This window comes from Paraburkholderia silvatlantica, from assembly GCF_003096715.1.
GTDB classification, from domain to species: Bacteria; Pseudomonadota; Gammaproteobacteria; order Burkholderiales; family Burkholderiaceae; genus Paraburkholderia; species Paraburkholderia silvatlantica.
In genome coordinates this window covers 1-227,815 of record NZ_QEOL01000005.1, presented here as the reverse complement: position 1 = coordinate 227,815, position 227,815 = coordinate 1, and the positions used below count along the sequence as shown (strand labels likewise).

Annotated in this window: 209 protein-coding genes (1 of these 209 cut by a window edge); 115 read left to right on the top strand and 94 right to left on the bottom strand. The window is 64.9% G+C overall.

All coding sequences use genetic code 11. The annotated features are described in order from the left end of the window. From C7411_RS09190 to C7411_RS09175, 4 genes are all read right to left on the bottom strand, one after another. Positions 1 to 864 carry the 5' portion of an efflux transporter outer membrane subunit gene (locus tag C7411_RS09190; protein ID WP_110383631.1) on the bottom strand. It extends 705 nt beyond the left edge of the window, so the window shows 864 of its 1,569 coding nt (coding positions 1–864); the start codon lies at positions 862 to 864; its stop codon lies beyond the left edge, outside the window. 23 nt (positions 865 to 887) lie between these two features. Further along, entirely contained in the window at positions 888 to 4,073 is a 3,186-nt protein-coding gene (locus tag C7411_RS09185; RefSeq protein ID WP_110383497.1) for an efflux RND transporter permease subunit, read from the bottom strand. Positions 4,074 to 4,176: 103 nt separating this feature from the next. Then, on the bottom strand, positions 4,177 to 5,394 hold the full coding sequence (locus C7411_RS09180; RefSeq protein WP_110383496.1) for an efflux RND transporter periplasmic adaptor subunit: 1,218 nt from the start codon (positions 5,392 to 5,394) through the stop codon (positions 4,177 to 4,179). A 69-nt stretch (positions 5,395 to 5,463) separates the two neighbouring features. Further along, positions 5,464 to 6,357: an alpha/beta hydrolase gene (locus tag C7411_RS09175; protein ID WP_110383495.1), complete on the bottom strand. Its 894-nt coding sequence runs from the start codon at positions 6,355 to 6,357 to the stop codon at positions 5,464 to 5,466. A 188-nt stretch (positions 6,358 to 6,545) separates the two neighbouring features. Here C7411_RS09175 and C7411_RS09170 point away from each other — a divergent pair, with 188 nt between their 5' ends. Then, positions 6,546 to 7,550, top strand: a complete 1,005-nt coding sequence (locus tag C7411_RS09170) for a LysR family transcriptional regulator (RefSeq protein WP_110383494.1) — start codon at positions 6,546 to 6,548, stop codon at positions 7,548 to 7,550. Positions 7,551 to 7,762: 212 nt separating this feature from the next. Next, positions 7,763 to 8,035 carry a DUF4148 domain-containing protein gene (locus C7411_RS09165; RefSeq protein WP_110383493.1) on the top strand — a complete coding sequence of 91 codons (273 nt, stop codon included), beginning with the start codon at positions 7,763 to 7,765 and terminating at the stop codon, positions 8,033 to 8,035. A 202-nt stretch (positions 8,036 to 8,237) separates the two neighbouring features. Here C7411_RS09165 and C7411_RS09160 read toward each other — a convergent pair whose 3' ends face one another. The 4 genes from C7411_RS09160 to C7411_RS09145 form a co-directional block, all read right to left on the bottom strand. Further along, on the bottom strand, positions 8,238 to 9,143 hold the full coding sequence (locus C7411_RS09160; RefSeq protein WP_110383492.1) for a cation diffusion facilitator family transporter: 906 nt from the start codon (positions 9,141 to 9,143) through the stop codon (positions 8,238 to 8,240). A gap of 7 nt (positions 9,144 to 9,150) precedes the next feature. Beyond that, complete coding sequence (selD, locus tag C7411_RS09155; RefSeq protein ID WP_110383491.1) at positions 9,151 to 10,218, bottom strand: selenide, water dikinase SelD; 1,068 nt, start codon at positions 10,216 to 10,218, stop codon at positions 9,151 to 9,153. 97 nt (positions 10,219 to 10,315) lie between these two features. Further along, positions 10,316 to 11,098 (bottom strand): alpha/beta fold hydrolase, encoded by a 783-nt coding sequence (locus tag C7411_RS09150; protein WP_110383490.1) that lies wholly within the window; start codon positions 11,096 to 11,098, stop codon positions 10,316 to 10,318. Continuing rightward, a complete protein-coding gene (locus C7411_RS09145; protein WP_110383489.1) occupies positions 11,095 to 12,129 on the bottom strand; it encodes a M14 family zinc carboxypeptidase in 1,035 nt (344 codons plus the stop codon). The genes C7411_RS09150 and C7411_RS09145 overlap by 4 nt, the downstream gene beginning before the upstream one ends. Before the next feature lie 404 nt (positions 12,130 to 12,533). Between C7411_RS09145 and phnC the strand changes: the two genes are divergently transcribed. The 4 genes from phnC (at position 12,534) to C7411_RS09125 (ending at position 16,291) form a co-directional block, all read left to right on the top strand. Beyond that, on the top strand, positions 12,534 to 13,361 hold the full coding sequence (gene phnC / locus C7411_RS09140; RefSeq protein ID WP_110383488.1) for a phosphonate ABC transporter ATP-binding protein: 828 nt from the start codon (positions 12,534 to 12,536) through the stop codon (positions 13,359 to 13,361). A 56-nt stretch (positions 13,362 to 13,417) separates the two neighbouring features. Beyond that, entirely contained in the window at positions 13,418 to 14,404 is a 987-nt protein-coding gene (gene phnD / locus C7411_RS09135) for a phosphonate ABC transporter substrate-binding protein (RefSeq protein ID WP_110383487.1), read from the top strand. Between the two features lie 8 nt (positions 14,405 to 14,412). Next, a complete protein-coding gene (phnE, locus tag C7411_RS09130; protein WP_110383630.1) occupies positions 14,413 to 15,297 on the top strand; it encodes a phosphonate ABC transporter, permease protein PhnE in 885 nt (294 codons plus the stop codon). Between the two features lie 157 nt (positions 15,298 to 15,454). Continuing rightward, entirely contained in the window at positions 15,455 to 16,291 is an 837-nt protein-coding gene (locus C7411_RS09125) for an EamA family transporter (protein ID WP_110383486.1), read from the top strand. 28 nt (positions 16,292 to 16,319) lie between these two features. Here the strand turns inward: C7411_RS09125 and pdxR (C7411_RS09120) are convergent, their stop codons facing one another. Then, the gene (gene pdxR, locus C7411_RS09120) at positions 16,320 to 17,957 is read right to left on the bottom strand and encodes a MocR-like pyridoxine biosynthesis transcription factor PdxR (protein ID WP_110383485.1); all 1,638 of its coding nucleotides are present in this window, start codon (positions 17,955 to 17,957) and stop codon (positions 16,320 to 16,322) included. A gap of 127 nt (positions 17,958 to 18,084) precedes the next feature. Here pdxR (C7411_RS09120) and gabT point away from each other — a divergent pair, with 127 nt between their 5' ends. Next, positions 18,085 to 19,377 carry a 4-aminobutyrate--2-oxoglutarate transaminase gene (gabT, locus tag C7411_RS09115; protein ID WP_110383484.1) on the top strand — a complete coding sequence of 431 codons (1,293 nt, stop codon included), beginning with the start codon at positions 18,085 to 18,087 and terminating at the stop codon, positions 19,375 to 19,377. A gap of 115 nt (positions 19,378 to 19,492) precedes the next feature. Beyond that, positions 19,493 to 20,944 carry an NADP-dependent succinate-semialdehyde dehydrogenase gene (gene gabD, locus C7411_RS09110; RefSeq protein ID WP_110383483.1) on the top strand — a complete coding sequence of 484 codons (1,452 nt, stop codon included), beginning with the start codon at positions 19,493 to 19,495 and terminating at the stop codon, positions 20,942 to 20,944. A gap of 106 nt (positions 20,945 to 21,050) precedes the next feature. Here the strand turns inward: gabD and pcaF are convergent, their stop codons facing one another. The 5 genes from pcaF to cyoA all read right to left on the bottom strand — a co-directional run bounded on the left by pcaF (position 21,051) and on the right by cyoA (position 26,388). Then, positions 21,051 to 22,253 (bottom strand): 3-oxoadipyl-CoA thiolase, encoded by a 1,203-nt coding sequence (gene pcaF, locus C7411_RS09105; protein WP_110383482.1) that lies wholly within the window; start codon positions 22,251 to 22,253, stop codon positions 21,051 to 21,053. 294 nt (positions 22,254 to 22,547) lie between these two features. Next, on the bottom strand, positions 22,548 to 22,868 hold the full coding sequence (cyoD, locus tag C7411_RS09100) for a cytochrome o ubiquinol oxidase subunit IV (protein WP_110383481.1): 321 nt from the start codon (positions 22,866 to 22,868) through the stop codon (positions 22,548 to 22,550). Continuing rightward, positions 22,869 to 23,480 carry a cytochrome o ubiquinol oxidase subunit III gene (gene cyoC, locus C7411_RS09095; protein WP_110383480.1) on the bottom strand — a complete coding sequence of 204 codons (612 nt, stop codon included), beginning with the start codon at positions 23,478 to 23,480 and terminating at the stop codon, positions 22,869 to 22,871. After that, on the bottom strand, positions 23,480 to 25,489 hold the full coding sequence (cyoB, locus tag C7411_RS09090; protein ID WP_110383479.1) for a cytochrome o ubiquinol oxidase subunit I: 2,010 nt from the start codon (positions 25,487 to 25,489) through the stop codon (positions 23,480 to 23,482). The genes cyoC and cyoB overlap by 1 nt, the downstream gene beginning before the upstream one ends. 5 nt (positions 25,490 to 25,494) lie before the next feature. Next, positions 25,495 to 26,388 carry a ubiquinol oxidase subunit II gene (gene cyoA, locus C7411_RS09085; protein WP_110383478.1) on the bottom strand — a complete coding sequence of 298 codons (894 nt, stop codon included), beginning with the start codon at positions 26,386 to 26,388 and terminating at the stop codon, positions 25,495 to 25,497. A 654-nt stretch (positions 26,389 to 27,042) separates the two neighbouring features. On the opposite strand from cyoA, the gene C7411_RS09080 reads away from it, so the two are divergent. Beyond that, a complete protein-coding gene (locus C7411_RS09080; protein WP_042268555.1) occupies positions 27,043 to 27,867 on the top strand; it encodes an IclR family transcriptional regulator in 825 nt (274 codons plus the stop codon). 59 nt (positions 27,868 to 27,926) lie between these two features. Here C7411_RS09080 and C7411_RS09075 read toward each other — a convergent pair whose 3' ends face one another. From C7411_RS09075 to phnF, 4 genes are all read right to left on the bottom strand, one after another. Continuing rightward, positions 27,927 to 28,847, bottom strand: a complete 921-nt coding sequence (locus C7411_RS09075) for a LysR family transcriptional regulator (RefSeq protein ID WP_110383477.1) — start codon at positions 28,845 to 28,847, stop codon at positions 27,927 to 27,929. Positions 28,848 to 28,972: 125 nt separating this feature from the next. Further along, positions 28,973 to 29,524, bottom strand: a complete 552-nt coding sequence (gene phnN / locus C7411_RS09070; protein WP_110383629.1) for a phosphonate metabolism protein/1,5-bisphosphokinase (PRPP-forming) PhnN — start codon at positions 29,522 to 29,524, stop codon at positions 28,973 to 28,975. Beyond that, on the bottom strand, positions 29,521 to 30,249 hold the full coding sequence (locus tag C7411_RS09065; RefSeq protein WP_110383476.1) for a DUF1045 domain-containing protein: 729 nt from the start codon (positions 30,247 to 30,249) through the stop codon (positions 29,521 to 29,523). The genes phnN and C7411_RS09065 overlap by 4 nt, the downstream gene beginning before the upstream one ends. Beyond that, complete coding sequence (gene phnF, locus C7411_RS09060) at positions 30,246 to 31,001, bottom strand: phosphonate metabolism transcriptional regulator PhnF (RefSeq protein WP_110383475.1); 756 nt, start codon at positions 30,999 to 31,001, stop codon at positions 30,246 to 30,248. The genes C7411_RS09065 and phnF overlap by 4 nt, the downstream gene beginning before the upstream one ends. A gap of 219 nt (positions 31,002 to 31,220) precedes the next feature. On the opposite strand from phnF, the gene phnG reads away from it, so the two are divergent. The 10 genes from phnG to C7411_RS09010 all read left to right on the top strand — a co-directional run bounded on the left by phnG (position 31,221) and on the right by C7411_RS09010 (position 41,427). Then, positions 31,221 to 31,730, top strand: coding sequence for a phosphonate C-P lyase system protein PhnG (gene phnG / locus C7411_RS09055; RefSeq protein ID WP_110383474.1), 510 nt, complete (start codon positions 31,221 to 31,223; stop codon positions 31,728 to 31,730). Beyond that, positions 31,727 to 32,368, top strand: a complete 642-nt coding sequence (gene phnH, locus C7411_RS09050) for a phosphonate C-P lyase system protein PhnH (RefSeq protein ID WP_110383473.1) — start codon at positions 31,727 to 31,729, stop codon at positions 32,366 to 32,368. The genes phnG and phnH overlap by 4 nt, the downstream gene beginning before the upstream one ends. Next, on the top strand, positions 32,368 to 33,492 hold the full coding sequence (locus C7411_RS09045) for a carbon-phosphorus lyase complex subunit (RefSeq protein WP_110383472.1): 1,125 nt from the start codon (positions 32,368 to 32,370) through the stop codon (positions 33,490 to 33,492). The genes phnH and C7411_RS09045 overlap by 1 nt, the downstream gene beginning before the upstream one ends. Then, the gene (locus C7411_RS09040) at positions 33,489 to 34,418 is read left to right on the top strand and encodes an alpha-D-ribose 1-methylphosphonate 5-phosphate C-P-lyase PhnJ (protein ID WP_110383471.1); all 930 of its coding nucleotides are present in this window, start codon (positions 33,489 to 33,491) and stop codon (positions 34,416 to 34,418) included. The genes C7411_RS09045 and C7411_RS09040 overlap by 4 nt, the downstream gene beginning before the upstream one ends. Continuing rightward, positions 34,415 to 35,185 (top strand): phosphonate C-P lyase system protein PhnK, encoded by a 771-nt coding sequence (gene phnK, locus C7411_RS09035; RefSeq protein WP_110383470.1) that lies wholly within the window; start codon positions 34,415 to 34,417, stop codon positions 35,183 to 35,185. Before C7411_RS09040 ends, phnK begins: the two co-directional genes overlap by 4 nt. Before the next feature lie 10 nt (positions 35,186 to 35,195). Further along, positions 35,196 to 35,966, top strand: a complete 771-nt coding sequence (phnL, locus tag C7411_RS09030) for a phosphonate C-P lyase system protein PhnL (RefSeq protein ID WP_181431311.1) — start codon at positions 35,196 to 35,198, stop codon at positions 35,964 to 35,966. A gap of 46 nt (positions 35,967 to 36,012) precedes the next feature. Then, positions 36,013 to 37,146, top strand: a complete 1,134-nt coding sequence (locus C7411_RS09025) for an alpha-D-ribose 1-methylphosphonate 5-triphosphate diphosphatase (protein WP_110383469.1) — start codon at positions 36,013 to 36,015, stop codon at positions 37,144 to 37,146. A gap of 479 nt (positions 37,147 to 37,625) precedes the next feature. After that, entirely contained in the window at positions 37,626 to 38,393 is a 768-nt protein-coding gene (locus C7411_RS09020) for an ABC transporter substrate-binding protein (RefSeq protein WP_110383468.1), read from the top strand. Between the two features lie 243 nt (positions 38,394 to 38,636). Next, complete coding sequence (locus C7411_RS09015) at positions 38,637 to 39,752, top strand: succinylglutamate desuccinylase/aspartoacylase family protein (RefSeq protein WP_110383627.1); 1,116 nt, start codon at positions 38,637 to 38,639, stop codon at positions 39,750 to 39,752. Between the two features lie 499 nt (positions 39,753 to 40,251). Then, positions 40,252 to 41,427: a porin gene (locus C7411_RS09010; protein ID WP_110383467.1), complete on the top strand. Its 1,176-nt coding sequence runs from the start codon at positions 40,252 to 40,254 to the stop codon at positions 41,425 to 41,427. A 203-nt stretch (positions 41,428 to 41,630) separates the two neighbouring features. Here the strand turns inward: C7411_RS09010 and C7411_RS09005 are convergent, their stop codons facing one another. Continuing rightward, positions 41,631 to 41,972: a zinc ribbon domain-containing protein YjdM gene (locus C7411_RS09005; protein ID WP_042268377.1), complete on the bottom strand. Its 342-nt coding sequence runs from the start codon at positions 41,970 to 41,972 to the stop codon at positions 41,631 to 41,633. Positions 41,973 to 42,138: 166 nt separating this feature from the next. On the opposite strand from C7411_RS09005, the gene C7411_RS09000 reads away from it, so the two are divergent. Then, positions 42,139 to 42,555, top strand: coding sequence for a DUF6232 family protein (locus C7411_RS09000; protein ID WP_110383466.1), 417 nt, complete (start codon positions 42,139 to 42,141; stop codon positions 42,553 to 42,555). Between the two features lie 43 nt (positions 42,556 to 42,598). Here C7411_RS09000 and C7411_RS08995 read toward each other — a convergent pair whose 3' ends face one another. Then, a complete protein-coding gene (locus tag C7411_RS08995; protein WP_110383465.1) occupies positions 42,599 to 45,052 on the bottom strand; it encodes a glycogen/starch/alpha-glucan phosphorylase in 2,454 nt (817 codons plus the stop codon). 600 nt (positions 45,053 to 45,652) lie between these two features. On the opposite strand from C7411_RS08995, the gene C7411_RS08990 reads away from it, so the two are divergent. Next, positions 45,653 to 47,005, top strand: coding sequence for an MFS transporter (locus tag C7411_RS08990; RefSeq protein ID WP_110383626.1), 1,353 nt, complete (start codon positions 45,653 to 45,655; stop codon positions 47,003 to 47,005). 88 nt (positions 47,006 to 47,093) lie between these two features. Here the strand turns inward: C7411_RS08990 and ltaE are convergent, their stop codons facing one another. Both ltaE and C7411_RS08980 read right to left on the bottom strand, forming a co-directional pair. Then, the gene (ltaE, locus tag C7411_RS08985; protein ID WP_110383464.1) at positions 47,094 to 48,098 is read right to left on the bottom strand and encodes a low-specificity L-threonine aldolase; all 1,005 of its coding nucleotides are present in this window, start codon (positions 48,096 to 48,098) and stop codon (positions 47,094 to 47,096) included. Positions 48,099 to 48,249: 151 nt separating this feature from the next. Next, positions 48,250 to 48,984: a peptidoglycan DD-metalloendopeptidase family protein gene (locus C7411_RS08980; protein ID WP_110383625.1), complete on the bottom strand. Its 735-nt coding sequence runs from the start codon at positions 48,982 to 48,984 to the stop codon at positions 48,250 to 48,252. A 292-nt stretch (positions 48,985 to 49,276) separates the two neighbouring features. On the opposite strand from C7411_RS08980, the gene C7411_RS08975 reads away from it, so the two are divergent. Together C7411_RS08975 and C7411_RS08970 are read left to right on the top strand one after the other, a co-directional pair. Further along, positions 49,277 to 49,597, top strand: a complete 321-nt coding sequence (locus C7411_RS08975) for a hypothetical protein (RefSeq protein ID WP_110383463.1) — start codon at positions 49,277 to 49,279, stop codon at positions 49,595 to 49,597. A 130-nt stretch (positions 49,598 to 49,727) separates the two neighbouring features. Further along, the gene (locus C7411_RS08970) at positions 49,728 to 50,540 is read left to right on the top strand and encodes a DUF2968 domain-containing protein (protein ID WP_110383462.1); all 813 of its coding nucleotides are present in this window, start codon (positions 49,728 to 49,730) and stop codon (positions 50,538 to 50,540) included. A 76-nt stretch (positions 50,541 to 50,616) separates the two neighbouring features. On the opposite strand, the gene C7411_RS08965 is transcribed toward C7411_RS08970, so the two are convergent. From C7411_RS08965 to C7411_RS08925, 9 genes are all read right to left on the bottom strand, one after another. After that, on the bottom strand, positions 50,617 to 52,344 hold the full coding sequence (locus tag C7411_RS08965; protein WP_110383461.1) for an IlvD/Edd family dehydratase: 1,728 nt from the start codon (positions 52,342 to 52,344) through the stop codon (positions 50,617 to 50,619). Positions 52,345 to 52,777: 433 nt separating this feature from the next. Next, entirely contained in the window at positions 52,778 to 53,104 is a 327-nt protein-coding gene (locus C7411_RS08960) for a DUF4148 domain-containing protein (RefSeq protein ID WP_110383460.1), read from the bottom strand. A 209-nt stretch (positions 53,105 to 53,313) separates the two neighbouring features. Next, on the bottom strand, positions 53,314 to 54,723 hold the full coding sequence (gene gndA, locus C7411_RS08955) for an NADP-dependent phosphogluconate dehydrogenase (RefSeq protein WP_110383459.1): 1,410 nt from the start codon (positions 54,721 to 54,723) through the stop codon (positions 53,314 to 53,316). A gap of 120 nt (positions 54,724 to 54,843) precedes the next feature. Further along, on the bottom strand, positions 54,844 to 55,458 hold the full coding sequence (locus tag C7411_RS08950) for a DUF938 domain-containing protein (protein ID WP_110383458.1): 615 nt from the start codon (positions 55,456 to 55,458) through the stop codon (positions 54,844 to 54,846). A 46-nt stretch (positions 55,459 to 55,504) separates the two neighbouring features. Continuing rightward, on the bottom strand, positions 55,505 to 56,122 hold the full coding sequence (locus tag C7411_RS08945) for a pyridoxamine 5'-phosphate oxidase family protein (protein WP_110383457.1): 618 nt from the start codon (positions 56,120 to 56,122) through the stop codon (positions 55,505 to 55,507). A gap of 29 nt (positions 56,123 to 56,151) precedes the next feature. Then, positions 56,152 to 57,018, bottom strand: coding sequence for an NAD-dependent protein deacetylase (locus C7411_RS08940; RefSeq protein ID WP_110383456.1), 867 nt, complete (start codon positions 57,016 to 57,018; stop codon positions 56,152 to 56,154). A gap of 21 nt (positions 57,019 to 57,039) precedes the next feature. Beyond that, positions 57,040 to 57,300, bottom strand: coding sequence for an oxidoreductase-like domain-containing protein (locus C7411_RS08935; protein ID WP_110383455.1), 261 nt, complete (start codon positions 57,298 to 57,300; stop codon positions 57,040 to 57,042). 98 nt (positions 57,301 to 57,398) lie between these two features. Continuing rightward, positions 57,399 to 58,163, bottom strand: a complete 765-nt coding sequence (locus C7411_RS08930; RefSeq protein ID WP_110383454.1) for an SDR family oxidoreductase — start codon at positions 58,161 to 58,163, stop codon at positions 57,399 to 57,401. Positions 58,164 to 58,190: 27 nt separating this feature from the next. After that, complete coding sequence (locus tag C7411_RS08925; protein WP_110383453.1) at positions 58,191 to 59,132, bottom strand: transporter substrate-binding domain-containing protein; 942 nt, start codon at positions 59,130 to 59,132, stop codon at positions 58,191 to 58,193. Positions 59,133 to 59,677: 545 nt separating this feature from the next. Between C7411_RS08925 and C7411_RS38885 the strand changes: the two genes are divergently transcribed. The 4 genes from C7411_RS38885 (at position 59,678) to C7411_RS08905 (ending at position 62,281) form a co-directional block, all read left to right on the top strand. Beyond that, positions 59,678 to 60,223, top strand: a complete 546-nt coding sequence (locus tag C7411_RS38885) for a PAAR domain-containing protein (RefSeq protein ID WP_165822768.1) — start codon at positions 59,678 to 59,680, stop codon at positions 60,221 to 60,223. After that, positions 60,220 to 60,834, top strand: coding sequence for a hypothetical protein (locus C7411_RS08915; RefSeq protein ID WP_110383624.1), 615 nt, complete (start codon positions 60,220 to 60,222; stop codon positions 60,832 to 60,834). The genes C7411_RS38885 and C7411_RS08915 overlap by 4 nt, the downstream gene beginning before the upstream one ends. Next, complete coding sequence (locus C7411_RS08910; RefSeq protein ID WP_110383451.1) at positions 60,831 to 61,526, top strand: hypothetical protein; 696 nt, start codon at positions 60,831 to 60,833, stop codon at positions 61,524 to 61,526. Before C7411_RS08915 ends, C7411_RS08910 begins: the two co-directional genes overlap by 4 nt. A 71-nt stretch (positions 61,527 to 61,597) precedes the next feature. Next, positions 61,598 to 62,281 (top strand): hypothetical protein, encoded by a 684-nt coding sequence (locus C7411_RS08905; protein ID WP_133253626.1) that lies wholly within the window; start codon positions 61,598 to 61,600, stop codon positions 62,279 to 62,281. A gap of 175 nt (positions 62,282 to 62,456) precedes the next feature. Here the strand turns inward: C7411_RS08905 and C7411_RS08900 are convergent, their stop codons facing one another. Continuing rightward, a complete protein-coding gene (locus tag C7411_RS08900; RefSeq protein WP_110383449.1) occupies positions 62,457 to 63,866 on the bottom strand; it encodes a DUF2252 domain-containing protein in 1,410 nt (469 codons plus the stop codon). A 336-nt stretch (positions 63,867 to 64,202) separates the two neighbouring features. Here C7411_RS08900 and C7411_RS08895 point away from each other — a divergent pair, with 336 nt between their 5' ends. Together C7411_RS08895 and C7411_RS08890 are read left to right on the top strand one after the other, a co-directional pair. Then, complete coding sequence (locus C7411_RS08895) at positions 64,203 to 64,823, top strand: LysE family translocator (RefSeq protein ID WP_110383448.1); 621 nt, start codon at positions 64,203 to 64,205, stop codon at positions 64,821 to 64,823. 192 nt (positions 64,824 to 65,015) lie between these two features. After that, positions 65,016 to 65,993, top strand: a complete 978-nt coding sequence (locus C7411_RS08890; protein ID WP_110383447.1) for a 2-dehydropantoate 2-reductase — start codon at positions 65,016 to 65,018, stop codon at positions 65,991 to 65,993. A gap of 123 nt (positions 65,994 to 66,116) precedes the next feature. Here C7411_RS08890 and C7411_RS08885 read toward each other — a convergent pair whose 3' ends face one another. Together C7411_RS08885 and oxlT are read right to left on the bottom strand one after the other, a co-directional pair. After that, the gene (locus C7411_RS08885) at positions 66,117 to 67,238 is read right to left on the bottom strand and encodes a LysR family transcriptional regulator (protein ID WP_110383623.1); all 1,122 of its coding nucleotides are present in this window, start codon (positions 67,236 to 67,238) and stop codon (positions 66,117 to 66,119) included. A 22-nt stretch (positions 67,239 to 67,260) separates the two neighbouring features. Next, a complete protein-coding gene (gene oxlT / locus C7411_RS08880) occupies positions 67,261 to 68,616 on the bottom strand; it encodes an oxalate/formate MFS antiporter (RefSeq protein WP_110383446.1) in 1,356 nt (451 codons plus the stop codon). A gap of 372 nt (positions 68,617 to 68,988) precedes the next feature. Here oxlT and C7411_RS08875 point away from each other — a divergent pair, with 372 nt between their 5' ends. Beyond that, positions 68,989 to 69,933 (top strand): LysR family transcriptional regulator, encoded by a 945-nt coding sequence (locus C7411_RS08875; RefSeq protein WP_110383445.1) that lies wholly within the window; start codon positions 68,989 to 68,991, stop codon positions 69,931 to 69,933. A 146-nt stretch (positions 69,934 to 70,079) separates the two neighbouring features. On the opposite strand, the gene C7411_RS08870 is transcribed toward C7411_RS08875, so the two are convergent. From C7411_RS08870 to C7411_RS08850, 5 genes are all read right to left on the bottom strand, one after another. Next, the gene (locus C7411_RS08870; protein ID WP_110383444.1) at positions 70,080 to 71,054 is read right to left on the bottom strand and encodes a hypothetical protein; all 975 of its coding nucleotides are present in this window, start codon (positions 71,052 to 71,054) and stop codon (positions 70,080 to 70,082) included. Positions 71,055 to 71,105: 51 nt separating this feature from the next. Further along, entirely contained in the window at positions 71,106 to 71,918 is an 813-nt protein-coding gene (locus tag C7411_RS08865; RefSeq protein ID WP_110383443.1) for a fumarylacetoacetate hydrolase family protein, read from the bottom strand. A 15-nt stretch (positions 71,919 to 71,933) separates the two neighbouring features. Continuing rightward, a complete protein-coding gene (gene frc / locus C7411_RS08860; RefSeq protein WP_110383442.1) occupies positions 71,934 to 73,181 on the bottom strand; it encodes a formyl-CoA transferase in 1,248 nt (415 codons plus the stop codon). Positions 73,182 to 73,647: 466 nt separating this feature from the next. Then, entirely contained in the window at positions 73,648 to 74,376 is a 729-nt protein-coding gene (locus C7411_RS08855) for a GntR family transcriptional regulator (RefSeq protein WP_110383441.1), read from the bottom strand. After that, positions 74,357 to 74,593: a hypothetical protein gene (locus tag C7411_RS08850; RefSeq protein ID WP_110383440.1), complete on the bottom strand. Its 237-nt coding sequence runs from the start codon at positions 74,591 to 74,593 to the stop codon at positions 74,357 to 74,359. The genes C7411_RS08855 and C7411_RS08850 overlap by 20 nt, the downstream gene beginning before the upstream one ends. A 558-nt stretch (positions 74,594 to 75,151) precedes the next feature. On the opposite strand from C7411_RS08850, the gene C7411_RS08845 reads away from it, so the two are divergent. Continuing rightward, a complete protein-coding gene (locus C7411_RS08845; protein ID WP_110383439.1) occupies positions 75,152 to 75,601 on the top strand; it encodes a DUF2917 domain-containing protein in 450 nt (149 codons plus the stop codon). A gap of 126 nt (positions 75,602 to 75,727) precedes the next feature. On the opposite strand, the gene C7411_RS08840 is transcribed toward C7411_RS08845, so the two are convergent. Continuing rightward, positions 75,728 to 76,891 (bottom strand): porin, encoded by a 1,164-nt coding sequence (locus C7411_RS08840; RefSeq protein WP_110383438.1) that lies wholly within the window; start codon positions 76,889 to 76,891, stop codon positions 75,728 to 75,730. Between the two features lie 626 nt (positions 76,892 to 77,517). On the opposite strand from C7411_RS08840, the gene mprF reads away from it, so the two are divergent. Continuing rightward, positions 77,518 to 80,127 (top strand): bifunctional lysylphosphatidylglycerol flippase/synthetase MprF, encoded by a 2,610-nt coding sequence (mprF, locus tag C7411_RS08835; protein WP_110383437.1) that lies wholly within the window; start codon positions 77,518 to 77,520, stop codon positions 80,125 to 80,127. Continuing rightward, a complete protein-coding gene (locus tag C7411_RS08830; protein ID WP_110383436.1) occupies positions 80,124 to 81,497 on the top strand; it encodes a virulence factor family protein in 1,374 nt (457 codons plus the stop codon). Before mprF ends, C7411_RS08830 begins: the two co-directional genes overlap by 4 nt. A gap of 114 nt (positions 81,498 to 81,611) precedes the next feature. Here the strand turns inward: C7411_RS08830 and ahpF are convergent, their stop codons facing one another. The 3 genes from ahpF to C7411_RS08815 form a co-directional block, all read right to left on the bottom strand. Next, complete coding sequence (gene ahpF, locus C7411_RS08825; RefSeq protein WP_110383435.1) at positions 81,612 to 83,216, bottom strand: alkyl hydroperoxide reductase subunit F; 1,605 nt, start codon at positions 83,214 to 83,216, stop codon at positions 81,612 to 81,614. A gap of 188 nt (positions 83,217 to 83,404) precedes the next feature. After that, positions 83,405 to 83,968 carry an alkyl hydroperoxide reductase subunit C gene (gene ahpC / locus C7411_RS08820; protein WP_042268440.1) on the bottom strand — a complete coding sequence of 188 codons (564 nt, stop codon included), beginning with the start codon at positions 83,966 to 83,968 and terminating at the stop codon, positions 83,405 to 83,407. Between the two features lie 323 nt (positions 83,969 to 84,291). Further along, a complete protein-coding gene (locus C7411_RS08815) occupies positions 84,292 to 85,200 on the bottom strand; it encodes a LysR family transcriptional regulator (RefSeq protein WP_110383434.1) in 909 nt (302 codons plus the stop codon). Between the two features lie 126 nt (positions 85,201 to 85,326). Between C7411_RS08815 and C7411_RS08810 the strand changes: the two genes are divergently transcribed. The 7 genes from C7411_RS08810 to C7411_RS08785 all read left to right on the top strand — a co-directional run bounded on the left by C7411_RS08810 (position 85,327) and on the right by C7411_RS08785 (position 90,299). Beyond that, on the top strand, positions 85,327 to 86,052 hold the full coding sequence (locus tag C7411_RS08810) for a pirin family protein (RefSeq protein ID WP_110383433.1): 726 nt from the start codon (positions 85,327 to 85,329) through the stop codon (positions 86,050 to 86,052). Between the two features lie 131 nt (positions 86,053 to 86,183). Beyond that, positions 86,184 to 86,597, top strand: a complete 414-nt coding sequence (locus C7411_RS08805; RefSeq protein ID WP_042268447.1) for a DoxX family protein — start codon at positions 86,184 to 86,186, stop codon at positions 86,595 to 86,597. Between the two features lie 134 nt (positions 86,598 to 86,731). Further along, positions 86,732 to 88,159, top strand: a complete 1,428-nt coding sequence (locus C7411_RS08800; RefSeq protein WP_110383432.1) for an aspartate aminotransferase family protein — start codon at positions 86,732 to 86,734, stop codon at positions 88,157 to 88,159. Beyond that, positions 88,156 to 88,833: a GntR family transcriptional regulator gene (locus C7411_RS08795; protein WP_110383431.1), complete on the top strand. Its 678-nt coding sequence runs from the start codon at positions 88,156 to 88,158 to the stop codon at positions 88,831 to 88,833. Before C7411_RS08800 ends, C7411_RS08795 begins: the two co-directional genes overlap by 4 nt. A gap of 57 nt (positions 88,834 to 88,890) precedes the next feature. After that, on the top strand, positions 88,891 to 89,448 hold the full coding sequence (locus tag C7411_RS08790; RefSeq protein ID WP_110383430.1) for an FUSC family protein: 558 nt from the start codon (positions 88,891 to 88,893) through the stop codon (positions 89,446 to 89,448). A 265-nt stretch (positions 89,449 to 89,713) separates the two neighbouring features. After that, positions 89,714 to 89,842: a hypothetical protein gene (locus C7411_RS38600; protein WP_258365412.1), complete on the top strand. Its 129-nt coding sequence runs from the start codon at positions 89,714 to 89,716 to the stop codon at positions 89,840 to 89,842. A 40-nt stretch (positions 89,843 to 89,882) separates the two neighbouring features. Then, positions 89,883 to 90,299 carry a rubredoxin gene (locus C7411_RS08785; protein ID WP_110383429.1) on the top strand — a complete coding sequence of 139 codons (417 nt, stop codon included), beginning with the start codon at positions 89,883 to 89,885 and terminating at the stop codon, positions 90,297 to 90,299. 9 nt (positions 90,300 to 90,308) lie between these two features. On the opposite strand, the gene C7411_RS08780 is transcribed toward C7411_RS08785, so the two are convergent. Beyond that, positions 90,309 to 91,172 (bottom strand): helix-turn-helix transcriptional regulator, encoded by an 864-nt coding sequence (locus C7411_RS08780; protein ID WP_110383428.1) that lies wholly within the window; start codon positions 91,170 to 91,172, stop codon positions 90,309 to 90,311. A 120-nt stretch (positions 91,173 to 91,292) separates the two neighbouring features. Here C7411_RS08780 and C7411_RS08775 point away from each other — a divergent pair, with 120 nt between their 5' ends. From C7411_RS08775 to C7411_RS08765, 3 genes are all read left to right on the top strand, one after another. Next, positions 91,293 to 92,123: a carbon-nitrogen hydrolase family protein gene (locus C7411_RS08775; RefSeq protein WP_110383427.1), complete on the top strand. Its 831-nt coding sequence runs from the start codon at positions 91,293 to 91,295 to the stop codon at positions 92,121 to 92,123. 175 nt (positions 92,124 to 92,298) lie between these two features. Next, positions 92,299 to 93,654 (top strand): APC family permease, encoded by a 1,356-nt coding sequence (locus tag C7411_RS08770; protein WP_110383426.1) that lies wholly within the window; start codon positions 92,299 to 92,301, stop codon positions 93,652 to 93,654. Between the two features lie 244 nt (positions 93,655 to 93,898). Continuing rightward, the gene (locus tag C7411_RS08765; protein WP_243413095.1) at positions 93,899 to 94,972 is read left to right on the top strand and encodes a DUF2242 domain-containing protein; all 1,074 of its coding nucleotides are present in this window, start codon (positions 93,899 to 93,901) and stop codon (positions 94,970 to 94,972) included. 76 nt (positions 94,973 to 95,048) lie between these two features. On the opposite strand, the gene C7411_RS08760 is transcribed toward C7411_RS08765, so the two are convergent. Beyond that, a complete protein-coding gene (locus C7411_RS08760; protein ID WP_110383425.1) occupies positions 95,049 to 95,675 on the bottom strand; it encodes a LysE family translocator in 627 nt (208 codons plus the stop codon). A gap of 394 nt (positions 95,676 to 96,069) precedes the next feature. Between C7411_RS08760 and C7411_RS08755 the strand changes: the two genes are divergently transcribed. Further along, the gene (locus C7411_RS08755) at positions 96,070 to 96,552 is read left to right on the top strand and encodes an Lrp/AsnC family transcriptional regulator (protein WP_028202732.1); all 483 of its coding nucleotides are present in this window, start codon (positions 96,070 to 96,072) and stop codon (positions 96,550 to 96,552) included. Between the two features lie 39 nt (positions 96,553 to 96,591). Here C7411_RS08755 and C7411_RS08750 read toward each other — a convergent pair whose 3' ends face one another. The 6 genes from C7411_RS08750 to C7411_RS08725 form a co-directional block, all read right to left on the bottom strand. Then, positions 96,592 to 97,254: an OmpA/MotB family protein gene (locus C7411_RS08750; protein WP_110383424.1), complete on the bottom strand. Its 663-nt coding sequence runs from the start codon at positions 97,252 to 97,254 to the stop codon at positions 96,592 to 96,594. A 6-nt stretch (positions 97,255 to 97,260) separates the two neighbouring features. Continuing rightward, positions 97,261 to 98,064 (bottom strand): flagellar motor protein, encoded by an 804-nt coding sequence (locus tag C7411_RS08745; protein ID WP_110383423.1) that lies wholly within the window; start codon positions 98,062 to 98,064, stop codon positions 97,261 to 97,263. 33 nt (positions 98,065 to 98,097) lie between these two features. Next, positions 98,098 to 99,309 carry a cyclic nucleotide-binding domain-containing protein gene (locus C7411_RS08740; protein ID WP_110383422.1) on the bottom strand — a complete coding sequence of 404 codons (1,212 nt, stop codon included), beginning with the start codon at positions 99,307 to 99,309 and terminating at the stop codon, positions 98,098 to 98,100. A gap of 307 nt (positions 99,310 to 99,616) precedes the next feature. Continuing rightward, positions 99,617 to 99,847: a DUF2783 domain-containing protein gene (locus tag C7411_RS08735; protein WP_110383421.1), complete on the bottom strand. Its 231-nt coding sequence runs from the start codon at positions 99,845 to 99,847 to the stop codon at positions 99,617 to 99,619. An 18-nt stretch (positions 99,848 to 99,865) separates the two neighbouring features. Continuing rightward, positions 99,866 to 101,572, bottom strand: coding sequence for an FAD-dependent oxidoreductase (locus C7411_RS08730; RefSeq protein ID WP_110383420.1), 1,707 nt, complete (start codon positions 101,570 to 101,572; stop codon positions 99,866 to 99,868). A 35-nt stretch (positions 101,573 to 101,607) separates the two neighbouring features. Beyond that, positions 101,608 to 102,567: an MBL fold metallo-hydrolase gene (locus C7411_RS08725; protein WP_110383419.1), complete on the bottom strand. Its 960-nt coding sequence runs from the start codon at positions 102,565 to 102,567 to the stop codon at positions 101,608 to 101,610. Between the two features lie 284 nt (positions 102,568 to 102,851). On the opposite strand from C7411_RS08725, the gene C7411_RS08720 reads away from it, so the two are divergent. Genes C7411_RS08720 through C7411_RS08710 form a run of 3 tightly spaced genes read left to right on the top strand, consistent with a single transcriptional unit; the run spans position 102,852 to position 106,103 of the window. Beyond that, positions 102,852 to 103,736: an IclR family transcriptional regulator gene (locus C7411_RS08720; protein ID WP_110383418.1), complete on the top strand. Its 885-nt coding sequence runs from the start codon at positions 102,852 to 102,854 to the stop codon at positions 103,734 to 103,736. Then, a complete protein-coding gene (locus tag C7411_RS08715; protein ID WP_110383417.1) occupies positions 103,724 to 104,602 on the top strand; it encodes an IclR family transcriptional regulator in 879 nt (292 codons plus the stop codon). Before C7411_RS08720 ends, C7411_RS08715 begins: the two co-directional genes overlap by 13 nt. A gap of 49 nt (positions 104,603 to 104,651) precedes the next feature. Further along, a complete protein-coding gene (locus tag C7411_RS08710) occupies positions 104,652 to 106,103 on the top strand; it encodes a cytochrome P450 (protein ID WP_110383416.1) in 1,452 nt (483 codons plus the stop codon). Between the two features lie 3 nt (positions 106,104 to 106,106). On the opposite strand, the gene C7411_RS08705 is transcribed toward C7411_RS08710, so the two are convergent. From C7411_RS08705 to C7411_RS08695, 3 genes are all read right to left on the bottom strand, one after another. Then, positions 106,107 to 107,021: a MurR/RpiR family transcriptional regulator gene (locus C7411_RS08705; RefSeq protein ID WP_110383415.1), complete on the bottom strand. Its 915-nt coding sequence runs from the start codon at positions 107,019 to 107,021 to the stop codon at positions 106,107 to 106,109. Positions 107,022 to 107,082: 61 nt separating this feature from the next. Then, positions 107,083 to 108,144, bottom strand: a complete 1,062-nt coding sequence (locus tag C7411_RS08700; RefSeq protein WP_110383414.1) for an ABC transporter ATP-binding protein — start codon at positions 108,142 to 108,144, stop codon at positions 107,083 to 107,085. A gap of 61 nt (positions 108,145 to 108,205) precedes the next feature. After that, positions 108,206 to 108,988, bottom strand: a complete 783-nt coding sequence (locus tag C7411_RS08695) for an SDR family oxidoreductase (RefSeq protein WP_110383413.1) — start codon at positions 108,986 to 108,988, stop codon at positions 108,206 to 108,208. A 348-nt stretch (positions 108,989 to 109,336) separates the two neighbouring features. Here C7411_RS08695 and C7411_RS08690 point away from each other — a divergent pair, with 348 nt between their 5' ends. From C7411_RS08690 to C7411_RS08680, 3 genes are all read left to right on the top strand, one after another. Then, positions 109,337 to 110,569, top strand: a complete 1,233-nt coding sequence (locus tag C7411_RS08690; protein ID WP_110383412.1) for an ABC transporter substrate-binding protein — start codon at positions 109,337 to 109,339, stop codon at positions 110,567 to 110,569. A gap of 171 nt (positions 110,570 to 110,740) precedes the next feature. Continuing rightward, on the top strand, positions 110,741 to 111,646 hold the full coding sequence (locus C7411_RS08685) for a carbohydrate ABC transporter permease (protein WP_110383411.1): 906 nt from the start codon (positions 110,741 to 110,743) through the stop codon (positions 111,644 to 111,646). Continuing rightward, positions 111,643 to 112,488, top strand: coding sequence for a carbohydrate ABC transporter permease (locus tag C7411_RS08680; RefSeq protein WP_110383410.1), 846 nt, complete (start codon positions 111,643 to 111,645; stop codon positions 112,486 to 112,488). The genes C7411_RS08685 and C7411_RS08680 overlap by 4 nt, the downstream gene beginning before the upstream one ends. 40 nt (positions 112,489 to 112,528) lie before the next feature. Here the strand turns inward: C7411_RS08680 and C7411_RS37375 are convergent, their stop codons facing one another. The 3 genes from C7411_RS37375 to C7411_RS08665 all read right to left on the bottom strand — a co-directional run bounded on the left by C7411_RS37375 (position 112,529) and on the right by C7411_RS08665 (position 115,294). Further along, positions 112,529 to 112,732 (bottom strand): glycine zipper 2TM domain-containing protein, encoded by a 204-nt coding sequence (locus tag C7411_RS37375; RefSeq protein ID WP_165822767.1) that lies wholly within the window; start codon positions 112,730 to 112,732, stop codon positions 112,529 to 112,531. Positions 112,733 to 112,795: 63 nt separating this feature from the next. Beyond that, entirely contained in the window at positions 112,796 to 113,737 is a 942-nt protein-coding gene (locus tag C7411_RS08670; protein ID WP_110383409.1) for an AEC family transporter, read from the bottom strand. 69 nt (positions 113,738 to 113,806) lie between these two features. Beyond that, positions 113,807 to 115,294 (bottom strand): DHA2 family efflux MFS transporter permease subunit, encoded by a 1,488-nt coding sequence (locus C7411_RS08665; RefSeq protein WP_181431314.1) that lies wholly within the window; start codon positions 115,292 to 115,294, stop codon positions 113,807 to 113,809. Positions 115,295 to 115,528: 234 nt separating this feature from the next. On the opposite strand from C7411_RS08665, the gene C7411_RS08660 reads away from it, so the two are divergent. Continuing rightward, complete coding sequence (locus tag C7411_RS08660; RefSeq protein ID WP_110383407.1) at positions 115,529 to 115,972, top strand: MarR family winged helix-turn-helix transcriptional regulator; 444 nt, start codon at positions 115,529 to 115,531, stop codon at positions 115,970 to 115,972. A gap of 28 nt (positions 115,973 to 116,000) precedes the next feature. Here the strand turns inward: C7411_RS08660 and C7411_RS08655 are convergent, their stop codons facing one another. Then, on the bottom strand, positions 116,001 to 117,491 hold the full coding sequence (locus tag C7411_RS08655; protein ID WP_110383406.1) for an aldehyde dehydrogenase: 1,491 nt from the start codon (positions 117,489 to 117,491) through the stop codon (positions 116,001 to 116,003). A gap of 80 nt (positions 117,492 to 117,571) precedes the next feature. Then, complete coding sequence (locus tag C7411_RS08650; RefSeq protein ID WP_110383405.1) at positions 117,572 to 118,123, bottom strand: cupin domain-containing protein; 552 nt, start codon at positions 118,121 to 118,123, stop codon at positions 117,572 to 117,574. Between the two features lie 445 nt (positions 118,124 to 118,568). On the opposite strand from C7411_RS08650, the gene C7411_RS38085 reads away from it, so the two are divergent. The 12 genes from C7411_RS38085 (at position 118,569) to C7411_RS08590 (ending at position 132,632) form a co-directional block, all read left to right on the top strand. Further along, positions 118,569 to 118,793 (top strand): hypothetical protein, encoded by a 225-nt coding sequence (locus C7411_RS38085; RefSeq protein ID WP_236596917.1) that lies wholly within the window; start codon positions 118,569 to 118,571, stop codon positions 118,791 to 118,793. Positions 118,794 to 119,072: 279 nt separating this feature from the next. Then, entirely contained in the window at positions 119,073 to 119,882 is an 810-nt protein-coding gene (locus C7411_RS08640; protein ID WP_110383404.1) for a gamma-glutamyl-gamma-aminobutyrate hydrolase family protein, read from the top strand. 31 nt (positions 119,883 to 119,913) lie between these two features. Continuing rightward, positions 119,914 to 121,248 carry a glutamine synthetase family protein gene (locus tag C7411_RS08635; RefSeq protein ID WP_110383403.1) on the top strand — a complete coding sequence of 445 codons (1,335 nt, stop codon included), beginning with the start codon at positions 119,914 to 119,916 and terminating at the stop codon, positions 121,246 to 121,248. Positions 121,249 to 121,266: 18 nt separating this feature from the next. After that, positions 121,267 to 122,709, top strand: a complete 1,443-nt coding sequence (locus C7411_RS08630; protein WP_110383402.1) for an aspartate aminotransferase family protein — start codon at positions 121,267 to 121,269, stop codon at positions 122,707 to 122,709. A gap of 75 nt (positions 122,710 to 122,784) precedes the next feature. Continuing rightward, positions 122,785 to 123,906: a polyamine ABC transporter substrate-binding protein gene (locus C7411_RS08625; protein ID WP_110383401.1), complete on the top strand. Its 1,122-nt coding sequence runs from the start codon at positions 122,785 to 122,787 to the stop codon at positions 123,904 to 123,906. Between the two features lie 249 nt (positions 123,907 to 124,155). Then, on the top strand, positions 124,156 to 125,307 hold the full coding sequence (locus C7411_RS08620; protein WP_165822766.1) for an ABC transporter ATP-binding protein: 1,152 nt from the start codon (positions 124,156 to 124,158) through the stop codon (positions 125,305 to 125,307). A gap of 13 nt (positions 125,308 to 125,320) precedes the next feature. Continuing rightward, complete coding sequence (locus tag C7411_RS08615) at positions 125,321 to 126,292, top strand: ABC transporter permease subunit (protein ID WP_110383400.1); 972 nt, start codon at positions 125,321 to 125,323, stop codon at positions 126,290 to 126,292. Then, positions 126,289 to 127,200, top strand: a complete 912-nt coding sequence (locus tag C7411_RS08610) for an ABC transporter permease subunit (RefSeq protein WP_110383399.1) — start codon at positions 126,289 to 126,291, stop codon at positions 127,198 to 127,200. Before C7411_RS08615 ends, C7411_RS08610 begins: the two co-directional genes overlap by 4 nt. A gap of 100 nt (positions 127,201 to 127,300) precedes the next feature. Beyond that, positions 127,301 to 128,884: a DUF3138 family protein gene (locus tag C7411_RS08605; protein WP_110383398.1), complete on the top strand. Its 1,584-nt coding sequence runs from the start codon at positions 127,301 to 127,303 to the stop codon at positions 128,882 to 128,884. A 61-nt stretch (positions 128,885 to 128,945) separates the two neighbouring features. Beyond that, positions 128,946 to 130,238: an NAD(P)/FAD-dependent oxidoreductase gene (locus C7411_RS08600; protein WP_110383397.1), complete on the top strand. Its 1,293-nt coding sequence runs from the start codon at positions 128,946 to 128,948 to the stop codon at positions 130,236 to 130,238. Beyond that, the gene (locus C7411_RS08595; RefSeq protein ID WP_110383396.1) at positions 130,238 to 131,542 is read left to right on the top strand and encodes an NAD(P)/FAD-dependent oxidoreductase; all 1,305 of its coding nucleotides are present in this window, start codon (positions 130,238 to 130,240) and stop codon (positions 131,540 to 131,542) included. Before C7411_RS08600 ends, C7411_RS08595 begins: the two co-directional genes overlap by 1 nt. Before the next feature lie 115 nt (positions 131,543 to 131,657). After that, on the top strand, positions 131,658 to 132,632 hold the full coding sequence (locus C7411_RS08590) for an aldo/keto reductase (RefSeq protein WP_110383395.1): 975 nt from the start codon (positions 131,658 to 131,660) through the stop codon (positions 132,630 to 132,632). Here C7411_RS08590 and pdxR (C7411_RS08585) read toward each other — a convergent pair. The 4 genes from pdxR (C7411_RS08585) to C7411_RS08570 form a co-directional block, all read right to left on the bottom strand. Further along, positions 132,580 to 134,130 (bottom strand): MocR-like pyridoxine biosynthesis transcription factor PdxR, encoded by a 1,551-nt coding sequence (pdxR, locus tag C7411_RS08585; protein ID WP_110383394.1) that lies wholly within the window; start codon positions 134,128 to 134,130, stop codon positions 132,580 to 132,582. The two genes, C7411_RS08590 and pdxR (C7411_RS08585), sit on opposite strands and share 53 nt — an antisense overlap. A 199-nt stretch (positions 134,131 to 134,329) precedes the next feature. After that, positions 134,330 to 134,911: a DUF3501 family protein gene (locus C7411_RS08580; protein WP_110383393.1), complete on the bottom strand. Its 582-nt coding sequence runs from the start codon at positions 134,909 to 134,911 to the stop codon at positions 134,330 to 134,332. A 39-nt stretch (positions 134,912 to 134,950) separates the two neighbouring features. Further along, entirely contained in the window at positions 134,951 to 136,303 is a 1,353-nt protein-coding gene (locus tag C7411_RS08575) for a heterodisulfide reductase-related iron-sulfur binding cluster (protein WP_110383392.1), read from the bottom strand. 147 nt (positions 136,304 to 136,450) lie between these two features. Then, positions 136,451 to 136,873, bottom strand: a complete 423-nt coding sequence (locus C7411_RS08570; RefSeq protein ID WP_069261580.1) for a rubrerythrin family protein — start codon at positions 136,871 to 136,873, stop codon at positions 136,451 to 136,453. 307 nt (positions 136,874 to 137,180) lie between these two features. On the opposite strand from C7411_RS08570, the gene C7411_RS08565 reads away from it, so the two are divergent. The 3 genes from C7411_RS08565 (at position 137,181) to C7411_RS08555 (ending at position 138,865) form a co-directional block, all read left to right on the top strand. Next, a complete protein-coding gene (locus C7411_RS08565; protein ID WP_042268533.1) occupies positions 137,181 to 137,540 on the top strand; it encodes a DUF3564 domain-containing protein in 360 nt (119 codons plus the stop codon). A 243-nt stretch (positions 137,541 to 137,783) separates the two neighbouring features. Further along, positions 137,784 to 138,572, top strand: a complete 789-nt coding sequence (locus tag C7411_RS08560) for a DNA/RNA non-specific endonuclease (protein WP_110383391.1) — start codon at positions 137,784 to 137,786, stop codon at positions 138,570 to 138,572. Positions 138,573 to 138,604: 32 nt separating this feature from the next. Continuing rightward, positions 138,605 to 138,865: a hypothetical protein gene (locus C7411_RS08555; protein ID WP_110383620.1), complete on the top strand. Its 261-nt coding sequence runs from the start codon at positions 138,605 to 138,607 to the stop codon at positions 138,863 to 138,865. A 27-nt stretch (positions 138,866 to 138,892) separates the two neighbouring features. On the opposite strand, the gene C7411_RS08550 is transcribed toward C7411_RS08555, so the two are convergent. Both C7411_RS08550 and C7411_RS08545 read right to left on the bottom strand, forming a co-directional pair. Further along, positions 138,893 to 140,134 carry a dienelactone hydrolase family protein gene (locus tag C7411_RS08550; protein WP_110383390.1) on the bottom strand — a complete coding sequence of 414 codons (1,242 nt, stop codon included), beginning with the start codon at positions 140,132 to 140,134 and terminating at the stop codon, positions 138,893 to 138,895. A gap of 80 nt (positions 140,135 to 140,214) precedes the next feature. Continuing rightward, on the bottom strand, positions 140,215 to 140,856 hold the full coding sequence (locus C7411_RS08545) for an HAD family hydrolase (protein ID WP_110383619.1): 642 nt from the start codon (positions 140,854 to 140,856) through the stop codon (positions 140,215 to 140,217). 254 nt (positions 140,857 to 141,110) lie between these two features. Between C7411_RS08545 and C7411_RS08540 the strand changes: the two genes are divergently transcribed. Next, positions 141,111 to 141,650, top strand: a complete 540-nt coding sequence (locus C7411_RS08540; protein WP_110383389.1) for an Mpo1 family 2-hydroxy fatty acid dioxygenase — start codon at positions 141,111 to 141,113, stop codon at positions 141,648 to 141,650. An 18-nt stretch (positions 141,651 to 141,668) separates the two neighbouring features. Here the strand turns inward: C7411_RS08540 and rarD are convergent, their stop codons facing one another. Next, positions 141,669 to 142,562, bottom strand: a complete 894-nt coding sequence (gene rarD / locus C7411_RS08535) for an EamA family transporter RarD (protein WP_110383388.1) — start codon at positions 142,560 to 142,562, stop codon at positions 141,669 to 141,671. 464 nt (positions 142,563 to 143,026) lie between these two features. Here rarD and egtD point away from each other — a divergent pair, with 464 nt between their 5' ends. After that, the gene (egtD, locus tag C7411_RS08530) at positions 143,027 to 144,031 is read left to right on the top strand and encodes an L-histidine N(alpha)-methyltransferase (protein ID WP_110383387.1); all 1,005 of its coding nucleotides are present in this window, start codon (positions 143,027 to 143,029) and stop codon (positions 144,029 to 144,031) included. Between the two features lie 66 nt (positions 144,032 to 144,097). Here egtD and C7411_RS08525 read toward each other — a convergent pair whose 3' ends face one another. Then, on the bottom strand, positions 144,098 to 144,394 hold the full coding sequence (locus C7411_RS08525; RefSeq protein WP_110383386.1) for an acylphosphatase: 297 nt from the start codon (positions 144,392 to 144,394) through the stop codon (positions 144,098 to 144,100). Positions 144,395 to 144,528: 134 nt separating this feature from the next. Between C7411_RS08525 and hpnA the strand changes: the two genes are divergently transcribed. Beyond that, positions 144,529 to 145,551 (top strand): hopanoid-associated sugar epimerase, encoded by a 1,023-nt coding sequence (hpnA, locus tag C7411_RS08520; protein WP_110383385.1) that lies wholly within the window; start codon positions 144,529 to 144,531, stop codon positions 145,549 to 145,551. Between the two features lie 14 nt (positions 145,552 to 145,565). On the opposite strand, the gene C7411_RS38080 is transcribed toward hpnA, so the two are convergent. Then, complete coding sequence (locus tag C7411_RS38080) at positions 145,566 to 146,090, bottom strand: hypothetical protein (protein ID WP_243413094.1); 525 nt, start codon at positions 146,088 to 146,090, stop codon at positions 145,566 to 145,568. Here C7411_RS38080 and C7411_RS38075 point away from each other — a divergent pair, their 5' ends adjacent. Further along, positions 146,091 to 146,399, top strand: coding sequence for a hypothetical protein (locus tag C7411_RS38075; protein WP_243413093.1), 309 nt, complete (start codon positions 146,091 to 146,093; stop codon positions 146,397 to 146,399). Positions 146,400 to 146,481: 82 nt separating this feature from the next. Here C7411_RS38075 and C7411_RS08510 read toward each other — a convergent pair whose 3' ends face one another. Continuing rightward, positions 146,482 to 147,660, bottom strand: a complete 1,179-nt coding sequence (locus tag C7411_RS08510) for a glycosyltransferase (RefSeq protein ID WP_110383383.1) — start codon at positions 147,658 to 147,660, stop codon at positions 146,482 to 146,484. Next, positions 147,657 to 148,526 (bottom strand): squalene synthase HpnC, encoded by an 870-nt coding sequence (gene hpnC / locus C7411_RS08505; RefSeq protein ID WP_110383382.1) that lies wholly within the window; start codon positions 148,524 to 148,526, stop codon positions 147,657 to 147,659. Before hpnC ends, C7411_RS08510 begins: the two co-directional genes overlap by 4 nt. A 419-nt stretch (positions 148,527 to 148,945) precedes the next feature. Between hpnC and ispH the strand changes: the two genes are divergently transcribed. Together ispH and hpnH are read left to right on the top strand one after the other, a co-directional pair. After that, positions 148,946 to 149,890 (top strand): 4-hydroxy-3-methylbut-2-enyl diphosphate reductase, encoded by a 945-nt coding sequence (gene ispH / locus C7411_RS08500; RefSeq protein ID WP_110383381.1) that lies wholly within the window; start codon positions 148,946 to 148,948, stop codon positions 149,888 to 149,890. A 12-nt stretch (positions 149,891 to 149,902) separates the two neighbouring features. Beyond that, a complete protein-coding gene (hpnH, locus tag C7411_RS08495; RefSeq protein ID WP_110383380.1) occupies positions 149,903 to 151,054 on the top strand; it encodes an adenosyl-hopene transferase HpnH in 1,152 nt (383 codons plus the stop codon). Between the two features lie 75 nt (positions 151,055 to 151,129). Here hpnH and C7411_RS08490 read toward each other — a convergent pair whose 3' ends face one another. Continuing rightward, positions 151,130 to 153,103 (bottom strand): SMP-30/gluconolactonase/LRE family protein, encoded by a 1,974-nt coding sequence (locus tag C7411_RS08490; RefSeq protein WP_110383379.1) that lies wholly within the window; start codon positions 153,101 to 153,103, stop codon positions 151,130 to 151,132. Here C7411_RS08490 and C7411_RS08485 point away from each other — a divergent pair. Then, positions 153,102 to 153,371 (top strand): hypothetical protein, encoded by a 270-nt coding sequence (locus tag C7411_RS08485; protein WP_110383378.1) that lies wholly within the window; start codon positions 153,102 to 153,104, stop codon positions 153,369 to 153,371. The two genes, C7411_RS08490 and C7411_RS08485, sit on opposite strands and share 2 nt — an antisense overlap. Before the next feature lie 7 nt (positions 153,372 to 153,378). Here the strand turns inward: C7411_RS08485 and C7411_RS08480 are convergent, their stop codons facing one another. Further along, on the bottom strand, positions 153,379 to 153,585 hold the full coding sequence (locus C7411_RS08480) for a YbdD/YjiX family protein (RefSeq protein WP_042268548.1): 207 nt from the start codon (positions 153,583 to 153,585) through the stop codon (positions 153,379 to 153,381). 26 nt (positions 153,586 to 153,611) lie between these two features. Then, positions 153,612 to 155,699, bottom strand: a complete 2,088-nt coding sequence (locus tag C7411_RS08475) for a carbon starvation CstA family protein (protein WP_110383377.1) — start codon at positions 155,697 to 155,699, stop codon at positions 153,612 to 153,614. 338 nt (positions 155,700 to 156,037) lie between these two features. Here C7411_RS08475 and C7411_RS08470 point away from each other — a divergent pair, with 338 nt between their 5' ends. Further along, a complete protein-coding gene (locus tag C7411_RS08470) occupies positions 156,038 to 157,522 on the top strand; it encodes a cache domain-containing protein (RefSeq protein WP_110383376.1) in 1,485 nt (494 codons plus the stop codon). Positions 157,523 to 157,524: 2 nt separating this feature from the next. Continuing rightward, positions 157,525 to 158,190, top strand: a complete 666-nt coding sequence (locus tag C7411_RS08465) for a response regulator (RefSeq protein WP_110383618.1) — start codon at positions 157,525 to 157,527, stop codon at positions 158,188 to 158,190. An 82-nt stretch (positions 158,191 to 158,272) separates the two neighbouring features. Here C7411_RS08465 and C7411_RS08460 read toward each other — a convergent pair whose 3' ends face one another. After that, complete coding sequence (locus C7411_RS08460; protein WP_042268551.1) at positions 158,273 to 158,881, bottom strand: MlaC/ttg2D family ABC transporter substrate-binding protein; 609 nt, start codon at positions 158,879 to 158,881, stop codon at positions 158,273 to 158,275. Positions 158,882 to 159,122: 241 nt separating this feature from the next. On the opposite strand from C7411_RS08460, the gene hpnN reads away from it, so the two are divergent. Together hpnN and C7411_RS08450 are read left to right on the top strand one after the other, a co-directional pair. Next, entirely contained in the window at positions 159,123 to 161,750 is a 2,628-nt protein-coding gene (hpnN, locus tag C7411_RS08455) for a hopanoid transporter HpnN (RefSeq protein ID WP_110383375.1), read from the top strand. Further along, positions 161,747 to 162,787, top strand: coding sequence for an MlaA family lipoprotein (locus C7411_RS08450; protein WP_243413092.1), 1,041 nt, complete (start codon positions 161,747 to 161,749; stop codon positions 162,785 to 162,787). Before hpnN ends, C7411_RS08450 begins: the two co-directional genes overlap by 4 nt. A 106-nt stretch (positions 162,788 to 162,893) precedes the next feature. Here the strand turns inward: C7411_RS08450 and C7411_RS08445 are convergent, their stop codons facing one another. The 9 genes from C7411_RS08445 to C7411_RS36955 all read right to left on the bottom strand — a co-directional run bounded on the left by C7411_RS08445 (position 162,894) and on the right by C7411_RS36955 (position 171,158). Next, complete coding sequence (locus tag C7411_RS08445) at positions 162,894 to 163,379, bottom strand: acyl-CoA thioesterase (RefSeq protein WP_110383374.1); 486 nt, start codon at positions 163,377 to 163,379, stop codon at positions 162,894 to 162,896. A 118-nt stretch (positions 163,380 to 163,497) separates the two neighbouring features. Further along, the gene (locus C7411_RS08440; RefSeq protein WP_165822774.1) at positions 163,498 to 164,163 is read right to left on the bottom strand and encodes a phosphorylase; all 666 of its coding nucleotides are present in this window, start codon (positions 164,161 to 164,163) and stop codon (positions 163,498 to 163,500) included. A gap of 53 nt (positions 164,164 to 164,216) precedes the next feature. Next, positions 164,217 to 166,235, bottom strand: a complete 2,019-nt coding sequence (gene shc / locus C7411_RS08435; RefSeq protein ID WP_110383373.1) for a squalene--hopene cyclase — start codon at positions 166,233 to 166,235, stop codon at positions 164,217 to 164,219. Next, on the bottom strand, positions 166,232 to 167,500 hold the full coding sequence (gene hpnE / locus C7411_RS08430; RefSeq protein WP_110383372.1) for a hydroxysqualene dehydroxylase HpnE: 1,269 nt from the start codon (positions 167,498 to 167,500) through the stop codon (positions 166,232 to 166,234). Before hpnE ends, shc begins: the two co-directional genes overlap by 4 nt. Next, entirely contained in the window at positions 167,500 to 168,351 is an 852-nt protein-coding gene (gene hpnD, locus C7411_RS08425) for a presqualene diphosphate synthase HpnD (RefSeq protein WP_110383371.1), read from the bottom strand. Before hpnD ends, hpnE begins: the two co-directional genes overlap by 1 nt. A 298-nt stretch (positions 168,352 to 168,649) precedes the next feature. Beyond that, positions 168,650 to 169,594 carry a sensor domain-containing diguanylate cyclase gene (locus C7411_RS08420; RefSeq protein WP_110383370.1) on the bottom strand — a complete coding sequence of 315 codons (945 nt, stop codon included), beginning with the start codon at positions 169,592 to 169,594 and terminating at the stop codon, positions 168,650 to 168,652. Then, complete coding sequence (locus C7411_RS08415; protein ID WP_110383369.1) at positions 169,591 to 170,214, bottom strand: chemotaxis protein CheC; 624 nt, start codon at positions 170,212 to 170,214, stop codon at positions 169,591 to 169,593. The genes C7411_RS08420 and C7411_RS08415 overlap by 4 nt, the downstream gene beginning before the upstream one ends. Continuing rightward, a complete protein-coding gene (locus C7411_RS08410) occupies positions 170,207 to 170,575 on the bottom strand; it encodes a response regulator (RefSeq protein WP_042271973.1) in 369 nt (122 codons plus the stop codon). The genes C7411_RS08415 and C7411_RS08410 overlap by 8 nt, the downstream gene beginning before the upstream one ends. A 391-nt stretch (positions 170,576 to 170,966) precedes the next feature. Continuing rightward, a complete protein-coding gene (locus tag C7411_RS36955; RefSeq protein ID WP_133253625.1) occupies positions 170,967 to 171,158 on the bottom strand; it encodes a hypothetical protein in 192 nt (63 codons plus the stop codon). Between the two features lie 27 nt (positions 171,159 to 171,185). Between C7411_RS36955 and C7411_RS08405 the strand changes: the two genes are divergently transcribed. Next, a complete protein-coding gene (locus tag C7411_RS08405) occupies positions 171,186 to 173,465 on the top strand; it encodes a hybrid sensor histidine kinase/response regulator (RefSeq protein WP_110383615.1) in 2,280 nt (759 codons plus the stop codon). A gap of 154 nt (positions 173,466 to 173,619) precedes the next feature. Further along, complete coding sequence (locus C7411_RS08400) at positions 173,620 to 174,339, top strand: hypothetical protein (RefSeq protein ID WP_110383368.1); 720 nt, start codon at positions 173,620 to 173,622, stop codon at positions 174,337 to 174,339. Positions 174,340 to 174,377: 38 nt separating this feature from the next. On the opposite strand, the gene C7411_RS08395 is transcribed toward C7411_RS08400, so the two are convergent. Both C7411_RS08395 and arsC read right to left on the bottom strand, forming a co-directional pair. After that, positions 174,378 to 174,932 carry an NADPH-dependent FMN reductase gene (locus C7411_RS08395; protein ID WP_110383367.1) on the bottom strand — a complete coding sequence of 185 codons (555 nt, stop codon included), beginning with the start codon at positions 174,930 to 174,932 and terminating at the stop codon, positions 174,378 to 174,380. Positions 174,933 to 175,314: 382 nt separating this feature from the next. Further along, the gene (arsC, locus tag C7411_RS08390; RefSeq protein ID WP_110383366.1) at positions 175,315 to 175,668 is read right to left on the bottom strand and encodes an arsenate reductase (glutaredoxin); all 354 of its coding nucleotides are present in this window, start codon (positions 175,666 to 175,668) and stop codon (positions 175,315 to 175,317) included. Positions 175,669 to 176,215: 547 nt separating this feature from the next. Here arsC and parA point away from each other — a divergent pair. After that, positions 176,216 to 176,878 carry a ParA family partition ATPase gene (parA, locus tag C7411_RS08385; protein ID WP_042271984.1) on the top strand — a complete coding sequence of 221 codons (663 nt, stop codon included), beginning with the start codon at positions 176,216 to 176,218 and terminating at the stop codon, positions 176,876 to 176,878. Positions 176,879 to 176,902: 24 nt separating this feature from the next. Next, positions 176,903 to 177,982 carry a ParB/RepB/Spo0J family partition protein gene (locus C7411_RS08380; RefSeq protein WP_110383365.1) on the top strand — a complete coding sequence of 360 codons (1,080 nt, stop codon included), beginning with the start codon at positions 176,903 to 176,905 and terminating at the stop codon, positions 177,980 to 177,982. A 155-nt stretch (positions 177,983 to 178,137) separates the two neighbouring features. Here the strand turns inward: C7411_RS08380 and C7411_RS08375 are convergent, their stop codons facing one another. Then, complete coding sequence (locus tag C7411_RS08375) at positions 178,138 to 179,496, bottom strand: replication initiation protein (protein ID WP_110383364.1); 1,359 nt, start codon at positions 179,494 to 179,496, stop codon at positions 178,138 to 178,140. A 1,873-nt stretch (positions 179,497 to 181,369) separates the two neighbouring features. Here C7411_RS08375 and C7411_RS08365 point away from each other — a divergent pair. Then, entirely contained in the window at positions 181,370 to 182,572 is a 1,203-nt protein-coding gene (locus tag C7411_RS08365) for a DNA-binding protein (protein ID WP_110383362.1), read from the top strand. 65 nt (positions 182,573 to 182,637) lie between these two features. Here C7411_RS08365 and C7411_RS08360 read toward each other — a convergent pair whose 3' ends face one another. From C7411_RS08360 to C7411_RS08350, 3 genes are all read right to left on the bottom strand, one after another. Next, entirely contained in the window at positions 182,638 to 183,630 is a 993-nt protein-coding gene (locus C7411_RS08360; RefSeq protein ID WP_243413091.1) for a tyrosine-type recombinase/integrase, read from the bottom strand. Between the two features lie 96 nt (positions 183,631 to 183,726). Further along, positions 183,727 to 184,134: a DUF2471 family protein gene (locus tag C7411_RS08355; protein WP_110383360.1), complete on the bottom strand. Its 408-nt coding sequence runs from the start codon at positions 184,132 to 184,134 to the stop codon at positions 183,727 to 183,729. 98 nt (positions 184,135 to 184,232) lie between these two features. Next, positions 184,233 to 184,886: a helix-turn-helix domain-containing protein gene (locus C7411_RS08350; protein ID WP_110383359.1), complete on the bottom strand. Its 654-nt coding sequence runs from the start codon at positions 184,884 to 184,886 to the stop codon at positions 184,233 to 184,235. A 151-nt stretch (positions 184,887 to 185,037) separates the two neighbouring features. Between C7411_RS08350 and C7411_RS08345 the strand changes: the two genes are divergently transcribed. Beyond that, positions 185,038 to 186,237 carry a glycine C-acetyltransferase gene (locus tag C7411_RS08345; RefSeq protein ID WP_110383358.1) on the top strand — a complete coding sequence of 400 codons (1,200 nt, stop codon included), beginning with the start codon at positions 185,038 to 185,040 and terminating at the stop codon, positions 186,235 to 186,237. A gap of 17 nt (positions 186,238 to 186,254) precedes the next feature. After that, positions 186,255 to 187,286: an L-threonine 3-dehydrogenase gene (tdh, locus tag C7411_RS08340; RefSeq protein WP_110383357.1), complete on the top strand. Its 1,032-nt coding sequence runs from the start codon at positions 186,255 to 186,257 to the stop codon at positions 187,284 to 187,286. Between the two features lie 24 nt (positions 187,287 to 187,310). On the opposite strand, the gene C7411_RS08335 is transcribed toward tdh, so the two are convergent. Beyond that, positions 187,311 to 187,988: a YceI family protein gene (locus C7411_RS08335; RefSeq protein ID WP_110383356.1), complete on the bottom strand. Its 678-nt coding sequence runs from the start codon at positions 187,986 to 187,988 to the stop codon at positions 187,311 to 187,313. A gap of 199 nt (positions 187,989 to 188,187) precedes the next feature. On the opposite strand from C7411_RS08335, the gene C7411_RS08330 reads away from it, so the two are divergent. The 22 genes from C7411_RS08330 to C7411_RS08225 all read left to right on the top strand — a co-directional run bounded on the left by C7411_RS08330 (position 188,188) and on the right by C7411_RS08225 (position 213,496). Continuing rightward, positions 188,188 to 189,012, top strand: a complete 825-nt coding sequence (locus C7411_RS08330; protein ID WP_110383355.1) for an AraC family transcriptional regulator — start codon at positions 188,188 to 188,190, stop codon at positions 189,010 to 189,012. A gap of 90 nt (positions 189,013 to 189,102) precedes the next feature. Next, positions 189,103 to 190,086 (top strand): DMT family transporter, encoded by a 984-nt coding sequence (locus C7411_RS08325; protein WP_110383354.1) that lies wholly within the window; start codon positions 189,103 to 189,105, stop codon positions 190,084 to 190,086. 98 nt (positions 190,087 to 190,184) lie between these two features. Continuing rightward, positions 190,185 to 190,901 carry a TetR/AcrR family transcriptional regulator gene (locus tag C7411_RS08320; RefSeq protein WP_110383353.1) on the top strand — a complete coding sequence of 239 codons (717 nt, stop codon included), beginning with the start codon at positions 190,185 to 190,187 and terminating at the stop codon, positions 190,899 to 190,901. Further along, positions 190,894 to 191,373, top strand: a complete 480-nt coding sequence (locus C7411_RS08315) for a nuclear transport factor 2 family protein (protein ID WP_110383352.1) — start codon at positions 190,894 to 190,896, stop codon at positions 191,371 to 191,373. Before C7411_RS08320 ends, C7411_RS08315 begins: the two co-directional genes overlap by 8 nt. Before the next feature lie 188 nt (positions 191,374 to 191,561). Next, a complete protein-coding gene (locus tag C7411_RS08310) occupies positions 191,562 to 192,119 on the top strand; it encodes a hypothetical protein (RefSeq protein WP_243413090.1) in 558 nt (185 codons plus the stop codon). Positions 192,120 to 192,202: 83 nt separating this feature from the next. Then, complete coding sequence (locus tag C7411_RS36950) at positions 192,203 to 192,454, top strand: hypothetical protein (protein WP_133253624.1); 252 nt, start codon at positions 192,203 to 192,205, stop codon at positions 192,452 to 192,454. Between the two features lie 400 nt (positions 192,455 to 192,854). Next, positions 192,855 to 193,001, top strand: a complete 147-nt coding sequence (locus C7411_RS37370; protein WP_165822765.1) for a hypothetical protein — start codon at positions 192,855 to 192,857, stop codon at positions 192,999 to 193,001. A gap of 698 nt (positions 193,002 to 193,699) precedes the next feature. Beyond that, positions 193,700 to 194,404, top strand: coding sequence for an energy transducer TonB (locus C7411_RS08295; protein WP_110383349.1), 705 nt, complete (start codon positions 193,700 to 193,702; stop codon positions 194,402 to 194,404). 75 nt (positions 194,405 to 194,479) lie between these two features. Next, on the top strand, positions 194,480 to 195,379 hold the full coding sequence (locus tag C7411_RS08290) for a MotA/TolQ/ExbB proton channel family protein (RefSeq protein ID WP_110383348.1): 900 nt from the start codon (positions 194,480 to 194,482) through the stop codon (positions 195,377 to 195,379). Between the two features lie 14 nt (positions 195,380 to 195,393). Further along, positions 195,394 to 195,819 carry an ExbD/TolR family protein gene (locus C7411_RS08285; protein WP_110383347.1) on the top strand — a complete coding sequence of 142 codons (426 nt, stop codon included), beginning with the start codon at positions 195,394 to 195,396 and terminating at the stop codon, positions 195,817 to 195,819. A 9-nt stretch (positions 195,820 to 195,828) separates the two neighbouring features. Then, positions 195,829 to 196,260, top strand: coding sequence for an ExbD/TolR family protein (locus tag C7411_RS08280; RefSeq protein ID WP_110383346.1), 432 nt, complete (start codon positions 195,829 to 195,831; stop codon positions 196,258 to 196,260). Positions 196,261 to 196,274: 14 nt separating this feature from the next. Then, entirely contained in the window at positions 196,275 to 197,480 is a 1,206-nt protein-coding gene (locus C7411_RS08275; RefSeq protein ID WP_110383345.1) for a tetratricopeptide repeat protein, read from the top strand. A gap of 337 nt (positions 197,481 to 197,817) precedes the next feature. Then, positions 197,818 to 200,574, top strand: coding sequence for a TonB-dependent receptor (locus C7411_RS08270; RefSeq protein ID WP_110383344.1), 2,757 nt, complete (start codon positions 197,818 to 197,820; stop codon positions 200,572 to 200,574). A 227-nt stretch (positions 200,575 to 200,801) separates the two neighbouring features. Then, positions 200,802 to 202,637: an extracellular solute-binding protein gene (locus C7411_RS08265; RefSeq protein ID WP_110383343.1), complete on the top strand. Its 1,836-nt coding sequence runs from the start codon at positions 200,802 to 200,804 to the stop codon at positions 202,635 to 202,637. A gap of 8 nt (positions 202,638 to 202,645) precedes the next feature. Further along, on the top strand, positions 202,646 to 203,698 hold the full coding sequence (locus C7411_RS08260) for a microcin C ABC transporter permease YejB (RefSeq protein ID WP_110383342.1): 1,053 nt from the start codon (positions 202,646 to 202,648) through the stop codon (positions 203,696 to 203,698). Then, positions 203,652 to 204,764, top strand: coding sequence for an ABC transporter permease (locus C7411_RS08255; RefSeq protein WP_110383341.1), 1,113 nt, complete (start codon positions 203,652 to 203,654; stop codon positions 204,762 to 204,764). The genes C7411_RS08260 and C7411_RS08255 overlap by 47 nt, the downstream gene beginning before the upstream one ends. Continuing rightward, positions 204,764 to 206,395: an ABC transporter ATP-binding protein gene (locus C7411_RS08250; protein WP_110383340.1), complete on the top strand. Its 1,632-nt coding sequence runs from the start codon at positions 204,764 to 204,766 to the stop codon at positions 206,393 to 206,395. Before C7411_RS08255 ends, C7411_RS08250 begins: the two co-directional genes overlap by 1 nt. Further along, on the top strand, positions 206,392 to 207,828 hold the full coding sequence (locus C7411_RS08245; RefSeq protein WP_110383339.1) for a TldD/PmbA family protein: 1,437 nt from the start codon (positions 206,392 to 206,394) through the stop codon (positions 207,826 to 207,828). The genes C7411_RS08250 and C7411_RS08245 overlap by 4 nt, the downstream gene beginning before the upstream one ends. After that, on the top strand, positions 207,828 to 209,189 hold the full coding sequence (locus C7411_RS08240) for a TldD/PmbA family protein (RefSeq protein WP_110383338.1): 1,362 nt from the start codon (positions 207,828 to 207,830) through the stop codon (positions 209,187 to 209,189). The genes C7411_RS08245 and C7411_RS08240 overlap by 1 nt, the downstream gene beginning before the upstream one ends. Before the next feature lie 44 nt (positions 209,190 to 209,233). Next, positions 209,234 to 209,761, top strand: a complete 528-nt coding sequence (locus C7411_RS08235) for a GNAT family N-acetyltransferase (protein ID WP_110383337.1) — start codon at positions 209,234 to 209,236, stop codon at positions 209,759 to 209,761. Between the two features lie 5 nt (positions 209,762 to 209,766). Continuing rightward, positions 209,767 to 210,324, top strand: coding sequence for a GNAT family N-acetyltransferase (locus tag C7411_RS08230; protein WP_110383336.1), 558 nt, complete (start codon positions 209,767 to 209,769; stop codon positions 210,322 to 210,324). Between the two features lie 16 nt (positions 210,325 to 210,340). Next, on the top strand, positions 210,341 to 213,496 hold the full coding sequence (locus tag C7411_RS08225) for a multidrug efflux RND transporter permease subunit (RefSeq protein WP_110383335.1): 3,156 nt from the start codon (positions 210,341 to 210,343) through the stop codon (positions 213,494 to 213,496). A 72-nt stretch (positions 213,497 to 213,568) separates the two neighbouring features. On the opposite strand, the gene C7411_RS08220 is transcribed toward C7411_RS08225, so the two are convergent. Further along, the gene (locus tag C7411_RS08220; RefSeq protein WP_110383334.1) at positions 213,569 to 214,141 is read right to left on the bottom strand and encodes a cupin domain-containing protein; all 573 of its coding nucleotides are present in this window, start codon (positions 214,139 to 214,141) and stop codon (positions 213,569 to 213,571) included. A 1,053-nt stretch (positions 214,142 to 215,194) separates the two neighbouring features. On the opposite strand from C7411_RS08220, the gene C7411_RS08215 reads away from it, so the two are divergent. The 3 genes from C7411_RS08215 to C7411_RS37365 all read left to right on the top strand — a co-directional run bounded on the left by C7411_RS08215 (position 215,195) and on the right by C7411_RS37365 (position 217,613). Next, on the top strand, positions 215,195 to 215,809 hold the full coding sequence (locus C7411_RS08215) for a thioredoxin fold domain-containing protein (protein ID WP_110383333.1): 615 nt from the start codon (positions 215,195 to 215,197) through the stop codon (positions 215,807 to 215,809). Between the two features lie 600 nt (positions 215,810 to 216,409). Then, a complete protein-coding gene (locus C7411_RS08210; RefSeq protein ID WP_110383332.1) occupies positions 216,410 to 217,432 on the top strand; it encodes a hypothetical protein in 1,023 nt (340 codons plus the stop codon). Between the two features lie 16 nt (positions 217,433 to 217,448). Beyond that, positions 217,449 to 217,613, top strand: a complete 165-nt coding sequence (locus tag C7411_RS37365) for a hypothetical protein (RefSeq protein WP_165822764.1) — start codon at positions 217,449 to 217,451, stop codon at positions 217,611 to 217,613. A gap of 233 nt (positions 217,614 to 217,846) precedes the next feature. Here the strand turns inward: C7411_RS37365 and C7411_RS08205 are convergent, their stop codons facing one another. Together C7411_RS08205 and C7411_RS08200 are read right to left on the bottom strand one after the other, a co-directional pair. Then, positions 217,847 to 219,715: an ABC transporter ATP-binding protein/permease gene (locus tag C7411_RS08205; protein WP_110383331.1), complete on the bottom strand. Its 1,869-nt coding sequence runs from the start codon at positions 219,713 to 219,715 to the stop codon at positions 217,847 to 217,849. Continuing rightward, positions 219,712 to 220,605: an extracellular solute-binding protein gene (locus C7411_RS08200; protein WP_110383330.1), complete on the bottom strand. Its 894-nt coding sequence runs from the start codon at positions 220,603 to 220,605 to the stop codon at positions 219,712 to 219,714. The genes C7411_RS08205 and C7411_RS08200 overlap by 4 nt, the downstream gene beginning before the upstream one ends. A gap of 173 nt (positions 220,606 to 220,778) precedes the next feature. Here C7411_RS08200 and C7411_RS08195 point away from each other — a divergent pair, with 173 nt between their 5' ends. The 3 genes from C7411_RS08195 to C7411_RS08185 all read left to right on the top strand — a co-directional run bounded on the left by C7411_RS08195 (position 220,779) and on the right by C7411_RS08185 (position 222,298). Continuing rightward, a complete protein-coding gene (locus C7411_RS08195; protein WP_110383329.1) occupies positions 220,779 to 221,207 on the top strand; it encodes a TOBE domain-containing protein in 429 nt (142 codons plus the stop codon). Between the two features lie 73 nt (positions 221,208 to 221,280). After that, on the top strand, positions 221,281 to 221,835 hold the full coding sequence (locus tag C7411_RS08190) for a nitrogen fixation protein NifQ (RefSeq protein ID WP_110383614.1): 555 nt from the start codon (positions 221,281 to 221,283) through the stop codon (positions 221,833 to 221,835). A 49-nt stretch (positions 221,836 to 221,884) separates the two neighbouring features. After that, positions 221,885 to 222,298 (top strand): winged helix-turn-helix domain-containing protein, encoded by a 414-nt coding sequence (locus C7411_RS08185; RefSeq protein ID WP_373682567.1) that lies wholly within the window; start codon positions 221,885 to 221,887, stop codon positions 222,296 to 222,298. Positions 222,299 to 222,354: 56 nt separating this feature from the next. Here C7411_RS08185 and C7411_RS08180 read toward each other — a convergent pair whose 3' ends face one another. Beyond that, on the bottom strand, positions 222,355 to 223,674 hold the full coding sequence (locus C7411_RS08180; RefSeq protein WP_110383328.1) for a DUF2325 domain-containing protein: 1,320 nt from the start codon (positions 223,672 to 223,674) through the stop codon (positions 222,355 to 222,357). A gap of 272 nt (positions 223,675 to 223,946) precedes the next feature. Between C7411_RS08180 and C7411_RS08175 the strand changes: the two genes are divergently transcribed. From C7411_RS08175 to C7411_RS08165, 3 genes are all read left to right on the top strand, one after another. Continuing rightward, positions 223,947 to 225,215 (top strand): MFS transporter, encoded by a 1,269-nt coding sequence (locus C7411_RS08175; RefSeq protein WP_110383327.1) that lies wholly within the window; start codon positions 223,947 to 223,949, stop codon positions 225,213 to 225,215. A gap of 172 nt (positions 225,216 to 225,387) precedes the next feature. Then, the gene (locus tag C7411_RS08170; RefSeq protein ID WP_110383326.1) at positions 225,388 to 225,852 is read left to right on the top strand and encodes a zinc-finger-containing protein; all 465 of its coding nucleotides are present in this window, start codon (positions 225,388 to 225,390) and stop codon (positions 225,850 to 225,852) included. A gap of 210 nt (positions 225,853 to 226,062) precedes the next feature. Then, the gene (locus C7411_RS08165; RefSeq protein WP_243413088.1) at positions 226,063 to 226,461 is read left to right on the top strand and encodes a hypothetical protein; all 399 of its coding nucleotides are present in this window, start codon (positions 226,063 to 226,065) and stop codon (positions 226,459 to 226,461) included. Positions 226,462 to 227,815: the final 1,354 nt, after the last annotated feature.

The following is a 227,815-nucleotide window of genomic DNA, read 5'->3' as shown; positions in this document are numbered from 1 at the left end:
GAGCAGGATCGCGAGGCTGTGCTCCGAGGCCGCGCGCTGACGCGCGACGCCCACCGCGTCGGCACGCGCGCTCGCGAGCTCGTTGCGGGCCTGCGCCACGTCCAGCGCGCTGATGTCGCCTTCCTTGAAGCGGCGCTCGACAAGCTTGAGCGCATCTTCGCGCAGCGCCACCGTGCGGCGGTACAGATCGACATCGGAGTCGAACTGGCGCAGCTGGAAATAGTTCTGCGCGACATCGGCCTGCAAGGCGAGCTGAACCGAGAGGAACAGGGCTTCGCTTTGCTGGGCGTCCGCCTGCGCCGCATGAACGTTCGAACTCACACGGCCGAACAGGTCGACTTCATAGCTTGCCGTTGCCTGTGCGCGCCACAGCGTTTGAGCGGGCACATTGTAATTTTGCGGGTAATAAAGCGAAGCCGGCGAGGCCCGCTCGTAGGTCGGCCCGAAACCCGCATCGATCGACGGGAACCACGAGGCGCGCGCGGCCTGCGTCACCGCACGCGCCTGCTGCACGCGCGCGGCCGCGGCCTTGAGGTCCTGGTTCGCTTCGAGCGCCTGCTGCTCGAGTTTGTCGAGCGCCGGGTCGCCGAACACCGTCCACCATTCGCCGCGATGGGTGTCGTCGGCGGGCTGCGCGGGCGTCCACGTGCCCACGTCGTGCGGATTGGCGCCCTGCGTCTGCTGCGGCGCTTCCTTGTAGGCAGCGGGCACGGCGGCGTCCGGCACCTTGTAGGCCGGCTCGACCGAGCAGGCCGCGAGCCAGGCAAAGAGCGCGACGCTCGCTGCGACTCGTGTGATACGCCCGAACTGCCGGCCCTCCGGCGCGGCATTCGCGCGATAGCGCAAGCTGGATTCGTTAGTCATGTTGATCATTTTCCCTTGTCGCCTTACGCATCGACCATCGACTGCGGCTTGCGCGCGTTGTCCTTCTGCGCGACGTGAATCTTGCCGCCCGCGAGCGTGCGCAGCACCACATAGAACACCGGCGTCAACAACAGGCCGAACGCGGTCACGCCGAGCATGCCGAAGAACACGGCCACGCCCATTGCATGACGCATTTCCGAACCCGCGCCGCTGGAGAGCACGAGCGGCACCACGCCCATGATGAACGCGATGGACGTCATCAGGATCGGGCGCAGACGCATGCGGCTCGCCTCGATGGCAGCGGTAAGCGGCGTGTGTCCGTCGTGCTCCAGCTCGCGCGCAAATTCGACGATCAGGATCGCGTTCTTCGAAGCGAGCCCCACCAGCACCATCAAGCCAATCTGCGTGAAGATGTTGTTGTCGCCCTGCGTGAGCCACACGCCCGTCAGTGCGCACAGCACGCTCATCGGCACGATCAGGATCACCGCGAGCGGCAGCGTCAAGCTCTCGTAGAGCGCCGCCAGCACGAGGAACACGAGCAGCACGCTGATCGGGAACACCCAGATGCCCGCATTGCCCGCCAGCACCTGCTGGTACGTGAGGTCGGTCCATTCGAACTTCACGCCGCGCGGCAGCACTTCAGCCGCGATGCGTTCCGCCGCCGCCTGCGCCTGGCCCGACGAATAACCGGGCGCCGGACCGCCGTTGATGTCCGCCGCGGTGTAGCCGTTGTAGCGCACCACCATCTCGGGGCCGTACGTGGGCGTGACCGTGACGAGCGAAGAAAGCGGCACCATTTCGCCCGCGGCGTTGCGCGTCTTCAGTTGCAGGATGTCGTCGGCCCGCTGGCGGAACGGCGCATCGGCCTGCACGCGCACCTGATACACGCGTCCGAAGCGGTTGAAGTCGTTCACGTAGAGCGAACCCAGATAGATCTGCATCGTGTCGAACACGTCGGTGACCGGCACGCCAAGCTGCTTCGCCTTCGTGCGGTCGAGATCGACGTTCAGCTGCGGCACGTTGATCTGATAGTTGGTGAACGTCGGGCCCAGCTCCGGCGTTTGTGCCGCGCGCTTGACGAAGTCCTGCGTCGCGCGGTTGAGCGCCTCATAGCCGAGCGCACCATGATCCTCCAGTTGCATCTTGAAGCCGCCCAATGTACCGAGGCCGAGCACCGGCGGCGGCGGGAACACGGCGATGAACGAATCCTTGATGCCGGCGTACTGCTGGTTCAGCGCCCCCGCAATCGCACCGGCCGAAAGCGCCTTGCCCTTGCGCTCCGTGAACGGCTTGAGCGTGACGAACACAATGCCCGCGCTCGAACTATTGGTAAAGCCGTTCACCGAAAGACCCGGGAACGCCACGGCGCTTTCCACGCCGGGCTGCTTCAGTGCAATGGCGCTCATGTCGCGAATCACGTTCTCGGTGCGATCGAGCGCGGCGCCATTGGGCAGTTGCGCGAACGCGATCAGATACTCCTTGTCCTGCGCGGGCACGAAGCCGCCCGGCACCACCCGCGCCATCAACACCGTTGCGGCGATCAGCACCACATAGACCGCGAGCATCGCGCCCTTGTGGCGCAGCACGCCGTTCACGCCGCGCCCATAGCTTTCCGAGCCGCGATGGAACACCCGGTTGAAGCGGCGGAAAAAACCGCCCAGCACGAGGTTCATCCCACGCGTGAGCCAGTCTTCCTTCTCGCCGTGACCGCGCAGCAGCAGCGCCGAAAGCGCCGGCGAAAGCGTGAGCGAGTTGAACGCCGAGATCACGGTGGAAATCGCGATGGTCATCGCGAACTGCTTGTAGAACTGACCCGTGAGACCGCTCATGAACGCGAGCGGCACGAACACGGCCACGAGCGTGAGCGCAATGGCGATGATCGGCCCGCTCACTTCCTGCATGGCCTTATACGTCGCATCGCGCGCGGATAACCCGCTGGCGATATTGCGCTCCACGTTTTCCACCACCACGATGGCATCGTCGACCACGATGCCGATGGCAAGCACCATCCCAAACAGCGATAGCGCATTGATCGAGAAGCCGAACGCAAGCAGGAGAGAGAACGTCCCGATGATCGACACCGGCACCGCGATCAACGGAATGATCGAGGCACGCCACGTTTGCAGGAACACGATCACCACGATCACCACGAGCGCGATCGCTTCGAGCAGCGTATGCACCACGGCTTCGATACTGGAGCGCACGAACTGCGTAGGGTCGTAGACGATGCGGTAATCCACGCCAGCCGGCATGTCCTGCTTGAGTTCCTTCATGGCGGCGCGCACCTGGTCCGAAATCGCGAGCGAGTTCGCACCCGGTGCCTGGTTGATGGCGAGCGCAACGGCCGGCTTGTTGTCGAGCAGCGAGCGCAGCCCGTATTCGGAGGCGGCCAGTTCGATACGCGCGATATCGCGCAGGTAAGTCACGCCGCCATCGGGATTCGTCTTGACGATGATGTTGCCGAACTCGCTTTCCGTGCGCAGACGGCCACGCGCATTCACGTTGAGCTGGAACGGCGTGCCAGGCACGCTAGGCGAAGCGCCGATCACGCCCGCCGCCACCTGCACGTTCTGCTCGCGAATCGCATTGACCACGTCGTTCGCGGTGAGATTGCGCTGCGCCACCTTCTGCGGGTCGAGCCAGATGCGCATGGCGTAATCGCCCGAGCCCCATAGCTGCACCTCGCCCACGCCCTGGATGTTCGAAAGGCGGTCCTTCACGTTGAGCAGCGCGTAATTGCGCAGGTACGTCATGTCGTAGCGGTTGTCCGGCGAGATCAGGTGCACCACCATCGTGAGCGTAGGCGAGCTCTTGATGGTCGTGATGCCGAGACGCTGCACGTCTTCCGGCAAGCGCGGCAGCGCCTGGTTCACGCGGTTCTGCACGAGTTGCGTGGCCTTGTCCGGGTCGGTGCCGAGACGAAACGTGACCGTGAGCGTGAGATTGCCGTCGCTATTGGCTTGCGACTGCATGTACAGCATGTTCTCGACACCGTTGATCTGCTCCTCGAGCGGCGCAGCGACGGCTTCGGCGATCACCTTCGGGTTCGCACCCGGATACTGCGCGTGGACCACCACCGAAGGCGGCACGACCTCGGGGTACTCGGAGATCGGCAACTGGAACAGCGCGATCACGCCGGCCAGCAGGATCAGCACGGACAGCACGCCCGCGAAGATCGGCCGGTCGATGAAGAATTTCGATATGTTCATGGGTTGCTCTTGTTCATGACGCTCAATTTGACGCGAATCTTTCTGCTTAGACATCCTTATGGATTCAGAGGCGCAGGCCGCGATCGCCTGCGCCCTGCGCCCGTCAGGATGTTTTTGCTGCCTTGGCGGCGGAGTTCGCTGCCGTGCTGGCCGAATCGGCGTCGGGGTCGCCGTTCATCGGCACCATGTGCGAGCGCACGACAACACCCGGGCGCACGCGCTGCGTGCCGTTCACCACCACGTGGTCGCCCGCCTTCAGGCCGTCCAGAATCACGCGCAGGTTGCCCTGCTGGCCGCCCGTTTGCACGTTGCGGTACGCGATCTTGCCGCTGTTGTCCACGACGTACACAAACTTCTTGTCCTGGTCGGTGCCGATGGCGGCATCATCCACGAGCAGCGCCGGGTGCGGGGCGCTGCCGCTCACCTTGATGCGTGCGTAAAGCCCCGGCACCAGCGCGCCGTCGGCGTTGTCGAAACGCGCGCGCACACGGATCGTGCCCGACGTGGTGTCGAGCCGGTTATCCACCGACTCGATCGTCCCCGTGCGCGAATAACCCGACTCGTTCGCCAGACCCAGTTCCACCGGCACCTTCGAGCCGTCCTTCATGCGGCTGATGTAGTCGAGATAGGTCTGCTCGTCGGCGTCGAATTCGGCGTAGATGGGCGAAACGGAAACGAGCGTCGTGAGCGGCGCGGCGCTCGCCCCTGCCGAAACGACGTTGCCCACCGTGATCTCGGCGCGCGACACACGCCCGGCAACCGGCGCGACGATGCGCGTGTAGCCCAGGTTGATCTGCGCGGCTTCGAGCGCGGCCTGCGCGGCCTTGAGGTTCGCGTTCGCTTCGCGCGCGGCGTTCTGCTTCTCGTCGTAATCGCGCTTCGCGATGGCGTTGTCGCCAATCAGGCGCTGCGCGCGCTCCCAGTCGCTTTGCGCGTAGCCCGTGCGGGCTTGTGCGGCGGCAACCTGCGCAGCGGCTTGATCGACGGCCGCCTGATACGGGCGCGGGTCGATCACGAACAGCGTTTCGCCCTGCTTCACGAGCGCGCCGTCACGGAAGTTCACGGAGACGATCGTGCCGGAAACCTGCGGACGTATCTCCACTTTCTCGACGGCGGCCATGCGGCCCGAGTAGCTCTGCCAGTCGGTGATCGTGCGATTGAGCACGGGTGCGACATCGACCTCGGGTGCGGGCGGCGCTTCAGCGGCAACGGCAGGGTGCGAGTCGAGGCGGATAGCCCCGAGGGTGCCGAGGCCCGCGACCACCAGTACGCCAACGACGGCTAGCGCGATACGGGTTCGGGATTGCGAAAAAAGTGACATGTCGGACTCCAGAAATAATGGTTGATTGTTCTTCACTGGCTCGGCAGCACCGCCGCAAGGGTGCTTCGCTTATGACGCGCCCGCGTCGAAGCAACAATGGAAAAACCGTACGGCTTCGCTGAGCGCGGCCGGATGCGCCGCGAGATTCGCGTGCGAGACGCTCGGGTAGCGCACCACCTGGGTGCGCACGCCCGCGTCGATCAGGCGGCTCGCGTACTTCTCCGCTTCGATGTGCAGCACGTCGTTCTGTGCGGTCACGATGAGCGTGGGCGGCAGGCCGCCAAGACGCAGCGACTCGAGCGGCGCGGCGTACGGGTGCATGCGCTGCGTCGCATCGGGCAGATACGCGCGATAACACGCCGCGCATTCGCTTGCGGTGATATCCGAGCCCAGGCGCGCCTCGTCGCCAAGACGCGTGAGGCTCGGGTCGAGCATCGGCGCAAACAACGCCTGCGCCGCGAGTTTCACGTCGCCGCGATCGCGGCCCATGAAGGCGAGCACGTTGGCGATCTGGCCGCCCGCATCGTGGCCCGCCGCGATCACGCGCTTAGGATTGCCGCCGAACGCGCGGGCCCGCGTGAGGGCCCACAGCGCGGCGCGATGCGCGTCTTCGGGCGCGGCCGGAAACGGGTGCTTCGGCGCAAGCGAATACCCCACGCTCACCACGAGCGCCGGTAAGCGTTCTGCGAAAAGACGCCCCACCGCATCCGCTTCCTCGATCGATCCGCGCACGAAGCCGCCGCCGTGGAAATAGAGCAGCACCGGCAAACCATTTGCGGCTTCGGGGCGGTACAGGCGCAGCGGAATCTGCTGGGCGTAGCCTTCGATTGCCACGTCGGTCGTGAGCAGCGCGCGCACCTTGCCAGTCCGGGCGGACGCGGCAACAGGCAGCGCCGCGGGCACTTCGGCCAGCGGCGCCTCCTCCGCGGAGGTCCAGGACGTTGGGCGTTTAAAGACATCCATGTCAAATCGGCGCAATGCGCGAGAGTAGATTCGAATGAGGCGAATTGTGGGTTCAGCAGACTTGCAAATAAATGCCTATAATCCGGCAACACAATTCGGCGCACCTGAACAATCTGTCTCCTCTTTCCGCGCGGGCGTTTCTTTCGAACGCCGCGCGCCGTGCGACCGAAGCTTTTTGGAGAGTGGCAATGGACCGCCTTCAGGCCATGCAGGTATTCACGCGCGTCGTCGATACCAACAGCTTCACTCGCGCTGCCGAAACGCTAGACATGCCGCGCGCCTCGGTCACGACGATCATTCAGAATCTCGAAGCGTTTCTCGGCGTGCGCCTCATGCACCGCACCACGCGCCGTCTATCGCTCACGCCCGACGGCGCCGCGTACTACGAGCGCTGCGTGCGCATTCTCGCGGACGTCGAGGAAACCGAAACCACATTCCAGGATCGCAACCGGAAACCGCACGGCAAACTGCGCATCGACATGCCCGGCTCGATCGGGCGGCTCATCGTGATTCCGTCGCTGTGCGAGTTCCACCAGCGCTATCCGGACATCGACCTGCAACTCGGGCTATCCGATCGCCCCGTGGATCTGCTGCAGGAAGGCGTGGATTGCGTGGTGCGCGTGGGTGCGCTGCAGGACTCGTCGCTGGTCGCTCGGCGCATCGGCATTTTTGAAGGCGTGTCGTGCGCGGCGCCGTCGTATCTGGAGCGCCACGGCACGCCGCAGACGCTCGAAGAACTGGCCGAGCATCGCGCCGTGAATTACTTCTCGTCGCGCACGGGACGCGTGATGGACTGGGCGTTTCTCGTCGACGGCAAGGAAGTGGAAGTCAAGCTCAAGAGCATGGTCTCGGTAAACGACGCGGACGCTTACGTGACCTGCGGCATCGAAGGCTTCGGCCTGATTCAGGGGCCGCGCTACATGGTGCTGCCGCACCTGAAGTCGGGCGCGCTCGTCGAAGTGCTGCCCGACTACAAGCCGCTGCCCATGCCGATTTCGGCCGTCTATCCGCACAGCCGCCATCTGTCACCCAAAGTGCGCGTGTTCGTGGACTGGATCGCGGAAGTGTTCGATCGCTGCCCGCTCCTGAGTGGCCGCGCCTCGCTCGACAAGGCCTGCACGATGCGCACGTTCGAAGAGCGCGAAAACGCGCCTGCGCTCGAAACGCCGGTGATTTCGGAATGGGCCGCATAGGTTGGGCCGCATAGGCCGGGCCGCGTAACGCCGTCCGCGCTACGCCAACCCTCGACGCCGCGCCCGCAAAGGCTTTGCGGGCGCGGCGCAGCGATTGTTCCGGATTTTCAACAATTGCTTTCGCGTTCCGGCCGTTTATCGCAAACGGCTGCGCAACTACATTTGCTCCTGTCGCCGCGCCCCACGTGGCACCAGTACAAAAGGAGCAGATCATGAAACGCACTCTCGCAACCGCCATTGGCGCCACGCTCGTTCTCTCGCTCGCCGCCAGCGCGTCGGCGTTCGCCCAGGACAATAGCGCCCCGAAAACCCGTGCCGAAGTGAAAGCGGAAATCGTTGCCGCGTATCGCGACGGCACGCTGCCTTCGCTGAACAAGACGAGCTACCCCGAGCAAAGCCTGATCGGCCGCACGCAAGCGCAACGCATCGCGCTGCAGGAAGGCCGCGCGAACAGAGCCCAACGTGTTGCGCAGGCTGGCGAATAAGCCGGCGAGACGCATCGGCATTTCGATTGCAGGACGAAAAACGAAGGAGTCCAACATGAATCCGATCGTACCTTCCGAACTCGAGCAATGGGACAACACCACGCCCGTGTGGACGCCGTTCCGGCATTGAAAGTTCAAGCGCACGTGAAGATGTGAAACGTGCGAAAGGGCCCGGCGGCTTCGCGACCGCCGGGCCCTTGCATTACCGGTTCAAGAAATCCGGCTCAAAGAACACCCAGCGCACGAGGGGAAAGCGCGCCTGAAGATCGGCTTCGATCTCGTTGATCGCTTCGACCATGGTGCGGCTGTGGTCGTAGTCGAGCATTTCGCACTGCACCGCCACCATCACCTCCCTGCCCCATTGCAGGGTAATGAGGCTGATGATGCTGCGAATCTCGGGCCGCGCGCGCAGGAACGATTCGATATCGCGCCGCATTTCCGGGCTTGCCGATTCGCCGACGATCATCGACTTCACTTCGCGCGCGATGAACCACGCAATCAGCATGAGCAGAATGCCCACGCCGATCGAGCCGCACGCGTCCCATACCGGATTGCCCGTAATCACGGTGAGCAGCACGGCGGCGAACGCAATGGCGAGACCCGCCAGCGCGGCAATGTCCTCGCCCGCTACGACGAGCAGGTCGGAGTCGCGCGTTTCGCGCGCCCAGCGCCACAGCGATTTCGTGGGCGCGCCCTTGCGAATCTCACGCATCGCGCCGTAAAGCGAAAACGCTTCGAGCACCACGGAAATACCGAGCACGACGAGCGCCACATACACGAATCGCAACGGCTCACGCGCAATCAGCCGATGCACGCCCTCGTAGACCGAAAACGCGCCGCCCACGAAGAACAGCAGCAGCGCCACGAGCAGCGAATAGAAGTTGATCGCGCGGCCCGTGCCCATGGGATGCAGCGGCGTGGGCGGCTCGCGCGACTGGCGCAGGCCGAAGAGCAGCAGCAGTTGATTGCCGCAGTCGGCCGTGGAGTGAATCGCCTCCGCGAACATCGATCCCGAGCCCGTGAACGCGGCGGCAGCGTACTTGCAGACCGCAATGCCCAGGTTCGCAGCAAGCGCGTAGAAAATGGCTTTCGGCGATTCTCCGCTCATACGGCCCTCACGCGACGTCCACGCGCGCCGGGCCTTCGCTCAGTTCGCCGATCACTCGCGCGTCGCTAAAGCCTTCCGCGCGGAAGATCGCCAGCACGTCTTCCACGTTTTCCGGGGCGCAGGCCACGAGCAGGCCGCCCGAGGTTTGCGGGTCGGTGAGCAGCGTGCGCGCGCTTTCGGGCAGGCTGGGCGCGAGCGTGACGGCGTCGCCGTACGAGGCCCAGTTGCGGCCCGAAGCGCCCGTGTAGACACCGTCATCGACGAACTTCTGCACGCCCGGCAGCCACGGCAGGCCGGCGTAATGCACGCGCGCGGTGAGATTCGCGCCGCGCGCAATTTCGAGCGTGTGGCCGAGCAGGCCGAAGCCCGTCACGTCGGTCATGGCGTGCACGCCCGGCAGTTGCGCCAGCGTCGCGCCCGGCTTGTTGAGCAGGGTCGCGGCGGCCACCATCGCCTTGTAGCCCGCGTCGCCGAGCATTTCCTTCTTGAGCGCGGCGGACAGCACGCCCACGCCCAGCGGCTTGCCGAGCACGAGCACGTCGCCGGCTTGTGCCGACGCGTTGCGCTTCACGCGCTCGGGATGCACCACGCCGAGCGCAGCCAGCCCGTAAATGGGCTCCACGGAGTCGATCGAATGCCCGCCCGCCACGGGAATGCCCGCCGCCGCGCACACGTCCTCGCCGCCGCGCAGCACCTGCGCGATCACGTCGTGCGGCAGCACGTTGATCGGCATGCCCACGAGCGCCAGGGCGAGGATCGGCTTGCCGCCCATGGCGTAGACGTCCGAGAGCGCGTTGGTTGCGGCGATACGGCCGAAGTCGTACGGGTCGTCGACGATCGGCATGAAGAAGTCCGTGGTCGCGACGATGGCCTGCTCGTCGTTGAGCTTGTAGACGGCGGCGTCGTCGGCGGTCTCGGTGCCGACCAGCAGGTTCGGAAACGCGGCGGTAAGCGGCGTGCTGCGGGCGAGCAGCGCGGAAAGCACGCCCGGCGCGATCTTGCAGCCGCAGCCGCCGCCGTGCGAAAGGCTCGTGAGGCGCGGCACGGCGGCGCCAATGGCGGGTTTGTCGTTCATGTCTGGAAATCGTCCTGAAAGTGCCGGATGAGTTTGCGTATTATGGGGCAATCGCCGGACCGGCGATGCGGGCAGCGCGCACGCGGCGCGGCACCGTTCAGCCGCGCCCGGCGGCCCGGCCCGCGGCGTTCGCGGCGCTTGCCGTGATTTGGCCCGCGTGGAGCGTGTCGACAAGCCATTGCGGATCGTCATGCGGCAGATCGTGCCCCGCCCACGGATGCTCCACGTGCGGCGCCCCCCAGGCTCGCGCGAGCCGCGCCGAACACACGGGATTCACGAGCCGGTCGCCGCGCGACGACACCACGAGCACCGCACAGCGCGGCACGGCGCGCGCCTTGAAGCGCGCGGCGGCGGCCAGTTGGCGCAGCGCGTTCGCGCGACTCACATGAGCGCTCGCGCGGATCGCGCACCACGTTTCGAGGTCGGCAGCGAGCGTATCGCGGCGCGCGCAGGTGAGGCCGTGGATCAGCGTCTCGGTCATGTCGCCGCCATCCCAGTGCCGCGCCACGCGCACGAGCGCGGGCCACGCCGCAGGCCGCAAACGCTCGTATACGCGGCTATGCGGCCGCATGCTCGTGTTTACGAGCACGAGCCGCCCGATTTCGCCGGCATAACGCAGCGCCCACGCCGTCGCCACCATACCGCCCAGCGACATCGCCAGCACGCGGTAAGGCGCGCGTGCGCCGCGCCGCTGCGCTTCGGCTCGCAGCGCATCCACGTAGCCGGCCACCGCGAGCGGCGAACGGACGTGCGCCGCGGCGCCATTGCCCGGCAGGTCGATGGGCAGCACGCCGTCGCGCGCCGCAAGCAATTCGGCGAACGCTCCCCAGTGGCGCGATTCGCGCGTGAGGCCGCGCAGCAGGATCCACGGTTCGCTCATGTGCCCGGCTTGCGGTACCAGTGCCCGATCGCGCTTTTCAGCACCTCATCGCGGATCACGCCCTCGGGCAGCCAGCGCGGCGCGGAATACGCGGCGCGTGTGAGGAACTCGAACAGGTTCGCGTGACGCCGCAATACACGCGCGGTGCGATGCTGCAGGAGCGGGTTGAACATGCCCTGGCGCGAAAAGATCTGGCGCGGGTTCTTCTTGATCCACAGCCACGAGCCCAATTCGAGTGTGAGCGGCAGGAAGATGTTGCTGCCGGGCGCGCGATCGTACGCGCAATCCCACAAGTCGCCGTGCAGCAAATATTGGTGGCTCTGCGGCTCGAAGGTGTAGCCGTGATGCGGATGCGCGCGCTCGAACATCGTCTTGAGCACATACATTTCGGGCAGATGGCGTATGAGGCGGCGCGTGCGCGCGTACGGAAACCAGATGCTGTCGGTCCAGCCGTAACCGGAATGGCAGTCGAGCGCGAAGGAAAGCGGACGCCGCGTGAGTTCTTCGTCGACGATCTTCAGCAGCGCCAGCGCCTCGATCTCCATGGCCGCGCCGCGCCGCCCCCGATACCACGGCAGCCACGAGCCGAGACGCTGGCCGCCCGCAAGAAAGGGCACGCGCTCGTCGGCATCCTGCGGCGCGTTGCGCATGAGGTCGACGCCGTTCGGATTCGCCCGCGTGGCGAGCCACATGCCGCCGGGATTGAGGATCGGCGCGAACACGATGCGCACGGACTCGAGCTGGCGCAGGAGCAGTTCGTCCCAGGCAAGCCGCCCCACCAGCGCGCGCATGTAGTCGAGTACGAGCTGCGAGCCAATGCGTTCGAGCCCGTGAATGCCGCCGAAAAAACCAATACCGGGCGCGGCCGGATCGCGCGAACCGATTGCCGCCACATATAGAGGAAACGTGCGGCCGCGCACCTCGACTTCGCCCTCGCTGCGAATGTCGAGCCAGCGTGCGCCGGCATCGAGGATCGTCTTGAGGTCCTCGTATTCCTCGAAGCTGTCAGGTAGGAAGCTCAGTGCCTGCATATGGCGCCGGGTTTCATCGCTCGTTCGGATGGGGCCGCCCAGGTCGGGTCGCCCGGATCGGGTCGCCCAGATCGGGTCGCCCAGATCGGGTCGCGTAGATCGGGGCCGCCGCGTGCGGCCGCATTGTCTACAACTGCCTTGCGAGCGCCGCCCCTGTCGACAATGAGTCAGCAACAAGTCAGGAAAACCAGGGACAGCACGTACGCTGCCCATCAATATAGCCGCTTCCCATGATATTGAGCGTGACAGATGTTTGGCGTCATGCCTCTGTCACATCTCCCGCGATTTTTGCCGCGCCGGTGGAGGCCGCAAAACATGTAGTCGTCTAGACGTCGCGACACCTTCACTCAACCGTCACAGTCGCTTCCTAGAATGAGCCCTCGACTACACAGCGACGGATCGTTATGGACGCCATACGCATCGAACGCCTCTCGAAAAGCTTCGACAGCGGCCGCAAGGCACTCGACGAGATCGACCTGCGCGTAGGCGTTGGCGAAATGGTCGCGCTCATCGGCGCATCGGGCTCGGGCAAATCGACCTTGCTACGCCATATTGCGGGCTTCACGGCTTCCGACCCGCAGCCTTCGCGCATCGAGATTCTTGGTCGTCCTATCCAGCAGGACGGCCGCATCGTGCGCGAAGTGCGCCGCATTCGCCGCGACATCGGCTTTGTGTTTCAGCAGTTCAATCTCGTCCATCGCCTCACGGTCGAAACGAATGTGCTGATCGGCGCACTGTCGCGGCTACCGTTGTGGCGGCGCCTCACGGGCCGCTTTCCGCGCGCCGAGCGCGAGCTGATGCTTGCTGCGCTCGGCGAAGTCGGCATCGCGCACAAGGCCGCCGAGCGCGCCTCGAATCTCTCGGGCGGCCAGCAGCAGCGCGCGGCGCTCGCCCGCGCGCTCGTGCAGCGCGCCCGCCTCATTCTCGCGGACGAACCCATCGCTTCGCTCGATCCCGCATCGTCGCGGCGCGTGATGGACATGATGCGCATGCTCAACCGCGATCACGGCTTGACGGTGGTCGTCTCGCTGCATCAGGTGGATATCGCCATGGAGTATTGCCCGCGCACCATTGCGCTGCGCGACGGGCGCGTGGTGTACGACGGCGCATCGTCGGCGCTCACGCCCGCCCTGCTGCAGCAGCTTTATGGCAACGCCGCACGCGAGCTGCTCGAACCCGATGCTGCGCCGTCCGCGGCAACGCGCTTCGGTGCGCAGCCTCGCGCGGCCTGATCACGCAAGCCAACCTTTACCAACCCGCAACGTTTCCCCTCACCACGGACCGCCCAATGAAACTGTTCCGCTCCATGCTCTCCTGGTGCGCCGCCGGCGCCGTCGCGTTTGCCTCGCTCGGCAGCGCGGCCGCTCACGCGGAAGACCTCAGCTTCGGCATTATCTCGACCGACTCGTCGGCGGTGCTCAAGCAACGCTGGCAACCGTTCATCGACGACCTGAACAAGCAGACCGGCCTGCACGTGAGCGCGTTCTTCGCCACCGACTACTCGGGCATCATCGAAGCCATGCGCTTCAACAAGGTGCAAATCGGCTACTTCGGCAACGCTTCGGCCATGGAAGCCGTGGACCGTTCGAATGGCGAGATCTTCGCGAAGGTGCTCTACGCGAACGGCGACACGGGCTACAAGTCGGTGCTCATCACCAACGTGAACAGCCGCGTGAAGACGCTCGACGATGTGTTCAAGAATACGAAGGATCTCACGCTCGGCTGGGGCGACCCCAATTCGACCTCGGGCACCCTGATTCCGGGCTATTACCTCTTCGCGCAGCACGGCATTTCGGTGAACGCGACGAACTTCAAGACCGTGCTGCCTTCGAGCCACGAAGCGAACCTCCTTGCCGTGGTGAACAACAAGGTGGATATCGCCACCAACAACACCATCGAGCTTTCCACACTGCAACAAAAGCATCCGGACCGCTTTGCCCAGGTGCGCGTATTGTGGACCTCGCCGCTCATTCCGTCCGATCCGCTCGTGTATCGCAAGGATCTGCCCGAAGCCACCAGGCAGAAGCTGCGCGACTTCTTCTACCACTACGCGAAGACCGACCCGCGCGAGAAGAAGATCATGGCCGACATCACCGGCTACGCAGGCTTCGCGCCCGCCACGGACGCGCAGCTCCTGCCGATCCGCCAGGTCGCGCTGTTCCAGCAGAAAGAGAAGATCGCCGCCGACACGCATCTCTCCGACGACGACCGCAAGAGCCAGATCGCGGCCATCGACGCGAAGATCGGCGCGCTCGCCGCACCCGCGAAGCCGTAATGGGCGCAATGGATTTCGACAGCTCACGCGCCGTGCCGCAGACAGAGGTCGCAAGGACCGCTGCCGGACCGGCGGCGACATCGACCGCCGCCGCCCTCGCGCCAAAAGCGGCCGCCGCTGCGGCGGCCAGGCAGGCAGGCAAGCGCAGCTGGTCCTCGCTCGCGCTCTGGGCCATCGTCTTCGTGATGCTCAGCGTGGCGTGGCGCGGCGCGGACATGCGCCCGCTCGACCTGTTCTCCGACTCCGCGAACATGGGCACGTTCGCGCGCGGCTTCTTCCCGCCGGACTTCACGGAATGGCGCACATATGCCCACGAAATGTGGGTCACGGTCGCCGTGGCGCTGTGGGGCACGGCGCTCGCCATCGTCTGCGCAGTGCCGTTCGGGTTGATGTCGGCGCACAATCTCGCGCCCGCGTGGGTGCTGCATCCCGTGCGCCGTTTGATGGACGCGTGCCGCGCCATCAACGAGATGGTGTTCGCGATGCTGTTCATCGTGGCCGTGGGTCTCGGGCCGTTCGCGGGCGTGCTCGCCTTGTGGGTGCACACCACCGGCGTGCTCGCGAAGCTTTTTGCGGAAGCGGTGGAAGCCATCGACCCTCGCCCCGTGGAAGGCGTGCGCGCGACGGGCGCCTCGCCGCTCGACGAGATCGTCTACGGCGTGCTGCCCCAGGTCATGCCGCTGTGGATCTCTTACGCGCTCTACCGGTTCGAGTCGAACGTGCGCTCGGCGATGGTGGTGGGCATGGTGGGCGCGGGCGGCATCGGCGTCGTGCTGTATGAGGAAATCCGCTCGTTCGATTATCAGCAGACTAGCGCCGTTCTCATCATGGTGATCGTCGTCGTCACGGCCATCGACCTGATCTCCGCAAGACTGCGTGCGCGCGTGATCTGACGCGATTCCCAAAAGCCGTGCGAGCCGGATAGAAACACAACTGCGGCTCGCGCGGCTTTTCCCTATTTCTGGCGGCCATGCGCGTTCGCTGGAATAATCACACGATTGCGGCCGCAACGGGCCGCGCCACCAACAAACCATTCGATTCGCAATCCCGATGGCCAGTTTCGTCGTTCTGCTGGTCCTGCTCTCGGCACTCATGCACGCGAGCTGGAACGCCTTCCTCCACCTTTCGGGCGACCGCCTCTGGCTGCTCGGCATGTTCTCGGTGCCGTACATCGTCGTGAGCGCGATCGCCGTGTGCGTGCTGCCGCTGCCCGCGCCGGCAAGCTGGCCGTATATCGCCGCATCGGTGGTGCTGGAGTTCGTGTACTGCTTCACGCTGATCCGCGCCTATCGCAGCGGCGACTTCGGGCAGATCTACCCGATCGCGCGCGGGCTTTCTCCGCTGCTCGTGTTCGTGGGCGCGCTCGTGTTCGCGCACGAAGACCTGCATGGGCTCGCGGCTACGGGCGTCGCGCTCGTATCGCTTGGCATCATGTCGCTCGCCTTGCGCCGCGGCATGCGCTTTTCGGGCGAGAGCGTTCCGTATGCGCTGCTCACGGGCCTGTTCATCGCGATGTATTCGATCATCGACGGCCTCGGCGCGCGCCTGGCCGGCAATGGCCTCAGCTACATCATGTGGGTGTATCTGCTCTGGAACGTCCCGCAGTTTCTCGTGGTCTGCAAGCTGCGCGGCGGCGCGGCGCGGATGTTCACGTCGAAGGCCGCGGTCGCGCGCGGCATGCTCGCGGGGGTGCTCGCGCTCACGGCGTATTGCCTCGTGATCGAAGCGTTCCGTTATTTGCCGATCGCGATGGTTTCCGCGCTGCGCGAACTCTCGTCGATTTTCGCCGTGCTGATCGGCTGGCTCTTCATGAAAGAGAAGCTCACGGCGCGGCGTTTGGTGGCGTGTGCGCTGGTGACTTGCGGGGCGGTGTTGATTCGGTTGTGAGCGGCTTTCGCCGTCCTGACGGCTTCGCTCACACGAACGCAGGCAACGTCGTATCGATCGCCCCGGCAAGCGTGTCGAACGCCGGCCCGATCTCCTCGTCGGGCACACACGCATAGCCGATCAGCAAGCCCGGGTTCGCGCGCTCGCGCGACGAGTAATACCCCGAAAGCGGCCGCACCACGATATTGCGCGCGAGCGCGGCTTCGGCCACGGCGCGGTCGTCGCTGCCTTCGGGCAACTGCATCACCACGTGCAGACCCGCGTCGCCGCCCATGGCGGGCAGCGCGTCGCCGTAGCGGCGCGCAACGGCATCGAGCAGCACCTGACGGCGCTGACCGTAAAGCGCGCGCATCTTGCGGATATGCGAGGTGAAATGCCCTTCGGCGATGAATTCCGCGAGCACGGCCTGCTGCAGCAATTGCCCCTCGCGATACAGCTCCGCGCTCGCGGTCGCGAAGCTTTCCGCAAGCGCTTCCGGCGCGACGAGATAACCCACGCGCAAGCCCGGAAACAGCGTCTTGCCGAAGCTCCCCACGTAGATCACCTGCCCCGCCGTATCGAGCCCCTGCAGTGATGCGAGCGGACGGCTGCCGTAACGGAACTCGCTGTCGTAATCGTCCTCGATGATCCAGCATTGGTGCTGGCGCGCGTACTCGAGCAACATACGCCGGCGCGCGAGGCTCATCACCATGCCCAGCGGATACTGATGCGAAGGCGTGACGAGCATCAGCCGCGGCGGCGGCGCGGCGAAGTCTCCGGCCGACGGATTGAGGCCCTCGCTGTCCACGGCGATCGGCCGCGTGTTGAGGCCCGAGACGTGCAGCACGCTGCGCACGCCCCAGTAGCACGGGTCCTCGGTCCAGATGGTGTCGCCGGGGTCGGAGAGCAGACGCACGGCCAGATCGATGGACTGGTGAATACCCGTCGTGATGATGATTTGCTCCGGCGAACAGCGCACCGAGCGCGAGGTACGCAGATAGTCGGCCAGCACATGGCGCAGCAGCGCGAGACCGCCGCCGGGTGCGTAGGTCAGCAGGTCCGGGCGCAGGCTGCGCCAGTACTTGTTGTGCAGACGCGTCCACACGCGCGCGGGGAAGCGGGAAACGTCCGGCACGCCGGGCATGAACGCGCCGCCTTGACGCTTCGATACGCCGGCGCCGGTGATCAGGCGCGTGCCGCGTGCCGAGAGCGTGCGCGTCGCGGGGTGCTGTGGGTGAGCGGCGGTTTCCACACGGTTCGCCCCTATGGCGCCAGCTGCCGCCGTGGCGAGCGCTTGCGCGCCATGCACAATCTGGCTGTTAGTTGCAACTAACCCGGCAGGCAGCACGGCTCCCGGCAAATCCGCATTTTTTCGTGCCGGCATGGAGCCAATTTCGGTCGATCCCACGATCTCGTCGGGCGACGTGTCCGCCACGAAGGTGCCGCGCCCCGTCGCCGACGTGACATAGCCTTCGAGCACCAATTGCTCGTAGACCTGCGTCACGGTATTGCGCGCAATCCCCAGTTCGGCCGCCAGCAGCCGGGACGACGGCACCCGCGCCCCGGCCGGCAGCTCGCGCGACAGAATCGCCTGCTGCAGCAGCTTGTGCAGTTGCCGGTACACCGGCTGGGCGCTTCCGCGGTCGAGCCGTTGCGCCAGCCAATCGGACAGAACACTCGCACGCATCGAAATTGGCTCCTAAAGATTGCACTGAATGGCTCTGAAATTTAGAGCCAAACGTGAGTATAGTCGCGACATGGACCGCTTGCCGGTCCGCCAGCCAACCTCAGAACTGACACCGATTCCACAGGAGATGAACGTGAGCAAGAACGCCGACCTGCAAAGCCGCAAGAACGCCATTACCCCGCGCGGCGTGGGCGTGATGTGCGACTTCTACGCCGAGCGCGCCGAAAACGCGGAGCTGTGGGACGTGGAAGGCCGCCGCTTCATCGACTTCGCCGCCGGTATCGCCGTGTGCAACACGGGCCACCGCCATCCGAAGATCGTCGCCGCCATCAAGGCGCAGCTCGACCGGTTCACGCACACGGCCTACCAGATCGTGCCGTACGAGTCGTACGTCTCGCTGGCCGAAAAGGTCGCCCGGCGCGCGCCGGGCAGCTTCGCCAAGAAGGCCGCCTTCTTCACGACGGGCGCCGAAGCCGTCGAAAACGCCGTCAAGATTGCACGCGCCCACACGGGCCGTCCTGGCGTGATCGCCTTCGCGGGCGGCTTCCACGGCCGCACGCTGATGGGCATGGCGCTCACGGGCAAGGTCGCGCCATACAAGCTCGCGTTCGGCCCGTTCCCGGCCGACGTGTACCACGCCCCGTACCCGAACTCGGTCCACGGCATCAGCACGGCCGACTCGCTCAAGCACATCGAGATGCTGTTCAAGGCCGACATCGATCCGAAGCGCGTGGCCGCGATCATCTTCGAACCGGTGCAGGGCGAAGGCGGCTTCTACCAGGCTCCGGCCGATTTCGTGCGCGGCCTGCGCAAGATTTGCGACACGCACGGCATCCTGCTGATCGCCGACGAAGTGCAAACGGGCTTCGCGCGCACCGGCAAGCTGTTCGCGATGGAACACTACGACGTCACGCCGGACCTCATGACGATCGCCAAGAGCCTGGCTGGCGGCATGCCGCTCTCGGGCGTGGTGGGCCGCGCGGAAGTCATGGACGCGGCAGCGCCCGGCGGTCTCGGCGGCACGTACGCGGGCAATCCGCTGGCCGTGGCCTCGGCGCACGCGGTGATCGAGATCATCGAAGAAGAAAAGCTCTGCGAGCGCGCCACGAAGCTCGGCGACAAGCTCAAGGCCAGGCTCGATGCGATGAAGGCCGACGTGCCGCAAATCGCCGACGTGCGCGGCCCCGGCGCGATGAACGCAGTCGAGTTCTGCAAGCCGGGCACGAGCGAAGCCGACGCCGACTTCACGAAGCGCGTGCAAACCGCCGCGCTGAACCGCGGCCTGCTGCTGCTCGTCTGCGGCGTGTACTCGAACGTCGTGCGCTTCCTGTTCCCGCTGACGATCCAGGACGCCGTATTCGACGAAGCGCTCGCGATCCTCGAAGAGTCGATCAAGGAAGCCGTGGGCGTGCCGGCGTAAGCCCCCACCCCATGCTGGTCCGCGAGCAGCGGGCCAGCCGCGAAACGGCACACCGGCGCTTGCCGCTGTGCCGTTCGTCGTTCTAAATGAATCGTAGTCAATCCGGAGTTCACGCATGAACCTGAAAGACGCATCGCTGCTGCAAACCAGCGCCTTTATCAACGGCGAATGGCAAGGCGCCGAAGACGGCGCTACGTTCGAAGTGAAGAACCCCGCCACCGGCGCGGTCATCGGCACGGTGCCGCGCATGGGGGCCGCCGAAACGCGCCGCGCGATCGCCGCCGCGAACGCGGCATGGCCGGCATGGCGCGCGAAGACCGCGAAGGAGCGCAGCGTCATCTTGCGCAAGTGGCACGACCTGATGATGGAAAACGCCGACGACCTGGCGCTCATCCTCACCACGGAACAAGGCAAGCCGCTCGCCGAGGCGAAGGGCGAGATCGGCTACGCCGCGTCGTTCCTCGAGTGGTTCGCGGAGGAAGGCAAGCGGATTTACGGCGACACGATCCCCACGCCCGCCAACGACAAGCGCATCGTCGTGACGAAGGAGCCCGTGGGCGTGTGCGCCGCGATCACGCCGTGGAATTTCCCCGCCGCGATGATCACCCGCAAGGTCGGCCCCGCGCTCGCGGCAGGCTGCCCCATTGTGCTCAAGCCCGCCGAAGCCACGCCGTTCTCGGCGCTCGCGCTGGCCGTGCTGGCCGAGCGCGCGGGCGTGCCGCGCGGTGTGTTCAGCGTCGTGACGGGCGACCCGAAAGCGATTGGCGGCGAACTCACGAGCAACCCGACCGTGCGCAAGCTCTCGTTCACGGGCTCGACGCCAGTGGGCCGCCTGCTCATGAGCCAGTGCGCCTCGACGGTCAAGAAGGTCTCGCTGGAACTGGGCGGCAACGCACCGTTCATCGTGTTCGAAGACGCCGATCTCGATGCCGCCGTAGCCGGCGCCATCGCCTCGAAGTATCGCAACAGCGGCCAGACCTGCGTGTGCACGAACCGCTTCTACGTGCACGACGCCGTGTACGACGCGTTCGCGGCCAAACTGCGCGACGCGGTGGAAAAACTCAAGGTCGGCCTCGGCACGGAGGCTGGCGTGACGCAAGGCCCGCTCATCAACGAAGCGGCCGTGCTGAAGGTGGAATCGCACATCGAAGATGCGCTCGCGAAAGGCGCTCAGGTGATCGCGGGCGGCAAGCGCCACGCACTCGGCCACGGCTTTTTCGAGCCGACCATCCTCACCGGCGTCACGCCCGCGATGAAGGTTGCGCGCGACGAAACCTTCGGGCCGCTCGCACCGCTGTTCCGCTTCTCGTCCGACGAAGAAGTGATCAGGATGGCAAACGATACCGAATTCGGTCTCGCCGCCTATTTCTACAGCCGCGACATCGGCCGCGTGTGGCGCGTGGCAGAAGCGCTCGAATACGGCATGGTGGGCATCAACACCGGCCTGATCTCGAACGAAGTCGCACCGTTCGGCGGCGTGAAGCAGTCCGGCCTTGGCCGCGAAGGCTCGCACTACGGCGTGGACGACTACGTGGTGATCAAGTACATGTGCATGGCGGGCATGTAACAGCCAGACGAACAACGGGCGCCTTTCCTGGCGCCCGTCCGGATCGTAAAGAGAAGCCGCGGATCAAGTCGATCCGCGGCTTTTACAATTCAAGGCGACCAAAAAATCAGACACGCTCGATAGCGATCGCAATCCCCTGCCCCACGCCGATACACATCGTGCAAAGCGCAAAGCGGCCTTGCGTGCGACGGAGCTGATACGTGGCGGTCGTCACGAGCCGCGCCCCGCTCATCCCGAGCGGATGGCCAAGCGCAATCGCCCCGCCGTTAGGATTGACGCGAGGATCATCGTCGGCAACGCCGAGCATGCGCAGCACGGCGAGTCCTTGCGAAGCAAATGCTTCGTTCAACTCGATAACGTCGAACTGGTCGATGGTCATGTTCAGACGCGCGAGGAGCTTCTGCGTAGCGGGCGCGGGACCAATACCCATCACGCGCGGCGCGACGCCAGCCGTCGCGATACCGAGCACGCGCGCACGCGGCACGAGCCCGAAACGCTTCGCGTTTTCCTCATTGGCGAGGAGCAGCGCGCAAGCGCCATCGTTCACGCCCGAAGCATTGCCTGCCGTTACCGAGCCATCCGGGCGCACGACGCCCTTGAGCCTGGCCAGCGCCTCGAGGCTCGTCTCACGCGGATGCTCGTCGCGCGAGAAAACAATCGGATCGCCCTTCTTCTGCGCAATCGTCACCGCGACGATCTCTTGCGCAAGCGTGCCATCCGCCTGCGCGCGAGCCGCCTTCTGCTGGCTGCGAACCGCGAACGCATCCTGATCGGCGCGGCTCACGTTGTAGTCGACGGCGACGTTTTCGCCCGTTTCCGGCATCGAGTCCACACCGTACTGCTGCTTCATCAGCGGATTGACGAAGCGCCAGCCAATCGTCGTGTCGTAGATCGCGGCGTCGCGAGCGAAGGCGCTCGCCGACTTGCCCATGACGAACGGCGCGCGGCTCATGCTTTCCACGCCGCCCGCAATCATCAGCCCGGTTTCGCCCGACTTGAGTGCGCGCGCGGCAATGCCCACGGCGTCCATGCCGGAACCGCACAGGCGGTTCACCGTCGAGCCCGGCACAGCCTGCGGCAAGCCCGCCAGCAGCGACGACATGCGCGCGACGTTACGGTTGTCCTCGCCCGCCTGGTTTGCGCAACCGTAGATGACGTCGTCGATCGCCGTCCAGTCCACGTCCTTGTTGCGCTCCATGAGCGCCTTGAGCGGAACGGCGCCGAGGTCGTCGGCGCGAACCTGGGCAAGGGCGCCCGCGTAGCGGCCGATAGGCGTGCGAACCGCGTCGCAGATGAATGCTTCCGTCATGTGAGTCTCCTTTCGATCGCAGGCACTTGATGCGATCCCATGCAAAGATGATTGAGATTGACGGACTGCGCGGGCGAAAATGGGAGATCGAACGCGCACGTCCCTGTGCGTTTTGTTCGACTGTCGAACCGATGATCGTTAATCGAACAATTTGACGGCCATAATAGGCGTGTCCTGGGACGGGTGTCAAGCACGCGAAGCTGGCTCCAAAAACGAGAAAGCCGCACGGGACGGGTGCCCCTGCGGCTTCGCGAGTTCAGGCGGGCGCGAGGCGCCAGCCAGTGAGGCGAACGCTTAACGCGACATCATGAGCGCACCGACGTTGTGCATGACCCAGATGGTGCCGAAGATCAGGAACGCGACGGCCAGCACCGTGTACGCAAGCGACAGCACGTTCCAGCCCTGCCCCGGCGACGTGTTCAGATGCAGGAAGAACACGAGGTGAACGACCACCTGCACGAAGGCGAGCACCGCGATCACGATCAAGGCCGTAGTGGCATCGAGCGTGCCGTGCAGAACGACGCCGAATGCGCCCGCGGTGAGCAGCACCGAAAGAATGAAGCCCGCCACATAGCTGCCGAGGCTGCCGTGCGACTCCGCATGAGATTGAGCCATTTAGAGCACGCTCCCCAGATAGACAAAGGTAAACACGCAGATCCACACCACGTCGAGAAAGTGCCAGAAGAGGCTCAGGCACGTGAGACGGCGGATTTCCTGCTCGCCCAGTTCCCGTGCGCGAACCACCTGGATCATCATCACGAGCATCCACAGCAGGCCGAAGAACACGTGCAGGCCGTGCGTGGCGACAAGCGTGAAGAACGACGAAAGGAACGCGCTGCGCTGCGGTCCGGCGCCTTCCGCGATCAGGTGCGAAAACTCGCGCAGTTCGAGCACGAGAAACGACGCCCCCAGAATGAAGGTGACGGCGAGCCAGCCGAGCACCACGCCGTTCTTGCGCTGATGCGCGCCGAGCATCGCGAAGCCGTACGTGATGCTCGAAAGCAGCAGCACGGCAGTTTCGAGCGCCACGCCTTGAATGTCGAACAGGTCCTTGCCCGTGGGGCCGCCCGCAAACTGGTGGCTCAGCACGCCGAACGTGGCGAACAGCGCCGCGAACAGCAGGCAGTCGGTCATCAGGTAGACCCAGAAGCCGAACACCGAGTGCGACTGCGGGTGATCGTGGTGATCGAGTTCGGCAAGAGTTGCCGCATTGGTTTTCTGTAACATCAGACTGCCTCCTCGGCGACCAGGTCGCGCTTGGCTACGGCGGCGCCGGTGCCAAAGCGGCTTTCTTCGATCTCGCGAACCTTCGCGGCCGGAATGTAATACCCGTCGTTGTTGCCGAAGCTCTTGAGGATCACCGTCAGCGCGACGCCGACGAACCCGAGCACGGCCAGCCACGTGATGTGCCACACGGCCGCGAAACCCAGCACGAGGCTGAACATGCCGACGAAGAAGCCCGCCGACGTGTTCGACGGCATGTGGATGTCGCTATATTTCGCGGCGAGCCCCGGACCGCGGCCCGCTTCCTTCATGTGCGCGAATGCGTCGATGTCGTCCACGTGCGGAATGACCGCGAAGTTATAGACTGCCGGCGGCGAGGACGTTGCCCATTCGAGCGTGCGGCCGTCCCACGGATCGCCCGTCACGTCCTTGCATTCGGCCTTGTTGCGGTTCACGAAGGCCATGACCCACAGCAGGACCTGGAACACGACGCCGACCGCAATGATCGCCGCGCCAATTGCGGCGACGACGAAGTACGGATGCCATTCGGGCACATCGTAGTGGTTGGTACGACGCGTTGCGCCCATGAAACCGAGCACGTAGAGCGGCACGAACGCCACATAGAAGCCGACGAACCAGCACCAGAACGACGCCTTGCCGAGCTTTTCGCTGGGCTTGAGACCGAACACCTTCGGGAACCAGTACTGCAGGCCCGCGAGGTAGCCGAACACCACGCCGCCGATAATCGCGTTGTGGAAGTGAGCGACCAGGAAGAGCGAGTTGTGGAGCACGAAGTCCGCGCCCGGAATCGCGAGCATCACGCCGGTCATACCCGCGATCGAGAACGTCACCATGAAGCCGACGGTCCAGAGCACGGGCGCGGTGAAGTGCACGCGGCCGCGATACATCGTGAACAGCCAGTTGAAGATCTTCACGCCGGTGGGAATGGCGATGATTATCGTCGCGATACCGAAGAACGCGTTGACGTCGGCACCCGCGCCCATTGTGAAGAAGTGGTGCGCCCACACGAGGAACGCCAGCACCATGATCGCGCACGAGGCGTAGACCATCGTCTTGTAGCCGAACAGCGGCTTCCTGCAGAACGTGGCCATCACTTCCGAATAGATGCCGAACGCAGGCAGCACGAGGATGTACACCTCGGGGTGGCCCCACGCCCAGATCAGGTTCAGATACAGCATGGCGTTGCCGCCGAGCTCGTTCGTGAAGAAATGCGTGCCGACGTAGCGGTCGAGGCCGAGCAGCGCCACCGCGATCGTGAGGATCGGGAACGTGGCCATGATGAGCACGTTCGAGCACAGCGCCGTCCACGTGAACACGGGCATCTTCATGAGCGTCATGCCGGGCGCCCGCATCTTGACGATCGTGACGAAGAAGTTCACGGCCGTGATCAGGGTGCCGACACCGGAGAGCTGGACCGCCCAGATGTAGTAGTCCACCCCCACGTCTGGACTGAACTGCAGTTCAGAGAGCGGCGGATACGCAAGCCAGCCCACCTTCGCGAACTCGCCGATCACGAGCGAGAGGTTGATGAGGATCGCGCTGATCGCCGTCATCCAGAACGAAAGCGAGTTCAGGAACGGGAACGCCACGTCGCGCGCACCGATCTGCAGGGGCACGACGAGGTTGAAGAACCCGACCATGAGCGCCATCGCCATGAAGAAGATCATGATGACGCCGTGCGCCGTGAAGATCTGATCGAAGTGATGCGGCGGCAGATAGCCGGGCGAATCGAACGCCATGGCCTGCTGGATACGCATCATGACTGCGTCGGCGAAGCCGCGCACGAGCATGAGCACCGCCACGATCATGTACATCACGCCGATGCGTTTGTGGTCCACGCTCGTGAGCCACTCGGTCCAGATGTACTTCCACTTGCCGGTCACGGTAACAAGACCGAGCACGCCGACGACGATCAGCGCCATGAACGCCGCCGCGCCCATGATGATGGGCTGATCGAACGGGATCGCCTCTAATGTGAGTTTTCCGAACATGCTGCTTACCCCTTGGTCACGCAGGACGGGTCGAAATTCGTGACGTGCCCGTTGTTGTACTTCGCGATGATGTTATTGAAGAGCTTCGGGTCGACGGTCGAGAAGTACTGCACCGGCGCCTTCTCCTGCGGCTTCGCGACCGTTGCGTACTCGTCCATCGAAAGCTGGGTGGACGACGTCTTCACCTTCTGCACCCACGCGTCGAAGTCCTGCTGGCTCGTCGCGAGCGTGCGGAACTTCATGTCAGAGAAGCCCTTGCCGCTGTAGTTGGACGAGAGGCCGTCGAAATCGCCCGCTTCGTCGGCGATCAGATGCAGACGCGTTTGCATGCCCGCCATGGCGTAGACCTGGGTGCCCAGCTGCGGGATGAAGAACGAGTTCATCACCGCGTCCGACGTAATGCGGAAGTTGACCGGCGTGCCCACCGGCACGGCGAGCTGGTTCACCGAGGCGATGCCGAGGTCGGGATAGATGAAGAGCCACTTCCAGTCGAGCGCGACGACCTCGACGTTGATGGGCTTCACGCTCGACTCCAGCGGCTTGTACGGGTCGAGCTCGTGCGAGGTGCGCCACGTGAGGATGGCAAGGAACAGGATGATCGCGGCCGGAATGGCCCAGACCACCACTTCGATCGCCGTGGAGTGGGCCCACTTCGGCGCGTAGGTCGCGTTGCGGTTCGAGGCGCGGTAGCGCCATGCGAACAGGAGCGTCAGGATGATGACGGGCACCACGACCAGCAGCATGGCCCATGTGGCCGTGAGGATGAGCGACTTCTCGGCCGCGCCTACGCTGCCCTTCGGGTCCAGCACGGCAAAATTGCCGCTGCACCCCGCAAGAGAAACGAGCAGCCCGCTGCCGAGGGGGATTAACCACCTTTTAAGGGCTTTTCTGTCTTTCATGTTTGCCTGTTCTTCCGTTGTCCACCAAAACGCGTAACACCCAACACATTTGCATCGCAAATTCGCCACGCAAAATGCACCCGTATCGTATTCAGCGCGATTCTACGGAAAGCACCAATCTCAAAATTTGATCTTTGCTAAGGATTAGCCAGCAGGACAAAGCTCGCCCAGGCAAGCGCGACGGAAAGCCGCAAATATCTTTCCAATAGCTTTCATCCTGAAAACGCCCGCCGCGTGCCGGTTTCGGCGCGAGGAGCGGCGCGTGCACAAGCGAAGAAGGCGGCCGGGGACACGCGCGGCGCAATCGAAGAAGAGGCGGAAAACGCGCCAGTTCATTCGAATTTCGGCATCACTTTTAACTCGTTTAATTTCGGGATACGCCGATATTCAGTTTTTAAAGAGAAATTCGCGCGCCAATCATTTTCCGGGAAAAATTAATTGACTAGAATCAAACAGCCGGCTGTCAAATGATCCGGCGCGCGCATTTGACGCATGTCATGCCACGCCGCACTATCGATGTTGACCCGGGCGCCCAGCCCCGAAAGTTCGCGCCCGCCTCGCCCCTCGCCGCTTTCGTCGCATGTTGGCGAAACCGATCGCTTGGGTTATCTTGATAGGTTCTTCAAGCACCGCAGCAAGATCGAACGCCAGCCCATGAATTCTGCTTCCAGTGCATCGCCAGACCGCTCCGCCGACCAGCAGGAGATTCCCGAAAAGCCGGGCGACTCCTATGTGCAGTCGTTTGCGCGCGGGCTTTCGGTGATCCGCGCGTTCAACGCCGAGCATCCCGAGCAGACCCTCACCGACGTCGCCGCCGCCACGGGCCTCACGCGCGCCGGGGCGCGCCGCATTCTGCTCACGCTGCAGACGCTCGGTTACGTCGAAGCCGAGGGGCGGCTCTTTCGCCTCACCCCGCGCATTCTCGACCTGGGCTTCGCTTACCTCACGTCGATGCCGTTCTGGAATCTCGCCGAGCCGGTGATGGAGGAGCTGTCGCAGGAGGTGCACGAGAGCTGCTCGGCGGCCGTGCTCGACCGCACCGAGATCGTCTACGTGCTGCGCGTGCCCACGCACAAGATCATGACGATCAACCTCTCGATCGGCAGCCGCTTACCCGCATACTGCACCTCCATGGGGCGCGTGCTGCTCGCCTCGCTCGACGACGCCGCACTCGACGAAACGCTCGGCTCCTCGCCGCTCTATGCGCATACGGCGCGCACGGTCACCGACGTCGGCGAACTCAAGAAGATCATCGCCCAGGTGCGCCAGCAAGGCTGGGCCATCGTCGATCAGGAACTGGAAGGCGGCCTCATCTCGATCTCCGCGCCGATCCGCAACCGGCAGGGCCGCGTGATCGCCGCGATGAACATCAGCGGCAATGCGCAGCGCACCTCGGCGAAGCAGATGGTGAAGACCTTCCTCGATCCGCTTCAGCACGCCGCGGCGCGTGTGTCCAGCATGGTCGCGCGGCGCACGTAAAGACAAGAGCACAGCCCCGCGACCAGGCAAGCCGCCCCGGCGCGCTCGCTAGCGCCATTTCAGGCAGCCTCGGCAAACACCTGCACGAGCCAGTCGGCGAAAGCGCGCACGCGCAGCGACAACTGGCGGTTCTGCGGATACAGCACCGAGACCGGCAAGGGCGGCGGCGGATGCGCGGGCAGCACGACGCACAGCTCGCCGCTGGCGAGCCGTTCGCGCACGCGGTAGCGCGGCACCTGCACGATGCCGAGCCCCGCCAGCGCGCCCGCCGCGTAGAGTTCCGCGCCGTTCACGGCCACCGGGCCCGGCAGCGTCACGCGGGCGATGCCGTCAGCGGTCGTGAATTCGAGCGGGAGCGCGCGACCCGTGGCCGGCGACACATAGTTCACGGCACGATGACCGGATCTGCCCGGATTTTCCGTGTGCGTGCCGGCGAGCGCCTCGATCGACTCCGGGTCGCCGTGCCGTTCCAGATACGCGGGGCTCGCGCAGGTCACCTGCTCCAGCAGCGCCACGCGCCGCGCAATCATCGAGGAGTCGGCCAGCTCCCCCGCGCGCAACACGCAGTCCACGCCCTCGCGCACGAGATCGACGAAGTGGTCGCCCGAGCCGATGAAGAGCTCGACGCGCGGATAGCGCGCGAGAAAGTCGGGCAGCCGCGGCATCACGAAGTACTGCGTGAGCGTGCCCTGCATGTTCACGCGCAAGCGTCCCTGCGGATCGGTGTCGCGAAACGCCTCCTCGGTTTCCTCGAGGTCGGCGAGCAGGCGCATGCAGCGCTGGTAGTAGGCGTCGCCGTCGAGCGTCGGCCTGACCTGGCGCGTGGTGCGTTCGAGCAGACGCACGCCGAGGCGCGCTTCGAGACGCTTGATCGAATTGGTGACCGTCGCGCGCGGCAGGTTCAGATCCTCGGCCGCCTGCGTGAAGCTGCGGCGGTCGACGATGCGCGTGAAAATCTGCATCTCCTGGAAACGGTCCAAGGGCATTCTCGTTGAGTTCTCGGGTCGCCTGCATCTTCTCACGGCAACCGCGCTCAACCAAAAATCCCCCCGCCCGTTCGAGTCCTTAAGCGGCTGTTAAGCGGCGCTCGAGGACGGCGCCGCGACTATCCGGCCGCCACCTGCCGCACGAGCTTGACGAACGCCCCGCCCGCCTCCTCCAGGTGCCCCGAGTTGTCGATGCGCGCGAACGCGGCGCCCGACGGCACCTCGAACGGCGCGCGCCGCGCGAGACGCAACGCGACCTGCTCGGGCGTTTCGCGCGCCCGGGAAGCGAGGCGCGCAGCGAGTACGTGCTGCGCGGCTTCGATGTGCACGAGCGTCATGCGCGGGTAGCGCTCGAACGCCTCGCCTGCGTACGCGCGCGAACCGTTCACCACGACGGTGCAGCCAAGCGCCATCCATTGGTCGATCTCCACACCCACGCCGTAGCGCAGCGCGTGGCTGCGCCATTGCAGCGCGAAGAGGCCGCGCTGCGAACGCGCCTCGAATTCGGCCTCGGTGAGCGCGATGTGGTTCTCGCCGCCGCTGTCTTCGCGCGTGATGTAGCGATGCGCGAAAACGACGTCTTCGCCGGACAGGCGCTCGCGCGCGTAACGCAGCAGCGTGTCCTTGCCCGCTCCCGAAGGCCCCATCACATAGATCAGGCCGCCCTTCATGCGCGGGCCCCCGCGAACGGCAAGCGCCGCCACAGCGCGAACGGCGCGCCCGGCTCGGGCTCGACGAAGAGCGCCGCGCCCTCCACGGGCAGCGGGTTGGCGCCCTGCATCCGCGTGTTCCAGGCATCTACGAGTAGCGCGCACGTTTGCGCGTCGTCAAGCGAATCGGATAGTGTCATGTGAAAGCGGAATTCTTCGAACACGTACGGGTAGCCCCACGCTTCGACGTAGGCGCGCTGACGCTGCGTGAGCGGCGCGTCCAGGCGCTTCGCGAGTTCGGCGGGCGTTTGCGGGGCGCGCAGCGAGCCGAGCGCGCGCAGTGCGTTCGCGGCCAGCTCGCGCAGCGCGGTTTCGCCGGCATCGTCGGCGGGGCGCAGCGCCACGAAGCGGCCGAGCAGCGCCGCCTCGACACTGGCCTGGAAGCGCGCCTGCCCCTGCGCCCACTGCTGCGCGGCGGCAAGGAGCGCCGCGGGCGTCACGCCCGGCGCGAGACGGAACGGCGGCACGAGCGTGCCGTGCCAGCCATAGCGGCGTGGCGCGACCGTGAGCGTTTCCAGCGGCTGCGGCAGGCCTGCGAGCCATGGCGGCGGCGCGAGGGTGTCGCCCGTCTCCGGATCGCGGCCGAGCCACGCACAGCCCGCCTGCCACCACGCCGACTCGCGCGGCGGCGCATAGTAAAGCGCGAAGCGCGTGGCGGGGCGGAAGGCTTCGTGCAGCACGCTCATAGGTCGTGCTCCACCATCAGCTGCACGCGGTCGGCCGCGAAGTGGGTGATGCCGTACTTGATCGGCACGCCTTCGAGATCGACGTCGACGTTTTCCACCCACAGCACCGGCTGCTGCCGGTTGATGTTCAGGCGCCGCGCCACCTCGGCCTCGGGCAGCACGCTGCCGATACGGCTCCACTTGCGCAAATAGTCGGTCACGCCGTATTCGGCGAGGGCCTTCGAGGTGCTGTCGACGCGTTCCATGACCACGGGCAGATCGGCAAAGCGCGCGGCGGGATACCAGCTGCGCGCGTAAGTGAGCGGCACGCCGTCCGACTCGTGCAGCGTTTCGAGCCGGTAGACGAGCGCGCCCGCGCGCAGGCCGAGCGCCTTGGCGACCGTGGGGTCCGCCTTGCCGCGCGACGACGAGAGCAGCTTGCCCGCCGCCGAATGCTGATGGCGCTTCAGGTTCTCGGTGAAGCGCGTGCGCTTGCCGATGGTGTAGTCGATCGCGCCGGGCTGCACGAAGGTGCCGCGCCCCTGCTCCACGCTCACGAGCCCCAATGCTGCGAGGCCCAGCATCGCGCGCCGCACCGTGTGGCGGTTCACGTCGAAGCGGCGCGCAAGCTCGCCCTCGCTAGGCAGCCGGCCGTCTTCGCCGAAGCCCTTCGCGGCAATCTCGGCCGCGAGGATCTGCTCGATCTGCCGCCACACCGCCACACCGGCGCCGCGCTCAAGCAGGCTGGACGGCGCCTCGTCGTTCGATGTCATGGTGCTGTCATTCCTCTCGGTTCCAATAGCATTTTGTGCATTGTAGTGCGCAGGGCGTGATGGAAATATGAAAACCTTCGTTGCGCCTGCATGAGATGACTGCACCTATAAACGTCTAGACGTTTAGATGAATAGATGGTTCAATCGAGGTCCAGACAAGGTTGTTCCAGAGGCGCAGTTGCCATGTCCGTTCTCCCCGTTCACGACACAGGAACTCCGATGAACGCTTTCTCCACCCCGTCCTGCGCACCGGCGACCCGGCGCGCATGGATGGCCGTTCTCGCGCACACCCCACGCGCCGAGCTCGAAGCGGCGCTGAACGTCGCGCTCGCCGGTGCGCCCGAGCCCGCTTTCGACTGGCTGCGTCCACCGCAAACCGGACTGGCCATGGTACGCGGGCGCATTGGCGGCACCGGCGACGCCTTCAACCTGGGCGAAGCCACCGTCACGCGCGCCACGCTGCGCCTGCGCGCCTCGGGCACCGAAGGCGGCGATGCAAGCCAGCCCGGCCCGGTCGGCGTGGCCTGCCATCTGGGCCGCGACAAGCGCCGCGCCGAACTGGCCGCGCTCGCCGATGCGCTGCTGCAACTCCCCGCGCGCCACGACCGGCTGCACGCCCGCTTGATCGAGCCGCTCGCCGCGCGTCTTGCCGCACAACGCGACGCGCGCCGCGCCGACGCCGCCAGCACGCGGGTCGAGTTCTTCACGATGGTCCGAGGTGACGCATGAGCGACCAACGCAATGCCATGACGCCCGATTTGCTCGCGGCGCTCGCGCCCGGCTTTAGCGACCCGGTTCACGACACGCAGACCGTGTTCCGCACGCTGCTCGACACGCTCGCGCGCCCCGGCACGATCGGCGTGATCGAAACGCCGTTGCCGGCAGCCACGGCCGCGGGCGCCTCGCCCGCGCGCGCCGGCCTCGCCGCCTTCGCCTCGCTGCTCGCACTCGCAGACTACGCCACGCCAGTGTGGCTCGCTCAAGTCGACGCCGCACTCGCCGCCGCGCTGCGCTTTCACGCAGGCGCGCCGCTCGCACAGCAAGCGCGCGAAGCCGCGTTCGCCTATGTGCACGACGGCGCCGCCCTGCCGCCGCTCGAAGACTTCGCGATCGGCACGCCCGAGTCGCCGGAGCAATCGGCCACGGTGTTCGTACGTGTCGATTCGCTCGCCGGCGGCGCGCCGCTCACGCTGCGCGGCCCCGGCATCGAAACGACCTGCAGCATCGCGCCCGTCGGCCTGCCCGAGCGCTTCTGGCGCGAACGCGCCGCCCTCGCGCCGCACTTCCCGTGCGGCATCGACTTCTATCTCGTGTGCGGCGAGCGCCTGATGGGCCTGCCGCGCACCACTCTCGTGGAGATGCACTGATGTACGTCGCCGTCAAAGGAGGAGAGCGCGCCATCGAAGCGTCGTGGCGTCTGCTCGACGAGGCGCGCCGCGGCGATACGCGCGTGCCCGAGCTGAGCGTCGCGCAGGTCCGCGAGCAGATGCGGCTGGCCGTGGCGCGTGTGATGGCCGAAGGTTCGGTCTACGACGAAGAGCTTGCCGCGCTCGCGATCAAGCAGGCCGCGGGCGATCTCGTCGAAGCGATCTTTCTGTTGCGCGCGTATCGCACCACGCTGCCGCGTTTTGGCTACACGCAGCCGGTCGAAACGGAAAACATGGTGGTGGAGCGCCGCATTTCCGCCACCTTCAAGGACGTGCCCGGCGGCCAGGTGCTCGGCGCGACCTACGATTACACGCAGCGTCTGCTCGACTTCGCGCTGCTCGGCGAAGGCGACGATGCCGCGAGCGCCACGCCTCGCGCACCGCGAGCCACCCCGCCCGAAGAAGCGATGCCGCGCGTGGTCTCCCTGCTCGACAAGGAAGGCCTGATCGAGCAGGAAACGCGCTCGCCGCAGGCGCGCGAGCCCGGCGACCTCTCGCGCGAGCCGCTCGCGTTTCCCGCCGATCGAACCGTGCGTCTGCAGAATCTCGCCCGCGGCGACGAGGGCTTCCTGCTCGCAATGGGCTATGCCACGCAGCGCGGCTACGCGCATTCGCACCCGTTCGCGGGCGAGATCCGCTTTGGTTCGGTGTGCGTAGAAATGGTGCTGGATGAACTCGATGAAGCCGTGGAAATCGGCGAAATCGACTTGACCGAGTGCCAGATGATCAACCAGTTCGCGGGCTCGAAAGACGTGCCGCCGCAATTCACGCAAGGCTACGGTCTCGCGTTCGGCCACGCGGAACGCAAGGCCATGGCGATGGCGCTGGTGGACCGCGCGCTGCGCGCCGAAGAGCTGGGCGAGACGATCGCCTCGCCGACTCAGGACATCGAATTCATGCTCTCGCACAGCGACAACGTGGAAGCCTCGGGCTTCGTCCAACACCTGAAGCTGCCGCACTATGTGGACTTCCAGGCTGAGCTGGAACTCGTGCGCAAGCTGCGCGCGCAGCACGAAAGCGGCACCGGCGCCGATGCGGACACGCAAAACAAGGAGGCCGCATGAACGCGCCCGATACCTTGCCATCCACCGCAGCCGAACTCGCGTCGCACGAAACGCAGGCCGTCTCGGGCTACAACTTCGCGTACCTCGACGAACAGACCAAGCGCATGCTGCGCCGCGCGCTCCTCAAGGCCGTGGCCGTGCCGGGCTACCAGGTGCCGTTCGCCTCGCGCGAAATGCCGCTGCCGTATGGCTGGGGCACGGGCGGCATCCAGGTGACGGCGGCGATCATCGGCGCGAAGGACACGCTCAAGGTGATCGACCAGGGCTCGGACGACACCACGAACGCCGTGAACATCCGCCGCTTCTTCGCGCGCACCACGGGTGTCGCCACCACGCGCCGCACGAGCGAGGCGTCGATCGTCCAGACGCGGCACCGCATTCCCGAAACGCCGCTCACGGCCAGGCAGATCCTCGTGTATCAGGTGCCGATGCCCGAACCGCTGTTCCGGCTCGAGCCGCGCGTGGCCGAATGCAAGAAGCTGCATGCGCTGGCCGACTATGGCCTCATCAGCGTGAAGCTCTATGAGGACATCGTGCAGCACGGCAGCATCGCCACGACGTACGACTACCCGGTGACCGTGAACGGCCGTTATCTGACGTCGCCCTCGCCGATTCCGAAGTTCGACAACCCCAAACTGCATATGAACGCCGCACTGCAGTTGTTCGGCGCGGGCCGCGAGCGCCGCATCTACGCGATTCCGCCGTACACGCCGGTGAAGAGCCTCGACTTCGACGACCATCCCTTCGAAGTACAGCGCTGGGAGCATGCGTGCGCCCTGTGCGGCTCGCGCGAGAGCTTCCTCGACGAGATGATCGTCGACGACGCAGGCAAGCGCATGTTCGTGTGCTCGGACAGCGACTACTGCCACGACCGGCGCGAACAGATCGATGCGCACGCAACGAACGAAGCAGGAGAAAAAGCATGACGCCGCTGCTAAGCGCAAGATCGCTCACGAAGCAGTACAGCGGCCGCAACGGCTGCCGCGACGTGAGCTTCGACCTGTATCCCGGCGAGGTGCTGTGCATCGTCGGCGAATCGGGCTCGGGCAAGACCACGCTGCTCAACACGCTCGCGCTGCGCACCGGGTCCGATGCGGGCACGCTTCACTATACGAACGCGAACGGCGAAACGCTCGACCTGCGCACGCTTTCCGAGCCGCGCCGGCGCCTGCTGGCGCGCACCGAATGGGGCTTCGTGCAGCAGAATCCGCGCGACGGGCTGCGTGCGGGCGTTTCTGCGGGCGCCAATATCGGCGAGCCGCTGATGGCCGTGGGCGCGCGCCACTATGGGCAAATCCGCCACACGGCGCAGCAATGGATGCAGCGCGTGGAACTGGACGCCCAGCGCATCGACGAATTGCCCTCGGCGTTTTCGGGCGGCATGCAGCAGCGCCTGCAAATCGCGCGCAATCTCGTCACGGGGCCGCGCCTCGTCTTCATGGACGAACCCACGGCGGGTCTCGACGTGTCCGTGCAGGCGCGCCTGCTCGACCTGCTGCGCACGCTCACGACCCACCTGCATCTTTCTGTGCTGATCGTCACGCACGACATCGGCGTGGCACGCCTCCTCGCACATCGCCTGATGGTGATGCAAGGCGGCACGGTGGTCGAATCGGGCCTGACCGACCAGGTGCTGGACGACCCGCAACACCCCTATACGCAGACGCTGGTGGCATCCGTGCTGCCGGTCTAGGATGAAAGACATGACTCTGAACTCATCACCGGGCACGCGCGCGTTCCTCGAAAGACCGGCGCTCATGCTGCGCGCCGAAGACGTGCGCAAGACCTTCACGCTGCACGGCCAGGGCGGCATCGGCATCGAAGCGCTCGCGGGCGTGTCGCTCGACGTGGAGCGCGGCGAATGCATCGTGCTGGTCGGCCCCTCGGGCGCGGGCAAGAGCACGTTCCTGCGCTGCCTGTACGGCAACTATCTCGCGAGCGGCGGGTCCATCGCGATCCGCGACGAAGGCGCGCCGCTCGAGCATCTGGAAATCACGGGCGCGGCACCGCACGACATCCTGCGCCTGCGCCGCAACGTGGTGGGCTATGTGAGCCAGTTTCTGCGCGTGATTCCGCGCGTGAGCGCGCTCGACATCGTGGCTGCACCGCTCGTTTCGCGCGGCGTGGAGGAAGACGAGGCACGCGAGCGCGCGCAAACTCTGCTGGCACGCCTGAACGTGCCTCGGCGCCTCTGGCCGCTCGCGCCCGCCACGTTTTCGGGCGGCGAGCAGCAGCGCGTGAACATCGCGCGGGGCTTGATCGCGCAGCACCGCGTGCTGTTGCTGGACGAACCCACGGCCTCGCTCGATGCGGAAAACCGCGAACTCGTCGCGAGCCTGATTGGCGAGGCGCGCGAGCGGGGCGCCGCGATCGTCGGCGTATTCCACGACGAGGACACGCGCGGGCGCGTCGCCACGCGCGTACTCGAACTCAGCGCGCCGCGCGCGCAAGCGCCGCTCGGCGCCGCAGCCTGAATTCCGCCTGAACCGCGCAAACCGATATCTGATACGGAGCCTGACGATGTTGATCAAGAACGCTCGCATCGTGACGCGAGACGAAGTTTTCACCGGCACGCTAAGCGTGGCAGACGGCAAGATCCGCGACCTCTCGCGCGGCTCGACCGCCGCGCCCGAAGCCGAAGACTGGGAAGGCGACTTCCTGCTGCCCGGTCTCGTCGAACTGCACACCGACAACCTGGAAAAGCACCTCGCGCCGCGCCCCGGCGTGCACTGGAACACCGACGCGGCATTCGTCATTCACGACGCGCAGATCGCCGCCGCCGGCATCACCACGGTATTCGACGCGCTCGCCATCGGCACGCGCCTGGCCGTGGGCGTGCGCGGCCGCGACGTGCAGCTCGCGAGCGCCAGGGCGCTCACACGCTTCTCAGAGCGCAACCTGCTGCGCGCCGAGCACTTCCTGCACTTGCGCTGCGAAATCGCCACCGAAGACGTGATCGAGCTGTTCGACACGCTCAGCGGCCATCCGCTGCTGCGCCTCGCCTCGGTGATGGACCACACGCCTGGCCAGCGCCAGTGGCACGACCGCGAGCAATGGCGCCGCTTCCAGGAGCGCCACGGCAAGTGGACCGACGAGCAGACCAATACCATGCTCGCGGAAATGGCCACCGAGCAGGAGCGCTACGCCGACGCGCACCGCCTCGAGATCGTGCAGCGCTGCCGCGCGCGCAACATCCCGCTCGCGAGCCACGACGACACGCTCGTGGAGCACGTCGAGCAGGCCGCCGCCGAAGGCATCGTGCTCGCCGAATTCCCGACCACGCGCGTGGCCGCCGAGGAAGCGAAAAAGCGCGGCATCGCGACGATCATGGGTGCGCCGAACGTGGTGCGCGGCGGCTCGCACTCGGGCAACGTCTCGGCGCTGGAGCTGGCGCAGGCCGGTTTGCTCGACATTCTCTCGTCCGACTACGTGCCGTCGAGCCTCCTGACCGCCGCGTTCGATCTCGTGACCCAGGCCGACTGGACGCTGCCGCGCGCGCTCGCCACGGTCTCGTGGGAGCCCGCCAGCAAGTCGGGCCTGCACGACCGCGGCGCGATCGAGCCGGGGCTGCGCGCGGACTTCGTGCGGGTGAGGATGCTCGATTCGCTGCCCGTGCCGCGCGCGACATGGCGCGCGGGCGTGCGCGTGGTCTGATGCCATCCTCGCGGTGCAGCTGGTGCAATTGCTGCGCCGCGACAAAAGACGGCACGCTGTCCGACCCCATTCGGGCAGAGGGCCAACGGCGCGCCGTCGATTCGATTTCAATTGCCCTTCATATCGTTGACGATGCCACGCGCGCACGGCATCGCATTCTTCCGACTGTTGCAGCAGAGCATCGCGCAACCCAACCCGGCAACCCCGCAACGACCCCTCTGCATTGGCCTGCGCGCCTTGTTCATCAAGGCTTTGCGTTAAATCGTACAAGCGCACGGGCGTACACTTAGTGGGTCCCTTTCCCGCTATCCGGTATTACACTAGCGACGCAGCAATTTTGACCTGGTAAGCTTGCGCGCGCTCCGCTGGCCGCAGGCTGGCGGGTCCAACAATAATCCGGCGCGAGCCGCGCCGGTAAATGCGCCATGGCGGCACAACCGCACGCGGCGCGCCCTGAACCATCTAGAGGAGTACCCATAGTGAAGAAACTGCTTGCCACCCTCACGGTTGCCGTGCTCGCCGTCTCGGCCGGCGTCGCCCATGCAAAGGACTGGTCCACCGTGCGTTTCGGCGTTGACGCCAGCTACGCACCGTTCGAATCCAAAGCACCCGATGGCAAGCTGGTCGGCTTCGACATCGACCTCGGCAACGAAATCTGCAAGCGCCTGAACGCCAAGTGCGTGTGGGTCGAGCAAGACTTCGACGGCATGATCCCGGGCCTGAAGGCCAAGAAGTTCGACGGCGTGCTCTCGTCGATGACGATCACCCCGCAGCGCGAGCAGCAGATCGCCTTCTCGGCGAAGCTGTTCAATACGCCGACGCGTCTCGTCGCCAAGAAGGGCTCGAGCCTCGCCCCGACGGCTGATTCGCTCAAGGGCAAGTCGGTTGGCGTCGAGCAAGGCACGATCCAGGAAACCTACGCGAAGGAAAACTGGGCGCCGAAGGGCGTGAACGTCGTTCCTTACCAGAACCAGGACCAGGTCTACGCCGACCTGATCTCGGGCCGTCTGGACGCGGCGCTGCAGGATGAAGTGCAAGCGGATCTGGGCTTCCTGAAGACGCCGCGCGGCGCTGGCTTCCAGTTCGCCGGCAAGGAAATCCCGACGGGCGCCGCCGCTATCGGCCTGCGCAAGGAAGACGCCGACCTGAAGACGAAGATCGACAAGGCTATTGCCGACATGATCAAGGACGGCACGTACAAGAAGATCGAAGCCAAGTACTTCGACTTCGACGTGTACGGCAGCTAAGCGCCGCATCGCGCCGGCGCTGCATCACGGCGCGCGAAGCCCGGGCTTTGTGTCCGGGCTTTTTCTTTTCCGGCATCTTGTTTCGGATTCCGTATTTTCGACGATACTGCCGGCGCGCGCGGGCGCGCGGGTTCCGGCGGCGCGTCGAATCGGCTAAGATCGGTCTACGGCCCCCGCATGTACTTACAGGGCCATCGTTCACTCCACTACCTTTTGCGGGCCGCCGCGCCGCGCGCATCCATCATGCAAACCCGAAACCACCCGTTGATCGCGCCCGCCCTCGGTACCGCGCGGGAACTTGCCAGTTTCCACTACGGTAAAGCCGGCGGTCCCAAGGTCTACATCCAGTCCTCGCTGCACGCCGACGAGTTGCCGGGCATGCTCGTCTCGTGGGTGCTGCGCCGCAAGCTCGCGGAACTGGAAGCGGCGGGCCGCCTTCGCGGCGAGATCGTGATCGTGCCGGTGCCCAACCCCGTGGGCCTGAATCAGCACTGGCTCGGACACATGATCGGCCGCTTCGAGTCGAACACGGCGCAGAACTTCAACCGCAATTTCCACGAGCTCACCGCGCTCGTGCTGCCCAACATCGAGGCGCGCCTCGGGTCTGACGAAGCCGCGAACCGCACGGCCATCCGCGCGGCCATGGGCGAAGCGCTGGCCGCGCAGCAGCCCAAAACCGAACTCGATTCGATGCGCCTCGCGCTCCAGCGCCTTTCGTACGACGCCGACATCGTGCTGGACCTGCATTGCGACTGGGAAGCCGCCATGCACATCTACACGAACCCCGAACTGTGGCCCGAAGTCGAGCCGCTCGCGCGCTATCTCGACGCCAAGGCGTCGCTCCTCGCGCTCAACTCGATCGGCAATCCGTTCGACGAGATTCACAGCTTCTGCTGGTCGGAGCTGCGCGAGCGCTTCGGCACGCGCTTTCCCATTCCGTACGGCTCGATTTCGGTAACGGTCGAGCTGCGCGGCCAGCGCGACGTCTCGCACGAACTCGCCGAACACGACGCGCAAGCCATCGTCGACTACCTGATCGGGCGCGGCGTGATCGAAGGCACCGCCGCGGCGCTGCCGCCGCTCGCCCACGCGGCAACGCCGCTCGCGGGCACGGAGCCGATCGTGGCGCCTGCCAGCGGCGTACTCGTGTTTCGCGTGGATTGCGGCACGTGGGTGGAACGCGGCGCGGCAATTGCCGATATCATCGACCCGCTCGCCGACACCGTGACGACGCTGCACGCCGGCGTGAGCGGCGTGATGTACGCACGGCATAGCGCGCGCTTCGCCACGGCCGGCATGGAAGTCGCACGCATTGCCGGCGAAACGCCCATTCGCAGCGGCTCGCTTCTCTCGCTGTAACTGCAACGCCTTGCCGTAACAGGGCTCGCATCATGAATGCGAGCCCTTTTTTATTGGCGTTTCCCGCCATTCAAATTAATTCGCTTAACTAATTTTTCACTCTCATGAATCGACGGGAATCCACCATGTAAAGCGCGCATTGATCGGCCGTTAATGCGTCCTTGAGATAAATCAAGCTCAGCTTGAAGTCAGATTCAAAAGATCCATTAACCGGCGAATAAAAGAAAGCTTAGGAAAAAATTTTATAAGGCCAATTGCCGCAGTCCAGCCCTCCAACTTGACAGGGAAATCGCCCGCAAAGCCAGTAACAGCGAGCTTCGGGCGCCGTTCACCCCAGCTGCAATCCGTGTGTCGCATTCACACAACAGATTGGCGACATTTTCCCTACAAAGTCTTACTGTCACATTCCTTTCGTTATCGCCCCTTAAATTGCAGCCCGTCGCATAGACCGGCCCATAAGAGGCCGGGGTAGTCATCTTCCCTTTACCCGGAGAAACAGTTGAAAAAGAAAATTCTGACCACCGCTATTCTTGCCTCGATCGCAGGCGTTGCCCACGCACAAAGCAGCGTGACGCTGTACGGCATTATCGACGCCGGTGTGAACTACATCAGCAACGTGAAGAACTCGAACGGGACGCCTGGCAGCTCGCATCAGTTCTCGTATGGCGACGGCGTGGCGCAAGGCAGCCGTTGGGGCCTGCGCGGCACGGAAGACCTGGGCGGCGGCCTGAAGGCGATCTTCGTGCTCGAAAACGGCTTCAACAGCGGTAACGGCACGGCAGGCCAGGGCGGTGCGATGTTCGGCCGTCAAGCATTCGTCGGTCTGACGCAATCGAACATCGGTTCGCTGACGTTCGGCCGTCAATACTCGCTCAACACGGACATTCTCGGCTCGCAGTACTCGACTGGTGGCAACACGGTCTCGGGTAACTGGGCATACCACTTCAACGACATCGACCAGTTGACGTCGAGCCGCATCAACAACTCGGTCAAGTTCCAGAGCGTGAACTTCTCGGGCTTCACGTTCGGCGCGTTGTACGGCTTCTCGAACTCGACCTCGTTCGCCGGCGCACCGGCAACGGGCCCGGCGGCCAGCCCGATCGCCGGCTCGTCCCGCGCGTACAGCTTCGGCGCGAACTACGCATACGGTCCGTTCAGCCTCGGCGCGGCCTACTTCAACCAGACGTATCCGGGCCAGACCACGCCGTCGACCTCGACCACGATCGCCAACGTGCCGCAGGGCACGCTGCGCGACCTGCGCTCGTTCGGCGTGGGTGGCCGCTACATCGTCGGCCCGGCAACGCTGTGGGCCCTGTGGACCAACACGCTGCTCTCGCCGATCGCCGGTTCGTCGACGCTCTACAACGCGTACGAAGCAGGCGGCAAGTACGCCTTCACGCCGGCTCTCTCGGCTGCGCTCGGCTACACGTACTCGCGCACCTCGGGCAGCCAGACGGCTCACTGGAACCAGGTCAACGCATCGCTTGACTATGCACTGAGCAAGCGCACCGACGTGTACGGCCTCGTGTCGTACCAGGATGCATCGGGCACGCTCGCGAACGGCCAGAAGGTTCAGGCGCAGATCGGCGATTCGGGCTCGAACATTTTCCAGCCGTCGGGCACGGGTTCGCAGGATCAAGTCGCGGTTCGCGTCGGTATCCGCCACAAGTTCTAAGCGGCCGCATTACGCAATAACCGCATTACGCAGCAACCGCATTACGCAGCAACATCACGCAACAGCGGCAGCCGGCGGCTCATCGCGCCGGCTCTGCTCGGCGCGCGGCAGCCCACGCTGCACGGCGCGCCTTACCGGACGGGGCATCCCTTGGGATGCCCCGCTTTTTTTGGTTCGTCGCAACGGATGCGCGACGCCCCTCATCACGCCTTCCTGACGAATTCCGATTTGAGGCTCATGGCGCCGAAGCCATCTATCTTGCAGTCGATATCGTGGTCGCTGTCCACCAGACGGATATTCTTCACTTTGGTGCCCATCTTGATCACCCCGCCCGAACCCTTGAGTTTCAAGTCCTTGATGACCGTGACGGTATCCCCGTCCTGAAGGACATTGCCGGCCGAATCGCGATACACCTTGCCTGCGGCTTCTGCCGGCGCGGCGGCTTGCCTCGACCATTCATGCGCACACTCCGGGCAGACGTAGACGTCCCCATCCTCGTAGGTGAACTCGGAATTACATTTCGGACAGCGTGGCAATGCGCTCATGGGAAATCCTTGGTGGTGACGGAGCAATAAAAACGCGCAAGTATAGCGGCTTCGGCGCGTTGCCCAGCCCGGCAAGCGTTCGGCCTGCGACGATATGTCCATTGCCGCCCCGCCCTGGCCCCGCTTCTGGTACGCTGCGCTCTCTCACCTCGCAGCTATCGAACCGATGGAACTCCCTTTCAACGAAGCCGCCGTTTCGGTCACGCGCAACGCGCTTTCAGCAGCCGGCCAGGTCTTCCCCATGCGCGACATCGAGGACGTGCGCATCGTCATCGGGCGGCGCAGCCGCGTCGTGCCGGTCGCGATTAGCCTCGCCGGCGCCGCAGGCGCTGTCGTGGGCGGCGTGCTAGGCTCGGCGGCCGGTCTCGCGTGCGGCGTGATGGTGATCGTAGTGGGCTGGCTCGCGTGGCTCTGGCAGGAAGCCGTGCACCGGCTCTATGTCGTGACGGGCGGAGAATCGCGCGAGGCGGTCACGAGCCTCGACCCGGCATTCCTCGAACGCGTGCAGGAAGCCGTGCGCACCGCCAAGGCCGCGCAGGCGGCGCAGGCCGAGGGCGGCACGACACGGCCCGCAGCGCCCTGATACCGCCGGAAGCACTGCCGGCAGCACCGCGGGCGAGCGCCCCTCACTCCATCTCGATCGACTTCACGTGCCAGATATCGCGGGCGTATTCCGCGATCGCCCGGTCCGAAGAGAATTGCCCCATCCCCGCCACGTTTTCGATCGCGCTCGCGGTCCACGCCGGCACGTCCATGAAGCGCTCATCGGCGGCATCCTGCGCCTCGATGAAGGCCGAGTAGTCGGCCAGCACGAGGTAGTGGTCGCCCCAGTCCACGAGCGTATGGAAGATGTCCGTGTAGCGTGCCGGATCGTGCGGTGAGAAGAAGCCCGTGCGGATCTGGTCGAGCGCGCGGCGCAGTTCGGCGTTTTCCTCGTAGACCTGGCGCGGCCGGTAGCCTGCGCAACGCAGCTGGTCGACCTGGTCGGACGTGTGCCCGAAGATGAAGATGTTGTCCTGCCCCACGGCCTCGCCGATCTCGATGTTCGCGCCATCGAGCGTGCCCATGGTGAGCGCGCCGTTGAGCGCGAGCTTCATGTTGCCGGTGCCCGAGGCTTCGGTGCCCGCCGTCGAAATCTGCTCGGAAAGGTCCGCCGCGGGAATCAGCACCTCGGCCACGCTCACGCCGTAGTTCGGCACGAACACCACCTTGAGCCGGTCGCCCACCACGGGATCGTTGTTGATCTTCGCGGCCACGTCGTTGATGAGATGGATGATCATCTTCGCCATCCGGTAGGCCGACGCGGCCTTGCCCGCGAACAGCACGACGCGCGGCACCCAGTCGCCCTCCGGCGCTTCGACAATGCGGTTGTAGCGCGTGATCACATGCAGCACGTTGAGCAACTGGCGCTTGTACTCGTGAATGCGTTTGACCTGCATGTCGAACAGCGCGTCGGGATTGAAGACGATGCCGGTACGCTGCAGGGCGCGATGTGCGAGGCGCACCTTGTTGCTGCGCTTGGCCGCGCGAAACGCGGCTTCGAACGAAGCGTCGCCGCGCAGCTTGCGCAGCGCGCCCAGTTCGAAGAGATCGCTGCGCCAGCGCGGCCCGATCGCTTCGTCCACGAGGTGCGCGAGCGGCGGGCTCGCCTGTGCGAGCCAGCGGCGCGGCGTGATGCCGTTGGTCACGTTCGTGAAGCGGTCGGGAAAGAGACGCGCGAAGTCGGCGAAGATATCGCGCGTCATCAGTTGCGAGTGCAACTTCGAGACGCCGTTCACCTTGTGGCTCGCCACGATCGCGAGATAGGCCATGCGCACGCGGCGCTGGCCGTATTCGTCCACGAGCGAGATGCGGCGGATCAGGTCGAGGTCGTGTGCGCCGCGGTCGCTCGCTTCGCGCAGGAATGCCGCGTTGATGTCGAAAATGATTTCGAGGTGGCGCGGCAAGAGGCGCGCCAATAATTCGATATCCCAGGTTTCCAGCGCTTCGGGCATCAGCGTGTGATTGGTATACGAGAACACGCGGCGCACATGGCCCATCGCCTCGCCCCATGACAGATGATGCACATCCACGAGCAGGCGGATCAGTTCGGGAATGGCCAGCACCGGGTGCGTGTCGTTCAGGTGCACCGCGACCTTTTCGGAGAAGCGCCCGAACGTGCTGTGCGTGCGCAGGTAGCGGCGAATCAGGTCCTGCATCGTCGCGGAGACGAAGAAGTATTCCTGGCGCAGACGCAGTTCGCGCCCGGCCATCGTCGAGTCGTCGGGATAGAGCAGCCGCGAGACGTTCTCGGAGATGTTGCGCGCCTCCACCGCGCGCTGATAGTCGCCCTGGTTGAACGCCGAGAGATTGAGTTCTTCGTCCGCGCGCGCGGACCACAGCCGCAGCGTGTTGGTCGCGCTCGTGGCGTAGCCGGGAATGACCGTGTCGTAGGCCATGGCGTTCACGTGCTGCGTGTCGACCCATTCCACATGGCCGTCGCGCTGCATGGTGCGCCCGCCAAAATGCACGGGATACTGGACCTCGGGCCGCGGAAACTCCCAAGGATTGCCATAACGCAGCCAGTAGTCGGGCGCTTCGACCTGTTCGCCGTTCACGATCTGCTGGCGGAACATGCCATAGTCGTAGCGAATCCCATAACCGAAGCCCGGAATGCCGAGCGTCGCCATCGAATCGAGAAAGCACGCCGCGAGCCGGCCGAGACCGCCGTTGCCGAGCGCCGCGTCGGGCTCGTAGTCGAGCACCGTGTCCATGTCGACGCCCACGCTCGCCAGCGCCTCTTTCATTTCGTCGTGTATGCCGAGCGCGATCAGCGCGTTCGAGAATGTGCGGCCGATGAGAAATTCCATCGACAGGTAATAGACGCGCTTGACGTCCTGGTCGTACTGGCGGCGCGTGGTGATCATCCAGCGCTCGACGAGCCGGTCGCGCACGGCGAGCGTCGCGGCGTGCAGCCAGTCCTGCGGACGGGCCGTTACGGCGTCCTTGCCGACGCCGTACATCAGGCGATTGGAGAGGGAACGGCGCAGCGCTTCGACGCTGCTTTGCAACTGATCGAACTCGAGACCGATGGCTGTCATCAACTGACTCCTGTCGAGCGCACCACGTGCAGAGCGCCTGATGCGGTCCCACGCAAAGCGCCGGAAATGGCGGCGCGCCCACAAAGGTGCAGGGCGCGCGGTTGTCCTCGGCCTGCGCCGCGCGCGGCGGAATGGGACGATGACGCATCGGCAGCGGCGCAAAGGGCCGGCGCCGCTCGCCGGCGAGCGCAGATCAATTTGCAGAGTAGTGCATTTTCAAATGGCGTGCGGCGGCGCGCCAACCGCGCGCGCAACGCGGCCGCGAGGCACGCGGAACCTGCCTGACGCCTCGATCGCCTGCCGTGCGGACGATTCCGCGCGCGCAGCGCGGCGGCACGCGCAGGTACGACGGGATTGACCGTTAGTTGCGATATAGAGACATTCGATGGCCATTGAGCGCCGGTCAAAGCCTTACAGTCAGCTCACGGTCTGAAGCGTCTCCTGCAAAACCGGGCGGGCTCTGCAACAATCGCAGAATTCGCCCGTGCGGCCTGCGCCGCAGCCTTCATCGTCCACCGGCCCGAAACTGTCTTGTCCGAAACCTTTCCCGCGGCGCGCGAAACCCGCAATACCGTCAATACCGAGCCGCCCGACGCGCCCATGTCGGCGAAGAACCGCCGCGCCATGGGCGCGGTGATGCTCGCCGTCGCGCTCGCGACGCTCGACACCGCCATCGCCAACACCGCGCTGCCCGCCATCGCCACCGACTTGCACGCGGCGCCCGCCGCCTCGGTGTGGATCATCAACGCGTACCAGCTCGCGATGGTCGCCACGCTGCTGCCGCTCGCCGCGCTTGGCGACATCATCGGCCACCGGCGCATCTATATCAGCGGCCTCGCGATCTTCACGGTCGCTTCGCTCGCCTGTGCGCTCGCGCCCACGCTGACCGCGCTCGCCGGAGCGCGCGTGCTGCAGGGGCTCGGCGCGAGCGCCATCATGAGCGTGAACACGGCGCTGATCCGCTTTCTCTACCCGCCGCACCGGCTCGGGCGCGGGCTCGGCATGAACGCGCTGATCGTGGGCGTTTCGTTCGCCGTGGGTCCGACCATGGCCTCGCTGATCCTCTCGGCGGGCACCTGGCCGTGGCTCTTCGCGATCAACGTGCCGCTCGGCGTGCTCGCGCTCGTGTTCGCGCTGCCCGCGCTGCCGCAGACGGCGCGCGGCACGCACGCCTTCGATCCCGTGGCGGCGGTGCTCAACGTCATCACGTTCGCGGCGCTGATCTTCGCGCTCGGCGAGGCCGCGCAGCGCGCGCCAGGCATGGAAGTGGGTATGGCGGCCGTCGTGGCGCTGATCTTCGGCGCGCTGTTGATCCGGCGCGAGGCCGGGCATCCGGCGCCCATGCTGCCCGTGGATCTGTTCCGCCGGCCGGTTTTCGCGCTCTCGTCGGTCACCGCGATCTGCTCGTTCGCGGCGCAGGGTCTCGCGTTCGTCTCGCTGCCGTTCTATTTCGAAACCGTGCTGATGCGCAGCCAGGTGGAAACCGGTTTCCTGATGACGCCCTGGCCCGTGGTCGTGGCTGCCGCCGCGCCCATTGCGGGGCGCCTGTCCGACCGCTATCCGCCGGGCCTGCTCGGTGCGATCGGGCTCGCCATTCTCTCGGCGGGCATGGCGTCGCTGGCGCTGCTGCCCGCCCATCCCACGGTGACGGACATCGTCGTGCGCATGGCGCTCTGCGGCACGGGCTTCGGCTTTTTCCAGTCGCCCAACCTGCGGGCGATCATGGCAAGCGCGCCGCCCGAGCGCAGCGGCGGCGCGAGCGGCACCATCGCGGTCTCGCGTCTGCTCGGACAGACGACGGGCGCGGCGTTGGTGGCGCTGTGCTTCGGGATCGTGGGCCGGCACGGCCCGACGCTCGCCCTGGGCCTTGGCTGCGTCTTCGCGGGCGCGGCGGCCATTGCGAGCGGGCTGCGGCTGTTCGCGCCGTCGCACCGGGCGGTGCAGCCCCGGTGATGCGGGCGGGGCGGTGCGGGCGGCCGAGCCTGAGGTCTCAGGCGAAGGCGCACGCGAAAAGCGCGCCTTCGCCTGCCCGTCTACCGGCTTATCGCGCGAAGTAGCCCTTCACCGCCGCCACGAACGTGTCGATATCGGCGGCTGTCACGTCGAGGTGCGTGACGAAGCGCGACGCATACAGCATCTGCGTGAGGATGCCGCGCTCCTTGAGATACGCTTCCAGCGGCGCGCAATGTTCCTGCGGGAACTGCACGAACACCATGTTCGTGGCCTGCGACATCACCTTCACCTGATCGATCTGCGCGAGACCGGCGGCGAGACGCGCGGCGTTCGCATGGTCGTCGGCGAGACGCGCGACGTTGTAATCGAGCGCGTAAAGGCACGCGGCCGCGAGCACGCCCGACTGGCGCATGCCGCCGCCCAGCACCTTGCGCCAGCGATGCGCAGCGTCGATGAGCGTGCGGCTGCCCACCAGCACCGATCCCACCGGCGTACCCAAGCCCTTCGAAAAGCAGATCGACACCGAGTCGAAGCCCGCCGTGAGCGCCTCGAGCGGCTGGCCCGAGGCGACCGCCGCGTTGTACACGCGTGCACCGTCGAGATGCGTGGCGAGCCCGCGCTCATGCGCGAGCTGCGTGGCCTTTGCGACGTAGTCTGCCGGCAGGACCTTGCCGCCGATCGTGTTTTCAAGCGCGAGCAGACGCGTGCGCGCGAAGTGGTCGTCGAACGGCTTGATCGCCGCGGCGATGCGCTCGAGCGGGATCGAGCCGTCTTCGGCATTGTCGAGCGGCTGCGGCTGGATGCTGCCGAGCACGGCCGCGCCGCCGCCCTCGTACTTATAGGTGTGGGCCGCCTGGCCGACGATGTACTCGTCGCCGCGCGCGCAATGCGCCATCAGCGCGGCGAGGTTGCTCTGCGTGCCGCTCGGGAAGAAGAGTCCCGCCTCCTTGCCCGCCTCCTGCGCCACGCGCGCCTGCAGGCGCAGCACGGTCGGGTCGTCGCCCCATACGTCGTCGCCGGTTTCGGCGCGGGTCATGGCGGCGAGCATGGCTTCGCTCGGGCGGGTGACGGTGTCGCTGCGCAGGTCGATCATTGCGATGAATTCCTCGTGGTTGAAGCACGCGCGGGACGCGCGGGCACGCGCCTCGTCGGCGCGCCGCGCGGCGTGAGAATCATCGAGTGTATTTTCAAACGGCGGCCCAGCGCAATGCCGGGGCCGGGCGCAGAGCGCGCTTTCGCAGCGACTAGTGCGCGAGCAGCGGCAGCGGATCGACGGGCTTGCCGTCGCTGCGGACTTCGAACTGGACGCCGCCGGAGCCCATTTCCGCGATCGGCTGGCCTTGAGAGACGGCGTCGTCTTCCTTCACGAGCAGCTTGCCGTTGCGGCCATAAGCCGTCACGACCTGGTCGTTGTGCTTGATGATCACGAGCGGCCCATAGGCCTCGATACCCGTGCCCGCGTAGACCACGCGGCCCGCGGCGGCGGCCTTGACCTCCTCGCCGGGCGTGCCGCCGATCACGATGCCGGTGGACTTGCCAGGCACGAAACGCTGCAGGATAGGCCCGCGCGCGGGCCATGCGAGCGCGATGCTGGGCGCAACGGGGGCCGGCATGGCTACGCCTGCGGCGGCGGGCGCGCCTCCGGGCATCTGCGCCTGCGGCGCAGCCGGTGCGTAAGCCGGTGCGTAGTTGGGCGGGGGCGCTACGCGCAGCACCTGCCCTGGCAGGATCTGGGCGTTGGCGGAAGGCAGCTGGTTCCAGCTCGCGATGTCCTGGGGACGCTGGCCGAAGGCCCCGGCCACGCGCGAGAGCGTGTCGCCCGGATTGACGCGGTAGTAGCCCGCGGGCACGCCGCTCGTGGACATGGGGGGCGCGCTTTGGGATTCCCAGGGCGTGAAGGTGCTGCTACAGGCACTGCAGACGAGCGTGAGGGCGGCCAGCGCCGCATACGCACCCGGGTTTCGCCGTTGTCGATTCATCTTGCTGTTCCTCGCTTGGTCCTCGCGTATGACGAAAAAAATACGCATGTGGAGTGCGCGGCGGGCCGCAGGCGTTCGCTTGCGCGCCACCTTCCGCGCGAGTTGAGCCGAAGCTAGGCCGGTAATGGCGAACGTCCCCCATTATATCGTTCGTGCTCCTGCCGCCTTTTTTCGCCGGCCTGCTCGCCCGGCCTGCGTTTGCGCGGGTCAACGCCTATACTGGTTCACGCGTCATCCGATAATCAGATGAAAGGCCTCTCGCTGCAGTCCCATGGCCCTGAGGGATCCGGGAATGAACAAAGCCACCTTTCTTTCGCTGCAGCTCAACGTCGAAGATGTCACGTCGTCGCCGGGCCTTGTCGAATTGTTGAACAACCATCTCATCTTTGCGGCCGACGTGGCCGAAGCCGCCGACGAACTGGTGCAGCACGCCAGCATCGCACGGCTTTCCGGCACCACCCAGGCATGCGTGGAAATTCCCGCCGTAGTCATCGAGCGCTTGCGCGACGCACTCGACACGCTGAGCGGCTACGACGAAACCTGGCTTCTCGCGCTCGAGCCCGGCCGTGCGCTCTTCGACGACATTGCACGCCTGCCTCGTCTGCTTCACTAGTACGCGAATCCGGAGCGGACGGCGCCCTACCCGCATCGCCCGCCCCATTTGCCTGCGCGCCGGCGCCTGTGTGCCACGCTGCCGCGCGCGGAGCGCCTTGTTTTTGGCGCGCCAAACTGGGGGAACCGCCGTGAAATCCATTCTGAACCGCCGCAACGCCGCGCTCTCCGGCGCGCCATCACGCATCCTTGCCGTGGCCCATGATGCCGCCACGCAGCGCGCCGCCGCCAGCGTTGCCGCCAGCCGCATCCCGCAATCCGCGCCCGAGGCAACCGTTGCGCCGCCCGAGACTCCCGGCGAGGTCGAGTCGCGCGCCGAGCCGGCCGCGGGCGCCGCCGTGCCGCCCGAAGGCGCTGGCGGGCCTCGGCCGGTCTCCACGCTCCATCCGGTGCCGGTCATGCCTGCGCACCTGAACGGCCGCCCGGTGCAGATCGCCGACGGCGCCGCGTTCGAAGCGCTCCACGCCGCCGACGAGTTGATGACCTTTCGCGTCTATCGCTGCTTCGCGTATACGGTCAGCCTCTTCTTCCATCCGCCCACGCTCGGCTACTTCGTCGCGCTCCATCATGAAAGCGTACTGTGGCGCGCGCTGAAAGCCAACGACCTCGATGCGGCCGGCTCGGCATTTCACCTGATGCAGGAGCAAGCCACGCGCCTCGCCGACGGCGAAACCCGCCGCGTCCAGCTCGTCGCGCAAAACGCGGAACTCACGCGGCAGATCGAGGAGTCGGAGGCCCAGGCCGAACGCCTGCGCGTCGATCTGCAGCGCCATGCGGAACAGGAACAGACGGTGACGGGCCGGCAGCATCAGGTGCGCAAGGAGGTGGCGCAGCTGGAGGCGCAGCGCATTGCCGCGCAGGCCCAGTTGAACAAGGCGCACCGGGCGCTGCATCAGCTCAAGGTCGCGACGAGCGAGGGCGTGCCCCATCTGCATGCGCGCTGATCCGGCGAGCGGACCCAGTTGCCGCGCGAATCGCCGGCGGCATTGGCAGGCGCGCTCATCGCGTGCTCCGGCACGCTCAGTGGGAGTCGCGCGGCACGGCCGCACCGCTCGCGCCGACGAGAAAGTCCAGGTCGGCGCCCTTGTCGGCCTGCAGCACGTGTTCGACGTAAAGCCGGTAATAGCCGCGCTCGGGCAGCTCGGGCGCCTGCCACCCGGCCTTGCGGCGTGCGAGTTCCGCGTCGGAGACTTCCAGATGCAGGCGCCGCGCCGCGACGTCCAGCTCGATCATGTCGCCCGTGCGCACGAGCGCGAGCGGACCGCCCGCCGCCGCTTCGGGCGACACGTGCAGCACGACCGCGCCATACGCCGTGCCGCTCATGCGGCCGTCCGAAATGCGCACCATGTCCGTAATGCCCTTTTGCAGCACCTTCTTCGGCAGCGGCATGTTGCCGACTTCGGCGAAGCCCGGATAGCCCTTCGGCCCGGCGCCCTTGAGGACCATGATGCAATGCTCGTCGATATCGAGCGATGCGTCGTCGACCTTCGCGTGCAGTTCCTCGACGTTTTCGAACACCACCGCGCGGCCGCGATGGCGCAACAGCGCCGGCGTGGCGGCCGAAGGCTTGATGACCGCGCCGTCGGGCGCGAGGTTGCCCTTGAGCACGGCGATGCCGGCCTTGGGCTTGAACGGCTGCGCAAACGAGGTAATGACTTCGGCGTTATAGTTCGGCGCGTCGGCCACGTTTTCCCAGAGGGTTTTACCGTTGACCGTCAACGCGTCCCGATGCAGCAGCCCTTGCTCGCCCAGTTGCCGCAGCACCGCGGGCAGGCCGCCCGCGTAATAGAAATCCTCCATCAGATAACGGCCGGAAGGCTGCAGATTCACGAGGCAAGGAACATCGGAGCCGAGCTCCCAGTCGTCGAGCGAAAGCGGCACGCCAATGCGCCGCGCGAGGGCGATCAGGTGGACGACGGCGTTGGTCGAGCCGCCGATAGCCGCATTGGTGCGGATCGCGTTTTCGAACGCCGCGCGCGTGAGGATCTTCGACATCGTGAGGTCCTCGCGCACCATCTCGACGATGCGCCGCCCGGCGAGTTGCGCGAGCACCTGGCGGCGCGCATCGACAGCGGGAATGGCCGCGTTGTGCGGCAGCCCCATGCCCAGCGATTCGACCATCGAGGCCATCGTGGAAGCCGTGCCCATGGTCATGCAGTGGCCGCGCGAGCGGTTCATGCACGACTCCGCCTCGACGAATTCGGCCTGCGGCATCGTCCCCGCGCGCACTTCCTCCGACATTTGCCACACGCCCGTGCCCGAGCCGATCTCATGGCCCCGGAAGCGCCCGTTGAGCATCGGGCCGCCCGAGACGGCGAGCGCGGGCAAGTTGCACGACGCAGCGCCCATCAGCAAGGCAGGCGTGGTCTTGTCGCAACCGACGAGCAGAATCGTGCCGTCGACCGGATTGCCGCGAATCGACTCCTCGACGTCCATCGAGGCGAGGTTGCGAAACAGCATCGCGGTGGGCCGCAGGTTCGATTCGCCGAGCGACATGACGGGAAATTCGAGCGGCAGACCGCCGGCTTCGTACACGCCTTTTTTCACGTACTGCGCGAGTTCGCGAAAATGCGCGTTGCACGGCGTGAGTTCCGACCACGTATTGCAGATGCCGATGACGGGGCGGCCGTCGAACGCATCGTGAGGGATACCCTGGTTCTTCATCCACGAGCGGTGAATGAAGCCGTCCTTGTCGGCTTTGCCGAACCAGGCCTGGCTGCGCAAGGGCTTGCGGGTGGAGCGGATCATGGCGGGGCGTCTCCTGTCGCAGGGCAACTGTCAGGGAAACTGCGCCCGATCATAGGAGTGACGTTCGAACCCGTCAATGTTTGATATGGCGTCCCTGGATACGGACCGTACGCGCCACAAAAAGTACGGGCCGGTAGAAAACCGGCCCGCGCTGGACTGCCTATTGCAACAACGTACTGTCTACTGCGTACTGCAACTGCACGGCTGCACCTCTCACTGCGCCAGCCAACTTCAACTACCTTCTGCTCTCTGCCTACTGCAACTTCCTGAATGCAACAACTCAACTGCCTACTGCAACTTCCTGCGTGCAACAACTCAACTGCGTACTGCAACTTCTACTGCAACTCGCTACTCACTTCTGCTGCAACAGCGACAACTCACTACAGGGGGTAGCTTGCCGGAACCGCCTGGAGCGGTTCCGTTCGGTCAGGGCTTAGTGGCCGAAGTAAATGCGCTGGTTCGGTGCCACTTGCGCCGGTTGCACCGCCGCGCCCGACTGCGACGTGCCGGCTGCCGGTGCGCCGTAGCCGCTGGTGTCGCCGGCGGCGAGCTTTTCCTGGGTCACGCGCGCCTCGGCGGCTTGCAGGTTTTCCGGGTAGTTCACATGGTCAGCCGCCGGGTTGTAGCCAGCGTGCTCGAGTTGAACCAGTTCCGCGCGCACTTGAGCGCGGGTCAGGCCTTGCTCGCTCGACTGGGCAAACGAGATTGCCGGGATGGCGAGAGCGGCTGCAACCACAACTGCGGGGATAAGCTTGTTCATGATCGGACCTCCATCTGTTTTATGTCCGCTTCGGAACACCGTGTTCGTCAGCGATTGATTACAGTGTAGGCGTCCGGTCGTGCTAGGGAAAACCCTTATTCATCAAAACACCGTTGCGATTTCGGTAATAAAAAAAGGTGAGTCCAGCGGACTCACCTTACGATTCCAACAAAGACCGCAACGACAATGCGGCCTTTCGTCTTGCGACCTTACGACCAGTCGGCGTGGAAGCTGCCCGGCTTGTCGATGCGCTCGAACGTGTGCGCACCGAAGAAGTCGCGCTGCGCCTGCACGAGGTTGGCGGGCACGCGCTCCGAGCGGTAGCCGTCGAAGTACGCAACGGCCGACGAGAATGCCGGCACCGGCACGCCCGCGCTCACCGCCTGGATCACCACGTCGCGCAGCGCCGCCTGATAGTTGGCCGCGATGTCGCGGAAATAGGGATCGAGCAGCAGGTTGTCGAGTTGCGGGTCCTTTGCGTAAGCGTCCGTGATCTTCTGCAGGAAGCGCGCGCGGATGATGCAGCCCGCGCGGAAGATCCTGGCGATCGTGCCGTATTGCAGGTCCCACTTGTATTCGTCGGAAGCCATGCGCAGTTGCGCGAAGCCTTGCGCGTACGAAATCACCTTCGAGAAGTACAGGGCGCGGCGCACCGACTCGATGAACGCCTTGCGGTCGCCCGAGAACGGCTTCGCGTCGGGGCCCGAAAGCACCTTGCTCGCGGCCACGCGCTGCGTCTTGAGCGACGAAAGCACGCGCGCGAACACGGCTTCGGTGATGAGCGGCAGCGGCGCGCCCAGATCCAGCGCGTTCTGGCTCGTCCACTTGCCGGTGCCCTTTTGTGCGGCGCGGTCGAGAATCACGTCGACGAGATCCTTGCCCGTCGCCTCGTCCTTCTTGCCGAAGATCTTCGAGGTAATCTCGATCAGGTAGCTGTCGAGCTCGCCTTCGTTCCACTCGGTGTAGACCTTGCCCAGTTCCTCGTTCGAGAGGCCGAGCACCTGCTTGAGCACCGCGTAGCTTTCGGCGATCAGCTGCATGTCGCCATACTCGATGCCGTTGTGCACCATCTTCACGAAATGGCCCGCGCCGTCCGGACCCATGTAGGCCACGCACGGCTCGCCGTCCGGCGCCTTCGCGGCAATCTCCGTCAGGATCGGCGCAACCAGATCGTAAGCATCGCGCTGGCCGCCCGGCATGATCGACGGGCCCTTGAGCGCGCCTTCCTCGCCGCCCGACACGCCCGTGCCGATGAAGTGCAGGCCCGACTTCGCGAGCTCCTGGTTGCGGCGGATAGTATCGGTGAAGTGCGTGTTGCCGCCGTCGATCAGGATGTCGCCCTTTTCCAGCAGCGGCTTGAGCGCGGCGATGGTGTCGTCGGTGGGCGCGCCGGCCTTCACCATCATCAGGATACGGCGCGGCTTTTCGAGCGAATCCACGAACTCTTCGAGCGTGTACGCCGGCACGAGCTTGCGATCCGGATACTCGGCGATCAGCTCGTCGGTCCGGGCGCGGCTGCGATTGAACACCGAGACCGCGTGGCCGCGGCTTTCGATGTTGAGCGCGAGATTGCTACCCATCACGGCCAGACCCACAACGCCGATTGGCTGTTTGCTCATGTTGTTTCTCCACTTCATTCATAGACGGCGCCGCAACGGGGCGCCAACCGTGCAAGCATAAGGGAAACGTAGCGGCGCTGCGCGAACGCGCGCATGCGCCCCGGACGTTTGCCGACCTGCTTACTGTTTCCGGAACACCAGGCTGAAATTGTTCGCGGGCATCGGCACGCGCGCTTCGCACTCGAAGCCTTGCGCCTGCGCCAGCGCCTCCACTTCCTCCATGTCGCGCACGCCCCAGGACGGGTCGCGCGCACGCAGATCGGCGTCGAAGGCCTCGTTGCCCGGCGCCGTGTGTGCGCCTTCGCGCCGGTACGGCCCGTAAAGAACGAGCGCTCCGCCCGCAGCAACGCGCGCGCCCGCGCCTTTCATGAGCGCCTGCGCCGCTTCCCACGGCGCGATGTGAATCATGTTGATGCAGACGATGGCGTCCACCGCGTCGACCGGCCAAGGCTCGCGGCGCACGTCGAGATCGAGCGGCGCACGCAGGTTGGCGAGACCCGAATGCTCGCGCCAGGCGTCGATCGAGGCGCGGGCGCGCGCGTCCTGGTCGCTCGGCTGCCACACGAGGTCGGGAAACGCGGCCGCGAAGCGGACGGCATGCTGGCCCGTGCCGCTCGCGATCTCGAGCACCGTGCCCCGCGCGGGCAGCGCGCCGCGCAGGACCTCGAGGATCGGCGCGGCGTTGCGCTCGGCGGCGGGCGCGCACAGGCGTTGGGCGGCTTGCGGTTCGTTCATCGTTTTGCGGTCTTTCGGCTCAAGTCGGCGTTCAGTCGGCGTTCACTCAGTACAGCGAGTTCTTGATGCGCTCGGCGAGACCGGCCTCGTAAGTCTCGGCGTCGAACGTCTCGCCATATTGCTCCTTGTTCACGCGGCGCAGCATCTCGCCCGCGCTCGGCAGGTGCGAGCGTTCGACGTGGCGCGACGGGTCCCACAACTTCGAGCGCACGACGGCTTTGGAGCAGTGGAAGTACGCGCTTTCCACGTCGATCACGAGCACCGAGCGCGGCGGCTTGCCATCCACGGCGAAGCTCGCGAGAAGCGCGGGGTCGGTGCTCACGCGGCCACGCCCGTTCACGCGCAGCATCTCGCCCACGCCGGGCACCATGAACAGCAGCCCCACCTGCGACGCGGCGATCACGTTGCGCAGGCTGTCCACGCGATTGTTGCCGGGACGGTCGGGCAACGCGAGCGTGTGCTCGTCCAGAATGCGCACGAAGCCGGGTGCGTCGCCGCGCGGCGAGCAGTCGAGGCCTTCCGGGCCACCCGTGGCGAGCACGACGAACGGCGAGCTTTCGATGAAGCGCCGGTAATCCGCGTTGACGTGATCGATTTCCTTGCGCAACGCGCGTTCGTGCGGCGTGCCGTAGTGCGCTTCGAGGTCGGCTAGCGTAGTCAGCATGTCGTCGGTTCCGTAGGGTCGTGGGAATGTCAGGGCACGAGGCGCGCCCCCAGCGCGTCGAGCACGGCGGCGCAGGGGGCTTCGAGCTTGAGTGCGAGGAGCGGGTCGGCCCGCGTCTTGCCCATGTTGATCGCGGCCACGGGTTTGCCGCGCTGCTGCGCCCACGCGCAGAAGCGGTAGCCCGAGTAGACCATGAGCGAGGAGCCGACCACGAGCACGGCGTCGGCCTCGTCGAGCGCATTCGAGGCGCTCGCCACGCGCTCGCGCGGCACATTCTCGCCGAAGAACACCACCGACGGCTTGAGCATGCCGCCACACGCCGCGCATGCGGGCACGTGGAAGGCGTTGGCGCCGTCGAAGTCGAGATGGGCATCGCCGTCGGCGGCGGGTTCCGCGCTCGCGCCCACGATGGCCGGGTTGCGCGCCTCGAGTTCCGGCTGGATCGAGGCGCGCGAATACTGCGCGCCGCAGTCGAGGCAATGCACGTGCGCGATGCTGCCGTGCAGCTCGATCACGTCGCGGCTGCCCGCGCGCTGATGCAGGCCGTCCACGTTCTGCGTGACGAGCGTGCGCGCGTAGCCCGCCGCACCGAGACGCGCGAGCGCGCGGTGCGCGCCGTTTGGCTGCGCGAGACCCACCGTGGGCCAGCCGATCAGGCTTCGCGCCCAGTAACGGCGCCGCATGCTCTCGGAGCCGAGGAATTCCTGCAGCGTGATGGGCGGCGAGCGCTTCCAGGCGCCGTTCTCGTCGCGGTAGCCCGGAATGCCCGAATCCGTGCTGATACCCGCGCCCGTCAGCACGAACAGGCGCGGATGGCGCTCGACGAACGCCTGCAGCGCGTCGAGGGCGGCGGCGTCGAAGGCGGGAGCGTTGGAAACGAGGATGGATTCGGTCATGGCGGCAGGGAGCGATTCAGTTCAGCGCGGCGGCTTGCTGTGCGGCGGCGCGGCCGATGGCGAAGCCGGTTTTGCGGCCCGCTTGCGCGGGCCTTTCGCCTGCGCCTGCCGTTCGGCTTCGCGCGCTTCCCACGCGGCCAGCGCGGCGCGGTACCGGCCGAACTCCTCGTCGTACAGATCGAAGATGCAGGGGTCGCAGCCGCTATGGCAGCAGTCGTCGTTATCGGGGCATACGGGCGGCTCGGGACGGGGATCATCGTCCGGACGCGGGGGCAAAGACATGGGCGCTCGGGCGTAGTGGGGTGGTTCAGGGTGGTTCAGCGTCCAGTATACGGGACGCGGCGGCCGTGCGTGCGGCAGCGGCCGCCCGGCCTGCGCGCTCAGCCGCGCCCCACGAACGGCATCTTCGTCGCCATGATCGTCATGAACTGGATGTTCGCTTCGAGCGGCAGTTGCGCCATATGCAGGAGCGCGTCGGCCACGAGTTCCACGTCCATCAGCGGTTCGACGGCGATCTCGCCGTTCGCCTGGGGCACGCCGCGCGCCATGCGCTCGGCCATCTCGGTCGCCGCGTTGCCGATGTCGATCTGCCCGCACGCAATGTCGTAGCGCCGGCCATCGAGCGAAACGGTTTTCGTCAGGCCAGTTATCGCGTGCTTGGTGGCCGTGTAGGCGGCGCTGAACGGCCGCGGCGCATGGGCCGAAATCGAGCCGTTGTTGATGATGCGCCCGCCTCGCGGCGTCTGCCGCTTCATGAGCCCGAACGCCGCGCGCGTGCACAGGAATACGCCGGTGAGGTTCGTATCGACCACGGCGCGCCAGTCGTCCACCGAAAGCTCGTCGATGTCGACGGCCGGCGCGTTGCGACCCGCGTTGTTGAAGAGCAGATCGAGCCGGCCATAGCGTGTGCGAATCGTCTCGAAGAGCGCTTCGACGGCTGCCGCGTCGGTCACGTCGCAAGGCGCCGCCAGTGCCTCTTCGCCGCGCGCGCGGGCCTCGCTGGCGAGCGCTTCGAGCGGCGCGGCCCGCCGGCCCGTCAGCACGACGGCAAAGCCGTTGGCCAGCAGCCTTTGCGCGCACGCGCGGCCAATGCCGCTGCCCGCGCCCGTCACCAGTGCGATCTTGCGTTGTCCCTTATCACTCATCGTTGCCTCTTTCTTTCGGTTGAACCTTCAATCGAGCGGCTGGTCGTTGGGATTCGCGAACAGCGCCTTCATCGGTTCCGACACCGGATAGTCGAGGTTCACGCCCGCGGGCGGAATGGGCGACTCGAACCAGCGCCGGTAAAGCGCGAGCGCCTCGCCCGAGCGCTCCATCTTCGCGATGGTGTCGTCGGCAATGCGCTTGAAGGCGGTGTCGCCGCGCCGGAATATGCAGCCGTACACTTCCGACCTGACCGGGGTGCCGACGATCGCGAAAACGTGCGCGTCGTTCAGGTTACGCGCGCTTTGCGCGACGGGCGCGCCCGGCGTTTCGCCCGCCATGTAACCGGTCGCGAGCGAGGCGTGCAGCAGCGGCTCGTCCATCACGAAGGCAATGGCGCGTCCCGAGCGCACGGCTTCGACGGAATCGCCGTGAGTCTTCGCGACGACGATGCGCATGTTCATCGCGCGCTCCATGTTCCAGCGGCGCAGCAGGCGCTCTTCCGACGTGCCGGCGGTCGTGACCACCGTACGGCCCGCGAGATCGCCGAAGTCCTTGACCGGCGATCCGCGCTTCACGAGCATGCGCACGCCGTACTCGAAGATGCTGTTGGAAAACGCCACGTCGTTCTCGCGCTCGCGCGTGTGCGTCGTGGTGCTGCATTCGAGATCGACCGTGCCGTTCTGCACGAGCGTGATACGGTTCTGCGGCGTGACGACGAGTTCGCGTACGCGCAGCCCGGGGAGCTTGAGCGCCTCGCGCACGTTATCCACGATGCGCTGGGCGATCTCGTACGAGTAGCCCGTTGCGTGCTCGCCGCCGGCCATATAAGAAAACGGCACGGTGGCCTCGCGCACGCCGATGACAATGGTCCCGGTGTCGCGAATCTTGCGCAGCGTGGGGCTTTCCAGTTCATCGGCATGCGCCGCGCCTGCAAACGCACAGACGCACGCGAGCGCAACGCAGCGCATGTGGCCGCACGCCCTTCTGGCGATACCCAGCGGCTTTGATTCGCGCTTCAACCGTATCTCCCATGGATCTCTCGTTCGTTCGCATGGAGCGCGCGCATAGCAGCGCTCCCCCTCTGCGCGCGATTGTACCGGCAGCCCGTGCCGGCTCGCGTTATGCGGTCTTTGCTCCCGTGTCCGGGCGTTTATGCCGTGCATGTTGTGGCGATGCAGCCGCACAGCAGCCCGGCCGCATTGGAAATGCAAGCCGGTGCGCATGATCGCGTGAAAGACTTCGATATCAGAATTTCCATATAGAGCGCGATTTGATGAATATCAAATCAAATACACACGGCCACCCGTAACAAATAGCGCTGCCTTTGTACGCACCTTTTTTCAGAGCAGTCCGATATCTCGCTCCGCGCCAGGGCTTGAACATCTCAGACGAGCGCGCGTGTTCGCCCGCTCAGTTCGCCGGTCAAGTTACCGGCCGGTCGTTTTCGCCTACTTCCTGGGGGAGGCAGCATGGATATATCGGAAAAACTCAAGCGTATTTTGGGAGGATTCGTGTGAGGCGTGCCATTTTGAAACTAGGCGACAAGACCACTGCCGGGGGCACGGTACTGGAGGGCGTCGATAGGTGCACACACCACGGCACACCGATAACTTTCATAGGCGCACAGATATGGTGCCCCGCCTGCAATTCAACGGGAGTAATCGGCTGGAAGGGGCCACACCGGCCTGCGACCATGATGGGCAAACAGCAAGCACTGGACGGCGATATTTGTCTTTGTAAATGCGACCCGCCGCCTGTGTGTCTCGCATCACAGGATAGCGCGTGGCATGTGTTCGAATCGCACGAACTGTCGGAATCTGGAAACAGTTCGCCCAATCTGCGAGCACCAAGCGCCGCAACCTATGAACTCGAACAGTACTTCGAAATAGTGGACGCGAAGACGGGTGCCCCGGTCGATGGAATGACTTACAGGTTACTAAGCGACGGTGCATCGCTAGCAGACAATGAGTCACTTTACTTCGGGAAAACAATTGCAGTCTCGAAGAGTGACTTTCCAGGCCTTACGTTCATTGCATGGCGAAGGGGGGACGTTCGGTGAGCAGAGCGATTGAGAAAGACGTCCGCCTCCTCGCGGCTATCGCTTACGGCGAAGCATCTACGGCAAACGATTCGGATGAAATTGGCGGTATCGCATTTGCTGTAGCAAACAGATGTCGCGCGTGGGACAACAAGACGGTATCCGAACTACGCATAGCAGATCCAAACTATGCCTACGCATGGGACGGTTCAAACGCCCGGTTTAACAAGCTTATCAAAACGTCTGATGCAGATTTGAAGCTGGAGGCGGCGATGATGCTGGCGGTTGACTGGGCAGAGAAAGCTCTGGCCAATAGTGGGCCAGACCCTTCGAATGGAGGGTTCTGGTGGGACGGGTTAGATTTCAAAACACGTTATGCCAAGCACCCTAAGGTCCGAGACGGCTTTAAGTGGGGAGATGCTTCACATAACCTATTCGGCGTGCCAGAGAATCGCCGGGAATTTGTTGTTCGCTGGAAAGTGAAAAACAAGAAGACTGGTCAAGTTGTCGATGGTTCCGAGCGAGGCCGTTACGATTCAGTATGGGTTTCTACAGCAGCACACGGAAGCACCATCTTCTGGAATCACAATCCGGACTACATACATGCAACGGGAGGCAAGGCGTACCGATGAAGACGTTCGCGATGCTTGTGGCAATGTTCTTCGCCGCACTTACAAATGTGTATGCCACCGATATTTACGATGACTATGACGCGTTCTACGCTACCCAGCCTGGCGCACTGTTCAATGCCCCTTTAAAACACGAAGAAGGGAAAATCTATTCCAATGATGGCGAGAACGATATCTATTCAAATTTTCAGGAGATTATAGGCGGAAAAACGATAGATATTCTAATTTCATCGAATCAAATAACCGTCAATAAAAAAACATATAAATTTTCTCAAGCAACGGCATTTCCCGGCTTGCGAACTGTGGACATATATCCTGGCGCTGCTCGCGTGTTCGTTTCCGAGAGGAAGAGCAACCATCCACAGCTTCTCTGCCTGGAGGGAAACGGCAGCGGATCAGGTGAGGCTGATAGATATCAACAGATATATCTTTTGATGGCTCCATTAACTCGCAAGCCTGCATTTCTTCATTTACCTGCATTACTCTCCTCATGCAAGGCTGTACTGGCCATGACTGACGGTAGAATTGCCTTCCCAAATAATACTTATCTTTGGAACGAAGCGAAAGATGCACGCGTAGGATTGCTTGTTGCGTACTATGCTTTTGATCACGCACGATTTAATCCAATTAACAAGGAAATAAGACTTCACTTTTTAACCCCCGAGAATCCGTTTGAATTCTCAAAATTAAATTAACATCAGTCCTGCTTCGTCGAGGAAATTCGACCGCGCAAGCACGCGACAAAATTACATATCTGGTTAAGAACATGAAAACAAAAACGCAATACATCGCCCCAATGTCCCTGTGGCTTGTCGTGCGAAAACGCTACAACGAAAGGGGGTTATTCATTGAACCGGCTTGGGTCGGGGTCGGCGACGGAAAACACGACGGGCCGGCTATCTTCACGTCGCGCATTCTCGCAGGAATATACGCGCATATGCGCAACAAGTACTACGCGTCGGATGATTCGAACAATTGGGGAATAATTTCGTTGCAGAAATTTGACTTGCTCCAACACGTTCGAGCGTGCAACGGCAAGCTATTCTGCATGATGACGTTTGGCTTTTCGTTTGAAGACGCGCATTCGATCATCGTTAAAACGGGGGCACCACGTATTCGGTATGTTCCACTGCCATTTGAGCCGCCTGCAGATACAGACGAAATTACGTTTCTATTCAATCAATGGGCATTTGATTTCATCCGCAACGAATTAAGATCAATCGGCTTGCCAAAGTATGAGGAAGAACTGGAAGCCATTGACGAACTGAGTGACGATGAATTCGAGGCAACGTTAAAGCTGGCAATTTCACGCGTCAACGTTTGCCGCGAGCCTACGGAGCGCGATAAGTCTCTATGGGGCGTATATAGCCCGAGTCATGAGGCGTGGATATCCGGCGACGAAATACCTTGCACAAGTCCGGACGAACACTCGGCGCGCATGATGCACTAAGGCTCACGCCATGACCCCGTTTCGGCGGGGCTTTCCCTTCCTTGTGTCGCGCGGCATATGGAGCAAACAAAGCAACCGATACCGAGTGGCAAACGTGAACCGGACACCCCGGTGCGAAGCGGCTCGACATATCGCCCTTTCAAGATGTGCTGTCCCTCTCTATGCACGCTGCGACTCACACGCGGAAATCCGCCGCCATGTCCTCGTCGCTGCGCGCGACGATCGCGCCGCTGCGTGCGGCCTTGAGGAACACGTCGTAATCGCGCTCCACCTGGTCGGCATAGCTGAACGCGTAGCTCGTGAGCGCCTCTGCGAACTGGTCGCTGCGGCCAATGTACGAAGCAATTTCGATGGCGGCGCTGCCCGACTTCGCATGCGCGCGTGCGAGCGCCCAGCCGCATAGACGTGCATAGCCGCAGAGCAGCGTGCTGTCGAGCAACTGCAGATCGACTGAGAGCTTCATGTCGCGCAACTGGCGCACATAGAAATGGCGCCCCGCGGGCCCCGTGGTCCAGCCAAGGAAGATGTCGCTCGCTGCCTGCAAAAGCCGCTGGCCGTGCACGACGCGCGCGCCTTCGTGCTTGATCGAATGCGACTTGAAGTACTGCGAAACGACCGAGCGACGTGCCTCTTTCACCTGCAGGAAGAGCGGCTTCTCGTGATGATCGACGAGCAGCATCACGAGGCAGCGCGTGCCCACGCTGCCTACACCCACCACCTTGAACACCAGGTCCTGAATCGTGAAGTGATCGAGCAGTTCTCGACGGTCGGGTGCGAGTGTCTTCGCGTAGTCCTCGTACATGGGCTCGATCAACGTGCGCCAGTCGCCAAGCGTAAACCAGTCGTCTTCGGGTTCGAACAGCGTGTTGACGCCGTGCACATGAAAGAGCGCGGGCGGGGCGTCATGAATCGTCCAGTGGTCGCCATCGCGCTGCGCGAGCTTTTCGAGCAGGTTCTCGTGCGTACGATTCGCGGCCTTCTCCATGCCGCGCCGGATCAGGCGGCGGCCTTCGGGCGTGAGCGCGGTTTCGACCATGCGGTCGAAGGTGATTTTGTCGTACCAGAGATCGAGCGCGCCGTACTCCGCGTATTGACGCAGGCGGTCGCGATAGCTGGTCACAGCCGTCATCACCAGTTCCTCGGCCACGCCGCGCGAGTAGCGCATGTGCCGCGCCGCCACGACGAAGCTCGCCACGAGGCGCTTCACATCCCACTCCCACGGGCCCGGCGCGACTTCGTCGAAATCGTTGAGATCGAACACGAGCTGACGCTCGGGCGTGGCGAAGGCGCCGAAGTTCAGCAGATGCGCATCGCCGCAAATCTCCATCGTCATGCCGGTGTTGGGCACACCCGCGAGGTCGTGCGCCTGAAGGATCGCGCTGCCGCGAAAGAACGTGAACGGCGAGACGATCATGCGCCCGTAGCGCAGCTGCACGAGGTTCGGCACGCGCCCTTCGCTGCTCGAGCGCAGCAGGGCGAGCGGATCGCGCTTGATGGTGCCGGTTTCCTTGTGGCTCGAACGTTTCGAGCGCTCGCGCGCGGCACGCCCGGCCGCCTCGCGTTCAGCAACGGTGCTCCCATTCATGACCTTCTCCGGTTCTTGTACGGTCTCTCGCCATCCTGGCAAACGGGGAAATGCGGGGGATATTCGTCCTGCATGGGCGGCGGATTTTCGCCTGTGAATGCCTGCCAATTTAAGCGTGGGGCCCCTTTCGTGCAAGCAACGTGGCCGGCACCGGCGCCTCGCCGGGCGCCGCGTTTGAACTGGCCGCCCTCGTGTGCGTACTGTTCGTCAACGTGCTGCCCGCTTTCTCATGCTGCCGGTTTTCTATTGAGCGGCAAGGCTCAGCGCGCCGACCGCGCTAGAATGGCGAGATTCACGGCGCGCCGCGCACGGCGCTAACGTTCTTCGAGCGCCATCATGTCCCTCACCGCCTGGCTCTTCTTTCTGCCCGCCTGCTTCGCGCTGAACATGGCGCCGGGGCCGAACAATCTGCTCTCCATCAACGTGGCCGCGCGGCACGGTTTCCTGCGTGCGTTCCTCGGCGGCACGGGCCGGCTCGTTTCGTTCGCCGCCATGATCGCGCTCGCGGCCACAGGTCTTGCCGTGGTGCTGCGCGCTTCCGAGGCGGTCTTCTTCGTCATCAAGCTCGCGGGCGCCGCTTACCTCGTGTGGCTCGCTGTGCAGCTTTGGCGCAGCGACGCCAACCCTATCGGCGAGAACATGGATGGCGACGCCTCGCTCGCGCGCCTCGCGTGGCGCGAGTGCCTCGTGGCGGCGGGCAACCCCAAGGCGATTCTGGTTTTCACGGCCTTCCTGCCGCAATTCGTCGATGTCGCCAAGCCCATCGCGCCGCAGTTCGGCGTGCTCGGCGCGAGCTTTCTCGTGCTCGAATGCGCGGCCATCGCGCTCTACTCGCTCGCCGGCATGTACCTCGGCCGCTGGCTCACGCGCACTACGGTGCGCCGCTGGTTCAATCGCACATGCGGAGCATTTCTCGGCCTGATCGGCGTGAGTTTTCTGCTCGTGCGGCGCGCCTGACCAGCCTCGTCAGGCGCCCTTCGTCCATAAGCTTCTCTTGATGATTTTGGCGATAAACTTTAACTGTCGTTAATCGACAGCACCCCCTATGCTCAAACCATCGTCCGGGGTCGCGGCGAGCGGACGGCTTTTCCCTAACGCTCGCGAAACGCCCTGCGGACAAGCGGTTTTCAACGTCATTGGGGTTTCAACATGAAGATCTGCATCTTTGGAGCGGGCGCCATTGGAGGCATGATGGGCGTGCAACTCGCACGCGCAGGCGCCGATGTCAGCTTCGTTGCGCGCGGCCCGCATCTGGCCGCCATGCGCGAGAACGGCGCACGCCTGCTGATGGACGGCGAGGAGTACGTAGCGAAGGTGCGCTGCACGTCCGATCCGCGCGAACTGGGCGTGCAGGACGTCGTCATCATTACGCTCAAGGCGCATTCGGTGGCCGGCGTGATCGACGCGATGCAGCCGCTCCTCGGCAAGCACACGGCCATCGTCACGGGCACCAACGGCATTCCCTACTGGTACTTCTACCAGCATGGCGGCAAGTTCGCGGGCACGCGGCTCGAAAGCATCGACCCGGACGGCGCGCAATGGAACCGTCTCACGCCCGAGCGCGCGATTGGCTGCGTGCTCTATCCGGCGGCCGAAATCGACGCGCCTGGCGTGATCCGTCACGTGTACGGCAAGAAGTTTCCGATTGGCGAGCCTTCGGGCGAGCGCACGCCGCGCATTGTCCAGCTTCATGAAGCCATGCAGGCTGCCGGGTTCGATGCGCCGATCCGCGAGAACATCCGCGACGAAATCTGGCTCAAGCTGTGGGGCAATCTCTGCTTCAACCCGATCAGCGCACTCACGCACGCCACGCTCGACGTCATCACCAGCGACCCGGCCACACGCTCCGTGGCGCGCACGATGATGCTCGAAGGCAAGCGCATTGCCGAGCAGTTCGGCGTGAACTTCCGAGTGGATGTGGAGCGCCGCATCGACGGCGCGGGCGCGGTGGGCGCGCACAAGACCTCGATGCTCGTCGACCTCGAAACCGGCCGGCCAATGGAGATCGATCCGCTGATCACGGTCGTGCAGGAAATGGGCAGGCTGGTTGGCGAGCCGACGCCTGCCATCGACACCGTGCTCGCACTGGTCAAGCAGCGCGAGCGAATGGCGATGCAGCCGGCGTAACGTCAGTCATGGTGAAGGGGCGGCGCGTGCGCCGCTTTTTTTTTGCGCCGGTTCCGGTGCTGGAAAAAACAAACGGATCGCTTCGAGCGACCCGCGTTGTTTTGCAGAAGAAGGAAACGCGCGCTATTCGATGCGGGCGTGGGTGCGGGTTACCCGGAGCGGTGGCGGCGTATCTGCGCCGCGCAACGCGACACGCATCGGCGCTCCGCTCGAGCCACGCATCGGCGAGCCGTCGATGGACGTTTCCGGCAGCGCTTCGCTATCCGGCAATGAGACCTGTGCGTCAGAACCCTCCGCGACTGCCCCGTCTGCCATGAACTGCGACCACGCCGCCTGAGCACAAGGCCGCAGCGAACGATGGCGACGCCGCACGAGCATCGTCGTCACGTTGACGACGGGATGCAGCAAGCGCGTAACGAGCGGCCCCGCGGGCGCGGGCCAGTGACATGTTGCGTGCGCAACGTCGCCCGCGCGATGCGCATGCCCCCCGCGCGCGCCGTCCATGCACACCGGCAACACGCCGATGCCCATGCCAAGCTGCGCCATGCGCGCCACGCCCGCCACGTGCGCGAACTCCTGCAGCGGCCTCCCCTCAGGCCGCAGACCGTCCAGCGCCCGCATCACTGCGCCGCGGCAGCCCGCGTCACGATTGAGCGTAACGAGCGGTTCGCGCGCGAGATCGTCCCATCTCAGCGCCCCCTGTAGCGCAAGCGGATGGTGGGCGGGCAAGAGCGCGCAAAGCGGCGTGGCCGAGAGCGGCTGCACATCGAGATTGCCGCTCGCGAACGGCACGCTTTCCGCGATCACGCCGAAGTCGGCTTCGCCCTGCTCGACCGCCTGCAGCACGGACGCCTGCGGCAGATCCTGCAGTTGCAGCGTGAGCGCAGGAAACGCCGCTGCGCACCGCGCGAGCGCGGCGGGCACCCAGGTTGACGAAAGCGCCGGGTTGCTCGCCACGAGCACCACGCCGCTATGCGCCTGGTGCGCGTCGCGGCCCTCGTTGAGCGCCATCTCGATCTCGTCGAGCAAGCGGCCGATGCGCCGCTCGAAGCCGCTGCCCGCGAGCGTGAGCTCGACCTGGCGCGTGGTACGGTCGAACAGCTTGAGTTCGACCGCTTCTTCCAGTTCGCGCACGCAGCGGCTCACCGCCGACTGCGTAAGCCCGAACTCGCGCGCGGCGCGCGTGAAGCTGCGCGCCCGCGCCACCGCGACGAACACCTTGAGTTGCTGGAGCGATACGTTCATCGACATGGCGGGCCCGCGCGCCTCACTCGCCGCTTTGGTTGGACCAGGGCGACAACCCTGCGCCCGTATTCGTGGCAAGCGTCACGTTGGGCTCGTTGCTGGCTTCATTGCTGGCTTCGCTGCTCTGCTCGATCAGACGCTTGCGCATCGGTGCGAGGAAGAACTTGGCGCTCACGCCCGCCGCGATCGTGATGACCGCAGCCGCGATGAACACGGCGCTCCAGCCGCCCGTGGCGGACAGCACCGAGGCGACCGGCACGAGCAGCGCCGCCGTGCCTTTGGCGGTGTACAGCGTGCCGGCGTTCGATGCGGCGTACTTGCTGCCGAAGGTGTCCGCGCAGATGGCCGGGAAGATCGAGAAGATCTCGCCCCAGAACAGGAAGATGAGCGCGGCGAAGGTCATGAACGCATAGGGGTTCGTGCCGAACTGCATCATGCCGAGCAGCGCGAGCCCTTCGCCCACGAAGATCAGGAACATCGCGTTCTCACGGCCGATCTTGTCGGAGATGAAGCCGCACAACGGACGCGTAAAGCCGTTGCAGATGTTGTCGATCGAGAGCGTGAGCGTGAGGAGCGGCAGCGTCATGCCGAACACCGTCATCGGGATGCGGGCGAGGCCCCAGTCCTTGGCGATCGGCCCGATCTGCGCCGTTGCCATCAGGCCGCCGGCGGCCACCGCGACGAAGCAGATGTAGATCACCCAGAATACCGGCTGCTTGACCATCTGCCCCGGCGTATAGTCGACGCGCGAGACGAGACGGCGGCCAGCCGCGGCTACGGGGCGCGTCACGGGCTTCACGAGCAGGAGCGAGAGCACGAGAATCGACACGCCCTGAAGCACGCCGAAGAAGAAGAACGTGTGCTCGTAGCCGGAACGCGTGATCATGTTCGCAATCGGAATCACTGTCACGGCGGCGCCGGCGCCGAAGCCCGCAGCCGTGAGGCCCGCGGCGAGGCCGCGGCGGTCCGGGAACCACTTGAGCGCGTTACCCACGCAGGTGCCGTACACGCCGCCCGCGCCGATGCCCGCGATCACGGCCGACACGTAGAGCATCGGCAGCGTCGTGACGTAGGAGTTGATCACCCAGGCGAGGCCTGCGCAAACCGCGCCGCCCGCCACGACCGGACGCGGGCCGAACTTGTCGACGAGCCAGCCTTCCACCGGCACGAGCCAGGTTTCAGTCAAGATGAAAATCGAGAACGCCAGTTGAATCTCCGCCTGGCCCCAGTGGTGGCGCGAGTTCATCGGTGCGACGAACAGCGTCCATGCGTACTGCAGATTGGCAACGAGCGCCATGCATAGCATGCCCACCACCAATTGAAACCAGCGGTTCGTCCAGAACGGACCGCTCTCGCTCCTCTGACCGATTGCATTCATATCGCTTGTCTCCGCTATCTATTCATTGCAGCCTGCATGATTACGGGTCTGCATAAATTCAGACTTATGGTTTTAACTTTTCACTTCGCCGCACTGTGTCTTTTATTTGCCGGCTGAATCAAAAATCCGAATGACAATTCGTCAATCCTCGTTCACCCTGGCATGACCTTCGACCCCTGAAAACATCGTAAAACAAGGGCTTTTCTACGCGTTGTCCCTTATGAACCCGTATTTCCGAGCGTTAACCCGAACATAGCTTCGAGCGTGTTGCGCGGCATTCGGACTCCTTTCAACTTATGCTAGGGTGATTGCTGAATTACTCACAATTAAAGTTTGTTATTATGTGGATTCAGTATCCTTTATGGTTCGGCCATGACGATGCGAAACGCCACGCTGCGCCAGCTCAAGGTCTTCGAGACCGTGGCGCGCCATCTCAGTTTTTCGCGTGCTGCGGAGGAACTGCATCTCACCCAGCCGGCCGTTTCCACGCAGGTTCGGCAGCTCGAAGATCACGCAGGCCTGCCGCTCTTCGAGCAGCTCGGCAAGAAGATCTATCTCACGCCCGCGGGCACGGAGATGCTGCACTACAGCCGCGCGATCATGCAGCAGTTCCACGAAGTGGACGAGGCGATGAGCCAGCTAAAAGGCGTCTCGGGCGGCAAGCTCAACGTCGCCGTCATTAGCGCCGGCGATTACTTCTTCCCGCGTCTGCTGGCCGAATTCACGCGCCGCTACAAGGGCGTCGCTCTCAATCTCTCCGTGCACAACCGTGAGCAGCTGCTTCAGCAGCTCGCCACCAACCAGACCGATCTCGCCGTGATGGTTCGTCCGCCGCACGCGACCGACGCCATCAACGAGCCGTTTGCGCCCCACCCGTACGTGATCGTTGCGGCGCCCACGCATCCGCTCGCCAACAAGCGCGCCATCAAGCTCAGCACGCTCGCCAACGAGGCGTTCATCGTGCGCGAGCGCGGCTCGGACACGTGGAACTCGATGGAAGAAGGCTTCGCCGGGAAGATCACGAACCTGAAGATCGCCATGGAGATCCAGAGCACCGAGACGATCAAGCAGGCCGTCATCGCGGGCATGGGCATCGCCTTTCTTTCGGCGCACACCATCAGCCTCGAACTGCAGGTCGGTCACCTCACCGTGCTCGACGTCGAAGGCTTCCCGGTGATGCTCAACTGGTACGTCGTGCACCGGAAAAACAAGCGCCTGCCGCCCGTCGCGCTCGCGTTCAAGCGCTTCCTCATGGAGGAAGGCGCAGCGCTCATCGAGAACATTACGAAAGTGTCAGAAGCGAGTTTGCATAAGTAAGGTTTGATGGCTGCGCCAGAAATCATCAGGCACCACTAATCGTTCGCGTCATATTGCGCGTTCTGTTGTTATCCCTGGTCCCGCAAATGGTCTCGTGGCGCTGCCACCTTCGTCGGTGGTGGCGCGCATGACAGTTCGAGACGACGTCAATGCGGACCTTGCCGCTGACGCAGCGCGCCGCCCCGGCTGCGCCGCCGCCGTGGCAAGTCCTGCGACGCGTGATGACCCGCGCGCCCGCCGCCGCCGTGAGGCGTGTCGCCAGCGGCCAGCCAGGGGGGGGCGAACGCGCCGCTGCCGCAGGCCGCGACCAGCATTTCATCCGGCACACCCGCAAAACTTGCATTGAATGTCGTGCTGAAGGGCTCGCGTGGCGGTGACGCCTCGACGGCGCCCGCGCGTGCGAGCCGCGGTCGGCGGGCGCCGCACATGAGCCGCGCGCCCAGCGCCGCGCACAGCACGCTCGCCGCGACGAGCACGGAGATTTCGAAATCGGGCGAAGCACGGGCGCTCAGAAATCCATAGCCGAGCGCCGCGCCTAGCAGCAGCGCCATCGCATGCATGATGCGGTCGCCGCGGCCGAACGGCATGCGCCTGCGCACCGCGCGGCTCGCTTGCGCCCCGCGGCTGAACAGGCTCAGCGCGCCGCCGGTCAGCATGGCGCCGGTCGCCGCCGCGACGAACAGCGCCACACGTTCGCCAGGACTACGCTCGGGCTGCAATACGTAGCCAACGAACGCGCCGGTCAAGGCACACGCGCCCGAGACACCACCCAGCAGCGCCGCCGCCCGCGCACGCCGCGTGAGGTCGCGCCGGCCCGCAAGGCACAAGCCGCCCAGCACGCCGGCTTCGACCGCGACCGTCGCGTCGGGCGCATGTATCCAGCCCGCAGCGATCGCGCCGGGCGGCACGGTCAGTAGCAATGCGAACGAAATGGCGAAGGCGAGCCGATGCTTGTGCGGCGCACCAGCACGCCTCGCGCAACGCGTCGCAGTGCGAGATCGCGACGAACGCCACGCGCGCACCGGCGCGAGCGCCGACAATTGTGCAAATGCACAACCGAGCCACGCGAACAGCGCGCCGGCACCCAACCACGCCAGCTCGCGAGCCAGTTGCTCCAGCATCTCTCCTCCTCGCGCGGCATCGCTGCCGCGCGCGTCCCTGGTTTCAGGCCGTCAAGCCGCGCCCTCTACGGCAGCGAGCGACTCGATCTGCACCGACGCGGCGCCCAGCGCATTGCTCAAGGTACCGATCCCTTCGATGGTGACCTCGACCGTTGCGCCATCAACGATCGAACCTACGCCGAGCGAGGTGCCGCACGCGATCACGTCGCCCGGTTCGAGCGTCAGATCCTGCGAAATGAGGCTCACCTGCTGTGCCGGCGAAAACACCATGTCGTCGAGCGGATAATTCTGCCGCTCCACGCCGTCGAGTTTCGTGACGACGCGCGCACGCCGCCAGTCGAACCCGGAAACGATAGCCGGGCCCAGACAACAGAACGTATCGAAACCTTTGGCGCGGCACCATTGCGGGAAGTGCGGATTCTCGGCGATGAGGCCCGCGGCCGTGACGTCATTGACGATCGTGTAGCCGAAGATTGCCGACTCGGCTTCCTCGACGCTCGCATCGCGGCAGCGCTTGCCGACCACGATGCCGAGTTCGCCTTCGAAGACGATTTTTCCCGCATAGTGAGCAGGACGCCGAATCAATTCCGAAGAGCCGATCACGGAAGCCGCCGGCTTGATCAGAAAAAGCGGGTGCGACGGCACCGGCTTTTCGAGTTTCGCGGCGAGCGCGTGAAAATTGTTCCAGAGCGCAACCACCTTGCCGGGCGCACAGGGCGCAAGCGGCGTGAGCGCGCGCAGCGACAGCACCGCGCCGGTGGGCACCGGCTGATCGAGCCCTTCGTATTCGTGCAGGTAACCGTTCTCGACGCGGCCGAACACGATGCTGCCGTCGCTCGCCATCAAACGCATCCACGTTTCCATGTTTTCTCCCTGGTTTCAGACGGCGCCAGAAGCGCGCAGCGAGTGGATCTCGTCCATCGTGTAGCCGAATTCGGCGAGCACTTCATCGGTGTGTTCACCCAACATCGGCGAACGCGTGACTTCGGTCGGGCTGTCCGAGAGCTTGATCGGATTGCCCACCGTGAGGTACTTGCCGCGCACCGGGTGATCCACCTCGACGATCGTGCCGCTCGCGCGCAGCGATTCGTCGCTGGCGATCTCCTTCATCGAGAGAATCGGGCCGCACGGAATGTCGTAACGGTTGAGCACGGCCATCGCGTCGAACTTCGTGCGATGCATGGTCCAGTGCTCGATCTCGTCGAAGATCGCCTTCAGGCGCGGCAGGCGCGCATTCGGCGTGGCGTAGTCCGGGTCGTCGATCCACTCCTCGCGCCCGATCAGCTTGCAGATTCGGTCCCAGACGGGCGCCTGCGCGATGAAATAGATATAGGCGTTCGGATCGGTCTCCCAGCCCTTGCACTTGAGAATCCAGCCCGGCTGGCCGCCGCCCGACGCATTGCCGGCGCGCGGCACGGCCTCGCCGAAGCCGTCGTTGGGATACTGCGGATACTCCTTCATGACGCCGGTGCGCTCGAGCCGCTGCTGGTCGCGCAGCTTCACGCGGCACAGGTTGAGCACGCCGTCCTGCATGGCCGCGAGCACCTTCTGGCCGCGCCCCGTGTGCGTGCGCTGATAGAGCGCCGTGACGATGCCGAGCGCGAGATGCAGGCCCGTGCCGCTGTCGCCGATCTGCGCGCCGGAGACGACCGGCGGGCCGTCGTCGAAGCCCGTCGTGGACGCTGCGCCGCCCACGCACTGCGCGACGTTCTCGTAGACCTTGCAGTCCTCGTACGGGCCGGGGCCGAAGCCCTTCACCGAGGCGACGATCATGCGCGGGTTCAGCGTCTGGATACGTTCCCAGCTGAAACCCATGCGCTCGAGCGCGCCCGGCGCGAAGTTTTCGACCAGCACGTCGCAGTCGCGAATGAGCCGCTCCAGCACGCGCTTGCCTTGCGGGTTCTTCGTGTCGAGCGTGAGCGAACGCTTGTTGCCGTTGAGCATCGTGAAGTAGAGGCTGTCCGCGTCCGGCAGGTCGCGCAGCTGCTCCCGCGTGATGTCACCGGCGCCTGTGCGCTCTACCTTGATCACGTCCGCGCCGAACCAGGCGAGCAGTTGCGTGCAGGTGGGTCCCGACTGCACGTGCGTGAAATCGAGAATGCGCACGCCGTTCAATGCCTTGCCCATGTCATGTCTCCTTATCTAATCGTGGCCGGGCGAGTTTTCGAAAATCGGTGGGGTTGCGTGGGCAGAGGCGTTTCGCGCGGTGGCGCGTCATCTGCGTCCTTGAGCAATACGGTATGTGATATATCAGAACGAAGCAAGAGGGGAATTGCCTATCGGGAATGCCATTAGGATCTCGTCGAAGCCTTATCCAGCATGCTCTTGGCGCAAGTTCGACAATGTTGACGCGTCGCACACAAGGGAAAACCCCGAGCATTTAGCACATCTGATATGCCAGATTCCGTGTGAAGGATGGCCGTCAGTGCGCGATTTGGTCAGGGGTGCCAGGGGTTGATGCGCATAAAGTCGGCTGACGCGAGCCGGTCACTGGACCCGTCATGGATGGGCGCTAAGGGACGTAAACGTAAAACGGGAGACCCAAGGTCTCCCGTTTTACGTTGAATGCGCGGCGCCAGCCGCCCCGCCTGTGTCAATCCAGAAAATCGCAGTTCTTCTCGACATAGGCCGCGAGATCGAGCGAATGCTGGCGCACGAGCTTTTCCGCCAGTTCGGTGTCGCGTTTCTCCAGCGCCTCGATAATGCGCAGATGGTCGACGATCGAGCGCGAAGCCCGGTCGCTCTGCGAAATCGTCATGCGGCGAATGGCGCGCACGTGCACGAAGATGTTCTTTATGGTGTCGAGGATGATTTGCGAGCGGGAAAGCTCGACGATCGCCTGGTGGAACGCGATGTTGGCGTCCGAGTACTCGGCGATGTGTTCGGCGGGCGTGCTGTCACGGAAGTCGTCGAACATATGGCGCAGGCGCGCGATTTCCTCGTCGGTGGCGTGGATCGTGGCGAGGCGCGCGGCCATGCTTTCGAGCGCCGCCCACATCTGGATCATCTCCACAATCTCGCGCTTGCTCTTGCGCACGATATAGATGCCGCGGCGCGGCACCATGCGCAGGAAGCCTTCCTGCTCGAGCAGCGTCATGGCCTCGCGCACGGGCGTGCGGCTCACCCCAAGCGATTCGCTCAGCACGCGCTCGTCGAGCCGGATTTCCTCGCGCGATTGGTAGATGTCGGCGTCGGCAATGGCCTGGCGGAGCATGGCGTAAGCCTGATCGCGCAGGCTCAGCGTTGCATTGATGGGCTGCAGCGCCAGCTTGAGCGGCGCCGCTTCCCGGCTTGCTACAACTTCAGTGTGTTCTGACGACATTGATTACCTCTTTTCCGACCTGCGGACGGATTCGCGGACCGAATTGTGCACGACGAACGGCCCTGGCGCGCGGCGCTTCGCCCAAACCAGCGTACCGGCCATGCTGCGCGGCCTGCTCAATGGCAGACTGCGGCAGCCACCTGGCGATCATGACCGTAGCAGCGGCACCCAGACCCACAACCGCCGCACCGAACAGTGCGAGAGAAACGAAATCCATTTGAAGCTCCGCATGATTGAGTAATCGAATAACTCAATCATATGCTGCATCGCGACAAAAAGCAATATTCTGTATGTGATATATCAAATACAGTCGTTTCCACACAACAAGACTTCGGTGCTGCGGGGCTTATCAGGGAGCACTCCCACACTGTGGGCCCGACCGACCGGATTCCATGAAAAACAATCAATGCTAGTGAGAAACCGGTGCTGGCCGCAAGGGCCTGTGCGATCGAAGGGCACGATCGCGCCATGCAAAGGTGCAAATGAGACTGGCACGCAACACAAACTATGACTGCCAATGCCATTTAAGCATTTCAGGTTGACAGGGCTGCAAGGCGCCCCGCACACTCGACCCATGCACACTTTCGCCACCCACCTCGTCATCGCAAACACGATGAATCATCCGTGGAAAACCCATACGGGCAGCCCACGGGGATGGTGTGCGTACTAGCAGTCTGTCATCACGCAAATCACAAGCCCCGCCGGCATCGACGGGGCTTTTTGTTTTTCTGGGTGGCAGCGCTCCGTTCGTCGGCTCCAAAAACTGGAGAAAACGATGGATGACGCTTTTCAGGCAGCCTCGCTGACCGCTTCACAGCCCACTTCACAGCCCACTTCACAACCCGCCCCACAGCCCGCTGCGCACGCCGTTGCGGACGCAACCGCGTGCTTCGACGATCCGTTGCCCGCGCAATCGATCCACTTCGCCGTGCCACCCATGCGCACGCTCACCTGGCGCGTGAATGCGCCAGCCACGCTGCGGGTTCAGGTGGCCCAGGTGTGGGTCACGCGCGCCCGCTCGCCGTACGACCACTGGCTGCAACCGGGCGAGACGCTTCGGCTCGAGCGTGGCGAGCGCATCTGGCTCAGCACCGAGACCGCCTTGCCGGCACGCGTGAGCGTCACGAGCGCATGGCAGCCGCCGTTTGCGGGCGTGCGGCGCGGCATGGAGCGCCTCGCCGCCTGGCTCGCGTTGCTCACGCTCCGGCGTTCGCGCGAGGCGTGACGCGCGACGCCCCGGCGCTTGACGCGCTTTGAGCCGAAGCCCGAGCCGCAAACGCCAAAACGCCGGATGCGCCGCCCAAGTGGCGCATCCGGCGTCGTAAATCGAGGCGCGCAACGGGACGCGAATTCAGAACTTGTGCCGCAGCCCGAGGTTCACGATGGTCTGGTTCGACGTGCCCGCGTAACCATACGAGCCGATCGACGCCTCGGCCGGCATCGAGCCGCCTGTGCCGTTGCCGGTGTCGCCGCTCGCGTGCTGCCAGGCCGCCGTCATGTAAAGGTCCGTGCGCTTCGAGAGGCTGTAATCCGCGCCGAGCGACACCTGGTTGTAATTCGCCGACGTGTCGCCATTGGCGTGCGTGTAGCTGTAGCCAATGCCGAGCAGCAGCGAGGGGCTCAGCTGATAGTTCATGAAGCCCTGGCCGGTGTTGTACTTTTGCGTTTCGCGGAACACCGAACTCGCGTCCGGCGAGTAGCGCGCATTGCTGTAGCCGAGGCCGAAGGTGAACTGGCCGAGCTGGTACTGCGCCGCCGCGCGCGCGATGGTGAGCGAGTGCGCCGTGGCGTAGCCGGCGTTGATCGGGCCGTCGAAGGTGCCGTCCGAGGTGCTCGTCCAGCCGTCGGTGCGAATGCCGTTCACGGCCTGGCTGTTGGTCGCGTAGAAGTAGCCGCCAGCCAGCGCGAGCGGACCGTTGGTGTAGTTGACCGCCGCCGAGTACGACTGTTCGGCGCCAGTCGAGCCCGCAATACCGCCAAACGAATACATCGCCGCGACCTGCAGGCCGCTCCACACCGGCGTGGTGTACTTGACGGCGTTGTTCACGCGGAAGCTGTTGTCGTAGTTATCGACGTCGCCCGGCGTTGCGAACACGGAGCCGAAATAGTTGTCCGCCGTGATGCCCTGCACGAGGTCGATGAGCGGGTCATACTGCCGTCCGAGCGTAAGCGACCCGTACTGCTCGGCCGTCAAGCCCACGTAGGCCTGTCGGCCGAACAGCCTGCCGCCCTGCGCGAGCGCGCCCGTGGACGGGTTGAAGCCGTTTTCCAGCTGGAAGATCGCCTTGAGGCCGCCGCCGAGATCTTCGGCGCCTTTCAAACCCCATCGCGAGCCGGAAAGATTGCCGAAGCTGCTGTTGCCGAGCGTCCAGAGGTTCTTGCTGCCGTCGGCGTGGTTGACGTAGGTGATCGAGGTGTCGATCGTGCCGTACAGCGTCACGCTGGTCTGTGCGTCTGCCGTGCCAGCCACCCCGAGCGCGGCAAGCGAAAGGGAAGTCAAGGCTAGTCTTTTCACGTTATTCTCCCGGCACAGTAAAACAACTCTTGACCAAAGCAGACTAACTCGCCCGTCGAGCATTGTAAAAGGATTAAACAGGCTGTCTCGAATTAGTGACAGCGATTTCAGGAAGCGCCCCGCTAACTGCCGAAACATTATCTCCGGCGGCGCAACAATACGCAGGGCAACTGCCTGCGACGCCCGCCACGCAAGGCTTGTGGCGGACTTCTCCGATCGGCGCGCGTTTCAGCATGCGATACGCGTCCGCCCATTACTCATAACTTGACGATTGCCTTGCCGTTCAATTTTCCTGCTAATCGAGCTTTGCAAACATGGATTCCCAAACAGTCATTCCCCAATTGAATCCGCTAGTTGCGATGCGTCATCGCGCCGAATCGATCCGCACCCAATAGCGGTTTCTTGCACCGGGGCGTCAACCGGCGGCTAGTCCTATGCGTTTGCTGAGCTTAACCAGTCCTTTCCAAACGATTACGATTCGGCGCGAATTTCCGGTTCGCGCGCAAGGTGCGCGAGAACCGGCCTCGAAAGAACGTAAGCGCAAAACGCGAATAAACGCGATGTCCCAGCCGGGGAAGCTGTAACAGTCGATACGGCGACATCGCAGAGAGCCACCAGACCGATCCATGTCTCAATCGCATTCTTCGCGCGCGGCGCGCGCCCTCGGGGCGCTGCGCCGCCGTGCCGACGCCCTGCAGCTGCAGCGCTTTATCGCGCCGGTGTTCGCGCTCGGCATCTGCGCGCTGCTGCTGGTCGTGTTCCAGCACCTCTCGCGCACGGTCGACTACCACTCGGTGATCCGCCAGCTCTGGACGCTCACGCCCGCGCAATGGGTCGGCGCGCTCGCCGCCACGGCCGTGAGCTTCGTCGCGCTGGTCGGACGCGACGCGGTGGGCCTGCGCTACCTGGGGGCGCGCGTCTCGCGCGGCGCGCTGTGGGCCGGCGCGATCGCCGGCTCGGCGCTCGGCAACGTCACCGGCTTCGGCGCGCTCACGGGCGGCGCTGTGCGCTGCCGCGTGTATGGCAGCGCGGGCGTCACCGCCGCGCAGATCGGCCGCATGACGGTGTTCACGAGCGTCACACTCGCCCTCGCGCTCGTGCTCATGACCGCGCTCGGCATGGTGGGCGCCGCCGGCACGCTCTCCGGCCTGCTCCATCTCGCGCCCGACGAGCTGCGCCTGATCGGCGGCGTGGTGCTGGGCTGCGGCGCGGTGATGGTCATCCTTTGCCCTGCAAGCGCGCGAGAGATCGAGCCGTTCGGCCGCGCGTGGCTGCGCTTTTCGGTGCCGGCGCGGCGCGACCTCGTCGCACAGTTGCTGCTGGCCGCGCTCGACGTGGTCGGCGCCGGGCTCGCGCTCTGGTCGGTCATGCCGCATGCGCTCCTCGGCTTCACCGACTTCCTCACCGTCTATTGCGCCGCCATGCTGCTCGGCCTGATCGGCCACACGCCCGGCGGCATTGGCGTGTTCGAAGCCGCGATGGTTTACGCGCTCGGCCCGAGCGTGCCCACCTCCAAGGTGCTTGCCGCGCTGCTCGCCTATCGCGCGATCTATTTCGGCGCGCCGCTCGCACTCGCCGCGGCCGTGCTCACCGTGTTCGAGGGCCGCGCGCTCAAGACACCGCTCGGCGCCCGCTTTGCCAGGCGCGGCGCCGACGGCGTCTCGCAACTCGCGCCGCTCTTCCTCGCCATCGTGACGTTCGTGACCGGCAGCATGCTCGTGATCTCAGGCGCCACGCCCGCGTTCACCCAGCGCATTGCGCTGCTGCAAACCGTCGTGCCGCTCTGGGTGCTCGAAAGCTCGCAGCTGATGGGCAGCCTCTTCGGCGTGTTGCTCCTCTTCATTGCGCGCGGTCTGCTGCGGCGCCTGGACGCCGCCTGGTGGCTCGCGCTCGTGATCGCCGTGGCCAACCTCGCGCTCTCGCTCGCCAAGGGACTCGCCTTCGTCGAAGCGGGCGTCCTGTGCGTGCTGATCGTGCTGCTCCTCGGCACGCGCAAGCGCTTCAATCGCCACTCGTCGATGTTCAGCGAACGCTTCACGCCGGCCTGGCTCGCCTCGGTCGGCTGCGTGATCGCGCTCGCCGTTTGGGTGCTGCTGTTCGCGTTCCGCGACGTGCAGTATTCGCAAAGCCTCTGGTGGCAATTCGCCTTCCACAGCCGCGCCCCGCGCGCACTGCGCGCCACGCTCGGCGCCGGCGTGTTCGCCGCTGCGCTCGCGCTGTGGCAATTGCTGCGCCCCGCCGCGGGCCGCTTCGTGATGCCCCCGAGCGAAGACCTCGAAGAGGCCGCGCGTATCGTGCGCGCGCAGGAGCGCAGCGACGCGGGCCTCGCGCTGATGGGCGACAAGAGCTTTCTCTTCTCCGCCTCGCGCAAGGCTTTCCTGATGTACGCGAAGCGCGGCCGCACGTGGGCGGCGCTGCACGATCCGGTCGGCCCGCGCGAAGAGTGGCCCGCGCTGATCCGCGAATTCGTCACGCTCGCGCACGCGCACAACGGCCGCGCGGCGTTCTACCAGGTACGCGCCGACGCGCTGCCGCTCTATCTCGATGCCGGCCTCACGCTGATGAAGCTCGGCGAGGAGGCGCGCGTGATGCTGCAGGAATTCGACCTCAAAGGTCCGCAGCGCGCGCATCTGCGCTACGCGCTCAAGCGCGGCGAACGCGACGGCTTTTCGATCGAACATATCGAGCCCACGCAGATGGGCGCGAGCCTGCCGGTGCTGCGCGCGATCTCCGACGCCTGGCTGCAGGACCGCGAAGCGCGCGAAAAGAGCTTCTCGGTGGCCGCGTTCGACGACGACTATCTCGCCGCGCAGTCCGTGTTGCTGATCCGCCAGAACGGCGAGCCGCTCGCCTTCGTCACCTTCATGACGACTGATCTGAACACCGACGCAACGGTGGGCGTCATGCGCCATTTGCCGGGCGCCTCGCCGTACGCGATGGAGTATCTGTTCACGCAGCTCGCGCTGCATCTGAAGGCCGCCGGCTACCAGTCGCTCTCGCTCGGCATGGCGCCGCTCTCGGGCATGGGTCCCTCGCCGCTCGCTTCGTCGTGGCACCGGCTCGCGGGCTTCATTTGGCGCTTCGGCGGCCGTTTCTACAACTTCCGCGGGCTGCGCGGCTTCAAGAACAAGTTCGCGCCGCGTTGGGAACCACGCTATCTGGCCGCCTCGGGCTCGATCAGCGTGTTCATCACCCTCGCCGATCTATCGCTGCTGGCAGGAGGCTGGCGCTCATGACATTCCGTTTTCCCAGGCTGCCGCGCATTGCAGGCACGGCAGCGGGCGCCGCTGTGCTCGCGATTTTCACGGCTCACGCCAACGCGGCTTCGACGCCCGCCTCGACGCCCGCTTCCGCCGGGACGATGCACGTTTCCGGCGGCCGTTACGGCGAAGTCGCGGTGACGAAACCGGCCGGCGCGATGCGCGGCTTCACCGTGCTGTTCTCGGCGGCGCCGCACTGGAGCGCCGCCGACCAGGCACGCGCCGACGCGCTCGCGCAGCATGGCGCGCTCGTCGTGGGTGTCGACACGGAGCGCTATGCGCAGAACCTCGCCGCCGTGAAGAACGAGACCTGCCACAAGCTCTACAGCGACGCAGAAGCGCTGAGCCACCAGCTCGAACGCCAGCAGGGCGCGAGCGAGTACTACGCGCCGATCGCCATCGGCAGCGGCGAAGGCGCGCTCATCGCGCAGCGCATGCTCTCGCAGGCGCCCGCGAACACGATGGCGGGCGCCGTGTCGCTCGATCCGGCCGCGGAACTCGACGCGCGCTTCGCACCCTGCCCGGCCGACCCCACGCTCTCGCGCGGCAACGGCTTGCCCGGTTTCTTCGAGCAGGGCGTGACGACAAAAGATGCACGCGCAAGCCGTTCTGGCACACCGCGCGCCTTCGACTCCGGCGTTGCCGACGCCGACAAGATCGTTGCGCTCACATCGAATCACCTGCGCGTCGTGACGGAAAGCGAAGAGGACGTGTCGGACCTGCCGCTCGTCGAACTGCCCGCGGCACACCCCACCGACATGCTCGCGGTGGTGATCTCGGGCGACGGCGGCTGGCGCGATCTCGACAAGACGATTGCCGAAGCGCTGCAAAAGCAGGGCGTTTCGGTGATCGGCTGGGACGCGCTGCGCTACTTCTGGAGCGAAAAGACACCCGGGCAAACGAGCCACGATCTCGCCCGCGTGCTGAAGACCTACGGCTCGCGCTGGCATGCGCAGCACATCGCGCTCGTGGGCTACTCGTTCGGCGCGGACGTGATGCCGTTCGCCTACAACCGTCTGCCCGACGCATTGCGCGCGAAGGTGTCGTACATGTCGCTGCTCGGCTTCGCGCCGGACGCCGACTTCCAGATCCGCGTGACGGGCTGGCTCGGCATGCCCGCCAGCGACAAGGCACTGCAGGTGCGCCCGGAACTCGCGAAGGTGCCCCCCTCGATCGTGCAATGCGTGTACGGCGCGGGCGAGAAAGACACCTTGTGCCCGGCGCTCGTGAATACCGGCGTCGACGTCGTCAAGACGAGCGGCGATCACCACTTCGACGGCGACTACAACGCGCTCGCAGGCAAGATCATTGCAGGGTGGAAGAAGGAGATCGCGGCGCGGGGGTGAGGGCGCGAGTCGTATGGCAGCCCGCTCGTCCAGGACTGAACCGTCTCATCTTGCGCACCCGTAAAAAAACGCCGGCGTAAGCCGGCGCAAAGAGAGACTGCTCTAAACCTTCGCTCAGGCGACCACAGGCGCCGCCGCCTTCGCGTCCTCTTCCTGCTCCACCGAGGAGCGGATCAGGTAATCGAATGCGCCGAGCGATGCCTTCGCACCTTCGCCCACGGCGATCACAATCTGCTTGAACGGCACGGTCGTCACGTCGCCCGCGGCGAACACGCCCGGCACCGACGTCTGACCCTTCGCGTCCACTTCGATCTCGCCGTGCTTCGACAGCGCCACCGTACCTTTGAGGAACTCGCTGTTCGGCACGAGACCGATCTGCACGAACACGCCTTCGAGTTCGAGATGATGCTTCTCGCCCGACGTACGTTCGAGCCAGGCGAGACCGGTGACCTTCTGGCCGTCGCCGGAGATCTCCGTGGTTTGCGCGTTCACGTGCACCGTGACGTTCGGCAGGCTGCGCAGCTTGCGTTGCAGCACTTCGTCCGCACGCAGTTGCGCGCCGAATTCGAGCAGCGTGACATGGCTCACGATACCGGCCAGGTCGATCGCCGCTTCCACGCCCGAGTTGCCGCCGCCGATCACCGCCACGCGCTTGCCCTTGAAGAGCGGGCCATCGCAGTGCGGGCAGTAGGCGACGCCCTTGTTCTTGTACTGCTGCTCACCCGGCACATCGACGTTACGCCAGCGCGCACCCGTTGCGAGCACGACACTCTTCGCGCGCAGCGTCGCGCCGCTTTGCGTGCGCACTTCGAAGCCGTTGCCCGTGGGCACGAGCGCTTCGGCGCGCTGCAGATTCATGATGTCGACGTCATAGGCACGCACGTGCTGCTCCAGCGCCGCGGCGAACTTCGGCCCTTCCGTTTCCGTGACCGAGACGAAGTTCTCGATCGCCATCGTGTCGAGCACCTGGCCGCCGAAGCGCTCGGCGAGCACGCCGGTGCGAATGCCCTTGCGCGCCGCGTAAATCGCAGCCGCAGCGCCCGCGGGGCCGCCGCCGACGATGAGCATGTCGAAAACATCCTTCTGGTTCAGCTTCCCGGCGGCACGCGACGATGCGCCGGTATCGAGCTTCGCGAGAATCTCTTCGACGCCCATGCGGCCCTGGCCGAACACTTCGCCGTTCAGGTAGATGGTCGGCACAGCCATGATCTGGCGCTTCTCGACTTCGTCCTGATAGAGCGCGCCGTCGATGGTGACGATCTGCACGTTCGGGTTGAGCGTAGCCATCGCGTTGATCGACTGCACGACTTCCGGGCAGTTCTGGCACGACAGCGACATATAGACTTCGAACGAGAACGCGCCGTCGAGCGCCTTCACCTGTTCGATCGTGTCGTCCTCGAGCTTGACCGGATGGCCGCCCACCTGGAGCAGCGCCAGCACGAGCGACGTGAATTCGTGGCCCATCGGAATGCCCGCGAACGTGACCTTCACGTCGGAGTTCGCACGCTTGATGTCGAACGAGGGGGTACGCGCGTCGCCGGCTGCGGCGCCACGGCGTTCTTCGTAGGAAATGCGATCCGAGAGCGATGCGATGTCCTGCAGCAGTTGCTGCAGTTCTTGCGACTTCTCGCCTTCGTCCAGGTACGCAACGATCTCGATCGACTGCGTGACTTTTTCGAGGTAGCTTTTGAGTTGATCTTTGAGGTTGGCGTCGAGCATGGCTTTTTTTCCGGCTAAAGAAGAAGCGGGGGAATTCTAAGTATTGCCTGGCAATTTCGCCGTTCCGCTTATGGCTTGACGAGGCGAACAGGGTTCCCGGGCCGCAGCCGCGTGGGCACGGCCCGGGGATGCTGCGAATCAGACCTGGGCGTCATGCGATCGCGGCGATCGCATGGATACAGCGACGCTTAGATCTTGCCGACGAGGTCGAGCGACGGCTTGAGCGTTTCAGCGCCCGGCGTCCACTTGGCGGGGCAAACTTCACCCGGGTGAGCGGCGACGTACTGAGCCGCCTGCACCTTGCGCAGCAGTTCCTTGGCGTCACGGCCGATACCGTTGTCGTGGATTTCGCACAGCTTGATCTCGCCTTCCGGGTTGATCACGAACGTGCCGCGCAGTGCCAGGCCTTCCTCTTCGATCATCACGTCGAAGTTGCGCGTGATTGCGCCCGTCGGGTCGCCGACCAGCGGGTACTGGATCTTGGCGATCGTGTCCGACGTGTCGTGCCATGCCTTGTGCGTGAAGTGCGTGTCGGTCGACACACCGTAGATTTCGACGCCCAGCTTCTGGAATTCTGCGTAATGGTCAGCCAGGTCGCCGAGTTCCGTCGGGCACACGAAAGTGAAGTCGGCCGGGTAGAACACGACAACCGACCACTTGCCCTTGAGGTTTTCTTCAGAGACCGGGACGAACTTACCGTTGTGGTATGCGGTTGCCTTGAACGGCTTGACTTGCGTGTTGATGAGAGACATGCGTTGTTTCCTCGCTCTGGGTTGGGAAAAGGTATGGACGAAGGTTACGGGAACCGCGTCCGTTTGAAAAATTGGTTGCTTTGATCGCTGGTATTAACCCTGCCTATCGGGCCCCATAGCCTTCCTCGAAGCCCGCCAGCAAAGGGATCGGCGCCCGCATCACGCGGCCCGAGCAACCCTCGGGGCGGTGAGCATACAACGAAACTGCGACAATGCGCCTCACATGCGGCCCTTTCGTGGTGCGTGCGGTGATGCCTGCGCAAGGCTTTGGCTCCTGGATGCAGGCGCAACGGCCTTTCTGCAAGGAACGCAGGCTTACCGCGTCAAAGCGCTCCGCCACGCGCAGTTGCCGCACGCGCCGCAAGCCGCTCGCGCAGGTATTGCGTGAATGCGCGGATCGTCACGGAAGCTTCACGATGCTGCGGGTACAGCGCATGCAGCGCGTTGGGCGGCGGCATGAACGGCTCGAGCACCTCGACGAGCAGTCCCGCATCAACCGATCCTGCCACGATGAAGTCCGGCAGATAGCAGATGCCGAGCCCGGCAATGGCTGCGTCGCGGATCACTTCGCCGTTGTTCGCGCGTAGCGGCCCGTGCACGTCGAAAGGCGTGCGCACGCCGTCGACGATGAATTCCCACGGCGCCCGGCCCTGCTGTCCGTACGGCAGGCAGGCGTGCTGCGCGAGATCGGCGGGCGTTTGCGGCGCGCGGCGGCGCCGCCGGTAGCCGGGGCTGCAGCAGGCGATCATGCGCACGTCGATCAGCTTTTGCGCGACCAGCGTGGAATCGGCCAGCCGGCCAATGCGCAACGCCATGTCGAAACCCTCTCCGATCACGTCGACGGTGCGGTCGCTCAGGTCCATGTCGAAGCGCACGTCTGGATGCTCGCGCAGAAATTCGGCGACGAGCGGCGAAAGGTGCGCCATGCCGAACGACATCGGCGCGCTCACTTTCAGGAGGCCGCGCGGCTCGCTGCGCCGGTCCGACATGGCCTGCTCGGCTTCGGCCACGTCCGCAAGGATGCGTTTCGCGCGCTCGTAGAAGTCCTGCCCGAGGTCCGTGACCGCCAGCTTGCGCGTGTTGCGCACGAGCAGGCGGGCGCCCAGATCCGCCTCCAGCGCCGCCACGCGCCGGCTCACGAACTGCTTGGAAAGCCGCAGCCGGTGAGCCGCCGCCGTGAAATTGCCCGCATCCACGGTGTTCACGAAGATCCGCATGTCGTCGAGTTGCATTGCTATTGTCCACTTCAATGTGACGGTGAGTCGTATTTTACGGCGATTCGATTCGATTTGATTGACCTAGAATTCTTCCATCGCAACAGTCAACCGAATCGAAACGATTCACACGGAGAGACGAAAATGATCGAACTTCGCAAGGCAGACCAACGCGGCCGCGGCGAACATGGCTGGCTCAGCTCGCGTCACACGTTTTCGTTTGCCAACTACTACGATCCGAAGCAAGTGGGCTTTTCGGACCTGCTCGTGATCAACGACGACCGCGTGGCCCCGGCGCGCGGCTTCGGCAAGCACCCGCACCGCGACATGGAAATCTTCTCGTACGTGCTGGAAGGCGCGCTCGAGCACAAGGACTCGATGGGCACGGGCTCGGTGATCGTCCCCGGCGACGTGCAGCTGATGAGCGCCGGCACCGGCGTCGCGCACAGCGAGTTCAACCACTCGGCCGACGAAGGGGTGCACTTCCTGCAGATCTGGATTGCACCGAACGTGAAGGGCGCGCAGCCGCGCTACCAGCAGAAGCACATCGCCGATGAGGAAAAGCGCGGCAAGTTCCGCCTGATCCTTTCGCCGGACGGCGCCGAAGACTCCCTGCTGCTGCGCCAGGACGCACGCGTGTATGCGGGACGCCTCGACGGCCCGGAAACGGCGAAGGTCGAAGTGGGCGCCGACCGCTACGCCTACGTTCATGTGGCGCGCGGCAGCGTGACCCTGAACGGCGTGGAACTCGGCGAAGGCGACGGCGCGCGCATCCGCTCCGAGCGCGAGCTGAGCTTCAGCGACGGACACGATGCAGAGGTCCTGGTGTTCGATCTGCGTAATATCGAAGTGCCGGAGCTTTGGTCTTGACTTCGGCGTTGCGCCTGAGGTGATGCCGGCGCAGCCGGCACGCGGCGGCCCGCCCACTGAAAGCGGGCCGCCGTCCGGCAAAGCGCGAACTGACACGTAGTGAACTGCTTAAAACTTCTTCGGAGAAAACCATGCGATACAACCTGTTCGGGCCGGGCAACGACGTCGTGCTGCTGGTCTCGCGCATCCTGCTGACTTCCCTGTTCATCCTCTTCGGCTGGTCCAAGATCACGGGCTTTTCGGGCACTGTCGACTACATGGCGCACGTGGGCGCGCCCGTGCCGATGCTGTCGGCTGTCATCGCCGTAATCATGGAGTTCGCGGTAGGCATTCTGCTGCTGGTGGGGTTCTATACGCGGCCGCTCGCCGTGCTGCTCGCGATCTACACCGTTGCGACGGCGTTCATCGGCCATCACTTCTGGACCATGACCGGCGCCGATCAAATGGCGAACATGATCAACTTCTACAAGAACATCAGCATCGCCGGCGGCTTGCTCGCACTCGCGGTGACGGGTCCGGGAGCGATCTCGATCGACAGGAAGTAACGCACGGTTTTGATTGACTGCAAAAAGGCGCGATGCTGGATAGCATCGCGCCTTTTTGTGTCCCTGAATATTTGATCAAATTTACTTCACCATTCGCTCATGCGAAGATTTGATCAAATCTCAAGGAGACACACATGCAAACCCGGCAAGGGGTGAACTGGGAACGCGCGCAGCGCGTCCTCGCCCGCGAACGCGAAGCCTTCATCGCCGCGCGCCCGAAGTCGCAGGCCTTGTCCGCGCAGGCTGCCCGGCATCTGCTGTTCGGCGTGCCGCTGCACTGGATGAACGACTGGTCCACGCCCTTCTCGCTGTATGTGGATACCGCGCGCGGCGCTGGCTTCACCGACGTGGACGGCCACCGCTACGCCGACTTCTGCCTGGGCGACACGGGCGCGATGTTCGGCCATGCGCCGCAGCCCGTGGCGCGCGCGCTCGCGGCCCAGGCCCAGCGCGGCTTCACGACCATGCTGCCAGGCGAAGACGCCGTAGCCGTGGCCGAAGCGCTTGCCGGGCGCTTCGGCCTGCCCTTCTGGCAGTTCGCGATGACCGCGAGCGACGCCAACCGCTTCGCCGTACGCTGGGCCCGCGCGGCCACGCGCCGGCGCACGATACTCGTGTTCAACGGCTGCTATCACGGCACCATCGACGACGTTTTCGTCGATCTCGTCGATGGCCAGCCCACGCAGCGCGCAAGCCTGCTCGGCCAGGTTCACGACCTGCTGCCAACCACGCGCGTGGTCGAGTTCAACGATCTCGAAGCGCTCGCGCGCGCACTCGCCGACAACGACGTGGCCTGCGTGCTCGCCGAGCCCGCCATGACGAACGTGGGCATGGTGCTGCCCGAACCCGGCTTCTGGCGCGAGGCACAGGCGCTCATGAAACGGCACGGCACGCTGCTATTGATCGACGAAACGCACACGATCAGCAGCGGGCCGCGCGGCTACGCGCGCGAGCATGGCATCGAGCCCGACCTCTTCGTGCTCGGCAAGCCGGTGGGCGGCGGCGTGCCGTGCGCTGTCTACGGCTTTTCGGCCGGATTCGCCGCACGTGCGCAGCAGGCGAAACTCGACGCGCCGCCGGGCCATTCGGGCATCGGCACGACGCTCACGGCGAACGCGCTTTCAATGAGCGCAATGCGCGCGACGCTCGGCGAAGTCATGACCGAAGCCGCCTATGCGCATATGTTCGCGTTGGCCGAACGGCTCGCCAACGGCGTCGCGGCAACGATCTCGCGCCATGCGTTGCCGTGGTGCGTGACACGCGTGGGCGCACGCACCGAGTTCCAGTTCTGCGCCACGCCGCCGCGCAACGGCAGCGAGGCGCGCGCCGTCATGGATGACGAACTCGAACACCTGCTGCACCTCTATCTGCTCAATCGCGGCGTGCTCATCACACCGTTCCACAACATGATGCTCGTGTGCCCGGACACGACCGAGGCCGACGTCGACCGTCTGCTCGCCGCATTCGACGCCTGCCTGAGCGAACTAAGCGAACTGGGCGAACTGGGCGAACTGGGCGAACTGGGCGAACTGGGCGAACAGGGCGAGCTGAACGGACGATGAAAACACGCGCGCATCAATCGCTGCAGGACGAGACGTACGCCACACTGCGCCGCTGGCTGAGCCTCGGCCGCTTCTTGCCCGGCGAGCGTTTGCGCATTCGCGCGCTCGCTGAGCAATTGCGCGTGGGCGAGATGCCGGTGCGCGCGGCGCTCGTGCGCCTGGCCGGCGAGTCTGCACTCGTGAACCTGCCTAACCGCGGGGTGGTGGTACCGCAGCTCACGCGCGCGCAGTTCGACGACGTGCTCAACGTACGCGTGATGCTCGAAGGCGAAGCGGTGTTTCTCGCCACCACGCGTCTGACCGCCAGCGACATCGCGCAACTCGACGCCCTATGCGCACAGATGGCCGAAGCGCTGGAGCAGAACAAGCGCGCGTGCTATCTCGACACCAACGAAGACTTCCACCTCACGCTCTATCGCGCAAGCGGCTCGCCGCTGCTCGTGGATCTGATCGAAACGGTGTGGCTCCAGGTCGGGCCGATCTCGAACCTGCTGTTCGACGACCCCGGCTTTGCGCGCACGCTCAACGATGCACACGAAGGCCTGATGCGGCGGCTAAAGCGCCGCGACGCGCAAGGCGCGCGGCGCGCCGTCGAGCGCGATCTGCGCCACGCGGCGAAGCCGTTGCGCATGCATTGCCTGTCCAGCGATGAGCACACGGCAGACACGGCTTGATATGCTTCGCTGCGCACCTGCCTGCCCTCACGTTCTCCCTTTGACCCATTACGCGCGATGCACGATCCACAAGACAACCTCTACGCGTACCTCACTTCGCTCCAGCAATCGGCGCTGAGCGCGCTCAAGCGCCTGCCGCTCAGGAGCCGCGCCGCGCAAGGCACGCTCATGGCGCTGCGCGCCGTGTGCGCGGCGGGTCTTGCGTACAGCATCGGCCGCGCGCTCCACACCGAACAGGCGTTCTGGGCCGCGATCACGGCGATCGCCGTCACCCAGCACGACTACGCCGATACGCTTGCGCAGTCGCGCGACCAGTTCATCGGCGCGATTGCGGGCGGCGCGGTGGGCCTCGCAACGGCTGCGTTCGGCCCGGAGAATCTCGCGGCCTACCTCGTAGCGGTGAGCGTGGTGATCATCGGCTGCTGGTGTCTGAGCGTGAGCACCGCCGCGCGGCTGGGCGCGATCACCACCACCATCGTGCTTCTCGTACCCTTGAACGGGCCAGTGTGGGACGTTGCGCTCTTTCGCGTGGCGCAGGTCGCCATCGGCATGGCCTGCGCGGTGCCGGTCAGCTGGCTGTTTTCGTATATCGAGCAGCGCTGGCTGCATGCGTGAGCGCCGTCTCTCAACGCACGCGAAATAATCCATCTCCAGCCGCTCAGGAATCTGGCCCGCGTAAGCGGCGATAATCCATACCGCCGTGCGGCCAGGTTGCCGGAGGCAAAATCTGCGGCGCGTGCGCGCAGACGCCGCGCAAATGCCCCCGTCGATGGGAAATCGTGCGAAACTCCCCCGCCGCGCTCCGCCGACGCCATGCGAAACATGGCGACATGACGGGGCGCAATCGAGAACGCAACCCACGCCGCCGCAATTTCACCCTATGAACACCACCACCCGCCCCGCCGCTTCGAACGCCAAGTCCCGCAAGTCCATCACGCTCCTGCAAATGCTCGCGCTGATCGGCGCTGGCGGCATCGCGGCCTCGCTGCTGTTCCGCTACTTCCTGTGAGCGAAGCGCGTCCGGGGAATCAAGCCAACCGTTTTCGCTTATGTACAAGAAAGGCGTCGCCCTCGAAATCCAGTTCTCTCCCGAACGCCTGAATGACGGCGCAGGCGACCCGTACTGGATCGACCTCACCGCCGACGAAACCGCCGCGCTGCTCGCCACGCTGCAAAGCAAGCTTGCTGAACGCGAGAGCACCGCAGCGCCGCTTGTCGTCGCGCTCGACACCCCGCCCGAAAGCGCCGCGCCCGAAGCACCTGCAAGCGCCTCAACGACTGCTGCCGGCGCCGACGACGGCCTCAAGCAATGGGTCTGCGTGATCTGCGGCTGGGTGTACGACGAAGCCGCAGGCGCCCCTGACGACGGCCTCGCTCCCGGCACCCGCTGGGCCGACGTGCCCGACGACTGGCGCTGCCCGCTCTGCGACGTGGGCAAGGAAGACTTTGCGCTCGTCGAGTTCTGACGCGCGACGCTAAAGGCGCGCGGCGCTCATGCGCCCGAGCGGCTCGTAGAAGAGCGCAAACAACTCCGACTGCGAACTCACGCCGAGCTTCGCGTAAATATGCTTCTTGTGCGCGCGCACGGTCTCGAACGAAATCTCGAGCCGCTCCGCAATCGCGCGCGTGGAAAAGCCGCTCAGGCTCAAGCGCATCACCTCGATCTCGCGCGCGGTGAGCGGCACGCGTCCGCTTTGCTGCGCGACTGCCTCGATGCGGCTCGCGAAGCCCGCCTCGCTCAGCTGCCCTTGCCGCGCCGTGCTTTCGGCTTCAACCGAATCCGCAGCGACCGCCTCGGCAGCGCCCTCGGCAAACGTCTCATACGCAAGCCGCTGCTTCATGAGCGCGACTACCCACGGCGCGAACATCGCGAACATCGCAATATCGCGCTCCGTGTAATGGTGCTTTGCGCCCAGCGAGAAAATCAGCGTGCGCGCTTCGTCGAGAGGCAAGTTGAACTGCACTTCGTCGCCGATGATGTTGCTCTTGAAGTAGCGCTGGTAGTAGTCCGTCATGCGGAAGTTGTCGGGCGCGACTTCGGCGAGCGTGACGAGTCCCGCGCGCGGCTTTTCGCTTGCGTTGAGATAGAACGGATCGAGCAGGTACATCCCCTCCAGATACGCGCGGAACAAGAGATCCACGGTGCCGTCGGGCATGGGCGACTCGGCGCACACGAGCGGCGCGCGATCGCGCCGGAAGACGAGCGCAACCCAGTTGTCGAACGCCACGAAGCGCTCGATCACGCGCGTCATGCGCGTCCAGAAGTCGGGGCCGTCGAGGGCGTCGATCAGCGTCGCGATATGGTGATGGAACGCGCGGTCCTGCCAGTCCAGTTCCATGGCCTCTCCGATCAGGGGTACCCCTGCAGGGTAATTCCTCGACAAAAATAACGTGGAGATAATAGCCGCTCCTGACGCCCAAGCGGTGCTTTACGTAATACACAAAGGAAGGAGACAGGCATGCAACTCGAACTCGCGCAGATCCCGGTCGTGGACGGCGCAGTCGCTCCCAACCTGGCCCGCGTGCTCGACGCTACGGCCAGGCGCCGCGAAGGCAGCGATCTCATCGTTTTTCCCGAAGCCACGCTCACTGGCTTTCCCACGCGCGAAAACGTGCGCGACGTGGCCGAAACGCTCGATGGTCCGTCTTTGAGCAAAGTGCGCGACGCTGCACGCGCGGCCAATATCGGCGTTGCCGTGGGCCTCGCAGAGCGCGAAGGCGAGCGCTTCTACAACACGACCGTGCTGATCGACGAACGCGGCGACATCGCGCTGCGTTACCGCAAGACGCATCTGTGGGCCACGGACGTGGGCGTGTTCACGCCGGGCGAGCGCTTCGAAGTATGCGAATTCAAGGGCACAACCGTGGGTCTGCTGATCTGCTACGACATCGAGTTTCCCGAAACGGCGCGCGCCGTGGCCTCGCTCGGCGCGGAAATGCTCGTCGTCACGAACGGCAACATGGATCCGTTCGGCCCCGTGCATCGCCGCGCGATCGTCGCGCGCGCCATGGAGAACCAGATGTTCGCGGCACTCGTGAACCGTACCGGCGACGGCGACGACAACCTCACGTTTCCCGGCGAAACGGCGCTCGTGAGCCCGTTCGGCGACGTGCTCTGCGAATTGAAGAACGAAGACGCGGTGCTGCACGCGAAGGTAGATCGCGCGCTGCTCGCGCAAAGCCGCGAACACTACAGCTATCTGCACGACGCGCGCATTGCGCTCGATCTCGCGGACGAGAACGACGCACAAGGCCGCCGCTCGCTCAATATCCGCCCTCGCACGCGTTAAAGCCTCGTTAAAGCCTCAAAAGCCTCGTTAAAGCCTCAAAAGCCTCGTTAAAGCCTCAAAAGCCTCGTTAAAGCCTCAAAAGCGCCAGGCAGCAAAACCCGGCAAGCCGCTTCCCGTGGCTCGCCAGGCCCGCCCACGCCTGCCAGAACCGCAGCATCCAGGAGACCACTGCATCATGAAGCCTGCCTCGCCGTCGCATGAACCCGGCACACAAGAACCTCACCTGAAGCGCACGCTCGGCCTGCCGTCCGTGCTCCTGTTCGGCCTCGCCTACATGGCGCCGCTGATCGTCTACGGCACCTATGGCGTGCTCGCCGGCGCGAGCCAGGACACCGCCGCCCTCGCGTATCTCATCGCGCTCATCGCAATCGTGTTCACGGCGCTCAGCTACGGCAAGCTCGCGCGCCTGTTCCCTGTGGCGGGTTCGGCCTACACGTACACGCGCAAGAGTTTCAATTCGCACCTGGGCTTCATGATCGGCTGGGCCACGCTGCTCGATTATTTCTTCCTGCCGATGGTGATCTGGCTGATCGGCGCGGCCTATCTTGGCGCTGCGTTCCCGAGCGTGCCCACGTGGATCTGGATTGTCGCGTTCATCGTGTTCACGAGCGCGCTGAACATCGTCGGTATCGAACTCGCCGCACGCTTTAACATCGTGCTGATGATCGTGCAGCTCGGCATTACGGCGATGTTCGTAGTCCTGTGTTTGCACTATGCCGCCGCGGCCGCGGGTCCGGGCGGACTCATCGCAGCGCAGCCGTTCTTCCAGCCGCACGTGCCGCTTTCGGCCACGATGGCAGGCGCGGCAATCGCCGCGTATTCGTATCTCGGCTTCGACGCCGTTTCCACGCTCACCGAGGAAACCATCGAGCCTGAAAAGACCATTCCGCGCGCCATCGTGCTGATCGCGCTGGTGGGCGGCGCGATCTTCGTGATCGCTGCGTACACGCTGCAGCTCGCGCATCCGGGCGCCGTGTTCAAGGACCCCGATTCGGCCGCGTTCGAAATCGCGCGCAAGGTGGGCGGCGATATCTTCGTGACGATTTTCCTCGCGGGCCTGATTCTCGCGCAGTTCGCCTCGGGCATCTCGGCGCAGGCGAGCGTCGGGCGTCTGCTCTATGCCATGGGCCGCGATGAAGTGCTGCCCAGGTCGATTTTCGGCTACATCCACCCGCGCTTTCGCACGCCTGCGATCAACATCGCGATTGCCGGTATCGTCGGCTTGATCGCGCTGAAGCTCGACGTGGCCACGTCCACCTCGTTCATCAACTTCGGTGCGTTCCTCGCGTTCACTTCGGTGAACCTGTGCGTGATCCGCCAGTATTTCAGCGGCGCTGCGGGCACGCGTGGCTTTGGGTTCCTCGGCGGTCTGGTGTTCCCGCTGATCGGCGCCGTGACCGATATCTGGCTGCTGTGCAGCCTCGAGCGGACGGCCATCGTGCTCGGCATCATCTGGTTCGTGCTCGGCGTCGTGTATCTCGGCTGGATCACGCGCTGCTTCCGGCAAGCTCCGCCGGAAATGGCGGTGTAAGCGAAGCGCTTCTGCTTGCTTCAAATAAAACGGCACGGGCTTTCGCGTTGGGCGGAAGCCCGTTTTTCGTCATGTGGGATGTAAGCTTCGGGACGCCTTCATCGGGCTTTCGAAATGCCTCGAAAAAACGAGCGTTCGGTCGTGCGCAGCGGAACCGAACTACAATGCATGCCGTCTGATGCAATGCCGCATTGCCGCCCTGTTTACCCCGAACATGTCCCGTTTTTCGAAAGCCGTCCCTCGTTTGCCCGTCCCGCTTCGCAGCGCCGCCCTCGCCGTCATCACGGTGACGCTGGCTGCTGCGCTCGGCGCGTGCTCGTCGCCCAAGCCCAAATTCCAGGAAGATCAGCTGCTGAGCACGGCGCCCAGCCAGTTCTCGCGCAGCTTCAACTACGCGAGCACGGACGCCTGCGAGTCGTCGCGCCGCGCACTGCTGAGCCAGGGCTACATGACGACGATGACGCGCAACGACAGCGTCGACGCCACGAAGAACTTCCAGCCGACGCTGGACCAGCACATCGTCGTGGAAGTGCACGTGGTCTGCACGCCGGGCGACGCGAGCAATACGAGCATGGTGTACGTGAACGCCGTGCAGAACGGCTACGCGCTCAAGAAGAGCGATACCTCGGCGAGCGTGGGGCTCTCGATTCTGGGGTCGGTTTCGTTGCCTATCCGTTCGAACAGCGACGAAATGGTGAAGATTTCGAGCGAGACGATCCAGTCCGGCCCGTTTTATTCGCGCTTCTTCGATCTGGTGGGACGGTATTTGAACGCATCGGCCCGCAGCGAGCCTGTGCCGGGCGCCGGGGCGATCAAGATTACGCCGTTGCCGCCGCCTGTCGAGCCGGTCACGGCAAGCGCCGCGCCCGCCGCGACCACAGTGGGGTCGGCCGCGCCGGCTGCCGCCGCAGCGGCTGCGGCAACAGGTGCGGCGGTGTTGCATGGCGCCACGCTGCCCGCCGCGCCGGTCGTGACAGCGCCGCCGGCTGCGCCTGCGCCTGCGCCTGCTACTGCGGCGCCCGCGCCCGCCGCTTCTGCTCCGGGCGCATCCGCACCGGTCGATCACGGTGCTGCCGCTGCGGCGGCGATCATGGGCGTGCCGACGCCGCCTCCGGCTCCGGCTCCGGCGAACCCGCAGGCTGCGGGGCTTGCAGCGAGTGTGACTACTCACACTCCGGCGACGCCTGCGGCGGAGCAAACGCTTGCGTCGACTTCGGCTACCTCCGGCATCCAGAGCGTGGCAGCCGCAACGGCAATGCCTTCAGCCGCCGCGGCCACGCCGACTGTCGCGCCGGCCGCATCGACTACCTCGCCTTAAACGCCACGGCGCGCCTAACCCGCGTCACGCCAACCGCCTCGCGCACGCCCGCGCGAGCCATCCGCCGCCTGCGCACTCAGCGCAAACCCGCCATCATCGCGCCCATACCCACGAGCAGGCCGCCCATCAGGCGATTCACGGCCCGCACGCGCTTCGGCCGCTGCAGCACGTGACGCAGCCGGTGCGAGAACAGCGCCATCGAAGCCACGCCGCCCGCAAACAGCAGCGCGAACGTCGCCGCCAGCAGCCAATACTGACGGTTGGCGCTCCAGGACGCATCGGCGCTCATGAACTGCGGGAAAAACGAAGGGAAGAACAGCAAGGTCTTCGGATTGAGCCCGGAGGTCGCGAATCCGCGCCAGAACAAATCGCGACGGCTCGCACCATCGGCTTCGGCAGGCGCATCCGTGCCCGTCAAGGCGCGGCTGCGCCACTGCTTGCAGCCTAGCCAGACAAGATAGGCCGCGCCCAGCCAGCGCAGCAACGTAAGTGAATGCTCACTAATGAGCAGCAACGAATTGAGGCACAGCGCCGTTAGCCCGAGTTGAAGCAGCACCGCGAGCGTGCCGCCCCAGACGCAGGGCAGCGCCCGGCGCCAGCCGGCGTGGAGCGCCTGGCTCATGGTGAGCACGTTGACGGGACCGGGCGTGTAGACAAGGACGAGCGCGGCGGCGAGAAAAGAGAGATACAGCTGGATCGACATTGCGGGGCGTGCTGGCGAAGGCGTGATGACGAACGGCGCTCTGGGTGGCGCAAGGCATCGAAAACGGGCAACAAAAAACCGCGCGACAGCGCGGTCTTCGAATGCCATCTGCCTGACCGGACATTGCTGAGCGCGCGGTTGAACGCGCGCAACGCCCGGTAGCCGCCGCGGGGTGCAACGGAAACCGGCTCTGACGGTCCACCGCGGCTCGTGGCTGCGGCGGCGCTCCCCACGGCGGGGAGGTGGCCGCGTGGGTCGTGCCAGGCAAGAAGGCATGTGGAAAATATACCGGGGATCGACCAGTATAGGCTTCCGGTTTTCCGTCAAAGTGGGGCTATATACGGAATCTTCTTCCGCTAGAATTGCCAAGACCTGTACAAGATTCTTTTTCGCCATGAGCCCTCGTGAACGCCCGCCCAAAGCGCTCGACAACCAGGACCGCAAGATCCTCAGCGCCCTGCAAAAGAACGCCCGACTCTCGAACGCCGAACTGGCCGAGCAGGTGGGCATGTCCACCACCGCGTGCTGGAACCGCACGCGCCAGCTCGAAGCCGATGGCTATATCGACGGCTATGTCGCGCTCGTGAACCAGCAAAAGCTGGGCTACGCCGACATCGTGATTCTGGAAGTGACGCTCGACCGCCACGAAGACGACGCGCTCGCACGCTTCGGCGCCGAACTCGCGGCGCTGCCCGAAGTGCTGGAGGCCTATCTCGTCTCCGGCGAGTACGACTACTGGATCAAGGTGGCGGTGGACGGCACCGCCGGCTACGAGCGCTTCCTGCGCGAGAAGCTCTATCGCATCTCGAGCATTCGCCACAGCCGGTCGATGTTCGCCTTGCGCTGCATGAAGGATGTGCCGTCCATGCAGGTGTGACGCGCGTTGGCTTTGGCAATCACGCGCAGGGCGTGAGCGTCAGCGCTGCACGATCAATGTCACGCGCCGGTTCAGTGCGCGGCCCGCGGGGTCGTTGCCCGCCACGAGCGGGAAGTTGTCGGCGCGGCCAATGGCGGCGAGCCGGTGAGGCTCGATGCCGCGCTCGACCAGATAGCGCACCACCGCGCCCGCGCGCGCCGAAGAAAGCTCCCAGTTCGACGCGAATTTCGCGTTCGAGATCGGCGTGCTGTCGGTGTGCCCCTCCACGAGGATATTGCCCGTCGGCGTCGCGCGCAGCACTTCGGCGATACGACTCAGCACGCCAAGCGATTCGGGCAGCAGCGTGGCATCGCCCGCGTTGAACAGGATCTTCGCGTTGATGCCGATCTCCACGCCGCGCGCCGCCGGCACGATCGTGATCTCGCCGCGCTGGCGCAGCGTTGCGAGCGCGGCGAGCAAGGCCTGATCGGCGGCGGGCATTTTCTCGACCGCTGCCGCCGTGTTCGCGGGTTGCGCAGCCGTTCGTATTTCGGACTCCCGATGTCTGGCGAGCTGCATGGCATAGAGCGCGAGGAACAGCACCATCAGCGTCGTGATCAAGTCCGCGTAGGAAATGAGCCAGCGGCCGGAACCCCATTCGCCGCCTTCGTCCTCGTCGGGATCGAATTGCGCCGTGAGTGGCAGGTCTTTATTGGCAGGCATGGGCGGTCAGCTCGCGCGCGTCGTGTCCAGCGCCCATACGTTCGCTTCGTCCTGCAAACCGCCGGTCTTGCCGCCCACCTCGCCAGCGAGGCGAGTGGCGATCGTGTGGGGCGACTCCTTGCGTGAAATCGCGAGCAGGCCGTCGAGATAAAGCTTGCGCAGGCGCAGTTCGCTTTCGATATGCGCGCGCATCTTGCCGAATAGCGGCAGAAAGACGAGGTTCGCGAAAGCCAGACCGTAAAGCGTGGCGACGAAGGCCACGGCAATGCCCGGCCCGAGTTCGGCAGGCTCGATCAGATGCCCCGTGACCTGAATAAGGCCGAGCACCGAGCCGAGAATGCCGAACGTGGGCGCATAGCCGCCCGCCTGCTGCCACACACGCGCCGCCGCCATGTGCTGGCGTCCCCAGGCTTCGAGTTCGCGCTGGAGCGCGTCGTCGAGCACGGCGGTCGAAACGCCGCTCGCAAGCAGTTCGAGCCCGCGCCGCGCGAATGGATGAATGCCTTGCAGATCCATCGACTCGAATGCGAGCAGACCGTCGAGCTTGGCCCGGTCGCCCCACTCCAGCACGGCGGCGAGGCTCGCTTCGTCTACGCGCGGCGCTTTCACGAAGGCCGTGCGCAAATGCTTCACGGCGTCGAAGAAGCGCGCCCAGGTGTTCTGGATCATCACGGCGCCGAGCGTGCCGCCCAGCACGATGGCCAGCGCCTCGGGCTGGAGCAGCGTGACGAAATGGCCGCCTTCGAGCGAGAAGCCCGCGACCACGGCAAGCGCGCCAACGGCGATACCGATCAGGGTAAGCAGATCCATGCGTGTCTCCGATTAAGCGATCTGACTAGCGGACTAGCGCGCGCCAGGCGTCTTGAGTGCACGCACCGCTTCCAGCAGGCGCTGCTCGATGTCCTCGACTTCCACGGGGTCGATCTTGATGTCGCGGCGCATGACCCACGACACTTCGTTCTTGCGCGCGTCCGCCATCACCGAAAGCAGCCTCTCCGATACGGCCTGATCCTCGATCGAGGCGAGCAGCTTCGCGAGATCGTAGGTATCGAGCGCGCTCACGGCTTCGAACAGCGTGCGCTGATCGACGAACAACAGATCGTCGAGCGCCTTGAGTTCGCCCGAGCCGCGGTTCGTGCGCTTCGAGAAATACGCCACGCCCTTTTGCTCGACAAAGTTGAGCACCTTCGACTTGCGGAATGCGAAGACCTCGTCGGCGATTTCGGCATGCGAGAGCTTGTTGAGAATGACCTTGCGTTCCACGCCGATCAGCGCTTCGAGATCGCCCAGTTCGATCAGTTCAAGTTCGCTGTTGATCGACACATCGAGATCGCTGTCCGCTACCTGCGTCGCGCGCTCGACAATGCGCACGGGGTCGAACGTCACCACCTGGCGGCCCAATGCGCCTTCCGCCGCTGTCGCGTTATTGGCGAGGTGCGTGGCCTGGGCGCTTTGCATCGCGACGAGATTGAGCTTTTCCATGCGCCGGAGCATGGCCATCACATGCGGACGCGAATGGCCCGCCACGGCACGGCACTTCTGCACCACGTCGGCGAGCGGCACGCTCACTTCGGCGCCGCTCGCGCCGTGCCGCGACCAGGTATCGCTGCTTTCCGCGCGATCGCTCGCGCCTGCGATCAGCGCGAGCACGTGCGCATACGAAAGGACGCCCGGCATGAAGTCGGCATGGGTGTAGGTGGCGAGCAGATCGTCCTTCGCCTTGACGCGCCGCGTGAGCGTGCGCACTACGTGGCGCAGCATCGGCGTGACGCGTTCGAGTTCTTCTTCGATGAGGCTCGCCGGCACGACGGTCAGTTGGCAAAAGCTGAGCGCCTTCGCCGTGTTCGGTCGCGGTTCCGCGCCGAGCAGCGCGGTCTCGCCGAAAAATTCTCCGCGTCCGAGCGTAGCCATCACGACTTTCTTGTCGTCGCAGCGGGTGGAGATTTCGACCTTGCCCTCGGCGATCACGAAGATCAAACGTTCGCCTGCAAAGCCTTCCGAATAAATGATCTCGCCCGGCGCCGCCGTGCGTGACCATGTTTGACTGCGATTCAAGTTCTATCCCCGGAAAACGATTTCATCGCCCGCATTTGTCTGACTATCTCATGCGTGTGCGAATTGAGTGCCATGTGTCGCGTTTACGGCGTTTCCCAGGACGTTCTTGAATCAGCCTGCATAAACGGCACGCGTGGAAAGCATGCCGAAAGCCCTTTGCGCGAGCGCGTACGCCGCTGTGTCATGCGCGCTTGACGTGCGCAAACGATTGCTTGCGCGAAAAGTGCGGCAAATGGGCGATGAATTGGGTGGGGTAGCGGAATGCGGCCCGTTCGCACGGGCCGCATGTGTCGACGCCATCAGTCTTTCACGCCGCGAGTTTTCCCGTCGCGCCGTTGCTCGCCGGCGCACTCACGCCTGCGCGCACGAAACGAAGCGCTTGCATGAGCGTTTCGTGCTCGCCTATGTGGTTCGCGAGCAGCAGGATCAGCTGCGCATTGGCCGATTGACTCTGCGCTTCGTCGAGATCGCGATGCATGTCGATCAGCGCTTCGTAAAAGTCGTCCGGCCTTGCCAGGTTCGGTTGGGTGTTCAGCATGGTTGTCTCCTCGTTCCTCTATGCTGTGCGGCAAAGCGCCCGCTCGAGCGCGCTCTCCACGCGCGCCGCATCGGCGCGCCGCCAGCGCGCGCTCACGTGCTGGTCCGGACGAACCAGATAGAACGCGCCGTCCTGCGCGCCGTAGCGCTGCGCCGCCAGCCCTTGCACGTCGCGCAACACCACCGTCGATGCCGGCAGACCCGCGGGCACCGCCGCATCGCCTTCGAGCATCACCACGAACTTGAGCGGCACCGGAGAACGCGAGAGCGCCTGCAGCGCGTCGAGCGCCGCCGTATCGAACGCCGAGCCCGCACGGCCGAACACAAGACCCGCGAACTGGTCGCCCAGATGCGCGAGCAGCCAGCTCTCGTGACCCGCTGCGTCGCGCACCGGGGCGTCTGCACACGAAGCGCCCGGCTCCATCTGGCCGTCGAACGGGTCTTCGTCGGGCGTGTTCAAGGGCGATTCGCGCAGCACGGCCGGCACGGAAAGCCGGCCGCTGTTCACCAGCTGCCGCGCAAAGGCGTGCTCGCGAGCGAGCGTAAGCACGGCGTCGCGGAACACGCGGCTCACCGCGCTCTTTGGCGTGATGAAGTCGGTCGAGCGCGTGGAGTTGCGGATGTTTTCGTCGGCGGCATATTCGCGCTCGCTCGCGTAGGTGTCGAGCAGCGCGTCGGGCGCGTGGTTCTCCAGCACCATTGCGAGCTTCCATGCGAGGTTTTCGCCGTCCTGAAAGCCGCTATTCGCGCCGCGCGCGCCGAACGGCGAGACCAGATGCGCCGAATCGCCCGCGAACAGCACGTTGCCCTGGCGGAAGCTGTCCATGCGCAGGCACGAGAACGTGTAGATGCTCACCCACTCCAGTTCGAATTTCACGTCGGGCCCGAGCAGCGCGCGCACGCGCGGAATCACGCGCTCGGGCGTTTTTTCGAGGACCGGGTCGGCGTCCCAGCCGAGCTGGAAATCGATGCGCCAGACGTTGTCGGGCTGCCGATGCAGCAGCACCGACTGGTTCGGATGGAACGGCGGATCGAACCAGAACCAGCGTTCGGTGGGGAAGTCGGCTTCCATCTTCACGTCGGCGATGAGGAAGCGGTCCTTGAACGTGCGGCCGTGGCTGTCGAGGCCGAGCAGCTTGCGCAGCGGACTGCGCGAGCCGTCGGCGGCCACCACGTAGCGCGCGAACAGCGTATACGGGCCGTCGGGCGTTTCGATTTCGAGCGCGACGTGTGCATCGGCCGCGCCCGGCGTACCGTGCAGCGCGACGCCCGTCACCTTGTTTTTCCAGCGGATTTCGAGGTTGGGCAAGGCCTGCGCGCGTTCGAGCAGGTAGCCTTCCACGTAGTACTGCTGGAGATTGACGAAAGCCGGCCGATGATGGCCGCTTTCGGGCAGCAGGTTGAATGTGTAGACGAGTTCGTCCTTGCGGAACACCTTGCCCACGTTCCAGCTCACGCCCTTTTCGACCATGCGGTCGCCGCAGCCGAGGCGGTCGAAGATATCGAGCGAGCGCCTGGAAAAGCAGATCGCGCGCGAGCCCGTGGAAAGCGTGCAGTCGTCGTCCACGAGCACCACCGGCACGCCTTGCCGCGCGAGGTCGATGGCCGTCGCAAGGCCCACTGGCCCCGCGCCGACCACCACGACCGGACGCACGCACGCGGCGGCGTCCGGAGCTTGCTCGCTGCATCGCGCGTAGTCGAATGTCAGCGTCTGATAGTCGATCATCTTTGTCTCCCCCATTCCACCTTGTCGGGCGCCGCTCAATCCTGCAGCGCGTCCCACATCTCCTTGTCGCGCTGCGCCGTCCAGATGCGCGGATGCGTGATGCCGCTCGCTTCGTCATACGCGCGCGTCACGTCGAACGGCAGGCAGTGCTCGTAGATGAACACGTGGCCGAACTTCGGGTCCATCGCCTCGCGCGTGAGCGACATCGCGCCCTTCAGGTCGAGCTTCTGCGCCACGGCGGCGCGGCCTTGCGCGAGCAGCGTGGTCACGAAGTCCTTCGTGTAGTCGAGACCCTTGTTGACTTGCACGGGGTCGAGCAGCGCGGGGCCGCGGCCCGGCACGAGCTTTTCGGCGCCAAGCGAGCGCAGCGCTTCGAGCGTGGCGGGCCATTCGGCGAGCTGGGCGTCGCCGCAATAGCACGCAGCGTCGTATTCGACGAGGTCGCCCGAGAACAGCACCTTCTGCTGCGGCAGCCACACCACGGTGTCGCCCTTCGTGTGACCCGAGCCGAGGTGCGCGATCTTCACTTCGAGCTTGCCGAGGGACAGCGTGATTTCCTTCTCGAACACGAGCGTGGGCCACGTGAGGCCCGGCACCGTTTCGACGCCCGCGAACAGGCGCGGGAAGCGCTCGATTTCCGACTTCATGTCGGCTTCGCCGCGCTCGACGATCATTTCATACGTGCCGCGGCTCGCGATGATCTGCTGCGCGCCTTCCTTGAAGTACGCCGAAGCGCCAAGCACGCGCACCGCGTGATAGTGCGAGAGCACGACGTATTTGATCGGCTTGTCGGTAACGGTGCGGATCTTTGCGATGAGGTCCTGCGCCATGGCGGGCGTGGCCGTGGTGTCGACGATCAGCACGCCGTCGTCGCCGATGATCACGCCCGAGTTGGGGTCGCCTTCGGTGGTGTACGCGTAGGCGTTTTCCGAGAGCTGCGTGAAGGTGACCTTCTTTTCTTCGAGGTCGGCCTGGGATGCGAACGCCTTTGCCATGTTGAGTCTCCGTATCGAGGGGCTCTTGAAGCCGGGGCAGGGCGAAGCGCGCGCGGGCCGGGCGCATTGGGCACCAGCCCGGATTGTCTCGCCCCGTTTGAAGTTGAAATGGACCGCTGTTGTGCCGGGGTGAGGCCATCATGGTCCCCTCGTTTTTATTTGTCAATAGCGAATTACATTGCTATAGATTAATTTCTATCCGAGGCGCGCCACAGCCGGGGCGATTGCCAACGGCTGCCGCCGTTCAGTTAACATGGACCCTTTTTCAGCCAGAGAAAAGCGCAATGAGACGTCGCAACGACAGCGCCGCGTCCGCGCCGGAAAGCAGCGCGACAGCGGCCCGCACGCAGCGCGGCATCCAGAGCGTGGAGGTGGGCGGACGCCTGCTGCGCGCCCTCGCCGACGCGCGCGCGCCGCTTGGCGCGACCGACCTCGCGGCGAGCGGCGACATTCCGTCGAGCCAGGCGCACGCCTATCTCGTGAGCCTGACGCGCCTCGGGCTCATCAAGCGCGATGCGCTTTCGGGGCGCTATGAGCCGGGCCCGCTCGCGCTGCGCCTCGGCCTGCTGCATCTCGCGCAACAACCCGCGCTGCGCGAGGCCGTGCCGCGCGCAGCGGCGCTCGCACAGGCGCTCAACTGCAGCGTCGCGCTGTGCATTGGCGGGCCGCAGGGGCCGACGATCGTGCGCTACGAGCACGCAAGCCTGCCGCTGCACGTGAACCTGCATGTCGGCACGGTGATGTCGCTGCGGGCCACGGCCACGGGCCGCGTGTTCTGCGCCTTCCTCGGGCCAGAGGCGCTCGAAGCCGCTTGGGCCGCGCAAACCGCGCAGCCGGTGTGGCGCGGCACCAGCCACATGGCCAGTGCCGCCGGCGCGCCCCAGGAACGCACGCCCGATGCCGCCTTCCTCGCCTCGCTCGACACCATCCGCGCGCGCGGCTACGAACTCGCCGTCGACGCGCCCAGCCCCGGCGTGAGCAGCGTCTGCGTGCCCGTGCTCGGCCCTGGGCGCGAACCGAGGCTCACGCTCACCGCCATCGGCGCGAGCGGGGTGCTCGACGTGCGCGCGAACGGCGCGGTCGTGCGCGCGCTGCGCGACGCTGCTGCCGAAATCACTGCCGCCGCCTTTTCATCGACATCGACATCGACACCGACATGCCCCGAGTAAGCTCCAGGCCGCCGCGCGACGGCTCCGGCGAGACGACCGAAGCCGTGCGCCCAGACGCCGTGGCCAACGCCGAAGCCGGCAAGCCGCAACGCGGCATCCAGTCGCTCGATGTCACGGGCGAACTGCTCGCCGCGCTCGTCGCGGCGGGCACGCCCCTGCCGTTGCGCGATCTCGCCGCCGCCGCGGGAATGGCGCCCGCCAAGGCCTTCCCGCACCTCGTGAGCCTGCAGAAGATCGGCCTGCTCGCGCGCGACGCGGCGGGCCGCTACGAAGCGGGACCGCTCAGTCTCGAACTCGGCCTGATCGGCCTTGCGCGTCTTTCGCCGGTTCGCGAAGCCGACGCCGAGCTGGCGGGCCTCGCCGCCGCCACCGCGATGAGCGTCGCGCTCGCGGTGCCGGGGCCGCTCGGCCCGACCGTCGTGCGTCTCGAAGAATCGGCGCTGCCGCTGCACGTGAGCCTGCGCCCCGGCACGGTGATGTCGCTCGTGAACACGTCGATCGGACGCGTGTTCGCCGCATGGGTCGACGACGATGTGCGCGCCGCCCTCCTCGCCCAGGACGAACTGCGGCTTGCGGGCGCGAAGCCGCGCGAAGGCGCCACGCCCGCCTACCACGCGCGGCTCGCCGCGATTCGCGCCGAAGGCGTGGACACGGCGCTGGACAAACCCATTCCCGGCATCAGTACCGTGACGGCGCCCGTGTTCGACCACACCGGCAGCGTATGCCTCGTGCTCGCAGTGATGGGCCCTTCGGGCAGCCTCGACATCGCGCGCGAAGGCACGGCGGCGCAACTGTTGATCGCCGCCGCACAGCGCCTGTCGCGGCGCTTCGGCTACATGGAAGGCGCGGCGGCCGCGCCGCTATGAGCGCCTTTCGCGTGCGATATAAAACGATTCCCCTTATGAGAACCTGCACATGAGCACGGCATCGACCGGACCAACGCTGCGCCAGATCGCCGACCTGCCCTGTCCGCGCGGCCTGCCGCTGCTGGGCAATCTGCTGCAGCTTTCGCCGCCGCGTCTGCATTTGATCCTCGAGCAATGGGCCGCCGAACTCGGCGCGCCCTACCGCTTCCAGGTGGGCGGCATCCCCATCACGATCTGGACCGACACCGAGTTGATCCAGCAGATCATGCGCGAGCGCCCGCATCGCTTCCGCCGCTATCAGCCGATCGAAGCCGTGTTCGAGGAGATGGGTTTCAACGGGCTGTTTTCGGCCGAGGGCGTTGCGTGGGAACCGCAGCGCAAGCTCGTGATGCAGGCGCTCTCGATTCCCAACATCAAGGCGTTCTACCCCACGCTGGCGGATATCACGCAGCGACTTCACACCCGCTGGCAACGCGCGGCCGAGCGCGGCGAAACCGTCGAGATGACCGACGATCTCAAGCGCTACACCGTGGACGTGACGAGCGCGCTGGCGTTCGGCGAAGATCCGCGCACGCTCGAGCGCGACCACGGCGTGATTCAGGAGCATCTGGAGCGCATCTTGCCGGGCGTCATGAGGCGCACCAATGCGCTCTTTCCGTACTGGCGATATGTCAAGCTGCCGGCGGACCGCAAGCTCGAGCGCTCGCTCGAGGAAGTGCACCGCTACGTGAACGCGATGATGGCGCGCGCCCGCGAGCGCATGCGCGACGAGCCATCGGAAACGCCGCGCAATCTGCTCGAGGCGATGCTCGTGCAACAGCAGGCGCCCGGCGGCGAAGCAACCATCAGCGATGCGCAGATCCGTGCCAACGTGCTCACGCTCCTGATCGCGGGCGAAGACACGACCGCCGATTCCATCGCGTGGACGCTGCCCTACCTCGCCGCGGACACGGCCCTGCAGCAGCATCTCGGCGACGAAGCCTCACGCGTGCTCGGCAATTCGACGGTATGCCCCGACTACGCGACGTTGAAAGACCTCGATATTTTCGAGGCGATCTGCATCGAAGCCACACGTCTGCGGCCGGTCGCGTCCGTGCATTCGTTCGAGCCGCTGGAAGACGTGGTGGTGGACAACGTGGCGCTGCCCAAGGGCACGCGCATGTTCTTCGTCGCGCGTCCCGCCATGCTCGACGCGAAGCATTTTGCCGATCCGCAGCGCTACGACCCGTGGCGCTGGATGAAGCGCGGCGAACGCGAAGCCGATGATGGAAAAGCCCATGACGTGCGCGCTTATCTGCAGTTCGGCGCAGGGCCGCGCGTGTGTCCAGGCCGCCATCTCGCGACCGTGGAAATGCGCCTCGCGCTCTCGATGCTGATGCAGTCGTTCACGATCGAACTGGCGATCGATCCCGCGAAGATCCAGGAAGTGCAGGCGTTCACGATGGTGCCGGATACGATGCCAGTGCGGCTGAAACGGCGCGAAGGCGCTGCGTCTGCGTAAGCGTCAACGCCCGTCCTCGGGCGTGCCAACCGTGGAGGAAGTATCGTCGGGTGCGCCATCGCTGCGCGCCTGCGCGTCGCGCATTTTGGCGAGCGCCTTGGGCCCGAGCCCGAGCGACACGCCCAGCGCGAGCGCATCGAGCACCGCGAGATGCGCGATACGCACCACGGCAGGCGCGTGCGCATCGCTCGCGGCAGGCACGCGCAGCAAGAGCGGAATATCCACCACCCACGCGAGACGCGAGCCCGCACTCGTGAGCGCGATGGTCGTCGCGCCGCGCTCCTTGGCGATCTGGATGCTCTCGTTCACTTCCACGCTGCGCCCCGACTGCGAGATCGCAAACGCCACGTCGCCCGGTTCGAGCAGCGCAGCGTAAAGGCGCTGCAAATGGGCATCCGTGAACGCGCTCGCGGCGATGTCGAGCCGCAGCAGGCGCAGCGCCGCGTCTTGCGCGACGAGCCCCGAACCCGCGCCCACGCCGAAAAAGTACACACGACGCGCGCTGGAAAGCGCCGCGACGGCCGCCTCGAACACAGCCGTATCGAGCGAGGCGCGCGCGTGGGTCACGCCTTGCACGACCGACTCCGTCACCTTGTCGAGCAGGGTGCCGACTTCGCCGGCCCAACCGGCGCCGCTCGCCTCGCCGCCCGTCATCTCCGTGGCGAGCGCGAAGGGCACGTTGCCCGCCGCACTCTGCGCGAGCCGCATCTTGAAGTCCCGCAGGCCGTGCGCGCCCACCGCGCGGCAAAAGCGCGTAACGGAGGGCTCGGACACGTCCGCGCGCAACGCGAGTTCGGTGATGCTCGCGCGCATGGCGAAGTCGATGTCGGCAAGCACCATCTCCGCGACCTTGCGCTCGGCGGGACGCAGCGACTCCGCGACGTTGCGGATGTGATGGATCAGGTTGGAGACCGGCAAGCTGTTTTTCCCGTGGAAGATACGAGGCGCCCGCTATCCAGTTTCGATGCGTGCTTCCGCTTCAATCGAGCCGCTTGCCGCTTTCAGTATCGAACAGATGCAGGTGCGCCAAAGGCAAACCTAGCGTCATGCGCTGGCCCGGAGCAACGTCGGGGCGCGCGCGCGTGGTGACGCACCATGTCGTCTCGCCTATTTTCCCGTACAAGTGGGTCTCCGCGCCAGTCGGCTCGATCACGTCGACGCTGAACGGCACGTCGCCGCCCGCCTCGATGTGCTCGGGCCGCACGCCGAGCGTCACGCGCGCGCCCGCCTGGGCCTTGCCCTCCGGCAGGGCAATACGCACGCCGCCTTCCAGCACGAGCGCCGTGCCGCGCGCGTCGCTCATCACCGTGCCCTCGGCGAAGTTCATCGAAGGCGAGCCCAGGAAGCTCGCCACGAACAGGTTGCCCGGTTTGTCGTAAAGGTCGAGCGGGCGCCCGATCTGTTCGATACGCCCCGCGTTCATCACGACGATGCGGTCGGCCATCGTCATCGCCTCGATCTGGTCGTGCGTGACATACACCACCGTGTTGCGCAGACGCTGGTGCAGCGCCTTGATCTCGGTGCGCATCTGCACGCGCAGCTTGGCGTCGAGGTTCGAGAGCGGCTCGTCGAAGAGGAACAGCGCGGGCTCGCGCACCACGGCGCGGCCCATGGCGACGCGCTGGCGCTGGCCGCCCGAAAGCGCGCGCGGCAGGCGCTCCAGGTAGCTCGACAGGTTGAGCATTTTCGCGGCGGCTTCGATGCGCGGCTTGAAACCGTCCTCGCGCTCCTTGCGAATGCGCGGACCGAACGCGATGTTGTCGTACACCGAGAGATGCGGATAGAGCGCGTAGCTCTGGAACACCATCGAGATGTTGCGCTGCTGCGGCGGCAGTGCGTTCGCACGCGTTCCGCCGATGGTGAGGTCGCCGCCGGTGATGTCTTCGAGGCCGGCGATCATGCGCATCACCGTGGTCTTGCCGCAACCCGAAGGGCCGACGAGCACGACGAATTCGCCGTCTTCGATGTCGAGGTCGACGCCGTGCACGACCTGGGTCTCGCCATAGCGCTTGTAGATGCCGTTCAGTTGTACCGCTGCCATGCTTTCCTCGTTTGCGTGAAGTCTTTCAGGTCTGACCAGGTCAAGGCGCCGCGTGCGCGCCTCAGAACGGATCGAGCGTCAGCTCGTTCGCCATCATCCGGTTGCCCGCCATGAGGCCCGCGTCCACGGGCAGCGCCACGCCCGTGATCACGCGCGCCTGCGGCGAGGCGAGAAACTGCACGGCGTCGGCGATGTCCTCGGGTGTGGCCACGTCGCCGAGCGGATACCATTTGCTGAGTTCTTCGAAGATCTTCGGATGCTGCTCGACACGTGCGCGCCACGCGGGCGTCTTTACCGTGCCGGGGCAAACGATGTTCGCGCGTATGCCGTGTGGGCCCAGCTCCATGGCGAGCGCCTTCGTGTAGCTCACGAGGCCCGCTTTCGCCGCGCTGTACGCGGGGTGGCCGAGCGCCGAGAGGCCGTTCACCGAGCCGATCAGCACGAGCGCGCCGCGCCGCCGCTCGATCATCGAAGCGCGCACGGCTTCGACCGTGTAGTAGGTGCCGTTCAGGTTCAGGTCGATGTCGCGCCGCCAGCTCGCGGCGTCGGTATGCGCGAGCGTCGTGCCGAGCGCGCCGCCTGCGTTCGCCACGGCCACCTCCACCGGGCCGCGCGCCGCCACGCCGCGCGCCACGGCTGCGGTCACGGCGGCCTGATCGCTCACGTCGGCGGCGAGCGGCTCGAGGCGCGCCGCAAGCGGGTCGCTCAATTCCGCCGCGAGTTGTTGCACGCCCTCCCCAGCGCGGTCGAGCGCGAGCACCGTGTCGCCCGCTTCGAGAAACCGTTTGCACAGCGCGCGGCCTATACCGCCGCTTGCGCCCGTCACCAGCACCACCCGGCTCATGTCGACTCTCCGTGCGGCTCGCCAGTCTTGCCGGAGAGCCTGAAAATTTCCTACATACGAATGCTGCGCGGTTGCCCGTATACGGGTTTATACCGACCGCACCGCGCTGCTGCAGTGCATGAATTTCCCCTGTTTTACAGCATGTTATGCAAATTCCGGCACTCGAAACAATATCGAGATTACCAGGTGACAACGCTTTTTTCATCCTGTAGGATTTTTTCAAACAACGCAACCCAGCAGCCGGGTCAAGGCGGCGGCATAAGCAGGAACAACCACCAGCAACAACAACCCCGCATGGGATGGGACCAAGCGCTAAAGCGCCCATTCCCATCGACAAGGAGAGAACGAATGTCGTTTCAGGCACGTGCAACCACCATGCTCGGCAAGCTCGCCGTCGCGCTAGCCTTCGCCGGCATCACCGCCGCGGCGCATGCCGATACGGTCCGCGTGACCGTCGCCCACTACAGCGACGCCACGGCCCCGTACTTCGAGAAAATGGCCAAGCAGTTCGAGGCCGCCAATCCCGGCGTCACGATCAAGATCGAAGACGTGAACTGGGACTCGCTGCAACAGAAGCTGCAAACGGACATCTCCGGCGGCGCCAACGCCGACCTCGCGATCATCGGCACGCGGTGGCTCCTCGACTTCGTGAAGGACGACATTGCCGAGCCGCTCGACCCGTACATGGACGCGAACTTCAAGGGCCGCTTCATCGGACCGTTCCTGGCTCCGGGTCAAATCAACGGCAAGACCTACGGCCTGCCGATCGCCGCTTCGGCGCGCGCGCTTTACTACAACAAGGACATGCTCGCTTCGGTCGGCTATCCGAACGGTCCGAAGACCTGGAACGACGTGGTCGACGCCTCGAAGAAGCTGAAAGCGAAGGGCATTGCGGGCTTCGGTCTGCAAGGCAAGGAAATCGAAACCGACGTGTACTTCTACTACGCGTTGTGGACCCACGGCGGCGAAGTGGTGGGCAAGGACGGCAAGGCGGCGTTCAACTCGCCGGCTGGCGTGAAGGCCGCGACGCTCTACAAGACGATGATCGACGAAGGTCTCACTCAGCCGGGCGTGACGGGCTACAGCCGTGAAGACGTGCAGAACCTCTTCAAGCAGGGCCGCGTGGCGATGATGATCTCGGCGCCGTTCCTCGCCAAGCAGTTGCAGAAGGAGGCGCCGAACATCAAGTACGGCATCGACCCGATCCCGGTAGCCACGACGCCCGCCACCTACGCGGTGACCGACTCGATCATGATGTTCAAGAACTCCAAGGCGAAGCAGAGCGCCTGGAAGTTCCTGGACTTCCTGTTCACGAAGGAACCGCGCGTGCAGTTCACGAGCACGGAAGGCTTCCTGCCGACCACCAAGGCTGAAGCGAGCGACCCGGCGTTCCAGAATCCGGACACGCAAGCCTTCATCGCACTGCTGCCGCATGCGAAGTTCGCGCCGACCGTGACGGGCTGGGAAGACACCGCAAAGGCCGTGACCAACGCGATGCAGTCGGTCTACCTCGGCAAGGCCAAGCCTGCCGATGCGCTGAACCAGGCGGCCACGGAAGCGAACAAGTCGCTTGGCAAGTAAGCCTCAATGGCAGCAGCGGCGCGCGCCCGAAGTTCCCGGCGCGCGCCGCAACGCCTGAGAACCGACGTTTCGAAGCACTGACGATTCGACATGACTACGGGTCCCCTGAAGCCCTCGCCCGCCACCGCACCGGCCGGCGATGCCCCCGACCGATCACGCGCACGCAATCGCATGAGCCGACTACCCCGCGCCGTATCCGCGCCCCGCGCGCCCTGGCTCCTGATCGTGCCGAGTCTCGTGCTCGCGCTCTTCATCATCAGCTATCCGATCTTCAACATCGTGTATCAGTCGCTGCACGACGTGTCGCGCTTCGGGCAGATTCGCGACTTCAGCGGCCTGCAGAACTTCTATAACGTGTTCGGCGATCCGGTGTTCATGAGCGCCCTGAGGAACACACTGATCTGGACATTCTTTGTCGTGGTGGGCACGGTGCTCATTTCCGTGCCGGTCGCGCTCGTGCTCAACCAGGACTTTTACGGCCGCGGCGTTGCGCGCACGATCGTCATGCTGCCGTGGTCCGTCTCGCTCACGATGACGGCCGTGGTCTGGCGCTGGGCGTTCAACGACGACTACGGCATGGTCAATGTCACGCTGCAGCGCCTCGGCCTCACCTCAGGTCCGATCCACTGGCTCGCGACGCCCGAGTATGCGTTCCCGGTGGAAATCTGCGTGGGCATACTCGTGTCGATCCCCTTCACGACCACGATCCTGCTGGGCGGCCTTTCCTCGGTGCCGGGCGACATCTACGAAGCCGCGCGCATCGATGGCGCGAGCGCCTGGCAACAGTTCCGCCAGCTCACGCTGCCGCTGCTCAAGCCGTTCATCAACATGGCGATCCTGCTGAACGTGATCTACGTGTTCAACTCGTTCCCGATCATCTGGGTGATGACGCAAGGCGGCCCCGACGACAGTACGCATATTCTCGTCACGTACCTTTACGAACTCGGTTTCCGGTTAGGGCGGCCCGGCGAAGCCGCCGCCGTCTCGCTCATCATGCTCGTCATCCTGTTCGCATTCTCGGTGGTCTACCTGCGCCTGCAGGCAAAACGCGGCGGCGCCGAAGGAGACCTGGCATGAACCGCAAGCTCAAACGCTCGATCTGGTGCTGGCTCGCGCTCTCGCCGCTCGTCGCGGCGGTGCTGTTCCCGTTCGCGGTGATGTTCTTCACCTCGTTCAAGCCGGCTTCGGAAGTGTTCGTCTATCCGGCGCGCTGGCTGCCGATGCAGTGGCGCTGGCAGAACTACGTCGACATGTGGCAGGCCGCGAACTTCGGCGTCGCGCTGCGCAACAGCATCGTGGTGAGCTGTCTTTCCACGGCGCTCGCGCTCGCCGTGAGCCTGCCGGCCGCCTACGCGCTCGCGCGCTTTCCGTTCCGCGGGCGCGGCCTCTACCGCCAGTTCCTGCTCGTCACACAGATGCTCTCGCCCATCCTGCTCGTGGTCGGCCTGTTCCGGCTCGCGGCGATGATTCCTTATGGCGACGGCAATCTCGTCGATTCGAAGATCGGCGTGATCGTCTCTTATGCGGCGTTCAATATCGCGTTTGCCGTATGGATGCTCTCGTCGTATTTCCAGACCGTGCCGCGCGATCTCGAAGAATCGGCGTGGCTGGAAGGCTGCAGCCGCACGGGCGCCGTGTTCCGCGTGTTCCTGCCGCTCGCGGTGCCGGCCGTGGTGGTCACGGCGATCTTCACGTTCATCAGCGCATGGAATGAGTTCGCCGTGGTCTACACGCTGATCCGCTCGCCCGAAAACAAGACGCTCACGGTGCAGGTCACCGACATGGTGGCCGGCAAGTACACCGTGGAATGGCAGCTCGTCATGGCGGCGACGCTCGCAGCCACGCTGCCGGTTTCCGTGGTGTTCGCCTGGCTGCAGCGCTACATGGTGAAGGGACTCGCGCTTGGCGCAGTGAAGTAGCCGGACGAAGAGAGACGGCCTCGTCGTGCGCGTGGGCCGCCTACTTGCCCAGTTCATGGCCGATCACGCCGCCGGCCACGGCGCCGCCCACGGTGCCGACCGCGCTGCCGTTCGTGGCCCTGTTGCCGACATAGCCGCCTGCGGCGGCGCCGCCCAGCGTGCAGGCTTCCATGCCCGCTGCGGTGAGCACGACGGTGAGGACAAGTGAGGCGCGCGCGGCGCTTAAGCGTCGTAGCCAATTCATTGGCGCTTCTCCTGATAGATCACAGTGGCTTTCATGCCAGCAAGCGTCGTGCCTCGCCGGCTTTCAGCCGTGGTGCAGATGCAGCAGGATCAGCGTGAGCGTAACGAGCGAACCGAGGGTCGAGTGCAGAATGGTGCGCGAAGTCACGTGCGCCTCGCGCCGATAGTACTCGGCGAGCATGAACGGGCCGGTGCCCGTGGGTAGCGCCGCGAGTAACACTGCGATTTCCACGAGCGGGTCAGGCAGCCCGAATACGCGATCGGCCAGCCACCACGTGAGCAGCGGCTGCGCGACGAGCTTGCAGAGCGTGAGCCACCACGACGACTCACGCAGCGCCTCGCCGCTCGCGCGGCGTTCGGCGAGAAAGAGCCCGAGGCTGACGAGCGCGCACGGGCTCGCCGCGCCGCCCAGCAGCTTCAGGAAGGTTTCCGCGCTGGCGGGCAGTGTGACATGCGCGGCCGAGACGACCGCCCCCAGCGCCGGTGCAACCAGCAGCGGATTGCGCAGGAGCGAGCGCACGACCTTGATGGCGAGCCGGTGCGGACGCCGCTCGCTTTGCAGCCCCGTTTCGATCAGTACGATGGCGATGGCGAACAGCACGCAGACCACGAGGATCGTCGCGATGGTCGTGGGTGTGAGGCTCGACGGCCCGAATGCGATCATGCACAGCGGAAAGCCCACGTAGCCGGTATTCGGATACGCGGCGGCAAGCCCGTCGATGCTCGCATCCGCGAGCGGACGGCCAAGGAACACGCGCGCGCCCACCACGGCGATGAACACTGCGAGACCAGCAAGACCGAACGCGGCGACGAACGCCGGCTGATAAAGCTCGCGCCACGTTGCGTGCGCAAGGATATCGAAGAGCAGCACGGGAAGCGCGAGCCACACGACGAAGCGGTTCAGTTCGGATGCCGCGGCAGGGCCGAGGACATTCGTGCGACGGCAGGCGAAGCCCGCGAAAATGAGGCCGAAAACCGGCAGGAGAATAGAAACGGCAGAAAGCATCGGGATTCGTGAGTGCAAAGCGCGCGGACGTGCCGCGCGCCAGGGTGAAACGAAAGGCGAACCGTTTCTCTAATCCATCGCCGCGTGACCCGCATCGACGGCGGCGGCGCCAGGGCCGGTGCGGATCAGGAAGAGCAGCGGAATCACGAGCAGCGTAGCCACGAACATCATCTTGAAGTCGTTCAGATACGCGATCATCTGCGCCTGCTGCGTGATCGACTGGTTGAGCACGGCGAGATCGTGCCGCGAGCCGCTTTCGAGCATCTGCTGAACCGCGGGATTGAACGGGGTCACGTTCGCAGCGAGGTCCGCATGAGCGATCTGCGTGCCGCGCGTGACGAAGGTCTGCACGATCGAAATGCCGATACTGCTGCCGATGTTGCGCATGAGGCTATAGGTGGCCGTGCCGTCCGCGCGCAGCTGCGGCGTGAGCGTCGAGAACGTCAGCGCGGAAAGCGGCACGAACACGAAACCGAGGCCAAAACCCTGCACCACGCCGGGCCACACGATATCCGAGGGCGAGAGCACGAGCGTGTACTGCATCATCTGCCAGAGCGCGTACGCGGAGACCACGAAGCCGAACAGCAGCATGACGCGCGCATCCACGCGTTTCAGCATGCGCCCCGCTATCAGCATGGCGACCATGGTGCCCGCGCCGCTCGGCGCGGTCACGAGCCCCGTCGTGGCGACCGGATAACCCATGAGGTTCTGCAGCATGGGCGGCAGCAGCGCGCGCGTGGCGTAGAGCACCGCACCGATCACGAAGATGAAGAGCGTGCCGGTCGCGAAGTTGCGGTCCTTGAGCAGCTGGTAGCGAAAGAACGTGCCGGGCCCCGAGGTGGCCGTATGCAGGACGAAGAACGCGAAGGCAATGACCGCCACCAGCGCTTCGATGCGGATCTCCAGCGAGCCGAACCAGTCGAGCTGCTCGCCGCGGTCGAGCAAGGCCTGCAGGGCGCCAATGGCGAGCGCGAGCGTGGCGAAACCGAACACGTCGAAGCGCTGTGTGCGGCCAGGCACGCGCGCAGGCATGAAAGTCGAGACACCGAAGAACGCAAACAGGCCCACCGGCACGTTGATGAAAAACACCCAGCGCCAGTTGTAGCTATCCGTGAGCCAGCCGCCCAGCGTCGGCCCAAGCACGGGTCCGACCATCACGCCCATGCCCCAGACCGCCATGGCCTGCCCCTGACGCTCGCGCGGATTGATGTCGAGAAGAATGGACTGCGAGAGCGGCACGAGCGACGCGCCGAACACGCCCTGCAACAGCCGCGAAGCGACGATCTCGCCGAGCGTTTCGGAAAGCCCGCACAGCGCCGAGGCGACGGTGAAGCCCGCAATCGCCACGCCCAACAGCCGCTTCACGCCGAAGCGGTCGGCGAGCCAGCCCGTGAGCGGCGTGGCAATGGCGGCCGCGACGATATACGAGGTGAGCACCCAGGTGATCTCGTCCTGGGAGGCCGACAGCGTGCCCTGCATGTGCGGCAGCGCCACATTGGCGATCGTGCTGTCGAGCGTCTGCATCAGCGTGGCGAGCATGATCGAGAGCGTGATCATGCCACGATTGAGCGGGGCTTCCTTGCCCGGCTCCGCCCGACGCTGCGCGGCGGAGCCGTCCTGCATGACTGCGGTCATCGTGCGGTTGTCTTGCGGCTGGCTTGATTAGGGGGCGGAGCGCGTCGAATTAATAAGCCTGCTTATTATACGGCTCGCGCCTGCCGGCGCAATCGGTATCGCCAGGGAGAGGACGCTCGTGCGAAGGCGCGGGCCGCACGCCCGTATAATCGCGCGATGACTACCGACCTCGAAAAGCGCTTTGGCTTCCTGGTCGTCGACGTGGGCCGGCTCTATGGCAAACGTTACGACGAACTCGCGAAGTCGTCGCTCGAACTCACGCGCGCGCAGTGCCGTATGATCGCGTACCTCGCACACTACGGCGACATGAACCAGGCGCGCCTCGCCGAACTGCTGGAAGTGGCGCCGATTTCGGCAGGGCGGCTGCTCGAGCGCATGGAAGAAGGCGGCTGGGTCGTACGCACGCCCAACCCGGAGGACCGCCGCGAATGGCTGGTGAGCCTCACGCCCAGGGCGGAAGGCGTGCTCACGGGCGCGCGCCGCGTGGGCGACGAAGTCCAGGCGGAAGCCCTGGCGGGCTTCACGCCTGAAGAGGCCGAGCAGTTCAGCGCGATGCTTCAGCGGGTGCGCGCCAATCTCGGCGCGCTGGTGGAGCGGTAACCCGGAGCGGCAACTCGCGTTGTTCGCGTTAGCGCAGCCGCACGAGCGTGGACTTGAGCTCCGTGTACTTTTCGAGCGCGTGCAGCGACTTGTCGCGACCGTTGCCGGATTCCTTGAAGCCGCCGAACGGGAAGTTCATGTCGCCGCCTTCGTCGTAGCAGTTCACCCACACCGTCCCCGCACGCAGCCTGCGCGAAATTTCGTGGGCGTGCGTGAGGTTCGCGGTCCAGACGGCCGCCGCGAGCCCGTAGTCACTGTCGTTGGCAATGCGCACCGCTTCGTCGATCGTACTGAACGTGATGACCGAAAGCACCGGCCCGAAGATTTCCTCGCGTGCGATCTTCGTGTCGTGACGCGTATCGAACACCGTGGGCTCCACGTAGAAGCCGCCACCCTCCGCATTCACGCGTTCGCCGCCTGTCAGCAGCTTCGAGTCCTTGCGGCCGGCTTCGATATAGCTCAGCACCCGCTCCAGCTGGATCTTGTCGATGATCGCGCCCATCGACACCTCCGGGTCGAGAGGATTGCCAGGCTTATAGGCCTTCGCGGCCTCGACGAGCTTTGCAAGGAATACGTCCTTGATCTCGTGATGCACGAGCAGGCGCGAACCGGCCGTACACATCTCGCCCATGTTGTAGAAGATCGCGCTCGCCGCCGCACTCGCTGCACGGTCGAGATCCGGGCAATCGTGCAGCACGATATTGGGCGACTTGCCGCCAAGCTCCAGCCACACGCGCTTGAGGTTCGACTGGCCCGCGTACTGCATGATCTGCTTGCCCACGTTCGTGGAACCTGTGAACGCAATGCAGTCCACGTCGCGATGCAGGCCGAGCAGCTTGCCAGGCTCCCCGCCGCCGGGCAGCACGTTGAACACGCCGGCCGGAATGCCGGCCTCGTGCGCGAGCTGCGCCACGCGAATGGCCGTGAGCGGCGACTTCTCCGAAGGCTTGAGCACGACGCTGTTGCCCGCCGCGAGCGCGGGCCCGAACTTCCACGAGGCCATCAGGATCGGAAAATTCCACGGCACGACGGCGGCTACCACGCCAATCGGCTCGCGCGTGACGAGGCCCACGAGATGATGATCGGCGGGCACGACTTCGCCGCCCACCTTGTCGACGGCTTCCGCGAACCATTCCACACAATATGCCGCGCCCGGCACGTCCACGGTCGTCGTGTCGCCAATGGGCTTGCCTGCGTCGAGCGTTTCGAGCAGCGCGAGTTCGTCGAGATGCTCGCGCATGAGCGCAGCCCAGCGCAGCAGAACAGCCTTGCGCGCACGCGGATTCAGGCCGGCCCACACACCTTCGTCGAATGCGCGGCGAGCGGCGCCGACCGCGGCGTCGACATCGGCTGCGCCACAATCGGCCACGCTCGCGAGCACGCGGCCGTCGATCGGGCTCACGCAATCGAACGTGCGGCCCGAATACGCGTCGCGATACGCGCCGTCGATGAATGCGCGGCCTTCGATCGAAAGCGTCGCGGCCTTGTCCTGCCAATAAGTGAAAGTTTTCTTTTCCATGAGGATGCCTCAATGATTTGCGATCCACCTTGCACGCCGCAACGCGGCGTCAGGTGAAACGGGTCCGCGCGATCAGGAAGTCAGAAGGTGGGCGGCGAATTGGCCGACACCACTTCACAGACTTCGTTCGCGCTGGGATTGCGAAACCGGTGCGGGAAGCGGCTTTCGAAATAGTAGCTGTCTCCGGGGTCGAGCAGCCAGGTCGTGCCATCCACGGTCAGCTCGAGCTGTCCGGCGACCACCACGCCGCCTTCGTGCCCGGCGTGCGCCAGCATTTCAGGGCCGGTATCGGCAAGCGGCTGATAGACCTCGCGCATGATCCCCATGTTGCGGTCTTTCACGTTCGCGCCGGCCAGATAGAATTCGATCGACGCATTGCCGAGGTTCGGCATTTCGCCGCGCCGCGACACGACTTCTGTCCCTTCGGTCAGATCGAAGGTGAAGAATTCGGCGAGGCTCATCGGTATGCATTCGAGCAGCTTCTTGAGCGAGCCCACAGAGGGACTGACGCGACTTTGTTCGATCAGCGAGATCGCGCCGTTGGTCACGCCCGCTCGCTTGGCGAGTTCGCGCTGCGACAAGCCATAGCGTTTGCGGACATGGCGCAGGCGCGTAGCGACTTCGGATGACACAGAGGCGGACTCGGGCACGATGAAGGACCGTTGACAGGATGACTGCGTGTAGAGGGCGCGGTGGATGTGTTGAATATTCTAATCAGTTTGCTTTATTTTGCGTCAGTACAAACCCGTGTAAGTGATTCGAAATATAAGTGCAGGAGCCGATATTTTGCACAGCGAGCGATTTCACAGGGGTGTCGGGGAAAGTGCTGACATCAAAAACTTGAAAAAATAATTGACGCCCTTTTTGACTCGTATATGCTGAACTACAGGTCGAACACAGCATCGTTTCTGCCACGCTGCAGCGCAAAAACCGCGTTTTATGCGAGAAACATAGCGAGTTGGCCGAGTCTGGAAAGCAATACATCGATGTCGTTCAATGTTTAATGCATCGCTCAAATTGACGACCTCGAATGCTTGAACCAGACGTCTTTTTCAACGCAACCAGTCGAGTGTTATCGTGAGAGTCCGTGGCCCTCTGGTGAGGTGGGATCGTAGTCATGCGAGGTGTCTTCGCAGTGACTGCACCGCCATCGCCGACGGCAGTAGCGGCAGGCTTGCCTCTCGCCTGTTCCTGTCCGTCTTCACGATCCTTTCCCGCCGCTCTGTTCGGCGTCACAACTCGGTCTCCGCACGCGCCTTCATTGCCGTCCATACGGACGAAGTCGCGTCGCTTCTGCCGTAGCGCCTCTCCTTTCTGCGCCGTTCGCTTTCTTCGCCATTGCTGGTTCGCGAAGCGTCTCATCACGCCTTCGCGGTGTGGCTGCGCACGCCTGAACACCGTCGCGCCCCACAACGGCAAGAAACGAACCGCCTACATGATCTCCACGCGCAGCGCCATCCGTTAGCGCTGCTCGCGAGGAGCACACAGGGTTTGTAGTTTTGCGTCCCGCAAGGCTGCAAGGTCATGTCACGCCCGTAGCATCGTCAGATCGCGCACGGGCAAGCAAGCGAATCATTAGTCATGCGAACCAGACCAGTAGTTGGCGTTACTGCCGACCGCACGATGATGGGGCCGCACGCGTCACATGTTGCCGGCGAGAAGTACATCGCCGCGGCTGTGGATGGAGCAGGCGCGCTCGCCTTCGTGCTGCCCGCCCTTGGCGAGCGGCAGGCTGCGGCCGACATTCTCGAAGCCGTGGACGGACTGCTATTCACGGGCAGCTATTCGAATGTCGAGCCGCACCGTTACGCCGGCCCGGCGAGCGCGGCCGGCACGCTGCACGACCCCGCTCGCGACGCCACCACGCTGCCGCTCATGCGCGCCGCGATCGAGGCTGGCGTGCCGGTGCTCGCCATCTGCCGCGGCTTCCAGGAGATGAACGTGGTGTTCGGCGGCACGCTGCATCAGCAGGTGCACAGCGTTGCACGCTATGACGACCATCGCGAGAACAAGGACGATCCGCTCGACACGCAATACGGTCCGGCGCACGCATTGAAGCTCGTGGAAGGCGGCGTGCTGCAGCAGCTTGCAGGCGGCGCGCGCGAAACACGCGTGAATTCGCTGCACGGCCAGGGCATCGAACGGCTCGGCGCGGGCCTCGTGGCCGAGGCATTCGCACCCGATGGCCTCATCGAAGCCGTGAGCGTCGCGAACGCAGCGGGCTTTGCGCTCGGCGTGCAGTGGCACCCGGAATGGAAGTACGCGGACGACGCGCTGTCGAGCGCGATCTTCCGCACGTTCGGCGAAGCCTGCCGCAACCGCATGCTGGCCCGAATACCGGGCGGGGCCGGACACGACGTGGCGCACGCGCCGCGCGCCGCCCACGCCTGATGCCGGCCCATACAGAACAGAGAGAACGATCATGCATGAAATCGACGAATTCCTGAAAAAGCATCACATCACCGAAATCGAAGCGATCATCCCCGACATGGCGGGCATTGCGCGCGGCAAGATCATCCCGCGCAGCAAGTTCGAATCGGGCGAGGCGATGCGCTTGCCGCAAGCCGTGATGATCCAGACCGTGACCGGCGACTATCCCGAAGACGGGACCCTCACCGGCGTCACCGACCCCGACATGGTGTGCGTGCCCGACCCCTCGACGATCCGCATCATTCCGTGGGCCGTCGATCCCACCGCCCAGGTGATTCACGACTGTGTGCATTTCGACGGCACACCAGTCGAGATCTCACCGCGCCGCGTGCTGCGCCGCGTGCTCGACCTCTATGCCGCGAAGGGCTGGAAGCCGGTGATCGCGCCGGAACTCGAGTTCTATCTCGTCGATATGAACAAGGACCCGGATATTCCGCTTGCACCGCCCATCGGCCGCACAGGCCGTCCGGAAACGGGCCGCCAGGCGTATTCGATCGAAGCGGTGAACGAGTTCGACCCGCTGTTCGAAGACATCTACGAGTACTGCGATATTCAGGATCTCGAAGTCGATACGCTCATTCACGAAGTGGGCGCGGCGCAGATGGAAATCAACTTCCTGCACGGCGATCCGCTCAATCTCGCCGACCGTGTGTTCCTCTTCAAGCGCACGGTGCGTGAAGCGGCGCTGCGCCACCACATGTACGCCACGTTCATGGCGAAGCCTATGGAGAACGAACCGGGCTCGGCCATGCATGTGCACCAGAGCCTCGTTTCGGCGGAAAGCGGCCAGAACCTCTTCACGGGTTCGGACGGCAAGCCCACGGACATGTTCTACGCGTATATCGCGGGCCTGCAGAAGTACACACCCGCACTCATGCCGATCTTCGCGCCGTACATCAACTCGTATCGCCGCCTTTCGCGTTTCATGGCCGCGCCGATCAACGTGGCTTGGGGCTACGACAACCGTACCGTGGGTTTTCGCGTGCCGTACTCGTCGCCGGCTGCGCGCCGCGTGGAGAACCGGATTCCGGGCGTGGACACCAACCCGTACCTCGCGATCGCCGCAACGCTGGCCGCCGGTTACCTCGGCATGACGCAGCACCTCAAGCCCACCGAACCGCTCGTGAGCGACGGCTATTCGCTGCCCTACCAGTTGCCGCGCAATCTCGAGGAAGGCATCTCGCTGATGGCCGCCTGCGAGCCGCTCAACGACATCCTCGGCGAGAAGTTCGTGCGCGCCTATCTTGCGCTCAAGGAAACCGAATACGAAGCGTATTTCCGCGTGATCAGCTCGTGGGAACGCAAGCACCTGCTGCTGCACGTGTAAACGAAAGGAGACACAGCAATGAGCTATCGAATCGACGCCCCCGCCAGCGCGCTGCAGGAAACGCCGACGACGCTACGCGCGCAATCCAGCCGAACGGCGCGCTCGACGAGCGAGTACCGCGCGCTGGACGCCGCGCACCATATTCATCCGTTTTCGGACATGGGCTCGCTCAACAAGACGGGCAGCCGCGTGATCGTGAAGGCGAAGGGCGTGTACCTGTGGGACTCGGAAGGCAACCAGATCATCGACGGCATGGCCGGGCTCTGGTGCGTGAACGTGGGTTACGGCCGCAAGGAACTGGCCGACGCCGCCTACGAGCAAATGCTGGAACTGCCGTTCTACAACACCTTCTTCAAGACCACGCATCCGCCCGTCATCGAATTGTCGGCGCTGCTCGCCCAGCTTTCGCCCGAGCCGTTCAATCACTTCTTCTATTGCAACAGCGGCTCCGAAGGCAACGACACGGTGCTGCGCATCGTGCATCAGTACTGGCTCACGCAAGGCAAACCCTCGAAGAAGGTCGTCATCTCGCGCCGCAACGCGTATCACGGGTCGACGATCGCGGGCGGCACGCTGGGCGGCATGGGCTACATGCACGAGCAGATGCCCTCGAAGGTCGAGAACATCGTGCACATCGACCAGCCGTACTTCTACGGCGAAGCGCAAGGCAACATGACGCCCGAGGAGTTCGGCCTCGCGCGCGCTCAGCAGCTCGAAGCGAAGATTCTCGAAGTGGGCGCGGAGAACGTGGCCGCCTTTATCGGCGAGCCGTTCCAGGGCGCGGGCGGCGTGATCTTCCCGCCTTCGACCTACTGGCCGGAAATTCAGCGCATTTGCCGCAAGTACGACATCCTGCTTTGCGCCGACGAAGTGATCGGCGGCTTTGGCCGCACCGGCGAATGGTTCGCGCATCAGCACTTCGGCTTCGAGCCCGACCTCATCACGATGGCCAAGGGCCTCACGAGCGGCTATGTGCCGATGGGCGCAGTGGGCATTCACGACCGCGTTGCGAAGGCGCTCATCGAAAACGGCGAGTTCAATCACGGCCTCACTTACTCGGGGCATCCGGTCGCCGCCGCCGTGGCCGTGGCGAACCTCAAGCTGCTGCGCGACGAAGGCATCGTCACGCGCGTGAAGAACGACACCGGCCCGTACTTCCAGCAACGGCTGCGCGAGACCTTCGCCAGTCATCCGATCATCGGCGAGATCTCGGGCGCGGGTCTCGTGGCGGGCCTGCAGCTCGCCGAAGATCCGCAGGCGCGCAAGCGCTTCGCCAATGGCGGCGACGTGGGCACGCTCTGCCGCGACTTCTGCTTCAACGGCAATCTCATCATGCGCGCCACGGGCGACCGCATGCTGCTCTCGCCGCCACTCGTGGTCACGCGCGGCGAGATCGATGAAATCGTGTCGAAGGCGAAGAAAGCCATCGACGCAACTGCGCAACAACTGGGTCTTTCTTAACGCGACTTGTCCACGGCGGGCGGCGCAACGGGGTGCTGGGCCTCCCGCCGATCTTCATCTTCAGGGGAAAGCAACATGAGTGTGAGTCATCTTCGTCATGCGGTCGCACTTGCGGCCCTCGCGGCGTGTGCAGGCCTCACGGCCATTTCGAGCCAGCCTGCGCACGCGGCCGACGGCGATTTGAACGTCTATAACTGGTCCGACTACATTGCGAAAGACACGATCCCGAACTTCGAAAAGGAAGCGGGCATCAAGGTCAAGTACGACAACTACGACAGCGACGACACGCTGCAAGCCAAGCTGCTGGCAGGCAGCTCGGGCTACGACATCGTCGTGCCCACGTCGAACTACATGGCCAAGCAGATTCAGGCCGGCGTCTATCAGAAGCTCGACAAGTCGAAGATCCCCAACCTCGCGAACCTCGATCCCGTGCTCATGCACATGATCTCCGACGCCGACCCGGGCAATCAGTACGGCGTGCCCTGGGCGTTCGGCACCGACGGCATCGGCTACAACAAGCAGGCGGTCGAAAAGGCGCTCGGGCCGAACGCGCCCGTGGATAGCTGGGCGCTCGTATTCGATCCGCAAAATCTCTCGAAGCTCAAGGGCTGCGGCGTGTCGTTCCTCGACCAGGCTGTGGACGTGTTCGCCGCGACGCTGCAATACATGCACAAGGACCCCAACAGCACGAACCCCGCCGACTACCAGGCCGCGTTTGACGTGCTGAAGAAAGTCCGTCCGTACATCACCCAGTTCAACTCATCGGGCTATATCAACGACCTCGTGAACAACGATATCTGCGTTGCCGTGGCATGGTCGGGCGACGTCGGCATCGCGCACCGCCGCGCCGAGGAAGCCAAGCGTTCATACGACGTCAAATTCTCGAACGTGAAGGAAGGCGGTTTGCTGTGGTTCGACGTGATGGTCATCCCGAAGGACGCGCCGCACCCCGAAAACGCAATGAAGTGGATCAACTATATCTCCGATCCGAAGGTCAACGCGCAAATCACCAACGAAGTGTTCTACCCGACGGCGAACAAGGCCGCACGCCAGTTCGTCACGCCGGCAGTTGCGCAGGACGCGACGGTGTACCCGCCGGAAGACGTGCTCAAGAAGATGACGCTGATGAAGCCGATGCCGGCTGACATTCTGCGCCTCGAAAACCGTCTGTGGGCCCAGTTGAAGACCGGCCACTGACACGCTGACTCCCCCTGAAGGAAACAAGAAGGAGACGACGCGGAAGAGGGATCGCTCGACCCCTCTCCGCCTGAAGTGAGCAATTCCGAAGTCAGGCCGCGCGGCGCCGCCCCCCTTTTTTTGACGACGCGCGCGAGCCTTCCCGAGCTCCGTTCGCAGTACTGATCGCGAGTCGCGCCAGCGCCCCGTGCGGGCCGGCTCGCGCCTGAAAAACGTGTGCTGCGATCAGAAAGGAACCAAGGTCAGATCATGAATTCGACGTCCAAAGTCAACGCCCCAGACGCTGCGCGCGCCAACGCGACCCCGGCAAAGAACGATGCATTCGTGCGTATCGAAAACGTCGTCAAGAAGTTCGGCGACAGCACCGCCGTGGACAACGTGAGCCTGAACATCGCCAAGAACGAGCTTTTTGCGCTGCTCGGCAGCTCGGGCTGCGGCAAGTCCACCCTGCTGCGCATGCTCGCGGGCCTCGAAACGGCCACGTCGGGCCGCATCTTCGTCGATGGCGAAGACCTCGCATCGCTGCCGCCGTACCGCCGCCCCGTCAACATGATGTTCCAGTCGTACGCGCTCTTCCCGCACATGAGCGTGGAGTCGAACGTCGCGTTCGGCCTCAAGCAGGAAGGCGTGCCGAAGAACGAAATCCGCGAGCGTGTGGCCGACGCGCTCAACCTCGTGCAGATGGGCCGCTACGCGAAGCGCAAACCCCATCAGCTTTCCGGCGGCCAGCAGCAACGCGTGGCGCTGGCGCGCTCGCTCGTGAAGCGCCCCAAGCTCCTGCTGCTCGACGAGCCGATGTCGGCGCTCGACAAGAAGATCCGCCAGAAGACCCAGCTCGAACTCGTGAACATCATCGAGAAAGTCGATGTCACCTGTGTGATGGTCACGCACGATCAGGAAGAGGCGATGACCATGGCCAACCGCCTCGCCGTGATGAGCGAAGGCCGCATCGTGCAGATCGGCTCGCCCGGCGAAGTCTACGAATTCCCCAACAGCCGCTTCTCGGCCGAGTTCATCGGCTCGACCAACCTGTTCGAAGGCAAGGTCGTCGAGGACGAGCCCGATCACATCTTCGTGGAAAGCGAAGACCTCGAAACGCGCATGTACGTGAGCCACGGCGTGACCGGGCCTCTCGGCATGCCTGTGGGCATTTCGGTGCGTCCGGAGCGCGTGCGCGTGACGCGCGAGAAGCCGGGCACGCCGCACAACTGGGCGCGCGGCGTGGTCACGGATGTCGCCTACATGGGCAGCTATTCGCTTTATCACGTGCGTCTGCCCGGCGGCAAGGTGGTCGTCTCGAACCTCTCCAGCTCGCACCTCATGAGCGAGGGTGCGCCCGCCTGGAACGACGATGTCTACGTGTCCTGGTCGCCGGCCAGCGGCGTCGTGCTCACGCAGTAAGGAGGCCTCAATCATGAGTACCACTCTTCACACCACGCCGCGATCCGGCCGCGCAGCCGCAGATGCGCGCCGCGGCGCGCTCGCGCGCCTGTTCTCGCGCTTCGTGCCGTCGGGGCGCACCGCCGTGATCAGCGTGCCGTTCATCTGGCTCACGCTGTTCTTCGCGCTGCCCTTCGTGCTCGTACTGAAGATCAGCTTCGCCGACCAGGTGATGGGCATTCCGCCCTACTCGAACCTGGTCGAGATGAAGGACGGCATGGTGCACTTCGCGCTGCAGCTCGGGCACTACGCGTTCCTGCTGCAGGACAGCCTCTACATCGCCACCTATCTCAGCTCGCTGAAGATGGCGGCGGTCTCCACGATCTTTTGCCTGCTGATCGGCTACCCGATCGCCTATTACATCGCGCGCTCGAACCCGGCCACGCGCAACCTGCTCATGATGGGCGTGATGCTGCCGTTCTGGACGTCGTTCCTGATCCGTGTCTACGCGTGGATCGGCATTCTCAAGGACGACGGCCTGCTCAATCACGCGCTCATTGCCCTCGGCCTGATCCATTCGCCGCTGAGGCTCTATCACAGCGACGCGGGCGTCTATATCGGCATGGTCTATTCGTACCTGCCCTTCATGGTGATGCCGCTCTATGCGCACCTCGTGAAAATGGACCTCACGCTGCTCGAAGCCGCCTACGATCTGGGCGCCAAACCGTGGGTGGCGTTCACGCAGATCACCCTGCCGCTTTCGAAGAACGGAATCATCGCGGGCAGCCTGCTCGTGTTCATTCCCGCGGTGGGCGAGTACGTGATTCCCGAACTGCTCGGCGGCGCCGACACGCTCATGATCGGCCGCGTGATGTGGGACGAGTTCTTCAACAACATGGACTGGCCGATGGCCTCCGCCGTCACCGTGGCGATGGTGCTGCTGCTGCTCGTGCCCATGGCGATCTTTCAGTACTACCAGGTCAAGGAACTGGAGGAAAGCAAATGATCAAGCCCAACCGCGCGCTCTCAACGAGCGTTCTCACGCTCGGTTTCCTGTTCCTCTATATCCCGATCATCAGTCTCGTCGTCTACTCGTTCAACGAGTCGAAACTGGTCACGGTGTGGTCCGGCTTCTCGCTCAAGTGGTATTCGGCGCTGCTGCAGGACGAAGAGTTGCTGAGCGCCGCCTGGCTCTCGCTGAAGATCGGCCTCATGACGGCATTCGCCTCGGTTGTGATCGGCACATGGGCCGGCTTCGTGCTCGCGCGCATGGGGCGGTTTCGCGGCTTCACGCTCTACACGGGCATGATCAACGCGCCTCTCGTGATTCCCGAGGTCATTCAGGGCATCTCGCTGCTGCTGCTCTTCGTCGCGCTCGAACAGATGCTCGGCTGGCCCAAAGGCCGCGGCATCGTGACGATCTGGATCGGCCACGTGATGCTGTGCGTGTCGTATGTCGCGATCATCGTGCAGTCGCGAGTGAAGGAGATGAACAAGTCGCTCGAGGAAGCCGCGCTCGATCTCGGCGCCACGCCGCTCAAGGTGTTCTTCGTCATCACGCTGCCGCTCATCTCGCAGGCGCTGCTCTCGGGCTGGCTGCTCTCGTTCACGCTTTCGATCGACGACCTCGTGCTTTCCGCGTTCCTTTCCGGACCGGGCTCCACCACGCTGCCGCTCGTCGTGTTCTCGCGCGTGCGCCTCGGTCTGAACCCGGAGATGAACGCGCTCGCCACGCTCTTCATCAGCGCGGTGACGATCGGCGTGATCGCCGTGAACTATCTGATGAGCGCACGCGAGAAGAAGCGCATGCGCGACATGCAACTCGCCTTCGTCCAGCCCGATGCGGCCGAAGCCATTACGCCAGCCGCGCCCGCCGGCGCGGTGGGTGCGCCGATCGGCCGTCGCGCCGCCTGATGAGGATTGCCATGCAAGAAGGGGCGGCATGCGCCGCCCCTCACCGAACCCGAACCCGAACTCGCACTGCCTGCAATAACGACCAACAAGGAGAATTTCGATGAAGAAGAAGTTAATCTGTCTGCTGGTGGCCGGGGCGCTGCCAGGGCTCGCGCTAGCGGACTCGACCAGCGAACAGATCAAGGCCCTGCAGGCGCAGCTGAACGCCCTGCAAAAAGAGGTGAAATCGCTCAAGACCGAACTGGCGCAATCGAAGACCCCGGCGAAGACGGCGGCCGCAGCGCCGGTCGTACCGGCCACCGCGGCCGCGCCGGTCGTGGACATCACCTCGCCCGATTACGGCAAGGCGCCCGCGAACCTGACCAACGACCAGGTCGACGCGATGAAGCAGCAGATCGCGAGCCAGCAGCTCAAGGTCGATTCGCTCACCGACGCCGCCAATACCGGTCCGCTCGCGGGCCTGTCGATCACGGGCTATATCGACCCGACATACATCTACAACCGCGCGCCGGGCACTTCGTCTTTCCTGTTCGCGAACCATACGGGTGCGTATAACTACTTCAACAGCACGTTCGGCGATGTCTACCTCGACATCAAGAAGACCTTCGGCGTGGGCCCGATGGCGCCTTCGGCCGAAATCACGCTCATGCCCAACCGCGGCAACGGCATCACGCTGCTGCAGAACGAGCATGGCGAGATCGGCAACAACATCCTGAATACGGCTGTCGTTACCATACCGGTGACTTCCACGGGCACGTTCGTCGCCGGTCTCATGCCGAGCTTCGGCGGCTACGAGGTGCAGCAGTCGAACCAGATGCTCACGCTCACGCATAACCTGCTCTACGACTTCTCGGATCCGGGCAGCTATGTGGGCATCGGCTGGAACTACACGCCGGACGGCAGCAAATGGGCGTTCAAGTTCATGGTCGGCAACGAGCAGTACCGCACCAATGGCGCAGTCGTGCAGACGGGGCAGAACGCGCTGGGCGACCCGATCACTACCAGCAACAGGATCCCGACCTTCACGGCGCGCGCGGATTACACGTGGTCGAGCGCACTCGACATTGGCGGCTCGTTCAATATCGGCCGCCAGACGCTGCCGAGCGCGTTCGATCCGACGACGGGTCAGGCCGCGTATGGCGTGGGTGGCCAGGCATCGAGCTCGGGCGGCTACTTCTTCTTCGGCGAAATGGACGCGACCTACACGCTCGCGGACATCCAGTACAACGCCGAAGTCGATTACGGTCAGCAGCAGCGCGCGGCGTTCAACGGCGGCAACGCACAGTGGTACGGCTTCTCGCTGCTCGCGCACCGCAAGTTCAATGCGCCGGTGGTGGGCCGCATGGGCGTGACGGCACGCTACGACCTGCTCGCGAACGGCAAGAACGGCGGCGGCGGCGGCGGCATCGTGCTCAACTCGAACGGCATGGACCCGTACAACGGCTTCGGCATCGGTGCGGACTGCCTGGCAAACTCGAAGGCCGGCGGCGGCTTCGGCTTCGAGTGCAAGGGCGCAACACGCCAGGACGTCGCGCTCGACCTGCTGTTCTACCCGACGCAGCAGATCCAGGTGAAGGTGGAATATCGCCACGACTGGGCCACGCAGCGCGTGTTCCTGAACAGCGACGGCTCGTACAGCAAGAGCAACGACTTGCTGGGCGCGCAGTTCATCTACTCGTTCTGATGAAGTCGCGGCGGGCGCCGGCCTCGTGCTGTCGCCCGCCGCTTCCCGATTCGCTTTCGCCATGCTCAAATTCGCCAATCAGCCTCATGCCCCGTCCTGGTATGCGGCCACCGCCAACGACACCACCGCGCATCCGGCGCTCGAAGGTGCGCTCGGCGCCGATGTCTGCGTGGTCGGCGCAGGCCTTACCGGGGTTTCGGCCGCGTTGAATCTCGCCGAACGCGGCCACCGCGTCGCGCTCGTGGAAGCCTCGCGAGTAGGGTGGGCTGCAAGCGGGAGAAACGGCGGGCAGTTGATTGGCGGTTTTGCCTGCGGTATCGATACGTTCGCGCAGTTCATGCCCGAAGCCGAGGTCCGGCAGATCTGGGACATGGGCCTGGAAACGCTCGACATCGTGAAGCGGCGCGTCAGGCAGCACAACATCGACTGCGCGCTCACGGCGGGCTATTTCACCGCCGCGAACAAGGCGCGCGACGTGGAGGCGCTCAAACGCTGGCGCGACGAGGCGGCGCAGCGCTTCGGCTACGACCGCTTCCAGTACGTGGACGGCGACGATGTGGACCGCTACGTGGCGTCGTCGCGCTATCCCGGCGGCCTCTACGATCCCGATAGCGGACACCTGCATCCGCTGAACTACACGCTCGGGCTCGCGCGCGCGGCGGTCGAAGCCGGCGTGCGCGTGTACGAAAACAGCCCCGTCACACGACTGCGCGAAGAGGGCGGCGCGCATGTGGTCGAAACCGCGCGCGGCAACGTGCGCGCGAAATTCGTCGTGCTCGCGTGCAATACGTATCTGGGCGATCTTGCACCGGCGCTCTCGCGCAAGATCATGCCCGTGGGCACCTATGTGATCGCCACGGAAAAGCTCGGCGCCGAACGCATGAATGCGCTGATGCCTGCTCAGGCCGCCGTCTGCGACAGCCGCTTCGTGCTCGACTACTTCCGTCCCGCCGCGGACACGCGTCTGCTCTGGGGCGGCAAGGTGAGCTATTCCACCTTCGCGCCGCCCAATCTGGGCAAAGCCATGCGCCGCGACATGCTAAAAACGTTTCCGCAACTCGCCGATGTGGAAGTCGAATATGCGTGGGGCGGCTACGTGGACATCACGATGAACCGCGCGCCGCACTTCGGCCGCCTCTCGCCGACGGTCTATTTCGCGCAGGGCTTCTCTGGCCACGGCGTGAACGTCACGGGCCTCGCGGGCACGCTGATCGCCGAAGCCATTCACGGCCAGGCCGCGCGCTTCGACCTGTTCGGCAAGATCCGTCACCGCGATTTCCCCGGCGGCGCTACACTGCGAACCCCTGCCCTCGTGCTCGCGATGGCCTGGTATCGAATGAAGGACCTGCTTTGATGACACTCGACCTCGACGCCCAGGCGGACGCCCTCGCCCGCCACTCGTACTACGAAGCCACCGCCACGCGCCCCGCCGACGACGACCCCGTGCTCGAAGGCACGCTCGACGCGGACGTGTGCGTGATCGGCGCGGGCTTCGCCGGGCTCTCGGTCGCGCTGGAGTGCCGCGCACGCGGCCTTTCGGTCGTGGTGCTCGACGCCCATCGTCCCGGCTGGGGCGCCTCGGGCCGCAACGGCGGGCAGACGCTCGTGGGCTTCGCGAAAGACGAAGTGCTCGAAAAGCAGCTCGGCGCGCAGGGCATACGCGCAGCGTGGGCGCTCTCCATCGAGGGGGTGAACCTCGTACGCGAGCGCATTGCGCGTTTTGGCATCGATTGCGACTTCACGCCGGGCTATCTGACCGTTGCAACGAAAGCGAAGCGCGTACCCGATCTACGCGCATGGATGGACGCGGCGCGCACGCGATGGGGTTACGATCGGCTCGAATGGCTCGACACCGACGCCACGCGCGCACGCGTGGCATCGCAGCGCTATATCGCGGGCGTCTACGATCCGGTTTCCGGGCATCTGCATCCGCTCAAGTACTGTCTGGGTCTCGCCGCCGCCGCGCGCCGCGAAGGCGCGCAACTCTACGCACATACGCGTGCGCTCGAAGTCGTACGCGGTGCACGGCCCGTCGTCAGAACGGCGCAGGGCGAAGTGCGCTGCCGCTTCGTGGTGTCGTGCTGCAACGCGGCGCCAGGCGGCGTGCTGCCCGGCAGCGTGGCCGCGCGCATCGCGCCCATCGCCTCGTACATCATCGCGACCGAGCCGCTGGGCCGCGAGCTGGCCGACTCGTTGATCGCGCAACGTTCTGCCGTGTGCGACAACAACTTCTTTCTCGACTATTTCCGCGTCTCGGCGGACAACCGCATGCTGTTCGGCGGCCGCGCCGATTCGACAGGCGCCGCGCCCGAGCGCCTGACAGCGGCCATGCAAACGCGCATGCGCGACACGTTTGCGCAGCTCGCCGGCGCGCGCGTGGAATACGCATGGGGCGGCTTTGTCGACGTCACGCGCAACCGCGCGCCCGACTTCGGCGCGATCGACCCGAATTATTACTACGTGCAAGGCTTTTCGGGGCACGGTGTCGCGCTCACGGGCATTGCCGGACGTCTCGTTGCGCAGGCCATCGTCGGCGAGCGCGCCTCGTTCGATCTGTTCGCGCAACTGCGGCACGCGCGCTTCCCCGGCGGCCCCGCCTGGCGGCGGCCCGCGCTCGAAATCGGCATGCTCTATCACCGCGTAATGGAAATGTTCTGACGCGGCACGCGCTGCACGTTCTTCCGGCCTGTTATACCCTTGCGAAAGTCCGCCGCCCTCGCGCGGCGCACGCACTTCTTCCGCCTGAATCGTCTCTTCGCAAGGAGCACCCGCAATGGATTACGTCAATTTCGGCTCGACAGGGCTGCAGGTTTCGCGTCTTTGTCTCGGTTGCATGACCTACGGCGTGCCCGAGCGCGGCACGCACCCGTGGACGCTCGGCGAGGACGCCAGCCGCCCGCTTATCCGCCAGGCACTCGACGCCGGCATCAACTTCTTCGACACCGCGAACACCTACTCCGACGGCACTTCGGAGGAGATCGTCGGGCGCGCGCTGCGCGACTTCGTCAAACGCGACGACATCGTGCTCGCCACGAAGGTGTACAACCGCATGCGGCCCGGCCCGAACGGCCAGGGGCTGTCGCGCAAGGCCATCCTCACGGAGATCGACCATAGCCTCAAACGGCTCGGCACCGATTACGTCGATCTCTATCAGATCCATCGCTGGGACTACAACACGCCCATCGAAGAAACGCTCGAAGCGCTGCACGATGTCGTGAAGGCCGGCAAGGCGCGCTATATCGGCGCTTCGTCCATGTACGCGTGGCAGTTCAGCAAGGCGCTCTACACCTCGCGCCAGCACGGCTGGACGGAGTTCATCAGCATGCAGGATCACGTGAACCTGCTCTATCGCGAAGAAGAGCGTGAAATGCTGCCGCTGTGCGCCGATCAGGGCATTGCCGTGATGCCGTGGAGCCCGCTCGCGCGCGGCCGCCTCACGCGCGACTGGAACGAAACGAGCGAGCGAGCGGCCACCGACAAGTTCGGCGAGACGCTCTACGGCGCCGATGCGGACAAGGCCATCATCGATGCGGTCGCAACCATTGCGCGGGCGCACAATGTCTCGCGTGCGCAGGTCGCGCTCGCGTGGCTGCTGCACAAGCCCGGCATCACGTCGCCGATCATCGGCGCGTCGAAACCGCAGCATCTCGAAGACGCTGTCGCGGCGCTCTCGCTCAAGCTCTCCGACGAAGAGATCAAGACGCTCGAAGCGCCCTATCTGCCGCATGCGGTTGCAGGCCATCAGTAAGCGACGAAGCCGCTGACAGACGCTCGCGCACGATGCGTGCGAGCGTCTGCATGAGCGTGTCGGCGACCTGCGGCGGCGTTTCCGCATAGCCGAGCAGGAAGCCGTTGTAGCGCGTGGCGTCGGGTGCGTCGACACCATCGACGCCATCGGCACAGTACGCGCTCAATGGCGAGAGATGCAGGCCGTGTGCACGCGCGGCTTCGCTCACATCGGCGTCGGAAAGCGGCGCGTCGAGGCGCACGCTCAAATGCATGCCGCCCGCGTCCGCCGACACCGTCATCACGCCGGCCAGATGTTTGTCGATGGCGGCGACGAGGCCGTCGCGGCGCTCTTCGTAGAGCTTGCGCATGCGCCGCAAATGGCGCGCGTAGCGCCCGCTTTCGATGAATTCGGCCAGCGCAAGTTGTTCCGCCACGCGCCCCTGGCGCACGAGCGTGTGATGCGCCTGCGCGAACTGTGCCGTCACGCGCCGCGGCACGATCATGAAGCCGATGCGCAGCGCCGGAAACAGCGTCTTGCTGAAGGTGCCGAGATAGATCACGGGCGCATCGTCGGCGAGGCCCTGGATCGACGGCAGCGGCGGCCCGTCGTGACGCAGCTCGCTGTCGTAGTCGTCCTCGACGATCCACGCGCCGCACGCGCGCGCCTGCTCGATCAGCGCGAGCCGCCGCTCGAGGCTCAGCACGCAGCCCAGCGGATACTGATGCGACGGCGTGAGATAAACGAGTCGCGGCGGCCGCTCGCGCCAGTCTTCGGAGCGCGCCGCCATGCCCGCCGCATCCACGCTCATCGGCACGAGTTGCAGACCCGCGGCCGCAAACGCCACGCGCGCGCCGAGATAGCCCGGATTTTCGATCCACGCGCGTTCGCCATGATCTGCGAAGAAACGCGCGCACAAGTCAAGGCTCGACTGCGTGCCGTCCGTGACGAATACCTGGTCGGGTTGGCAGCGCACCCCGCGCGACACGCGCACGTATTGCGCGATCGCCTGACGCAACGCGGGCATGCCCGCGCTGTCGCCATAGCCGAGATCGAGCGCGCGCAACTCGCGCAGCGCGCGCTCGACCGCCGTGCGCCATTGCGCGTAGGGAAACGCGTCCAGTGCGGGCACACCCGGGCGCAGCGCCTTCGAACCGTCGCGGCCCGAACGGCGCGGCGGCAGTTCGCGCACGCGGCGCGCAAGCGCAGGCACAGGTTCTTCGCGCTGCGCGGTGTGTGCCGGCGTTGTCGCTGCGCCGGCGCTGATTGCGTTGACGACCGAACCGTGGCGCGTCGCGCTGACGAAGCCCTCTTCCACGAGCCGCTCATAGGCATAGAGCACCGAATTGCGCGCGATACCGAGCTGCTCCGCGAGCGCGCGGCTCGACGCGAGGCGCGTGCCGCGGCCAATGTCGCCGTCGAGAATGGCGAGGCGCAGGCTCTCGTAAAGCAGGTCCTGCTGCGTGAGCTTGCGCACGGCGCGCTTCGCATAGGCCGTCATCATCAACGCGTAGTCCAAACCCGTGGCTCCATTGTTTTCGGTTTCGGCAGGACCAACAATGGTGCCACAAACCGCTTACGCTTGGGAGTCCGGGCTAGCCTGTCAACAAGGAGAAGGAGACAACACATGACGGACACGACGCTTCAGGTCCGCGCCGTCGCACCCGGCGATTTCGCTGCGTGGCTACGTTTGACAAGCCGTGTGAAGCGCCGCAGCCTCAGGCGAGATCCTTGAGCAACGAGGCGCGCACCTCGCCGTCGATGGTCTGCGTCGGCACGCGGTAATTCGGATGATCGCAGCCTATCGCGAGCGCGGCCCCCTCGCGCAAACGGGTTTTCATCTGCGGCGTGAGTTCGAAGCGGACGAAATGCACCGCCGAGGTCTTTTCGGCGTTCTCGCGTTCGAGGTCCTCGTCGGCAATCGCGTAGACGGGCGGCTCGCCGTCCACCTGGACGAACACCTTGTCCTCTATGCCGATCAGCCGCGCCAGCGCCGCGCGCCGCTCGACTTCGCTCTCGTACTCGAGCTGCATGGTCGCCTTCAGGTTGTCGCCGTCGGGCACGAGCGGCAGATAGGCCGCCAGTTCGCCCTGAATGCCGTCTTCGTCGAAGATCTTTTCGATGTGCAGCATCTCCTGGATCTGGTAGCGGATCGTCGTCTCGTCCTCGAACAGGAACGTGAGGTGATTGCCGAGCGACACCGCGCGCTGCTTCTTGTGCTCGATGATGCGTTTGCGCATGTCGCCCCGCACCCTGGCGTAGGCTTCCAGCGTCAACAGCGAATTTCTCGCGATCGTCATGAGTCGTGCCTCGTGAATGTTGCGCTTTGGCATCCGTGCCTAAATGCCATAGGCGCGGCGCAGCAAGGTAATGGGGTGAGCGAGCGGCGGCTCGCCCAGCTGGTTCTCTTCGATGCCCTGCGCAATGTGATGCCCTGCGAGCTGGCAATCGGACGAAATGAAGTTCGGCCCGGCCTGGCCTGGCTCGGCCTGCCCCATCTGCTTGAACACGGGCGTGCCGATCTTCATCGACATGGCGTGGAATTCCTTCTTCACGCCGAACGTGCCCGCGTGTCCCGAACAGCGCTCGACCACGGTCACCTTCGTTTCGGGCACGAGCGAAAGCAGGTCGAAAGTCTTGCGGCCGATGTTCTGCACGCGCGCATGACACGGCACGTGATACGACACGTTGCCGAGCGGCGAGCGGAAATCGGTCTTGAGCAGGCCGTCGCGATGACGCGCCACGAGATACTCGAACGGGTCCCAGAACGCGTCGCTCACGGCTTTCGTGCTGGCGTCGTCGGGGAACATCAGCGGCAGTTCGTGCTTGTACATGAGCACGCAGCTCGGCACCGCGCCGATCAGTGCATACCCTTCGCGCGCGTAACGCGCGAGCATGGGCATGTTCTGCGACTGCTTGTGCGCCACGCCCTCCAGGTTGCCCTGCTCCAGCAGCGGCATGCCGCAGCACCATTCGCTCTTCACCAGTTCGTAGGGAATCTCGTTGTGGTCGAGCACTGCGAGCAGGTCGTGGCCGATGCCCGGCTCGTTGAAGTTCACGTAGCAGGTCGCGTAGATGGCGACCTTGCCCGGCGTGCGTTCGCCGTCGCGCACCTCGCTCGAAGCCGCGCGTTTGGCAACGTTACGAAACTTGTGCGTAGCGAAGTCGGGCAGCCACGCCTTGCGGTCGACGCCCAGCATGTCCTCCATCGCACCGCGCATCGCCTTCGTGTGATTGATGGCGTTGACCGCTTGCGTCACGACGGGAATGCCGGCGATCTGGCCGAGCGCGTCGGTATTCGAGAGCACGCGGTCGCGCAGCTTCACTTCGCCCTTGCGGTAGTGAACGGCCTTGGCGCGCAGCATCAGATGCGGAAAGTCCACGTTCCACGGATGCGGCGGCACGTACGGGCACTTCGTCATGTAGCAGAGATCGCACAGGTAGCACTGGTCGACGACCTTGTCGAAAGAGGCCTTGTCGACGTCGTGCGCTTCGCCGGTATCGGTTTCGTCGACGAGATCGAACAGCGTGGGAAACGCGCCGCAGAGCGACACGCAGCGCCGGCAGCCCGCACAGATATCGAACACGCGCGCGAGTTCCGTATCGAGCTGGGCCTGGTCGTAAAAAGCGTCGGATCGCCAGTCGAGCGGATGGCGGGTCGGCGCTTCGAGACTGCCTTCCTTGTGGGGCATGACGTCTCCTTCTTTTATTTATCAGCCAAATACGCGGCTTGAACGAGCGCGCGCATACGCGCGCCGGTGCTGGCCCGGCACGCGAAACAACATGCGCGCGCGTCATGCGTGCGTGCCGTCAGGCACGCGAGCGATGCCCGGCCCGCCTCAGTCCGCCAGCACGTCCAGCGCCTTCGTATAGCGGTTGGCGTGGCTGCGCTCTGCCTTGGCGAGCGTCTCGAACCAGTTCGCGATTTCGTCGAAGCCTTCGTCGCGCGCGACCTTGGCCATGCCGGGATACATGTCGGTGTATTCGTGCGTTTCGCCCGCAATTGCCGCCTGCAGATTCAGCCGCGAAGTGCCGAACGGCAGCCCGGTTGCCGGATCGCCTACCGCTTCCAGATATTCCAGGTGGCCGTGCGCGTGGCCGGTTTCGCCTTCGGCGGTCGAGCGAAACAGCGCCGCGACATCGTTTTGTCCTTCTACGTCGGCCTTGGCTGCGAAATACAGATAACGGCGGTTGGCCTGTGATTCGCCGGCAAATGCATCCTTGAGGTTCTGTTCCGTCTTCGAGCCCTTTAGCTGTGCCATCTGTGCCTCCATCGTTCGACCTGATATGTGGGGACGCGACGCCATTCGCCTTCGTGCGATGCAACATGAGCGGGCGAACTTGCCGCACTATCAATCTAGGTTGTGGCGATTGCGTTCCCAATTGTGATTTTCAATCCCGCCGATAGCGTAGCCGGGTTTACGCGGGCAGAAATGGGCATGAATGGGGCCGGTCCAGGCACGCGCCGTGCGCGCGGCGATCTGTCCTGCACTCTTCGCTTTGCGCGTGCGCGGAGTCGTCCTAGACTTTGAAATTGCCGACGCGCCCGATCCATATTGCGGAGATGCCATGCGACTTACGATCCTGATCAACGGTTCCGATCCGACCGTCAATCACGACTATGCAGTGCTCTGGCTCGACACCGACCAGCAACGCTGGTCCCGCGAGTCTCACGAAGGGATCGACCTGCCGGAATGGGGTGAATTGCGCGACGTGAATGGTGTCACGTCGCTATGCGCGCCGCTCGAAAACGAGCCGCTGTGCACGCTGCGCGGCCTGCATGTGAACCGCCGCCAGGAAATCAGTTCCGCACACGGCGACGCGACATGGTCGTGCGAAACCTCGCACTCGCCGATGGAAGGCCAATGGCGCCTCCAGGCTGTGGACCGCCAGATGGTCCGCGCGGAGCATTCGCTTTTTGCAGGCTGAGTCGTTGTTGATGATCTGATCGATTGAATGCAGGCGGCATCATTTGCCGTCTCGCTCCTCGCGCAGCAACGCAACGCTGCCGCGCCCATTGCTTCTGTTTGTGCATCACCTCCTGCTTGCGCCCGCCCTCTCGCGGGCGCGCGTTTTTTTGCGCCGCGTTTTTTCTCCCGCCTCCACGCGTCGTCATGCGCCCGCTATACTTTCAGCCCGCTTGATCCCACCCCAGTCCAGCCTGTCCTTTCGATGAAGAAGCTGTTTGCCTCGCTTGTTGCCTCCCTGCTGCTCGCCGCCGCGAGCCATACAATCGCCGCACCGGCCTGTTCGCAATTCGTGCCAGACGGCCAGTTCCCGACGCTCACGAATCAGCGCATGGCGCCGAAAACGCGCATGCTTTGCTATGCGGATTTTGTCGTGCTGCATTCGGGCGTCACACACGGGCCGCTGTGGTCCGCCGAGCATCTCACGCGCGACCATCTCGAAGCCGCGAAGGACATGACGCGCACTAACCGCTTCTTCGAAGACGACCGGCTGCCCGAAGGCGAAGGCGCGACGCTCGCCGACTACAAACGCAGCGGCTTCGACCGTGGCCATATGAGCCCGGCGGGAAACCGATGGAATGCGCAGGCCATGGCGGAATCGTTTTCACTCGCCAACATCGTTCCGCAGAATCGCGAGAACAACCAGCGCCTTTGGGCCCATATCGAAACCGCGGTGCGCAAGCTCGCATCGAAGTATGGCGAAGCCTATGTCGTGACCGGCCCGCTCTTCACGGGCGCGCAGCTCCAGACGATCGGCGCGACGCGCGTGCTGGTGCCGACGCAGATCTTCAAGGTCGTGTACGTGCCTTCGCAGCAGCTCGCGTTCGCGATCGTCGCGGACAACACGGCTGCCGATCGCTACGACGTGCGCCCGGTGCGCGACCTCGAAGCGCAGAGCGGCATTGCGTTCCCGGGCATTCCGGCGAATGTCGCGGCAAAGGAAAAAGTCTCGTTCAATGGCCGCGGCTTTGCCGTGAGCAAATGGGGCTGGTAAGCGCGCCCATCATGCAGAAGGAGGATCGAACGGTGTTCGACGCATACGCAAACGACAACGATGTGCTCAACGTGCAAGGCGACGCGCTCACGCTCACGAACGGCACGACGCGCGTGACGCTCGCCGGCACGCTGGAACTCACGCGCGACAAGCGCGGCCTCGCCGCCGCGCTGGCGCTGAAGGCGGCGCTCGACGACGTCGTGAAGAAGCTGCAGGCCGACCCGCACCTGCCCGCGAAGGTCGCCGACGAGCCGGACCAGAAGCCCGGCGTCGCCGACAATCCGTTCAACTGATCACGCGCACGCGAAACGTGCGCGTGGTTAGAACGGCTTGCCTTCGCTCTCGCGCCACGCGCGCGCCATGAGCGTGTTCGACGGCAGCGTTTCGTCGAGCAGCTTCTTCGCGCTCTGCGCGCCCGCGATCGGCAGGCCGGTGGGATCGATCGCGCCGATCTGCGCGAGCACCGAAGCCTGGTCCCAGTAGATGTGCTCGTTATAGAGCTTGTTGCCGCGAAAGCAGATCACGGCGAGCATCGGGACTTCGAAGTATTTGCCCGTGGGCGCGAGGCCCGGCAGCAGCCAGTCGATCTCGCGGTCGTGCGTGCAGCAGAAGATGAACTCGTCCACCACGCGGTCCGAGCCGATCGTGCGCGAGATCGGGATCAGGCGCGTGTCCTGCGGGTTCGAATGCACGAAATGGTGCGTGTAGAAGCGCTTGAGTTCGTCGTGGCCCACGCCGCCCGTCATCGTCGGAATGTGGTTGACGTAGGGCTGCGCGACCATGGTCGGCATCACATCGCTCGGGTTGCGCGCGACGAACTCGTGATAGCAGTGCGCTTCCCACAGCGCGTTGAAGTCGTAGATCGGGCCGAGCACGCGGCGCAGCATGGCGAGCGTGCGCGAGTAGGCCATCATCGTGGCGGGCCTGTCGTAGGTCTTGCGCGAAGACGAAGCGAACGCGTGATCGCAGCCCGGGTACGTATACAGCTCGACGTGAGGCTTGCCCGCCAGCCCCTGCGCGATGCGCTCGCGCGTGGCGGCGTCGCAGTGGGCGTCGTCGGCGCCGAAGTGCAGCATCAGGGGACACGTGATGCGCGCGGCTTCGTCCAGATGGTTTTCGAGCCCCACGGCGTAATAGCCGATCGCGCAATCGACATCGGTGCGCGCCGCGCTCAGATACGCGAGCTTGCCGCCCAGGCAGAAACCCACCACGCCGACCTTGCCGCGATGCTGCGCATGCGCGCGCAGCGCGGCGAGCGTTTGCGCCACGTCCTGCATCGCGAGGTCGACGTCGAAGCGCTCGTAGAGCGAGAACGCCTTCTGCGCGTCGGCGCCTTCGTAGCCGAGATCGACGTTCGGCTCCAGACGCCAGAACAGGTCCGGCACCATCACGACGTAACCTTCCTCGGCGTAGCGGTCGGCGAGCGCGCGCATGTAGCCGTTCACGCCGAAGATCTCCTGCAGCAGGACGAGGCCGGGGCCGCTACCTTCGGGCGGCAGCGCCGTGTAGGCGCGGAACTCGCCGCCGTCGTGCGACTTCACCTGGGTCCATTGTCCGTTCATCGGGGCTGTCTCCTCTCTTCGGTTCGGTTAGTTGCCGTAGATTAGCGTCGATCTCGCCCCGCTGCAGCGCGTCGCGCCATTCACGCCGCGCCGAAGCCGCCCGTCACCGCGAGCGGCGGCAGCGCCGACTCCCCGCGTATCCACGCGTACTGCGCAAGCTCGGCCATTTCCTTGTCGCCGCGGCTGTCGCCATAAGCGTAGAGCGTGGCGGGCGCATTCGCCCCCCACCACGCGCGCAGGCGCGCGACCTTCTCCGGCCCCCAGCAGTTGTTGCCCGCCAGACGGCCCGTGTACACGCCATCGCGCCATTCCAGTTCGCTCGAAAGCACGGTGCCGATGCCGACCGTCTGTGCCCACATGCGCAGGTAGATCGACGGCGACGCGCTCACGAGCACGACCTCGTGCCCGAGCGCCTGGTGTTCGGCCACGCGCGCGAGCATGTCGGCGCGCAACAGCGCGGGGAGGCGGCGCTCGACGAAGCGCTGCGCGGCGGCTTCGAGCACCTCGCGCCGCACGCCTCCCATCGCGGCGTAGAGAAAGCGCGCCTTGGTCGGCCCGCGCGGCGACCAGCCGAGCGGAACGCCGACGAGCGAGGGCAGGCAGCGCAACGCGGCGGCGGCGAAGCGGGCGGGGCCGGCAGCGTCGAGCATGAACGCGCGAAAGCTGTCGGACGTGGTGATGGTGCCATCAAAGTCGAATGCGGCGACGACGCGGTCGTTCATGAAGCGATAGGGGCCTGGCGTGGAAGAAAAGGCGACGCGGCTGCGCGCGCCGAACGCGCCGACATTGTCGGCGCAAACGCGATCCTGCTGCAATGCAGCCAGGCTGCGCTCCATGATATTGACGTAATTCGTCAACATGCATCGATATGGACGCGCATTGATGCCGTAGCGTGAACGCGAGATCCTTCGGCCAGGCGAAGGTTTGCGCCCGTCAGCCCGACGATCATAATGTTCCAGGAGACAGAGGGACACCCATGAGAAACCTGACCGAGCAACTCACCCAGTACGCGGCTTATCACCGCGACGCGCGCAACATCGGCACCCATTTCGTCGGCATTCCGCTCATCGTGCTCGCGCTCGCAGCGCTGCTTTCACGCCCGGTGATCGCGCCCGGACTGCCGCTTCCCGTCTCGCCCGCGTGGCTCCTGTTCGGCGCCGCGACGATCTACTACCTCGTGCTGGACATACCGCTCGGCCTCATGATGGCGATCGCCTCCCTCGCTTGCGTGGCCTTCGGCGCATGGCTCGCGCAACAAGGCACCGCCGCGTGGCTGGGCGGCGGCGTGGCGCTGTTCGTGGTCGGCTGGATCTTCCAGTTCGTCGGGCATATCGCGTGGGAGCATCGCAAGCCCGCATTCGTCGACGATCTCATCGGCCTCATGATCGGGCCGCTCTTCGTGCTCGCCGAAGCGCTCTTCAGCATCGGCTGGCGTCCGCAGTTGCGTGCCGCCATCGAGGCGAAGGCGGGACCTGTGCGTATCAATCCGCCGCGCGCCCGGCAAGCGCAGCAGTAAGCGGCCGTTGAAAGGTCCTCAGCGCTCGAACCGTACGAGCCGCGCCGCGTGCACCGCCGTGAGCGCGACGGCGAGCCAGATCGGCACGTAAGTCCCGAGTTCGCGCATGCCGAGGTGCTCCCCCAGCAGCGTGACCGAAACGATCACCAGCAGCACCGGCTCGACATAGCCGAGGATGCCGAAGAGCGCCATCGGCAGCAGCCGGCTCGCCTTCAGGTAGGACGCGAGCGCGACGGTGCTGAGCACGCCGAGTCCGGGCAGCAGCACGAAGGCGAGGAACTTGTGCGCCTCGACCAGCGCGAGCGAGCCGCCCGCGCGGGCTTCGATCGCCGCGACCGGCACGAGCAGCAGCATCTCCACGGCGAAGGTGACGAGCGAATCCGCGTGAATTTTGCGGCGCAGCACGAAATACGGCGGATAGCCGAACGCGACCAGCAGCGTGGGCCACGAGAACGCGTGCGTCGTCCACAACTCGTGCGCCACGCCTACGGCGGCGCACGCCACGGCGAGCCATTGCAGCGGTTCGAGGCGCTCGTGATAGTAAAAGCGGCCCACCAGCACCATGATGAGCGGCAGCAGGAAATAGCCCAGCGACACCTCCAGCATGCGCCCGTGCAGCGGCGCCCACAGAAACACCCATAGCTGCGAGCCCAGCAGCGCGGCGCTCGCCACCAGTGCGAGCGCGGTGCGCGGCTGCGTCACCATGCGCGCGACGAGCGCGCGCAATTGCGGCGCGCGCTTGCGCAACACCAGCAGCGCCAGCGCGCCGGGCGCGGTCCAGATCACGCGCCACGCGAAAATATCGAGGCCGCCGAGCGGCGCGAGCAGGAGCGTATAGGCCGACATCAGCGCGAACAGCGCCGAAGCGCCCACGGAAAGCGCAATGCCGCGCCCGGGTTCGTACGGGTTCATCGGCAGGCGCGGGGACGCGAAGCGTAAATGCGGGAATCGCGAGCGGCGCGAAGCGTAGATTTGGCACGCGCGGGTAAAAACGTTGTCATTTGAATTGGATATTGAATAAGGCGCGGGCCGGCGAAAGCGCCGGCGAGACCGCATTCTAGTCGCGTTTGGGCGGCGGCAGGCGGCGCAAACCCGCACCGGACAAAGCGGGCACACGCCGTGCTCGCTTTGCGAGCCAGGTGCGGCCGAGCAATTTAGTCCGGCAGATCACGCCGCGATGGACTAGAACGTAAGTCTCGCCACGCCAGCCCGCCGTCGCCTTGACTGGCTGGATTTCGCGGCTGGAATTCGCTTCGACAAGCGAGATTTCACCGGTCCGCTGGAGCCGCGCCCGGCTTATCCCCGAGCGCCACGCCTTCGCCCGCCGCCGCGACTCACGACGCCGTCCCCAACGTCCAACGCCCCCTGGAGCCCGCATGCCATTTTCTGCGCCCCGCCCCGCCGTTGCCGACCCCGCCGGAGCATTTGCCCTTTCGCCTGCCGCCAGCGCATTCGCCGCCGAAGTGCGCGCCGGTTTGATGCGCTCGCCCCAAAAGGAACTGCCGTCGAAATATTTGTATGACGAAGTCGGCTCGGCGCTCTTCGAGGTCATCACCGTGCTGCCCGAATACGGCGTCACGCGCAGCGAGGAGCGCCTGCTCACGCGCTACGCGTCCGAGATCGTCGAGGCGCTGCCCTCCGATGTGACAGTTGCCGAACTCGGCAGCGGCAGCGGCCGCAAGACGCGCCGCATTCTCGAAGCGCTCTGCCGCAAGCGCCCCACGTCGTACTGCCCGATCGAGATTTCGCGCACCGCGCTGCAACTGTGCCGGCGCGAACTGGCCGACATCGAGCGCATTTCGATCGTCGGCTATGAGCGCGACTATCTCGCCGGACTTTCCGAGGTGAGCCGCCAGCGCAAAGACGGCGAGCAACTGCTCGTGCTCTTTCTCGGCAGCACGATCGGCAACTTCGCACGCCTCGCGGCCACGCGCTTTTTGCGTGACATCCGTGCGATGCTGCGCCCCGGCGACACGCTGCTGCTCGGCACCGACCTCGTGAAGCCCGTGGAGACGCTGATCGCCGCCTACGACGACGCCATCGGCGCCACGGCCGCCTTCAACCTGAACCTGCTGTCGCGCATCAACCGCGAGCTGGACGCCGACTTCGACCTGCACGACTTCGAGCACGTCGCGCGCTTCAATCCGGACGTGCGCAGTATCGAGATGCATCTGCGCGCGAAGCGCGACGTGCACGCCGAGGTGCGCTCGGCGAATCTCAGCGTCGAGATCGGCGCAGGCGAGACGATCTGGACCGAGAGCAGCCACAAGTACCACGCCGACGAAATCCCGGCGATCGCCGCCGACGCGGGCTTCGAATGCACGCGCCAGTGGGTCGAGAAGGATTGGGGATTCGCGGAAAGCCTGCTTGGAGTGAAGTAAGCGTCGCCTGCAACGAAAAAGCGGTGCGCCGGCAATGGGCGCACCGCTTTTTTTATCGGGCGAATTTCAGTGCTGCTCGAAGCGTTCGTAACGTTTTTCAGTCAGCCGTTCCTCGCTTTCCACCGAGTTCACGCGCGCGGCGGGCGGCCCGTGGCGCAGCCACGAAAGCATGCGGTCCACCTGGTTCGCCGTGCCCTGGATCACGGCTTCGACCGAGCCGTCCTCCATGTTCGCGACGTAGCCGCGAATGCGCAGCGCGTGCGCCTGGCGCACCGTCGCGTGACGAAAACCCACGCCCTGCACCGTCCCGCGCACGCGCACGTAATACGTTTCGAGGCGCGTATCCAGATCCGGTTCGCTCATTGTTCGTTTCTCCATGCATCCTTTACGGTCGGCATTGTAGACGCCAACGCGCGCACGCGCCGGGCCCGCGCCACGTACAATCCGTGCCACGCCGCGCACGCGGCGCCGTCACCGAACCTGGAAACGACCCTGCAATGACCGACACCTCCCGAGCCAACCGCGATCTCGTCCTGATCACCGGAGCATCCGGCTTCGTCGGCTCGGCCGTCGCCCGCATCGCGCAGGAAAAGGGTTATGCCGTGCGCCTGCTGGTGCGCGCGACGAGCCCGCGCAAGAACCTCGAAGCGCTCGACGCCGAAATCGTCACCGGCGACATGCGCGACGCCGCCTCCATGCGAAAGGCGCTCGACGGCGTGCGCTACCTCTTCCACGTCGCCGCCGACTACCGCCTGTGGGCGCCCGATCCGCACGAAATCGAGCGCGCCAACCTCGAAGGCGCCGAAGCCACCATGCGCGCGGCACTCGACGCGGGCGTGGAGCGCATCGTCTACACGAGCAGCGTGGCCACGCTGAAGGTCACGAGTTCGGGCGACTCCGCCGATGAAACCTCGCCGCTCACCCCCGAGCAGGCGATCGGCGTATACAAGCGCAGCAAGGTGCTTTCCGAGCGCGCCGTGGAGCGCATGATCGAGCGCGACGGCCTGCCCGCCGTGATCGTCAATCCGTCGACGCCGATCGGCCCGCGCGACGTGAAGCCCACGCCTACTGGCCGCATCATCGTCGAAGCGGCCACGGGCAAGATTCCCGCGTTCGTCGACACCGGCCTGAACCTCGCGCACGTGGACGACGTGGCCAACGGCCACTTCCTCGCGCTGGAGCGCGGGCGCATCGGCGAGCGCTATATCCTCGGCGGCGAGAATCTGCCGCTGCAGCAGATGCTTGCCGACATCGCCGGCATGGTGGGCCGCAGGCCGCCCACGATCGCACTGCCGCGCTGGCCGCTCTATCCGCTCGCGATGGGCGCCGAAGCCGTGGCGCGCTTCACGAAGCGCGAGCCGTTCGTGACCGTCGATGCGCTCAAGATGTCGAAAAACAAGATGTATTTCACGTCGGCGAAGGCAGAGCGCGAGCTCGGCTATCGCGCGCGGCCGTATCAGGAGGGCTTGAAGGATGCGCTCGCCTGGTTCCGCGAAGCGGGGTATCTGAACGGCAAATGAGCGCTAAATGAGCGCTAAATGAACGCGGAACAAACGCGAAATAAGCGCGAAACAAGCGCCCCTGCGGAAACTGTTACAACTTTTCCTGCGACATGCGTACAACGCCTGAAGGGCAATGCGCGCGACCTGCGGGTAAAATCGCGGGTCTTACCTGAGAAGCTCGCATGAATCTTCAAGACCAGATTGGCGTGCTCGAAGCGGGCGTCGATCAGCTCCTTCAGGCCGCCGCCGCGCACGCACCGCGCGCCGATGAACGCGCCGCCGCCGTTCCCCAGCAGGAATCTCCCGTTGCAAAGAGCGATACGGAGCATGCCGTCGCTGTAGAGCCGCGAGCCGTTACTGTCGATACGGTCGCGGATACTGCCGATGCTGCCGCGGCCGTTGATGCCGTTGATGCCGTTGATGCCGTTGATGCCGTTGATGCCGTTGATGCCGTTGATGCCGTCGAAGCCGCAAGCGCAACCGCGACCGACACTGCCGAAGCCGTCGAACCCGCCGCCGAGGCGGCCAACGCCGCGCATGCGCAGCCGGAACTGCACGTGGCACGTCCGTCGCAAAACGAGATCACGCTGACGATCGGCGGCCAGACGGTGACGCTCAACGCGCTGCAAGTCGGCCAGATGATCGAGGAGCTGTCGAATGCGCGCGCCTCGATGCAGCCCGAACCGCCGCCGGGCATTCCGCCAGGCTGGCGGTTCGCATCGACGAGGAATCCGATGATGGCCGTGCAGAAACAATCCAACGGCGACCGCTTGCTGGTGCTGCGCCACACGGGCCACGGCTGGGTGCCGTTCACGTTCTCGCCCGACATCGTCGTGCAGATGTACATGCTGCTCACGCAGCGCTAACGCGCGAGCGGGCATCGATAAAGCAAAAAAGCCGTCGAAACCGACGGCTTTTTTGCATTTGCGGCGCCTGGTTACGAGCGCTTCAGCGCCCCTGCACCGGCGCCTGCACGCGCGCCTTCCACTGGCCGCCCTTGCCGCGCCAGAAGCGCCAGGCCGAAGCGAACGTCGCGCCCACGTAGAACAGCGCAACGAGCGGCAGGAACGGCGCCCACAGCGGCGAGCGCCGGTAGTAGGCGAGCATGGGCGAATACGCGCAGCACATCAGCGCCCACGCGATCCACGCGGGCCAGCCCTTCGGCCCGAGCACGAGCGCGACCACGGGCGGCGCGAGATAGATGATCGTCATGCCGAGAAGCGTGCCCGCGAGCTGCCACGCCGAGTAATGCAGCTGCGTAAACGCCGTGCGCGCGATCATGTTCCAGATGTCCTTCCACGAATCGTACGGGCGCAGCGACACGCTCTTCGCGGCGACGTCGAGCCGGATCGGATGATGCCCTTCGCCGCGATGCTTGATGCGCGCGGCGAGGCTGCAGTCGTCGATCAGCTCGGCGCGGATCGATTCGATGCCGCCAGCCTCCTCGAGCGCCTGGCGGCGCACCAGCATGCAACCGCCGGCCGCGGCCGCCGTGCGGTTCTTCGGGTTGTTGACCCACGAGAACGGATACAGCTTCGCGAAGAAAAACACGAACGCCGGAATCAGCGCCTTTTCCCAGAAGGAGTCGCAGCGCAGCCGCACCATCAGCGAGACGAGGTCGCGGCCTTCGGCCTGGGCGCGCACCACGAGCTGCGCGAGCGCTTCGGGCGGATGGCCGATGTCGGCGTCGGTGAGAAGCAGGTAGTCGGCGGGCAGCTTGAGCGTGCGCACCGCCTCGATGCCCTGCGACTGTGCCCACACCTTGCCCGACCATCCCGCCGGCAGCGGCCTGGCCGTAATCACGCTGAGCTTTTCAGGGCACTGCAGCGCAAGCGCGGCGGCGCGTGCGGCCTGCGCGGTGCCGTCGGTGCTGTGGTCGTCGATCACGACCACGTGAAATTCGCCGCCGTAGTCCTGCTGGAGCAGCGAGGTCACGGCCTCGCCAATCGCGTCGGCCTCGTTGCGCGCCGGCACCACGGCGCACGCGGCAGGCCAGCCGGCCGCGGGCTCGACGAGCGGCAGCGGCTCGGCCGGGCGCGCGCGCCAGAAACCGCCGCGCCCGAACAGCAGCACGAGCCAGATCAGCAGCGAGAGACAGGAGACGGCAAACAGTATGGTCGTAGTCATGCGTTGTTACTCTCGATCGAAGGGGCGCGCACGCCCACGCGGCGCGACAGCCACATGGCCGCCGTGCGCAGGAGCACCACGGCCCAGTCGGGTGCGCGCAGCGCAGGCCGCGCGCGGAACACATCGTAGCCGCCGCGCTCGATGATTTCGAGCACGCGCAGTCCGCCATGCACGACGCTGCATAGCTCGAGGCCGAAGCGCCCCGGCACGCGCAGCGCGAGCGGCGCGCCGCTGATCATCAGCGAGCGCGCGCGCGCCGCCTCGTGTGCCATCAGCGCGCGCCAGGCGTCGTCCACCCTGCCCGCGGCGATCTGCGCTTCGGTTACGCCGAAGCGTTCGCGCTCGGCGAGCGGCAGGTAAATGCGGCCGCGCGCCCAGTCGGCGCTCACGTCCTGCAAGAAGGTGACGAGCTGCAAGGCGGTGCAGATCGCATCGGAATCGGCCAGATTCTCGGGCGTCGCTGCGTGGATCAGATGCAGCATCAGATGGCCGACCGGGTTCGCCGAGCGCCGGCAAAAATCCAGCAGCTCGAAGCGGTCGGCATAGCGCGTCGTGTCGATATCCTGATCGAACGCCGCAACGAGGTCGTAAAACGGCTCGAGCGGCAGGCGGCACTCGCGCACCACGTCCGCGAGCTTCGCGAACAGCATGGGGTGCACGCGTGCGGGCCGGCCTTCGGCCACGGCGTTCAGGCCTTCGCGAAAATCGGCGAGGCGCGTGTGGCGCTGCCCGGGGCTCCAGTCGCCTTCGTCCGCGATGTCGTCGAGCGTGCGCGCGACGTGGTAGATCACGCCGACAGGCGCGCGCAGCGCCTTCGGCAGCAGTACGCGCGCTACCGGAAAATCGTCGTAGTGGTCGGGTTCCATCAAAGGCGTCCAGAATGGGGTCGTATCTCCGGTCGCCATCCAGGCAACACGCGGGACGCGATATTTTAAGGGTTCCGCGGGTATGTTGCACCGCGCAACCCGGGGCGCCGGATTCGGACGACGTCCATGGCGGCGCGCGAGGCGCTTTGAGCAGGCCATGCCGCATGCCGCGGGAGCGCCGCGCAGCAGGGTTTTCGGGACAACCTGGACGCTGCCCGGGCGCCACCGTCGCGCGCACGCCGCACCCGCGAGTGCTCCACGCAGCAAAGGAAAGGCGAAGGGGTTAAAATGCGCGTCTGGTTTTTACTCCGTCACCCCTTTGGCGGATTTTTGCATCCTTAATAAATAGACAGCCGCCGGCGATCAGGTCATTTTTACCGACTTGCTCGCCTTTTGCGGTAGTCGGAGTTCGCCACCCTATGCGAGTGATCCTTGCCCAACCCCGCGGCTTTTGTGCGGGGGTTGTCCGCGCTATCGAAATCGTCGATCGCGCACTGCAGAAACACGGCGCGCCGGTCTACGTGCGCCATGAAATCGTCCACAACCGTCATGTGGTCGAAAACCTGCGCAACAAGGGCGCGCGTTTCGTGGAAGAGCTCGACGAAGTGCCGGAAGGCGCCGTGGCGATTTTCAGCGCCCACGGCGTGGCCAAGACCGTGGAACGCGCCGCCGAGGAACGCGACCTCGACGTGCTGGACGCCACCTGCCCGCTCGTCACGAAGGTTCACGTGCAGGGCCGCCAGTACGTCGCGGCGGGCCGCACGCTGATCCTGATCGGGCATGCCGGCCACCCCGAGGTGGAAGGCACGATCGGCCAGATTCCCGGCACCGTGCTGCTCGTGCAGAGCGAAGCCGATGTCTCGAAGCTCGATCTGCCGCTCGATGCACCGCTCGCGTACGTGACGCAAACCACCCTTTCGGTGGACGACACGCGCGGCATCATCGACGCGCTGCTCGCGCGGTTCTCCGACATCGTCGGACCGGACACGCGCGACATCTGCTACGCGACGCAGAACCGCCAGGCCGCGGTGCGCGAACTGTCCGATCAGGTGGACGTACTGCTCGTCGTCGGCGCAACGAACAGCTCGAACTCGAATCGTCTGCGCGAGATCGGCAGCGAAACGGGCGTGCCGAGCTATCTCGTTGCCGACGGCTCGGAAGTGAAAGCCGAGTGGTTCGCCAATGTGAAAACGGTCGGCATCACGGCCGGCGCATCGGCGCCTGAAGAAATGGTTGAGAACGTCATTGACGCGCTGCGCGCGTTGGGGCCTGTCGAGGTGTCGACGATGGCGGGCCGTGAAGAAAAAGTCGAATTCAAGCTGCCGTCGAAGCTCTTGCAACCGCTCGTCGCGCGCGAAGTTTAAGGAGGACACGCTTTGTCTATTCCGCTGCTACAAAAAGTCCGCGTTGGCTCGTACATCTTTCGCCAGCATTTCAGCGGCAACAAGCGCTACCCGCTCGCGCTCATGCTCGAGCCGCTGTTCCGCTGCAATCTCGCCTGCAATGGCTGCGGCAAGATCGACTATCCGGATCCCATTCTGAACCAGCGCCTGTCGCTGGAGGAATGCCTCGAAGCCGTCGACGAGTGCGGCGCGCCGGTCGTTTCCATCGCGGGCGGCGAACCGCTGCTGCACAAGGAAATGCCGCAGATCGTGAAGGGCATCATGGCGCGCAAGAAGTTCGTGTATCTCTGCACGAACGCGCTGCTCATGGAAAAGAAGATGGACGACTACCAGCCGAACCCGTACTTCGTCTGGTCGGTGCACCTCGACGGCGACCGCGAAGCGCACGACCACTCGGTCTCGCAGGAAGGCGTGTACGACAAGGCCGTCGCGGCCATCAAGGAAGCCAAGCGCCGCGGCTTCCGCGTGAACATCAACTGCACGCTGTTCAACGACGCCGTGCCCGAGCGCGTGGCGAAGTTCTTCGACACGGTCGGCGAGATCGGCGTGGACGGCATCACGGTGTCGCCGGGCTATGCGTATGAGCGCGCGCCGGACCAGCAGCACTTCCTGAACCGCGACAAGACCAAGAACCTGTTCCGCGAAATCTTCAAGCGCGGCAACAACGGCAAGAAGTGGTCGTTCAGCCAGTCGAGCCTGTTCCTCGACTTCCTGGCCGGCAACCAGAGCTACCAGTGCACGCCGTGGGGCAACCCGGCACGCACGGTGTTCGGCTGGCAAAAGCCCTGCTATCTGGTCGGCGAAGGTTACGTGAAGACCTTCAAGGAGTTGATGGAAACCACCGACTGGGACAAGTACGGCACCGGCAAGTACGAGAAGTGCGCGGACTGCATGGTCCACTGCGGCTTCGAGGCAACGGCCGTGATGGACACGGTCGCGCATCCGCTCAAGGCAGCGCGCATCGCCCTCTCGGGCCCGCGCACGACGGGCGCGTTTGCGAAGGACATCCCGCTCGAAGGCGCGCGTCCTGCCGAGTACGTGTTCTCGCGTCACGTCGAGATCAAGCTCGAAGAGATCAAGAACGCCGCCAAGACGAAGAAGCCGGCTACGGTCGCGGCTAGCTAAAGCGGTTTTCGCCACCGGCGAATGAAACGCAAAAAGGGCGCAACGGTTTTAGCCGTTGCGCCCTTTGTCTTTTCGTCACTTCGCGCTGAACGGCGACACCGTTGCATTCGCGGTGGCCGCGCCCGCCACCGCCGGCGTCCACCGGTACACCACCGCGCTCGCAGCGTTGTAATTATCCTTGGTCACGACATACTCGCCCGTCGAGCGCAGATACGCGCGCAGGCCGTACATCGAATCCACGTCGTTGCCCACGTACACCGCGTTCGAATTGCTATTGACGAGCGTCGTGTCGAGCGCGCCCGTGGTGAGGTTGAACGCATCGATGTTCGGCACGGTATGCACGTAGCCGACGAACAGATAGTTTCCAGCGGCCGCAATCGATTTGGGATTCGCGCTCGTGAGCGTGATCACCGGATCCGGCGCGCTCGTATTGCCCGCGAGCCAGCCGTGATACACCTCGACGCGCGTGCCGACCGCCGTCCAGTCGGTGATGCTCGCGTCTTCTCCCGTGAGGATCATCGTGTCGCTTTCGGGCAGGTAGACGATGCGTGTGAGCCGCGAGATCGTGGCGGGAATCGGCGTGGTGACCGCGGCGCCCCATAGCGGCTTGCCGGTCGAGTCGAAGCCGGTCAGCGGGTAGTGGGAAATGACGTTGGTCTTGTCGATGCCGGCCCACAGGTCGCCCTTGCTGTCGAGACAAAAGCCGTTGCGCACCGGGGCCGACGTATTGAACGCCGTCCCCGGCAGCGTGTAATCCGGAATGGCGATATAGCCACTCGCGGCGTTGAAGTGGAAGAAGTAGAACGTATCGGGATTCTGGCCCGCAGCCACGAGAATGCGCTTGCCGCCCACGCTCGCCACCTGCGCGAAATGCTCGCCGCGCGCGGTGTCGGCGAGATTGATGCGCGGATCGGACGGATACGTGATCGGGTCGATGGTGTTGGCCACGAAGGTGCCGCCGGCCGTGCCCGAATAAAGGTTCATGCCGCCGTAGAACAGCGCGCCATCGGTGGCCGGATCCGGCGCCGCGTTGCCTTCGAAGTTGAGCGACTGAAGCTTCCAGCGCAGCGCGCCGGTACCGTCGTAAGCCTGCAGATCGGTGCCGCCGTTGCGGCCGAGGTCCCACGAGCCGCCCCACGGATTGTTCAGCACGTACAGCGTGCCCGCGGCATCCTTGCCGATGCCGACCACGCGCGTAAAGCGCTTGTCGCCCACCTGCCCCTTGATGCCCGTGGTCGTGTCGAGATAACCGCCCAGGACGCCGAACGTGCCGGTTTGAGACGGCGTGCCCGCTACGCTGAAGGTCTTGATGTTCATGTCGGGGCCCGAGTCGCCGATCATCAATTGCGAGGTCTGCGAATCGAAATACAGCGACGACGGGCGCGCCGTGGACGCCAGCTGGATGGTGTTCAGGAGCTGACCGCCGGCGCCGAATTCGAGCACGGCGCCCGCGCTTTTCTGGGCGACCCAGAGGTTGCCGCTCGCGTCGAGCGTCAGCGCGCCCGGGGCCGCCACGCCGATATCGCGTTGCCAGGCGCCGTCCGTGGTGTACACGCGCACGCGGTTGCCGGGGAAATCGCTCACGTAGAGCAGCGAGCCGGAAGTCGCGAGTCCGGTGATGACATCGGCGAGCTTTTCGGTCGTATCGGCGCTCACGGGGATCAGCAGGTCGCGCGCGCCGCTCGTGCGGTTGTAGCGCCCGACGTTGCCGCTGCCATACGCGGCGTTGTACTGCATGGCGACGAATAGCGAAGTCGCGTTGCCCGTGATCGCGCCGCCCTGGAAGTCTCCATGCCCGCCGATCGAGCCGAGGCTCTGGCCGTTCTGGTAAATCGCCACGCCGCCTTCGTTTTCATCCCACATCGACGACGTATAGACGACGCCTTCGGGCGCGACCCACATCGAGCGGGCCACATTGCCGACGTGCGTCGCGTTGGTGCCGTAGGTGTTCGCAATCCAGTCGGTGGAGTATTGCGCTTCGCAAACGGGTGAAACCGTTGCGGTGAGAGCGGCCGCCAGCCATGCTGCGCCGAGTCGATGCAAGATCATGAACGATTATTTGATGCGTACACCTTACGGTGCACCGGTTGAAGATGCCGTGTTGCCCGTGTGGCAAACGCGCGGTCCGGTTCCCGACGATTCGAATCCGCGCGCGCCGGCATGCATCGAATTGGTGTGGAACTTCGTCAAAGTTAACGGCAGCCGCAGTGCGAGAATTGAGTGCTTTTTGAGCGAACGCCGAGCCGCGAAGTTTACAGGCGTAAAAAAAGCGCGACGGCCTTCGCCGTCGCGCCTCGTGCCGAGCGTATCCGCCTAGCGGAGAATCAGCAACACTTTCCTGCGCCCGACCCGTAGCGGGCGTTTTGCCGCTCGCGGAAAAACGCCTCGTAAGTCATGACCGGGCGGTCGGGATGCATCGCGCGCGCATGCGCGACGTAGCCCTCGTAGTCCGGCAAACCAACCATCAAACGCATGGCCTGACCGAGATAGCGCCCGGCCGTCTGTACGTTGTCGCGAAGTCCCGAGAACATGGTGTGCTCCATTCAGTCACGCCGGTTCAATGCACGCGATGCGTCACGGCCGCCACACCGCCCGCCGGCATCGCCTGATACGGCGTTTCCTGCACGGTCGGACGGTCGATGCGGCGCGCACGCGCAATCGCGATCAGGCCGTACACCACAATGCTCACCACCACGAAGATGAACAGGCCCGAGAGCGCGGCATCGACGTAGTCGTTGAACACCATGCGCTGCATCTGCTCGAGCGACTTGGCGGGCGCGACGATCTTGCCATCGGCGATCGCCGCCGAGAGCTTCTGTGCGTGCGCGACGAAGCTCACCTTCGGGTTGCCGTCGAAAATCTTCTGCCAGCCGGCCGTGAGCGTGCAGATGAGGAGCCACACCGTGGGCAGCGCCGTGACCCACGCGAACTTCTCGCGCTTCATCTTGAAGAGAACGACCGTGGCGAGCATGAGCGCGATACCGGCGAGCATCTGGTTCGAGATACCGAAGAGCGGCCACAGCGTATTGATGCCGCCAAGCGGATCGACCACGCCCTGGTAGAGGAAATAGCCCCACGCGGCCACGCACAAGGCCGTGGCGATCAGGTTGGCCGGCAGCGACTCCGTGCGCTTGAGCGACGGGTGGAACGTGCCGAGCAGGTCTTGCAGCATGAAGCGGCCCGCGCGCGTGCCCGCGTCGACGGCGGTCAGGATGAAGAGCGCCTCGAAGAGGATGGCGAAGTGATACCAGAACGCCATCATCACCTCGCCGCCCACCACCTGGTGCAGGATCTGCGCCATGCCCACGGCCAGCGTCGGTGCGCCGCCGGCGCGCGCGACGATGGTCGTTTCGCCAACGGCCTGCGCGGTGTGCGTGAGCATGTCCGGCGTCAGCACGAAACCCCAGTGGCCCACCGTTGCCGCGACGGCATCCGGCGTCGTGCCGAGCACGGCGAGCGGTGCGTTCATCGCGAAGTACACGCCCGGCTCGATCACCGAGGCCGCCACGAGCGCCATGATCGCGACGAACGACTCCATCAGCATCGCGCCGTAACCGATGAAGCGCGCGTTGGTTTCGTTATCGAGCAGCTTGGGCGTCGTGCCCGACGAGATCAGCGCATGGAAGCCCGACACCGAACCGCACGCGATCGTGATGAAGAGGAACGGGAACAGGTTGCCCGACCAGACCGGACCCGTGCCGTCGATGAACTTCGTGAAGGCCGGCATCTTCAGTTCCGGCGCAACGATCAGAATGCCGATCGCGAGCGCGAGAATCGTGCCGATCTTGAGGAACGTCGAGAGGTAGTCGCGCGGCGCGAGCAGCAGCCACACCGGCAGGACCGAAGCGACGAAGCCATAGCCGATCAGAATCCAGGTGAGCTGCGTGCCCGTGAACGTGAACCAGGCCGCAAGCGTGGGCGAATCGTGCACGTGCTGGCCGAAGGCGATGGAAGCCATCAGCAGGACGAAGCCGATGATCGAGATCTCGCCGATCCTGCCCGGGCGGATGTAGCGCACGTAGAGGCCCATGAAGATCGCGATGGGAATCGTCGCGGCCACCGTGAACGTGCCCCACGGCGAGTTCGTGAGCGCCTTCACCACGATCAGCGCGAGCACCGCGAGGATGATGATCATGATGAGGAAGGTGCCGAACAGCGCGATCACGCCGGGCACCGGGCCGAGTTCCATCTTCACGAGGTCGCCGAGCGAGCGGCCGTCGCGGCGCGTGGAGAGGAACAGCACGACGAAGTCCTGCACGGCGCCCGCGAACACCACGCCCGCGAGAATCCACAGCATGCCGGGCATGTAGCCCATCTGCGCGGCCAGCACCGGGCCCACGAGCGGACCCGCGCCCGCGATCGCCGCGAAGTGATGGCCGAACAGCACGTACTTGTTGGTGGGCACGAAGTCGAGCCCGTCGTTGTGCCGCACGGCCGGCGTCATGCGCAGGCCGTCCAGCTGCAGGACCGTGCCCGCGATGAAGCGGCTATAGAAGCGATACGCGATCAGATAGACGCACACGGCGCAGATCACGATCCACAGTGCGCTGATGCGCTCGCCGTGCGCGAGCGCGATGGTGCCGAACGCGAACGCGCCAAGCAGCGCGACCAGCGTCCAGACGACAAAACTGGATGTCCGACTCATGCGGTGTCTCCATTGTGTTTTTAGCTTTGTGCCGGCATCGGAACCGGACCCTGGCGCACCGTCCCCAGCATCGTGGCGATGGCGGCGCATGCATGACGCAATGCGCCATGTCGTGGGCGGTAGTATTCGCTTTCGGACCGTCAGCCACAACCGGACAACTACGTAAGCGAACTACGTATAACTACGTAGAGAAGACAACGTGTCGTTGCGTACGCAACGATATTCGCAGCCGCCGGGCAACGCGCCGCGTAAGGGCACCGTCTCGCGCGGCGCACGATTTTGGCGCCTGCGCCGCCCGCGCCCGGTTATGCTTGCAGACTCAGCTTCCGAACACCGTCATGCCCGCCCCATTTTTCTTCGCAGACCGCCGCCTGAAGACGAAAATCTTCCTGCTTGCGGTCGTGCCGTTCCTCGCCGCCATTGCCGGCATCGGGATCGGCGTGCGCCAGCAGGCCACGCAACTCGCACAAACGCAGCACGCGACCATGCAGAGCGCCTATCTGTCGAGCAAGGAGATCGAGCTGCGCCATTACGTGGAGCTGGCCACGAGCGCCATCGCACCGCTCTACGCGCCCGAGGACAACGCGAGCGCCGCGTTGCCCGCGCCCGGGAGCGAAGCCGACCGCCAGCTGGCCGCACTAGCCGTGCTGCAGAAGATGGACTTCGGCCCCGACGGCTATTTCTTCGTCTACGACATGCACGGGCGCTCGCTCATGCATCCGCGCGAGCCCGCGCTCGTCGGCCAGGATCTCTGGAACCTGCGCGACCCGCACGGCGCGCTCACGATCCAGCAACTGATTGCCGCAGCCCGGCGCGGCGGCGGCTACGTGCGCTATATGTGGCACCGGCCGTCCACGGGCAAGCTCGCGCCCAAGCTCGGCTACGTCGTGCCGCTGCCGCGCTGGGGCTGGATGATCGGCACCGGCATCTATCTCGACGACGTCGATTCGACGCTCGCGCACATCGACGAGCGCGCCTCCGCGAATATCGAGCACACCATTCAGTGGCTCGGCGTGATCGCACTCGCGGGCGTGCTCGTGATCGCGCTCGGCGCGCTCGTGCTCAACGTGAGTGAGCACCGCAGCACCGATGCCAAACTCAAGCGCCTCGCGCAGCAGGTGGTCGAGTCGCAGGAGCAGGAGCGGGCGCGGCTCTCGCGCGAACTGCACGACGGCATCAGCCAGATGCTCGTATCGGTGAAGCTGCTGCTGGAGTCGGCGCTGGCGCGCTTCGAGCGCGGCGAAACGCGCGTGCCTGCCGCCGAAGCGTCGCTCGCCACCGGCCTCTCACGTCTTTCCGACACGCTGCGCGAAGTGCGCAGCATCTCGCACGCACTGCGCCCCTCGATGCTCGACGACCTGGGCCTTGCAGCCGCGCTGGAGCAGCTCACGCGCGAGATGGCCGGGCAAACGGGCATCGAGATCGCTTTCACGCAAACCGCGCCAAAGCCGGCGAGCGCAAAGGCGCAAGTCCCCGCGCTGCCGGACGCCGTCAACACCGTACTCTTTCGCATCGCGCAGGAAGCGCTCACCAACATCGTGCGGCATGCGCAAGCGGCGCGCGCCGCGCTCACGCTCGAGGTCGCCGCGAGCGGCGTGACACTCGGCATTGCCGATAACGGCCGCGGCTTCGACGTGGCACACGCGCTGGCCGACCCGCGCGCGGGTCTGGGCCTGCGCAACATGCGCGAGCGCCTGGAGTCGCTCGGCGGCCGTCTCGACATCGCCTCGCAGCCCGGCCACACGCTCGTCACTGCGTGGGTGCCTATTGCGTCCAGCGCAGCATCCAAAGCCGCCGCCGCCGTACCAGGAACGCCGACATGACGATGACGAATGCAAACGTGAACGATTCGACCGGCCCAGGCGCGGGGCCCGCGCGCCTCGTCCTGGTGGACGATCATCCGCTCGTGCGCGACGGCCTGCGCGCACGGCTCGAAGCCGTGCCGGGCTTCGAGGTGGCAGGCGAAGCCGGCAACGCCGACGAGGCCATCGCGCTCGCAGCGTCGCTCGAACCCGATCTCGTGCTGATGGACGTGGGCATGGCCGGCGTGAACGGCATCGCGCTCGCGGGTATTTTCCACGAGCGCTTTCCGGCCATCCGCGTGTTGATGCTGTCGATGCACGACAACGTCGAATACGTGACCGAGGCGGTGCGCGCGGGCGCGAGCGGCTATGTGCTCAAGGATTCGCCGGCCACCGAAATCATCCGCGCGATCGAAGCGGTGCTGGCCGGCCGCACGTATTTCAGCGCGGGGTTGAGTGCGCGCATGATCCAGGCGTCGGCGCGCAGCACGCCCGTCGAGCGTCTCACGCCGCGCGAACGGGACATTCTCGACGCGCTCGCACAAGGACTGTCGAGCAAGCAGATCGCGCAGCGCGAGGGACTTTCGGTGCGCACGGTGGAAACGCACCGGCTCAACCTCAAGCGCAAGCTGGAGATCGAAGGCCAGGCGGAGTTGATCAAGTTCGCGGTGGAGCACCGCAGAAAGTGAAACGGGCGCTCCGGATTACCCGGAGCGCCCGTCAGGCACACAATGCGTGTGCATCCACCGATCGACGAACGACGTGCGGCGCTCAGCCGCGCGCGTTGTGGTCGACGAGGAACTTGATGAGCCCGTCGATGCCGCCCTTGGCGATCTGGTCGGCGAATTGCGTCTGGTAGACCTGGATCAGCCAGGCGCCCATCATGTTGATGTCGTAGATCTTCCACCCGTTGGGCGTTTGCGCGAGGCGGTAGTCGATGGCGTCGTCGCCGCCGTTGCTGATCACATGCGACTGCACCACCGTGTCTTTCGCGCCGGCACCCGTGTTCGAGGGTGCGAACTTGAAAGTCACCTGGGTATCGCGCAATTGCGAGAGCGACGAGGCGTACGTCTTCACGAGCAGGAGTTGAAATTGCTCATACAGCTTCTGCTGCTGTTCGGGCGTGGCCGTCGCCCAGGGCTTGCCAACGGCGATACGCGTGGTGCGCTTGAAGTCGGTGGCGGGAACGAAATGGGTCTCGACCACCTGGGTGATCTTGTTCATGTCGCCGCCGCGCGCCTGCGGGTCGGCCTGCATCGCCTTCACGGTGCCTTCCACGGCGGCCTTGACGACGGCGTCCGGCGTGGTCTGCGCGAACGCGGCGCCCGATACGCCCGTAAAACAGGCGGCGACGAAAAATGCGGTCAGGTAACGTTTCATACGCTCTTCTGGAACAGTGAAATTCAGACGCCGGTACAGTGCGACTCAGTGCGTGCGGTTAAATGCAAGCGCAATCACGTAACCTTCGCGCCGCCGGCTGAGCCAGTATAACGGCTTGGCAGATGCGCTGCCGGGGCGCCGCCTCGAGCCAGGTGTGCATGACCCGCGCCGGGACGGGCGGGGCCGGTATACTTGTGCGTTTCGCGTCAAAGAACCTAATTGACAGGGCCCCCTCGCCTGTATGCTGAAGCCATTCATCATTAGCCTCGTCGCCTGGTCGGTGCGCCGCGCGGCGTGGGTGATCGCACTTGCGGTCGTGCTTGCCGTGCTCTCCGGCGTGTACGTTGCGAGGCATTTCAAGATCAACACCGACGTCAGCGGTCTCGTCGAGAACACGGCCGAATGGGCCGCGTTGAGCGACGCCAAGGACAAGGCGTTCCCGCAGCGCGCGAGCTCGCTGCTCGTCGTCGTCGAGGCCGACGCGCCCGAGCTCGCCGACGCCGCCGCCGACAAGCTCGCGCAAGCGCTCCAGGCCGACTCGCGCGAATTCAGCGCCGTCTCGCAGCCCGCGGGCGGCCCGTTCTTCCAGCACAACGGCCTGCTCTTTCCGTCCACGGCCACCGTGCTCTCGACCACGGGCCAGCTCGTGCAGGCGCGCCCGCTCGTGAACCAGCTCGCGAAGGACCCGAGCCTCGCGGGTCTGGCCGGCACGCTCACGACCACGTTGCAGCTGCCGCTCACGATCGGCCAGATCAAGCTGCCGCAAATGGCGAATCTGCTCGGCAGCGCCGCCACCGTCGTCGACGAGGTACTCGCCGGCAAGCCCGCGGCGTTCTCGTGGCGCGCGCTCGTCGACAAGGACTCGGCCGCGAAGCCCGCGTTCGCGTTCGTCACCGTGCAGCCGGTGCTCAACTTCGCCGCGCTCAAGGCGGGCGCGAACGCGTCTGAAGCGATCCGCGCGACCGCCGCCTCGCTGCATCTCGACAGCGAATTCGGCGCGCGCGTGCGCCTTACGGGCGAACAGCCGCTCGCCGACGACGAGTTCGCCTCGGTGCAGGACGGCGCCGCGCTCAACGGCGCGATCACGCTCGTCGTCGTGCTCGCCATCCTGTGGCTCGCGCTGCGCTCGGGCAAGCTGATCGGCGCGACGCTCATCACGCTCGTGATCGGTCTCGTCATCACGGCCGCGCTCGGCCTCATGATGATCGGCTCGTTCAACATGCTCTCGGTCGCCTTCATGGTGCTGTTCGTGGGGCTAGGAGTCGATTTCGGCGTGCAGTTCGGCGTGAAGTATCGCGAGGAGCGCTATCAGGACGAGCGGCTCGACGCCGCGCTCCTCAAGACCGCGCGCACCATCGGCGTGCCGCTCACGCTTGCGGCCATCGCCGTGGCCGAAAGTTTCTTTTCCTTCCTGCCGACCGCATACAGGGGCCTCTCGGAACTCGGGCAGATCGCGGGCGTGGGCATGTTCGTGGCGTACGTCTGCAACATGACGGTGCTGCCGGCGCTCATCCGCGTGTTCAATCCCAGCGGCGAGCGCGCCTCGCCGGGCTTCGCGTTCCTCGCGCCCGTCGACAGATGGCTCGCCGGGCATCGCAAGCCCGTGCTGATCACCACGCTCATCATCGTGGTGGGCGCGACACCCTTGTTGCTGCATCTGCGCTTCGACTTCAATCCGCTGCACCTCAAGGATCCGCATACCGAGTCGATGGCGACGCTGCTCGCGCTCAAGAATTCGCCCGTCATCTCGATCAACGACGTGAGCGTGCTCGCGCCGTCGCTCGAAGAAGCCGACAAGATCGCCGCGCGGCTCTCGAAGCTGCCGGAAGTGGCGCGCGCCACCACGCTCAGTTCGCTCATTCCCGACGATCAGCAGCAAAAGCTCATGCTGATCTCGAGCGCCGCGCAGCAGCTTCTGCCCGCGCTCACGCAGCAACCGTCCTCGCCCGTGACCGACGAAGTACGTGTGCAGACGCTCAAGCGCGCGGCCAACCAGCTTTCGCTCGCCGCAAGCGACCATCCGGGACCGGGCGCGGCCGAGGCGAAGCATCTGTCCGACTCGCTCACGAAACTCGCGAACGCCAGCCCGGCCACGCGCGATCGCGCGGAAACCGCCTTCAGCCTCACGCTCAAGCTCGCCTTCGCGCAGCTCGCGCGCCTGTTGCAGCCCTCGGAAATCACGCGTGAAAACCTGCCGCCCGAGATGGTGCGCGACTGGGTGGCGCCGACCGGCCAGGCGATCGTGGACGTCGCGCCGCGCGTGCCGCCGGGCGTCGATCCCAACGATGACGTGATGCTCGCGCGCTTCGCGCACGCGGTGAAAGCGGCGGAGCCGAACGCGATCGGCGGCCCGATTTCGATCCTGCACTCGGCGAATGTGATCATCCTCGCGTTCCTCCAGGCAGCGGGATGGTCCGTGCTGCTCATCACGGCCCTCCTCTGGATCACGCTGCGCAATTTCGGCGACGTGCTGCGCACGCTCATTCCTCTGCTGGTTTCGGCGCTCGTCACGCTCGAACTGTGCGTCGTCTTTGGAATTCAGCTAAATTTCGCCAACATCATCGCGCTTCCCCTGATGCTCGGCGTCGGCGTCGCGTTCAAAATCTATTTCGTGATGGCTTGGCGTGCCGGGCAGACCGGCCTGCTGCATTCGAGCCTCACACACGCGGTGCTTTTTTCCGCCGCGACCACGGCCACGGCGTTCGGGAGCCTGTGGCTATCGCATCATCCGGGCACGTCGAGCATGGGCAAGCTGCTCGCGCTGTCCTTGTTCTGTACGCTCATCGGCGCCGTGGTGTTCCAGCCGGTGCTGATGGGCAAGCCGCGCGCAAAACGCGCGAGATCGGAAATTCAGGGGATCGATCAATGAAGAAGAATCAAGCCGCGCTCACCATGGCGGCGGCGAGCCTGGCGCTCCTCGTGACGTCGGGTTGCGCCACGGGCCCCGACCGCAAACCGGGCGATCCGTTCGAGCCCGCGAATCGCGCGATTTTCACGTTCAACGACAAACTCGACACCTACATCGCGCAGCCCGTCGCCAAGGGCTACCAAAAGGTGACGCCTCAGCCGCTGCGTCAGGCGATCACGAACTTCTTCTCGAACATCGGAGACGTCGACAACTTCGCGAACAACGTGCTGCAACTGAAGATCACCGACGCCGTCCAGGATTTGATGCGTATCGCGATGAACACGACCTTCGGTCTGGGCGGCCTGATCGACTTCGCAACGGCGGCGGGGCTGCCCAAGCATCATCAGGACTTCGGCCTCACGATGGGCCACTACGGCATGCCGGCCGGCCCGTATCTCGTGCTGCCGCTGTTCGGACCCAGCTCGGTGCGCGACGGCATCGGCATGGCCGTGGACGTGAAGTTCAACGTCATCAACTATTTCGAGCCGGCGGTGCGCAACCCGATGTATCTCGCGCAGTTCATCAGCGCGCGCGCGGATCTGCTCGGCGCAACCGACCTGCTCAAGCAGGCCGCGCTCGACCCGTATTCGTTCGTGCGCGACGCCTACCGCCAGCAGCGCGAATCGCTGATTCGCGGCTCGCGTGGCAACAATGCGCCGCTGCCCAATTACGGCGAGCCGGACGGCGAGGCAACCCCGAACGAAAACGGGGCACCCAATTACGAAGATCCGGGCGAATCGGGCGGTGCGGGCGCACCGGCCCCCGGCGCATCGAACAATGGTCTGCCGAATTACGAGGATCCAGGCGAGGGGAGCGCGGCGGGGGCTGCCGGGGCTGCCGCCACGAGCGGCGCGGCGGCCACGGGTGCGGCCGCGGCGGGCGCGGGCCCGGGTGCGGCTGCGGCGGCCGGCACGGCGGGTGTCCCGGCGCCAGCGGCTTCCGCACCGGCGGCGTCGGGTGTGAAGGCGGCGCCTGCGAAGCCGGCATCGGCGCCCTGAACCCGATATCGCGGCTCGCCCGTCTGTGGGCGAGCCGCGTATCAACGCGAAAAAACCCGGCAACCTTTCCAGGTTGCCGGGTTTTTTATGCTTCCATTCTCGCCGCTCAATGCACCGAAGCGTCCTCGCTCCCGGCCTGGCGCTGAGCCTCGTTCGCCGCCGCCAGCGCCGTGGCGTCCGCCGCCGTCTGCACGGTCTGGCGATAGCGCTCGTAGGCTTCGTCGGCGTAGCGGATGCGTTCGCGGCCGTGCGGGACGGGCACGCCGTCGGCGCCCAGGTTCACGAACACCATCTTTTCGATCGTCAGGATGCTCTTGCGCGTGATCTTGTTGCGCACTTCGGCGCGCAGCGTGATCGACGTCCGGCCGAAGTCCGTGGCCTTTATGCCGAGCTCGATGATGTCGCCCTGACGCGCCGAACTCACGAAGTTGATCTCCGACATGAACTTGGTCACCACGCGCTGGTTGTCGAGCTGGCAGATCGCGTAGATCGCCGCTTCTTCGTCGATCCAGCGCAGCAGGCTGCCGCCGAACAGCGTGCCGTTCGGATTCAGGTCTTCAGGCTTGACCCACTTGCGAGTATGAAAATTCATGGCTGATAACTCCCCGAGATGTGATTTGTCCCCAGCTCGCGAGAGCGAACCTGGGGTTAACACCGAGATGTTATCAGAGATAGGGGTTTACCCTAGGTATTTCAATAATCCGCCAAGGTCATTTGGGGAAAAAGGCGCCGGTGGCCGTCAGCACCTGCCGCGCGGCGCTTAGCGACTGGCGCGCCGCCTTCGCGTCCGCCGCCACGCGCAGCAGGCCGCCCAGTTGCGCCGGGTCGCGCGCCAGTTCGCGCAGGACCGGGAGCACCGCCGTCGTGCCGTCGTCGCGCAAGCCGGCCATGGCCGCTTTCGGCAGGCTGCGCCACGCCGGGTCGACGATCGCGCGGCACACGGCGAACGGCACGCCGTGCGCGGCCGCCGCAGCTGCGGCCAGATGCGATTCCATGTCGACGGCGAGCGCCCCGCACGCGCTGAACAACGCTGCCTTGTCCGCTGCGCCGGTGAGCGGCGCGGCAACGGCTGCCTCCACGCCGCGCCGCGTTTTCGCGGCGAGCGGCGAGGCCATCAGCGCGTCGGCCATGCGCGCGCTCCAGTCGGCGTCGGCCTCGACGCGCCCGAACGGCCCTTCGATCGCTTGTGCGATCACCAGGGTGCCCGGCTCGAGATCGGGCGCAAGACCGCCCGCCGTGCCGAAGCTCACGATGCCCGCCGCGCCGTCCTTGAGCGCCGCCGCGAGCGCGCTCTGCAGCAGGTCGGCGCGCGCGGCGTAGACGGCGCGCACGCCGTCCTGGCCCTTGCCCGCGGCAATGCCCGCCTCGAAGGCCATGCCCGTCACTGCGATCACGGGCAGGGCGCGCGCCTTGACGCCAGCCGCCACGCTCACAGACCGACCGTGACGCGCGTCACGCCCGCGCGCTTGAGGTTGCGGTAGCGCGCAAGCGCCCACAGCGGGAAGAACTTGCGATAACCGTGGTAACGCAGATAGAACACGCGCGGAAAACCCGTGGCCGTGAAGCGCGTTTCGTCCCAGAGGCCGTGTTCCTGCTGCGTTTTCTGGAGATACGCGATGCCGCGTGCAACCGCCGGATGATCGACCGCGCCCGCGGCCATCAGGCCGAGCAGCGCCCAGGCCGTTTGCGATGCGGTGCTGGCGGCGCGCTCGTAGCCGCGGTATTCGAGCTTGTAGCTCGTGCCGTCTTCGCCCCAGCCGCCATCGTCGTTCTGGATCTGCTCGAGCCATTGCACCGCGCGCTTCATGCGCGGGTCGTCGTGATCGAGACCGGCCGCGTTGAGCGCGCACAGCGCCGTCCACGTGCCGTAGATGTAGTTCATGCCCCAGCGGCCGTACCAGCTGCCATCGGCTTCCTGCTCCTCGAGCAGGTAGTGGTACGCGCGGCGCGCATGCTCGCTCGTGGCCGGCAGTTCGCCGAGCTGCGCGAGCATCGACAGGCAGCGGCCCGAGACGTCTGCGGTCGGCGGATCGAGCAGTGCGCCGTGGTCCGAGAACGGGATGTTGTTCAGGTAGTACTGCGTGTTCTCCGGCTCGAACGCGCCCCAGCCGCCGTTGCTGCTTTGCATGCCGACCACCCATTCGCGCGCGCGCTCGATCGGGGCGTCGTAGGCCTTCGTGTTGTCGAGCTTGTCCACGCGGTCCATCGCGGCCACGACCACGGCCGTGTCGTCGACATCGGGGTAGTGCGGGTTCGCGTACTGGAACGCCCAGCCGCCGGGGCGAACCGCCTCGCGGCGCGAGATCCAGTCGCCGCGCACGTCGAGAATCTGCAGCGGACGCAGCCATTCGAGGCCGCGGCGCGCGGCTTCCCCGGCGCGGGCGTCACCGGTCTCCAGCAGGGCGTGCGCCGCCAGCGACGTGTCCCACACGGGCGACAGGCAGGGCTGGACGTACGCTTCCTCCGCACGAACCGTCACCAGCTTTTCGAGCGACTGGCGCGCAATCGCGCGATGCGGATGATCGGCGGGATAGCCGAGCACGTCGTACATCATCACGGCGTTGGCCATGGCCGGGAAGATCGCGCCAAGGCCGTCCTCGCCGTTCAGGCGCTCGTCGACGAACGCCACTGCGGCGTCGATCGCGCGCTGGCGCAGATAGGTCGGAAAAAGCGGATCGGTCACGCGCAGCACGCCGTCCACGGCGCGGAAGAAGCCGAACCAGCCCTTGCTCTGATGCGGGGAGCGGGCGTTCAGGCCCACGCTCACCGGCGCGCCGCGGAACAGCTCGTCGATGCGCACGCCACGCGGGTTGCGCGCCACCGGACGCTTCGCGCCCAGCACGAGCAGCGGCACGATCACCGTGCGCGCCCAGTACGACACCTTCGAAAGATGGAACGGGAACCACTTCGGCAGCAACGTGATCTCGACGGGCATCATCGGGACTGCATACCACGTCACCACACCAAAGAGCGCGAGCAGGATGCGCGTGAACACGTTGACCTGCTCCGCGCCGCCCGCCGCGAGAATCGCCTCGCGCGCACGCACCATGTGCCCGGCGTCTTCGGCGTCGCCGATCATCTTGAGTGCGAAGTAAGCCTTCACGCTTGCGCTCACGTCCATCGCGCCGTCGGTGAAGAGCGGCCAGCCGCCGTCAGGCAGCTGGATGCGGCGCAGGTAGCGCGCAATCTTCTGTTCGAGCTCGAGGTTCGCGGTTTCGCCCAGGTAGTGCACGAGCAGCACGTATTCGGCCGGGATCGTGGCGTCCGCTTCGAGTTCGTAGACCCAATGGCCATCGGCGCGCTGGTCGGCGAGGATCGCATCGGTCGCGCGCGCGACGGCGGCGTCGAGCGTTGCGAGCGGTGCGGCCGTCTCTTCGGCAAACGTGGGAGTGGGCATCGCCACGGCCGGCGTAGCGACGCCGAGCGTGTCCTGGGATAAATCGTTCATCTACGTTCCAAATTTTCGGTCAGGAGCAGCTCGGCGGCCTTGCGGCCCGAGCGGATCGCTCCTTCGATCGTCGCGGGCAGACCGGTAGCCGTCCAGTCGCCAGCAAGCATCAGATTGTTCCAGCGCGTGCGCGCCGCGGGGCGGCGCCATTCCTCGTCGGGCACCGCGGCGAAGGTCGCGCGCGCATCGGCGCACACGCGCCAGGCGGGCAGCGGCTCGAGCGGCAGCGAGGCCGCCCCGGCTACGTCGGCCCATACGCGGCGCGCGATCTCCTCGGGATCGAGGTCGAGCACGCCGTGCGCGTCGTGGATCGTCGCCGAGAGCCGCCCTTCGGTCGTGCACAGCCAGTGGGCCGTGCCGTTGACGAGCGCCATCGGCGTCACGAGGCCTGACGGCGCCGGCACCGCGTAGTGCACCGTGACGATCGCATTGTGGCGCTGCGGCGCCTGCAGCGCCGGCACGAGCGCCGCGGCGGCCGCACCGGGCACGGCCAGCACCACCGCCTCGCCGGGAGCGAGCGTGATGCGCCCGTCCGGAAAATCGAGTGCGGCGACGCGGCCCGCCGCGTCGTCGTACACGATCTCCCTGAGCGGCGAGTCGAGGCGAATCGCCGCGCCGCCGTGCTGAAGCATGCGCAAGGCCGGATCGACGAACGCGCTGGAAAGGCCCGCGCGCGCCGCCAGCGGCCGGAACGAATCGCCGCCCGCCGCGAGCGACTCGCGCAGCATCGCGCCCGCCAGCTCCGCGCTGCCCACGCGCGGCTCGACATTGAGCGCCGTGAGAAAGAACGGGTGCAGCAGCCGGTCCCACAGCACGCCTTCGCAGCGCATGGTCTGCGCCATCGTGCGGCCCGGCTTGGCGAACAGGAGCGGCAGCAGCCCCAGATAGTCAGCGGCGCGCGTACCCGGCACGCGCGAGCGCGAGTCGCCGATCCAGAACGGCATGCGCGAACGCGAGAAGCGCACCGTCCAGCGCGAGCGCGCGGCGAGATCCATGAACGCGAAGCCAGGCTCCGCGGGGCCGGAGAGCGCGTCGCCGGCGCCGATCGTGCGCACGTATTCGAGCGTGCGCGCGTGTCCCGCCAGCACCAGATGATTGCCCGTATCGAGCGTCGCCGAGAGCGTGCGGTCGTAGTACGAGCGGCAGCGTCCCCCTGCCTGGCCGGCGGCCTCGTAGAGCGCCACCTGCACGCCGCGCCCCTGAAGCCGCACGGCCGTCGCGAGGCCCGCAAGCCCAGCGCCGATGACGTGGACTAGCCGAGGCATCAGAACAGCGCGTAACGCGCGACGATCCACATGAGCCGTGCGCGCGGCTTGCTGACTTTCGTGCGCGGCAGGTCGAAGCCGCGATCCACGGTGCGCTCGAGCAGCACCCGGTAGACGCCCGACATGATGCGCGGCGCTTTCACCTGCGCGCGCGGCGCCGCGTCCATGATCGCGTCGGCCTGCGCGAAGTGTGCGCGGGCGCGCTGCACGAGCGTCTCGCACACACGCGGGAGCGACGGGTCGGCGGCGACCGTGTGCGGATTGCCCGCCGCGATCCCTTCGCGCGCGAGCAGCTCGCGCGGCAGATAGCAGCGGTTGATGTCCGCGTCTTCGTCAATGTCGCGCAGGATGTTGGTGAGCTGCAGCGCGCGCCCCAGATGGTGCGACAGCAACCGGCCCGGCTCCTCCTGCATCCCGAAAATCCTCACCGACAGCCGGCCTGCGGCACTCGCCACGCGATCGCAGTACAGGTCGAGCGTGTCCTCGTCGGGGGCGCAGATGTCCTCGGCGGCGTCCATGGCCATGCCGTCGATCATCGCGTGAAAATCTTCGCGCCGGAGCCCGAACGTATGGATGTGGCGCGTGAGCGCCGCGAGCGAGGCGCGCGGCGTGCCGGCATAACACGCGTCGATGTCGGCGCGCCATTGGTCGAGCCCTGCCTCACGCTCGGCGCGCGGCAGGTCGCTGTCCGCGATGTCGTCGACAGCGCGGCAGAAGGCGTAGACCTGATACATGGCGTCGCGCTGCGCAGGAGGCAGGATCCGCATCGCCAGATAAAACGAGCTGCCCGACGAAGCGGCGGCAGCGTCGGTTTGTTGTGTATCGTCCACGACGAGATTGGAAACAGCCAAGACGATCTCCGCTGGGGGCGCCCTCAACGGGCGTTCGACTCTATTCGGGCCCGCATTGCCGCGGGTCGCCCGCGCGCGCGGACACGCGCGAGGCACCCGACCCTGAAATTGCTCGCCAGGAGGCGTGCAAGGCCGGAAACGGCCAAAAGTATAGCAACCTTTGGGGCGGCCCGCGCAGGGCGGCCCGCGCAGGGCGCCCCGCGCAGAGGGACCGCAGCCGGGACAGGCGCGTGGCCGCTGGGCACGGGTACGATGAGGCAGATCGATGAAGCAGGGGCCGTCTGCGTCCCGGCAGGTATCAGGCGAGCGCGACCGAGCGGTTGCGCCCCTGGCGCTTCGCTGTGTACAGAGCGGCGTCCGCCTCATTGATCATGCCTTCGTAGTCGGGCGCACCCGCGCGCGCGGTGGAGGCGCCAACGCTGGCGGTCACCGGCACGATCACGCCCTGCACCTCGATCGGCTCGTCGCCGATCGTGCGGCGGATCTTCTCCGCGACGTAGAGCGCGTCGTCGAGCGGCGTGCACGGCAGGAGCAGCGCGAACTCCTCGCCGCCGAAGCGGCCAAACACGTCCTGCTTGCGCACCACGCCCGACACGCGCTGCGCCATCGAGCGCAGCACCGTGTCGCCGGCCACGTGGCCAAATTCGTCGTTGATGCGCTTGAAGTGGTCGAGGTCGAACAGCAGCATCGACAGCTCGCCGCCATAGCGCTGCCAGCGCAGGAATTCGTCGGCGAGGCGCGTTTCGAAAAAGCGCCGGTTCGCGATGCCGGTGAGGCCGTCGCGGTCGGCGTATTCGCGCAGCCTGGCCACGGCGTCCTCGCGCTCGCGCTGCATGACGCTCACGTGCGTGACATCCGAAATGGTCACGCACACGGCAACGACGTCGCGCCCGCGCATGAGCGGCATGAAGGTGCAGTCCTGCTGCATGTAGTCCACGCCGCCCGTGATCGGCCGGTCATGGTCGAACTGGAACAGATACGGGCGCTGCTCCCATGAGCTGAACGCGAAGCTGCCCAGCTGGAACACGCTTTCCACCTTGCGCGTGAGCCACGCGCGCGGCAGGTCGGGGAAGCGTTCGAAGATGGAGCGGCCGATCACGTCCTCGGCGGTCACGCCGCTGTGATCCTGCATGAAGCGGTTCCAGCTCAGCACGTTCATGTCGCGATCGACCACGAATATGCCGAAACCCACCCGTTCGACTACGAGGTCCGCTAGCGTTGGCAACCCGGCTGGCTCGTTCATAGGCTATGTAACAACGCGTCGATGGCCCGGCTCACGACATGGATCGACTCCTCGGCCATCAGCATGACGAGGTGGGCGCGAAAGCGCTGGTCTTCCAGCGCGAAATTGACTTCGACGAGCAGCGCGACGTCCCAGGCGAGCAGGCCCGGCTGGAACACCTCGTCGAGCATGATCGCCTCGCCGAGCAGGCCCGGCTGCGAAAACACGGGCATGCGCCCGAGCTGGTCGAGCATCGACGACACACACGCGCCTGTGAGCGCGTTGGCGACGTCGAACATCAGCTCTTCCTCGGTGAGGGCATCGTCGCCGATCGTCGCGTAAGGTCCGCCGACCAGGCTGCCAAGTTCGGCGATCTCCCCGCTGCGACAGATCACCAGCGCCTCGCCCTTGATCTCCGAGCGAAAGCCCTGGCGCACGGCCGCAACCGGGCCGTCGATACCGGTCATCTCGCGCAGCGCCGCCGCGGCCTCCGAGACGGCGACCACGCGCACGCGCGGCACCGACAGCTCGATGAAGGCGTTGAGCAGCCCCGACAGTCGCGTCGCGGCCTGCCCCATGCCGAGATTGGCGATCTCCTGCAGCGCGTCGCGCTGGAGTTCCGTGAACACTCGATCAGGCATACAACCCGTACTCCTTCAGGATGGGCAGCAGCGCCTCCTGGGTTACCGGCTTTGCGACGAACGCCGCAGCGCCCAGCGCGTGCACGCGCTCGCGGGCGCGAGGCTGGACGTCCGCAGAAACGACGATCACGAACGTATTCAGGTCTTCGTGCTGCAACGCCTCAAGGACCTGGAAGCCCGTCATGTCGGGCATCGTGAGGTCGAGGAACATCACAGCCGCGCGACCGGCGCGGTAGTGCGCAAGCGCTTCGTGTCCGTTCGACGCGTACGAAATCGCCACGTCCCAGTCCTCGGGCAGCGCCTTCGTGAGCACCTTGCGGGCTAACAGCGAGTCATCGGCGATCACGATGGGCAAGGACATGGATATGCTGAATGAGTGTGCGTTGGACGGAGTGCGTTTCGACGGATTAACGGCGGCGCGGGCAATTACTTTAGGGGAAACTTCAAAGAAAATTGCGAGCTGGCCGAATCATTCGTGACGCGTGAACGGACCCGCGCGCCGGCGCAAGGCGCATGGCCGCGCCGTTGCCCAATGGCTGCCGGCAACCCATGCGCCGGTTGTGAAGGCGCTCGTCTGCATGCCTGCAGCCACCCCGAAGCATGGCCATGTCCCGTGACGGCGGGCATGGCGTTCATGCGAATGCGTTATTTGTCGTGTCCGCGATTCTCGAATCAATTTGAATCAAATGCAACTCGCCGTTAATCGATCAACGAACAAAATCGACTCACTTTTAACAATTTATGGGAATGAATTAATCATCCCCCAAATAAAGAACGTCGATTATCCCTTTGTGGTACGTTTGCGCTTCACCGATTTTCGCGAATTCGGCATTCAGCGAGAGGAAAACCCCTGGGCGGCCTGCCTGCCGGCGATGCTTGCGGCGCACGCGGCATGCGCTAGCCGACGGGGCGTCATCGCGGTCGTTTATCATGTCGGCTGCCACGCCGCCTTTTCCCTGCTTTTCCGTACGATGATTGCTGACCGGCCCGAACGGCCAGACGAACGCACCCCCCTGCCGCCCCCCGCCGACGACGCGCCGTTTCCGGCCGCGCCGGGCCACGACTTCACGGTGCGCCGGCGCACGCTGCTGGCGCTGCTCGCCGCTGCGATCGTTCTGCCGTGCATCTACGTCGCCGCCATGGCGTACAACGACTTGCGCGCGCGCGAGGCCGACGCCACCGACACCACGCTGCGCACCGTGCGCGTGGCCGAGGAGCACGCGCTCAAGGTGTTCGACATGAACGAGGCGCTTGACGCGCGCGTGGTCGACCTCGTGCGCGACCTGAACGACGACGGCATCCGCGCCAGCGAGCCGCAGATCCACCAGAAACTCGATGCGATCGGCGGCGGATATCCGCAGGTGGCCGCGGTATCGATTTTCGGGACGGATGGCGACCTGCTCGCGAGCAGCCGCTATTCGCCGCCGCCGCCAATGTCGATCGCCGCCCGCGACGACTTCACCGGTATTCGCGACGGCCGCGTGCTCGATCACGTCTCGCGCGTGATGCAGGGCCAGGTGAGCGGCGAGACCGTGTTCAACATGGGCGTGGCGCGCCTGAACAACGCCGGCGCGTTCGCGGGTCTCGTCTCCGTCGCCTTGCGCCCCGGCTATTTCAGCGCGTTCTACCGCGACCTGCTCGGCCCCGGCTCGCCGATGTCGCTCGGCCTCATGCGCAGCGACGGCACGATCCTCGCCTTCGATCCTCCGCCGCGCGCCGCCGCCACGGTCATCACGCCTCACTCGCCGCTTGGCGCCGCGCTTCAGCGCGGCACCGAGTCCGGCGTCGTGCGCATGCATTCCGCGCTGCTCGGCAGCAACGTGATCCTCGCGTTCCGGCGCGTGGGCGCGTACCCCGTCTACGTGACCTGCGCGTATCGCACGCCGGAGATCTGGGCGGCCTGGTACCGGCACCTTAGCGTGCTCATCATCTCGATGTTCACGCCTTCGATCGCCCTCTGGTGCGTGATCTGGCTGTCGCTGCGGCGCCTCGCCGCCGAAGAGGAGGCGTGGGAGCGCTGGCAGGCCGAGGCTTCGATGCGCCGCTCGATCGAATCCGCGTATCGGCAGTCGCGCAAGATGGAAGCGCTCGGCAACCTCGTGGGCAGCGTCGCGCACGACTTCAACAACCTGCTGATGATCGTCTCGGCCAACGTGCAGATCGTGCGGCGGCGCGGCGCCGCGGGCTTCGAGCGCGAGCTGTCGGCGGTCGAGCGCGCGCTCAAGAGCGGCCAGTCGCTCACGCGCCAGTTGCTCGGCGTGGCGCGCAAGCAGCCGCTGCGCAACGAGACGATCCACGTCGGGCGCTGGCTGCCGGCGGCCCGCGAACTGCTGCGCGCGTCGCTCGGCGCGAAGGTGTCGCTCGTCGTCGAAGTCGACGACGATGTGTGGTCCGTTCTCGTCGACGTGGCCGAATTCGAGCTCGCGCTCATCAATCTCGCCGTGAACGCGCGCGACGCGATGCCCAACGGCGGCCGCTTCACGGTACGCGCGCGCAACATCCGATTCCGGTCAGACGAAGGCTTCCCGCTCGACGGCGACTTCGTGCACGTCTGCCTCGAAGACACGGGCACAGGCATGCCGCCTGACGTGCTCGCGCGCGCGTTTGAGCCGCTCTACACGACCAAGTCGAAGGGCACGGGCACCGGCCTCGGGCTGCCGCAGGTATTTGCGTTCTGCGAGCGCACCGGCGGACTCGCCGCGATCGACAGTGCGATCGGCGCGGGCACGACGGTGCATCTGTATCTGCCGCGCTCGCTCGCCGAGCCGCCCGCGCCGCGTCCGAGCGAGCCACGCGAGGAGCGCGCCCAGGCGCAGCACGGGCTGAACGTGCTGCTCGTGGAGGACAACGACGAAGTCGCGGCCGGCACCGAGGCGCTCCTGCAGATGATGGGCCACCGAGTGACCTGCGCGAGCGACGCGGCAAGCGCGCTGGAACGGGTCGAAGCGCCGCGTGCCGAGGGCGAGCCCACGCCGCGCTTCGATCTTGTGCTTTCCGACATCCACATGCCGGGCACGATGAACGGCATCGATCTGGCCGAGGCCCTGCAGGAACTCGAGCCGGAGCTGCCCGTGATCCTCGTGACGGGCTACGCCGAGGAACTCGAGCGCACGCGCAATGCCGATGTGCGAGTGCTATCGAAGCCGTTCGACATCGCGCTGCTGGAGAAAATGCTCGAAGCGATTCGCGAGGACCGCGAAGCGCGTGCGAAACGCGAGCACGACGCGACGCTCCCGAGCCCGCGTGCATGACCGGCCGCGAGTGGCACGCCTCGCGGCACGGGGCTTGCGGCAGACCGCACGACCCGCAGAATCAGGCGGTTAGACGTCGCACACAGCATGCACGAGCCACGCACAATCGGCGCATGATGTGAGCAGGCGTCGCCATCTGGCGAAGGAGGCTGCCATGAAACAGACCGTGACCGGCGTTTTCCAAACCTACGACGAAGCACGCCACGCGCAGGACGCGCTGCTGCAACGCGGCTTCGCGGCGGACGACATCGACCTGCCGGCGCGCAGCGAGGGCGTGCTGGCCGGCATCGAGCGGCTCGTGGGAAGTTTATTCTCGTCGACGGGCGATCTGCGTCGCACCACCGAGACCCAGACGGGCATGACGCCTGCACCGGGCGAAGCGGTGCGCATCGGCGTGCATGTGAGCGACGAGGCGCACGCCAACCTCGCGTACGAGACGCTGCGCGAGGAACACGCGACGGAAGTCGCGCTACGCGGCACGCCGTGGGCGTGGCCCGCGACGGACCGTCCGGTCGCGCGCGAGCATTCGGCACTCGACGAACTGGGTCTCTCCGAGTTCGCCGACGCCATGCGCCGCCGCGCCGCGCAAGCTGAAGCCGCGCGCGAACAAGCCTCCGCTAACCCGAGCGTCGACCCCGCTGTCGAGCCGATGCGGCCGACGAGCGAGGCCGAAGCGACCGTGCTCACCTCCGCAAGCGCACCCGGCGCCGGAGCGGTGATGGGCGCGCATCACGTAGACGTTCCCGGCGCGCCCGAAGCGACGCGACCCGCAGCAGGCGTCGCGCCGCAAATTCCGGACGAATTCCTCGAGTACGAGGAAGACACGCCCGAGCATCACAAAGACATGCCGGGGCAGCGGCGCACGTTGCACTGAGTCGCCCGCGCCAATGCGGCGGGGGGCGTGATCAGGCGTCAGCGGCCGAGCTGGCGCTTGACCCAGGCCACATAGGTATCGACGAAGCCCTGCAGGAACTTGCGCGTATCCTCGTTGACGATCTCGCCTTTCTCGTTGATGCGGCTCGCGTCGTGCTTGATGAACATCTCGGGCTGACCGAGCAGCGCGACGTCGAGATAGGCGAGCACATTGCGCAGATGTTGCTGCGAGAGCGCTGTGCCAGTCGCCCCCACCGACGTGCCGAGCACCGCGCCCGGCTTGCCGCGCCACGAATTCGTGCCCCACGGCCGCGAACCCCAGTCGAGCGCGTTTTTCAGCACGCCCGGAATCGAGCGGTTGTATTCGGGCGTGACGAACAGCAGGGCGTCGGCCGCTTCGATCTGCTGCTTGAAGCGGCGCGCCACTTCGGGATAGTCGGCGTCGTAATCCTGGCTGTAGAGCGGCAGCACGCCGATGTCGAGATATTCAAAAGTGAAATCGGCGGGGGCCAGCGAAGTCACCGCGTGGGCGAGTTGCCGGTTGAATGAATCCTTGCGCAGACTGCCGACCACAACCGCGATTTTGTAGGCCATTTCGGTTTCCTCGAAAGCGCGCACGAAGCGCAGTGGAAGGAAACTTCATCATAGACGCCTGCGCGTTCCGGCGATGCGCGCGCGCTCAGCCGGGCCTGCCCGATATCGGTGTCGGTGTGGTTCGGCGTGGTTCGGTGTGATGCTGTGGATAACCGGGGGTAGCGCGAATTTATCCACAGATTTTGGGCATAAGCTTGTGGACAACTTGCGGGGAGAGCCGATGAACACGGGCCTCGCGTCGGATTCGTCTGCAGGTTAGCAAAGATGCAATTTTCATGCGTGCACGGCGAGGATTGCACCTCGTCCATGCACGCAGACATTGACGCCCGCGATTCGCTCGCTTTTGGCGCGTGGGCAAGCCAACGCATTCATTCCAGCGATTTCAACCGAGCAGCGCAGCAACGTTTTCGGTTGGGCGGCCGATCACGGCGCGACCATCGCGTACGACGACAGGTCGCTGCAGCAGAATCGGATGTCGCGCAATTGCTTCGTAGAGCTGAGCATCAGTGACGCCGGGTGCATCGAGGCCGAGTTCCGTGTACTCGGTTTCGCCGGTGCGGATCATGTCGAGCAGCGGGCCGCCCAGCATCGCATGCAATGCCTTCAGTTGGTCGACGGTGAGCGGCTGCTTCAGGTATTCAATCACCTCGACTGGCTCGTTCGCCTTCGCGGTGGAAACCAGCTCGCAAGCCGCACGGGACTTGGAGCAGCGGGGGTTGTGGTAGATCGTGATCATGATGTCGAAAGCCCGAGGGGAGTGGTGGGTGAGCCTCGGTGAGACCGGAGCATCGCTGCGATTTTACCGGGGGCACGTTGGCGCGCGTAAGAAACTTCCGCCGACGAGGACTGACTTGGCTCTCTTGCCGCGGCTTGCTGGCTATGGGTCACGTGTATCGAGGTCACGTGTATCGAGGTCACGTGTATCGAGGTCACGTGTATCGAGGTCACGTGTATGGATTCGCGCTGAGGTCTTCGAGTCGCGCTTGCTCGAAGGGGTGCGATGGAAGGCGCGGACTTTATGCGCATAAAGCGGTGGGAGGCCCGCGTGATCATTTTTCGGTGCGCCCGTTAACGCCGCCGATCGGTATCGCGCATCGAAGGCATCGCCGAACGGATTCATGTGCCGCACGCGACCGTCACGCGGTATCTCCATCTGCCCTCGAGCTTTATGCGCATAAACCTTGTCCGAATGGCTAATTCAGCCACAAATTACGCCAAAAATCATTGAACTGAAAAACATTCCAGGTAAAATCCCAACCTAATAGCAAAAAGGAGAATACCAATTGGCAGCAGAGATAATCGCAGTCACGCAGCAGAAGGGCGGGGTCGGCAAGAGCACGATCGCGATGCATCTCGGCGCGGCCTTTCACGAGAAGGGAAAGCGGGTTCTCGTCGTGGATGCCGACGGCCAAAACACGCTGGTCCATTGGGCCAGTGCGTCAGCCGATGGTGACACCGGCATCCCGTTTCCGGTCGTCAATCTTTCCGAAGCCGGTGGCCAGATCCACCGGGAGATCAAGAAATTCGTCAACGACTACGACGTGATCGTCGTGGACTGCCCGCCGTCGATCACGGAAAAGGTCTCGGGCGTGGTGCTGCTGGCCGCAACCGTCGCCGTCATTCCGACTTCGTCTTCTCCAGCTGATTACTGGTCGAGTGTCGGTCTCGTGAAGCTTATCCAGCAGGCCCAGGTCATGAACGAAGATCTGCGCGCGGTATTCCTGCTTAACAAGACCGAAGAAAAACGCATGCTCACCCGCGAGCTGAAGCGTGCCCTCGAAGAGCTTGGTTTCCCTCTGCTCAGAACGCAGATCCCCACACGTGAGGCGTACAAGCAGGCGATGGCATTGGGCCAGACAGTTCTGCAAATGAACGACCGCGGCGCTCGACTCGCCGCAGTGGAAGTGCGCGCATGCGCCGACGAGATCGCGGCCATGCTCCCCTGACTTTATGCGCATAAAGGACCCTGAATGAAACCCTCCCAATTCGCCAAAGGCTTTCAGGCTCGCCCTGATACGACGAGCAGCGAAAAACGTACTGCGCTCGACCGCCTCAACGCCATCGACGGGCTGGTCCAGGACAAGCCAAAAACGCGCGAAGTTGCTGGGCGCTCAAGTCAGCCTGCGCTTGTGACTGGCCTTGAACCTGCCGTCGAGCGGATTCTCGACGATGCACCCGGCCTCGAAAACGAGTCGGTCGAATACCGCGCCTGGCGCATCGCGCAGGGCTACCGTCCGGGGCAGATCATCGAGTTGCCACTCAAGGACATCAAGCCGAGTCCCTTCAATCCGCGTCACTTTTATCTGAAGGCGTCGATCGCCGAACTCGCTGTCAATCTCGCGAAGCAAGGGCAGCAGCAGGCGATTCATGTGATCCCCGATTACGCGGCACCGGGCAGCTACTATGTGAGCGACGGCGGCCGTCGCGTGCGGGCCCTGAAAGAAGCGAACAAGGAAGTCGTCAAGGCAATCGTCGTCGACCTGCCGATCGGCATTCAGAGCTATAAACTCGGTTACGATCTGAACGTACAGCGCGATTCACAAACCGTTTTCGATAACGCGGTGGTGTGGAAGCGATTCATCGACGAAAAGCATTTTCAGAGTCAACGCGAACTTGCCGATCACCTCGGCCTCGACGAATCGACGGTGGCAGTTGCGCTATCAATCGGCAAGTTGCCGGAATCTGTCATGCAGGAAATGGTGGCACGCCCGGACCGCTTTGGCTCGAACATGGCCTATCAGGTCGGGCGCTATCACGGCGCGCGCGGCACCGAGGCTACGCTGCGTCTCATCAACCGCATCGTGGCCGACGACCTCAGCACACGTCAGGTGGCGGATATCGTCAAAGGCCGGGCGAGCGCGCAGGAAAGCCCGAAGCCGGCTGGGCGGCAACGCTACGCGCAACGACTGGAGATCAAACTGGATGGCGTCGCCGTCGGTGACCTGAAGTCATATGGCGACGACCGGCTGGAGTTGCGCCTTAAGGGACTCACCAAAGATCGACGCGACGCGATACTTCAGCAGATCGAGCAGATCCTGAAGACGAAATAAGAAAATGTGTCGACGGCCGCCATGGATTGATTGGGCGGACCGTCGACGACAGAGGCGGGTTCGTTTCATGCCTTCCAATCGTCCGAACGGTCCGACCTGTCCGAGCGGCCCCACCACCACCGCCCCGCATTGCGCGGGCCGGCCACTCCTGACACTCAGGCAGCGCGCGTCTGGCTCAGCGTGAACGCGAGCAGATCGCCATCGGTCGGTTCGCCCCAGGTCTTGCGCGCGAGCCAGTCGAAAAACGCGGTATCGGCCAGTTTCGATTCCAGCCCGCGACGACGCCAGTCGTCGCGCAAATGCGAGCCCAGCCCCGGCAATTCATCCGTCTCAAACGACTGACGCGCCAGTTCGCGCTCCATGTCGCCCTGCTCCTCATAGAGCGAGCGCGCTTCCTTACGTCGATACGCCGCATATTCGTCGAGCAGCCGCGCCTTCGGATCGTCGGCCGTCACCGCTGCCGCCGCGCCTCGGCCAACGGCCGGTGTGGTGCCTGCCGCCGCCTCGACCGGCGGCGCGTAGCCCTTCTTCAACGCGTCCTTGAACAGCGCCGCGGCGCTGCGTACCGGCGGCAAGCTCGTACTGCGCATGCGCTGTTCGGTCAACTGCAACGCGGCGCGAATGCGGTTTTCCTCGCTGTCGGCGTAAAGCGACTGTGCTTCCTTGAGCGGAATCCCGATCTTGACCATGCGGTCGACGAGCGTGCTGTCGAACACATTCGGATGCTCGTCGAGCGCGAGCATCGGCTGTTTGCGCTCGGTCACGCGAAACTGGATTTCGGCGACCCGGCGCCCTTCGCGATGCTCGATCAATTCGACGAAGATGTTCGTCACCGCGTTGACCTCGGCAATCGCGGGCCGCAGATAATCGCGCTTGAAGTACTTGTATTCGCGTTTGGCTTCGTCGCCCGCTTCGGTGTCGGGGGTGCCGGACAGGATCGGACGCCACCACTCCCAGGTCTCGCGCATCGTCAGGTGGCTGGGGTTGGTCAGATAGCGCACGCAGATCTCGTAGAGCGCCAGCCCCGCGCTGCTGCGCAACTGACTCTGGAATTGCAGGCTCAGGCGCGCGTACTGAACCGGATCCAGCAGCTTCTTCTTGATCTTCGGCGCAAACGAGAACTCCACCCAGACGCGACGGGTTTGCGGATCCTCGAGAATTTCCGCGTCCGCAATCAGCGTGGAGATACCCCACTTGCGGCCGGGCTTCTGGCTCGACGTGCCCTGGCTCCATTCGACCTGCACCGACACCATGCGGCGCAGGTGCTCCTTCACGAGCGCCGTATCGTTCGAATCGAACGCCGAGTTGGCGACGATGTCGGAAAGCAGCGCACGGTAGGTATCGCCAGACTCGTCGGCCTGCTGGGCGACGGCCAGCAGAACGTTGAACAGCTTGCGTGTCAGCAGGGTGATCTTGCCGCTCTTCGGCTGGATCGCGATCGCCTCGACGGCCTTGCGCAATTCCGCCGAGCTGGGGCTTACCACATCGGTCTTTTTCACGCGCTTCGTGGCCATGCGTCGGGTCGAGGAGAGAATTTCGCGAAAGGATACCGTCTGTGGTGATAGGCGTCTATAGGGCCTGCCTCACCATTGCCGGTGATGCGCATCTCGCGCGCGTGGCTCACCGCGACACCTTCCCGTATCGCCTCACCTTTCGCCGGACGCCCATCCGGCGGGGCGCTTTGCGTCATGCACGATCCGGCCGGATGCTGCATTCCGGGTGCTGCGCCAAGGGTCGCCATGGGCTCCCGTATTAGCTCACCTCAAATATTTTCATGCGGCCAGTGAAAAAGCCCGTCGAGGGTCGCGGAATCCTGGCGAGCAACCGCATGCCGCCCAAGATATCCGCGATGGCGCGATCGCGCTGCAACAAAACAGGGCGCGTCGTCCGGACAAAGCGCTCAACCAGCCCCGGTTGTGGCGGCAAAGGCTGCCCGGCACGGCAATCGAAGGACCCATTCATCGAGGAGGTGCCGACATGTGCCTCATGTATCCCGAAAAATCTCACCTGCCGTCGCACTGACTGGACACTACGATCCGCTCCCGAAGGCCGTCGTGGCGACTGCCACGCCGCAATCGCTCCCGAAAACCCTCACCCTTTGCGCCGAGGTACCGCAGTGCTGCACCGTCATGGCGCCTCCCGGAAGTCCTCACCATTCATGGCGCCGAAAAGAAAAACCAATGGATTCCGTGACTTATCCACATGCATGGTCGGTGGGGAAAGGCGATATCGGCTCCCGTATTACCTCACCTCCGATCGAGATGCCAGATTGGGCCAGGTGCGAGTTTGGCGAGAAAACGCTCCCGAATATTTTCACCCAAGCTGGATTCAAAACGGCAGAAGTCCCATCCTGGACCCCGTAATCTCGGCATCTGCAGCGCAGTGAACGCCAACTTTCTCCCGAATCTCCTCACCTTGGGCACGAAACATGCCAAAAACCACCCCCGAAAAGCCTCACCTTTTCCACCCAGGCGCCCGCCGACGCTCCGGGTTTCGCGGCACCACGGCAATCTCCCGAAAATTCTCACCTTCTATCGCAAAAAGTCCTCGGGAGCGTCCTCCGAGCACCCGGCAGATCCGCACGGCTCGCATGCGAGCTCCCGAAAAAGCTCACCTCTGGGCGCCAAAAACGCCTTTTTTGCCCGATTTTGGGCATCGACTCCCGAAAAACTTCACCTTCGATCCGCATTTTTTCCCGATCCTTCTCACCCCACGCGTTTCAGCCCCTCGATTTCGCCGAAAAATGGCGCGAATCGCCGCTCCCGAATCCGCTCACCGTTGCATTTTCCGTAACATCGAGGCCGAGCCCGGCTGTGCGCGATCTGCCCGGCCATGGCCTCCCGTATCGCCTCACCCTTGCCGGGAAGTCAAGAATCTCCCCGCTCCTGAACCCGCTCACGTCCTCTCCTGCAGTGGCTCACCGGCTCTCCCGAAGCCCGCCACCCATCTGTCCCGCAGGCGCTCACCCTGGGTCCCGTAAAGCTTCACCTGATCGGTCGGAAAGCCCCGCCAAGCAAGGGTTTGCCGTGGCGTTAACGTTTTTAACCGGTATCAAGGTGTTTACTTTTATATCTCTCAAGCAAGAATCCCCCGCGAGCTATCCCGGATATCCACATTCCAAACCAGCCACCACGGCAAGTCCTGGAGCCCGCTCGCGTGAAACAACGGATCGCAGTAGAATCAGATGATAAATTTCCACGTTTACAAGAACTTATGAAACAAAGTTCGATTTGTTTCACGGAAAGTTCACGCCGAGTTCCTCTCGCGACAAGATAAAAAGCCCCTCGATGGCCGTTTCGCTACCGCCGGCAATCCCGATACTCAGAAACGTATCAAATAGAACGTAATTTGTTATTATTCGTCCACTCCTCTGCCGAGAAGACGAATATGCGAGACCAAGACCGCCAGACAATCCGCGAAGAAATCGAGGGTTTGCGTAAAAACGGAGCACGCAGGCAGGAACTGTCCTTACATGCCTGCAAACGCTTGTTCTTCGATTTCGAAATCAAGCCCTCGATGGCTGCCGTCCGTGAGTTGACCCAAACCGGAAGCGCCAGCGACATCCCCAAAGATATCGAGCTTTTCTGGCAGCGCATTCGCGCGACCTCCAAAGTGCGTGTGGGCGCTGGCGCGATTCCGCCCGCGCTGGAAGAGCGTGCCGGCGAGCTGCTAGGCGCACTCTTCGAGGAAGCGCTCGCGCTCGCGGGCGAAGCCCTGCAGGCCGAACGCACGGAAATCGAAGCCGGCCGCCTCGATGCCGAGCACGCAACCCGGGAGGCCGAGGCCCGACGTTTGGCCGCCGATGAAATGCTGCAACGCAGCGAAGCACGCGTGGAAGCGGCCTATGAGCGGGTGCGCGAACTCGAAAGCCAACTCGCCGCGGCATCCGCGCAGGGCGTCGCGGCGCATGGCAATCGCGAAGTGCTGGTACAGCGTCTGGAGATGGAAAACGACGCCCTGCGCAAGCGGGTCGAGGCTGAGCAGACCACCAACGCGGGGTTGCGCGATCGCATCGACGGCTTGCACGAGGAAATGCGCAAGAGCACCGAGCACTACGCGCAGCAGATCAAGGACGCGCTCGCCGAGGCCGAACGGCGCGTCAAGCCCATGCTGGTCGAACTGGATTCGTTACGCTCGATGTCGTCGACCTGGCAGGCGGCCCAGCGCGATGCCAGCAAGAAGGAATTCGATTTCATCCAGCAGCTGGCGACGGCGAAGGCCCGCGCCGACCGGCTCGACGCCGTGCTGCGCGAACGGTCCGACGAGGTGGACGTGCTCACGCGGCAGGTCACGGCATTGCGCGGGCAGCAGGGACTCGACACCCCGGTCGCGTCATTGCTTTGTTCACTCGCCGCTGCGGGCCGGCTGGGCGCGGCCGAACTGGCGAGTCTCGGCACCGTGGTCGACGGTCACGTCGCCTTGCCCGCGCGTTGTCCTAACTGTCACGAAGGGGAACCGGAGTTGTCCGAAGTGGACGATGGCTTCGAATTCATTTGTCCGGAGTGCGAACACACCTCGGGAACGGGAGCGTCGAAGCTTGCCGCATACGCGCGCTTCATGGCTGGCAAGCATTCGCACGAACAGGCTTGACGTGAGCTTTTACGGGAGGCGCACATACGCCTCTCAAACGCACAATCGCAGGCCGACGCGGCGTTTCACGCCTCGTCCGCCTGCGTAGACACGTGCTGGGACGCTTCGCGTTCCGCCCACATTTTCCATGCGCGATGGAGCCGCCCCGCGGAGATCGGCTGCAGGAAGCCGAGCCACTGCCCCACCTGATCGATATCCACGCCGCGCTCGAACAGGTCCGCCGCGAACGTATTGCGCAAGGTCTGCGGACTCGCGCGTTCCGTGCGCGTTTGCGCCACGCCGGCTGCCTCCGTCAATGCGTCGATGGCGCGCAGCACCGTTGCCTTGTGCATGGGGCGCCCCGAGGGCGAGCCCGGAAACACCAGTTGCCCGGGCAGTTCGGCCAGGCGGCGCGCTTCGAGCCAGGCACCAAGCACATCGACGGCAAATGGCGTCAGTCGCGTGACGCGCGTAAACGCCGGGTTGGCGGCTTCGATCGTGACCCACTCCGAGCCGATCGCCACGCAGTCGAGCGTGAGCGCGATGGCGTCTCCCGTTTTCAGTCCGCCGCCCAGAAAGATGGCGACGAGCGCCCGGTCGCGGCGTTCGCGCCATCGTTTCGCGGCCGATGGCTCGACGAGCGGCGAGAACAACTGGCCGACGATCGCGGCGCGCTCTGCCGGCGTAAGGAAACCGGTCGGTTCGTTTTCGCGCGCATTGCGCCATGCGGCTTCGCCGTCCTGGGCGATGAAGCGCGCCGGATTCGTAGAGGCGAGTTCGATTTCGCGGACGTGATCGAGCACGCGCTCGATGAGCCGCAGGTAGCGAAGCCGTTGCGGCTTCTTCACTTCGAGGCTCGCGACGAATTCGGCGATCGTGCCCGTATCCACGGTCATGATTGTCTTGCGCTTGAGCGCGAGCCATTCGAGAAAGCGCCCCCATTGCACGCGGTAGACCTCGGCGGAAGAACGGCGCAGGTCCTGCGAGGCGAGCCAGGCGTCGAACGCGGCGACGGGGTCGCGCTGCCAGTCCTGGCGCTTTTGGTCGAAGAGGTCGCGTGAAGAAGTGGAAGACGCCATCTCTATCATTCCGTTAGTTGCGTTACACGGCCATTATAGCGATAGCGGAATGGTGGCTGCCGCTATTGTTCCGTGCGCTGCCTCGCTGGCCTGCGATCAGCCACCCCAAGCCCTCGCACGCCGCACAGCGTCGTTGCGTCTTGCCTGCCGGCGCGATTCTTCCGCGCCCTGTGCGGCACGTTCGTAGGCCGAGACTGCGAACGCGAATACGGCCGGCAGCGCGTTGGATTGTCCGAAGTCGACGGTCTCATCCGTTTCCGGCCACGCGAGGTCGCCCGGCCGCTGAAAGAGGCCAAGCATGAGGGCGTCGTGGCGGCTGGCAAAGCCGAGATCCGCAAGGGCTTCGGCCTCGATGGCATGCAGCAGGCGCCAGGTGAGCGGCACCTGCCGCGCGATATAGCGCTGTGCGATGTTGCGGACGATGTGTTCGAGGTCGCGTGCGGCGGCCTGAAAGCGCAAGGCCGCCAAATCGTGTTCGTGCGGCAGTTCGGTTGGGAGGGACATCGGCGGCTCCAGTCGTACTTTCACTGTATGAATATACAGTAGTCGAGCCGATCGCGCAGCCTCGTCCGTTCGGTCAGGGCGAGCGGTGAACCGGACTGTCAGCCGTGGATCACCACCAGCAGCGCGCGTGCCTCGCCCTTGCCGGCATTGCGAATCGCATGCGGCTCATCGGCGATGTAGCGCGCCGTGTCCGCAGCCTTCAGGCGCTGTGTTGTCCCGGCCGCCTCGACCTCGATGCTCCCCTGCAGCACCGTGAGATGCTCGCGCGTGCCCGGTTCGTGCGCGGCCGACACCAGCGCCCCGCCGGGCTTGAGCGTCAGCTCATACCATTCGAAGTGGCCAGCCAGTTCGATGGGTCCCCACACGCGCAACTGGTAACCCGCATCGTGGCCGTGTAGCGTCGGGATGTCGTGCGGCCCGGCCACGGCGATCGCCTCGGGCGCCTTCGGGGCGGCGAACAGCGAATCGAGCTTGACGCCGAGCGCGTTCGTAAGCCGCCAGGCCACGGCAATGGTCGGGTTCGCCTTGTCGCGCTCGATTTCCGATAGCATGGATTTCGAGACGCCCGCGGCGCGCGAGAGGTCGTCAAGTGTCAGCTTGCGCTCGGTGCGCAGCCGCTGGATCTGCTCGCCCACGCGCGGCGGCGCGGTGGCGGGTATGGGGGATGCAGGCGGTGCGTTGGTTGCAGCCGATGCCGGTGTGTCGGGAACGGTGCCCGCCGGGGCGGTGCGCGGTTTGCGGGTGCTTGCCATTCACGGCCTCATCGATTAGAGTGCGTTCGACATATCGAATTTATGTTCGAAATAAAGGAAATGTTCGCCAGCGGCTGACGGCGACTATAGCAAACCGCGGCAACCCGCAGCAAAACTGCGGTACGCCGCAGCGATGTGAGGAGCACGATTCATGCGTACCCCGTATCTCGACCACTTGCGCGCGGCGCTCGACCAGATCCGCGCCGATGGCTTCTACAAGAACGAGCGCGTGATCGCCACGCCGCAGTCGGCCGATATCCGGCTCACAGACGGCAGCGACGTGCTCAACTTCTGCGCGAACAACTACCTCGGCCTCGCCAATGACGCGCGTCTCATCGCCGCCGCGAAAGACGGCCTGGATCGCGATGGCTTCGGCATGGCGTCGGTGCGTTTCATCTGCGGCACGCAAACCGTGCACAAGCAGCTCGAAAGCGCGCTCGCCACGTTCCTGCAAACCGAAGACTGCATTCTCTATTCCAGCTGTTTCGACGCCAACGGCGGCCTCTTCGAAACGCTGCTCGGCGAAGACGACGCCATCATCAGCGACGAACTCAATCACGCGAGCATCATCGACGGCGTGCGCCTTTCGAAGGCGCGCCGCTATCGCTACAAGAACAACGATCTTTCGGACCTCGAAGCAAAGCTGAAAGAAGCCGACGAAGCCGGCGCACGCTACAAATTGATCGCCACCGACGGCGTGTTCTCGATGGACGGCATTATCGCCGACCTCAAAGGCATCTGCGATCTCGCGGATCGCTACGACGCGCTCGTAATGGTCGACGACTCGCACGCGGTGGGTTTCATCGGCGAGCATGGGCGCGGCACGCCCGAGCACTGCGGCGTCCTGCAACGCGTGGACATCATTACCGGCACGCTCGGCAAGGCGCTGGGCGGTGCGTCGGGCGGCTATATCGCGGCGAAGCAGGAAGTGATCGACCTGCTGCGCCAGCGCTCGCGCCCCTATCTCTTCTCGAACACGCTCACGCCGAGCATCGCGGCCGCCACGCTTGCGGTACTCGATCTGATTGCGAGCGACGAAGGCGCGCAACTGCGCCGCCGGGTGTGCGAGAACGGCGCGCAGTTCCGCCGCGAAATGAGCGCGCTCGGTTTCACGCTCGTGCCCGGCGAGCACCCGATCATTCCGGTGATGCTCGGCGACGCCCAGGTCGCCTCGAAAATGGCCGACGCGCTCCTGCACGAAGGCGTCTACGTGATCGGCTTTTCGTACCCGGTCGTGCCCAAGGGCCGCGCGCGCATTCGCACGCAGATGAGCGCCGCGCACACGTCCGGGCAGATCGGGCGTGCCGTCGAGGCGTTTGCGCGCGTAGGCAGGCAACTCGGCGTGATTTAACCAGGATTGCGAATCAAATGAAAGCACTCGCCAAACTCGAACGCGCGCCCGGACTCACGCTCACGCGCGTGAAGAAGCCCGAAGTCGGCCATAACGACGTGATGATCAAGATCCGCAAGACCGCGATCTGCGGCACGGACATTCACATCTGGAAATGGGACGACTGGGCACAGAAGACCATTCCGGTGCCGATGCACGTGGGCCACGAATACGTGGGCGAGATCGTCGAAATGGGCCAGGAGGTGCGCGGCTTCCAGATTGGCGACCGCGTGTCGGGCGAGGGGCATATCACTTGCGGCTTTTGCCGCAACTGCCGTGCGGGGCGGCGCCACCTGTGCCGCAATACCACGGGCGTGGGCGTGAACCGCGAAGGCGCGTTCGCAGAATACCTCGTGATTCCGGCCTTCAACGCGTTCAAGATTCCTCCCGGGATCTCCGACGATCTCGCCGCGATCTTCGATCCGTTCGGCAATGCCACGCACACGGCGCTTTCGTTCAGCCTCGTGGGCGAGGACGTGCTGATTACGGGCGCGGGGCCGATCGGCATCATGGCCGTGGCGATCGCGAAGCACGTGGGTGCGCGCAACGTCGTCATCACGGACGTCAACGACTACCGGCTCGGGCTTGCGCGCAAGATGGGCGCGACGCGCGCCGTGAACGTTGCGCGCGAGTCGCTGCGCGACGTGATGGACGAACTGCACATGACCGAAGGCTTCGACGTCGGCCTCGAAATGTCGGGCGTGCCGAGCGCGTTCACGGCGCTGCTCGAGTCGATGAACCACGGCGGCAAGGTCGCGCTGCTCGGCATTCCGCCCGCGCAAACGGCCATCGACTGGAACCAGGTCATCTTCAAGGGCCTGGAAATCAAGGGCATTTACGGCCGCGAGATGTTCGAGACCTGGTACAAGATGGTCGCGATGTTGCAGAGTGGGCTCGATCTCTCGCCCATCATCACGCACCGCTTCGATGTGGACGACTACGAGAAAGGCTTTGCGGCCATGCTCTCGGGCGAGAGCGGCAAGGTGATTCTCGACTGGGCCGCGGCCTGAATGGGCACTGGTTCGATGAGGCTTCTAGGACGTCGCGCCCGGCGCCGGCTGCTCGAATTCGGCCTCGATGCGCACGTCGATCTCGTCGCCGACGGCGGGATACCAGCTCGTCAAACCGAACGCCGAGCGATTGAAATGGCCCGATGCAGTGAAGCCTAGCGTGGGCTGCTTCGTGAGCGGATTCGGCGCGTAGCCGTTCAAGGTCACGTCGAGCGTGACCGGCTGCGTCACGCCGCGTATCGTGAGATTACCGGTGAGCGTGCCGCGCCCTTCGCCCGTGCGCTCGAAGTGCGTGCTCGTGAAGCGGATCTGCCCATAGCGCTGCACATCCAGCATCTGCGGTCCTTTCACCATGGCGTCGAGTGCGCTGACGTTGGTGTCGAGGCTCGTGGCGTCGATGGTCGCGTCGACCGTGGCCGCCTCGAGACCGCCGGCCTGCCAGTCGAGCGTCGCCTGCGCGCGGTCGAAGCGCATGACGAAGCGCGTATAGTGGAAGTGATCGACGTCGAACACGATGCTCCAGTGATGCGCGTCCATCGCGTAGTGTCCCGCTGGCACGTCGGCTTCCGCGCGGCTAACGCTGTGCGTGACCACGCGCAGCGGCGTGCACGCGGCGAGACTCGCTGCGCACAGCGCCACGCAGAAGGCGCGGCGCGAGCCGCGAACGAGAGGCGCAAGCGCTACAAACGGCCGGTCTTTCATCCCATCTCCCTTTGACTCGTCGACACCGTAACAACGTTGGGCGACGTGCGTTTCTTCCATATGGTTCGCGAAGCATAACGCGGCGGGGTCGGATCGCGGCGATCCCGCAGTTTCCGATACCAGACACGCGCACATTGCGCGCCGCGCGAAACTCGGGTCTCATACGCCGATTGGAGCCCGAACGAGCGGAGAGCCGACCATGCCAGCCACGAACCACGCCGTGCGTTTTCACGCTACGCTCGTGCGCGACGTCGATGCGATGACGGCCGCCACGGCGCGCTCGTTCGGGTGTCATACGCACGACCAGTACGGCATCGGTGTGATCGATCGCGGCGGCCATGTTTCGCTCAGCGATGCGGGCCAGGTCGAGGCCGTGCCGGGCGACCTCATCCTCGTCAATCCGGGCGAGGTGCACGACGGCCGGCCGCTCGATGCCGCCGGGCGCACGTGGCGCATGCTGTATTTCGAGCCGCGCTGGGTCGATGCGCTGCAAGCCGACATCACGCAAGGCGACGACGCCGCCTTTGCGCTGCATGCGCCGGTGATCAGCGAACCGCGTTTGCGCGCGCGGTTCGATGCGGCTTTCACTCACGTCACCGACCCAGGACATGACCTCTCGCTGATGGCCTTCGAAGCCGCCGCGCTCGAGCTGATGACGCGGCTCGTCGCGGCGCTCGGCCACCGGCGCGCGCTCCCGCAGTGCTCACCGGCGGCGCTTGCGCGCGTGCGCGACATGATCGACACCGATCCGGCCCAGCCGCTCTCGCTCGCCGAACTCGCGCAAGCGGCGGGGTTGAGCCGCTTTCAGCTCCATCGCGGCTTCCTGCGTGCGTTCGGCGTCGCGCCGCATGGCTACATCCTGCATCGCCGCGTGGCGCTCGCGCGGCGCCTGCTCAAGGCGGGCCATGCCCCGGCGCAGACCGCGCTGGCCGCCGGTTTCTGCGACCAGAGCCACCTGAACCGCGCGTTCGCGCGGCAGTTCGGCGTATCGCCGGGGCGTTACCGGCTCGCGCGCGCGGCCTGAATCGCCCGCACGTCAGGCGCTGACGCACAACGATCCAAGACGGCGCGTCGTGGCGAGCCTATACAGGCGTATCACCACGAGGAGCGCTTCATGCCGATACGATTGCCGTCGCGCGAAAACGCGCGGCGCTTGACCCTTTCCCCCCGATCCGTCGCGCAGTCGCCGCAGGCGCAACTGACGGCGGCCATGCTCACCGTAGGCAGCACGGTCATTGCGAGCAAGGCCATCGGCGCCGGGCTCGATCCGCTGCCCGCCACCGCGCTGCGCTTCGGGATCGCGTTGCCGGTTTTTCTGCTGCTCATGCGTTTCACCGGTACGGCGTTTCCTCGTCCCGGCCTGCGCGACGCGCTGCTGCTCGTCGCACAGGCTGCCATCGGCAGCGTCGGCTATACGGTCTTGCTGATCGCGGGCACGCAGCGGACTTCGGCGAGCGACGCCGGAATCATCCTCGGCACCCTGCCAGCCGTTTGCGCGTTGACGGCGGCGCTCGTGCTCGGCGAGCGGCTGCGTGCAAGCACGCTCGTTTCGGTGACGGTCGCGAGCCTCGGCGTGGCGATGGTCACACTCGCGCCCGGGGCGCATCGCGACGGCGCACGCTCGCTCGCGGGCGACGCGATGATCCTCGGCGCCGTCGTGTGCGAAAGCCTGTTCGTGTTGCTGAACAAACGGCTTTCGCGGCCATGGCCGCCGCTTGCGCAGGCCAGCGCGATGACGGGAATCGGCTTCGTCGTGTCGGGCTTGTGCGCGCTGCCGGGGTGGCTTGGCGCGGCCCACGCCGTGCCGCTGAGCGCCGTGCTCGGCGTGGCGTATTACGCGCTCGTGCCTACCGTGGGCGGATTCTGGCTCTGGTACGCGGGCGCGGCGCGCGTGCCGGGCGGCGAGGCCGCGGTCTTTACTGCGGTGGCGCCGGTGTCGAGTGTGGCGCTTGCCGCGATGCTGCTCGGCGAGCCGCTTACGCTCACGCGCGCGCTGGGCCTCACTCTGGTCGTGGCCGCCGTGTTCGCGCAATCCGGGCGGGCGCTGTGGAATCGCATAAGCGTCCAGCGCGGCGCGCGCGACAGCAAGGTTTCTTGACTCGGGAGAATGATCGTTCTACATTACGGGTTAGAGAGAACGATCATTCTCCCGCTGATCTTCGATATTCCGCCGCAATCGCTGAACAGGCACTAGCCATGAGCCCGCTCGCAGTAACGAACCCCGAGGCAAACTCGAACGCAGACGCGCCGCAGGCCGACGCGCGCGAGCGCCTGCTCGATGCCGCCGAGGCGTTGATCTACGCGGGCGGCATTCACGCAACGGGCGTCGATGCGATCGTTCGCGCGGCGGGTGCGGCGCGCAAGAGTTTCTACGCGTATTTCGAATCGAAGAACGCGTTAGTGGCGGCTGCGCTTGCGCGGCGCGACGAGCGCTGGATGCGCTGGTTCGTCGCCGGCACGCTCGCACATGGACGCACGCCGCGGGCACGCCTTGTCGGCATGTTCGACGTTTTGCGCGAGTGGTTCGTGTCCGAAGGCTTTCACGGTTGTGCGTTTCTCAACGCCGCCGGCGAAATCGCGTCGCCCGACGACCCCGTGCGCGTGGTCGCGCGCGAACACAAGGCGCGCCTGCTCGACTTCGTGCGCGAACAGGGCGATGCGTGGGCCGCGAGCGTCGGCGCAGATCGCCGGACCGCCGCACGCCTCGCGCGCCAATGGCTGATCCTGATCGACGGCGCGATCGGCGTGGCGCTGGTAAGCGGCGACGCCGATGCGGCGCTCGACGCACGTGCTGCAGGCCGATCGTTACTCGACGCCCTCGCACCGAAAAGCGATTCCGATTCCCTGATCCGATCTCCATCGCGCGCGCCGTCCCGGCGCGCCGCCCAACGCAAGGAGCAAGACCATGAGTGATTCATCCGAAGTGCGTCCGCCGCTGCCGCCGTTCACGCGCGAGAGCGCCATACAGAAAGTGCGCGCAGCGGAAGACGGCTGGAACACGCGCGACCCGCAACGCGTTTCGCTTGCGTACACGCCGCAAAGCGTGTGGCGCAATCGCGCCGAGTTCGTGACGGGCCGCGAAGCCATCGTCGAATTTCTCACGCGCAAGTGGGCGCGCGAACTCGACTATCGCCTGATCAAGGAGCTATGGGCGTACACGGACAATCGCATCGCGGTGCGCTTCGCCTATGAATGGCGCGACGATTCGGGCAGCTGGTTCCGCTCGTATGGCAACGAGAACTGGGAATTCGACGCGAACGGCCTGATGGCGCACCGTCACGCATCGATCAACGACCTGCCGATCCGCGAGGCGGATCGTCTCTACCACTGGCCGCTCGGGCGCCGTCCCGACGATCATCCGGGCCTCTCCGACCTCGGCCTCTGACGCTTCGCTTTCATCGGGACGACTCACTACGCTGGCAACATGCCGGCGGCGAGCGAGTTGTACGATCCGAACCTGGGCTCCATTGCGCACGCATCGGGTTGCGGTACAGTTCGTCATTCACCGCGAACCAGCAATCAGAAAACTGACGATCCCCAATGTGGATCGGCGCAAGAAAGGACGGAGAGCCCATGCGGTTTTGGCAGAAGCAAGGTGGCGCAGCAAACAGAACGACAACGACCGCGAAGGGAACGAAACGCGGTGCGGCAGCAGTCCTGCTGCTCTTGCCGCTGCTGTTCGGTACGGCGCAGTCGGCGCACGCAGCGAACTGGTGTAGTTCGGGCCTGTGGGTCGATGCGATGGTGGGCTCGTACCACATCCATCCCGACAAGGACTTCGAACAATTCAACCCGGGCCTCGGCATCGAATGCTGGCCCGGCAACACGTGGGCGCTCACGGCAGGCGGTTTTCGCAATTCGTTGCGCCGGCCCTCTTATTATGGCGGCGCAGTGTGGGCACCCGAGTTTCTGCACTGGGGCTTCGTGCGGCTCGCGGCGATGGGCGGCATCATCTCCGGCTACAACTATGGCAACTGGGGCCTCGGCCACGACCATACGATCGGGCCCGTGGTCGCGCCTATCGTGATGGTTGCGTACAAGCGCGTGGGGGTGAATTTCATCGTCATTCCGCCGATACCGTCTGACGATCTGCCGTTTACCATCGGGTTTCAGTTGCGATTCAAGTTCTAGGGTCTATCGCCGTACAAAAAAGATGCGACTTTTAGAAATTCGCCGAAAACGGCCAATAAAGTTGCGACCTCGCATCTCACAATATGGAAATTGAGCGGCTCGGTCTTATCGGGCGCGGAGACCTGCGATTGGGTATCCGTAGTCAAAATGCAATCAACTCCGTGAATTCTTCCTTCTGCGAAAGCACATTTCCACCAAACTGGCATCAGCTCACCGTTCCGAAATCTTTGCAGACAGGTGAGATGTTCCAGGATGGTGAGGACTTCCAGGAGGCAAGCAAGCCATATCTCGTCGCTGGTGATAAATCCGGCAAGCGCTATCTCACCGAAGCCTGAGAGCAGGTCCAACGACGGTGAAGGAATTCGGGATGGTGAGGATTTCCAGGGGTTAGGACGGTGAGCAGAGTCGTATCTCCCCGAATACGCTCACCTCGCCTCTACGTTCATTCAGGTTTGACCGTACTACCCGGGCTCGGGCGCATACGCTTACACGTACAAACTGCATTGGCTCGGTGCGCAGCACGACTTCCCGAACGTCAAGCAACCGCGCAAGCTTCTTTTCACCGGTCCGGCACATCTGGAGACGCAATGGACGACGTATTACCGGGGCCGTTGGGAGCGGCTCTCTGAAGACGTACCGCGACCAGCAACTGAGGTTGGCAACGCGCGGCGCGAGCCGGACGTCTTCACCCAAATGCCGTTCAATAAGACCACCAGGGTTGAGCGTCTACGTTATATGACTGACCAGCTGCCCCAAGACGTCCTGATCGCAGTCACGATCTCGCTCACGCTCTATGCCGAGATCGGAGGCGGTTTTGAACTCGCCTTGAACTGCGACTTTATCGTGGCCGAGCCGATGGCCGACATCGGGTCGCTTGTCTGAAAGCCGGTGCTCCGTGCCACCGCAGGCATTTCTGGAGCGCGCGCGAATCTCCATTTTCCGGTGTTTGCCCGCAAGCGTGCTGGCCGTCTGGCCACGCATTGGGGAACCCGGCAAGTACAGGTAGAGGCTCTGCATACTCCCACCGAAAACGCGCATGTTCCGAAATCAGAGGCGTCCGAATCAGCGATGTAAACTTGAAATCATTAAATAATGATTTTGTAATTAATGAGCATTTGCACCATTGCGATGATTGATGGCAAAGCGCTTGAACCACATTGGTGCCGGCATCTGCCGTAAGAGAGCAAATGTCTAAAAATGATATTGCGTCATCAAAAAAGTTTTCCTACCAGTATTTTTTTTTGCTATCTTCGATCCGCTTCAACAAAACGGACACATAGAGCTCGCTGTCCGAAACCCTCGAAGGCGTCCAGGCTAGGGGGTAATGACGGACAGTTGACGGGATCGGTTCCGGTGCGAAGGCTATTGAGTTAGCACAACTATATATTACAGATAGGTAAGGAAGTATTGCGGGTTCATGAGCGGATAAAAATTGGCGAGGGGAATCTATTTTTCATTTAGTAATGCGAATGTAATTTCGCATCGGATGGATTTCTATCACGCGGACTTGTGGCCGTGATGTGACGAAGGTTTTCTGCGGCAGGATTGGGGCGTACTGCGCCGAGGGAGCGAAGGTGGTGATGAAAGTGCAAGTGGGAGCGCCAGTTGAAGGCGTGCGGTCGGGCGGACCGGGCCGCCCACGCGAATTTGGGCGTGCGCAGCGGAATCCTGTGCGTCGCTACGGCGGAATTGGCGCGGTAATCGTCTTGCACATTGTGCTTATCTACGCGTTGGTCAATGGTCTCGCAAACAAGGTCGTGCAGGTGATCCAGCATCCGATCGAAACGAAGATTATCGAGCCCGTGGCCCCGCCACCGCCACCGCCGCTGCCAGCCGTGCAACTGCCGCCGCCGAAGTTCGCGCCGCCGCCGCCGCCTTTCGTGCCCCCTCCCGAAGTGCCGGTGCAGGCGCCACCGCAGCAATCGATCGTGCATCAGGCTGCGCCCGTGGTCAGCGCGCCCGTCACCGCGCCGCCTGCGCCGCCCGCGCCCCCCGTGCAGGCGAAGCCGGTGAGCCACGAAGTGGGCGTTGTGTGTCCAAACTCGGATGAGATCCGTTCGTCGATCCGGTATCCGAAGGAGGCACAGGACAACGGCGTGACCGGCGACGTGCTCATCGAATTCGTGGTGGATCCACAAGGACACGTCACGAATGAGCGAGTCGCGCAATCGGCTAACGACGACAGTCTGGATGCGGCTGCATTCAACGCGGTGAAGAAATTCAACTGCATTTCGCAAGGTCAGCCGGTACGCGTGCAGGTTCCGTTCTCGTTCAGTCTTAACTGACGCGCGGATTGCAGGCATCGGGTGGCGAGTCAGTACCCGGATTTTTAGATGTTCAACAGATGAATTGGAGTAGGCATGAAAAAGCGTTCCTACGCCGCACTCGCGGCAAGCATGTTGATCGCCGTAGCCACGGTCGATACCTTTGTCGCACCGCAGCTTGCCAACGCGCAGGCTAGCGCCCCCGCGGCCGTCGCGTCGGCGCCCGCCACAGCGGCCGCCGCCGTGCCGCCACCCGTCGCGAGCGCTGACCAGCCCGTGCCGCCGCCGGCGCCGGCCACCTCGGAGACGGTCACGAACCCATACGGTCTCGGCGCGCTCTGGAAGAACGGCGACTTTGTCGCGCGCTTTGTGCTCTTGCTGCTCGTGGTGATGTCGATGGGCAGCTGGTACATCATGATCACCAAGTTCTTCGAGCAGTTCCGCGCCAACCGGCGCGCGAAAAGCGCGGATGAGCGGCTCTGGAGCGCACCGTCGCTCACGGAAGGCGCAAAGCAGCTCGATGAGTCGTCGCCGTTCCGGTTCATCGCGGAAACCGCGATCGAGGCCGGCGAGCATCACGACGAAGCGTTGCTCGAAGCCGTCGATCGAAACACGTGGATCGACGTTTCGGTCGAGCGCGCCATCACCAATGTGTCGAACCGGCTGCAGGACGGCCTGGCGTTCCTCGGTACCGTGGGCTCGACCGCGCCGTTCGTCGGCCTGTTCGGTACGGTGTGGGGCATCTATCACGCGCTGACAGCCATCGGCATTGCAGGTCAGGCTTCGATCGACAAGGTCGCGGGCCCGGTCGGTGAAGCGCTCATCATGACCGCCATCGGTCTGGGCGTGGCCGTGCCGGCGGTGCTCGGCTACAACTTCCTCGTGCGACGCAACAAGGCGGTGATGGAGCGTGTCCGCGGCTTCGGCGCGCAACTGCATACGGTTCTGCTGGCTGGCGGCAAGCGCGTCGCGCGCGCCACCGTCATGGCCGACTGAGCGAGGGGCACGCCATGGCCATGAGCGTTGGAGACGAGGGCGGTGACGACGAGGTCATCTCGGCCATCAACACGACGCCGCTCGTCGATGTGATGCTGGTATTGCTGATCATCTTCCTGATCACGATTCCGGTAGTGACGCATACGGTGCAGCTCCAGCTACCGAAGCAAACGGTGACGCCGCTGCAGACGCAGCCGAAGAGCATCGAGATCGCAGTGAACCGCGATGGCGACTTCTTCTGGTACGAGCAACACGTCGATGCTCCGACGCTGCTCGCGCGCCTGAAGGCTGCGTCCGTCCAGACGCCGCAGCCGGAAGTGCATATCCGCGGCGACCAGGAGACGCGCTATGAGGCCGTCGGGCGCGTGATCACGTCGTGCGAGCGCGCGGGAATCGCGAAAGTGTCATTCATTACGGAGCCGCCGGCGCGCGGCGGTTAAGGGGCGGTTATGGGCATGAACGTATCGTCGGGCGGAGGCGGCAGCGAACCCGAAGTGATGGTGGACATCAACACCACGCCGCTGATCGACGTGATGCTGGTGTTGCTGATCATGCTGATCATCACCATTCCGATCCAGATGCACGCGGTCAAGATGAACCTGCCGGTGGGCAATCCGCCGCCGCCGGCCGTGCAGCCGGAGGTGGTGCAGATCGACATCGACTTCGACGGCACGATGACCTGGAACGGCACACCGGTGCCTGACCAGGCGACGTTGGAGCGCAAGTTCGCGCAGGTCGCGGCCGAACCGGATCAGGCGGAAATTCACCTGCGTCCGAACCGGCTTGCGCCGTACAAGGACGTGGCCGAGGTGATGGCGGCGGCGCAGCGGGAAGGCGCAACGAAGATCGGCTTGATCGGCAACGAACAGTACATGCAGTGAGGTATTCGAAAGCGATGAGTATTCCTTCTCGATTCAAGCGGGCAGCGCTTGCGCTCGCGGTGAGCGGCTTCTCGGCGCTGGCCATGGCATGGACAGCGGCGCAGGCTGCGGACACGCTGCGTCCGGACGTGGCGAAGCCACTGAATGACGCACAGAATCTGTACCGCGCACACCACTACGAGGACGCGCTCAACAAGATTGCGCAGGCCGGGGCCGTTCCGAACAAGACGCCGTACGAAACGTACATGGTCGAGGAGATGCGGGGCGCCGCCGCCATGGCGGCGGGGCAGAATGGCGTGGCGGCGCAGGCGTATGAATCGCTGCTCGCGAGCGGGCAGCTCAAGGGCGAGGACGCGCAGCGCACGACCGCGGCGCTCGCGGGTATTTACTTCCAGCAGAAGAACTATGCCCAGGCGATCAAGGCCGCGCAGCGCTACCAGAAGGCGGGCGGCGGCGATCCCCAGATGGCCACGCTGCTGGTCGAGTCGTACTATCTCTCGGGCGACTACGCCACCGCGACGCGCCTGCTGAACGCAAGTGTCGAAGCCCAGGTGCGCGGTGGCCATACGCCGGACGAGGCGCAGTTGCAACTGCTCGGCACTTGTGCTCAGCGTGCGAACGACCAGGAAGCCTATCGCGGCGCGCTCGAAAAACTCGTGGCATATCACCCGAAGCAGTCGTATTGGGATGACCTGCTGCACGCGATTCGCAGCAAGCCCGGCTATCTCAGCGCACTCGATCTGGACACGTATCGCCTGCGCCGCGCGACGGGTTCGCTCTCGAGCGCCGACGACTACATGGAAATGACGCAACTGGCGATCGTTGCGGGCTCCACGGCGGAGGGCAAGCAGATTATCGATCAGGGTTTTGCGTCTGGCGTGCTGGGTCACGATGCTGGCGCCGATCGCGAACGTCGCTTGCAGGCACTAGCGGCGAAGCGTGCCAATGCCGCGCCCGATCCGGCCAATCCCCTGGCGCCGTACGATGCGGCTTTCAACCAGGTGTATGCGGGGCAGGAGAAGCAGGGTCTCGCAACCATGGAGTCGCTCATTGCGAAGGGCGGTCTTGATCACCAGGACTTGGCGCGGCTTCGCCTCGGCGAGGCTTACTTTGCCTCGGGGCAGAAGGCGCGAGCCGTCCAGGCGTTCAAGGCGGTCAAGGGCAACGATGGCAGCGCTGAGCTGGCGCAGCTTTGGGTACTGGTGGCGTCGAAGCCGTGACTGCCTGAGTGAACTGAAAAAGTGCTTCAATTTTATGCAGTTAATTAGGTATACATAGTAAATAAAGAATGCCTGGTTCGTTCGGGCTCGGCAGGGGTGTTGTGACAGAAGTGAAGCAGCATGAGTTTCGGGGCAAGCGGCAATGAGAGAGGCGGGGAGAAGCCGCTTTTCTCCGGGGCAGGCAAGCGGTCGATTGTAAATGGAAGAGCACGTAGCAGGGCGGATACAGGTAGAAAGTGGCGCGATGCGGCAGCGTCGTCAAATCTAATGCGGGGGTTCACGAGACCTTGCTTCGCATAACGAAGTAGACGTGACCGGAAATAGATAAGGGGAAACTGTGAAACAAAGGGCATTGGCTGTAGCCATTCGAAGAATAATCTGGGCTGAACTGGCGTTTTCAGCGGCGTTTGCCGTATCGGCATTTGCGCAGAGTCAGCCAGTGACTAACGGCGGTGCGGCGGTCGCTGCGGATAATGCAGCCGCGCCAGCGGCGGCGCCGCAATCGGGCGCGAGCGCACAGACGGGTGCGGCCAGTACAGGTAGCGCGCCGGCCACGACCGGGAGCAACACAGCCGTCAAGCAGTTGAAGAAGTTCGAGGTCACCGGTTCGCTGATTAGGCAATCGGACAAGACGGGCTTCCAGCAGGTGCAAACGATCAGCCAGAAGGATATCCAGAACAGCGGCGCAACGACTGTGGCCGACTATCTGCGTACGGTCTCGGCCAACTCCGCCAATAGCTGGAGCGAAGGCCAGGCGGGCAACTTCGCGGCCGGCGCGGCGGGTATCGCGTTGCGCGGCTTGAGCGAGAAGTACACCCTCGTGCTCGTCGACGGTCAGCGCGTCGCGCCGTTTGCCTTCTATTCGAACAGCACCGACAGCTTCTTCGACCTCAATACCATCCCGCTCAACGCGATCGATCGCATCGAGATCGTGAAAACCGGCGCCGTGTCGCAATACGGCTCGGACGCCATTGCGGGCGTGGTCAACATCATTACGAAGCACGACTTCCGCGGACTTCAGCTTGACGGCAGCTACGGCAGTTCGGTGAGCGACGGCGGCGGCAACGGCACGACCAAGTTCGGCATTCTGGCGGGCTTCGGCGACCTCAATGCGGACCGCTTCAACGTCACCGCATCCGCAAGCGTCTATCACTCGGCGGGCTCGACGCTGGCCGACCGCGACTCCACGGCGGCGCAGGACTTCACGGACAAGCCGGGCGGCCTCTCGCTGCTCGCGCCGTCCTACTGGCAAACGGGTCCCAACACGGCGCAGGCGTTGAGCGGGTGCCCATACGGCGGCTCCGTCCATCCGGCCGGTAGCAATTTCCTGGGCGCGGCTGCGGGGCTGGGCGGCACGGTGTGCGCCTTCAACACCGCCAACGGCATGTCGATCGCGCCGGAGACGACGCGCGCGAGCGTGAAGGTCCACGCCGACTTCAAGGTCGACGACACGACCACTGCCTTTGCCGATGTGTGGGAAAGCTACAACCAGACGACCACGAATGACGGTCTCTGGAACAACATCGTCGGCAGCCCGCAAACGCCGACGCTGACCTATACACCGGGCGTCGGTCTGACGCCGTTCAACAACGTTGTGCCCGCAAGCAATCCGTACAATCCGTATGGTGTGGCGACGCCGCTCACCTATGCGTTCCCGAATACGGTGGCGGAAGAGACGTACGCGAACTTTTTGCGTGCGTCCACCGGTATTCGCGGTTCGTTCACCGTGCCGAAGTATGGGGACTGGGACTGGTCGACTTCGTATAGCCACTCGCAGAGCAACGTTTCGAATACCTACACGAACCAGCTCAACACGACGGCGCTGAACAACATCTACCAGAACGGCACGTTCAACTTCGCCAATCCGTCCTCGACGCCGAATGGCTTGAACGGCCTGTACATGAATGCAAACAACCAGGGCATTTCGAAGCTCGATACGGTTGACGCGACATTGGCGACACCGAACCTGTTCCATCTGCCCGCGGGCGATATCGGTGTTGGATTCGGCGCGCAGTTCCTGCATGAGAGCGAGGTAATCAATCCGGGCGCAGAGTTTTTGGGTGGCCTCGTGGCTAACCCGAATCTGCAAACGGTCGATGGTCAGCGCAATGTCGCGGCGGTGTATTACCAGGTCGATATTCCGATCGTCAAAAACTTGACGTTCAGCCAGTCTGGTCGCTACGACCATTACAGCGATTTCGGTGGCGCGTTCTCCCCACGCTTCGCATTGCGCTACCAGCCGGTCCAGGCGCTGACGATGTACGGCTCGTATAACCGTGGCTTCCGCGCGCCGACGTTTGTTGAAAACAGTGCTTCGCAGACGCTCGGCATCCAGCAGCTACCCGGCGGTACGGTCACCACGATCACGTCGGGTAACCCGGACCTGCAGCCGGAGCGTACGCGCAATCTCAACCTCGGCTTCCAGGTTTCGCCTACACGTACAACGGACGTCGGCTTTGACTGGTACAAGATCCGCGTCGATCACGTAATCGGTGAAGCCGCCGAGCCGTCGCAGGTCGTGACCAACGCGCAAGGCCAGACACTGTACGAGGTATTCCCGTATGAGAACCTCGGCTACCTCGATACGAACGGCTTCGAAGGCACCTTCCGCCAGGCGCTCCCGACGAAGATCGGGACCTTCACGCTCCTGGCTGACTGGGCATATGTGAAGGACTTCACGCTGGGTCTGCCTTCGGGCCCGATCAACGGAGCGGGCAACAACTACACGATCACGCAGCCGTTCGGCGGCAGCTTCCCGCGCTGGAAGGGCAATACGACGCTGGATTGGGCCTATCACGGATGGAACGCCGCACTGACTTGGATGTTTACGGGCCCTTATGCGCAGACGCTTTCTGTCGCGGCGCCGACGCCAGTTGCAGACAAAGTGGGTTCCTATAGCCAGTTCAACCTGATGGTCACCTATACGGGCATCAAGCACTGGACGATCTACGGCGGCATCAACAACATCTTCAACCGTACGCCTCCGTTCGATCCGATCTTTGCCAGCAGCGCGCTCGACCAGACCGGCTACGACACGTCGCTGTACAACTATATCGGCCGTTTCGCGCAGATCGGAGCGACGTACAAGTTCTGAGCAATCGGCGCGATGTAGTGAGTAGTTGATGAAGCAGGCGGCTTTGGCCGCCTGCTTCGAATATTTCCCATAGTGGCGGGGCGACGGCGGCAGACCCCTGCCGCGTCGGACAGACGAACCGTGCATCGGCCACGCGCCGGTGTACGTCCTCATGCGGACAGACGATGAGATTGAAGAAGTTGAGCTTGTCACGATTGTCGCCGCATTGGTCAGGTGTTGCGTCCGCAATGACCCTGGCAGTTGGCGTCGGCATGCTTGCGACGCCGTCGGCGCACGCGGCTACGGCGCTCGCGCAGTACGACCAGCCGAAGTATGCATCCGGCTTCACCCATTTCGACTACGCGGACCCTGATGCGCCGTCGAACGGCGTCCTGAGCTTCGAAAACTACAATGAATTTCAAAGCTACGATTCGCTGAACCCCTTTCTTGTGCGAGGTGCACCCGCGCCGGACATCCAGAATCTGATGTTCGACACGCTAATGCAGCGCAGCTGGGATGAACTGGCCTCCGAATACCCGCTGATCGCCGATAGCGTTGAGGTCGCGGCCGACCGCTCGTCCGCGACGTTCCATATCAATCCGGCTGCGCGCTTTTCGAACGGCGATCCGATAACGGCGGCCGACGTCAAATATTCGTTCGACACGCTCACGAGCCCTCAGGCGTCGCCGCTCTTCAACGCGCAGTTTTCGGTGATCAAAAATGCGGTCGTGGTGAACCAATCGACGATCCGTTTCGAGTTCCGTCGCGCGGAGCGCGACGCACCGCTCATAGCAGGCGATTTGCCCATTTTCTCGCGGAAGTGGGGGATGAAACCCGACGGCTCGCGTATTGCATTCGACCAGCTTTCGAACGTGCCGCCCATCGCGAGCGGTGCCTATCTGATCGACGAACGCAAGAACGACAAGCAGATCGCGTATCGGCGCAATCCCGCGTACTGGGCGGTCAACCTGCCCACGCGCCGCGGCATGTACCACTTCGAGCGCATCACGTTCAAGCTCTACCTCGACCTGTACACGCAGCTCGAGGCGTTCAAGGCCGGCGACGCCGATGTGCATGTGGAAGACAGCGCGACGCAGTGGGCGCGCAAGTATGTGGGCAAGAACTTCCGTAACGGCATGCTGAAGCAGACCAATTTCCCGGATGGTCCTGCACAGATGCAGGGCATGCTTTTCAATCTGCGCAAGCCGATGTTCCAGGACGTGCGCGTACGCCATGCGCTTTCTCTCGCATTCGACTACGACTGGATGAACCGCATGATGTTCTACGGTCAGTACCTGCGCCTGCACAGCTATTTCGAGGCGAGCCCTTTCGGTGCTACCGGCATGCCGGGCGAAAAGGAGTTGAAGCTGCTCGAACCGTGGCGCGCGAGCCTGCCGCCGGAAGTGTTCGGGCCGATGATCAAGCAGCCCACGACGCTGCCGCCAGATTCGCTGCGCGGCAATCTGCGCGAGGCGCGCGATCTGCTTGCGCAGGCCGGCTGGCATTATCGTGACGGCGCGCTGCGCAATGCAGCGGGCGAGCCCATGAACATCGAAATCCTCGACGACCAGCCGGGCATGGACCGCGTGATTCTGCCTTATACACAGGCACTCGCGACGCTTGGCATCAGTGCGCATCTGCGCGAAATCGACAGTGCGCTGTACCAGAAGCGCCTCGACAACTTCGACTACGACATGACCACCTGGCTCTACAGCCCTGTGACGATTCCCGGCGCGGAGCTTGCACGCCGCTTTGGCAGCGCAGCTGCCTCCGAGGTGGGATCGGAGAACTATCCGGGCGTGCGCTCGCCGGTCGTCGACGCGCTCGTGAAGGCGGTGCAGGCCGCGAACACGCTCGACGACCTCGAAGCTGCCACACGTGCCCTCGATCGCGTGCTGATGAATGAGTACTACCTCGTGACGGAGTACTACGCTCCCAACGCGCGCATCGCCTACAAGACTTCGCTCGGTTTTCCGTCCGTCGTGCCTGTATCGTTCGGAGCCCAGGACTGGATCGTCGACTACTGGTATCGCAAGCCGCAAAACGCGCAAGTCGCCCAGACCGCGCAAGCGGCGGCTCACTGAGGACCACCATGTTCGCGTACATTTTTCGACGTCTATTGCTGATGGTGCCGACGCTGATCGGCGTTGTCACGCTCACGTTCGTCGTCACGCAGTTCGTGCCGGGCGGCCCGGTCGAGCAGATCATGTCGCAACTGCGCCATGGCAATGCGCGCGGCGGCGAGACCGGGGCAGGGGGCGGTGGCTATCACGGCAGTCAGGGCGTGGATCCGCAACAGATCGAACAGATCAAGAAGGAGTTCGGCTTCGACAAGCCACCGCTCACGCGCTACTTTCTCATGCTCAAGAATTACGCAAAGTTCGATCTGGGCCAGTCGTATTACCAACATGACAGCGTCTGGAACGTGATTCGGTCGAAACTGCCCGTTTCCATCACGCTTGGGTTATGGACAGTACTGCTGACTTACGTGATATCCGTACCGCTCGGCATCGCCAAGGCCGTGCACAACGGGTCGCGATTCGACACCGTCACGAGCGTACTCGTGCTCTCTGGCTATGCGGTGCCCGGATTCGTGCTCGGCGTGCTCCTGTTGATGCTGTTCGGTGGTGGCACGTTCTGGCAGGTATTCCCCATGCGAGGTCTCACGTCCGACAACTTCTCGGACTTGAGCCTCGCGGGTAAGGTGCTCGACTACCTGTGGCACATCGTCCTGCCGGTAACGGCCTCTGTGGTCGGCAACTTCGCGATCGTCACGATACTCACAAAGAATACGTTCCTCGAAGAGATCGGCCGCCAGTACGTGCTGACCGCGCGGGCAAAAGGCGCGCCCGAGCGCGACGTGCTGTGGAAGCACGTATTGCGCAACGCGGCCATTCCGCTTGTCACGGGCCTGCCCGCCGCGTTCGTGGGCGCTTTTCTGAACGGCAACCTGCTGATCGAAACGTTGTTCTCATTGGACGGCATGGGCCAACTGTCTTATGACTCGGTTATCCGCCGCGATTACCCCGTCGTGCTTGGCTCGCTGTTTCTGTTCACGCTGATCGGCCTCGTAACCAAACTCATTGCTGACGTCTGCTATGTCCTCGTCGACCCCCGCATCCAGTTCCACCGCCTGGACCGCTGATTCCGCAGCCGCTCCGCATGCACCGTCGGTCTCGCCCTGGCGCCGCACCTGGCGGCGGTTTCGCGCACAGCCACTCGGCTACTGGAGTCTTGTCATCTTCGTCACGTTGTTTGCGATCAGCATGCTCGGCGAGGTGCTTGCAAATGACCGGCCGCTTGTCGTGCGTTACGACGGTCAATACTACTTCCCGATCGTCAAGAACTATCCGGAGACGATCTTCGGTGGCGACTTCCCGGCGAGGACCAACTATCTCGACCCGTATATCCGGCAACGGCTGGAGTCGAAGGGCAATTTTGCAGTCTATCCGCCCAATCGTTTTCATTACGACACGATCGACTACTTCGCGGCGCGACCGTATCCGTCCGCTCCCTCGACCACAAACTGGCTTGGTACCGATCAGTTCGGCCGCGACGTGCTTTCGCGATTGCTCTACGGCTTCCGGCTCTCGGTGCTGATGGCTCTCGCGCTAACGGTTTCCGGCGTCGCATTGGGTGTGTTGACGGGCGCGGTGCAGGGCTTTTATGGAGGACGCATCGATCTCATCGGGCAGCGGTTCATCGAAATCTGGAGTTCGATGCCAGACCTCTATTTGCTCATCATATTCGCCTCGATCTTCGAGCCTGCGCTTTGGTTGCTGTTTATCCTGCTTTCAATGTTTGGATGGCTTGTACTTTCCGATTACGTACGCGCGGAGTTCCTGCGCAACCGCTCGCTAGACTACGTGAAGGCGGCGCGAACGATGGGCCTGTCGAACTGGCAGATCATGTGGCGCCACGTGCTGCCCAACAGCCTGACGCCGGTCATCACGTTCCTGCCTTTTCGCATGAGTGCGGCCATTCTCTCGCTCACGAGTCTCGACTTCCTCGGGCTGGGCGTGCCGCCACCTACGCCGAGCCTTGGCGAGCTGCTGCAAGAGGGAAAGAACAATCTCGAAGCGTGGTGGATCTCGCTCTCGGCTTTCGCGGCGCTCGTGATTACGCTGCTGTTGCTCACGTTCATGGGCGACGCACTGCGTAACGCACTCGATACGCGTACGCGTGGCTCGGCATTCGGCGGAGGTAAGTAATGAATCGTCCTTTGCTGGATATTGAGCGCTTTAGCGTGCGCTTCGGCGAGAAAGTGGCGGTGCGCGAACTGAGTCTTTCGATTGCACGCGGCGAACGTGTCGCGCTCGTCGGGGAGTCGGGGTCGGGCAAGAGCGTGACTGCATTGTCGATCCTTGGCCTCGTCGAGCATGCGCGGTTCACGGGACGTATGCTGTTCGACGGCGAGGATCTTCTGCAGAAAACCGAGCAGCAGATGCGCGGCGTTCGCGGAGCCGATATTGCCATGGTCTTTCAGGAACCGATGACGGCCCTGAATCCGCTATACACAGTAGGCAAGCAGATTGCCGAGAGCCTCCGCATCCACGAAGGTCTGAGCGCCGGCGCGGCACGCGGGCGCGGTATCGAACTGCTTCGGCGGACCGGCATTCCCGAGCCGGAGCGTCGCATCGACAGCTTTCCGCACCAGCTGTCTGGCGGACAGCGCCAGCGTGCGATGATCGCGATGGCGCTCGCGTGCCGCCCACGCCTGTTGCTCGCCGACGAGCCCACGACGGCACTTGACGTAACCGTGCGCCAGCAGATCGTCGATCTGCTAATCGACCTGCAGGAGCAGGAGGCGGCAGCCCGTGGCATGGCCATATTGCTCATCACACATGACCTGAATCTCGTGCGGCGCTTTGCGCAGCGTGTGGCGGTGATGGAGAAAGGCGTACTCGTCGAAACGAACACGACCACGGCGCTGTTCTCGAACCCGCAGCATCCCTATACCCAACGCCTGCTCGATAGCGAGCCGCGTCGCGAAGTGGCTCCGGTCGCGGTGGATGCGCCGCCCATCCTCGAGGTGAAGGGCCTCGCCGTGGACTACCGCACGGCGGCGAAGGGCTGGCGTTCGCTCTTCGGTAGTTCGACTTTCCGTGCCTTGCACGAAGCGGACCTGAGTCTGCGGCGCGGCGAAACGCTCGGTGTCGTCGGCGAGTCGGGCTCCGGCAAATCGACGCTCGCGGCCACCGTTCTGGGGCTGAAAAGCGCGGCGGCGGGCGAGATTCTCATCGACGGAAGCGCGCTCTCGGCGCACCGCAAGGCAGATGCGCGCCGCGCACTGTACTCGCGTATGCAGGTGGTGTTCCAGGATCCATTCGGCTCGCTTTCGCCGCGCATGACGATAGAGCAGATAGTCGGAGAGGGGCTGGCCGTGCACAGACCGGAGTTCGACGGACCGGCGCGGCGTATGCGTATCGCATCGCTGCTCGAGGAAGTGGATCTGCCTGCAGATTCGATGCAGCGATACCCCCACGAATTTTCGGGCGGCCAGCGGCAGCGCATCGCCATTGCGCGTGCACTGGCTGTCGAGCCGGAGCTGATTGTGCTCGATGAGCCGACCAGCGCGCTCGACGTCTCGATTCAGCAGCAGGTGCTCGCGCTGCTGACGAACTTGCAGAAGAAGTACAAGCTGAGTTATTTGTTCATCACGCATGATCTGGCCGTCATGCGCGCGATGGCACATCGCGTGATCGTGATGAAAGCGGGCCGTATCGTCGAGCAGGGTGACACGCTCGACGTGCTGCACGCGCCGTCACATCCCTACACTCAATCGCTGCTGGCGTCGTCGATGCTGCACGCGCCGGCAGTGCTACAGGAAAAGTTCGCATGATCGAAGAGCGTTGGGTGCAGGGCGCGTGCTCGCTGAAGAGCAGCGCCGATTTCTGGTCGCTGCGCGTGGTCGACGAAATTGTCGAGGACCACGTGGTGCGCAACGACGTCGCGCAGCCGCTGCGTGTAGTGCGCGAGCGCGGCGCAATGCTGACTGCCTGGGCCGGTGCTGGCGCCGGCTATGCGGCTACCGCAGACCTCAGTGCCGGGGGGCTCCAGCGTGCGCTCGACATCGCCACGGCGCGGGCGTTTGCCTGTGCGCAAGTCTCGTTGATCGATCATCGCCGCCTTGCTCGGCCCGTTGCGAGCGGCAGCTATGCTTCGCCGAACGTCGATGCGCCGCTTCCCACCCGCCGTGAGTGGCTCGGCCAGCTTGCGCACGAGTGCGCGTCGGCGAACCTCGACGCGCGCATCGTCGAGCGCGTGGCGAGCATGCAGGTTGCGCACGCGGATCAACTCTATCTCACGAGCGACGGCGTGCGCATCGAGCAGCGCTTTCGCTACCTCATGCCGGGACTGAGCGTGGCTGCGCATGCAAACGGCGACACGCAGGTGCGAACGCTTGCCGGTGACCACGGCGCGCTCGGGCAGGGAGGTATCGAGATACTCGCGCGGCACGGCTTCAATGGCGCCGGCGCCCGTGTAGCGGACGAGGCGCTGCAACTGCTCGCGGCACCGAACTGCCCGTCGGGCACGCGCGACCTGTTGCTGATGCCGGACCAGATGATGTTGCAGATTCACGAATCGATCGGTCATCCACTCGAACTGGACCGGATTCTCGGCGACGAGCGCAACTTCGCTGGCTGGAGCTTCGTGAAGCCGGAGATGTTCGGCAGCTATCAGTACGGTTCCCCGTTGCTGAACGTGACGTTCGACCCCGAGTTGCGCGAAGAAGCCGCGACGTATGCATTCGACGACGAAGGCGGTGCGGCGAGCAAGCAATACCTGATCCGCAACGGCGTGCTGGAGCGGCCGCTCGGCGGGGCGCTCTCGCAGCAGCGCGCCGGGCTGCCAGGGGTCGCCAACTCGCGCGCGGCCAACTGGAATCGCCCGCCTATCGACCGCATGGCGAACCTGAACATCGAGCCCGGTACAGAGACACTCGCTGCGATGATCGCAAACATCGAAAACGGCATTCTGATGACTTCGAATACGTCATGGTCGATCGACGACCATCGCAACAAGTTCCAGTTCGGTTGCGAATATGGCCGGCTCATCGAGAACGGCAAGCTCACGCAGGTCGTCAAGCGGCCTAATTATCGCGGCATCTCGGCGAGCTTCTGGCGCAGTCTCGTTGCCGTAGGCGACGCGAGTACCCGGGAAGTCTATGGCACGCCGTATTGCGGCAAGGGAGAGCCTGCGCAGGTGATTCGCGTGGGGCACGCGTCACCCGCGTGCGTCTTCAGCAACGTAGACGTATTCGGAGGCGCCTGATGAGCGAAACACTCTTTGCAAGCGAGCGCGTGGCGGTGGATTGGCACGCGCATTTCATGATGCTCGCCGATGCGATCGACCGGTTGTTGCTGGCCGGTGAAACGGCGCTCACTTCATTTGCCGGAGAGCAGTCGGACTTCATTCGCTTCAACGGCGGCAAGGTCCGGCAGATGGGCCTCGTCTCGCAGGGCAAGCTCACGCTCCGGCTGATCGACGGCGCGCGCCAGGCGTATTCGACGCTCGACATTTGCGGCAACGCCGACCAGGATCTGCGCGATGTGGGCGCTACCTTGCAAACGCTTCGTGCGGGCCTGCGTGATGCACCTGATGATCCGCACCTGCTGTACGACACGACACCCTGGCAGCGTTCGACGCGGCGCACGGGACGGCTGCGCGATCCGCATGCTCTCATCCATGTAGTGGCCGAATGCGCGCGTGGGCTCGATTTCGTGGGTTTCTACGCGGGCGGCATGCTCGCGCGTGGCTTCGCCTCGAGCTGCGGCAGCCGTGGCTGGCACGAAGTCGAAAACTTCTGCTTCAGCTGGTCGCTCTATCATCCAGGCGGCCGCGCAATCAAGACGACTTATGCGGGCGAAAACTGGGACGACGCGAAGTTTGCCAGCAAGGTGCAGGCGGCGGCGGCGCGCCTGCCCGTGCTCGCGCTCGCACCGCGAGCGCTCGGGCCGGGCCGGTACCGTGCGTGGCTCGCGCCAGCGGCGCTCGAAGAACTGCTGGGCGTTGCCGCCTGGGGCGGCTTCTCGGCGCGCGCGCAGGCGACGTCGCAGAGCCCGCTTTACCGGCTGCATGGCGGCGAGCTTTCACTCGACGCGCGCGTCTCGATCACTGAAGACCTCGCGCTTGGGATTACACCTGCTTTCAACGACGACGGATATTTGCGCGAAAGCGTGCCGCTCGTGCATGAGGGAAGGAGCGTCGCGCAATTGACGAACGCCCGGACGGCGCGTGAGTACGGCCTGATACCCAACGGTGCGCTGGCGAGCGAGGGGCCGTCGTCGCTTTCGATGCCGGGCGGCGACCTCGCGGATGCGGATGTACTCGCGGCGCTCGGCACGGGTCTCTACGTCGGCAACCTGTGGTACGTGAACTTCTCGGACCGCATGAGTTGCCGCCTGACCGGCATGACGCGTTTTGCGACGTTCTGGGTGGAGGAGGGGCGTGTCGTCGCGCCGGTAGACGCCATGCGCTTCGACGACAGTCTGTACGGCCTGCTGGGCGAGCGCCTCGAGCGCCTGGGCGCGCAACCCGAGCTGCGCCTGTCCGAAGACACATGGGGCCAACGCGCGACGGGCGGCATGCAACTGCCCGGGGTGCTGGTGAAGTCGTTTGAACTGACGCTATAGCCTGCCTGTCCTTCCCTTACGACTCAAACACGAAGGAAACAACAATGCAGTCGAGCTTACCCGAGGGGCTCGTCGTGCGTGCATTGCGTCCCGGCGATGCCGAGGCGTTGCATGTGCTGCGGCTCGGTCCGTCAATAGTGCGGGGCAATGCGGACACACCGTATAGTTCGGTCGCCCAAACGCGCGAGTGGATCGAGAGCGTGGCGTCGCCTGCCGTCGTCATTGGCGCATGGGTGGGCGAGACAATAGTGGGCGAGGCTGAGCTGCATCCGCAGAAGTTGCGCCGCGCTCACGTCGGCGAGATCGGCATCAACGTACACGACGCCTGGCAGCGTCGAGGCGTCGGAACGTTTCTCATGGGGCAGATCCTCGAGTTCGCCGACAACTGGCTCGGCCTTCGGCGGCTCGAACTTCACGTCTACACCGACAATGCCGCCGCGATCGCGCTCTACCAAAAGTGCGGTTTCGAAATCGAGGCGCGTTTGCGCGGCGCAGTATTGCGCGATGGGGCGCTCGCCGATTTCTTCCTGATGGCGCGCCTGCGCGATCCGCTGCCCCTCGCTCCGGAGTGATGCCCATGCACGTCCCGACACCATCGCCCGTGTTCACGCCACCCGGTACGATTCGCGTGCGTACCTGCGAGCCCGCCGATTTCGAGGCGATTGCCGACTTGATGAACCAGCCCGGCGTGCGCCACGGCACGCTGTTGAGCGGGTGGCGCACCCCCGAATCCTTGCGTGCGTGGTATGAGCGCCGGCCGCCCGGCTGTATCACGATTTGCGCCGAAATCGACGGACGAGTGGTCGGACAATCGCATCTCGAAGTCGCGAAGGGCCGCCGCTCACACTGCGCTTCGGTGGGCTTCGGCGTGCACGACGCCTGGCAGCGGCGCGGCGTGGGCAGCGCGCTGATGGCAGCGATCGTCGCCTGCGCTGACCAGTCGCTGGGCCTGCGCAGGCTCGAACTCGAAGTATTCGCCGACAACGAGGCCGCCATCGCGCTTTATCGCAAGTTCGGCTTCGTCGTAGAGGGCCGCTCGCGCGGCTACGCGATGCGCGACGGCGTGCTTGCCGATACGCTTCATATGGCGCGCTACGCTGAAGCACCACCGTTCGCTTCTCCCTTGGCCCCGTAAGCGTACCGACAAGCGCGTGCCCTTCTTTTTCATCGACAGGCCGGTCTTCGCATGGGTTATCGCGCTCGCGGTAGTGGTGGCGGGCGCGCTGGCGATTCCCATGCTGCCGGTGGCGCAGTATCCGCAGCTCTCGCCGCCGCGCATCGTCATCAGCACCGAGTATCCGGGCGCGTCGGCGGAGGAGGTGGGCAACGTTGTCGCGAGCGTGATCGAGGAGAGTCTCGATGGCGCCGAAGGCCTGCAGTACTACGAAACGACCAGCGACGCGCTGGGGAACCTCGAAATCGACGTGACTTTCACGCCGGATACGAATCCCGACATTGCGCTCGTGGACGTCCAGAACCGTCTGAAGCAGGTCGAGGCGCGGCTGCCACAGCAGGTGATGCAGCAGGGCATCGACGTCGAGAAGGCGTCGAATACGTTCCTGATGCTCGTCGCCCTCACGTCCGCCGATGGCACGCGCGACTCTGCGCAGCTCAGCGACTACCTGAACCGCTTCATCCTGCGCGACCTCAAGCGCGCGCCGGGCGTTGGGGCGGCGGAGCTCTGGGACTCGGACGAAGCCATGCGCGTCTGGCTCGATCCGGTGAAGCTGCGCGAATACGGCCTTACGGCAGCCGAGGTCAACTCGGCCATTGCCACGCAAAACTCGCCGCTGACGGCGGGCTCGCTCGGCAACGCGCCGTTCGTGAAGGGGCAGCAGACCACCGAGTCGGTGAGCGTGAAGGGGCAACTCGAAACTCCGGATGAATTCGGCCAGATCGTGCTGAAGGCGAAGACGGATGGCGCGCTCGTGCGCTTGCGCGATATCGCGCGCGTCGAACTCGGCCGCGCGGACTACTCGTTCTATTCGCGCCTGAACGGCAAACCCGCGGCGACCGTGGGTATTCACCTCGGGCTCCGCGGCAACGCGCTGGAGACGTCGAATAGCATCCGTGCGCGCCTCGCCGAGCTGTCGAAGCGTCTGCCGCCGGGCGTGGCGATCGAAATTCCATTCGATACCGCGTACTTCGTGCGCGTGGCGATCCACGAAGTGGTGATCACGCTCATCGAAGCCGTGGCGCTCGTGTTCGCGGTGATGTGGCTGTTCCTGCGCGACCTGCGCTCCACGCTCGTACCCACGGTGGTGATCCCTGTCACGCTCATGGGCGCATTTGTGGCACTGTATTCGGCCGGCATGTCCATCAACGTGTTCACCATGTTCGGGCTCGTGCTCGCTATCGGCATACTCGTGGACGATGCCATCGTTGTCGTGGAAAGCGTGCAACGCATGATGCACGAGCGCGGGCTCGCACCGCGCGAGGCCACGCTCGCCGCAATGAAGCACATTGGCGGCGCGATCGTCGGCGTAACGGCGGCGCTCACCGCCGTGTTCGTGCCGATGCTGTTCTTTAGCGGCAATGTGGGCGGCATCTACCGGCAGTTTGCAGTAGCGATGATCGCGTCGATGCTGTGTTCGTCGTTCATTGCGCTTACGCTCACGCCGGCCCTTTGTGCGAATTTGCTAAAGATGCCGAAGCGAGTTCCACAGCCCGAGCGTGGTTTTGCGGCGCAAGCGGCGCGGGCCGCGCGCGGCTATCGTGCGCTCGTGGCTGCGCTGCTGCGGCGCGGTCCGCGTGTGCTCGCGATCTACGCCATGCTCTGCGCGGTGGCGGCGCTCCTGTACTGGAAGCTGCCGCAGGGCTTCCTGCCGAGCGAGGACGAAGGCCAGTTGCAGGTGATGATCCAGTTGCCTGCGGGCGCCACGCAGGCGCGCACGCTCGAAGTGGTAAAGCGCGTGGAGGCGATGCTCGGCAAGCAGCAGGCCGTAGGGAACGTGACGAGCGTGGTGGGCTGGAGCTTCGCGGGCAGCGGGCAGAACGTGGCGATGGCGTTCGTCGAGCTCAAGCCGTGGGGCCAGCGCGGCAAGGGCGAAATGGACGCGCAGACGTTGCGCGACGCGCTCAACGAGCAATTCGGCACCATCCTCGACGGCGACGTCCAGGCTACGTTGCCTTCGGCGGTGCCGGGCATCGGCCACTCCGAGGGCTTTACGTACCGGCTGGAGGATCGCGGGGGCATCGGCATGGACGGATTGAAAGCCGCGCGTGACCAACTGATCGACGCGGCCGGCAAAAGCCGCGTGGTGGCGCAGGTCCACTCGGAGGATCTGCCCGACGCGCCGCGTGTGGAACTAGACGTCGACCGCGACAAGGCCTACGTGTATGGCGTATCGTTCGACCGTATCGCGGACGTGCTGGGCAGCACGTTCGGCTCCAGCTATGTGGACGACTTCCCGGCTGGAGGGCGCATGCGCCGCGTGATCGTCGCCGCCGACGCACCCACACGCATGAACGACAGCCAGCTCCTCGACTTGCCTGTGCAGAACATATCCGGCGGGACCGTGGCGATGTCGTCGATCGCGGCCACGCACTGGACGCTCGGCCCCGTGATGCTGAGCCGCTACAACGGTTATCCGTCGCTCGACGTGACGGGGCGCGCGGCGCCGGGCCATAGCTCGGGCGAAGCGATGGCGGAGATGGCGCGGCTCGCGCTCGCTTTGCCCGAAGGCGTGTCCGGCGAATGGACCGACGCCGCGTTCGAAGAAGCCCGAGCCGCGCGCCAGACGCCGCTCCTCATCGGCCTTTCACTGCTAGCGGTGTTCATGGTGCTCGCGGCGCTCTACGAGAACTGGATCACGCCGCTATCGGTGATGCTGGTCGTTCCGCTCGGCGCGCTCGGCGCGGTGAGCGCAATGATCCTGCGCGCGCTGCCCAACGACATTTATTTCAAGGTAGGTATGGTGACGGTGATTGGCCTCGCGGCGAAAAACGCCATTCTGATCGTGCAGGCCGCGACCGTGCGCCGTACGGGCGGGGTGCCGCTGCGCGCCGCGGTCGTGGGCGCGAGCGTCGAACGTCTGCGGCCTATCGTGATGACCTCGGCCGCGTTCGTGCTTGGCGTGTTGCCGCTCGCGTTCTCGCAGGGAGGCGGCGCTCAAAGCCGGCACGCCATCGGCACGGGAGTCCTCGGCGGCGTGATTGCAGCGACGCTGCTCGGACTCGTGTTCACGCCAGTGCTTTACTATACGGTGGTCTCGCGCGTGGCGGCGACACCTGCGCATCGCATACCGCCGCGTCGAAGTGAGCAAGCTGCGCAACAGGCGAAAGAGGCCGAAACCGAGGCGCCCTGACGGCGACATTCACATATGCCCGTATGGCAGCCGCCTGGCAGCGGGACTGCGCAATGTGCGGGCGGCCGCAGTTCAGAACAGACGCGGCGTTCCCACCCAGAGGAGCACGGTTTCCTGCTCGAACGTATTGCTCCAGGCGTGCGGCACGGTCGATTCATAATGCGCACTGTCGCCCGCACGGACCACAAATGTTTGTCCTTCAAGCGTGAGGGTCACTTCACCAGAGAGCACATGCAGAAACTCTTCCCCCGCGTGCGTGGTGACTTCGCTGAAGCGCTCGCCGGGTGGCATGCGCACGAGAATCGCTTCTAGCTGACGACCGCCGGACGGATTAGTCAGCCGAGCATAAAGGTCAGCAGAATTCGCGAAGCGGAAAAACTTCAGATCCTGGCCACGGCACACGCAGCCCGCTTCGGTGGGTGCATCGACGAAATAGCTTACCGGCACGCCAAGCGCCTTGGCGATGCTCACGAGCGAGGTGATCGAGGGGGTGGCGCGATCGCGCTCTACCTGCGAGAGAAAGGGCTTGGAGAGCTGCGCGGCGGTGGCGATATCATCGAGAGTACGGCCTTGTCTCTGGCGCAGTCCGCGAATCTTGCTGCCTACGGAAACGACGTTCAGCAATTCAACGGGTTTCGAAACCATGACGGAATATTGTTGTCTGATGAGTATGTTTGAATCCGAAACCCGGACTGGGCGAAAGCCACAATCTTGTCGTGGCACATCGGGTCTCCAATAATTTCCATTGCCAGGGGCACGGTCTGTATCCGGCGATTTCAGAGACAAATCAGCCGAAAGGCAATGGAGTATGTCGATTGCCGCCGGGAATGCCATTCGAATCCCGTGCGTACCTCGACGATCATGCTTGACTCCAGTTGACGGAGGCGCCATTGCACTGGCCCGCCGTCTACAGCTCATAAACGATAGCATGAAAGCTGCAGCGTACCACTGTTCGGCGGCGTGCTAAAAATCGGCTCGTCCAAAAGCGCAGTGGCTAATGCGGCTCACGAGACATGCGGATTGAGCGCCTGGAAGTCGAGTTTGCCTGCGAAGAGGAAGGCGGGTCAGTTTACATCGGCACTAACACGTAGTTCAGCAGCAATAGCAGGAACAGCTTGCGCTTGCTATCTTTCCCTGTGATCTACTTTTAATCCGTTGGTCACAGCTTCGAATCCCGTACGGCCTACCAAAGAAATCTGCTTTTACGGGCACGAAAATCAAGCACGACGAGACCATCCTCACAATCCCGACTGTATGGCCCCATGGAGCCTGAAACTCATTGTCCACAGGGCATGCGGAGTAGATTTGTTCGTTGGATTTCGCCATGCTGCCAATACGTTCTATCAGAAGATACCGCGAACCATACTTGCTTCCTCCCAAGTTAAACTTAGCGGTTGGAGATCCTAAATGCTCATTGACGGCCACGTCCATGGACAGATGAAACCCGCCGGCATGCACGCGAAAACCGTGTTCGAGGCGGTTGTATTAAGAGCCCGAAAAACATGGGCGCGCAGGTCGCAACATTCTTGTGCGGCGATAGTCCAAGATCCAACGTCCTCCCGCAAACTCTCACCTTTGCGGTTAACCTGGCGCCTTTGTCATATTGGCGTCAGCGGCGCGCCACGGCGTGACCCTAAGATACGATCCTTCGCTTCACAGGCGCGAGCCGTGACGCGCTATCCAGATCAGAGGAAAAGAATGAAGAAGTTCACACGCATGCTGATCGCCGCAGGCGCACTGGCCATGAGCGCCTGCGCCATGGCCGCCGCGGCTCCCGAGCCTGCCTGGTTGCCCGCAACGGCGGCTGCAAGCTTGCAGAACGCGAGTGCGATCGTCGAAGGTGCGAATGGGTCGAACGTGAAGTCGACGCTTTATGTCTTTATGGACCCAAACTGTATTTACTGTCACCTGGTGTGGAAAGCGCTGCAACCGTATGAAGCGGCCGGCCTGCAGGTGCATTGGATTCCTATGGGCTTTCTGAAGCCCGATTCGGCCGGCAAGGCAGCCGCGCTGCTGGAGGCGAAAGACGGCGCCGCGCTGCTCAAAGAGCTGGAAACGCACTACTCGGAGAAGGACGAATCGGGTGGCATCGCCCCGCTCGCGCACATTCCCGTCATCGACAAGAACAAGCTCGACAACAACATCAAGCTCTTTCAGGACCTCGGCTTCGACGGTACGCCTGCGCTTGTTTATCAGGGTTCGGGCGGACGCTGGGCCAATGTCAGCGGCTTGCCGAAGCTGGGCGACCTGCCGGGCATGCTGAATCTGCCCGCGCAACCGATCACCGATGCCGAGTTGCAGAAGTATCGTTGAGCACGCACGGCGGTGAGCCATTCACCGCATCGTGAGTTCACCGATACACCGATAGGTGAGGAGTTCCAGGAGTCGAACGCCACGCGCTCCTCCCGAAAAGCCTCACCTTTGCTCTCGGGCCACTTGCCGTTCAGGCGCTCGTGACTTAGGCGGTGGGCGCTGCGCCTTGCGAAACATTGCCTGTTTCTGCGCCGTCGCCTTGTGTGAGCGCCGCGCCTCGCCATGGGGGCAGTTGAGCGCGACGTCGTTGCGTCCAGACAAACGTCTACGGTGACGCTCAGTTATGCGTAGCCTTGCTCCATCCGCGCGGAATCGTCGGCGTCTTCAATCGCGATGAGATCGGCAGAGGCATTGTAGAAGCCGCTGGGCCGCACCGTTTCGCTCGTCGGCGGCCATGTTCAGGTCTATATGGCGCGCATTACGCAACCCAAAGGTGAGTGTTTTCGGGAGCGTGAACGCAACGCGTTCCGTTGCTGCGCTGCGGCAGCGTCGCCGCGGGTGGGTCGCGATTCGCGGTATAGTCATTCGCGACAAGAGGCCTCGTTGTGCGCCCTGCACTTCACCGCCGCCGCGTTCGAGCGGTCTGCAACGGAGTTTTCCATGGGTATCCTGGACAGGCTTTGGCCGCGCGCCCGCGCGAAGCAGGTGCCGGAATCGCCGCAAATCCAGACGCTGATCGAGCGTCTGCTCGTGCTCACCCCTACGCTCAAGCTGGTGCCCGAGTGGCGCGAGCGGCTTGCGCCCGCGCTCGCGCAATCGGTCACGTATGTGCGCGACGTGGTGGACCGCATGCCGCCCGCGCGCGAAGCGAGCGCCGCCACGTGGTCGAGCGACCCCTATATCCACGCGTTTTTCGCCGCGCCCGACGAGGTAGGCCATGTGTTGAGCCGTTCGCCTGAACTGCATGCCTGGTTCGAAAATCATCCGCTTGCGCGCGAGACTTACGCGGTGCTCGGCATGGCCCTGAACGAGCGGCACGCCTTCGGTGCCGAGCAGCATGGCGACGAGGTGCACACCGATGTCATGCAGACGACGTTGAGCTTCGACGACCATCAGGTGCGCGTGTGCGCCGAAACCGAAAGCGATCTTCGCGAGCAGATCGTGCAGCGCGTGGTCGAACAGATCGCGCTGGCAGGCCTCGAGCAGATCGGCGCCGACGAGTCGCGCCGCGAGCTGCTCGAACAGGAGCGCGCGCTGCTCAGAACGCGCCTGCAGCTGCTCACCCGCCACGGCGCGGGGACGCAACGCATGCTGGGTGAGCACGCTGTGCAAAACGTCGCCGAAGTGGCGAAGGTCGAGGCACAGATTGCGCAGAACGAGAGCGAGATCGCCGCGCTCGGCCTCAAGAGCGAAGCGCTCGAACACCAGCTCACGGTGATTTGCAGGGTGCTCGCGAATCCCGCGCAATACACGAACGTCGAGATGCGCGAGATCTGCCTGAGTCCGATGAATGTCGTGCTCGCACATGGCGGCCCGGGCAACAGCGCCTCGATCGTGTTCCCGCTCGCGCGGCTGCCGTCGAGCCCGCAAGGTTTGCGCGCGTTCTCTCTGGTGCGCTTCGCGCGCACCGACCTTCAGCCCTTGCCGCGCGTGCTCGTGGAAGACAGCCGTTTCATGATCTGAGCCCGGCTTCGCGGTCATGGGTGAGAAGATCCGGGAGCCGCGTGCATGGCATAACGACGGTTCGTCGACGAAGCGTGCGGCAATCACCGTCACGCGTGACCGGCTGTGCAAGCTTCGCGATCCCGATGGACAGGAGAACCTGGTTCCGCTGCGCAAGATTTTCCTGGTAGTCCCAGGTTAAGGGATGCGAATATTGCCCACTACCAGGCGTTGGCAATCGAAACGTTGCGTGCTCGAGCGCGGGACGCCAAAAGGTGAGGGTTTTCGGGAGTCGTCGTAAACGGTGCGAAATTGCCTGTCTAATCGCTAACCGTTTGGCAAAATAGCCCTTGCTGCAGGGGCTTTTTTGTCACCCGCTGCGACGCCGGTGCGGGTACATCGGCGCGAAAGGTGAGCGTTTTCAGGAGGTGCGAGTCAGGAGCCGTGCGACGCAGGCCAGGCGAGCACCCCGTTCGCCCTGATCGAGAAGCGCAGCTCGCCGGTAGGCGATGCCGGCGCATCTTCTGCGGCGATATCGAAGGTTGCTCCAGCGATCTCGACCGTCACGTAGCGGTCGCCGTGACGCAGCGATGTGCCCGCAATGCACCCTTGCCACGCGCCTTCCTGCGTCGCGACGAGCGCACGCGGCGAGACCCGCCACATCACGCGCGAGCCGACCTCAAGCGAGGTATCGGCGCAGGGCAGGCGCAATCCCGTCGGCGTTTCGATCGCGCCGCCAGCACGCACGATGCCCTCGCCGATATTGTGCAGGCCGAGCAGTTCGGCCACGCGCAGCGTGGCAGGCCGCTGGAACACGTCGGCCACGGCGCCCGCCTGCAGCACGTTTCCCTGTTCGATCACGAGCACTTCGTCGGCGAGCAGCGCCGCTTCGTCGGGGTCGTGCGTGACGATCACCGTCACCGCGCCTATCTCGCGTTGCAGCGCCCGCAACGACTGCTGCAGACGGCGCCGCCGCGGCGTGTCGAGCGCGGCGAAAGGTTCGTCGAACAGCAGCAGTTGCGTGTGCCGCGTGAGCGCGCGCGCGAGCGCCACGCGCTGGCGCTGGCCGAACGAGAGCTGGCTAGGCAGGCGTCCGGTGAGCGTGTCGAGACCGAGGTGCGCGAGCCAGTAGCGTGCGCTGGCGGCGTCGGCATCGACGGGAAACGCGAGTTGCTGCGCCACCGTCATGTGCGGAAAGAGGCCGTAATCCTGCGGCATGTAGCCGATCTGTCGTCGCTCGGGCGGCAGTGCGCCGAGATCGATTGCCCCGAGCGCGACACTGCCCGCGTCGTTGCGTTCGAGCCCGGCGATGATGCGCAGCGCGAGCGATTTGCCCGAGCCCGAAGGGCCGATGATCGCGAGCCGGCGCGTTTGCGGCTGCCACGCCACGTCGAGCGTGAACGCGCCGAGCCGCCGGCGCACTGCGAAGGCAAGACGCAGGTCGGCGTTCTCCGCCGCGGTGGCGGCCGGCGTGATACTGGTGAGTTCGTCGCCGTTGTCCATGTTCACCGCCAGTGTCGAGCGTGCGCTGCGGCTATAGACGGAGAGCACCGCACAGATGATCGCAATGCCGAGCGTAGGCAGCAGGAGCGGCATCATCGCGGGCAAGCCCTGGCCGCCGAACACCACGTAGGTATACACAGGCAGCGAATACGGGTGATACGCGACCATCACGGTCGCGCCGAATTCGCCGAACGCGCGCAGCCAGGCGAGCGCGAGCCCCGCGCGGATGGCGGGCCACGCAATGGGCAGCGTGACCCGAAAGAAACGGCTGGCGGCGTGATGGCCGAGCGTGGCGGCGACGTCGTCGTACACGGGATCGACGGCGCTGAACGCCGAGCGCGCCGCGACGATCAGGAAGGGCGCCGCCACGAAGGTCTCGGCGAGCACGATGCCCGTGAAGGAGTCGGTGAGCGAGCCGCCGAACAGCTGGCCGATGCCGCTATACGGCCCGATGAGAAACAGCAGCAGCACGCCGCTCGTAAGCGGCGGCAACGCGAGCGGCAACTGCACGACAAAGCCGAGCAGGGCAATGCCGCGCGCGCGCGAACGCGCGAGCCAGTAGCCGAGCGGCACGCCGCCCAGCAGGATGAGGAGCGCGGCCACGCTCGCGCTCGCGACCGACACGCCCACCGCCGACCAGGTGGCGTGCCAGTCGACGCCGGCCCAGTCCGCCTGCCCGATCTGCGGAATGCTCGCAACGAACGGCGCGCACAGATAGACCGCGAGCAGCGCGCCGAGCCACCAGAGCGGCAGGGAGCGCTTCACGGCAACCTGCCCGGTACGCGGCGCGGCTTGTGTCATTGCTGTGCGGCGTCGATCACGGCTTGCACCGACGGCGGGATCGCCTGGGTCTGACCGTTGACGGCAGGCCTCGTCACATCCACGCCGTGCTCGGCGAGCAGCTTGCGGCCTTGCGCCGAGAGCAGGAAGTTCACGAAGCGCGCGGCGCCGGCGCTGTTGGGGGCGTCGTTGAGAATCGTGAGCGTGTAGTTCGCCTTGATCTTCAGTTCGGGCGCGGGGTGGATCGCCGGAATCTTCAGATCCGACGTTTCGGTCGAATAGAAGAAGCCCGCGTCGAGCTGACCCGACTGCAGACGGCCGACGAGCGTTTCTTCCGGCAGCACCTGCTCGGGATTTTCCGGCGCGCCGAGCGTCTTCTCGACGAGATCAGGCTGGTTGTACGCCTGCGCGGCCTTCGTCATGAGTTCGACGGTGAAGGCGCCCTTGGGGTCGAGCTTCGGGTCGGTACGGCCAAGGCGGATGCCCGGTTCCTGCAGCACCTGATCCCACTTCTTCGTCTTGAAATCGGCGGCGAAGCGGCTCTTCGGGTTGTAGCCGATCAGGAGCGGCGATTCGGCGAAATTCACGTACCACGTCACGTGATTGCCGTTGGCCTCGCCCATGAGACTCGCGTTGACCTTCGGGCTCGCGCTGATGAACACATCGCCGCGGCGCAGCTTGCCCTTGATTTCATTGGCAATCTTGTTCGAGCCTGCCGCGTAGCCCTTGAAATGCAGGCCCGTTTCCTTTTCGAACGCGGGGCCCACGCTCTTTTCCATGAGGTTCACGAGCGAGCCTGCATAAAGCACGTTGACATCGGATTCGTCGGCGAAAGCGTTCGCGCTTGCGCCCATGGCACCCATCACACCGCTCATCACGACGACTGAGGCCACCAGCTTGCGGATAAACATGTTCGATACCCCGTGCGTTATAAAGGCCCATATATTACGATGGACTGCTGTATCCATGTGCTGATTCAAATGGCCATTTTGGCGATCCGTGCCCGTGCGCGTCACACTGACACGGCTAAACTGTGAGTACAGTTTTTCCCGGCTCAATGTTCTGTTCAATTGTGGAGGCCGTCATGCGTACCAGCGCCCGTAACCATTTCTCCGGCCAGATCAGCGCGGTCAAGGCTGGTGCTGTCAACGACGAAGTCACGCTGCGCGCCGACGGCGGTCTCGAGATCGTCGCGATCATCACGCATGGCAGCGCCGCTTCACTGGGGCTTACCGCCGGCAAGCCGGCCTTCGCGCTCGTGAAGGCATCGTCGGTGATCCTCATGGTCGATGGCGACGCCAGCAAGGTGTCCACGCGCAATGTCGTGGCGGGCACGGTTGCGTCGGTCACGAAGGGCGCCGTGAATGCGGAAGTCGTGCTCGCGGCCCCGGGCGGCGCGCAGATCGCGGCCATCGTGACGAACGACAGCGTCGATCGTCTCGGCCTCGCGGCGGGCAAGCCGGCTGCGGCGCTCTTCAAGGCATCGAGCGTGATCGTCGGCGTAGACGGTTGATGCGCGGCGAGTGAGCGCAGTGACTCAGGGCAGTCAGGACTCCGGTGCGGCGCCGCCGTGCGATGTCGATGCGTTGGCCGCAGCGCGCTGCGACGCCCTGACGGGGGCGCCGGAAGTGCCGCGCACGCTTGACGCGTGGCTCTTCGCGCGGCTCGTCGCGGCGCGCGAGGTGCGCGGCGAATTGCCTTTGCTCGGTTTGACGCGCGCGCAGATCGACGCGCTCGGTGCGCGGCACTTCGTGTGTACGGTGACGAGTGAAGCGCCGCGCACGCACGTGATGGCGAATGCGTCGCATGCTGCATTTGCCACGGCAATGCATGGCTTTCTCGTTGGGCTTGCCGCGCCGCAAGCCGACCCCGGCGACGTATGTTGCCTTGCCGCGATCATTGCCCACGCGTGCCTGCGCCCCGATCATCTGTGGCGCGATCTCGGCCTGCGTGGCCGCGATGACGTGACAGGCATGCTGGAGCGTTTCTTTCCCGAGCTCGTGGCGCGCAACGTGGAAGGTTTGCGCTGGAAGAAGCTGCTGGCGCGCGAACTCGCTCTGGCGTCGGGCGCTACGCCGGGCCCGGCTCCCGGCTGCCCCGGCTGCGAGGACTTCGGCTTCTGCTTTCCCGCCGGCCATTAGCCATCCGGAGGGGAATGGCGCGCCGCACGCATCGTGTATGCTTGCGCGCATGACCAAGTCCCCCAACGATCAGCCGCGCGCAGACGCTCCCGCGCCCGCACAGGCGCAGAAACCGGCCCGACCCGACGTGCGTTTTCGCATGCGCATCATCCAGGACGGCACGATCGCGCTCGGGCCAGGCAAGGTGTCCCTGCTCGAAGCGGTTCGCGAGCATGGCTCGATCTCGGCTGCGGCGCGCAGCCTGAACATGTCGTACCGCCGCGCGTGGCTGCTGATGGATGAACTCAACCGCGCGCTGGCGTCGCCGGCCACGGTTTCGGAGCATGGCGGGCAGAGCGGCGGCGGCAGCATGCTCACGCCCGTGGGCGAGGAGATCGTGCGCCTGTATCGCAGCATCGAGGCGCGCGCCGCGGCGGTCTGCGAGGCCGAGATCGAAGCGCTCGTCAAACTTGTGAAGACGTGACGTGACGTGACGTGACGTGACGCGGGGGCGGCGCACTGCCGCCAACGTCCAGGCGCCTAGCCGTGGCGCAGGCAGAAACGCGAGACGGGCACCGCCGCGAGCGTGGGCGTCGCGTTCGCATGTAGCCGCATCATCAGCTCGACGAAGCTGGCAAGACTCGCCGTGCGCAATGGGTGCCACGTGACCTGGTGCCGTTCGCATACGCGCTTGAGCGTGCTCATCGAATCATGGTCGATGCAGTCCACGGGAAACACCGCAAGGTCCGCATTGGCGAGCGCCGCGGCGAGCAGGCCCTTGCGCTCCTCCACGCCGCCGTCGTGCAGGATCAGCTCGCCTCCCGCCGACTCTATCCACCGCCTGAGCGCGTGATTCGAACCCGGCCGGCCACCCACGTAGACGATCCGGCGCCCCTTGAGCGCATCGTCGGGAAGCGCGCGTTGGGCCTGCGGATCGTCGTGCGCTTGCGTGGTCTGCTCCATCGCGTGGACTTCGGCGCGTAAGACGTCGATCAGCGCGTGAGCTTCGTCGAGCTGCGCGCGCAGCGTGTGGAGCGCGGCGGCATCGGCATTCGCGCGCTGCTCCGCGATTTCGCGGCGGCTCGTGTGCAGCGCGACCCGCGCGTCGCGTGCCGCGAGCGCTTCCTGCAGCGCTTCGAGCTGCGCGTGCTGCGGCGTTGTCTCGCGCTGCGCCACCCGCTGCGCGGATTGCGCATCGAGGGCGTTGCGCGCGGCATCGCGCTCACGGCTCATCCCGTGCAGGCGCGCCTGCTGGCGCTCGATTTTGGCCCGGAGTTCGGCGTTTTCCGCTTCCAGCGCCACGAGGCGGCGCAAGTCCGCGCGGTTGGCCGCGCCAACGAGGTGCGAGAGCATGTGCAGCTCGCCGAACGCGGCCTGGCGCACTTCCATTGTCGTGGCCGGATGTGTCATCACCGCCCAGTATGCGGGCGGGATGTCGCCGTTCGCGAGCGCTTCGTTCCAGAGCGCGAGCACGGCTGGCGTGTCGCGCGCGCCGGCGAAACGGCGCACCGCGCCTGCATAGCGCGTGTCGAGGGCCTTTTGCAGTGCCTTGCCGCCCGCGCCGCCTTCTACCGCCAGTTCGACCGCGGCGTGGTGGATCTCGAGATCGCTCGCGCGCTGGGCGTCGAGCCGGGTAAATTTCGGGACGAGCTTGCGCAGCTCGTGCGTGCTCAGGCAGGTGCCGATGATCGAGCAGTGCAGATGGGCGTCGAGATCGACGAGGCGCGTACGTTGCCGCGCGCGGGCGAGTTCGGCTTGCGAAGGGCCGCAGCAGTCTGCGCTCGCCCGGACGCGCAGCGTGGTCTCTTCGGCAGATGAGCCGCCCGGCGTGCGGGCGAGGCGGAACGGCGGTGCGTGCATGATGACCTCTGATCCACTGCGGAACGCGGGGCTGTGCATGGGCGCGTGCGGCCACAGTGCCTCGACCCTGGCTGGCCGCGCGCCGATAGCGCAATATACCATGGAATATAACGATGGTCGGATGGCGGTCAGAGAGGGCGCATCGATCGCGCGAATCGCGCGGCCCCCCGTGTTCCTGTGGCGCCACGCAGCATGAACTAAAATTGCCACTTTGCGGCTTGCTTGTTGCTGGTTGCGCGCGCACCCGATTTTTCGCTTTTTCCCGCTGTTCAATGACCACATCTTCTCCGCAGGCGGCGTCCGACGACCCGCCCAGCCTTTCGCGCAATCGCGGTTTCCAGCGCTTCTATGGCGCGCGCGTGCTGTCGTCGCTCGCGTTCCAGATGCTCGCGGTCGCCATGGGCTGGCACATCTACGCGCTCACGCATAGCGCGTTCGCGCTCGGTCTCGTCGGCCTCGCGCAGTTCCTGCCGATGTTCTGCCTCACGCTCGTCGTCGGTCACGTGGCGGACCGGTATGACCGCAGACGCATCGCATCCGTCTGCCAGCTCATCGAGTGCGCCGCCGCGCTGACCTTCGCGGTCGGCACGGCCGGCGGCTGGCTGAGCGCGCCGCTCATCTACGCGCTTGCCGCGTGCGTGGGCGCGGCTCGCGCGTTCGAGTCGCCGGCCATTTCGTCCTTGCTGCCGGGCGTCGTGCCGCGTGCGCAGCTGCCGAACGCGACCGCGTGGTCGACCTCGGCGAACCAGACTGCGAACATCGTCGGCCCGGCGCTGGGCGGCCTGCTGTACGGCATCGGCGCGACGCCAGCCTACGCCGCCTGCTCGCTCGCGTTCGCGGCGGCGGCCACGCTCTCTGGCACGATCCCGCTGCGCGCCAAACCGCCCGCGCGCGTGCCCGTCACAATCGAATCGGTGTTTTCGGGCATCGCGTTCATTCGTTCGCAGCCCGTCATTCTCGGCGCGCTGTCGCTCGATCTGTTCGCGGTGCTGTTCGGCGGCGCGACGGCGCTCTTGCCCGTGTTCGCCCGCGACATCCTGCACGCCGGCCCCATCGCGCTCGGTCTCTTGCGCTCGGCGACGGCCACGGGCGCGCTGGCAGGCTCGATCTGGCTCGCGCACTTCCCGCTGCGGCGCCGGCCGGGTCTCGCGATGTTCGGCGGTGTGATCGTATTCGGCTGCGCGACGATCGCGTTCGGGCTTTCGCACAACATCGGCGTGTCGCTCATGGCGCTGGCTGTATTGGGTGCTTCGGACGTGGTGAGCGTGGTCGTGCGCACGTCGCTCGTGCAGCTGCGCACGCCCGACGAAAAGCTCGGCCGCGTGAGCGCGGTCAATTCGCTTTTCATCGGCACCTCGAACCAGCTTGGCGAGTTCGAATCGGGGCTCACGGCGGGCTGGTGGGGCGCGCAGCGCGCCGTGCTCGTGGGCGGCGTGGCGACGATCTGCGTCGCGCTGCTGTGGATGCGGCTCTTTCCTGCCCTGCGCGACACGCGTTCGCTCGAGCGCGAAGAGGCGCACGCCATCGCCAGCGCGAACTGATCGCGCGCGGATCGCGCGCGCGGCCCGCCTGCAGCGGCCGTGCCGTCAAATGCCGTGCGCCGGGGTTTGCCGTTATCCTTTCTCCAGGGCCCGTTCGTAGCGGCGGACCACCGTTATTCTCACCCACCCTTCAAGTCATGCATCCATCGACCATCGCCCCGGGGAGCGCCGCATGCGCGTAGGCCGCCCCGTCAAGGCGCTGCCGCAGCCGCTGTGCGACTACTGCGGCGCGAAAGCGGTGCTCGCGCGCTTCGCCGACGAGGCCTACCCGTATCGCGACGATCACGGCCCGCTCTGGGTCTGCACGCCCTGTGAGGCGTGGATCGGCGTGCCCGCGCGCAGCACGCGCAACGTGCCGCTCGGCCGGCTTGCCAACGCCGCCCTGCGCGACGCGAAGAGCCGCCTGCACGACGCGCTCGAACCGCTGGTGGCCGCGAAGATGCGGCGCGACAAGGTCAACGCCTTCGAGGCGCGCGGCAAGGCCATCCGCTGGCTAGGGGAAGAACTGGGCTTCGACCTGCCCAATCCGTCGATCCATCTCCTGAGCCTCGAGCAGTGCGAGCAGGCCATCGCTCACATCGAGGCGTTCAAGGCCGCGCGGCGCGCAGAGGGCGCAGGCGAGCGCGAACCGCGCTGAGGCGGCCACGGTCAACCTGTTGCCCGTCCGTCAGGCGATGCGCGGCGCATGTCAGTCACTGATCGTTACATTCGATTTGAGGAGCGGCGCTTAACCTTCGGCGCGCCGTGCCGTTATTGCACGGAACAGACTCTTACTTGCCCTTCCATGGTCAGGACCATCCCTTTTTCGCAGCGCTCGCAAACCGGTCGCCCCCGGCGCAGCAAGTCGATGTTGCTGCCGATCCCGCGCGCGGTCGCCAATGAGCTGGCGCTGCAGGTGCATCTCGCGCTCGCCGCGCTGCGCCGCGGCGGCACCGGCGACGACGCACGCGCCTTGCTCCATGCTCACGTGCTCGCGCAATCGATTGCGGAGGCTGGATATGGCGTGCTCGAACCGGAACAGGTGCGAGCGGCCGACGCCGCGCTGATCGCCTGCTTCGAGCGCGGCAACACGGGCGGCGGCTGGCAGTTGGACGAAGCGGGCTTCGAGGCGGTTGCGCAGCTCGTGAACGTGTACGACCGGCAGTTGCAAGGCGCGCCGCTGTGGGCGCTGACCGAGGCGAGCGAGCGGCTCGAGCGCATGGGCGCCGGCGAAACCAGCCAGCAGGCCTTGCGCAAGAGCGCCTGACGCGAGGCACGCCAGGTACGCACTTTGCGGCCAGCTTCGATAACCGCCGCACAGAGGCAGTGGGTAACAGGCAGTATGGTGAAGTGAACGATCCCTCTTTGAGAGACGAGCCGGATCGAGGCGGTGGACGGTAGGCCGCAGGCGATGCATCCCCAAAAATGCATCGCCGCTCCGGTCGAGCCCGGGACGCGCCGGACGAACCTCGGGCGAGCCCGACGCGGGCCGCCAGCGGTTGTTGTGGCGACATTGGCACGAGATTTGACGCGGGACGCGAATCGTGTTGACTTAGGACAGGTGGCGCGCCTAAAATTCGCCCGTCTTAACAAAAGGGGCTGACGCCTTGGACAGTAGCAGTTGTCGATCTTCGAATAGTTTCGCTGCCTGACCGGCAGGACGTCCGCGCTCCCTTTCTTTCAGCCGCCGTCTTGCCAGCCAGGCAGATGGTGCGCGTCCAGCAGTAAATCCTCGTGCACTCTTGAATAGCGTCGACCGACGCCGCAGCGCTCTGACCGTATCAAGCGCCGCGGATGGCCGACATCGCGCCGTAAGCCCGCCCTGATCGATGCGCGCTTGCGGCACGGTTCGTTCGTTGCGCCCTCGAGCGCGACGCGCGGATCGACACTTGCGCGCCTCGAGGCTCTTGAAGCCGCTTCGCGTTCGAGCCGCCGGCTCGATGCAAGCCCCTGGGGTCGGCCGCCGTGACGATAAGGAGTTCCGATGTCTGATAGTGACAGTTATCCGTTATGCCGCTTCCTTTCGAATTGCACTGAGGAAAGCGGGCAGACGCGAGCCGCCGCGCGCTGAAAGATTGCGCTCTGCCGGGTCTGCTGGCTTTCCTCCCCGACGCGTCCCCCGCGACGCCAGGAGAACCAGTATGAACTTCGGCCTTCTTTTGCCGCACCTGTCGCAACTGCAGCAAATGCAGCAAATGCAGCACACCCTCCATCCCGATGTGCTCGGCGCGCGTGAGCGCGCGAGCGCCCCGCCGCCCTGCCGGAAATCGCGACTCGCCGCGCGCTGGCGAGACCTGCGAGCGCGCGTGTTTCGGGTCTGAACCAGACAAGCAGTAACGGATCCCCGCGCGTATGCCCAGCCGGCCCGGCCGGCCGTACGCGGCGCGCGAGGGATTCGCGCAATAACCCAAAGCCGGTGCTTCGACATGAACCAGTTCAACCACACATTGCGAACGACCCGCCGCGCAGCGCGCGCCTGCGCCGGCGTGCTCGTGCTCACGCCTGTACTTGCTAACGGAGGCCGCTAATGGAGTTCAGCTTCAACCTGAACCGCACGGCCAACGCCTCGGCGTGGCGCGTGCTGCCCAATCGCTGGGACTTCGTGGCGTTCCCGCTGATGA

Coding starts and splice junctions, on each gene's coding strand:
- ahpC (WP_042268440.1), bottom strand. CDS start 83,968: ATGTCTCTCATCAACACGCAAGTCAAGCCGTTCAAGGCAACCGCATAC.
- C7411_RS09000 (WP_110383466.1), top strand. CDS start 42,139: ATGGAACTCCCTTTCAACGAAGCCGCCGTTTCGGTCACGCGCAACGCG.
- C7411_RS08560 (WP_110383391.1), top strand. CDS start 137,784: ATGAAGAAGCTGTTTGCCTCGCTTGTTGCCTCCCTGCTGCTCGCCGCC.
- C7411_RS37375 (WP_165822767.1), bottom strand. CDS start 112,732: ATGAATTGGCTACGACGCTTAAGCGCCGCGCGCGCCTCACTTGTCCTC.
- C7411_RS08805 (WP_042268447.1), top strand. CDS start 86,184: ATGCGATACAACCTGTTCGGGCCGGGCAACGACGTCGTGCTGCTGGTC.
- C7411_RS08230 (WP_110383336.1), top strand. CDS start 209,767: ATGCACGTCCCGACACCATCGCCCGTGTTCACGCCACCCGGTACGATT.
- C7411_RS08930 (WP_110383454.1), bottom strand. CDS start 58,163: ATGAGTGATAAGGGACAACGCAAGATCGCACTGGTGACGGGCGCGGGC.
- C7411_RS08240 (WP_110383338.1), top strand. CDS start 207,828: ATGAGCGAAACACTCTTTGCAAGCGAGCGCGTGGCGGTGGATTGGCAC.
- C7411_RS08635 (WP_110383403.1), top strand. CDS start 119,914: ATGCATGAAATCGACGAATTCCTGAAAAAGCATCACATCACCGAAATC.
- egtD (WP_110383387.1), top strand. CDS start 143,027: ATGCCATTTTCTGCGCCCCGCCCCGCCGTTGCCGACCCCGCCGGAGCA.
- cyoC (WP_110383480.1), bottom strand. CDS start 23,480: ATGTTACAGAAAACCAATGCGGCAACTCTTGCCGAACTCGATCACCAC.
- C7411_RS08905 (WP_133253626.1), top strand. CDS start 61,598: ATGAAAACAAAAACGCAATACATCGCCCCAATGTCCCTGTGGCTTGTC.
- C7411_RS08685 (WP_110383411.1), top strand. CDS start 110,741: ATGAGCCGACTACCCCGCGCCGTATCCGCGCCCCGCGCGCCCTGGCTC.
- cyoA (WP_110383478.1), bottom strand. CDS start 26,388: ATGAAAGACAGAAAAGCCCTTAAAAGGTGGTTAATCCCCCTCGGCAGC.
- C7411_RS08365 (WP_110383362.1), top strand. CDS start 181,370: ATGCGAGACCAAGACCGCCAGACAATCCGCGAAGAAATCGAGGGTTTG.
- C7411_RS08475 (WP_110383377.1), bottom strand. CDS start 155,699: ATGAGTCGGACATCCAGTTTTGTCGTCTGGACGCTGGTCGCGCTGCTT.
- cyoB (WP_110383479.1), bottom strand. CDS start 25,489: ATGTTCGGAAAACTCACATTAGAGGCGATCCCGTTCGATCAGCCCATC.
- C7411_RS08735 (WP_110383421.1), bottom strand. CDS start 99,847: ATGCTGAACACCCAACCGAACCTGGCAAGGCCGGACGACTTTTACGAA.
- C7411_RS08465 (WP_110383618.1), top strand. CDS start 157,525: ATGACGAATGCAAACGTGAACGATTCGACCGGCCCAGGCGCGGGGCCC.
- C7411_RS08700 (WP_110383414.1), bottom strand. CDS start 108,144: ATGGCAGCGGTACAACTGAACGGCATCTACAAGCGCTATGGCGAGACC.
- C7411_RS08360 (WP_243413091.1), bottom strand. CDS start 183,630: ATGGCGTCTTCCACTTCTTCACGCGACCTCTTCGACCAAAAGCGCCAG.
- oxlT (WP_110383446.1), bottom strand. CDS start 68,616: ATGAATGCAATCGGTCAGAGGAGCGAGAGCGGTCCGTTCTGGACGAAC.
- C7411_RS08980 (WP_110383625.1), bottom strand. CDS start 48,984: ATGAATCGACAACGGCGAAACCCGGGTGCGTATGCGGCGCTGGCCGCC.
- C7411_RS09015 (WP_110383627.1), top strand. CDS start 38,637: ATGCAAACCCGAAACCACCCGTTGATCGCGCCCGCCCTCGGTACCGCG.
- C7411_RS08525 (WP_110383386.1), bottom strand. CDS start 144,394: ATGAGCGAACCGGATCTGGATACGCGCCTCGAAACGTATTACGTGCGC.
- C7411_RS08290 (WP_110383348.1), top strand. CDS start 194,480: ATGAAAAAGCGTTCCTACGCCGCACTCGCGGCAAGCATGTTGATCGCC.
- C7411_RS08380 (WP_110383365.1), top strand. CDS start 176,903: ATGAAACCCTCCCAATTCGCCAAAGGCTTTCAGGCTCGCCCTGATACG.
- C7411_RS08855 (WP_110383441.1), bottom strand. CDS start 74,376: ATGTCGTCAGAACACACTGAAGTTGTAGCAAGCCGGGAAGCGGCGCCG.
- C7411_RS08470 (WP_110383376.1), top strand. CDS start 156,038: ATGCCCGCCCCATTTTTCTTCGCAGACCGCCGCCTGAAGACGAAAATC.
- C7411_RS08355 (WP_110383360.1), bottom strand. CDS start 184,134: ATGTCCCTCCCAACCGAACTGCCGCACGAACACGATTTGGCGGCCTTG.
- C7411_RS08375 (WP_110383364.1), bottom strand. CDS start 179,496: ATGGCCACGAAGCGCGTGAAAAAGACCGATGTGGTAAGCCCCAGCTCG.
- C7411_RS08330 (WP_110383355.1), top strand. CDS start 188,188: ATGCCAGCCACGAACCACGCCGTGCGTTTTCACGCTACGCTCGTGCGC.
- C7411_RS08345 (WP_110383358.1), top strand. CDS start 185,038: ATGCGTACCCCGTATCTCGACCACTTGCGCGCGGCGCTCGACCAGATC.
- C7411_RS08235 (WP_110383337.1), top strand. CDS start 209,234: ATGCAGTCGAGCTTACCCGAGGGGCTCGTCGTGCGTGCATTGCGTCCC.
- C7411_RS09005 (WP_042268377.1), bottom strand. CDS start 41,972: ATGAGCGCATTGCCACGCTGTCCGAAATGTAATTCCGAGTTCACCTAC.
- C7411_RS08170 (WP_110383326.1), top strand. CDS start 225,388: ATGCGCGTAGGCCGCCCCGTCAAGGCGCTGCCGCAGCCGCTGTGCGAC.
- C7411_RS37365 (WP_165822764.1), top strand. CDS start 217,449: ATGGGTGAGAAGATCCGGGAGCCGCGTGCATGGCATAACGACGGTTCG.
- C7411_RS08545 (WP_110383619.1), bottom strand. CDS start 140,856: ATGAACGACCGCGTCGTCGCCGCATTCGACTTTGATGGCACCATCACC.
- pdxR (WP_110383485.1), bottom strand. CDS start 17,957: ATGCGTGCGAGTGTTCTGTCCGATTGGCTGGCGCAACGGCTCGACCGC.
- C7411_RS08175 (WP_110383327.1), top strand. CDS start 223,947: ATGACCACATCTTCTCCGCAGGCGGCGTCCGACGACCCGCCCAGCCTT.
- C7411_RS08600 (WP_110383397.1), top strand. CDS start 128,946: ATGCTCAAATTCGCCAATCAGCCTCATGCCCCGTCCTGGTATGCGGCC.
- C7411_RS08710 (WP_110383416.1), top strand. CDS start 104,652: ATGAGCACGGCATCGACCGGACCAACGCTGCGCCAGATCGCCGACCTG.
- frc (WP_110383442.1), bottom strand. CDS start 73,181: ATGGGCAAGGCATTGAACGGCGTGCGCATTCTCGATTTCACGCACGTG.
- C7411_RS09145 (WP_110383489.1), bottom strand. CDS start 12,129: ATGCAGGCACTGAGCTTCCTACCTGACAGCTTCGAGGAATACGAGGAC.
- C7411_RS08605 (WP_110383398.1), top strand. CDS start 127,301: ATGAAGAAGAAGTTAATCTGTCTGCTGGTGGCCGGGGCGCTGCCAGGG.
- C7411_RS08450 (WP_243413092.1), top strand. CDS start 161,747: ATGAAGAAGAATCAAGCCGCGCTCACCATGGCGGCGGCGAGCCTGGCG.
- phnN (WP_110383629.1), bottom strand. CDS start 29,524: ATGAAGGGCGGCCTGATCTATGTGATGGGGCCTTCGGGAGCGGGCAAG.
- C7411_RS08610 (WP_110383399.1), top strand. CDS start 126,289: ATGATCAAGCCCAACCGCGCGCTCTCAACGAGCGTTCTCACGCTCGGT.
- C7411_RS08690 (WP_110383412.1), top strand. CDS start 109,337: ATGTCGTTTCAGGCACGTGCAACCACCATGCTCGGCAAGCTCGCCGTC.
- C7411_RS08285 (WP_110383347.1), top strand. CDS start 195,394: ATGGCCATGAGCGTTGGAGACGAGGGCGGTGACGACGAGGTCATCTCG.
- C7411_RS08260 (WP_110383342.1), top strand. CDS start 202,646: ATGTTCGCGTACATTTTTCGACGTCTATTGCTGATGGTGCCGACGCTG.
- C7411_RS08830 (WP_110383436.1), top strand. CDS start 80,124: ATGACATTCCGTTTTCCCAGGCTGCCGCGCATTGCAGGCACGGCAGCG.
- C7411_RS09045 (WP_110383472.1), top strand. CDS start 32,368: ATGTACGTCGCCGTCAAAGGAGGAGAGCGCGCCATCGAAGCGTCGTGG.
- C7411_RS08185 (WP_373682567.1), top strand. CDS start 221,885: ATGACCAAGTCCCCCAACGATCAGCCGCGCGCAGACGCTCCCGCGCCC.
- C7411_RS08540 (WP_110383389.1), top strand. CDS start 141,111: ATGAGAAACCTGACCGAGCAACTCACCCAGTACGCGGCTTATCACCGC.
- C7411_RS08410 (WP_042271973.1), bottom strand. CDS start 170,575: ATGTCCTTGCCCATCGTGATCGCCGATGACTCGCTGTTAGCCCGCAAG.
- C7411_RS08590 (WP_110383395.1), top strand. CDS start 131,658: ATGGATTACGTCAATTTCGGCTCGACAGGGCTGCAGGTTTCGCGTCTT.
- C7411_RS08250 (WP_110383340.1), top strand. CDS start 204,764: ATGAATCGTCCTTTGCTGGATATTGAGCGCTTTAGCGTGCGCTTCGGC.
- C7411_RS08620 (WP_165822766.1), top strand. CDS start 124,156: ATGAATTCGACGTCCAAAGTCAACGCCCCAGACGCTGCGCGCGCCAAC.
- C7411_RS08405 (WP_110383615.1), top strand. CDS start 171,186: ATGATTGCTGACCGGCCCGAACGGCCAGACGAACGCACCCCCCTGCCG.
- C7411_RS08400 (WP_110383368.1), top strand. CDS start 173,620: ATGAAACAGACCGTGACCGGCGTTTTCCAAACCTACGACGAAGCACGC.
- C7411_RS08990 (WP_110383626.1), top strand. CDS start 45,653: ATGTCGGCGAAGAACCGCCGCGCCATGGGCGCGGTGATGCTCGCCGTC.
- phnD (WP_110383487.1), top strand. CDS start 13,418: ATGAAACTGTTCCGCTCCATGCTCTCCTGGTGCGCCGCCGGCGCCGTC.
- C7411_RS08245 (WP_110383339.1), top strand. CDS start 206,392: ATGATCGAAGAGCGTTGGGTGCAGGGCGCGTGCTCGCTGAAGAGCAGC.
- C7411_RS09065 (WP_110383476.1), bottom strand. CDS start 30,249: ATGAGCGTGCTGCACGAAGCCTTCCGCCCCGCCACGCGCTTCGCGCTT.
- C7411_RS08875 (WP_110383445.1), top strand. CDS start 68,989: ATGACGATGCGAAACGCCACGCTGCGCCAGCTCAAGGTCTTCGAGACC.
- C7411_RS08295 (WP_110383349.1), top strand. CDS start 193,700: ATGAAAGTGCAAGTGGGAGCGCCAGTTGAAGGCGTGCGGTCGGGCGGA.
- C7411_RS08195 (WP_110383329.1), top strand. CDS start 220,779: ATGCGTACCAGCGCCCGTAACCATTTCTCCGGCCAGATCAGCGCGGTC.
- hpnA (WP_110383385.1), top strand. CDS start 144,529: ATGACCGACACCTCCCGAGCCAACCGCGATCTCGTCCTGATCACCGGA.
- C7411_RS08870 (WP_110383444.1), bottom strand. CDS start 71,054: ATGCTGGAGCAACTGGCTCGCGAGCTGGCGTGGTTGGGTGCCGGCGCG.
- C7411_RS08640 (WP_110383404.1), top strand. CDS start 119,073: ATGCGAACCAGACCAGTAGTTGGCGTTACTGCCGACCGCACGATGATG.
- C7411_RS08570 (WP_069261580.1), bottom strand. CDS start 136,873: ATGGCACAGCTAAAGGGCTCGAAGACGGAACAGAACCTCAAGGATGCA.
- C7411_RS08200 (WP_110383330.1), bottom strand. CDS start 220,605: ATGTTTATCCGCAAGCTGGTGGCCTCAGTCGTCGTGATGAGCGGTGTG.
- C7411_RS08510 (WP_110383383.1), bottom strand. CDS start 147,660: ATGACTACGACCATACTGTTTGCCGTCTCCTGTCTCTCGCTGCTGATC.
- ispH (WP_110383381.1), top strand. CDS start 148,946: ATGCGAGTGATCCTTGCCCAACCCCGCGGCTTTTGTGCGGGGGTTGTC.
- C7411_RS08760 (WP_110383425.1), bottom strand. CDS start 95,675: ATGTCGATCCAGCTGTATCTCTCTTTTCTCGCCGCCGCGCTCGTCCTT.
- C7411_RS08865 (WP_110383443.1), bottom strand. CDS start 71,918: ATGGAAACGTGGATGCGTTTGATGGCGAGCGACGGCAGCATCGTGTTC.
- C7411_RS08350 (WP_110383359.1), bottom strand. CDS start 184,886: ATGGCAAGCACCCGCAAACCGCGCACCGCCCCGGCGGGCACCGTTCCC.
- C7411_RS08770 (WP_110383426.1), top strand. CDS start 92,299: ATGAAGCCTGCCTCGCCGTCGCATGAACCCGGCACACAAGAACCTCAC.
- C7411_RS08730 (WP_110383420.1), bottom strand. CDS start 101,572: ATGATCGACTATCAGACGCTGACATTCGACTACGCGCGATGCAGCGAG.
- C7411_RS08480 (WP_042268548.1), bottom strand. CDS start 153,585: ATGTTCTCGGGACTTCGCGACAACGTACAGACGGCCGGGCGCTATCTC.
- C7411_RS08205 (WP_110383331.1), bottom strand. CDS start 219,715: ATGACACAAGCCGCGCCGCGTACCGGGCAGGTTGCCGTGAAGCGCTCC.
- C7411_RS08180 (WP_110383328.1), bottom strand. CDS start 223,674: ATGCACGCACCGCCGTTCCGCCTCGCCCGCACGCCGGGCGGCTCATCT.
- C7411_RS08810 (WP_110383433.1), top strand. CDS start 85,327: ATGATCGAACTTCGCAAGGCAGACCAACGCGGCCGCGGCGAACATGGC.
- C7411_RS08490 (WP_110383379.1), bottom strand. CDS start 153,103: ATGATCTTGCATCGACTCGGCGCAGCATGGCTGGCGGCCGCTCTCACC.
- C7411_RS08940 (WP_110383456.1), bottom strand. CDS start 57,018: ATGACCGAATCCATCCTCGTTTCCAACGCTCCCGCCTTCGACGCCGCC.
- C7411_RS08680 (WP_110383410.1), top strand. CDS start 111,643: ATGAACCGCAAGCTCAAACGCTCGATCTGGTGCTGGCTCGCGCTCTCG.
- C7411_RS08670 (WP_110383409.1), bottom strand. CDS start 113,737: ATGCTTTCTGCCGTTTCTATTCTCCTGCCGGTTTTCGGCCTCATTTTC.
- C7411_RS08800 (WP_110383432.1), top strand. CDS start 86,732: ATGCAAACCCGGCAAGGGGTGAACTGGGAACGCGCGCAGCGCGTCCTC.
- C7411_RS08320 (WP_110383353.1), top strand. CDS start 190,185: ATGAGCCCGCTCGCAGTAACGAACCCCGAGGCAAACTCGAACGCAGAC.
- C7411_RS09160 (WP_110383492.1), bottom strand. CDS start 9,143: ATGAGCGGAGAATCGCCGAAAGCCATTTTCTACGCGCTTGCTGCGAAC.
- phnL (WP_181431311.1), top strand. CDS start 35,196: ATGACTCTGAACTCATCACCGGGCACGCGCGCGTTCCTCGAAAGACCG.
- C7411_RS08565 (WP_042268533.1), top strand. CDS start 137,181: ATGCGACTTACGATCCTGATCAACGGTTCCGATCCGACCGTCAATCAC.
- C7411_RS08630 (WP_110383402.1), top strand. CDS start 121,267: ATGAGCTATCGAATCGACGCCCCCGCCAGCGCGCTGCAGGAAACGCCG.
- C7411_RS08965 (WP_110383461.1), bottom strand. CDS start 52,344: ATGATCCGCTCCACCCGCAAGCCCTTGCGCAGCCAGGCCTGGTTCGGC.
- C7411_RS08315 (WP_110383352.1), top strand. CDS start 190,894: ATGAGTGATTCATCCGAAGTGCGTCCGCCGCTGCCGCCGTTCACGCGC.
- C7411_RS09025 (WP_110383469.1), top strand. CDS start 36,013: ATGTTGATCAAGAACGCTCGCATCGTGACGCGAGACGAAGTTTTCACC.
- C7411_RS08220 (WP_110383334.1), bottom strand. CDS start 214,141: ATGGTTTCGAAACCCGTTGAATTGCTGAACGTCGTTTCCGTAGGCAGC.
- rarD (WP_110383388.1), bottom strand. CDS start 142,562: ATGAACCCGTACGAACCCGGGCGCGGCATTGCGCTTTCCGTGGGCGCT.
- C7411_RS08255 (WP_110383341.1), top strand. CDS start 203,652: ATGTCCTCGTCGACCCCCGCATCCAGTTCCACCGCCTGGACCGCTGAT.
- C7411_RS08625 (WP_110383401.1), top strand. CDS start 122,785: ATGAGTGTGAGTCATCTTCGTCATGCGGTCGCACTTGCGGCCCTCGCG.
- hpnC (WP_110383382.1), bottom strand. CDS start 148,526: ATGGAACCCGACCACTACGACGATTTTCCGGTAGCGCGCGTACTGCTG.
- pcaF (WP_110383482.1), bottom strand. CDS start 22,253: ATGACGGAAGCATTCATCTGCGACGCGGTTCGCACGCCTATCGGCCGC.
- C7411_RS08775 (WP_110383427.1), top strand. CDS start 91,293: ATGCAACTCGAACTCGCGCAGATCCCGGTCGTGGACGGCGCAGTCGCT.
- C7411_RS08900 (WP_110383449.1), bottom strand. CDS start 63,866: ATGAATGGGAGCACCGTTGCTGAACGCGAGGCGGCCGGGCGTGCCGCG.
- phnH (WP_110383473.1), top strand. CDS start 31,727: ATGAGCGACCAACGCAATGCCATGACGCCCGATTTGCTCGCGGCGCTC.
- C7411_RS08995 (WP_110383465.1), bottom strand. CDS start 45,052: ATGACAGCCATCGGTCTCGAGTTCGATCAGTTGCAAAGCAGCGTCGAA.
- C7411_RS09185 (WP_110383497.1), bottom strand. CDS start 4,073: ATGAACATATCGAAATTCTTCATCGACCGGCCGATCTTCGCGGGCGTG.
- C7411_RS08550 (WP_110383390.1), bottom strand. CDS start 140,134: ATGAACGGACAATGGACCCAGGTGAAGTCGCACGACGGCGGCGAGTTC.
- C7411_RS08925 (WP_110383453.1), bottom strand. CDS start 59,132: ATGCGCTGCGTTGCGCTCGCGTGCGTCTGTGCGTTTGCAGGCGCGGCG.
- phnK (WP_110383470.1), top strand. CDS start 34,415: ATGACGCCGCTGCTAAGCGCAAGATCGCTCACGAAGCAGTACAGCGGC.
- selD (WP_110383491.1), bottom strand. CDS start 10,218: ATGAACGACAAACCCGCCATTGGCGCCGCCGTGCCGCGCCTCACGAGC.
- hpnE (WP_110383372.1), bottom strand. CDS start 167,500: ATGCCTCGGCTAGTCCACGTCATCGGCGCTGGGCTTGCGGGCCTCGCG.
- arsC (WP_110383366.1), bottom strand. CDS start 175,668: ATGATCACGATCTACCACAACCCCCGCTGCTCCAAGTCCCGTGCGGCT.
- C7411_RS08165 (WP_243413088.1), top strand. CDS start 226,063: ATGTTGCTGCCGATCCCGCGCGCGGTCGCCAATGAGCTGGCGCTGCAG.
- C7411_RS08785 (WP_110383429.1), top strand. CDS start 89,883: ATGTACAAGAAAGGCGTCGCCCTCGAAATCCAGTTCTCTCCCGAACGC.
- ahpF (WP_110383435.1), bottom strand. CDS start 83,216: ATGCTCGACGCCAACCTCAAAGATCAACTCAAAAGCTACCTCGAAAAA.
- C7411_RS08695 (WP_110383413.1), bottom strand. CDS start 108,988: ATGAGCCGGGTGGTGCTGGTGACGGGCGCAAGCGGCGGTATAGGCCGC.
- C7411_RS08850 (WP_110383440.1), bottom strand. CDS start 74,593: ATGGATTTCGTTTCTCTCGCACTGTTCGGTGCGGCGGTTGTGGGTCTG.
- C7411_RS08950 (WP_110383458.1), bottom strand. CDS start 55,458: ATGAACGAACCGCAAGCCGCCCAACGCCTGTGCGCGCCCGCCGCCGAG.
- C7411_RS08790 (WP_110383430.1), top strand. CDS start 88,891: ATGCACGATCCACAAGACAACCTCTACGCGTACCTCACTTCGCTCCAG.
- C7411_RS08715 (WP_110383417.1), top strand. CDS start 103,724: ATGCCCCGAGTAAGCTCCAGGCCGCCGCGCGACGGCTCCGGCGAGACG.
- C7411_RS08720 (WP_110383418.1), top strand. CDS start 102,852: ATGAGACGTCGCAACGACAGCGCCGCGTCCGCGCCGGAAAGCAGCGCG.
- C7411_RS08615 (WP_110383400.1), top strand. CDS start 125,321: ATGAGTACCACTCTTCACACCACGCCGCGATCCGGCCGCGCAGCCGCA.
- C7411_RS09150 (WP_110383490.1), bottom strand. CDS start 11,098: ATGAGCGAACCGTGGATCCTGCTGCGCGGCCTCACGCGCGAATCGCGC.
- hpnN (WP_110383375.1), top strand. CDS start 159,123: ATGCTGAAGCCATTCATCATTAGCCTCGTCGCCTGGTCGGTGCGCCGC.
- mprF (WP_110383437.1), top strand. CDS start 77,518: ATGTCTCAATCGCATTCTTCGCGCGCGGCGCGCGCCCTCGGGGCGCTG.
- C7411_RS08780 (WP_110383428.1), bottom strand. CDS start 91,172: ATGGAACTGGACTGGCAGGACCGCGCGTTCCATCACCATATCGCGACG.
- C7411_RS36950 (WP_133253624.1), top strand. CDS start 192,203: ATGGAAATTGAGCGGCTCGGTCTTATCGGGCGCGGAGACCTGCGATTG.
- shc (WP_110383373.1), bottom strand. CDS start 166,235: ATGAACGATTTATCCCAGGACACGCTCGGCGTCGCTACGCCGGCCGTG.
- C7411_RS08280 (WP_110383346.1), top strand. CDS start 195,829: ATGGGCATGAACGTATCGTCGGGCGGAGGCGGCAGCGAACCCGAAGTG.
- C7411_RS08660 (WP_110383407.1), top strand. CDS start 115,529: ATGACTACCGACCTCGAAAAGCGCTTTGGCTTCCTGGTCGTCGACGTG.
- phnG (WP_110383474.1), top strand. CDS start 31,221: ATGAACGCTTTCTCCACCCCGTCCTGCGCACCGGCGACCCGGCGCGCA.
- phnF (WP_110383475.1), bottom strand. CDS start 31,001: ATGACATCGAACGACGAGGCGCCGTCCAGCCTGCTTGAGCGCGGCGCC.
- C7411_RS08580 (WP_110383393.1), bottom strand. CDS start 134,911: ATGACGATCGCGAGAAATTCGCTGTTGACGCTGGAAGCCTACGCCAGG.
- C7411_RS09125 (WP_110383486.1), top strand. CDS start 15,455: ATGGCCAGTTTCGTCGTTCTGCTGGTCCTGCTCTCGGCACTCATGCAC.
- C7411_RS08815 (WP_110383434.1), bottom strand. CDS start 85,200: ATGCAACTCGACGACATGCGGATCTTCGTGAACACCGTGGATGCGGGC.
- C7411_RS08395 (WP_110383367.1), bottom strand. CDS start 174,932: ATGGCCTACAAAATCGCGGTTGTGGTCGGCAGTCTGCGCAAGGATTCA.
- C7411_RS08275 (WP_110383345.1), top strand. CDS start 196,275: ATGAGTATTCCTTCTCGATTCAAGCGGGCAGCGCTTGCGCTCGCGGTG.
- ltaE (WP_110383464.1), bottom strand. CDS start 48,098: ATGATCGACCTGCGCAGCGACACCGTCACCCGCCCGAGCGAAGCCATG.
- C7411_RS08895 (WP_110383448.1), top strand. CDS start 64,203: ATGTCCCTCACCGCCTGGCTCTTCTTTCTGCCCGCCTGCTTCGCGCTG.
- C7411_RS09180 (WP_110383496.1), bottom strand. CDS start 5,394: ATGTCACTTTTTTCGCAATCCCGAACCCGTATCGCGCTAGCCGTCGTT.
- phnE (WP_110383630.1), top strand. CDS start 14,413: ATGGATTTCGACAGCTCACGCGCCGTGCCGCAGACAGAGGTCGCAAGG.
- tdh (WP_110383357.1), top strand. CDS start 186,255: ATGAAAGCACTCGCCAAACTCGAACGCGCGCCCGGACTCACGCTCACG.
- C7411_RS08215 (WP_110383333.1), top strand. CDS start 215,195: ATGAAGAAGTTCACACGCATGCTGATCGCCGCAGGCGCACTGGCCATG.
- gndA (WP_110383459.1), bottom strand. CDS start 54,723: ATGAGCAAACAGCCAATCGGCGTTGTGGGTCTGGCCGTGATGGGTAGC.
- C7411_RS08745 (WP_110383423.1), bottom strand. CDS start 98,064: ATGGATCTGCTTACCCTGATCGGTATCGCCGTTGGCGCGCTTGCCGTG.
- phnC (WP_110383488.1), top strand. CDS start 12,534: ATGGACGCCATACGCATCGAACGCCTCTCGAAAAGCTTCGACAGCGGC.
- C7411_RS08845 (WP_110383439.1), top strand. CDS start 75,152: ATGGATGACGCTTTTCAGGCAGCCTCGCTGACCGCTTCACAGCCCACT.
- C7411_RS08655 (WP_110383406.1), bottom strand. CDS start 117,491: ATGGAAAAGAAAACTTTCACTTATTGGCAGGACAAGGCCGCGACGCTT.
- C7411_RS08310 (WP_243413090.1), top strand. CDS start 191,562: ATGCGGTTTTGGCAGAAGCAAGGTGGCGCAGCAAACAGAACGACAACG.
- cyoD (WP_110383481.1), bottom strand. CDS start 22,868: ATGGCTCAATCTCATGCGGAGTCGCACGGCAGCCTCGGCAGCTATGTG.
- C7411_RS08725 (WP_110383419.1), bottom strand. CDS start 102,567: ATGGCAAAGGCGTTCGCATCCCAGGCCGACCTCGAAGAAAAGAAGGTC.
- C7411_RS08595 (WP_110383396.1), top strand. CDS start 130,238: ATGACACTCGACCTCGACGCCCAGGCGGACGCCCTCGCCCGCCACTCG.
- C7411_RS08445 (WP_110383374.1), bottom strand. CDS start 163,379: ATGAATTTTCATACTCGCAAGTGGGTCAAGCCTGAAGACCTGAATCCG.
- C7411_RS09175 (WP_110383495.1), bottom strand. CDS start 6,357: ATGGATGTCTTTAAACGCCCAACGTCCTGGACCTCCGCGGAGGAGGCG.
- C7411_RS08210 (WP_110383332.1), top strand. CDS start 216,410: ATGGGTATCCTGGACAGGCTTTGGCCGCGCGCCCGCGCGAAGCAGGTG.
- C7411_RS08935 (WP_110383455.1), bottom strand. CDS start 57,300: ATGTCTTTGCCCCCGCGTCCGGACGATGATCCCCGTCCCGAGCCGCCC.
- C7411_RS08755 (WP_028202732.1), top strand. CDS start 96,070: ATGAGCCCTCGTGAACGCCCGCCCAAAGCGCTCGACAACCAGGACCGC.
- C7411_RS08960 (WP_110383460.1), bottom strand. CDS start 53,104: ATGAACAAGCTTATCCCCGCAGTTGTGGTTGCAGCCGCTCTCGCCATC.
- C7411_RS38600 (WP_258365412.1), top strand. CDS start 89,714: ATGAACACCACCACCCGCCCCGCCGCTTCGAACGCCAAGTCCCGCAAG.
- C7411_RS08440 (WP_165822774.1), bottom strand. CDS start 164,163: ATGGCCTTCGAGGCGGGCATTGCCGCGGGCAAGGGCCAGGACGGCGTG.
- C7411_RS08485 (WP_110383378.1), top strand. CDS start 153,102: ATGAACGATTATTTGATGCGTACACCTTACGGTGCACCGGTTGAAGAT.
- C7411_RS08795 (WP_110383431.1), top strand. CDS start 88,156: ATGAAAACACGCGCGCATCAATCGCTGCAGGACGAGACGTACGCCACA.
- C7411_RS09040 (WP_110383471.1), top strand. CDS start 33,489: ATGAACGCGCCCGATACCTTGCCATCCACCGCAGCCGAACTCGCGTCG.
- gabD (WP_110383483.1), top strand. CDS start 19,493: ATGAACCTGAAAGACGCATCGCTGCTGCAAACCAGCGCCTTTATCAAC.
- C7411_RS08665 (WP_181431314.1), bottom strand. CDS start 115,294: ATGATCACGCTCTCGATCATGCTCGCCACGCTGATGCAGACGCTCGAC.
- C7411_RS09165 (WP_110383493.1), top strand. CDS start 7,763: ATGAAACGCACTCTCGCAACCGCCATTGGCGCCACGCTCGTTCTCTCG.
- C7411_RS08975 (WP_110383463.1), top strand. CDS start 49,277: ATGAACAAAGCCACCTTTCTTTCGCTGCAGCTCAACGTCGAAGATGTC.
- C7411_RS08890 (WP_110383447.1), top strand. CDS start 65,016: ATGAAGATCTGCATCTTTGGAGCGGGCGCCATTGGAGGCATGATGGGC.
- C7411_RS37370 (WP_165822765.1), top strand. CDS start 192,855: ATGACTGACCAGCTGCCCCAAGACGTCCTGATCGCAGTCACGATCTCG.
- C7411_RS09170 (WP_110383494.1), top strand. CDS start 6,546: ATGGACCGCCTTCAGGCCATGCAGGTATTCACGCGCGTCGTCGATACC.
- C7411_RS08265 (WP_110383343.1), top strand. CDS start 200,802: ATGACCCTGGCAGTTGGCGTCGGCATGCTTGCGACGCCGTCGGCGCAC.
- C7411_RS08910 (WP_110383451.1), top strand. CDS start 60,831: ATGAAGACGTTCGCGATGCTTGTGGCAATGTTCTTCGCCGCACTTACA.
- C7411_RS08575 (WP_110383392.1), bottom strand. CDS start 136,303: ATGCCCCACAAGGAAGGCAGTCTCGAAGCGCCGACCCGCCATCCGCTC.
- gabT (WP_110383484.1), top strand. CDS start 18,085: ATGAACGTGAGCAAGAACGCCGACCTGCAAAGCCGCAAGAACGCCATT.
- C7411_RS08945 (WP_110383457.1), bottom strand. CDS start 56,122: ATGCTGACTACGCTAGCCGACCTCGAAGCGCACTACGGCACGCCGCAC.
- C7411_RS08325 (WP_110383354.1), top strand. CDS start 189,103: ATGCCGATACGATTGCCGTCGCGCGAAAACGCGCGGCGCTTGACCCTT.
- C7411_RS08415 (WP_110383369.1), bottom strand. CDS start 170,214: ATGCCTGATCGAGTGTTCACGGAACTCCAGCGCGACGCGCTGCAGGAG.
- C7411_RS08750 (WP_110383424.1), bottom strand. CDS start 97,254: ATGCCTGCCAATAAAGACCTGCCACTCACGGCGCAATTCGATCCCGAC.
- C7411_RS08335 (WP_110383356.1), bottom strand. CDS start 187,988: ATGAAAGACCGGCCGTTTGTAGCGCTTGCGCCTCTCGTTCGCGGCTCG.
- C7411_RS08460 (WP_042268551.1), bottom strand. CDS start 158,881: ATGAAACGTTACCTGACCGCATTTTTCGTCGCCGCCTGTTTTACGGGC.
- C7411_RS08420 (WP_110383370.1), bottom strand. CDS start 169,594: ATGAACGAGCCAGCCGGGTTGCCAACGCTAGCGGACCTCGTAGTCGAA.
- C7411_RS08885 (WP_110383623.1), bottom strand. CDS start 67,238: ATGAACGTATCGCTCCAGCAACTCAAGGTGTTCGTCGCGGTGGCGCGG.
- C7411_RS09080 (WP_042268555.1), top strand. CDS start 27,043: ATGAATTCTGCTTCCAGTGCATCGCCAGACCGCTCCGCCGACCAGCAG.